Annotated in this window: 176 protein-coding genes, 1 pseudogene, 1 riboswitch and 1 other annotated feature (1 of these 179 cut by a window edge); of the genes and pseudogenes, 50 read left to right on the top strand and 127 right to left on the bottom strand. The window is 50.7% G+C overall.

Annotated elements, in window-relative coordinates; all coding sequences use genetic code 11:
* Nucleotides 1-288, top strand: a 288-nt coding sequence (locus ACFSDB_RS16590) for a transposase (RefSeq protein WP_377340656.1), incomplete at its 5' end; no start/stop codon positions are given.
* 51 nt (nucleotides 289-339) lie between these two features.
* On the opposite strand, the gene ACFSDB_RS16585 is transcribed toward ACFSDB_RS16590, so the two are convergent.
* Both ACFSDB_RS16585 and ACFSDB_RS16580 read right to left on the bottom strand, forming a co-directional pair.
* Nucleotides 340-783 (bottom strand): YaiI/YqxD family protein, encoded by a 444-nt coding sequence (locus tag ACFSDB_RS16585; RefSeq protein WP_204892707.1) that lies wholly within the window; start codon nucleotides 781-783, stop codon nucleotides 340-342.
* Complete coding sequence (locus tag ACFSDB_RS16580) at nucleotides 780-1355, bottom strand: DUF1836 domain-containing protein (protein WP_204892708.1); 576 nt, start codon at nucleotides 1353-1355, stop codon at nucleotides 780-782. The genes ACFSDB_RS16585 and ACFSDB_RS16580 overlap by 4 nt, the downstream gene beginning before the upstream one ends.
* Nucleotides 1356-1492: 137 nt before the next feature.
* On the opposite strand from ACFSDB_RS16580, the gene trhA reads away from it, so the two are divergent.
* Together trhA and ACFSDB_RS16570 are read left to right on the top strand one after the other, a co-directional pair.
* Nucleotides 1493-2140 carry a PAQR family membrane homeostasis protein TrhA gene (gene trhA / locus ACFSDB_RS16575; RefSeq protein ID WP_204892709.1) on the top strand — a complete coding sequence of 216 codons (648 nt, stop codon included), beginning with the start codon at nucleotides 1493-1495 and terminating at the stop codon, nucleotides 2138-2140.
* A 165-nt stretch (nucleotides 2141-2305) separates the two neighbouring features.
* A complete protein-coding gene (locus ACFSDB_RS16570; protein ID WP_204892710.1) occupies nucleotides 2306-3082 on the top strand; it encodes a 2-keto-4-pentenoate hydratase in 777 nt (258 codons plus the stop codon).
* A 68-nt stretch (nucleotides 3083-3150) separates the two neighbouring features.
* Here the strand turns inward: ACFSDB_RS16570 and ACFSDB_RS16565 are convergent, their stop codons facing one another.
* The 6 genes from ACFSDB_RS16565 to ACFSDB_RS16540 all read right to left on the bottom strand — a co-directional run bounded on the left by ACFSDB_RS16565 (nucleotide 3151) and on the right by ACFSDB_RS16540 (nucleotide 10889).
* Nucleotides 3151-4320, bottom strand: a complete 1170-nt coding sequence (locus ACFSDB_RS16565; protein ID WP_204892711.1) for an MFS transporter — start codon at nucleotides 4318-4320, stop codon at nucleotides 3151-3153.
* Nucleotides 4313-4741 carry a MarR family winged helix-turn-helix transcriptional regulator gene (locus ACFSDB_RS16560; RefSeq protein WP_204892712.1) on the bottom strand — a complete coding sequence of 143 codons (429 nt, stop codon included), beginning with the start codon at nucleotides 4739-4741 and terminating at the stop codon, nucleotides 4313-4315. The genes ACFSDB_RS16565 and ACFSDB_RS16560 overlap by 8 nt, the downstream gene beginning before the upstream one ends.
* Before the next feature lie 111 nt (nucleotides 4742-4852).
* Nucleotides 4853-6121 carry an acetyl-CoA hydrolase/transferase family protein gene (locus ACFSDB_RS16555; RefSeq protein WP_204892713.1) on the bottom strand — a complete coding sequence of 423 codons (1269 nt, stop codon included), beginning with the start codon at nucleotides 6119-6121 and terminating at the stop codon, nucleotides 4853-4855.
* 116 nt (nucleotides 6122-6237) lie between these two features.
* Entirely contained in the window at nucleotides 6238-6450 is a 213-nt protein-coding gene (locus ACFSDB_RS16550) for a hypothetical protein (RefSeq protein WP_204892714.1), read from the bottom strand.
* 183 nt (nucleotides 6451-6633) lie between these two features.
* Nucleotides 6634-9726, bottom strand: a complete 3093-nt coding sequence (locus ACFSDB_RS16545) for an AAA family ATPase (RefSeq protein ID WP_204892715.1) — start codon at nucleotides 9724-9726, stop codon at nucleotides 6634-6636.
* Complete coding sequence (locus ACFSDB_RS16540; RefSeq protein WP_204892716.1) at nucleotides 9723-10889, bottom strand: exonuclease SbcCD subunit D; 1167 nt, start codon at nucleotides 10887-10889, stop codon at nucleotides 9723-9725. The genes ACFSDB_RS16545 and ACFSDB_RS16540 overlap by 4 nt, the downstream gene beginning before the upstream one ends.
* Nucleotides 10890-11018: 129 nt before the next feature.
* On the opposite strand from ACFSDB_RS16540, the gene ACFSDB_RS16535 reads away from it, so the two are divergent.
* Nucleotides 11019-11240, top strand: coding sequence for a transcriptional regulator (locus ACFSDB_RS16535; protein WP_204892717.1), 222 nt, complete (start codon nucleotides 11019-11021; stop codon nucleotides 11238-11240).
* 52 nt (nucleotides 11241-11292) lie between these two features.
* Nucleotides 11293-11733: a YtoQ family protein gene (locus ACFSDB_RS16530; RefSeq protein WP_204892718.1), complete on the top strand. Its 441-nt coding sequence runs from the start codon at nucleotides 11293-11295 to the stop codon at nucleotides 11731-11733.
* Nucleotides 11734-11880: 147 nt separating this feature from the next.
* Here ACFSDB_RS16530 and ACFSDB_RS16525 read toward each other — a convergent pair whose 3' ends face one another.
* The 17 genes from ACFSDB_RS16525 to ACFSDB_RS16445 form a co-directional block, all read right to left on the bottom strand.
* Nucleotides 11881-12189 (bottom strand): magnetosome magnetite crystal formation protein family, encoded by a 309-nt coding sequence (locus tag ACFSDB_RS16525; protein ID WP_204892719.1) that lies wholly within the window; start codon nucleotides 12187-12189, stop codon nucleotides 11881-11883.
* 71 nt (nucleotides 12190-12260) lie between these two features.
* Nucleotides 12261-13244 carry a zinc-binding dehydrogenase gene (locus ACFSDB_RS16520; RefSeq protein ID WP_204892720.1) on the bottom strand — a complete coding sequence of 328 codons (984 nt, stop codon included), beginning with the start codon at nucleotides 13242-13244 and terminating at the stop codon, nucleotides 12261-12263.
* A gap of 4 nt (nucleotides 13245-13248) precedes the next feature.
* Complete coding sequence (locus ACFSDB_RS16515; RefSeq protein ID WP_204892721.1) at nucleotides 13249-14181, bottom strand: ArsA family ATPase; 933 nt, start codon at nucleotides 14179-14181, stop codon at nucleotides 13249-13251.
* Between the two features lie 25 nt (nucleotides 14182-14206).
* Nucleotides 14207-14464, bottom strand: a complete 258-nt coding sequence (locus tag ACFSDB_RS16510) for a cory-CC-star protein (protein ID WP_204892722.1) — start codon at nucleotides 14462-14464, stop codon at nucleotides 14207-14209.
* A 70-nt stretch (nucleotides 14465-14534) separates the two neighbouring features.
* Complete coding sequence (locus tag ACFSDB_RS16505) at nucleotides 14535-16277, bottom strand: carbon starvation CstA family protein (RefSeq protein ID WP_204892723.1); 1743 nt, start codon at nucleotides 16275-16277, stop codon at nucleotides 14535-14537.
* A 98-nt stretch (nucleotides 16278-16375) separates the two neighbouring features.
* Nucleotides 16376-17299: a ketopantoate reductase family protein gene (locus tag ACFSDB_RS16500; protein ID WP_204892724.1), complete on the bottom strand. Its 924-nt coding sequence runs from the start codon at nucleotides 17297-17299 to the stop codon at nucleotides 16376-16378.
* Nucleotides 17300-17311: 12 nt separating this feature from the next.
* Nucleotides 17312-18253 carry an MBL fold metallo-hydrolase gene (locus tag ACFSDB_RS16495; RefSeq protein WP_204892725.1) on the bottom strand — a complete coding sequence of 314 codons (942 nt, stop codon included), beginning with the start codon at nucleotides 18251-18253 and terminating at the stop codon, nucleotides 17312-17314.
* A gap of 21 nt (nucleotides 18254-18274) precedes the next feature.
* Nucleotides 18275-19249 carry a quinone oxidoreductase family protein gene (locus ACFSDB_RS16490; RefSeq protein ID WP_204892726.1) on the bottom strand — a complete coding sequence of 325 codons (975 nt, stop codon included), beginning with the start codon at nucleotides 19247-19249 and terminating at the stop codon, nucleotides 18275-18277.
* A gap of 12 nt (nucleotides 19250-19261) precedes the next feature.
* The gene (locus ACFSDB_RS16485; RefSeq protein ID WP_204892727.1) at nucleotides 19262-21034 is read right to left on the bottom strand and encodes an acyl-CoA dehydrogenase family protein; all 1773 of its coding nucleotides are present in this window, start codon (nucleotides 21032-21034) and stop codon (nucleotides 19262-19264) included.
* 13 nt (nucleotides 21035-21047) lie between these two features.
* Nucleotides 21048-22115, bottom strand: coding sequence for a phosphotransferase family protein (locus ACFSDB_RS16480; RefSeq protein WP_204892728.1), 1068 nt, complete (start codon nucleotides 22113-22115; stop codon nucleotides 21048-21050).
* 3 nt (nucleotides 22116-22118) lie between these two features.
* Nucleotides 22119-22523 carry an acyl-CoA thioesterase gene (locus tag ACFSDB_RS16475; protein ID WP_204892729.1) on the bottom strand — a complete coding sequence of 135 codons (405 nt, stop codon included), beginning with the start codon at nucleotides 22521-22523 and terminating at the stop codon, nucleotides 22119-22121.
* 14 nt (nucleotides 22524-22537) lie between these two features.
* A complete protein-coding gene (locus ACFSDB_RS16470) occupies nucleotides 22538-23317 on the bottom strand; it encodes an enoyl-CoA hydratase/isomerase family protein (RefSeq protein ID WP_204892730.1) in 780 nt (259 codons plus the stop codon).
* Nucleotides 23314-24201 (bottom strand): 3-hydroxyacyl-CoA dehydrogenase family protein, encoded by an 888-nt coding sequence (locus ACFSDB_RS16465; protein WP_377340644.1) that lies wholly within the window; start codon nucleotides 24199-24201, stop codon nucleotides 23314-23316. Before ACFSDB_RS16465 ends, ACFSDB_RS16470 begins: the two co-directional genes overlap by 4 nt.
* Nucleotides 24182-24778 carry a TetR/AcrR family transcriptional regulator gene (locus ACFSDB_RS16460; RefSeq protein WP_204892732.1) on the bottom strand — a complete coding sequence of 199 codons (597 nt, stop codon included), beginning with the start codon at nucleotides 24776-24778 and terminating at the stop codon, nucleotides 24182-24184. The genes ACFSDB_RS16465 and ACFSDB_RS16460 overlap by 20 nt, the downstream gene beginning before the upstream one ends.
* A gap of 16 nt (nucleotides 24779-24794) precedes the next feature.
* Nucleotides 24795-25568: an SDR family oxidoreductase gene (locus tag ACFSDB_RS16455; RefSeq protein ID WP_204892733.1), complete on the bottom strand. Its 774-nt coding sequence runs from the start codon at nucleotides 25566-25568 to the stop codon at nucleotides 24795-24797.
* A gap of 183 nt (nucleotides 25569-25751) precedes the next feature.
* On the bottom strand, nucleotides 25752-25910 hold the full coding sequence (locus ACFSDB_RS16450; RefSeq protein ID WP_204892734.1) for a YfhE family protein: 159 nt from the start codon (nucleotides 25908-25910) through the stop codon (nucleotides 25752-25754).
* A 60-nt stretch (nucleotides 25911-25970) separates the two neighbouring features.
* Nucleotides 25971-26933, bottom strand: coding sequence for a threonine/serine dehydratase (locus tag ACFSDB_RS16445; RefSeq protein WP_204892735.1), 963 nt, complete (start codon nucleotides 26931-26933; stop codon nucleotides 25971-25973).
* Nucleotides 26934-27119: 186 nt separating this feature from the next.
* On the opposite strand from ACFSDB_RS16445, the gene ACFSDB_RS16440 reads away from it, so the two are divergent.
* The 3 genes from ACFSDB_RS16440 to ACFSDB_RS16430 all read left to right on the top strand — a co-directional run bounded on the left by ACFSDB_RS16440 (nucleotide 27120) and on the right by ACFSDB_RS16430 (nucleotide 30813).
* Nucleotides 27120-27680 (top strand): SLOG family protein, encoded by a 561-nt coding sequence (locus tag ACFSDB_RS16440; protein WP_204892736.1) that lies wholly within the window; start codon nucleotides 27120-27122, stop codon nucleotides 27678-27680.
* Between the two features lie 96 nt (nucleotides 27681-27776).
* Entirely contained in the window at nucleotides 27777-29270 is a 1494-nt protein-coding gene (locus tag ACFSDB_RS16435) for a glycine betaine uptake BCCT transporter (protein ID WP_204892737.1), read from the top strand.
* A 103-nt stretch (nucleotides 29271-29373) separates the two neighbouring features.
* Nucleotides 29374-30813 carry a Glu/Leu/Phe/Val family dehydrogenase gene (locus ACFSDB_RS16430; RefSeq protein ID WP_204892738.1) on the top strand — a complete coding sequence of 480 codons (1440 nt, stop codon included), beginning with the start codon at nucleotides 29374-29376 and terminating at the stop codon, nucleotides 30811-30813.
* A 145-nt stretch (nucleotides 30814-30958) separates the two neighbouring features.
* Here ACFSDB_RS16430 and ACFSDB_RS16425 read toward each other — a convergent pair whose 3' ends face one another.
* From ACFSDB_RS16425 to ACFSDB_RS16380, 10 genes are all read right to left on the bottom strand, one after another.
* Nucleotides 30959-31873, bottom strand: coding sequence for a catalase family peroxidase (locus ACFSDB_RS16425; protein WP_204892739.1), 915 nt, complete (start codon nucleotides 31871-31873; stop codon nucleotides 30959-30961).
* Nucleotides 31874-32027: 154 nt separating this feature from the next.
* Nucleotides 32028-32516, bottom strand: a complete 489-nt coding sequence (locus ACFSDB_RS16420) for a hypothetical protein (protein ID WP_204892740.1) — start codon at nucleotides 32514-32516, stop codon at nucleotides 32028-32030.
* A complete protein-coding gene (locus ACFSDB_RS16415; protein WP_204892925.1) occupies nucleotides 32467-33558 on the bottom strand; it encodes an MBL fold metallo-hydrolase in 1092 nt (363 codons plus the stop codon). Before ACFSDB_RS16415 ends, ACFSDB_RS16420 begins: the two co-directional genes overlap by 50 nt.
* Nucleotides 33559-33676: 118 nt before the next feature.
* On the bottom strand, nucleotides 33677-34456 hold the full coding sequence (locus ACFSDB_RS16410; RefSeq protein WP_377340639.1) for an ABC transporter permease: 780 nt from the start codon (nucleotides 34454-34456) through the stop codon (nucleotides 33677-33679).
* On the bottom strand, nucleotides 34453-35379 hold the full coding sequence (locus tag ACFSDB_RS16405; protein ID WP_204892741.1) for an ABC transporter ATP-binding protein: 927 nt from the start codon (nucleotides 35377-35379) through the stop codon (nucleotides 34453-34455). Before ACFSDB_RS16405 ends, ACFSDB_RS16410 begins: the two co-directional genes overlap by 4 nt.
* Nucleotides 35380-35551: 172 nt before the next feature.
* The gene (locus ACFSDB_RS16400) at nucleotides 35552-36640 is read right to left on the bottom strand and encodes a sensor histidine kinase (RefSeq protein WP_204892742.1); all 1089 of its coding nucleotides are present in this window, start codon (nucleotides 36638-36640) and stop codon (nucleotides 35552-35554) included.
* A complete protein-coding gene (locus ACFSDB_RS16395; RefSeq protein ID WP_204892743.1) occupies nucleotides 36633-37316 on the bottom strand; it encodes a response regulator transcription factor in 684 nt (227 codons plus the stop codon). The genes ACFSDB_RS16400 and ACFSDB_RS16395 overlap by 8 nt, the downstream gene beginning before the upstream one ends.
* A 31-nt stretch (nucleotides 37317-37347) precedes the next feature.
* On the bottom strand, nucleotides 37348-37929 hold the full coding sequence (locus ACFSDB_RS16390; protein WP_204892744.1) for a peroxiredoxin family protein: 582 nt from the start codon (nucleotides 37927-37929) through the stop codon (nucleotides 37348-37350).
* Between the two features lie 18 nt (nucleotides 37930-37947).
* Entirely contained in the window at nucleotides 37948-38706 is a 759-nt protein-coding gene (locus tag ACFSDB_RS16385) for a cytochrome c biogenesis CcdA family protein (RefSeq protein WP_204892745.1), read from the bottom strand.
* Entirely contained in the window at nucleotides 38693-39349 is a 657-nt protein-coding gene (locus ACFSDB_RS16380; RefSeq protein WP_204892746.1) for a hypothetical protein, read from the bottom strand. The genes ACFSDB_RS16385 and ACFSDB_RS16380 overlap by 14 nt, the downstream gene beginning before the upstream one ends.
* A gap of 169 nt (nucleotides 39350-39518) precedes the next feature.
* On the opposite strand from ACFSDB_RS16380, the gene ACFSDB_RS16375 reads away from it, so the two are divergent.
* The 6 genes from ACFSDB_RS16375 (at nucleotide 39519) to ACFSDB_RS16350 (ending at nucleotide 45134) form a co-directional block, all read left to right on the top strand.
* Nucleotides 39519-40943 carry a bifunctional metallophosphatase/5'-nucleotidase gene (locus ACFSDB_RS16375; RefSeq protein WP_204892747.1) on the top strand — a complete coding sequence of 475 codons (1425 nt, stop codon included), beginning with the start codon at nucleotides 39519-39521 and terminating at the stop codon, nucleotides 40941-40943.
* 80 nt (nucleotides 40944-41023) lie between these two features.
* Nucleotides 41024-41293: a GNAT family N-acetyltransferase gene (locus tag ACFSDB_RS16370; RefSeq protein WP_204892748.1), complete on the top strand. Its 270-nt coding sequence runs from the start codon at nucleotides 41024-41026 to the stop codon at nucleotides 41291-41293.
* 118 nt (nucleotides 41294-41411) lie between these two features.
* Nucleotides 41412-42677 carry an erythromycin esterase family protein gene (locus ACFSDB_RS16365; RefSeq protein WP_204892749.1) on the top strand — a complete coding sequence of 422 codons (1266 nt, stop codon included), beginning with the start codon at nucleotides 41412-41414 and terminating at the stop codon, nucleotides 42675-42677.
* A 128-nt stretch (nucleotides 42678-42805) separates the two neighbouring features.
* A complete protein-coding gene (locus ACFSDB_RS16360; protein WP_204892750.1) occupies nucleotides 42806-43315 on the top strand; it encodes an RNA polymerase sigma factor in 510 nt (169 codons plus the stop codon).
* A 3-nt stretch (nucleotides 43316-43318) separates the two neighbouring features.
* On the top strand, nucleotides 43319-44080 hold the full coding sequence (locus ACFSDB_RS16355) for a hypothetical protein (protein ID WP_204892751.1): 762 nt from the start codon (nucleotides 43319-43321) through the stop codon (nucleotides 44078-44080).
* A gap of 124 nt (nucleotides 44081-44204) precedes the next feature.
* On the top strand, nucleotides 44205-45134 hold the full coding sequence (locus tag ACFSDB_RS16350; protein ID WP_204892752.1) for an aldo/keto reductase: 930 nt from the start codon (nucleotides 44205-44207) through the stop codon (nucleotides 45132-45134).
* 40 nt (nucleotides 45135-45174) lie between these two features.
* Here the strand turns inward: ACFSDB_RS16350 and ACFSDB_RS16345 are convergent, their stop codons facing one another.
* Entirely contained in the window at nucleotides 45175-45855 is a 681-nt protein-coding gene (locus ACFSDB_RS16345; RefSeq protein WP_204892753.1) for a hypothetical protein, read from the bottom strand.
* Nucleotides 45856-45991: 136 nt separating this feature from the next.
* Between ACFSDB_RS16345 and ACFSDB_RS16340 the strand changes: the two genes are divergently transcribed.
* Nucleotides 45992-46294, top strand: a complete 303-nt coding sequence (locus ACFSDB_RS16340) for a hypothetical protein (protein ID WP_204892754.1) — start codon at nucleotides 45992-45994, stop codon at nucleotides 46292-46294.
* Between the two features lie 27 nt (nucleotides 46295-46321).
* Here ACFSDB_RS16340 and ACFSDB_RS16335 read toward each other — a convergent pair whose 3' ends face one another.
* The 4 genes from ACFSDB_RS16335 to ACFSDB_RS16320 all read right to left on the bottom strand — a co-directional run bounded on the left by ACFSDB_RS16335 (nucleotide 46322) and on the right by ACFSDB_RS16320 (nucleotide 49364).
* Nucleotides 46322-46573: a hypothetical protein gene (locus tag ACFSDB_RS16335; protein WP_204892935.1), complete on the bottom strand. Its 252-nt coding sequence runs from the start codon at nucleotides 46571-46573 to the stop codon at nucleotides 46322-46324.
* 107 nt (nucleotides 46574-46680) lie between these two features.
* Complete coding sequence (locus ACFSDB_RS16330) at nucleotides 46681-47634, bottom strand: ATP-grasp domain-containing protein (protein WP_204892755.1); 954 nt, start codon at nucleotides 47632-47634, stop codon at nucleotides 46681-46683.
* Between the two features lie 10 nt (nucleotides 47635-47644).
* Nucleotides 47645-48703, bottom strand: a complete 1059-nt coding sequence (locus ACFSDB_RS16325) for an LLM class flavin-dependent oxidoreductase (protein WP_204892756.1) — start codon at nucleotides 48701-48703, stop codon at nucleotides 47645-47647.
* A gap of 181 nt (nucleotides 48704-48884) precedes the next feature.
* Nucleotides 48885-49364 (bottom strand): PaaI family thioesterase, encoded by a 480-nt coding sequence (locus ACFSDB_RS16320; protein ID WP_204892757.1) that lies wholly within the window; start codon nucleotides 49362-49364, stop codon nucleotides 48885-48887.
* A 682-nt stretch (nucleotides 49365-50046) separates the two neighbouring features.
* On the opposite strand from ACFSDB_RS16320, the gene pepF reads away from it, so the two are divergent.
* On the top strand, nucleotides 50047-51861 hold the full coding sequence (pepF, locus tag ACFSDB_RS16315; protein WP_204892758.1) for an oligoendopeptidase F: 1815 nt from the start codon (nucleotides 50047-50049) through the stop codon (nucleotides 51859-51861).
* 63 nt (nucleotides 51862-51924) lie between these two features.
* Here the strand turns inward: pepF and ACFSDB_RS16310 are convergent, their stop codons facing one another.
* From ACFSDB_RS16310 to ACFSDB_RS16295, 4 genes are all read right to left on the bottom strand, one after another.
* Complete coding sequence (locus ACFSDB_RS16310; RefSeq protein WP_204892759.1) at nucleotides 51925-52194, bottom strand: hypothetical protein; 270 nt, start codon at nucleotides 52192-52194, stop codon at nucleotides 51925-51927.
* 137 nt (nucleotides 52195-52331) lie between these two features.
* Nucleotides 52332-52973, bottom strand: coding sequence for an NAD(P)-dependent oxidoreductase (locus ACFSDB_RS16305; protein ID WP_204892760.1), 642 nt, complete (start codon nucleotides 52971-52973; stop codon nucleotides 52332-52334).
* 22 nt (nucleotides 52974-52995) lie between these two features.
* Entirely contained in the window at nucleotides 52996-54003 is a 1008-nt protein-coding gene (locus ACFSDB_RS16300) for an LLM class flavin-dependent oxidoreductase (protein ID WP_204892761.1), read from the bottom strand.
* A gap of 80 nt (nucleotides 54004-54083) precedes the next feature.
* Nucleotides 54084-54818: an MBL fold metallo-hydrolase gene (locus tag ACFSDB_RS16295; protein ID WP_204892762.1), complete on the bottom strand. Its 735-nt coding sequence runs from the start codon at nucleotides 54816-54818 to the stop codon at nucleotides 54084-54086.
* Between the two features lie 117 nt (nucleotides 54819-54935).
* On the opposite strand from ACFSDB_RS16295, the gene ACFSDB_RS16290 reads away from it, so the two are divergent.
* The 4 genes from ACFSDB_RS16290 to ACFSDB_RS16275 all read left to right on the top strand — a co-directional run bounded on the left by ACFSDB_RS16290 (nucleotide 54936) and on the right by ACFSDB_RS16275 (nucleotide 58144).
* Entirely contained in the window at nucleotides 54936-55250 is a 315-nt protein-coding gene (locus tag ACFSDB_RS16290; RefSeq protein ID WP_204892763.1) for a YflT domain-containing protein, read from the top strand.
* A gap of 270 nt (nucleotides 55251-55520) precedes the next feature.
* Complete coding sequence (locus ACFSDB_RS16285; protein WP_204892764.1) at nucleotides 55521-56600, top strand: YkvI family membrane protein; 1080 nt, start codon at nucleotides 55521-55523, stop codon at nucleotides 56598-56600.
* A gap of 84 nt (nucleotides 56601-56684) precedes the next feature.
* Nucleotides 56685-57836, top strand: a complete 1152-nt coding sequence (locus ACFSDB_RS16280; protein WP_204892765.1) for an acyl-CoA dehydrogenase family protein — start codon at nucleotides 56685-56687, stop codon at nucleotides 57834-57836.
* 5 nt (nucleotides 57837-57841) lie between these two features.
* Nucleotides 57842-58144: a DUF3219 family protein gene (locus ACFSDB_RS16275; protein WP_204892766.1), complete on the top strand. Its 303-nt coding sequence runs from the start codon at nucleotides 57842-57844 to the stop codon at nucleotides 58142-58144.
* 63 nt (nucleotides 58145-58207) lie between these two features.
* On the opposite strand, the gene ACFSDB_RS16270 is transcribed toward ACFSDB_RS16275, so the two are convergent.
* Both ACFSDB_RS16270 and ACFSDB_RS16265 read right to left on the bottom strand, forming a co-directional pair.
* Entirely contained in the window at nucleotides 58208-58471 is a 264-nt protein-coding gene (locus tag ACFSDB_RS16270) for a DUF3006 family protein (protein WP_204892767.1), read from the bottom strand.
* A gap of 5 nt (nucleotides 58472-58476) precedes the next feature.
* Nucleotides 58477-59583 (bottom strand): MBL fold metallo-hydrolase, encoded by a 1107-nt coding sequence (locus tag ACFSDB_RS16265; RefSeq protein ID WP_204892768.1) that lies wholly within the window; start codon nucleotides 59581-59583, stop codon nucleotides 58477-58479.
* A gap of 115 nt (nucleotides 59584-59698) precedes the next feature.
* Between ACFSDB_RS16265 and ACFSDB_RS16260 the strand changes: the two genes are divergently transcribed.
* Nucleotides 59699-59968: a hypothetical protein gene (locus ACFSDB_RS16260; RefSeq protein WP_204892769.1), complete on the top strand. Its 270-nt coding sequence runs from the start codon at nucleotides 59699-59701 to the stop codon at nucleotides 59966-59968.
* Between the two features lie 243 nt (nucleotides 59969-60211).
* Here the strand turns inward: ACFSDB_RS16260 and ACFSDB_RS16255 are convergent, their stop codons facing one another.
* From ACFSDB_RS16255 to glgB, 6 genes are read right to left on the bottom strand one after another with little or no spacing between them, the layout of a single operon-like run.
* Nucleotides 60212-61021: an SDR family oxidoreductase gene (locus ACFSDB_RS16255; RefSeq protein ID WP_204892770.1), complete on the bottom strand. Its 810-nt coding sequence runs from the start codon at nucleotides 61019-61021 to the stop codon at nucleotides 60212-60214.
* Between the two features lie 16 nt (nucleotides 61022-61037).
* On the bottom strand, nucleotides 61038-63428 hold the full coding sequence (locus ACFSDB_RS16250; protein WP_204892771.1) for a glycogen/starch/alpha-glucan phosphorylase: 2391 nt from the start codon (nucleotides 63426-63428) through the stop codon (nucleotides 61038-61040).
* Nucleotides 63429-63437: 9 nt separating this feature from the next.
* The gene (glgA, locus tag ACFSDB_RS16245) at nucleotides 63438-64874 is read right to left on the bottom strand and encodes a glycogen synthase GlgA (protein WP_204892772.1); all 1437 of its coding nucleotides are present in this window, start codon (nucleotides 64872-64874) and stop codon (nucleotides 63438-63440) included.
* On the bottom strand, nucleotides 64871-65893 hold the full coding sequence (locus ACFSDB_RS16240; protein ID WP_204892773.1) for a GlgC family sugar phosphate nucleotidyltransferase: 1023 nt from the start codon (nucleotides 65891-65893) through the stop codon (nucleotides 64871-64873). Before ACFSDB_RS16240 ends, glgA begins: the two co-directional genes overlap by 4 nt.
* A complete protein-coding gene (locus ACFSDB_RS16235; RefSeq protein WP_204892774.1) occupies nucleotides 65890-67038 on the bottom strand; it encodes a glucose-1-phosphate adenylyltransferase in 1149 nt (382 codons plus the stop codon). Before ACFSDB_RS16235 ends, ACFSDB_RS16240 begins: the two co-directional genes overlap by 4 nt.
* Nucleotides 67031-68917, bottom strand: coding sequence for a 1,4-alpha-glucan branching protein GlgB (gene glgB, locus ACFSDB_RS16230; protein ID WP_377340619.1), 1887 nt, complete (start codon nucleotides 68915-68917; stop codon nucleotides 67031-67033). Before glgB ends, ACFSDB_RS16235 begins: the two co-directional genes overlap by 8 nt.
* Before the next feature lie 246 nt (nucleotides 68918-69163).
* Between glgB and ACFSDB_RS16225 the strand changes: the two genes are divergently transcribed.
* On the top strand, nucleotides 69164-69742 hold the full coding sequence (locus tag ACFSDB_RS16225; protein WP_204892775.1) for an SCO family protein: 579 nt from the start codon (nucleotides 69164-69166) through the stop codon (nucleotides 69740-69742).
* A gap of 3 nt (nucleotides 69743-69745) precedes the next feature.
* On the top strand, nucleotides 69746-70075 hold the full coding sequence (locus ACFSDB_RS16220) for a hypothetical protein (protein ID WP_204892776.1): 330 nt from the start codon (nucleotides 69746-69748) through the stop codon (nucleotides 70073-70075).
* A gap of 38 nt (nucleotides 70076-70113) precedes the next feature.
* Here ACFSDB_RS16220 and ACFSDB_RS16215 read toward each other — a convergent pair whose 3' ends face one another.
* Entirely contained in the window at nucleotides 70114-71151 is a 1038-nt protein-coding gene (locus ACFSDB_RS16215; protein WP_204892777.1) for a lactonase family protein, read from the bottom strand.
* 277 nt (nucleotides 71152-71428) lie between these two features.
* On the opposite strand from ACFSDB_RS16215, the gene ACFSDB_RS16210 reads away from it, so the two are divergent.
* Complete coding sequence (locus tag ACFSDB_RS16210) at nucleotides 71429-72337, top strand: proline dehydrogenase family protein (RefSeq protein ID WP_204892778.1); 909 nt, start codon at nucleotides 71429-71431, stop codon at nucleotides 72335-72337.
* A 42-nt stretch (nucleotides 72338-72379) separates the two neighbouring features.
* On the opposite strand, the gene ACFSDB_RS16205 is transcribed toward ACFSDB_RS16210, so the two are convergent.
* Together ACFSDB_RS16205 and ACFSDB_RS16200 are read right to left on the bottom strand one after the other, a co-directional pair.
* On the bottom strand, nucleotides 72380-73318 hold the full coding sequence (locus ACFSDB_RS16205; protein WP_204892779.1) for a ring-cleaving dioxygenase: 939 nt from the start codon (nucleotides 73316-73318) through the stop codon (nucleotides 72380-72382).
* A gap of 19 nt (nucleotides 73319-73337) precedes the next feature.
* A complete protein-coding gene (locus tag ACFSDB_RS16200; protein ID WP_204892780.1) occupies nucleotides 73338-74039 on the bottom strand; it encodes a hypothetical protein in 702 nt (233 codons plus the stop codon).
* A gap of 195 nt (nucleotides 74040-74234) precedes the next feature.
* On the opposite strand from ACFSDB_RS16200, the gene ACFSDB_RS16195 reads away from it, so the two are divergent.
* Entirely contained in the window at nucleotides 74235-75236 is a 1002-nt protein-coding gene (locus ACFSDB_RS16195; RefSeq protein ID WP_377340614.1) for an alpha/beta hydrolase, read from the top strand.
* 44 nt (nucleotides 75237-75280) lie between these two features.
* On the opposite strand, the gene ACFSDB_RS16190 is transcribed toward ACFSDB_RS16195, so the two are convergent.
* The 3 genes from ACFSDB_RS16190 to ACFSDB_RS16180 all read right to left on the bottom strand — a co-directional run bounded on the left by ACFSDB_RS16190 (nucleotide 75281) and on the right by ACFSDB_RS16180 (nucleotide 77919).
* Nucleotides 75281-76594 (bottom strand): nucleobase:cation symporter-2 family protein, encoded by a 1314-nt coding sequence (locus ACFSDB_RS16190; protein WP_204892781.1) that lies wholly within the window; start codon nucleotides 76592-76594, stop codon nucleotides 75281-75283.
* A complete protein-coding gene (locus ACFSDB_RS16185; RefSeq protein ID WP_204892782.1) occupies nucleotides 76591-77178 on the bottom strand; it encodes a xanthine phosphoribosyltransferase in 588 nt (195 codons plus the stop codon). The genes ACFSDB_RS16190 and ACFSDB_RS16185 overlap by 4 nt, the downstream gene beginning before the upstream one ends.
* Nucleotides 77179-77321: 143 nt before the next feature.
* Nucleotides 77322-77423: riboswitch (purine riboswitch) on the bottom strand.
* A gap of 85 nt (nucleotides 77424-77508) precedes the next feature.
* Nucleotides 77509-77919, bottom strand: coding sequence for an acyl-CoA thioesterase (locus ACFSDB_RS16180; RefSeq protein WP_204892783.1), 411 nt, complete (start codon nucleotides 77917-77919; stop codon nucleotides 77509-77511).
* A gap of 132 nt (nucleotides 77920-78051) precedes the next feature.
* Between ACFSDB_RS16180 and ACFSDB_RS16175 the strand changes: the two genes are divergently transcribed.
* Nucleotides 78052-79305 (top strand): MFS transporter, encoded by a 1254-nt coding sequence (locus ACFSDB_RS16175; protein WP_204892784.1) that lies wholly within the window; start codon nucleotides 78052-78054, stop codon nucleotides 79303-79305.
* A gap of 394 nt (nucleotides 79306-79699) precedes the next feature.
* Here the strand turns inward: ACFSDB_RS16175 and ACFSDB_RS16170 are convergent, their stop codons facing one another.
* The 4 genes from ACFSDB_RS16170 to ACFSDB_RS16155 form a co-directional block, all read right to left on the bottom strand.
* Nucleotides 79700-80680 (bottom strand): proline dehydrogenase family protein, encoded by a 981-nt coding sequence (locus ACFSDB_RS16170; protein WP_204892785.1) that lies wholly within the window; start codon nucleotides 80678-80680, stop codon nucleotides 79700-79702.
* A gap of 203 nt (nucleotides 80681-80883) precedes the next feature.
* Nucleotides 80884-81498, bottom strand: a complete 615-nt coding sequence (locus tag ACFSDB_RS16165; protein ID WP_204892786.1) for a PH domain-containing protein — start codon at nucleotides 81496-81498, stop codon at nucleotides 80884-80886.
* 171 nt (nucleotides 81499-81669) lie between these two features.
* A complete protein-coding gene (locus ACFSDB_RS16160) occupies nucleotides 81670-82965 on the bottom strand; it encodes a DUF4139 domain-containing protein (protein WP_204892787.1) in 1296 nt (431 codons plus the stop codon).
* Nucleotides 82966-83020: 55 nt separating this feature from the next.
* A complete protein-coding gene (locus tag ACFSDB_RS16155) occupies nucleotides 83021-84193 on the bottom strand; it encodes a lactate 2-monooxygenase (protein WP_204892788.1) in 1173 nt (390 codons plus the stop codon).
* A 231-nt stretch (nucleotides 84194-84424) separates the two neighbouring features.
* Here ACFSDB_RS16155 and ACFSDB_RS16150 point away from each other — a divergent pair, with 231 nt between their 5' ends.
* Nucleotides 84425-85456, top strand: a complete 1032-nt coding sequence (locus ACFSDB_RS16150; protein WP_204892789.1) for a threonine aldolase family protein — start codon at nucleotides 84425-84427, stop codon at nucleotides 85454-85456.
* Between the two features lie 12 nt (nucleotides 85457-85468).
* Here ACFSDB_RS16150 and ACFSDB_RS16145 read toward each other — a convergent pair whose 3' ends face one another.
* The 4 genes from ACFSDB_RS16145 to ACFSDB_RS16130 all read right to left on the bottom strand — a co-directional run bounded on the left by ACFSDB_RS16145 (nucleotide 85469) and on the right by ACFSDB_RS16130 (nucleotide 88729).
* The gene (locus ACFSDB_RS16145) at nucleotides 85469-85690 is read right to left on the bottom strand and encodes a hypothetical protein (RefSeq protein WP_204892790.1); all 222 of its coding nucleotides are present in this window, start codon (nucleotides 85688-85690) and stop codon (nucleotides 85469-85471) included.
* A gap of 11 nt (nucleotides 85691-85701) precedes the next feature.
* The gene (locus tag ACFSDB_RS16140; RefSeq protein ID WP_204892791.1) at nucleotides 85702-87366 is read right to left on the bottom strand and encodes a formate--tetrahydrofolate ligase; all 1665 of its coding nucleotides are present in this window, start codon (nucleotides 87364-87366) and stop codon (nucleotides 85702-85704) included.
* A gap of 125 nt (nucleotides 87367-87491) precedes the next feature.
* A complete protein-coding gene (locus ACFSDB_RS16135) occupies nucleotides 87492-88454 on the bottom strand; it encodes a hypothetical protein (protein ID WP_204892792.1) in 963 nt (320 codons plus the stop codon).
* Nucleotides 88455-88582: 128 nt separating this feature from the next.
* Nucleotides 88583-88729 (bottom strand): hypothetical protein, encoded by a 147-nt coding sequence (locus tag ACFSDB_RS16130; RefSeq protein WP_204892793.1) that lies wholly within the window; start codon nucleotides 88727-88729, stop codon nucleotides 88583-88585.
* Between the two features lie 167 nt (nucleotides 88730-88896).
* Here ACFSDB_RS16130 and ACFSDB_RS16125 point away from each other — a divergent pair, with 167 nt between their 5' ends.
* Both ACFSDB_RS16125 and ACFSDB_RS16120 read left to right on the top strand, forming a co-directional pair.
* A complete protein-coding gene (locus ACFSDB_RS16125) occupies nucleotides 88897-89499 on the top strand; it encodes a bifunctional transcriptional activator/DNA repair enzyme AdaA (protein ID WP_204892794.1) in 603 nt (200 codons plus the stop codon).
* On the top strand, nucleotides 89480-89998 hold the full coding sequence (locus tag ACFSDB_RS16120; protein ID WP_204892795.1) for a methylated-DNA--[protein]-cysteine S-methyltransferase: 519 nt from the start codon (nucleotides 89480-89482) through the stop codon (nucleotides 89996-89998). The genes ACFSDB_RS16125 and ACFSDB_RS16120 overlap by 20 nt, the downstream gene beginning before the upstream one ends.
* Before the next feature lie 60 nt (nucleotides 89999-90058).
* Here ACFSDB_RS16120 and ACFSDB_RS16115 read toward each other — a convergent pair whose 3' ends face one another.
* The 18 genes and pseudogenes from ACFSDB_RS16115 to ACFSDB_RS16030 all read right to left on the bottom strand — a co-directional run bounded on the left by ACFSDB_RS16115 (nucleotide 90059) and on the right by ACFSDB_RS16030 (nucleotide 104829).
* Nucleotides 90059-90484: a TetR/AcrR family transcriptional regulator C-terminal domain-containing protein gene (locus ACFSDB_RS16115; protein WP_377340662.1), complete on the bottom strand. Its 426-nt coding sequence runs from the start codon at nucleotides 90482-90484 to the stop codon at nucleotides 90059-90061.
* A gap of 12 nt (nucleotides 90485-90496) precedes the next feature.
* Nucleotides 90497-90628: pseudogene (locus ACFSDB_RS16110) on the bottom strand (TetR/AcrR family transcriptional regulator); the annotation flags it as partial.
* Nucleotides 90629-90747: 119 nt separating this feature from the next.
* Nucleotides 90748-91941 carry an ABC transporter substrate-binding protein gene (locus ACFSDB_RS16105; protein WP_204892797.1) on the bottom strand — a complete coding sequence of 398 codons (1194 nt, stop codon included), beginning with the start codon at nucleotides 91939-91941 and terminating at the stop codon, nucleotides 90748-90750.
* A gap of 93 nt (nucleotides 91942-92034) precedes the next feature.
* Nucleotides 92035-92742 carry an ABC transporter ATP-binding protein gene (locus tag ACFSDB_RS16100; RefSeq protein ID WP_204892798.1) on the bottom strand — a complete coding sequence of 236 codons (708 nt, stop codon included), beginning with the start codon at nucleotides 92740-92742 and terminating at the stop codon, nucleotides 92035-92037.
* The gene (locus tag ACFSDB_RS16095) at nucleotides 92726-93502 is read right to left on the bottom strand and encodes an ABC transporter ATP-binding protein (RefSeq protein WP_204892799.1); all 777 of its coding nucleotides are present in this window, start codon (nucleotides 93500-93502) and stop codon (nucleotides 92726-92728) included. Before ACFSDB_RS16095 ends, ACFSDB_RS16100 begins: the two co-directional genes overlap by 17 nt.
* Nucleotides 93503-93519: 17 nt before the next feature.
* Entirely contained in the window at nucleotides 93520-94530 is a 1011-nt protein-coding gene (locus tag ACFSDB_RS16090) for a branched-chain amino acid ABC transporter permease (protein ID WP_204892800.1), read from the bottom strand.
* Nucleotides 94531-95394, bottom strand: coding sequence for a branched-chain amino acid ABC transporter permease (locus ACFSDB_RS16085; RefSeq protein WP_204892801.1), 864 nt, complete (start codon nucleotides 95392-95394; stop codon nucleotides 94531-94533).
* Between the two features lie 16 nt (nucleotides 95395-95410).
* Nucleotides 95411-96559, bottom strand: coding sequence for an acyl-CoA dehydrogenase family protein (locus ACFSDB_RS16080; RefSeq protein ID WP_204892802.1), 1149 nt, complete (start codon nucleotides 96557-96559; stop codon nucleotides 95411-95413).
* A 28-nt stretch (nucleotides 96560-96587) separates the two neighbouring features.
* Nucleotides 96588-97004, bottom strand: coding sequence for an acyl-CoA thioesterase (locus ACFSDB_RS16075; protein ID WP_204892803.1), 417 nt, complete (start codon nucleotides 97002-97004; stop codon nucleotides 96588-96590).
* Nucleotides 97005-97010: 6 nt separating this feature from the next.
* Nucleotides 97011-98189: a thiolase family protein gene (locus ACFSDB_RS16070; RefSeq protein WP_204892804.1), complete on the bottom strand. Its 1179-nt coding sequence runs from the start codon at nucleotides 98187-98189 to the stop codon at nucleotides 97011-97013.
* Nucleotides 98190-98219: 30 nt separating this feature from the next.
* A complete protein-coding gene (locus ACFSDB_RS16065) occupies nucleotides 98220-98618 on the bottom strand; it encodes a MaoC/PaaZ C-terminal domain-containing protein (RefSeq protein ID WP_204892805.1) in 399 nt (132 codons plus the stop codon).
* On the bottom strand, nucleotides 98615-99064 hold the full coding sequence (locus ACFSDB_RS16060; protein WP_204892806.1) for a MaoC family dehydratase N-terminal domain-containing protein: 450 nt from the start codon (nucleotides 99062-99064) through the stop codon (nucleotides 98615-98617). The genes ACFSDB_RS16065 and ACFSDB_RS16060 overlap by 4 nt, the downstream gene beginning before the upstream one ends.
* Before the next feature lie 18 nt (nucleotides 99065-99082).
* Nucleotides 99083-99847 (bottom strand): 3-oxoacyl-ACP reductase FabG, encoded by a 765-nt coding sequence (gene fabG, locus ACFSDB_RS16055; RefSeq protein ID WP_204892807.1) that lies wholly within the window; start codon nucleotides 99845-99847, stop codon nucleotides 99083-99085.
* A gap of 28 nt (nucleotides 99848-99875) precedes the next feature.
* A complete protein-coding gene (locus ACFSDB_RS16050; protein ID WP_204892808.1) occupies nucleotides 99876-101051 on the bottom strand; it encodes an acyl-CoA dehydrogenase family protein in 1176 nt (391 codons plus the stop codon).
* A 20-nt stretch (nucleotides 101052-101071) separates the two neighbouring features.
* Nucleotides 101072-102649, bottom strand: a complete 1578-nt coding sequence (locus tag ACFSDB_RS16045) for a long-chain-fatty-acid--CoA ligase (RefSeq protein ID WP_204892929.1) — start codon at nucleotides 102647-102649, stop codon at nucleotides 101072-101074.
* A gap of 21 nt (nucleotides 102650-102670) precedes the next feature.
* The gene (locus ACFSDB_RS16040) at nucleotides 102671-103441 is read right to left on the bottom strand and encodes an SDR family oxidoreductase (protein WP_204892809.1); all 771 of its coding nucleotides are present in this window, start codon (nucleotides 103439-103441) and stop codon (nucleotides 102671-102673) included.
* Between the two features lie 224 nt (nucleotides 103442-103665).
* Nucleotides 103666-104259 (bottom strand): DUF4825 domain-containing protein, encoded by a 594-nt coding sequence (locus ACFSDB_RS16035; protein WP_204892810.1) that lies wholly within the window; start codon nucleotides 104257-104259, stop codon nucleotides 103666-103668.
* Nucleotides 104260-104433: 174 nt separating this feature from the next.
* Complete coding sequence (locus ACFSDB_RS16030) at nucleotides 104434-104829, bottom strand: PaaI family thioesterase (RefSeq protein WP_204892811.1); 396 nt, start codon at nucleotides 104827-104829, stop codon at nucleotides 104434-104436.
* A 324-nt stretch (nucleotides 104830-105153) separates the two neighbouring features.
* Between ACFSDB_RS16030 and ACFSDB_RS16025 the strand changes: the two genes are divergently transcribed.
* Nucleotides 105154-106626, top strand: coding sequence for a LysM peptidoglycan-binding domain-containing protein (locus ACFSDB_RS16025; protein ID WP_204892812.1), 1473 nt, complete (start codon nucleotides 105154-105156; stop codon nucleotides 106624-106626).
* A gap of 95 nt (nucleotides 106627-106721) precedes the next feature.
* Here the strand turns inward: ACFSDB_RS16025 and ACFSDB_RS16020 are convergent, their stop codons facing one another.
* Both ACFSDB_RS16020 and ACFSDB_RS16015 read right to left on the bottom strand, forming a co-directional pair.
* Nucleotides 106722-107624 (bottom strand): NAD(P)H-dependent flavin oxidoreductase, encoded by a 903-nt coding sequence (locus ACFSDB_RS16020; protein WP_204892813.1) that lies wholly within the window; start codon nucleotides 107622-107624, stop codon nucleotides 106722-106724.
* A 2-nt stretch (nucleotides 107625-107626) separates the two neighbouring features.
* Nucleotides 107627-109135, bottom strand: a complete 1509-nt coding sequence (locus tag ACFSDB_RS16015) for a class I adenylate-forming enzyme family protein (RefSeq protein WP_204892814.1) — start codon at nucleotides 109133-109135, stop codon at nucleotides 107627-107629.
* 293 nt (nucleotides 109136-109428) lie between these two features.
* On the opposite strand from ACFSDB_RS16015, the gene katA reads away from it, so the two are divergent.
* Nucleotides 109429-110895, top strand: a complete 1467-nt coding sequence (gene katA / locus ACFSDB_RS16010; RefSeq protein WP_204892815.1) for a catalase — start codon at nucleotides 109429-109431, stop codon at nucleotides 110893-110895.
* 154 nt (nucleotides 110896-111049) lie between these two features.
* Here the strand turns inward: katA and ACFSDB_RS16005 are convergent, their stop codons facing one another.
* Nucleotides 111050-112453: a protoporphyrinogen oxidase gene (locus ACFSDB_RS16005; protein WP_204892816.1), complete on the bottom strand. Its 1404-nt coding sequence runs from the start codon at nucleotides 112451-112453 to the stop codon at nucleotides 111050-111052.
* A gap of 157 nt (nucleotides 112454-112610) precedes the next feature.
* Here ACFSDB_RS16005 and ACFSDB_RS16000 point away from each other — a divergent pair, with 157 nt between their 5' ends.
* Nucleotides 112611-113171, top strand: a complete 561-nt coding sequence (locus ACFSDB_RS16000) for a nitroreductase family protein (RefSeq protein ID WP_204892817.1) — start codon at nucleotides 112611-112613, stop codon at nucleotides 113169-113171.
* A 32-nt stretch (nucleotides 113172-113203) separates the two neighbouring features.
* On the opposite strand, the gene coaW is transcribed toward ACFSDB_RS16000, so the two are convergent.
* Nucleotides 113204-114007, bottom strand: a complete 804-nt coding sequence (coaW, locus tag ACFSDB_RS15995; protein ID WP_204892818.1) for a type II pantothenate kinase — start codon at nucleotides 114005-114007, stop codon at nucleotides 113204-113206.
* Nucleotides 114008-114184: 177 nt separating this feature from the next.
* On the opposite strand from coaW, the gene ACFSDB_RS15990 reads away from it, so the two are divergent.
* On the top strand, nucleotides 114185-114748 hold the full coding sequence (locus ACFSDB_RS15990) for a chloramphenicol phosphotransferase CPT family protein (RefSeq protein WP_204892819.1): 564 nt from the start codon (nucleotides 114185-114187) through the stop codon (nucleotides 114746-114748).
* Nucleotides 114749-114967: 219 nt separating this feature from the next.
* Complete coding sequence (locus ACFSDB_RS15985; protein WP_204892820.1) at nucleotides 114968-116176, top strand: metal-dependent hydrolase family protein; 1209 nt, start codon at nucleotides 114968-114970, stop codon at nucleotides 116174-116176.
* Nucleotides 116177-116233: 57 nt separating this feature from the next.
* On the opposite strand, the gene ACFSDB_RS15980 is transcribed toward ACFSDB_RS15985, so the two are convergent.
* From ACFSDB_RS15980 to ACFSDB_RS15970, 3 genes are all read right to left on the bottom strand, one after another.
* On the bottom strand, nucleotides 116234-117769 hold the full coding sequence (locus ACFSDB_RS15980; protein WP_204892821.1) for a solute symporter family protein: 1536 nt from the start codon (nucleotides 117767-117769) through the stop codon (nucleotides 116234-116236).
* A complete protein-coding gene (locus ACFSDB_RS15975; protein ID WP_204892822.1) occupies nucleotides 117766-118176 on the bottom strand; it encodes a DUF485 domain-containing protein in 411 nt (136 codons plus the stop codon). Before ACFSDB_RS15975 ends, ACFSDB_RS15980 begins: the two co-directional genes overlap by 4 nt.
* Before the next feature lie 189 nt (nucleotides 118177-118365).
* A complete protein-coding gene (locus tag ACFSDB_RS15970; protein WP_204892823.1) occupies nucleotides 118366-119373 on the bottom strand; it encodes a S8 family peptidase in 1008 nt (335 codons plus the stop codon).
* Nucleotides 119374-119552: 179 nt separating this feature from the next.
* On the opposite strand from ACFSDB_RS15970, the gene ACFSDB_RS15965 reads away from it, so the two are divergent.
* Nucleotides 119553-120614 (top strand): saccharopine dehydrogenase family protein, encoded by a 1062-nt coding sequence (locus ACFSDB_RS15965; protein ID WP_204892824.1) that lies wholly within the window; start codon nucleotides 119553-119555, stop codon nucleotides 120612-120614.
* A 301-nt stretch (nucleotides 120615-120915) separates the two neighbouring features.
* On the opposite strand, the gene ACFSDB_RS15960 is transcribed toward ACFSDB_RS15965, so the two are convergent.
* The 3 genes from ACFSDB_RS15960 to ACFSDB_RS15950 are packed head-to-tail and all read right to left on the bottom strand — an operon-like array spanning nucleotide 120916 to nucleotide 122951.
* A complete protein-coding gene (locus ACFSDB_RS15960; RefSeq protein ID WP_204892825.1) occupies nucleotides 120916-121665 on the bottom strand; it encodes an ABC transporter permease in 750 nt (249 codons plus the stop codon).
* Nucleotides 121662-122393, bottom strand: coding sequence for an ABC transporter ATP-binding protein (locus ACFSDB_RS15955; RefSeq protein WP_204892826.1), 732 nt, complete (start codon nucleotides 122391-122393; stop codon nucleotides 121662-121664). The genes ACFSDB_RS15960 and ACFSDB_RS15955 overlap by 4 nt, the downstream gene beginning before the upstream one ends.
* A 60-nt stretch (nucleotides 122394-122453) precedes the next feature.
* The gene (locus ACFSDB_RS15950) at nucleotides 122454-122951 is read right to left on the bottom strand and encodes a ferritin (RefSeq protein WP_204892827.1); all 498 of its coding nucleotides are present in this window, start codon (nucleotides 122949-122951) and stop codon (nucleotides 122454-122456) included.
* 254 nt (nucleotides 122952-123205) lie between these two features.
* Here ACFSDB_RS15950 and ACFSDB_RS15945 point away from each other — a divergent pair, with 254 nt between their 5' ends.
* From ACFSDB_RS15945 to ACFSDB_RS15935, 3 genes are read left to right on the top strand one after another with little or no spacing between them, the layout of a single operon-like run.
* The gene (locus ACFSDB_RS15945) at nucleotides 123206-123967 is read left to right on the top strand and encodes a GTP cyclohydrolase II (RefSeq protein ID WP_204892828.1); all 762 of its coding nucleotides are present in this window, start codon (nucleotides 123206-123208) and stop codon (nucleotides 123965-123967) included.
* On the top strand, nucleotides 123954-125057 hold the full coding sequence (gene ribD, locus ACFSDB_RS15940) for a bifunctional diaminohydroxyphosphoribosylaminopyrimidine deaminase/5-amino-6-(5-phosphoribosylamino)uracil reductase RibD (protein WP_204892829.1): 1104 nt from the start codon (nucleotides 123954-123956) through the stop codon (nucleotides 125055-125057). Before ACFSDB_RS15945 ends, ribD begins: the two co-directional genes overlap by 14 nt.
* On the top strand, nucleotides 125054-125629 hold the full coding sequence (locus tag ACFSDB_RS15935; RefSeq protein WP_204892830.1) for a 5' nucleotidase, NT5C type: 576 nt from the start codon (nucleotides 125054-125056) through the stop codon (nucleotides 125627-125629). Before ribD ends, ACFSDB_RS15935 begins: the two co-directional genes overlap by 4 nt.
* Before the next feature lie 64 nt (nucleotides 125630-125693).
* Here ACFSDB_RS15935 and hxlA read toward each other — a convergent pair whose 3' ends face one another.
* The 14 genes from hxlA to ACFSDB_RS15865 all read right to left on the bottom strand — a co-directional run bounded on the left by hxlA (nucleotide 125694) and on the right by ACFSDB_RS15865 (nucleotide 137334).
* Entirely contained in the window at nucleotides 125694-126326 is a 633-nt protein-coding gene (gene hxlA, locus ACFSDB_RS15930) for a 3-hexulose-6-phosphate synthase (RefSeq protein ID WP_204892831.1), read from the bottom strand.
* A 50-nt stretch (nucleotides 126327-126376) separates the two neighbouring features.
* Nucleotides 126377-127213 carry an SDR family oxidoreductase gene (locus ACFSDB_RS15925; RefSeq protein WP_204892832.1) on the bottom strand — a complete coding sequence of 279 codons (837 nt, stop codon included), beginning with the start codon at nucleotides 127211-127213 and terminating at the stop codon, nucleotides 126377-126379.
* An 11-nt stretch (nucleotides 127214-127224) separates the two neighbouring features.
* Complete coding sequence (gene uxuA, locus ACFSDB_RS15920; protein ID WP_204892833.1) at nucleotides 127225-128283, bottom strand: mannonate dehydratase; 1059 nt, start codon at nucleotides 128281-128283, stop codon at nucleotides 127225-127227.
* 12 nt (nucleotides 128284-128295) lie between these two features.
* A complete protein-coding gene (locus ACFSDB_RS15915; protein ID WP_204892834.1) occupies nucleotides 128296-128916 on the bottom strand; it encodes a bifunctional 2-keto-4-hydroxyglutarate aldolase/2-keto-3-deoxy-6-phosphogluconate aldolase in 621 nt (206 codons plus the stop codon).
* Between the two features lie 11 nt (nucleotides 128917-128927).
* Entirely contained in the window at nucleotides 128928-129947 is a 1020-nt protein-coding gene (locus ACFSDB_RS15910; protein WP_204892835.1) for a zinc-binding alcohol dehydrogenase family protein, read from the bottom strand.
* Between the two features lie 11 nt (nucleotides 129948-129958).
* Entirely contained in the window at nucleotides 129959-131230 is a 1272-nt protein-coding gene (locus ACFSDB_RS15905; RefSeq protein WP_204892836.1) for a TRAP transporter large permease, read from the bottom strand.
* On the bottom strand, nucleotides 131230-131727 hold the full coding sequence (locus ACFSDB_RS15900; protein WP_204892837.1) for a TRAP transporter small permease: 498 nt from the start codon (nucleotides 131725-131727) through the stop codon (nucleotides 131230-131232). Before ACFSDB_RS15900 ends, ACFSDB_RS15905 begins: the two co-directional genes overlap by 1 nt.
* A 66-nt stretch (nucleotides 131728-131793) precedes the next feature.
* Nucleotides 131794-132792 carry a TRAP transporter substrate-binding protein gene (locus ACFSDB_RS15895; protein ID WP_204892838.1) on the bottom strand — a complete coding sequence of 333 codons (999 nt, stop codon included), beginning with the start codon at nucleotides 132790-132792 and terminating at the stop codon, nucleotides 131794-131796.
* A 35-nt stretch (nucleotides 132793-132827) separates the two neighbouring features.
* Entirely contained in the window at nucleotides 132828-133853 is a 1026-nt protein-coding gene (gene allD / locus ACFSDB_RS15890; protein WP_204892839.1) for an ureidoglycolate dehydrogenase, read from the bottom strand.
* A 10-nt stretch (nucleotides 133854-133863) separates the two neighbouring features.
* Complete coding sequence (gene hxlB, locus ACFSDB_RS15885; protein ID WP_204892840.1) at nucleotides 133864-134409, bottom strand: 6-phospho-3-hexuloisomerase; 546 nt, start codon at nucleotides 134407-134409, stop codon at nucleotides 133864-133866.
* Nucleotides 134410-134422: 13 nt separating this feature from the next.
* A complete protein-coding gene (locus tag ACFSDB_RS15880; protein WP_204892841.1) occupies nucleotides 134423-135379 on the bottom strand; it encodes a sugar kinase in 957 nt (318 codons plus the stop codon).
* Between the two features lie 22 nt (nucleotides 135380-135401).
* On the bottom strand, nucleotides 135402-136406 hold the full coding sequence (locus tag ACFSDB_RS15875; RefSeq protein ID WP_204892842.1) for a LacI family DNA-binding transcriptional regulator: 1005 nt from the start codon (nucleotides 136404-136406) through the stop codon (nucleotides 135402-135404).
* Between the two features lie 146 nt (nucleotides 136407-136552).
* Complete coding sequence (locus ACFSDB_RS15870; RefSeq protein WP_204892843.1) at nucleotides 136553-136918, bottom strand: nuclear transport factor 2 family protein; 366 nt, start codon at nucleotides 136916-136918, stop codon at nucleotides 136553-136555.
* Nucleotides 136919-137034: 116 nt separating this feature from the next.
* Complete coding sequence (locus ACFSDB_RS15865; RefSeq protein ID WP_204892844.1) at nucleotides 137035-137334, bottom strand: hypothetical protein; 300 nt, start codon at nucleotides 137332-137334, stop codon at nucleotides 137035-137037.
* A 146-nt stretch (nucleotides 137335-137480) separates the two neighbouring features.
* On the opposite strand from ACFSDB_RS15865, the gene ACFSDB_RS15860 reads away from it, so the two are divergent.
* Nucleotides 137481-138218, top strand: a complete 738-nt coding sequence (locus ACFSDB_RS15860; RefSeq protein WP_204892845.1) for a YwaF family protein — start codon at nucleotides 137481-137483, stop codon at nucleotides 138216-138218.
* Between the two features lie 16 nt (nucleotides 138219-138234).
* Here ACFSDB_RS15860 and ACFSDB_RS15855 read toward each other — a convergent pair whose 3' ends face one another.
* From ACFSDB_RS15855 to ACFSDB_RS15840, 4 genes are all read right to left on the bottom strand, one after another.
* On the bottom strand, nucleotides 138235-139146 hold the full coding sequence (locus ACFSDB_RS15855; RefSeq protein WP_204892846.1) for an NAD(P)/FAD-dependent oxidoreductase: 912 nt from the start codon (nucleotides 139144-139146) through the stop codon (nucleotides 138235-138237).
* A gap of 202 nt (nucleotides 139147-139348) precedes the next feature.
* Nucleotides 139349-140278 (bottom strand): NAD(P)/FAD-dependent oxidoreductase, encoded by a 930-nt coding sequence (locus tag ACFSDB_RS15850; protein ID WP_204892847.1) that lies wholly within the window; start codon nucleotides 140276-140278, stop codon nucleotides 139349-139351.
* 131 nt (nucleotides 140279-140409) lie between these two features.
* On the bottom strand, nucleotides 140410-141519 hold the full coding sequence (gene hisC, locus ACFSDB_RS15845; RefSeq protein ID WP_204892848.1) for a histidinol-phosphate transaminase: 1110 nt from the start codon (nucleotides 141517-141519) through the stop codon (nucleotides 140410-140412).
* Between the two features lie 113 nt (nucleotides 141520-141632).
* A complete protein-coding gene (locus ACFSDB_RS15840; protein ID WP_204892849.1) occupies nucleotides 141633-142514 on the bottom strand; it encodes a DMT family transporter in 882 nt (293 codons plus the stop codon).
* A 141-nt stretch (nucleotides 142515-142655) separates the two neighbouring features.
* Between ACFSDB_RS15840 and ACFSDB_RS15835 the strand changes: the two genes are divergently transcribed.
* Nucleotides 142656-143381, top strand: a complete 726-nt coding sequence (locus tag ACFSDB_RS15835; RefSeq protein WP_204892850.1) for a SurA N-terminal domain-containing protein — start codon at nucleotides 142656-142658, stop codon at nucleotides 143379-143381.
* A gap of 565 nt (nucleotides 143382-143946) precedes the next feature.
* On the opposite strand, the gene ACFSDB_RS15830 is transcribed toward ACFSDB_RS15835, so the two are convergent.
* A complete protein-coding gene (locus ACFSDB_RS15830; protein ID WP_204892851.1) occupies nucleotides 143947-144225 on the bottom strand; it encodes a DUF6509 family protein in 279 nt (92 codons plus the stop codon).
* Between the two features lie 113 nt (nucleotides 144226-144338).
* Here ACFSDB_RS15830 and ACFSDB_RS15825 point away from each other — a divergent pair, with 113 nt between their 5' ends.
* Nucleotides 144339-145040 (top strand): SDR family oxidoreductase, encoded by a 702-nt coding sequence (locus ACFSDB_RS15825; protein WP_204892930.1) that lies wholly within the window; start codon nucleotides 144339-144341, stop codon nucleotides 145038-145040.
* Between the two features lie 93 nt (nucleotides 145041-145133).
* Complete coding sequence (locus tag ACFSDB_RS15820) at nucleotides 145134-145514, top strand: nucleotide excision repair endonuclease (RefSeq protein ID WP_204892852.1); 381 nt, start codon at nucleotides 145134-145136, stop codon at nucleotides 145512-145514.
* Nucleotides 145515-145551: 37 nt separating this feature from the next.
* Here the strand turns inward: ACFSDB_RS15820 and ACFSDB_RS15815 are convergent, their stop codons facing one another.
* On the bottom strand, nucleotides 145552-145974 hold the full coding sequence (locus tag ACFSDB_RS15815; RefSeq protein ID WP_204892853.1) for a GNAT family N-acetyltransferase: 423 nt from the start codon (nucleotides 145972-145974) through the stop codon (nucleotides 145552-145554).
* A 123-nt stretch (nucleotides 145975-146097) separates the two neighbouring features.
* Between ACFSDB_RS15815 and ACFSDB_RS15810 the strand changes: the two genes are divergently transcribed.
* Nucleotides 146098-146952: a dimethylarginine dimethylaminohydrolase family protein gene (locus ACFSDB_RS15810; RefSeq protein ID WP_204892854.1), complete on the top strand. Its 855-nt coding sequence runs from the start codon at nucleotides 146098-146100 to the stop codon at nucleotides 146950-146952.
* 37 nt (nucleotides 146953-146989) lie between these two features.
* On the opposite strand, the gene ACFSDB_RS15805 is transcribed toward ACFSDB_RS15810, so the two are convergent.
* Together ACFSDB_RS15805 and trpE are read right to left on the bottom strand one after the other, a co-directional pair.
* The gene (locus ACFSDB_RS15805; protein ID WP_204892855.1) at nucleotides 146990-147580 is read right to left on the bottom strand and encodes an anthranilate synthase component II; all 591 of its coding nucleotides are present in this window, start codon (nucleotides 147578-147580) and stop codon (nucleotides 146990-146992) included.
* Nucleotides 147577-148917 carry an anthranilate synthase component I gene (gene trpE, locus ACFSDB_RS15800; protein ID WP_204892856.1) on the bottom strand — a complete coding sequence of 447 codons (1341 nt, stop codon included), beginning with the start codon at nucleotides 148915-148917 and terminating at the stop codon, nucleotides 147577-147579. The genes ACFSDB_RS15805 and trpE overlap by 4 nt, the downstream gene beginning before the upstream one ends.
* A gap of 81 nt (nucleotides 148918-148998) precedes the next feature.
* Nucleotides 148999-149210, bottom strand: a binding site (T-box leader).
* A 209-nt stretch (nucleotides 149211-149419) separates the two neighbouring features.
* Between trpE and ACFSDB_RS15795 the strand changes: the two genes are divergently transcribed.
* The 4 genes from ACFSDB_RS15795 (at nucleotide 149420) to ACFSDB_RS15780 (ending at nucleotide 153418) form a co-directional block, all read left to right on the top strand.
* Entirely contained in the window at nucleotides 149420-150688 is a 1269-nt protein-coding gene (locus ACFSDB_RS15795) for an ABC transporter substrate-binding protein (RefSeq protein ID WP_204892857.1), read from the top strand.
* A gap of 4 nt (nucleotides 150689-150692) precedes the next feature.
* Nucleotides 150693-151568, top strand: a complete 876-nt coding sequence (locus tag ACFSDB_RS15790) for a carbohydrate ABC transporter permease (RefSeq protein WP_204892858.1) — start codon at nucleotides 150693-150695, stop codon at nucleotides 151566-151568.
* A gap of 18 nt (nucleotides 151569-151586) precedes the next feature.
* Nucleotides 151587-152396: a carbohydrate ABC transporter permease gene (locus ACFSDB_RS15785; protein ID WP_204892859.1), complete on the top strand. Its 810-nt coding sequence runs from the start codon at nucleotides 151587-151589 to the stop codon at nucleotides 152394-152396.
* A 311-nt stretch (nucleotides 152397-152707) separates the two neighbouring features.
* Nucleotides 152708-153418, top strand: a complete 711-nt coding sequence (locus tag ACFSDB_RS15780; RefSeq protein WP_377340572.1) for an SGNH/GDSL hydrolase family protein — start codon at nucleotides 152708-152710, stop codon at nucleotides 153416-153418.
* A 279-nt stretch (nucleotides 153419-153697) separates the two neighbouring features.
* Here the strand turns inward: ACFSDB_RS15780 and ACFSDB_RS15775 are convergent, their stop codons facing one another.
* From ACFSDB_RS15775 to ACFSDB_RS15765, 3 genes are all read right to left on the bottom strand, one after another.
* Nucleotides 153698-154129 (bottom strand): DUF2269 family protein, encoded by a 432-nt coding sequence (locus tag ACFSDB_RS15775; RefSeq protein WP_204892861.1) that lies wholly within the window; start codon nucleotides 154127-154129, stop codon nucleotides 153698-153700.
* 6 nt (nucleotides 154130-154135) lie between these two features.
* Entirely contained in the window at nucleotides 154136-154483 is a 348-nt protein-coding gene (locus tag ACFSDB_RS15770; RefSeq protein ID WP_204892862.1) for an ASCH domain-containing protein, read from the bottom strand.
* A gap of 99 nt (nucleotides 154484-154582) precedes the next feature.
* Nucleotides 154583-155206, bottom strand: coding sequence for a cell wall hydrolase (locus ACFSDB_RS15765; RefSeq protein WP_204892863.1), 624 nt, complete (start codon nucleotides 155204-155206; stop codon nucleotides 154583-154585).
* A 290-nt stretch (nucleotides 155207-155496) separates the two neighbouring features.
* On the opposite strand from ACFSDB_RS15765, the gene ACFSDB_RS15760 reads away from it, so the two are divergent.
* The gene (locus ACFSDB_RS15760; protein WP_204892864.1) at nucleotides 155497-155760 is read left to right on the top strand and encodes a PaaI family thioesterase; all 264 of its coding nucleotides are present in this window, start codon (nucleotides 155497-155499) and stop codon (nucleotides 155758-155760) included.
* A 32-nt stretch (nucleotides 155761-155792) separates the two neighbouring features.
* On the opposite strand, the gene ACFSDB_RS15755 is transcribed toward ACFSDB_RS15760, so the two are convergent.
* On the bottom strand, nucleotides 155793-156323 hold the full coding sequence (locus tag ACFSDB_RS15755; protein ID WP_204892865.1) for a dihydrofolate reductase family protein: 531 nt from the start codon (nucleotides 156321-156323) through the stop codon (nucleotides 155793-155795).
* A gap of 128 nt (nucleotides 156324-156451) precedes the next feature.
* On the opposite strand from ACFSDB_RS15755, the gene ACFSDB_RS15750 reads away from it, so the two are divergent.
* Entirely contained in the window at nucleotides 156452-156952 is a 501-nt protein-coding gene (locus ACFSDB_RS15750; RefSeq protein WP_204892866.1) for a metallophosphoesterase family protein, read from the top strand.
* Between the two features lie 15 nt (nucleotides 156953-156967).
* Here the strand turns inward: ACFSDB_RS15750 and ACFSDB_RS15745 are convergent, their stop codons facing one another.
* Complete coding sequence (locus ACFSDB_RS15745; protein ID WP_204892867.1) at nucleotides 156968-157843, bottom strand: STAS domain-containing protein; 876 nt, start codon at nucleotides 157841-157843, stop codon at nucleotides 156968-156970.
* Nucleotides 157844-157963: 120 nt separating this feature from the next.
* The gene (locus ACFSDB_RS15740) at nucleotides 157964-158335 is read right to left on the bottom strand and encodes a hypothetical protein (RefSeq protein ID WP_204892868.1); all 372 of its coding nucleotides are present in this window, start codon (nucleotides 158333-158335) and stop codon (nucleotides 157964-157966) included.
* Nucleotides 158336-158489: 154 nt separating this feature from the next.
* Here ACFSDB_RS15740 and ACFSDB_RS15735 point away from each other — a divergent pair, with 154 nt between their 5' ends.
* A complete protein-coding gene (locus tag ACFSDB_RS15735) occupies nucleotides 158490-159701 on the top strand; it encodes a DUF3238 domain-containing protein (RefSeq protein WP_204892869.1) in 1212 nt (403 codons plus the stop codon).
* A gap of 40 nt (nucleotides 159702-159741) precedes the next feature.
* On the opposite strand, the gene ACFSDB_RS15730 is transcribed toward ACFSDB_RS15735, so the two are convergent.
* The 5 genes from ACFSDB_RS15730 to ACFSDB_RS15710 all read right to left on the bottom strand — a co-directional run.
* Nucleotides 159742-160143 carry a thiol-disulfide oxidoreductase DCC family protein gene (locus ACFSDB_RS15730; RefSeq protein WP_204892870.1) on the bottom strand — a complete coding sequence of 134 codons (402 nt, stop codon included), beginning with the start codon at nucleotides 160141-160143 and terminating at the stop codon, nucleotides 159742-159744.
* Between the two features lie 69 nt (nucleotides 160144-160212).
* Complete coding sequence (locus ACFSDB_RS15725; protein ID WP_204892871.1) at nucleotides 160213-160560, bottom strand: nuclear transport factor 2 family protein; 348 nt, start codon at nucleotides 160558-160560, stop codon at nucleotides 160213-160215.
* A gap of 103 nt (nucleotides 160561-160663) precedes the next feature.
* A complete protein-coding gene (locus ACFSDB_RS15720) occupies nucleotides 160664-161194 on the bottom strand; it encodes a TraR/DksA C4-type zinc finger protein (protein WP_204892872.1) in 531 nt (176 codons plus the stop codon).
* A gap of 77 nt (nucleotides 161195-161271) precedes the next feature.
* Complete coding sequence (locus ACFSDB_RS15715; RefSeq protein WP_204892873.1) at nucleotides 161272-162207, bottom strand: phosphotransferase family protein; 936 nt, start codon at nucleotides 162205-162207, stop codon at nucleotides 161272-161274.
* Between the two features lie 79 nt (nucleotides 162208-162286).
* A protein-coding gene (locus tag ACFSDB_RS15710) for a cytochrome P450 (RefSeq protein WP_204892874.1) crosses the window boundary here: on the bottom strand, nucleotides 162287-162334 show its end. Its footprint extends 1212 nt past the window's final position; the window shows 48 of its 1260 coding nt (coding positions 1213-1260); the start codon falls outside the window, past its right edge; it ends in the stop codon at nucleotides 162287-162289.

Raw genomic sequence — 162334 nt, 5'->3', positions numbered from 1 at the left:
CAAGGCTGGCATTACCAGCACCGGTTGTGGGTAAGAACGTTAAAGCGGAACGGGATTTTCCAAAGCATGTCCCGAAAGGCGACATGTGCTGACAATGCAGCCATGGAGAATTTCTTTGGCTTGCTTAAACAGGAGATGTATTTCGGAGAAGCCCTGGTCCCGTATGAAGAATTGAAGCTGAACATTGAACGCTACGTCCACTATTACAATCACGAACGCATTAAACAAAAATTGGCCGGCATGAGCCCGGTAAACTACCGAATTCATGCCAGCCAATTAGCTGCATAACTGAAACTCTAACTTTAAGGGGTCACTACCTTCCGGCTCCCTCTTTTTATTTTATTGGGCAGTTTCCTTAAGCAGTTTGACCAGCGCTTCTTCGAAAGCTTCGTTGTGTTCAGGCCGGCGCTTTTTCGGCCCTTTCATGCGCCCACCGCTCTGGCGGATTTTCTTCGCAACATGGCGGCCGTGAAGAAGCCCTTCGATGTTTTCTTCCGTATAGATGCGGCCGTTCTGGTCAATCGGGACGCCGCGCTTTGCAAGTACCATCGCAGCAAGGCCGTAGTCCTGCGTCACCACGATATCGCCTTTGTCGACCCGGTTGACGAGCACAAAGTCGACCGCATCCGCCCCTTTGGACACGGTGATGGTTTCCGCACCTTCACGCTGCATGATGTGCGAAGTGTCGCAAATCAGCAGAACCGGCAGGCCGAAGCGCTTGGCTGCAGCAATTGTCAAATCGACCACCGGGCAACCGTCTGCATCGATCAATACTTTCGTCATTGGCTTTCCCTCCGCGAATTCAGCTCATCCACCATCTTCTCAGCGGCTCTTCTGAATAAATTGCTGGTATGGATCAAGGACGCAATCAATAAGATCTGCTCCAGTTCCTCCGCATTTTCCATTCCGCTGACTTCTTGCGCAGCACTCATTGCCTGGCGTTGGATGCCGTCTGCGAAAATTTCCACATTGCCGCGCTGGACTTCCAGAAAGCTTTCATAGAACCCCTCGAGGCTCCAATCCCGCTCCGCCGCTTTTTCATTGAGGCCCTCAAGCACCTTTTTCACATCATTGATCGACAATCCGCTCTTCATCTGATAAATCAAACTGATCAGCATGATATGGTTGCGCGTGTATTTCTTGTTTTGCACCGGATAAAACAATTTCCCTTTTGCATAATTATTGACCATGGTTTTTGTCAGGATTTTTTCGTCCTCATTGCGCTTCGTTTCTTCAAATGCTTCTTCAAACAGCTGGATGACCTGATCGATGTACAAATCGATTTTTGGAATATCCTCAAGCCGGACTTGGGTGCCAAGCGCCAGGCTGTCCATCAATTGTTTGGTATCCATCATTCCACTCACCTACATCAGGTTATTTGATAGCCTTATTCTACTCTATTATCTCTTTTACGCCAAACTTGATTTCATTTAACAACAGTAGTATCATTTTATGTAGTTATTAAAACTACGTAAAACAAGGAGTACATATCATGACAAAGTATATACGCGAACCGTTCAATTCACTTTCACACTTAATCGGCGCCGTCCTTTCATTTATTGCTTTGCTCGCCATGGTGATCAAGGCATCCTATCACCAAGCGCCGCCTCTCCATTTGGCGTCCGTCGTCATTTTCGGCATAAGCTTGATCGGCCTGTATGCCGCGTCCGCCATATACCATGCAATCAATGCCCACCCAAGAACCATCGCTTTTTTTAGGAAACTTGACCATTCCATGATCTATGCACTGATTGCCGGTTCGTATGCGCCGTTTTGCCTGATCGTGCTCGAAGGCTGGCTCGGAAATCTGCTTTTCTTCCTGGTGGCGGCCATCGGGCTGAGCGGCATCTTCTTTAAAATGATCTGGTTTCATTCGCCGCGCTGGCTGTCGACCATCCTTTACATTGCTATGGGCTGGATCATCGTCTTCGCTATCGTTCCTCTGTCAGACAGCCTGGCATTCCAAGGCCTCCTGCTCCTCGTTTTAGGGGGCATCCTGTATACGATCGGCGGCCTGATTTATGCATTAAAGCCGAAACTATTCGCCAATACCCATTTGGGCTTTCATGAAATTTTCCACTTGTTTATTTTGGCGGGGAGCTTTTGCCACTTCCTGTCGGTTTATTTTTACGTCATCTGATGAAAAGTCCGGCACTTCCCTAAGAAGGAGATGCAGGACTTTTTTTGGATGGCGTTTTTTGCATCCCCCCTTAATAACCGGCCTGCAGCTGATGCGAGGTCCCTTTTTCAGAGGGCGGCTTTCATGTTATGATTGTCCAAACATTTTCTAAGGAGAAGTGATGAAATGGAATTGACCAAAGAAGACAGCCGGCTGGCCGAAAAATTATTCAATGCGTATTTGCAGAATGAACCGATCGGCAAAGATGCCATTCCCGCGGACCTGGAAAAAAGTACGGCTTACCGCATCCAGCACGAAGTCACGTCGAAGAAAACATCCGGTTCTGCCGAAGAAGTGAAAGGCTATAAAATCAGCTTGACCAGCCCGGAGACGCGTGACCTTTTCCAATCGGAAACCCCTTTGTACGGGGCATTGACCAGTTCTTCCCTGTCAGAGGGCGTAATTGAATTGGAATCACTGATTTCTCCGCTGCTTGAAATCGAATTGATTTTCATCCTGAAAGAAGATCTTTCGGTTGAGGACGATGTCCATGCCATTCTGCAGAAATCGCTTGTAGCGCCGGGCATCGAAGTACCGGATTCCCGCTTTGAAGACTGGTTTCCGAAAATCACACTCGGCCAAGTGATCGCGGATAGCGCCGTCGCCGGAAAAATCATTGCGGGCACGCCAAAAGACGGGCTCACTTTCGGGGACCTGCAAGAGATCCAGGGCACATTGGCGTTGAATGGGAAAGAACTGGCCACAGGCTCTTCAAGCACTGTACTGGACCATCCGGCCAATGCAGTGAAATGGCTTGCAGAAGAGCTGGCCGGACATGGGGGCTCGCTGAAAAAAGGCATGTACATCTCCTCCGGTACATTTACTTTGCCCCAGCGATTGGAAAAAGGGCTGTACACGGCTAGTTATGAAGGACTTGGTGAAGTTTCGTTGAAAGTGCGGTAACGATTCCATAAATGAAAAACTGGCGGAGAAAGCTTTGCTTTTCTCCGCCAGTTTTTTTGTGTTTCAGATTAAGCCGCCTTATGGCCTTTGATGACCCAGCGATAGTAAAAGATGATCAGCAGCACAAAGATGCCCAATATAAGATACAAGTTCGAGTAGCCGAACAGCCCGGCAATGAGACCGAGTGATACCGAACCTACAGCAATGCCCGAATCGTAGAGCGCGAAAAATGTACCGGTTGCGTAGCCGCTCCGGTGCTTATCAGCGGCTTCGATGGCCAGTGTCTGGAAACTCGGAAGAAGCGTGCCGTAGCCGAGGCCGACAAGGGCACCTGAAAGCAGCAGCATCCACGCAGAATCAGTATAAGCCAGCGAAAAAAGCCCGACGGCAAACACGATGCAGGAAGGAATAACGACCACATTCGGTCCATGTGCATCAAAAATACGACCGGTAATCGGCCGCACGAGCAGCATCGCTATGGCATAGACCACAAAGAAGAAGCTCGCGGTCTGAATAAGGCCGAGCGATTCTGCATAAACGGAGATGAACGCAATGATGCTGGCATAGGCAAAAGAAATCAAGAAACCGACCGTTGCAATCGGCAATGATTTCTTTTCCAAAAAGTCATCCATCGCAAGTTTCCGCGTCCCCCTCGGACGCACCCGGCCATCTTTCTCTATTTCCACCAAGAACGCACATAAAAAGCCAATCGCCATAATGACGCCCAGCACCATGAAAATGACCTGGGACGCCAATATAGGCTGCAGCGACAAGACGATGAACGGACCCGCTACGACGGCCAAGTTCATCGCAATGCCGTAATACCCCAGCCCTTCCCCCCTGCGTTCCGGCGGGATGATGTCTGCTGCAATCGCTCCGGCCACAGTCGTCACCAGACTGAACCAGATGCCGTGGAAAAAGCGCAGCAAGAGCAGCGGCGTGAAATCATTGATGAACACGTAAAGAATGGTGCTGATGGCGAACATCAGCACACTGATGATCAATACTCGGCGCTTGCCGTACTTTTCCAGAATCATGCCGGCGATAAACCGGACAATGATGGCCGACACTAGGAACACGGATACCGCCAAGCCGGCTTGGGCAGCACTTCCGCCCAGATTTGACATGACGTAAATCGGGATAAAGGTCAGCAATGCGTAAAACACCGCAAAGATAAAGAATGTGCTGATGGACAGGTTAATGAAGTTTTTCGTCCAGATTGGCCGCTTTTCACTCATGGTCTGCCTCTCTTTCTGACGAGCTGCCGATTTTCTGCAGCAGTTCCATCAACTGGCGCTGTTCGGCTTCAGACAACGAAGTGAGGAGCTTTTCTTCCACTCCAACGATACGCCGTTCAATCTCTTTCACCTTTCCCTCAGCCCGCTCCGATAGGTGGACAATCCGTTCCCGTTTGTCCTCCCCTTCTTTTCGCATCACCCAGCCGGTTTCCTCCAGGCGCTGGACGGTCCGGGCCACGGTCGGCGCTTCGACATTCAAGTATTGCCAAATTCCTTTCTGGGTCATGGGCCCGAACTGCTTTAGGCAAAAAAGAATCGACCATTGCGAACTGTATAAACCGAACTCTTTCAAGGCGTCGTTGACTTCTTTCACCGACAGCCGCGATTTCTGATGAACTTCATGAAATAGCATTTTCTGCATAGAATATCTCTTCTCTCCATTTATTTACTTAGGTAAGTATATAAAGAGATGCTGAATAAGTAAAGATTAAAGCCCGCTTCTGCATAAACAGAACGCGGGCTTTGGATTCTATTAAATGATGATGCCTTGTTTTTTTGCGTCAAACAGCAATTCATCCCGGAAGTTCGGATGCGCGACGCTGATCAGGCGTTTGGCGCGTTCCGAAATCGACACGCCGTGCAGCCGGGCGATGCCGTGTTCAGTCACGATATTATCGACATCGTTCTTGCCGGTCGTAACGACAGATCCTGGTGTAAGCTGGAGCTTGATGCGGGAAATGGTATCGTTTTTGGCAGTCGAGGCCATGCAGATATAGCCTTTGCCATTTTCGGCAAAACGTACGCCGCGGGCAAAATCGATCTGTCCGCCGCTTGAAGAATAGTACTTGCCACCGACCGTTTCGGAAGCACATTGTCCGAACAGATCCACTTCCGTCGTTGCATTGATGGAGACGATGTTCTTCTCTTTGGCGATTTCGCGCGGGTCATTGACGATGCTCACCGGCTGGAACTCCACTACCGGATTGTTGTCGATAAAGTCGTATAGCTTCTGCGAACCGAACGCGAACGTACCGATGATCTTACCGGCATTCGTGAATTTCCGGGTGCCGTCGACCGCTCCGGACCTCACCAGGTCGACGATGCCATCCGGGAGCATTTCCGTATGGATCCCCAAATGCCGGTGATCCTTCAGCATGCTGATGACGGCATTCGGCACTGAGCCGATGCCGATCTGCAGCGTATCGCCGTCCTGGATATCTTCAATGATCGATGCTGCGATAAGCAGGTCCTTGTCCCCGACAGCTGCGGTCTTCTCTTCTGTCAGCGGCTCATGGTGCTCGACAAAACCGGCGATCTGGCTGATATGGATCTGGTTGCGGCCGTATGTTCTCGGCATATGTTTGTTGACTTCCAGGATGAACGGCACTTTGCCGACAAATTCCGAAATATAATCTGCCTGGGTGCCGAATGTGAAATATCCGTGCTCGTCCATTGGCGACGCGACCGTCATGATCATCGACATCTTCGTCACTTTCTGGAGCATACGCGGAATTTCATGGAAATTGTTCGGTACAAGCTCCATTTTTGCATCCTGGTAGACCTTCCGCGTGGCGCCGCTCAGGAAATAGGAAACGTGCTTAAGGTTTTCGAATTCGCCCTGGATATACCGGCGGCTCCGCAAAGCGAGCATCTGATGGATTTTCACGCCCTGCAGCCCTTCTGCATGTTCCTCCAAAATATCGAGCAGCCGGACCGGTTCGCCGTTGGCAATCGGCACAATAATGTCGGCGCCTTGGCCAACAAGGCCAATCACTTCTTGCGGATCTAATTTCTTTGTCATGGGTTCAACACTCCTGATTTATGAATATCTTTAAACTTTACCACAGCTTTTCAAGATTTCCCACGATTCGCCAGTAGCCATTCTATTCCTACTTTTCCGCCAAATAAAAGAGACTGTCACTTTGGATGACGGTCTCTTTTAGCCACAGTGTAAACCAATCCCCCGATGCCGAACGCTGCGAGCAATCCCCACAGGATGAGCAGCACCATTGATCCGGTTCCCGCTTCCGTTGTTTGGACACTGTATAATTGGAGCGCGAAAAAAGCCAGACTGACTAGTGCAATGCCTCCAAAATAAATCAATCGCGTTTTAAAACTGAAGTTCTTCATAATGTCCCCCCCTTCGCTTTGTGTCTAACTGGATTTTCGCCCAAACGAGCGCAGCAAAAAATACTAAATAAAGAATGATATCCATCCGCATCTTCTTTCCAGAAGTCCCATTACCTGTACCATTCACGTTTAGGCACTGGTTTAAACAATAGAGAGGCGGATGGACACCATTCCGGCGTCCTGTTATTTGATGAGGAACTTGGTCTGGCTGAAGCCCTCTTTCGATTTTTTCACTTCCAGGATTGCCGGGATTGCGGCTTTTAATTCCTGGACATGCGAAATGACGCCGATCATGCGGCCCGATTTTTGGAGATCAACCAGCGTATCGATCGATTTGTTCAACGACTCTTCGTCGAGCGAACCGAATCCTTCATCGATGAACATTGTATCGATGGCGACATTCCCTTGGAAACTTTGGATGACGTCCGCCATGCCGAGCGCCAGGCAAAGCGAAGCATTGAACTTCTCTCCGCCCGACAAGGTTTTGACATCCCGCGTCTGGCCGGTGTAGGCATCGTAAACATCAAGGCCGAGGCCGCTTTGTTTGCCGCGCGCTTCCTGCCTGTCGCTGCGCATCAAGTAGAACTGGCCATTCGACAAGTTCTTCAGTCGTTCATTTGCCGATTGGATGATCTGTTCCAGGTATTCAATCTGCAAATAGCGTTCAAAGGATACTTTCAGGCCATTATGCCCGCGGATCATGTCATGAAGATCGGCAATGCGGTTCAATTCCTGTTCGGCCTGCGCCATTTTATCCGAAGCTTGGATGATTTTAGCTGTCAGTGCAGCGGCTGCCGCTTTGAAATCCTTGGACTGATTCCATGCAGCAAACGCCCCTTCGTATTCCGCCTTCAGCTCGCCCATTTCAAGCTCCAACAGGCTAAGATCCGACTTTATGCGCCCTGACAGTTCATGGCGCAATTCCTTCACCTGTTCATTCACCGTATGAAGCGTCTGCCTGAATGCGGCAATCGTTTCTTGCAAATCGCGCCGCTTCGGCTCTGCCATTTTCGCCAGCTGATAAGCCGCTTCCGATTCGAAGGCGGATTTTCGCAGCGCTTCCTGGAACTGCTCCCAGGCCGCTTCTTTTTTAGCACCGATTTCTGCCGCCGCTTCCCTGGTGTGTTTGACAGCGACCACTGCGGCTGCCGCCTCTTCTTTCGCCGCTTGCAGGTCCTGCTGCGCTTTTAGCCAGCGCGCCTCTAGCGCTTCTTTTACGCTGCGGGTCTTCCGAATCTTTTCATCCAGCAGAGTGACCGTTCGGACCCCTTCCGGAATCGAAAGAAGCCGTTGTTCGAACACCGCTTTCGCAGTTGCAAAAGCAGCAGATTTCTTTTGCGTCGCTTCCGCCAAAGCAGTTTTTTCGGTTTCCAGCCGCTCCGCTTTAGCAGACTGCACCATGAAGCGCTCTTTCAGCGCACGAAGCTCTTTCTTGTCGAGAAGCAGCCCTTTGACTTCATGGTCAAGCGCAAGCCGCTCCTCTTCCAGTTGTGCATAAACTTTTTCCGGCTCGTCTGCAGCCAAGCCGAGTTCTAAAGCGGCACGCTGCTTCTGTGCAAGCTGTTCTTCAAGTGCACTCAATTTCGCAAGCACATCCCGGAACTGGCCATCCACCCGGTCCAGTTTCGCCTTCGCTTTTTCCAGCTGTTCTTTCGGCACCGTTTCATGGTGCACCTCGCCGGCTTTCGCCGGATGCTCCGTGCTTCCGCAAACCGGACAGGCATCCCCATCATGGAGCGCCGCAGCCAAAACTTGCGCCTGGCTGCCGAACCAGCGGCTTTCAAGCTCTTTATAGACGGCGAGTTCCGCTCCATAATCGGCTTCTTTTTCACCCTTCTCCGCGGTCTGGCGGTGACAGCTCGCTTCGAGCTCCGACACTTCCTTCATCACTCGGCATTGCTCGTTCAATACCGAAAGGGCAGCGCTCTTTTCGTCAAAGCTTTCAAGCTTCTCTTCCAAAGCGGCAATCGCTGTGGACAAGTCCTTACAGGCCGCTTTTTCATCGAGCCATGCAGCACCGGCGCGCTTTTCATCCGCCGCCGAATTTTCCGCTGCGGTTCCCATCGCTTTCAGCTCCGCCTCTTGTGAAGCCAGTTCCTTCACTGCCGAAATCAGCCCTTCCAGCTGGATGAGCCGCTGCCGGACGGCATCCCGCTCCTCTTCCGATTGCTGCTCCGCAGCATAGGCCGCTTCTGCGGTTTTCACGTTTTCTGCTGCTTGCAGCTCGAGCTTTTGCGCTTCGGCATACAGGCGTTTTTTTTCGGCCTCATTCCCTTTAAGCTCTATGAAATGATTTTCAAGCCCTTCGATCAGGCTAGCCCGTTCTGCATTTTGCAGGGAACGTTCCTGTTCTTCGAATGAAGGCAGCTGGGCGTTCAGCTGGCCGAGGCGCTGCTCTTTCGCTTCCATCTCGCTGATTCTTTCATTCCACTTTTTCGCCTCGTGGTACGCAGCTTGCTTCTCACTATGCTGCTTGAATACCCCTTGATAGCGCTCTTCATCCCGGCGTTCTTTTTCAGTGTAGAATTCCGTCTCGTCCTGAAGCGCCGAAAGCACTTGGTGGATGTTGATGTGGTCCCGCTGCAAGAGTCCGGACAAAGCCGATTCCCGCGCCGGCAGCGATGAAGCAATGCCGCTGATGTGGCCGGCAAGCACCTGTTCTTCGATGCCAAAGGCTTTTGCCGCCGCATCTTTCTTCACTTTCAAGCGTTCGCTGATCATCTTATACGGTTCTGTCTTGAAGATTTTTCGCAAGATCTCTTCTTTGTTGTCCGTTTCCGACGTCAACAGTTTCCGGAATTCCCCCTGCGGCAGCATGACGATTTGGCTGAACTGATTTTGGGTCAGGCCGAGGATGTCTTCCACTTTGCGGTTGATCTCGGAGACGATCTGGCGCTCCACTACTGGGACTTCGCCATCTTGTGTGATTTCAAAAAATTCATAGCGTTCACCCGTCGGGCTTTTGTTGCCCTTTTTCACATGGCTCATCTGGCGCAGGATCCGGTACCGTCTCCTATGTATCTCGAATTCCATCTCGACGCACGTATGCGTCCCATCTTCGGCAAAATCACTCCGCAAATTGCGGCTCTCCGCCCGGTCAGAGCCGCTTGCTGAACCGTAGAGTGCAAAACAGATGCCATCAAAAATCGTTGTCTTGCCAGAGCCGGTGCTGCCGGAGATGACAAACAGCTTGTTGCCTTTCAAATCGTCAAAATCGATTGTTTCCGTCTTTTTGTATGGCCCGAAAGCCGTCAACTTCAATTTCAAGGGCTTCATTGTTTCACCCCTTCTTTCTCTTCGGTTTCTTCGCGGAGAAATTCCTCAAGTACGTCCTTGAAAATCGCTTCCGTCTCTTTGGAAGCCGCTTCCCCTTTCACTTCTTCATAAAAGGCATGGAATAATTTCAATGGATCCATTTCACGGCGCGACCCTTCTGCATTCCGCACGCCTGCACCGCTGAACGCTTTGCGCTCTACATGCATGGCATTCGGATAGACAGAGCGGATCTTTTCCATCGGATACAGAATCGGCGTTTCATCGAGCAGCTTCACAAATACAAAATCTTCGTTGGGTTCGTGCTGCATGATGTCTTCCATAAAACCTTCGACTGTGCGCATATCCCGCTTTGGCTCGAGCAAGTGCTTTTCTGTGGTGACGTTGCCTTCGCCATCCATCTCCACGATGAGAAACCCTTTTTTATGATGCTCTTCTGAAATCGAATATTTCAGCGGCGAACCTGCGTAGCGGATGGTTTCATTGAGCACGTGGTGGGCCTGGTGCAGATGGCCGAGCGCCGTGTAATGGAACGGCTCAAAATGGCGGGCATCCACATGTTCGGCGCCCCCGATCGACAACGGACGTTCCGAATCACTTGTATTGTCCTGCTGTTCGCCGTGCGGCGTGACAAATGCATGTCCAATAGCCACATGGCGGGCGTGCGGGTCCAACCCATCCACGATGCGACGTGTCAACGCCTGTGCCGCATCATTATGCGAACGGACTTCTTCGTTTTCCAGCACATAGCGGATCTGGGACGGATCCGCGAACGGCAGCAAATGGAAATGCACTTCGCCGAATTCATCTTGCAAAACGACCGGCTCATGCTCTTTTCCGACATGTCCGGAAATGTGGATCCGGTTCTTCTTGAAAAAACGGCTTCCGAAATTCAGGCGCCCCGGGCTGTCGTGGTTGCCGGCCACTGCAAGGACGGGCGTATCCAATTCCAAAACGATTTTAGCCAAGATTTCATCCAGCAGATTCACCGCTTCTGTCGGCGGCACTGCCCGGTCGTACAAATCCCCTGCAATGATGACACAATCCGGGCGCTGTTCTTCGATGGCTGCAGCGAATTGCTCCAGAATGTGGCGCTGTTCTTCAGTCATGTAGACGCCTTGGACGAGCTTGCCCAAATGCCAGTCAGCTGTATGGAAAAACTTCATAATTCATGCCCCTTTCCTGAGTGAAAAGAATATATGTTCGTTCCATTATACACGAAATCCAATTGCTTGTTTTCTGATATTTGATGTTCTATAATAAGAACAAACGTTCTATTAAAGGAGTGAAATTCGATGAAAGCACAGATTCTTAAAGCATTTAAGCATCAGCAGCTTGTGGATATGATGTACATGGCAAATGACGGCACCATCAGGAAGCGCCGCATCAAGATTTTAAAAGCCAGCGGGGAGACATTTCAAGCATACTGCTTTCTCCGGAACGAAAAGCGCACGTTCAAAATGGAGAATGTGCTTTCATTGATTCCGGTGACCCGCAAAGAACGCATGATCATCTAACGCCTCTCCATTTGTGATAAACTGATAAGAAATGGCTCTTGGAGGGGTTAGGATGAGACTGACAGTTTACCTGGCTGGAGAAATTCATAGTTCATGGCGCGACGAGATCAAAAAGAAATCGCTGGCACTCAATCTGCCGATCGATTTTGTCGGCCCGATGGAAGACCATGAACGCTCGGACAATATCGGCGAGGAAATCCTGGGTGAGCAGCCCGGCGCTGTTTCTAAAGACGCAGCTGCTTCGAGTTTCAACAACTTGCGGACCGGTGTCCTGATGCAAAAATCCGATCTCGTAATCGCCCTGTTCGGGGAACAGTACAAGCAGTGGAACACCGCAATGGATGCAAGCGCCGCTTTGGCGGCAGGCAAACCGGTCATCATCATCCGCCCGGAAAACCTGCACCACCCGCTGAAGGAATTATCGCGCAAGGCAAATGCGACCGTCGAAACCTGCGACCAGGCGATCAAAGCGCTGGCCTACATTTTCGAATGAAAAAACACACAGCTGCCGCTCGGGCCGCTGTGTGTTTTTCGGTTTTCGGGGAATATGCTCGGCTTCAGTTAAAATACGATTCTGCTCAGTTCAAGCCACCGTTACAACAGCTTCACTGCAATAAAAAAAGCCCTCAACGGGCTTTTTTTATTGGTACCATGCGCCGACGATCGGATAATCGAATTTCTCATTGTTCAAGGCTTTGATAATTCCCATAACCGGCACGATGATGGTCATCAGACCGAAGACAATCAGCATCGGAATGCCGATAATGACAACGATGAGCAGGCTTGAAATGAAAATCAGGACCCCCATCGCCAATTGGAACAGCAATGCCTGGATCGACAACTTTTTCACTTCATTGTCAGCAGAGATTATGAACACAATAAATGGCACGAGAAACGGTGCAAAAAACGCGCTGGCGTGGACAAGCACTTTCAATCCGGTATTTTCCATCTCATTGACCTCCAGTCAATTTTCTTGCGTATGGTTAATATACGGTTGAACAGCCCGAAAGTTTCATTATTTTATTCGCCGATCTGCAAGACCACTTTGCCGAATTGCTTCGCTTCTGCCAGACGGTCAAAAGCCTCTTGGGCACTCTCCAAAGCGAAGACCTCGTCAACAATCGGTTTGATGCCGTGTTTTTCCATAAAAGCAAGCATGTTTCGCAGCTCTTCCCGGCTGCCCATCGTCGAGCCGAACAGCTGATATTGTCCGTAGAAGAAGCTGCGGAGATTGAAGTCGACATTGTCATCCGTCGTCGCACCGAATATGACAATGCGTCCGCCTTTTTTCAGGACGTCCAACGAACGGTTGAACGTGGCGGCGCCGACGCTATCGATGACCAGGTCGACCGTTTCGTCCGCCAATTCCGCTTGCCAATCGCTGTCTGTCGCAATGGCCCGGTCCGCACCGATTTCAAGCGCATGCGTGCGCTTTTCCTCGCTGCGTGATGTGACAATCACCCGCGCGCCGGCGCTTTTCGCAAACTGGATCAGGAATGTCGCGACGCCGCTTCCTGCTCCGGGTATGAACAGCGTCTGCCCTTCTTGCACTTGCCCCTTCGTGAACAGCGCCCGGTAGCCGGTCAACGCCGGAAGCACCAAGCCGCCCGCTTCTTCCCAGTTCATATGCGCCGGCTTCTTTTCCACCTGTTCCGCCGATAAGGCGATCTTCTCCGCGAACGTCCCGTGGTCCGGCATGCCGAGAATATCGAATTCGGGCGGCGGCGCATCGCTATTGGCGAACCAGCGCAGCGCCGGGTTGATGATCACTTCATCCCCGACCGCCACACCTGCAACACCTTCTCCGACCGCTTCCACGATCCCGGCGCCGTCCGAACCGATGATCAATGCCTCCGGATTATCGCCGTAGCGCTTCTGCAACCCAAGGTCGCGACGGTTGATGCCTGCTGTTTTCAGTGCCACTAGTACTTCTTCGGCCCTTGCTTTCGGCTCTTCCATCTCCTTTATTTTCAATTCTCCCGATTCAATAACAAAAGCTTTCATTTAATCATCCTTCCAAAAATTGTTTGCTGAACAGTTCCAGTTGATCTTTGCTGACGATGTCCTGTGAAAACAGCGGGATGAAGATGAGCTGCTGGTTGGGGAACGTCTCTTTGATCAACTTGATGTACTTCTCTTCATGCTTTTTCCGTTCCATCAGGAACTGGCCGTCCGCTTCTTTCGGCAGGACTTTGTTGACGATCAGCGTTTTCACATGCAAATGGTAGTTATGCAGGAGCTCCAAGGCCTTTTTCGTCTCCAGAATCGGCAGCCGTTCCGGATTCAGGACGAAAATGAACCCGGTTTCCGCTTCGTTGAGCAGCACATCCCGTGCCTTTGAAAAGCGCTCCTGGCGTTCCCGCAGAACGTCGTAGATCGGATCTTCGCGCGGTTCGCCGTCGTTCAGCAGCGCCGTGTAATTGGCGTTGGTCTTCCGCCGCTTCTCGAGCAGCCCTTCAATCCAGACGCCCATCAGTTCCGGCAGCGTCAAAAGCCGGATCGTATGCCCAGTCGGCGCTGTGTCAAATACCAGTTTATCGAAATTCTTGCGTTCTTCCAAAATGATATGGATGAGCTTGTCGAACAAAGCCGCTTCGTCAGCTCCGGGCGATGCCTTGGCTGTGTCGAGCTGGCGGTTCACTTCTTCCATCATGCTGGTGTGGACGCTGCCTTTGATATTGGCTTTTACCCCCTTGATGTAATTTTCCGTCTCGACTTCCGGATCGATTTCCAATGCAAAGAGATTGTCGGCAATCTCGATGGTCTTCCCGCCGATTTCCCGGTTGAAAATATCGCCGACATTATGCGCCGGATCGGTTGAGACCAATAAGGTTCTATTTCCTTCTTTTGCGGACTTCCACGCAATGGCGGCAGCGGACGTCGATTTTCCGACGCCCCCCTTGCCGCCGACAAAAATGATGCTCTTCGATAACACGTCCATGGATTCCCCTCGTTTCTTTCAATGGCTAACAGCAGCGGATGCCGCTCAATGGCGATTTCTCCATGCCCATGCGCAAATGCCAGTCATGGAATTCTTCGATCATGTACGGATACAATTCAAGCGTGTAGTAATAGACGGGATTCGGGATGCCCAGCATTTCCGAATACAGCATCAACAGGAACATATCGTCTTCCGCCCGCAATTCACGGGCAATCTCGGTTCGGTGCGGCAACTCCAAGACTTCTTCGTAATAAGCCATCAATTTTTTGAGCTTATCGAGCATGTCCTACACCTCCTTCATTATGTATAACGAAAAGGGATCACAGCGTACATGATCCCTTTTCCCAGCCAGCTTAATCGATATCCATTTCCGAGAATCCCGGATCTTTTTGCCCCATTAATGCTTGGATCGCAGTCAAAATGATCCAAAGCGTAAAGACGAAGATAATGGCGCCGAAGACGAACAGCAATGTATTCGGCGATTCTGCATACCATGCCCATTGCAGGAAGACCTGCTGGAACATTGCCCAAAGCGTCATGAACATCAGGAAAATCATCGGAATCAGCGTAATCGCGTAATTCCTGCCGAGTTTTCTCAGCCAAATGGAAATCAGCAACAAACTGATGCCTGCAAGCAGCTGGTTCGATGTTCCGAACAGCGGCCACAGCAAGTATCCGCCGGAACCGAAGCCGTTCGGCCCTTCCGGGATCAATACAAGTGCAGCACTTGATACGACGGCAAGCGTTGTCGCTACGTGCTTTTTCTCAAGCGAAGGGATATTGTATTCGCTCCCCAGTTCCGCAATGATGTAGCGCATCAGGCGAACCGATGTATCTAGCGTCGTCGCTGCAAATGACACAACGATGATGGATACGATCGTTGAAGCGACGGCCCCCGGAATCAGCAACCCTTCCGCAAGTTGGGAAGCTCCCCGGATAAACGCGCCCAGCCCGGCACCGCTTGATGCCTGGAAGCTGCTGTACGTAGCGAAGAACTCTTCACGGCTCGGGAAGAACGTGATGACTGCAATGATTGAAATCAATGCAAGTACGCCTTCGCCGACCGCACCCAGATAGCCGACAAAACGGGCATCGGTCTCTTTATCCAACTGCTTGGACGAAGTTCCGGACGACACCAGGCCGTGGAAACCGGAAATGGCACCGCAGGCAATCGTAATGAACAGCAGTGGGAACCAGGAAACGTCCGCGTCCGGATTTGAAATCGGCGCAGTGATTGTCGGGTTCGTAAACAACAAGCCCAGGTACAGGATCGCCAATCCGACGATCAATTGATGCGAGTTGATAAAGTCGCGCGGCTGGAGCAATTGCCAGACCGGCAAGGTGGAAGCGATGTAAACGTAAATCATCAAGATGATGATCCAGATAAAGAACGCGGTTGAAATCGCACCAAGGCCGAACAGCCCGGCTCCGTCTTCCCCGCCCATATAGCGGACCAAATCAATTTGCAGGAAGCTGACTTGGCTGGAAACGACCGCCGCAATATACATGACCGCAAGTGCGATCAAGGACGGCACAAGCATTTTCTTGTTCCGTTTGTAGACGGCATGTCCGATCCATACCGCCAGCGGAATCTGGATGAATACCGGCAGCACGCTTGCCGGGAACGAAATGAACAAGTTCGCGATGACCCAGGCGAATACCGCATTGACCATCAGCACGAGGATTAAGATGATGAAAAGAAATAAGACCTTTCCGCGCTGGCCGATCAAGCGGTGCGCCAATGTGCCGACCGACTGCCCTTTGTTCCGGACAGACAGCACCAGTGTGCCGAAATCGTGGACCCCGGCTGCAAAAACCGTACCGAGCACGACCCACAGAACCGCCGGCAGCCAGCCCCAATAGACCGCAATGGCCGGCCCGAGAATCGGTGCAGCTCCGGCAACCGATGTGAAATGGTGGCCCCATAGGACGAATTTATTGGTCGGGACAAAATCCACTCCGTCTTTGTATTTGTGGGACGGCGTCACATAATTGGGATCGAGCCTGAAAATCTTTTCTGCTACGAACTTCGAATAAAAACGGTAACCTAATATGAATACAAAAAGTCCGATGGCAGCTAGTGCGATCGCATTCAAATGCCTCAACTCCTCTTCCATTTTCTACAAGCAGACGCGCTTGTAGTTTAAGCATAAGGAAGTTTCAGAACATTGTAAATGCTTCCAGATGAAATAGTTTAAATGTTTTGCGAATTCATTTCATAGAGTTTCAGTTTTGTATAGATCGTTTCAAGCACCGGCACCGCAACGTTATGAGCCTTCGCCTTTTCCAGTAAATGCCCTTGCAAATGATCGGCCTCGATCGGCTGGCCTTTTTCCATATCACGCTGCATCGACGATTTCATATCCGGCCCGAGCGACATGATTTTTTCGAGCTGTTCTTCAGCAATCGTTTCCCTGACAGGCGCATCCATCGCCTTCATGACCGCGACAAGCTCGCCAAGGAGCGCCGCAATGGTCCGTTTTCCGCTTTCAAGCGTGCGGATCGGGCCAATCGGAGAAGCCATCGCTGCCGTGATTCCCGACATCGCCGTGATGAACAAGTATTTATGCCACATATCTTGTCCGATGTTTTCGCTTAGCATAAACTCCGCCTTCGTGCCGCTGAATGCTTTTTCCACTTCCAGGATCCGTTCAGTCTTTTCGCCCGAACGTTCGCCGTAAACCAGCTGGTTCATCGGGCTTGTCTGCACGACTTTGCCGTTTTCGTCCAATGTCGTTTCGATAAAGCACAAGCCGCCGAGCACCCGCTCTTCGCCGAACGCCTCTACCAGGCGGTCGATGTGCGAAATGCCGTTCAACAGCGGCAGGATCATCGAGCTTTCGCCGGCAAACGGACGGATGTCGTCGATCGCCCCTTGGAGCTGATAGGACTTCGTTGTCAAAACGATCAGATCGTACGGTCCGGCTTTTTCTTTTGCCGTAATCAGTTTCGGTGCCGCCTGCATATTGCCATTGACGCTTTCTACATGCAACTCCGTCTTCTCCAGCTGCGCTTTCCGCCGCTCACGGACAAGAAACGTCACATCTTGCCCTGTTTCCATCAGCCGCGCTCCGAAATAACCGCCGATGCCTCCGGCTCCTACGATCAGAATTTTCATTTTGCCTCACTCCTATTCAATTTGATAAACCCAGATGCCGGCCTGATTTTCTCTCCGGCACTCTCCAGCATGACGCAAAAATTCAAGATGTGCCAATGTTTCGCCCAAAGCGAAGCGCATTTCGTGGACGGTCAAAGTCCGCTTGAACAGCCTTCCGCATGCTTCGTAGACCGTAGCTGGTTTTTGGATGGCTTCCGCTGCAGCCGCGAGCCGTTCGTCATGGTGCGCCTTCAATTCTTCAGCACGGCCGGCCGCTCCGTAGAACGGCTTACCGTGGGAAGGGATGGTGAAATCCGCTCCCAACCGCCTGATTTTCTTGAGCGACTCCAGGTAGGAAGCCAGCGGGTTTTCATTGCCATGAAACCAATAGGAGATGTTCGGCGTGATTTTTGGCAGGATGTGATCCGCTGAAAACAACACGTTTTTTTCGGCATTGTAAAAACAGACCATTCCGTCCGAATGGCCCGGGGTGAAGATCACTTCATACTCATAACGCCCGAGTACCACTTTTTCGCCTTCTTCGAAGAAATGCCCGACATGCGGCATGGGGTTCACGAGCGGCTGGAAGTCCGCTGTATTATCTGCCATCTGCTCCGCCATTCCCTCTGGAACACCAGAAGCCCGGTAATGGGCCGGCATTGCCTCCAAAAAAGCGGCATGCCAAGAAGACAGACCCGAATCGGCGTCTGTCTTGGTCATGGAGACTTTGGCTCCCGTTTTCTTCTGCAGCCCTCCGGCATATCCGAAATGGTCGGGATGATAGTGGGTGATCAGCAGATCCGCCACTTTCCGTCTGCCAATCTCCCGGTCCCACAAGGCTCTCGTATAGTCATTGTTCAATCCTGCATCAATCACCGTCCAGCCGGTCACGCCTTCTGCCATAAAACAATTGACGTGATTCAGGCGGAACGGCAGCTCGATGCGGATGGCTTCAATCCCCAATTCCTCCAGCATGCAATCCCTTCTTTCCCCGGTTTACGGTTTCAGCACCAATTTGCCGATCGTCTTCCGGCCCTGAAGCAGTTTATGGACAGTGGCCGCCTCTTCCAAAGGATACGTGCCGCCGATTGTCAGTTTCAGCTCGCCGTTCGCCATATAGCCAAGGAGCTCTTTGAAGCTGCTTTGGAACAATTCCGGCTTGCGCATGATCTGCGGCAGGAAAAAGCCGATCACCGACTGGTTCTTGCGCATCAGCTGGCCCGGGTGGAACGTCGCCTGCTCACCGCTTGCCGCCCCGAATATCACCAACCTTCCGAACGGCGCGAGGCATTTAACGGTCTGATTGAAAACATCTCCACCGACCATCTCAAGCGCTACATCGACGCCTTTGCCTTCTGTGATTTCCTTCACTTTGTCGGCCCAGCCTTCCTCCGAATAATTCACGAGGTGCGTGGCTCCCATCGCTTTGGCGTGCTCGAGTTTTTCAGCAGTGCTCGCCGTCGCGATGATTTTGCCTGCTCCGAAGATTTTCGCCAGTTGGACAGCAATCGCGCCGACCCCGCCAGCCGCCGCATGGATCAAGACGCTCTCACCCGGCTCGAGGCGCCCCATAGTTTTCAGCACATGGTAGGCGCTGAGGCCCTGCAGCGGCAAAGCAACCGCCTGTTCATAGTCCACGCCATCCGGTATCGGCGTCAGCACCCGGGCGTCCACTGCAACAAACTCTGCATAGCCATTCGATTCAATCAGCGCGACCACCCGGTCCCCTTTCTTGAAATTCTTGACCCCATTGCCGGCTTCCACAATCTCGCCGGCCACTTCTGCTCCCGGGATATAAGGAAGCTTTGTCGGGACGACATACTGCCCTTCCCGTCTTGCCGTATCGGCGTAGTTGACGCCGCTCGCCTTCACTTCGACCAGCACTTCGTTTTCTGCCGGCACCGGCTTGTCGGCATCGGCCCATTGCAAAACTTCCGGTCCTCCGAATTGCTCAAATCTGATGACTTTCATCCTGTTTCCCCCTTATGAGATATATTGTTCCGCTTCCAGAATCTTTTGGGCGATCGCCCGTTTCGCCGCTTTTCCGCCTGAACGCTGCAGGCGGCTCAATTCCCCTGCAATGGCCCGCACATTGTCATGCAGCCCTTTTTCAGATACTGTTCCCTGCAGCAGTTTTCGTGCATCCATCTCTACTTGAAGCAAAGCATCGTCAATGAGCGACTTTGCCAGCTCAATTTTGAACGCGGCTGCCGCTTCGCCCTGCTCGTCGATCGCTTTCGTTGTCCGGAGGACCGCCGATTCTGCTGCAAACAGGGTGATTCCGATATCCGCGAGCTTCATCAGCGTTTCCTGCTCATCGCCAAGATTGTTGCCGTATGTTTCAAAAGCGTTCCCTGCACTCAGCATGAAAACCCGGCGCATCGCGTGCACCGCTTCTATTTCCCGGGAAATAGTACCGATTGCGCCAATCTTTGGTGCGTGCATCTCCGCCAAGGCGTTTCCGATGGCTTCGGCAAGCGGCGCCTGCCCTTTCGCCGCCGCTTTCAGCAAATTCCCCGGTATGATCAGCCGGTTCACTTCATTGGTACCTTCGAATATCCGGTTGATGCGTGAATCGCGGTAGATCTGCTCGATTTTGTATTCCTTGATAAAGCCGTATCCGCCGTGAAGCTGCAATGCTTCATCGGCAATAAAATCCAAGGTTTCGGAACTGTACACTTTGCAGACGGCGCATTCGGTCGCATATTCCATCATGCGCTTCGCGATCAAGTTATGGTCTTCAGAATCATACAGTCCTTTTAACGCCTCTTCCAAATAGCCGGCCGTTCGGTATTGCAGCGACTCCGATGCATAAAGGCGAATCGCCATATCGGCGATCTTTTCCTGTGTGGCTGTAAAGTCGGCAATCGCCCTGCCGAACTGGCGCCGCTCTTTCGTGTACTTCACGGCGAGCGCCAACCCGTGTTTCGCTGCCCCCATCGTGGCTGAGCCAAGATTATAACGGCCGAGGTTCAAGACATTCAGAGCGATGACGTGGCCTTTGCCGACTTCGCCAAGCAGGTTTTCTGCCGGCACTTCGCAGTCTTCCAAAATGACCGTCCGCGTGGATGAACCCTTGATGCCCATTTTCTGTTCCTCTGCCCCGAGCGACAGGCCCGGAAAATCTTTTTCTACGATAAATGCAGTGAAGGCGGTGCCGTCCACTTTGGCGTAGACGATGAACGTATCGGAAAATGCCGCATTCGTGATGAACATTTTCGTGCCATTCAATATGTAATGCGTCCCTGCCGCATTCAGCCTTGCCGTCGTCTGGGCAGCCAGCGCATCGGACCCTGCATTCGGTTCGGTCAGGCAATATGCGCCGATAAACTCTCCGGAAGCGAGTTTCGGCAAGTATTTCTCTTTTTGTTCCGGTGTCCCGAAATAAGTGATCGGCAGCGTCGCGATGCACGTATGGTTGGAGTGTGCGACGCTGTATCCGCCAGCCGGGCCAAGCGCTTCGCCGACGATGCCTTTGCTGATTTTATCCAGGCCGAGCCCGCCGTACTGTTCCGGGATGCTGTGGGCAAGGAGCCCAAGATCCCCCGATTTCCCCAACAGCTCTTTCACCAAGGCGAAATCCTGCTGTTCAATCTTTTCGTTGTTCGGCCGCACTTCGCTTTCAAGAAAGCGTTTCGCTGTTTTCCCGATCAAATGGTGCTCTTCCGTGAAATCTTCCGGAGTGAAGACCGCTTCCGGTTCAGTTCCCGCATACAGGAAACTCCCGCCGCGGTAAGCCAGTGTTTTTCCCTCCATATCGTTTGCCCCCTTACATTTTCTTTGCCGTCACGAGTGCATACTGGATCAGGCTTTTCACAAATTGATCGAAATGGGCGAACCGCGCATCCGATGTCTGCCCTTTTTTGAAGCGGTAATAGATCTGCTGGCAGATGACCGCGAGTTTGAAATAAGCAAATGTCAGGTAGAAATCGATATTCGATACATTCCGTCCGCTCTTCTCCGCATAGCGCGCGATAAATTCCGCCCGCGTGTAAAACCCTTCCGTTACCGTCACAGGCGCTTTGCCGAATCCGTTTTTCAACAGGTCGGGATCGTCCGCCTGGATCCAATAGCTCATCGCCGCCCCCAAATCAGCCAATGGATCGCCGACGGTCGTCATTTCCCAATCGAACAAGCCGGTGAGCTTCGTGAAATCTCCCGAAAACATGGCATTGTTCAATTTGAAATCGTAATGGATGATGGCCGGATCGGGGGACACCGGAATATGGCTCCGCATCCACTCCGACAATTCCGCCACTTCCGGAATGTCGTCGGTTTTGGCACGCTCGTAACGGCCAATCCATCCATTGACCTGGCGTTCCATGAATCCTTCCGGCTTCGCCATTGCGGCCAGTGCGGTCCGGGTATAATCGATGGCGTGCAGCTCCACCAAGGTGTCGACCATCAATTCCGAAATCCGGCGCCCCAATTCTTTGTCCGGCTCAACGCCTTCCGGGAATTCCGTGTCGATGACCACGCCGCGTCGCCGCTCCATGACAAAAAACGGGCTGCCCACCACTGAAAGATCCTGCGAGAAAACAAAAGGCTTTGGAGCGGCAGGAAAAAAAGAGTGGAGAGAGGACAGGATGTTGAATTCCCGTTCCATGTCATGGGCTTTCGGCGCGACCGGGCCAAGCGGCGGACGCCTCAATACCGCTTCCCAGCTGCCGATCGACAGGGCGTATGTCAGATTGGAATGGCCTGCGCCGAATTGCCGGATTTCCAGTGCTCCTTCCGGCAGGCCTTCAATATTGGCTTTGAGAAATTGCAGAAGTTTCGCCTTGTCCAGTTCTTCGCCGGGCCGGACGTTTATTGTGTCGCTCGTTTTCTCCACCATTGCTCACACCTCTTCCATGTGCTGCTCAAGCTTCGCCCGTATGCCTTCCGGCAGCCGTTCGCTCTTCTGCGCTTTGAAATCAAAGTAAACCGCACCCGCAGAACCTTCTGCAATCAGTTCTCCGGACGCTGCATCGGTAATCCGATGGCCGATCATAAAACTGGAATTCCCGATTTTCGTAACAAACGAAGCGACTTTCAGTTTCTGGTCAAAATAGGCCTGCTTTAGAAACGTGCAATTCGCGGAAATCATAATGACGCTCCATTTGTCGATCGCCATCTCCAGCCCCAATTCCTTGAAGAATTCAATCCGGGCTTCTTCGAGATAGATGAAATAGCTGATATTGCTGACATGCCCCAGTGCGTCGGTTTCACTAAAACGGACTTTCACGGTAATTTCATGTGCCAACGTGCTCCACCCCCTTACTTGTTCTGAAACGCCGGTTTTCGTTTTTCAATAAACGCTTTGACCCCTTCTTGGACGTCTTCTGTCTGGAAGACTTCCTCAAACAAGCCGGCTTCGAGTTCTGTCCCTTGTTCGATTGTCAGTTCCAGGCCTTCATCGACTGCACGCTTGATGCGCGATAAGGCGGGCAGTGAGAAACGGCCGATGCGCTTTGCCATTTTCCGGGCCGCTTCCATGCCTTCGCCGCTGGCTGCGACTTTATTGACGAGCCCGATCTTTTCCGCTTCCGCGGCAGTGACCGCTTCGCCAGTGAACATCAGCTCTTTCGCTTTCGCCTCGCCGACAAGGCGTGGCAAACGCTGGGTGCCGCCGCCTCCGGGGAACAAGCCGAGCGTGATTTCCGGCAAGCCGATCTGGGCATGCTCTTCCGCGATGCGAATATCGCAGCAAAGCGCCACTTCACATCCGCCTCCGAATGTCAGCCCGTTCAGCATCGCAATAACCGGTTTTTCGAAATTGTCGATGCGGTTCAAGATGGCATGGGTTTCCAGGAAGTTCGCTTTCAACCCAGACTGCCCAATCAATTGCGGGAATTCCTTGATGTCCGCACCGGCCGCAAACACTTTATCGCCCTGGCCGGTCACGATAACGGCATTGACTGCAGAATCCTCTTTCAGTTCCCCAAAAGCCTGATCCAATTCCTTGAACACCTGGCTGCTGATGACGTTCATCGGCGGGTTATTGATGGTAACGACGGCATAACCGTCCTGCGTTTCTGTATGGACCACTTGTGTCATGGCGTTTTCACCTCATCTTTTTGATAATTATAGAAGCCTTTGCCCGTTTTGCGGCCGAGCTCGCCCGCTTTCAGCTTTTCTTCGATGATGGCTGACGGTTTGTCCGCTGGATCGCCCGTTTCGGCGTATTGTTGCTGCATGACGTAATTGACCACATCAATGCCGGACAAATCCATCAATTCGAACGGTCCGATCGGATGGCGCAGCGCTTTTTTCACGATGACATCGATTTCCTTGAAGTCCGCGATGCCTTCTTCGTACAGGAACATCGCTTCTTTCTGAAGCGCACCGAGGATGCGGTTCGCCACAAAACCCGAAATCTCTTTCCGCAGCAGCAGGCCGGTACGGTTGATCCCTTCGCATAATTGAAGCGATGCCTGGGCCGTCTCTTCCGAGGTCTCCTCGCTCATGACCACTTCGATGCAATCCATGACGAGCGGCGGGAAGAAAAAGTGCATATTGCAGACTTTGTCCGGCCGGTCTGTCACTTCCGCTATCAGCGAATTGACGATCGTCGAACTGTTGGAAGCCAGGATAGCGTGCTTCGGTGCGAGCCCGTCCAGGCGCTTGAAAAGATCGCGCTTCACGTCCAACTTCTCAATCACCGCTTCGATCACATAATCCGCATCGCCTGCAGCCTTCTCCAAGCTGTCTGTAAACTCCAAGCGGCTGAATGCTTCATCCTTTTCCTGCTCTGTAATTTTCTTTTTCATCACCCACTGGTTCATCACGCTATGCAAAGCCGCCTCCGCTTTTTCCAATGCTTCTCCGCTGACATCGTTGAGTGCAGTCCGATATCCGCCGAGTGCACAGAGCATAGCAATCTGCTGGCCCATCTGCCCTGCGCCGATGACCGCTATTTTATCAATCTGAAATTGTTCCACGTATGCTTTCCTCCTCTTTTTCGGCCATACCATTCAAAATCATATCGCTGAAAATTTCCGCCAGCTGGCCAGCCGGGATGCCGCCCCCGGGATTGAACCATTGATAGCTCCAGTTGGTCACGCCAAGAATAGCGAATGCCGCCATGTCCGCCCGGATCTCCCTCCGGAATTCCCCTGCCTGGACGCCTCGGCGGATCAGCGCTTCAATTTCCAGCCGGAAGCGTTCGCGCTTATCCTTCACTTCTTCCGCGTTCGCTTCCCCCAGATGCCGCATTTCCCTGAAAAAGACCCGGCCGCTCGGTCCGTGCTCTTCGATATCCCCGATCAGCAATTCTACGATACGGATGAGCTGTCCACGGCTGTCTGAGCCCTCCTGCATAATCTTTTCCTGCCGTTCAAGCAGGTCATCGATATAGCCTAAGTGAATGTCCATCAATAATTCCTCTTTGCTCTGAAAGTAATAGTAGAATGTCCCTTTCGTGACGCCGAGCGCTTCGACGATATCCTGGATGGATGTTTCACTGAAGCCCTTTTTCTCGAACAATAAAATGCTTTCCTGCTTGATTTCCGCTTTCATGCCCATCCCCCGCATTCTAGACGGCGTGCATGCCGCCATCGACAATGACCACGTCGCCGGTCACATAATCAGAAGCTTTTGATGCCAAAAACAAGGCAGCCCCCTTTAAATCTTCGTCTGTCCCGAAACGCTTTAGCGGCGTCAACTCCAGAAATCCGCTGCCTCCTTTTTCAAGGAGCCCTTTCGACATTTTAGTCGGGAAAAAGCCCGGCGCAATGGCATTGACGTTAATATTGTGCTGTCCCCATTTTGCAGCCAAGTCTTTTGTGAAAGTAATGACAGCGCCTTTGCTCGTGTTGTAGCCGATCGTGTCCATCAAGCGCGGATCGATTCCGCCAAGCCCGGCGACTGACGCGATGTTGATGATTTTGCCGCTGCCTTGCTTGACCATCGACTCCCCGACCGCCTGGCTCATCAGGAATGTCCCGGTGACATTGACATCGAGCACTTTGTACCAGGCGTCAAGCGGCATCTCAAGTACCGGGGCTCCCCAAGTTGCGCCGGAGTTGTTCACAAGAATATCGATCGCCCCGAATTCTTCCAAAGTCCTTTTCACGACGTTTTCCACGTCCTCCGGTTTGGTGACATCGCATGCCAGCGCAAGCGTTTTAACGCCCATCCCCTTCAGCTTCTCTGCCATTTCTTCGCATGCCTCCACTTTTCTCGAACAAAGGACCACGTTCGCGCCTGCCTCCGCAAACCCTTCCGCGATCTGCGCGCCTAACCCCCGCCCGCCTCCGGTCACGATGGCTGTTTTGCCTTCCAACTTAAAAAGATCCATTACATTCATCCGTAATTCCTCCATCCATTTTCTCTTATCCTTTTACATACTAACTAGTTGGTATGTTCAGAATACTTAAACATATGTTAACGCTTTCAAAGATTGATTGCAAGGCACGTTTAAGAAAGCTTTTCCTTCTTTGCATAAAAACAACCGGCAAGAGCGATTGCCGCCCGTGCCGGTTGTCCGTGTTCATTTTTCTTCTTTTGCCTTATTGTCGTCTTCACCTTTTTGTTCTTTGCCTGCCTTATCGGCTTTTTTAAAATCATCCGCGTAATGGACTTCCTGCGCTGCCTTCAGATCGAGTTCTTTGTCCGCCAGTTTTTCGTGAGGCAGTTTTTCTTCTGCCATTTTTCCCCGCTCCTTTCTGGTTTTAAAAGTGTACTCTTCCTGTTCCCGTTTCAGTTCTGGCTAAACATGGAGTTTGTCCGGCAAAAAGCCGGCCAGCTGATGCAAGTCCACGTTGCCGCCAGACAGGACCACGGCCACGCGCTTGCCCTTCACTTCCGCCTTCCCGGAAATCAACGGAGCTGCAGCCACCGCACTGGAAGGTTCAACAATTTGCTTGGTCCTTTCCATTAGGAACTGGAGCGCTTCTTTGATCTCCGCTTCTGTCACCAGCAAAAGCCCATCGAGGTGCTTTTGCAGGATCGGGAACGTCATGTCGCCCGGCTGTGCAGTCCGCAGGCCGTCCGCTATCGTCGCAGAAGGCGGGATTGCTGTGATTTCGCCCCGCTGCAGCGATAAGTATGTATCGTTTGCCGATTCCGGCTCGACGCCGATGACCTTAACTTGAGGATTGAGCGCTTTGATTGCGGTCAGGATGCCGCTGATCAGTCCGCCTCCGCCGACCGGAACGAACACCAGATCAAGCTCCGGTATTTGCTCGAGCAGTTCGAGCCCGATGGTTCCCTGTCCCGCGATGATGTCTGCGTGGTCATAAGGCGGAATGTAAATGCCATTGTTTTCATCCGCCAATTGCCGGGCTTTCGGTATCCGTTCTGCAGAAGTCATGCCGCAATAAACCACATGCCCGTTATACGCCTCGATCGCCGCCACCTTTGCCCGGTTAGCGTCTTCCGGAACCACAATTGTCGCCGGGATGCCGAGCCGGTTTGCGATATAAGCGACGGCTTGGCCATGGTTCCCCGAAGAAGCGGCGGTTACAGACGCTGCCCCTTCACGGACAGCGTTCTTCACGGCATTGGCCGCTCCCCGGATTTTGAATGAGCCGGTCTTCTGGAGATGCTCAGCTTTCAGGAACACCTGGTTCCCGCAATATTCGTCCAATAAAGACGATGTCAAGACCGGCGTTTTGTGGACAATATCGTGGATATTCGCTTGTGCACGGCGTACATCTTCTAGACTTGCCATGGCTTCCCCCTCCTTTGATGCCCCCATTTTAACATAACCCGGAGAAATTGAGGGACGATTCTGATTTTATCCTCCAGGGAAGTTGGGTATGATATAAGTTAGGGATAAGGTAGAATGGGAAGTTGCCAGATGACTGTGCCGCCGCCCGCATAATGCTAGCAGCCGCGCAAGAAAGGAGGAACAGGCATGCTGAAAAGATTGATTGTCACAGGCTATAAGCAGCACGAACTCGGAATTTTTGATGACAAGAACCCGGGTGTCCGCATCATCAAGAAAGCATTGGAAGACCGGCTCCGCGTCCTGATCGATGAAGGCCTTGAATGGGTCATTGTCAGCGGACAGCTTGGGGTCGAGACGTGGGCCGCTGAAGTCGTCCTTGATCTGCAGGAGGAATTTCCTCAACTGAAGTACGCGGTCCTCACCCCTTTTCTCGGCCAGGAAGAAAAGTGGAACGAAGCCAAAAAAGAAAAGTACGAGATGATCCTGGAAGGCGCCGATTTCCATCGCAGTTTGACGAACCGGCCATACGAAGCGCCTTGGCAATTTATCGAGAAGAATAAATTCTTCTTGCGCAATTCGGACGGCATGCTGATCGTCTATGACGAAGAAACGGATGGCTCTCCGAAATTCGCCAAGAAAGAAGCGGAACGATATGCCGAAACAAACGATTACCAAGTCCTGACGATCACAGCAGATGATTTGCGGATTGCTGCGGAAGAGGAGCAGATGAACGAATGGGAACAGTGAACACACGCTTCCCCGCTTACGGCAGGTAGTTGACGCTGTCAATCATTTTCGGTAATCTTATAAACTATGCCAGTGCTACACAAAAAAGGAGGAACCATGAAAAAAGCTTCGAAAGTCTTTTACATCACTTTTGCATTAGTCATTCTTACGGTTGCGTTCGGCGTCATTGCTCCGCAAGCCTTTGAAAAAGCGACCGGCAATATCCGCAGTTTCATTGATACGGGCTTCGGCTGGTTTTATTTGATGCTGATGGCCATCATCCTGATTTTGACCTTTATCATCATCGTCAGCCCTTATGGCAAAATACGCCTGGGGAAAGACACGGACCGTCCGGAATTTTCGACGATTTCCTGGATTTCCATGCTGTTCTCTGCAGGCATGGGCATCGGACTTGTCTTCTACGGGGCTTCTGAACCTTTGAGCCATTTCGCGGTGCAGCCTGCAACGGCGGAACCCGGAACCGATGCCGCATTCAAGGAATCGCTCCAGCGCACCTATTACCATTGGGGAATCCATGTGTGGGCCATGTACGGAATCATTGCCTTGTCGCTTGCATTCTTCCAGTTCCGCAAAGGGGAACCTGCGTTAATTTCATCAACATTGAAGCCGATTTTCGGAAAGAAAATGGAAGGTCCTCTAGGGACGCTCGTCGACGTGCTGGCTGTATTTGCCACCGTTTTCGGTGTCGCCACTTCACTCGGCTTCGGCGCTGCTCAAATTAACGGCGGACTCGCGTACTTATTCGATGTTCCGCAGGGACCGACGAGCCAACTCGTCATTATCCTCATCGTGACGTTCCTGTTCATCCTATCAGCATGGTCCGGGCTGAACAAAGGCATTAAATACCTGTCCAATACGAATATGGTCCTGGCTGTCATTCTGCTGATTCTGGTCCTTGTGCTCGGACCGACCTTGCTGATTCTCAATCTGTTCACGGAAACGTTCGGCAATTACATGCAGAACTTGATCAGCCTCAGCTTCCAGTCGGCGCCGCTTGACGCGGAAAACCGCTCTTGGCTGAACGCATGGACGATTTTCTACTGGGCGTGGTGGATTTCCTGGGCGCCGTTCGTCAGCATGTTCATCGCCCGCGTCTCCAAAGGCCGGACCATCCGGGAGTTCCTGATCGGCGTCGTCTTGACGCCGACCATTTTCGGAGCGTTCTGGTTTGCGGCATTCGGCACGACAGCCATCGATATCCAGAAGAGCGGAATCGACTTGACGACATTCCCTACCGAGCAGACGCTGTTCGCAATGTTCAGCGAAATGCCGCTCGGGTTTGTCATGTCAATCTTCGCCATCCTTTTGGTCAGCACGTTCTTCATCACTTCGGCCGATTCGGCGACGTTCGTCCTCGGCATGCAGTCGACCAACGGCTCACTGCTGCCGAGCAACCAGATCAAGATTCTTTGGGGAATCGCGCAGTCCCTGGTCGCTGCCATCCTCCTATGGGTAGGCGGGTTGACCGCTGTCCAGAACACGATCATCGTGGCGGCACTGCCGTTCTCGTTCGTCATGATCTTGATGATCATTTCCTTGTTCAAGGCATTGGACGCAGAAGTCAAATTAGGCAGATCTGCAAAAAAATAAAACTGGCCGCCCTCCGGATTTTTTCCGGAGGGTTTTTTGCATACATTTTTCGCTTCGGACAGGGTATAGGGTAGTAACAAAAAAATTCGGAGGTGCTATCAAAATGGGGAAAGACCTTAATTCGCCGGGTGCAGGAACAGAAGATCCTACCGGGGTGGAAGAAGTTGAAGGGCAGACGAGAGCGATCATCCAAAGTTCGCTGAATGCATTGCTGGCAAATGAAACCTTTTTGCCGGAACTTCAGGACAAAATGCGGATTCAGGCATTTACATCGTTAAGTTCCATCCTTTCCACGCCAAACAGCATACACAAATCATTTCTCCGTGTGCCGCTGGATGATGGCAGCGTTGTGCGGATTCCCGCTTTCCGCGCGCAGCACAACGATGCCCTTGGGCCGTACAAAGGCGGCATCCGCTTTCATGAAAGCGTCAATGAAGAAGAAGTCGTAAACCTGGCATTTTTGATGACCTTGAAAAATGCCCTGCATAACGTGCCGTTTGGCGGCGGCAAAGGCGGCATCATCCTGAATCCCCGTCATTACTCGGAAAAAGAATTGAATTTGATTTGCCGCAAATATGTCCGGTATTTCGCAGATGTCATCGGACCGGACAAAGACATTCCGGCACCCGATGTCGGGTCCGGAGAACGCGAGATGGACTGGATGATGGCCGAGTACAAGAAAATCAAACACGGATCGCCTTACTTGGGAAGCTTTACCGGAAAAAGTGTCGCGAACGGCGGCTCTCTCGGGCGAAGGGAAGCCACTGGCAAAGGCGTCTACTTCACATTCCGTTATTTGTTCTCCGATTACGTGCGGGACCATGCCGACGAGCTGGCCGCTTCGAACAATCCTTTCGCAGCTACAGCTTTGGCCCATGCCAACCGCCCATTGTCGTTAGCAGTGCAAGGGTTCGGCAATGTCGGATCCATCGCTGCATTGGAAGCTTATAACAGCACCGAAACCGACAACCGCGTCGTCGCTGTCAGCGACCGCAACGTCACTTTGTTCAATGAGGACGGCTTGGACATCCCTGCGTTGATCGGTTTTGCCGCCGAGCACCGCGGCGATTTGCCGTCTACCGAGGAGCAATTGGCCCATGCCGGCGTGGCAGCCTCCATCAAAGGCCGCGATGAATTGTTAACCTTGCCGGTTGACGTGCTGATTCTCGCCGCCCTTGAAAACCAGATCCACGAAGGCAATATGAAAGATATCCAGGCGCGGGTCATTGTTGAAGGGGCCAATGCACCGACAACGCAGCAAGCCGATAAATACCTGAGCGACCAAGGAGTGATCATCATTCCGGATATCCTTGCCAATGCCGGCGGGGTCATCGTCTCGTATTTCGAATGGCTGCAGGGCCGCGAAACCCAATTCTATACCGAAGCAGAAGTGTTCCGGCTGCTTTTGGAAAAAATGAAATCGACCATGGATATCATCTTGCCTCAGTTTTTCGGAGACCCTTTCCCGCTCCGCCAAAATTGCTTTATCCATGCCGTTACCCGCCTATCAACGGTCTTGTACCGCCAAGGGAAGCTTTACTGACCGGAAAGATGGCCGAAGGGCTGTCCAAAAAGAGCTGCTATCCATTCCCATCAGCCGCTATAGAATACGGAAAAGACCAAAGGAGAAAAAGTTGAACTTTTTCTCCTTTGGTCTTCAATTTCGGACTTTTTGGACAGCCCCTTTTTCAATTCTCTTTTTTTCTCCGTTCATGGGAAACCGTATAAACCGGGTGGCGGAAATGGAGGATTCGGTCTTCTGAACATTCAATTCCGTCTGTCATAACCGTCGGATCGAATTTCTCCAGCTCCGCTTCAGGCGCCGGCCGGCCGATCTCCAATTTGCCGATGGCGACCTTCTGCCGCTCTTCCGGCCAAGCCACGGTCGGATCATCGGTCGGATCCCCTTCTTCCCCCAGGACAATATTGAGGGTGAAGCTCACCGGCCCTTTCTGCAGCCGGTCTTCGATTTCCCATTCGTAATAGCCGAACGGCAGCGAACCGGCGCTTTTTGGCGACAAGGTTTCCATACCGGCATCGGGTTCCCATTCGTACTTGATCGGCGTGCGTTTTCCGTCCCGACCGATAAAATAGAAAGCATGGATCGAATGGTAGCGCCCTGTCGCAAAACTGGCCGGAGCATGCATTTTTTTCAGGATTTTGAATGCCGCCCGGCTTTCCGGATAACGGATCAGCAGCTTGGCCAATTCTCGAAGGCGCGGCTTCCCGTCTTTGAAAGACGTGACAATGCCCAGGATTTCTGTGAAGGCTTCCGGTGTTTTGGCAAAAAATATCGGAGAATTGACCCCTACGATATTTGTGATGTCCCCTCCAGGCAACTGGAATTGCACGCCGAGGCCTTTCACCGGCGACATCACATCCGTCCACGTCGGATCCGGGGAACTATGGGAAAAACGGGCGAGCGCCTTCACTTTCCCGGCCTGAAAATGCGGCGCTGCCGTATACTCCGCTGCCAGGCCGTTTGCTGTGAATTCAGCTTCATAGATCACACCTCTTGCATGGGCACGCCGGTAGGTCCGGTGCTCCCCGAAAACTGTCTCAATCCGGTCCACTGCCGTTTCAGCTAATGGTTGTTTGTCCATGTCCTCACCTCTTATGGGTGCTATACCCTTTTGGCCGTCAGGTTAAAAACTTCCTATTATTTTATTTGCCGAAACGCCCCATCCGATTGCGCATACGCTGCAAAGTCCGTTTTTTACTTACCGTTCTATTCTGACGGCCGAATAATCAGGCCGCCTATTCTTCCAGGAGAAATTCTTGAATAACTTCCTTCAGCTCTTCCTGGATTTCTTCAAAAGTTTCTTCCATGAAAACACCTGTAACTTTGCTCCCTGGAATCTGCAGGGAAACCGGCAAACCGAAAAAAGAGCGTTCGCATTCCCATATACGAATGATGTGGATCACTTCATCTTCTTCGCTGAACATTCCGATGGCAATCGAAGAGCTGTAAGGCGGAGCAAAAATCTCATCTCCCTCCCGGTCGAATGCGATGTCAAACTCCATCTTCCTTTCAGAAAAAAGGCCTTTGTAGTTCGCTTCCAGAACTTCACAAAGCTTTTTGGCATCGGCTTCGCCAGCATTAATTTTCTCTCGCAGACCATCGTTAAATTCTTGTGCTTGATACTTCATTAGAGTTCCCCTCGCTCTATTAATGAAAAAGCCGCTTGTGAATCTTTTATCTCCACCAAGGCGAGACAGGAAGCGGCAAGCTGCCATCCAAACCAATGGTCACGCCTATTCGGGGCGCAAGCAGATTCACATCGTTCTTTCCGGCCGCAGCCAATGCCCGTTCAATCGGTTCTGTCCACCCATGCCTGGCAAGGGTAAAAGCCCCCCAGTGCGTCAACAGCATTTGGTCGCCCTGTACGTCGAGATTGGCCTGGACGGATTCTTCCGGAAGCATATGGGACTCGGGCCAGCGTTTATCGTATTGGCCGCCTTCTATCAAAGCCACATCAAAAGGGCCGTACTTGTCGCCGATTTCCTTGAAATGCCCTGCATAGCTGCCATCCCCGCTCGTATAGAAACGCGTTTGGCTGCCCAGGATGACCCAACCGCCCCACAGCGTCGAATTCCGGTTGAAAATTCCTCTTCCCGAAAAATGCTTGGCCGGAGTCAATGCAATGTCCAGGCCTTCGAATTCCGTTTCATCCCACCAATTAAGTTCCGTAATTTTTTCTTTTTCAATGCCCCATCGGACCAGATGATTGCTGACGCCGTAAGGGACGAAGAAATGTCCAACCTTGCCCTCCAGCTTCTTTATCGATTGATAATCCAAGTGATCGTAATGGTCATGGGTGATAAAGACCGCATCAATCGGCGGCATTTCGTCTATAATTCCAAACAGATCTTTACTGTAGCGTTTCGGCCCTATAAAGGAAACCGGTGAAGCGACAGGGCCCAGCATCGGATCAATAAGGATCTTCTTGTCATCAAGGCTCAGAATAAAGGCGGAATGCCCCAGCCATGTCAGGCTGTCACCGGCACTGTCGATATTATTCCAATCAATCTCAGCAATGGGAAGCGGACGAGGGGGCTCCTTTGCCTCCGCCGTCGAATCGGGATACGGGAAAGTTGAAGGGATTTCCACACTTGCCGCCGGCCCGGCCGATTCGGGATTAATGAATTTGCCGTCTTTGTAATTATCAAATGTACCATACAGCTCTTCTTGTTCTTTGGTCGGATTCCCGCCGAAAGACGGGTGCAGATTGAGAATCAGCAAAATGACAACTCCCAGTACAACGAATGATAACGCCAAAAAAAACATGATTTTCTTAAAAATACTTTTCTTGCTCTTCACTTCAGCCTGTCCCTTCTGTTCCTCAGTGGTGTGTGTTCTGCTCTTATTATACTTCCCGCTTCCTTCAAGGACCGCATTGCACCTCTCATTGATGATCTGCCCACAGCCACCAGCTGAGAGTGGCAGCAATCCCTGCCAGACTCGCTGTCAGAACAAGGAGCAAGCTGCTCCACGGCAAAACCGGCGCTTCTCCCGCCACGCCGCTGAACAGTGCCGGCACGGCCCACGGGAAATATTGGCCATACCCGATTGCTGCTGTGACTTGGGCGATGACGACCATGAAAATCACGAATCCAAGCGGAGCAAGATACCCTTTTCCCCAGCAGGCAAAAAAAGTGGCTGGCGTGCTGAGAGCAATGGCAAGCAGCGTTGTAATCAACAGCACGGCCAGCCCTTCTGCCAGACCGGCTGTCGACCAGCCGGGAAGGCCGACGAACCAGCCGATGAGGATGCCCACTACTGCCACATGGATGCTCAATAGCAGATTGACGGCAAAAACCGTCAGGAACTTAGCCGCGGGAATTGTTGTCCGGTGGTAAGGGAGAGCCAGCAGGTCTTTCAGCGTACGGTCTGAGTACTCCCTCCCGAACACCCAACTTGCTACAAAACCGAAGACCAGGATGCCGCCCACCGCAATGATTTGCGCGAGCATGCTGAAGTAGGCCGGCCAGTTCGCTTCCCCCAGAATTTGCGCTTTCTCCCCTACGAGGCCCGACTGCTCCGCCAGTTCCGGATTTTTCAAGATGAACATGAAGAATCCAGCCATAAAAGGGGCAAAGGTGAAGGCTGCGAGCGTCACCCAGATCATCTTCGATTTGCGCACTTTCAGGTTTTCAATCCAAAATGCCGTCCACACATGCTTCACGGAATTCCCGCCCCTTTCTTGCCGATCACCCTCAGGAAATACGACTCAAGATCCTCTTCTTCCACCGACAGCCGGATTGGCGGGCAATCTTTTCTGACGAGAAGCCGGGCGATTTGGTCCGGATATTGGATGGCGGATAGGACATCAGTCTCGATCAGCCCATCTGCGTTCAAAAAACTCTGGATTCCCGCTTCAGCCAAAACGGACATGGCCCGTTCCTGCTGCCGGGCATCGATCACTAGCCGCTGTTTAAGAAGATGGTTCAACTCTTGCGCCTGCAGTTCCTGCAGCAGCCGGCCTTCATGGATGATGCCGATCTTAGCAGCGATTTTCGCGACTTCGCCCAACAAGTGGCTGGAAACGAAGACCGTCTTGTTTTCATTCAAAGCCAAATGCCGGAGCAGTTCCCGTACTTCGGCGATGCCTGCGGGGTCGAGGCCGTTGACCGGTTCGTCCAGGATCAGGATCGCCGGATCGTGCAAAAGGGCTTTTGCGATTCCAAGGCGCTGGGCATTGCCCAGTGAAAGATGCTTCGCTTTCCTATGGATATAAGGAGCGAGCCCGAGTTTCTCCACCGTCCGCAGCACCGCTCCGGAATCGGAATTTCTCCGAAGACGCCGGAAGATCTCCAAGTTCTCTGCCACGGTCAGCTCCGGGTAGGCATGTGGCGTTTCCACCAGATAGCCTACGTCCTCCCATATGCTGTGATTCGACAAATTGACCTTTTGTCCGCCGAGGAAGCAATGTCCGTGCGTCGGCTGGATCATGCCCAGCAGCATGCGGATCGTGGTCGTTTTACCCGATCCATTCAAGCCGATAAAGCCGTAGATCTCCCCCTTCGCCACTTCGAGCGATACCCCGTCCACTGCCCGAACGCCTTTATAATGCTTTGATACACACTCCGTCTGTATGACGTTCCCCATGGACCTCCTCCTCTCGCTGCCGTTTGTCTATTCCTTCTCCCTCGCAGCACCCTATCCCTTTTTTCCGGCAATAAAAAACCGCCGGCAGCCAAAGTTCAGCTGCCGGCGGTTTGATAGGTGTGTACATCTCTATTCGTCGCCGCCGCTTCATAAAGCGGGGCGATCCCTCTTTTCACAGAGTGGTTTCATCAAGCGGCAAGGCAAACCAGAACGCATGGCGCCGGTTCGTTGAATCCAGCCCGATCCGGCCGCCATGGCGCTCAATGATTTCCTTTGAAATGGCCAACCCGAGTCCGCTGCCGCCGGTGTTCCGGTTCCGTGAAGGATCGGTCCGGTAAAAGCGGTCGAAAATCTTGTCCGTATCCCATTCAGGAATTTCCTGCCCTTCGCTGATGACGGATACCCGGTAGCCGGTACCGGAGTTCTTCCCGACGATCCGGATCGGGCCGGAGCCTTCGTAATAACGGATGGCATTATCGATCAGATTCCCCAGAACCTGCTGGATGCCGCTGTTGTAGACGGCGACAAACCCTTGATCCGCTTCAATTTCGACTCGGATGCCCTTTTCCTCGAGCCGCCAATGGAACATGTCCGCTGCCTGCCGGATCAATTGGCCCATCTCTTCCCGCTCAACTTCCGCCAGCGTTTCCGCAGCGGCAAAATCCCATTCTTTCAATTGCTCCAGCTGCTCCACCATCGCGGTCAGGCGTTTCGCTTCCCCTTGGAGAGATTGGAATAACACAGGACTCCCTTCAATCACTCCGTTGCTGAGCGCATTCATATAACCGTTCAAATTCGACAACGGCGTCCGGAATTCATGGGACAGGTCCGAAACGACTTTTTGTCTGGACTGCTCCTTGAGTTTCAATTGCTGCACAAGTTCATTGAAATGTCCGATCAATTCACCCATTTCGCCCTCGGTCCGGATCTCGATCATTTCAGGATAGTGCCCGTCTTTCATGGCTTTGGTCGATTCAATCAGCTCTTTTAAAGGGCGCATCAATTTTTTTGTCAAAAAGAAATGAATCAGACTGCTGATGATAATTGTTGCAGCAGTGGACACCCAAAGAAATTGCAAAAGCGCCGCATTGAATTGATTCTGCCGCTGGACATCCGATTCCATGCCGCTGACAAGTGCGCAAGCGGCATTGTAGATGGTCAAGCTAGTTAATATGACCACCGCCGCAAACGCAATGGTGTTCAGCAGGGTCAATCGCCAAATGATCTGCTGCGGCCATAACGACTTGATGAACTTAATCATGGACGAATTTATACCCCATTCCCCTGATGGTCAAAATGCGTTTCGGAGAGGAGGGCTCCTCCTCGATCTTTTCCCGAAGATTTTTGATATGGGCATCGATGGTTCGGTCCATGACCATCTTGTCGTTATAAGGATACAATTGATGGATCAAATCTTCCCGGCTCAGCACCATGTTCGGGTTGTCCATGAAATGGAATAGCAGATTGAATTCGTTCTTCGTCAATGACAGCTTTTTCCCGAACAGCTGCACTTCGCCTTTTCGCGGCTGGATGGTCAGGCCGCCATAAGTGATTTTTTGGCAGAATTGCCCCGTTCTCCGCAGCACGGCTTCCACGTGGGCCACCAGCTCCTCCGGCTCAAAAGGCTTTGTCATATAATCATCCGCACCCATCTTCAATCCATCGATCTTATCCTGGGTTTTCACTTTCGCGGACAGCATGATGATTGAAACTTCATTGCGTTCCTGGCTTCTGAGCCATCCGCATAATTCTTCCCCGCTCGTTTCCGGCAGCATCCGGTCCAGGATGACCAAGCACGGCTGGAATGTGTGGAATGCCGTTTTCGCTTCTTCGCCATTCTCCGCAGCCACCACTTCGTAGCCGGCTTTATTCAAATAAATGGAAACAAGTTCACGACTCATCTGATCGTCTTCTACAACCAATATAGTAGGCTTCAACGCTTACACCTCTTGCCTGATGGATTGATAGTTATTTCATTTTCCGGACTTCCTGGGACATGAATTCGAGATTCATGGCCCCCGGCGCTACGAATGCGATGCGCCCTGTTGAATCAATCATGTACGAAGCCGGTACGGCTTTCACTTTATACTTGGTGGCGGTTTCGGAATTCGTGTCCATTAAAATCGGGAAGCTTAACCCGAAATCTTCTACAAACTCCGCAACATTCTCTTCGCTTTTCTCAGACGCGGTCAAATTGACGGCCAGGATTTCGACCGGTACCTCCTGTTGTTCATAGAGTTTCTGCATGTCCGGCATTTCCGCACGGCATGGCGGGCACCAAGTTGCCCAGAAATTTACGAAAACCCGTTGCCCTCTGTAATCGGACAAGCGCACCGTTTCTCCGTCCATCGTCATCAATTCGAAATCGGGGGCAAGATCCCCTACAGCAAGGCCCGACGCTTCGACCGGGGCCGTTTCTGTATCCGCAAGCTCTGTTTCTGTATTTGCAATCTCCGCTTCTTCTGCCGATTCCCGGTCGGAGAGGAGCAGATCATAAACCGCCCATCCGACCATTGCCGTTATAATAACACCTAAAATTATTTTTTTCATATTATTGAACCTCCATCGTTATCCTAGTTTTGCTAGCCATGTATCTTTGATCAAATCGAGCAGCGCTGCAGTAATGACAGGCATCTGCCCGAAGAACAGCACGAGGCCCATAACGGCCATGATGGCGCCGCCTGTTTTCATGATGAACCGGCTTTTCCGGACAATCCATTTGGTCGAACCCAAAAAGAACGTCAAGAGCACAAATGGCAAGGCAAAGCCGATGACATACATCAATGTATAGAACATGCCTTGTCCCGGATTGCTGGCGGACAAAATGAGGATTGAGCCGAAGACCGGTCCGATGCAAGGCGTCCATCCGGCGGCAAACCCGAGCCCGATAAAAAAGGTGCCAAGATAGCCGGACGGCCGCTTATTGAACTGGAAGCGCTGCTCTCTCATCAAGGGCGCAATGTTGATCCAGCCTCCGATAAAAAGCCCCATGACCAAAATGAAGACGCCTGCAATGCGCTGGATGAACAATCCGGAATCTCCGATCAGCAACTCCTGGATCCATTGGCCAAAAAACGAGGCGCCTGCACCCAGGCTGATGAATACGAGCGATACGCCCGCCAGGAAGATCAGCGAATGGCTGAGCAGCCTGCTTTGGATTTTCATGTTCCGGTCCCCTTGCAGCTCCTTTACGCTGATGCCGGTGATATAAGAAAGATAAGCGGGAAATATCGGCAGGACGCACGGCGATAAGAAAGAAATCGCACCGGCGCCAAGCGCCAGAAACATTCCCAGAAGTAACATGGTGTCTGCATTAATCAAACTCATTGGCTGTCCTCCTTCTGCTGTTAAACACTATCAATAAATGGCCTGCCGCAAACAAGGTGGCGATGAACCACGGCGCCATTCCATAGCCATACACGGATGCATACGATTGGACCGATGAAATCAAGAACAAGCCAGCGGCCCATACAGTCAAGAGCACACTCCCTATTGCATAAGGGGAGACCCTGTTGTTGAGCAGCAGGAACAGTGCCAGAAGCACCGCATATAAGAGCACGTTTCCGAATGCATAGGAATCATCGTACCAAGCCAGCCGCGCGAATTCGTAGAAAAACGATGCCGGCAACAGGATGTGCATCAGCGTATGGAGAAGCGGCCATCCTTTGATGCGTCCGCTTTTCATGCCGTAGAATAGGCTCGCCGCGCTGAAGAAAACAGCCAGATAGAATGCCCGCGAATCGCTCGGATAGGCAAGCACTGCCAGCGGATCGCTCAGCAGCAGCGGCAGGTTCAGCAGGATCTTCGACAGCCAGATGAACAGGACGAAATTAACGATTTGGGAAAGCGCTTCTTCAGCCCGCTTTTTCTTCTGCTCTTTCGCCAAGTCGCTGATCCAATAGAAAACGGCAGCTCCCGTTAGTATGCTTGAAATTTTTATTAACATGGAGATGATTGCGGGTGTAAGCATTGGCCTTTCTCCTCTTTTCTGTAGCATTCCATTTCTACTTTACGCGTTGAATATGAAGTTTTCATGAATATCGGCTCCTTTTTTGCCATAAGGTGAAATATTCGTGAAGCATTTCTTTTTCCCTTACACTGAAAAAAGTTTCATACTATTTGGGAAAAGAGGGAACGCCATGCGATTTACATTGATTCAGCAAAACGACACCCACGGGTGCCTCGAAATGCATAACGAGCTTTTTTGGAGCGAGGACGGCCCGGTCTTGAAGAAGGCCGGCGGATTTTCACGTATCAGCCGCTACGTCAAAGACCTTAAAACCGAAAATGAACGGGTGCTGTTTTTTGATGGCGGGGATTTGTTCCATGGCACATTGCCGCTGGTCGCCAACAAAGGAGAAGCGATCTTGCCGATTCTCGGGAAAATGGGGCTCGACGGCTTCGTACCCGGCAACTGGGACTTTTCTTACGGCAAAGAACAGCTCCGGCATCTGGCGGAGAGCCTGCCCTTCCCCGCCCTCGCCTGCAATGTCACTGAGGAACAGACGAAGCAAAACTTCCTGCGCCCTCATATCATTAAAGAACTGGACGGTCTCCGCATCGCCATCATCGGCTTGACGTATCCATATGTGGACATCACCATGCCCCCCGGATTTTCGGAAAGACTGGATTTCACAATCGGCGTGGATGAAGTGCGCCAATCGGTCAACGAGCTGAAAGGAAAGGCCGATGTCATTGTGCTATTAAGCCACATGGGCCTGCCGTTGGATGTGAAATTGGTTTCCATGGTGGATGGCATAGACATTGTCCTCTCCGGGCATAGCCATGACCGCATCACAAAACCGATCGTCCAAAACGGAGCCCACATTGTACAGGCAGGCTCAAGCAGTTCTTTTTTAGGCCGCCTGGATGTGGACGTCCAAAACGGCGCCGTAAAGGATGTCCATTACCAACTGATCGAAGTGGATGAGCTCTTTGAAGAGGATGAAGAAATCAAAGGGATGGTCGACAGCCTCTTGTCCAGCTACGAAAAAGAAAGAACTGCTGTCGCGGGCGAAACCCGGACACTGCTCCACCGCATGACGCTTGAAGAAGCGCCCATGGATAAATTGATCACAGACGCCTACCTGGCTGCTTTTGAAAGCAGCGCCGCATTCTCCCATGGTTGGCGCTACGGGCACCCGATGCCTGCAGGTCCGCTTACGCTCTTTAACCTGCACACCATCATTCCAACCAACCCTGAACTGTTCACATTGGAACTGACGGGCGAGGAATTGTGGAAAGCTCTGGAGAACAACCTGGAACAAGTCTATTCCTCTGATCCATTCGAGCAAAAAGGCGGCTATGTCCTCCGCTCAAGCGGCATACGGATGACATTCAAGCCCTACAATCCCAAAGGGCACCGGATCCAGAGCCTGCAGATCGTGGGCGAAGGATTCGATCCCGGCAAGACCTACCGGATTGTCGGCGGCGGGAGCCAGGCCTTCAAGAATTTTGAAAGCCGGAAAAATTATCAAACGGCAAGAGCCATCGACGTTATTCGGGACTCTCTCCAAAAGGCGCCCTTTGAACAGAAGCGAGGCGCAGATATCGTCAGCGTCTAGGCGCCGCTGCATGCAGGTATGAATAACTTCTCCAAAACCGGGAATACAGAAGGGAAAGCAAAACCAAAGGAGGCAGCCTGATGGAAATCATACAAGACACCGACCGGTTTGTGGTCACAGAGGATTCAGAGGAACTTGGGTATATTTCATGTGTGCCGGACGGGGACGTTCTGACGGTGGACCATACAGAAGTTTCATCGAAACTGGAAGGCAAAGGCATGGGAAAAAAACTGGTTGGGCATGTTGTTCAATATGCACGGGATGAAGGCAAGACCATCGATCCCAAATGCCCATTTGCAAGATCGGTCATTGAAAAAACTCCGGAATTCCACGATGTTTTAGCGAAATGACCCAGCACCTGCGTAAAGCAGGTGTTTTTTTATTGTACGGGGCTTTCCGTGCTTTGTTTTAGTCAGGCGGATGCGGGAACACTAGGAGTAACAAGGGATACGGAAAGGAGTTTTCAACGTGGAACAGTCACTTGAAGAAGCCGTCAGAATCCATGCAAAACCTTTTGGTTCACCTGCAGACCTGGCGCCGATCCTTGAGGCGATCGGCGATGCCAAGATCGTCATGCTCGGCGAGGCGAGCCATGGCACCTCGGAATTCTATACCGTCCGGGCGGAGTTATCCAAGCGCCTGATCCAGGAAAAAGGGTTTTCGCTCATTGCCGTCGAAGGCGACTGGCCCTCCTCCCATCAAGTAAACCGCTTTATCAAAGGCTACGGGCATGAAGGGAAAACCGCACACGAAGTGCTGCAGGCTTTTTCGCGCTGGCCGACCTGGATGTGGGCGAATGAAGAAATCGCCGATTTTATTGTCTGGCTGAAAGAACACAACATGCAAAGCGATGCGAAGACCGGTTTTTACGGCATCGACATCTACAGCTTATGGGAGTCGATGGATGAAATCGTCCATCACCTCACGCATACTGACCCGGACGGCGGCGATTTGGAGCTGGCGAAAGCAGCGTTTTCCTGCTTCGAGCCGTTCAACCGCAAATCAGACAGCTACTCCATCGCAAGCGCTAATTTCTCCGCTGCTTGTGTGGATGAAGTGTCGAAGCTTCTGGCGTCAATACGGGCAAATCAGGAACATTATCAGGACGAACAGGAAGGTGATTTGAATCTTGGCATCAATGCGCTGGTTGCCAAAAACGCTGAGGATTACTACCGGTCCGTGATGAAGAGCGGCGAAATTTCCTGGAACATCCGGGATGAACACATGGTCGAAGCGATCAACGAGGTCCGGGATTACCACGGGAAAGACGCGAAAATCATTATTTGGGAGCACAATACGCACATCGGCGATGCCCGGGCGACAGACATGCGGAACGATGGCATGCTGAATGTCGGCCAGGTGCTCCGGGAACAAAACCGGCCCGAAGATCTATTCGCGGTCGGATTCGGCACATACCAAGGCACAGTCATCGCTTCAGAAGCTTGGGGCATCCCGCACGAAGTGATGGAAGTCCCTCCTGCCCGCACCAATTCCTGGGAGGAAATCCTTCACCGCACCGGCGCCCACGATAAATACTTGATCTTCGATTCCGATAATTTCTCCGCCTTCGACCGGTGGACCGGCCACCGGGCCATCGGGGTCGTCTACAACCCGGAACACGAAGCTTACGGCAATTATGTCCCATCGAGAATATCCCGGCGCTACGATGCTTTTATCTTTATCAACGAAACAAAAGCACTCGATCCCGTACCGGTCAAGCACACCATTGAATAAACCGTAAAGACAGGCCATGCTGCCTGTCTTTTTTGATTCGAATGAAAATAAATCGAACTTTTCCCCTTCTTCTGAGGTAATACTAGTAAGAGGACGCAATGCATTGTGGAAAGAGGTGAACCAAAGCGATGGGAAAACGGGATTCCATTAATAGAGACGACTTTCAAAAGCTTTATGAGGCCCATGCCGATTTCGCCATCCGGACGGCAATCGCCATCACCCGCAACAACGAAATGGCAAAGGATGCCGTCCAGGAGACTTTTATCCGGGTATACCGCAATTATTCCTCCTATGATCCGAATCTGCCGTTCGAACCATGGCTTTACCGGATCCTCGTGAACGAATGCCACAGGTTGCTAAAAAGAGAAGCCAAGCTTTCGGGCTATCACCACCCGTACCTTGAAAATGATCCGCAGGTTGCAGAGCCTTCATCCGAAAACCTGGCGGAGCTGATCCGGACCATCCAGAACCTGAAAGATTTATACCGCATCCCGCTCATCCTCAAGTACATCAAAGGATTCAGCGAACAGGAAATTGCGGAAATCCTTGATATCAATCAAAACACCGTTAAATCACGGCTGTTCACCGGACGTAATCGTTTGCGGAAACTCTTGGATCCCGCCCGAAAGGAGGCATAGGACGTGAAAAAAATAGATGACAAAGCAAAACACGCCTTGATGAAACACACTACCCCTCCCGAGAAGATGAAAGACGAAATCTGGAACCGCTTGGATAACGAACTGTTTAACGAAGAAATAAAACCGGAGAAGGTGCATACAATGAAACTGCGAATCCTCCCCGCCCTCTTTGCAGCGGCCGCTGTTCTGCTTCTGGTCTTCAGCTTCGGGACCGATACCGGACTGGCGCTCATCGACCGGATCAAGGAGCTGTTCGAGCCGGAGAAACAAGCGGTCCAAAGCATTGAAGGCACGGACGAAAAAAACGAAGTGCAGCTGAACGAAGGAAAAAACGCCGAATACGTCATCTATATCGACGAAGAGCGCTATAAAATGATCAAAGGTGCAGGCGATGAACCGGATGTCATCACCACAAAAGAACCGCTTCCGGAAAAGTTTCCCGAAGTCTCGATGACCATCGAACAAGTGCCGGATACCGCACCGGACGTTTTAGTGGGACGAATTGAAGAAGAATTGAAAGCGGAATTCCCTGACTTGCGGGAAGTGGAACAGGTCGAGGAGCCAGTGGCCGGCTACCAGCTGCACGGCATCGCCAATGGCGGACAGGCATGGGATGATCCGGTGGTCCACGCCTACGTCATCCGCAATGGCAACGGAGGAAGCTATGTCATCACGGAACGCTATTTCCTTGAAGCGGCAGAAGGCCACGGCGCCCGCTTCTATGCCATGCTCCAGGAATTCCACATCGTCGGAGCCCAGGAATGAAACTGATACTGCCGCGCCCATCAAGGTGCGGTTTTCTCATCCGCCAAGCGCGCCGGGTGGGAATAAAAAAACAAGAATGTTATGATAATTTTATTCTGTTTGATGAAAAGGAGTTGGCTAGTCCATGGCAAAAGTTCAAATCGGCAAGACGGATCTGCAGGTAAACCCGATCGGCCTCGGGGCAAACGCGGTCGGAGGGCATAATCTCTATCCGGACCTCAACGAAGACACCGGAAAAGAGCTTCTTCACGCCGGCATCGACAACGGGCTGAATTTCATCGATACCGCCTATAGCTACGGCTACGGACGTTCAGAAGAATTGGTGGGTGAAGTCTTGCAGGAGTCCGGCGCGCGCGATGAAGTGGTCGTCGCGACAAAAGGCGCCCAGCGGAAAGGCGATTCGGGCATCATCCGCGACAACTCCCCTGCTTTCTTGCGCCAGACGGTCGAAGACAGCTTGAAGCGCCTGCAGACCGATTACATCGACTTGTTCTATATCCACTTCCCGGATGAAGACACGCCAAAAGACGAAGCGGTCGGCGAGCTGCAGCGAATGCGGGAAGAAGGGAAAATCCGGGCGATCGGCGTTTCCAACTTCTCGATGGAACAGCTGAAACAAGCGAACAAGGATGGCTATGTCGATGTGTTCCAAGGCGAATACAACCTGATCAAACGCCAAGCGGAAAACGAATTGCTGCCTTACGTACTTGAGCAGCAGATTTCCTTTGTCCCGTATTTCCCGTTTGCAGCCGGGCTGCTCGCTGGGAAATATACGAAAGACATGACATTCAATGACCTGCGGAAGAACATGCCGCATCTGCAAGGTGAGGAATTCGAACACAATTTGGATAAAGTGGCGAAATTAAAGGCCATCGCCGAAGACAAAGGCGCGGACACTGCTCCGCTCGTACTCGCTTGGTACTTGGCACGCCCAGAAATAGACGCCGTCATTCCCGGTGCGAAACGTGCAGACCAAGTGCTCGCCAATTTGAGTGCACTCGATATCCAGCTGACGCCCCAGGAAATCAACGCAATCAGCGAGATTTTTTCATAAAACGCAAAAAACCGGACCTTCAAGAGGTCCGGTTTTTTGATTAAAATTCCCCTGAGCCAGGGTTTAATGAATATAAGAAGTTCCAGCTGTCCGATTTGTACAAGGCGTGGAACGTCAGCTTCTCGCCTGAACCGAGCGTTACGACGTCCTGCTCAATCGCGACCACCATAGCGGTCGACCCATTATCCAGATTCAAGTAGACATCCCCAATCGAAGGCTTGATCGCATTCGCTTCCCGCAGCTGCTCTTCGAGATTGGCATCCTGCTCCAATTGCTCAGAAGGCACTTGTGACTTGTCGAAATACGAAATGTCGTTGCTTCCAGGTTCTTCCCCTGGCACCATGACATAGAATTCCTTCGATTTCACCGTGTTCTGGCGCGTCGTGATAACGTCCTTGCCTTCAACAGATTCAACTTTTTCAAATTCGTTGAGCCCGTAATGGTCGGTATAATCCGGGTCCGGCTTGGTGATCAAGATGAACCCGCCGGCTTCCGCCCCGACATCTTCCCGCAAAGTGTATCTTGTTCCCATCAGCATTAATGAATCCAGATGCTTCGGTTTGTAATACGTCACTTCGTCCGCTTTGGCTTCGAACTGCTCCATGTCTTTCACCCGGAACATCAGCACCGATTTTTTCGCCAGCGGTTTGACGGAATACACTTTATGCAATTCGTTTTTGAAATAGACGAATTGCCCTTTTCGTACTTGCAGTAATTTCATTTTTTTATCCCCCGATCTTATCATTGCTCTCGCGTACATTCTAGAGCAAACTAGGACAGAAGTCCATGCATGTACTTGGATGATTCCGTTTGATATAGTGGAATCAGATGCACCATGCTGAAAGGAAGTGCCGGTTATGGAATTTGAAAACCGAGATGAATACATCATTAAAAAATATCAGCAAGATGAAAATACCATGATCCAGTTGTTCGTTCACTGGTGTTTGAACCACAATTTAGACCCGCTCGCTTTATACCAGCGCGCTTACCCCGGCCAAGCCAAGAATGAAGCACTTGCGCTTGCTGCCGAAGAAGCGGCCGCCGAGCCGGAAGACATCGAAATCGATCATGCCACTATCCTGGAAATCCTCCAGATGTTCGGCAACGATGATTTGGCGTTTGTCGTTGCGGAAGAAATTGAAAAGCTTCCCGAAAAATAAAGATCGAGTGCTGCAGGCACCCGGTCTTTATTTTGTTCGTCTGCGAAGCTCTTTTGCTTTGTTCTCAATATAGCTCGTGCGCAAGTTCTCGTAACGGTTGGAAGCCACGTTGCTGTAGATTTTGTTCAGCCGCGCGTCCATATCGGGTTCTCCGGGCTCTTCCTCGATTTCTTCCGGCTCCACCGGATCTGCCTCTATCGCTTTGGTTTCTTCCGCTGCTTTAGGTTCTTCGTTGGTTGTTTCTGCCTCTACTGCTTCTTCATTTCGTTTTTCTTCCATGCTCCATCGCCCTTTCCTTTTCTAATCAGCCTGTTACAGAATTTTTCCCTTAAGGCATCCCCTTTAAACCCCGCGAAAAAAGCACCGCCTAAGCGATGCTTCGATAATCAGTAATTTGTCACTTTCAGGCCCTTCAATTCCGCTTCCAGGAATTTTGCCAGTTCAAGCATGCCGTACGTGCCGTGTGCGGCTTCGGCATCTGCATTGTAATTGGTATTCGTGTTGACGTCGTAAGTGAAAATATCGCCTTCTGCATTGCGGATAAACTCGATTCCAGCGACCGCAATCCCGTTTTGGCGAAGGAATTCTTCGTAATTGGCAAGAATCGGATCATCGAAACCTTCCACCACTTGGAATTTCGGTTTTTCTTCTGATTCTTCGCCGACCGGGCAGAACAAATCGTCGATGCGGCAGGCATCCGCAGGACAAAGTTCAAAGCCTTCTGACGTATCCACTTGTACCGCATAGACAAACTTGCCGCCGACAAATTCGCAGCGCGTGATAAACGGTTCCGGCGCCTGGATGTATTGCTGAACCAGGGTGATGCCATCGATCGACGGTTCAAAACTGCCGCCATTCAAGTATTCATGCAAAGCTTCCATCGAATGGAACAATTGCACGCCAAGGCCTTTACCGGCACGGTTGTGTTTGATGATGAAAGAAGACTCGCCCAATTTTTCCGCTGCTTTTACGATTTGCTCTTTGCCGTTGGCAGCGATCGTTTTCGGCGTCTGGATGCCGGCAGCATTCAATGCCATATACTGATTGACTTTGCTGACTTCCAACCGCAGGGCGCGGCTGCCGTTGAAGACCTTCCGGCCATGGTGCTCAAGCCATGCAAGCAAGGACTCTGTCAATTCCGGCGCGTAGCGGTGGCCTCTTGTATGGGAAGATGCACTCATCCGGCTGTAAAAGACGCCTTCCGGCGGCGCTTCGGTCAAATCGACCAATCCTTCATTGATAAACCAGTTTTCATAAGGCAGCCCCAGTTCGTCCAGACGTTTGAACAGGTGGGTTGTCCATTCTTCATTTTCGTGGATGACGTATATTTTTTCAGTCATTGTCTTCCTCCTAGTTGGAAAGCGTTTGAAGCGCTTTGCGTTTTTCTTCTACTAATGGCATTACTTTCTGTGAAAAGCGTTCCATTTCTTCCAGCTGCGGCGAAAATTGCAGCAACAATAAATCCAGCCCCGCTTCTTCGTAAGCCAGAATGCGGTCCGCAATCTCTTCCGGCGTTCCGATCAAATTCGGGCGAAGCCCGCGGTTCGATACGGAATAGTCTTCGAGCTTCACTTGCTGTTCCAATTGTGATTTCGAAACAAAATCGTTGTAGCCGACATAGCCGCTCGCATCTTTCATGTCGACGATGCGGGCGTATTCCGCTTTAACTTCTTCTTCGGTGTCACGGCATACGACGTAGGCTGCCATCCCGAATGATTGCAGCGGTGCATTCCCTGCAGCTTCACGCAATTTTTTCATATCTTCAATCTTGGCCTTGATTTCTTCTACAGTACCGCCGTGCATCACGTACGCGTCGCAAGACTCCACGATTGATTTCTTGCCGCGCGGGCTTTCCCCGCCAGCATAAAGAATCGGATTGGGGTTTTGGACCGGCTTCGGTTCCAAGCGCGCATTCTGGATATCGTAATACTTCCCTTTGAACGAGAATTCATCTTGGCTCCACATACCTTTGACAACTTGAAGGAACTCGTCGGTCCGGTCATACCGCTCATCGTGCTCGGTGAATTCCCCGCCGTACTGGCGTGCTTCCTCTGCCCACCATGCAGAGACGACATTCAAGGTGAATCGCCCATTGGAAATCCGGTCGATGTTGGCGGCCATTTTGGCAGTTATAGCCGGATTATGGAAAGCCGGACGGATCGCAGTCATGATTTCGATTTTCTCCGTAACCGCCGCCAATGCAGCCGCTGTGGACCAAGCTTCGAGTGAATCAGCTTCCATCCCTTTTATATCGTTCAAGTTCAGTTCAGCGATTAAGGTGGTGTCATAGCCCCATTTTTCTGCTGACTGTACGACTTGTTTGGCGTAATCAAATGTTGCCGGCATGTTCTCATCTTCTACATTACGAAGCCATCCGCCGAAAATCGGCAGCCAAAATCCATATCTCATCTCTGCTCTCTTCCCTTCTTATGCTGAAATCTTAATCGTTAAAAAATTCACTTTCTTTAAAGGAATAAAGTGATTATATAATAAACCGATTATTCTTACCAGCGAACTAGGTTATTAAAAAATAAAAAACCATCCGAAGATGGTTTCTTTACGAATTCTACTGTGCTGCCTAGAAGATGCTTTACTTTGCAAATGAAGCTGGCATTACGACGGCAACGACTTCGCCTGTTGCACACACTGCGTCTCCGGCAAACACTTCAACAGCCACTTTGAATTTTTTCGGATGAATTTCCTCTACTCTTCCTACTGCTTTTAATACAGTGTCCTGCGGCGTCGGTTTTTTGAAGTCGACGTGCAAGGAAGCGGTGACAAAACGCGGCGGCTCCTCTCCGCTTCCCGGTTCGAATCCGTTTTTCCGGTGCAGTGCGAGTGAGGCGGATCCGGTGCCGTGGCAATCAATCAAAGAAGCGATTAAGCCACCATATACAAATCCCGGAATGGCTGTGTGCTCCGATTCGGGCTGATAATAGGTGACGGTTTCTTCTCCATCCCACCCTGTCCGAAAATGATGGCCTTCTTTGTTCATTCGCCCGCAGCCGTAGCACCAGGCAAAATCTTCGGGATATTCATCTTGGATCGCCTGTTTCACGTTTTCAGTCATGAGATCTCCTTCTTTCCCGTTGAATTTTACAGTCTTTTTACATCCTATCACAACTTGATGGAAATAAAATGATTATTCAGACGGGAATGGCACTGAAAAATGGCAAAGGAAAAAGCATGACCCTTTTCGACAGGCCATGCCCTTCCTTTTGCTGCCCCTCAAACTTCCAGTGAGGGGGAATGCACGCGGAAAATTTTTATTCAATTCTTCTACAATTGTGATGCCTGACGAATTTGTTAACCCTCGCCAATGCACGTTCGTTTTGCTAACTGTCATTTGCCTTTAAGGCTTTTGCTTCGCATATACCTCTCAGCGAAATTGGTGTTTCTGCAGCTAGCGTAATTAGATGCACTTCCACAAAAAACTTACCTTTTACTGATTTGATACTGTCTGGATCGAAACCTTTTGTTGCATGGTCTCTGACAAGAGTTGCATATCGCCAGTAAAGCAAAATTTTCCGCCAAGGCTGTGCAAGTCATCGTCTGGATGCGTTCATAAACTTACATCGTTTATACGCGTTTCCCTACGTTATTCCGCCTTGTACTATTGTTATTCCACCGATCTAAAAGTTCTAAACCTGTTTTTTAGAATTTTTAATTTATTTTTTACTTTTTCCCTCTCGTTCTTTATACTAAGAAATAGTTCGATAACCGTATTAATTTAAACAGAGGAGAGATATTCGATGGTTAAAAGTTTACCGCCCCGCTCAGAAGTCCCAAAGCAAGATACATGGGATTTAGAGCCTTTATTTGCATCAAGCGAAGCATTTGATAAAGCACTCGAGGATATAGAGGAAAAAGCCGCCAGCTTCCACCAGCAGTTCAAAGGCAACGTCCGGGATGCGGAATCCGTCATCGAAACATTGAAAGCCTACTCGGCCCTTTACGAACAAATGGTGCCGGTCAGTACATATGCGAGTTTGTCCCTCAGCACCGACCAGACGAATGACGAAGCACAAATGCGTTCAAGCCGATTCGGTTCGGTGTCTGCCAAGATTGGCAGCCAGCTTTCTTTTGTCACCAGTGAATTGCTTGAATTGCCTGAAGAGACCTTGAAAGCCGCTTCCGGGAAATCGGCGGAATTCGAAAATTTCCTGAAGCATGTGCTGCGCGAAAAACCGTATCAATTGCACCCGGAAGCCGAGAAGGCTTTAGCTGCCTATTCATCGACCTTCAACGCCCCTTACGGCCTTTACAATACAACCAAAATGGTCGATATGGCTTTTGACGATTTTGAAGCCAGCGGCAAGAAGTACCCGCTCAGCTATGTTTCGTTTGAAGGCGACTGGGAGGCAGAACCGGATGCGGAATTGCGCCGGGCAGCGTTCGACGCTTTTTCGGAAAAGCTGAAAGATTATCAGCACACCACTGCCAAAACTTACGACATGAAACTGCAGATTGAGAAAACGACATCCGACTTGCGCGGGTATGACACCATCTTTGATTATTTGCTATTCAACCAGGAAGTCGACCGATCGCTCTATAACCGCCAAATCGATTTGATCACCGAAGAGCTGGCGCCGCATATGCGCAAATATGCCAAGCTGCTGCAGAAAGTGCATGGCCTTGAGAAGATAACGTTCGCAGATTTGAAAATATCGCTTGATCCGTCTTATGAACCGGAAATCACCGTGGAAGAGTCCAAGAAATACATCAATGATGCACTGAGCATCATGGGAGACGATTATTTGGAAATGGTCGAGCGCTCCTACTCGGAACGCTGGATCGACTTTGCGCAGAATACTGGGAAGTCGACCGGTGCGTTCTGTTCAAGCCCTTACGGCTATCATCCTTATATCCTGATTTCATGGACCGGCCGCATGAATGAGGTGTTCGTTCTGGCGCATGAACTCGGCCATGCCGGACATTTTTACAATGCCAACCGAGAACAGAATATTTTCAACGCGCGCCCTTCGCTTTACTTCATTGAAGCACCGTCAACGATGAACGAGATGCTGGTGGCCAATCACCTGCTCCAAAACTCGGACGACCCTAAATTCAAGCGCTGGGTTATTTCGTCGATTGTGGCACGTACGTATTACCATAATTTCGTGACGCATCTGCTCGAAGCGGCTTACCAGCGGAAAGTCTACGAGCGGATCGATGCCGGACAAAGCGTCAATGCCGGTGTGTTGAACAACCTGAAACGCAGTGTCCTGGAAGAATTCTGGGGAGAAGATGTAGAAATCACGCCAGGGGCGGAATTGACATGGATGCGCCAGCCGCATTATTACATGGGCTTGTATCCGTATACTTACAGCGCCGGCTTGACGATTTCGACGCAAGTATCCAAACGGATTTTATCCGAAGGCCAGACCGCGGTCGATGAATGGCTCGAAGTATTGAAAACGGGCGGCACCAAAACGCCGGTTGAACTGGCGCAAATGGCCGGCGTGGATATCACGACCGAACAGCCGCTGCGTGACACCATCGCTTATATCGGAGAACTGATCGACGAACTGGTTTCGCTGACTGATGAAATCGAAGCAGGAAAATGAGTAGCAAGGTCCCCCGTGACCTTGCTTTTTTTGTTTTCAGCCAAAAGAAAAAACCCTGATTGCTCAGGGCTTTTTGTCCGGTTCGCTTTTTGCACCTTCTGATTTTACGTGCTGCTCTTTAGGCGCGCCCGCTTCATCCTGCTTTTTTTCAATGGCGTCGTTGGTCCCGTTATAGAACGCTGGGTAGCCTTGTTGTTCGAGCTGCTGCACTTCCTTGCGCGAAGCTCTCATCAGCAGGCGGACAATAAAGATGGATAATACAAAGATGACAAGAATCGAAATGATTCCCGGAATATATTCAGATTTATCTTCAGGAAAATACAGAAATTCCATTTGGTTGTTCCCGCCTTTAGGTTTGAATTTCTTCTCATTATACAGGATAGGAAATTTCAAATTGCCGGCGAACGTGAACATTTAGTGGCAAACTTTTGGCGATTCGCGTAAGTATTTGCCGGCATTCCTTACACTGTTCAATGATTTTCCGACACGACCGTGAAGCGTTTGTTCAGATGCCGGGGATGTTCAATCTCATCCAGCAATGCGATTGCATAATCCGGATAGCTGACATAGCTTTTATTTTTCGAATTAAAGAGGATGCTGTCTTCCCCAATCTGGTAGCGGCCGGTCCGGGAGCCATCCGGATCAAAAAAAGCGGCCGGGCTTAGAAACGTCCATTTGATCCCGTCTGTTGCTTCAAGGTCTGCAAGGTTCTGGCTCTGGCCTGCTGCAATCGCCTTGAAGGCATCCGGAAATTCCGGTGTTTCGATCAGCCGGGTCGTTTTCGCTTCATCAACAAACAAACTGCCGGCTCCTCCGACTACAATCAGCCGGGTGCCCGGCGCCCCTTTCAACGCATCGATCAAAGCCTTGCCTGCTTCCATGTGCTGCTCGGCTTTTTCCGGCGGGACCCCGAACGCGTTGACGATGACATCAAACTCCCTCAAATCTCCTGTTGTCAGGTCAAATAGATCTTTTTCCATGACGCTTGCCCGCTTTTCACCAAGCTTTGAGGCATCACGGACAATCGCCGTTACGTCATGCCCGCGCAACAGCGCTTCTTTCATAATGAAACTGCCTGCTTTCCCCGTTGCTCCGATAATTCCGATTTTCATGCCTGCCGCCTCCATTTTTAATTTAGAGTTGATCTACAGCTTCTTTCAGAATTTCATACGAACGCTTGCGTTTTTCCTGGTCGTAAATATAAGAAACTGCCATCAATTCGTCCACTTGCAGCTCTTCGATAAATGGCTCCAATTGGCTGGCGACCGTTTCACGGTCCCCGATAAATGTGTACTGGGACATATTGCGCGCCACGTTTTCTTCGTAAAGGCTCCACTTGCCGTCCATGGAATCGACAGGCGGCTGCAGCAGATTCTTGGTGCCGCGCACGACATTCAGGTAGAACATCTGGCTGGATGTCACCAGTTTCCGAGCTTCTTCATTGGTTTCTGCAGCCACTGCATTTACACAGACAATGACATAAGGCTCTTCCAAGTACTCGGAAGGCTGGAAATGATCCCGGTAAATCCGAAGGGCTTCTTTCAGCTGCTGCGGGGCGAAATGGGCAGCGAAGGCATATGGAAGCCCGAGCCGCGCTGCAAGCTGTGCGCTCGAAGTGCTCGATCCCAAGATAAAGATCGGCACCTCTGTCCCGACGCCCGGATAAGCATGGACCATGCTTTGGTGTTCAATGGGCTTCAGGTAATTCTGAAGCTCCACCACATCTTGCGGAAAGGCATATGCCGTTTCCTGCGTGGTCCGGCGGAGCGCATGGGCCGTCTGCATATCGGTTCCCGGCGCACGGCCGAGACCAAGGTTGACGCGGCCCGGATACATCGTTGCCAATGTCCCGAATTGTTCCGCCACCACCAACGGCGTGTGGTTCGGCAGCATGATGCCGCCAGATCCGACTTCGATCTTCTCGGTATGGTCGAGCACTTTGGAAATCAATATCGACGTCGCGGAGCTCGCGAGTGTCGGGGTATTATGGTGTTCGGACAGCCAGAATCTCCGGTAGCCCAATTTTTCGGCATGCCGGGCAAGCCCAACCATGTCGTCAAACGCATCTTTTGCAGTAAATCCTTCTCTGATGGGTACCAGGTCCAAAATGGAAACCGGCATCGATGTATGTTTTTGGTTCATTGATAAACTTCCTTTCCTATCGCTCTAAGTTAACAATAGGACCAAAATACGCCCGAGACAAGCCATCTGCTTCAGGCGCTCTAAATCTCCACGCTGTGGCCGATTTTTGCAAAATCCGCTTTTCCACGGAAAGCGCCGCGAGCGGCGTCCAGAATTTCTAAGATATCCCCGTACTGCGGCAAGTGGGTCAACCAAAGCTCTTTGACGCCTGCTCTTACTGCCAACTCTCCAGCTTGCCTTCCGCTCATATGCCCTTGGATGATGCCGACATATTTTTCGTACAGATTGGCTTCGGCCACTAATAAGTCTGCACCTTCGGCAAACCCGATCAATTCATCTTTCCACGCCGTATCCGCTGTGAACACCACGGACTTTCCGCCAGCGGTGAATTTCAGCGCCAGGCAATAAACCGGGTGCACCGTCTCGCAGAATGACACTTCAAACGGGCCAAGTTCGAGCGTTTGCGATGCTTCGACAGCCCGCCCTTCTGTAACCCCTTTATAGGAAAGATTGCGGAAGCCGTCTTCATCCCGGTCGTGTGCGTAAATCGGGAATGGCGTCTTCCATTCCTTCAATTGCATGCCGACCATGGCCGCGTGTTGAAGTACACCGATATCTGCGATATGATCCGGATGGTAATGGGTGATGATGGCCGCATCCAAGTCGCGCAGCTCGGTGTAATTCTGTACCGCCGCCAGCACCCCGCTCCCGCAATCCACCAGGCAGCGGAAGCCTTCATGCTCCAGCAGAAAAGATGATGTGGCTTCGTTCTTATTGGGATAGCCTCCCCAGATGCCGATCGTTGTGATTTTCAAACAACCACTCCTTTTTGTTTTTCCCCATTATACCTGATTGCCTCAGCAGCTTGTTGTTTACCTGTTAGAGCACGGGGTATATAAAATAATGAAGCTCATAAAATTGGAGGGATTACTTTGATAGTAAAACTGACAGTAGAAAATGCACTGCAAGCAAAAAGCGAAATTGAACGACTGGAAAGCCAAGGGTACGACGACGACGATATTTACATTTTTGCACACGACCCGCGCAGACAGCACGACATCGCTGAAGCATTGGATGCAGAAGATCCTGATTCCGGCTTTATGACTAAACTGAAGAACTTGACGACATCGCGCGGCGACCAATTGCGTTCCGAAATGCAGTCTGTCGGTTTGACCAAAGAAGAAGCAGACCAGTATGAAGAAGAACTCGACAAAGGCAAGTTGTTGATTGTTGCTAAAAAAGACTGATGGACCATGACAGGCAGGGCCGCCCTTATGCAGGGCGGTTTTTTGCATTTCCGCAACGTTATTGCAGCCTATTGATTTATGCATGAATTCACAAACTTTTCATGGATTATAAATGAACCTTCCCCACTGAACATAGGTCCATTGTAACCCCTTACATATTATTCATTGTTTTCAACAGCTGATATTGCTATATTTGAAAAAGGTTAATTTTCTAAATTCACGTTTCGGAAACCTTTCAAGAATAAGAAAATACCTATAAGGGGGAACATCATGAAGAAGAGTTTGAAAATGGGAAGCGCATTTATCGGCATTATTGTTGGTGCAGGTTTTGCTTCCGGACAAGAGATTTTGCAGTATTTTACAAGTTTCGGCATCATGGGCATCCTGGCTGCTCTTATATCGACTGTCATGTTCGCCTATCTGGGCATGAGCTTGACCAGGCTTGGCAGCCGCATGCAGAAAACTTCCCATAAAGAAGTGATCTACGGCATCAGCGGAAGATTGCTCGGCACAATTGTCGATTACATAATCATTTTTACATTATTCGGCGTCGGCGTCGTCATGATTGCAGGGGCCGGATCGATTTTCACCCAGCAATTCAATCTTCCTGCAGCATTAGGAAGCACAGTGATGGTGGTTTTGGTCATCTTGACCATTATGCTCAATGTGGAAAAAGTAATCGCCATCATCGGCAGTATTACGCCTTTCCTTATCCTGACGGTCATCGTCCTTGCGATTTATAGCCTGGCTACGATGGATTCGTCCTTTGCAGCTCTGGACCCGATTGCGAAAGAGCAGTTGTCAGCAGTGCCGAACTGGTTCTTATCAGCACTCAATTATGCCTCTTTCAATATTGCCGTCGGCGCTTCAATGGCCATTGTCATGGGCAGTACTGAAAAAGACGAAAAAATTGCAGCACGCGGAGGCCTATACGGCGGCCTTGGACTAGGTGTCCTGATCATTTTGAGCCATTTGGCGATTTTTGCGAAAGTGGACGAAGTCGGCAGCGCTGAAATGCCGATGCTTCAAATCGCGAATGATATTTCACCTATCGTCGGCTGGGCCATGTCGTTCATTTTGTTCGGAATGATTTTCAATACCGCGGTCAGTATGGTCTATGCGTTTTCCGCGCGCTTTATGCACTCCGGCACGCCGAAGTTCAAGATTTTCGTCGTGGTGGTCGGAATTGTTTCCTACGTATTGAGTTTTGTCGGTTTCACCGAACTGGTGAATATGTTCTATCCGATTGTCGGTTACCTAGGGTTCTTCCTGGTAGCGGCGCTGATCTGGACAGACATCAAAAAGCCGGGCAAACCCGCATTCGTGAAAAACAGCCTGAACAGCAATTGAATGAAAGCCGCCAAAGCATGCTGCACCCGCTTTGGCGGCTTTTCATGTTATGGTTTTAGTAGCATTTCAGGAAGGAGCCATGTTATGGATGCGTTTATCAAAACAGCGGAACAGCAAAAACTGATCGAGGGCATCCGTGCGCTGGGCCCTTCCTTTCAACAGCGGGAGCCGGCGCTCGATGCGGCGGGTTCGTTTCCATTTCGCAACATTGAAGAGTTGAAGAAATTGGACTACCATACGCTGACGCTCCCTAAGGAATACGGCGGCCAAGGATTCGGGCTTTATGAATACATATTGGCCCAAGAAGCCATCTCGGAAGCCTCGGGCCCGACCGGCCTGTCAATCGGGTGGCATACCGGCATCGTACTGGAGTTTGCTGAAAATCGCCATTGGCATGCCCATTCAGCGGAGTGGCTGATGAAAGAAATCCGCAACGGTGCATTGGTCAATACGGCGGCAACCGAAAGCAACGCCGGGAGCCCGACGCGAGGCGCACTTCCCCGGACCACAGCCGTGCCGGAAGGCGGCGACCTGATCATCACTGGCGAAAAAACGTATGTCTCTATGGCACCGGCTCTGGATTTTTTCTTTGTAACGGCCAGCAGCGCCAAAGATGAAGTGATTACTGTCATCATCCCGCGCGATGCGGCCGGCGTCACGATCCTTGAATCTTGGGACAGCGTGTCCATGAGAGGAACTGCCAGCCAGACCTTGCGCCTCGAAGGGGTCCGGATTCCTGCTTCGTACGTATTGAAAACGGCCCATGCCGCAGTACCAGCAAAAGGCTGGCTGCTCCACATCCCTGCTTGCTATATCGGGATCGCGGCAGCGGCACGGGCCTATGCCCTTGAATTTGCCGTTTCGTATGCCCCTGCATCTTTAAGGAAGCCCATTGCTGAGACGCCGAGCATCCGGCAGGCCATCGGCGAAATGGAGCTGGAGCTCGAAACGGCCCGCCATATGCTGTACGGCACTGTTGAGCGCTATGAAAACGCTGCGGACAAATCCGCGCTGCAAGGAGCGCTGGATGCCACGAAAATCGCCGTCACCCAAGCGGCCTTGTCTATCGTCGACCAAGCCATGAAAATCGTCGGTTCCCGCGCATTGTCAGAAGCCAACCCGATGCATCGCCATTACCTGAATGTGCGGGCAGGGCTCTACAATCCGCCGATGGAAGACATGGTAAAGGCCCGGCTCGCACAGCAGGCCATTGAATCTTGCCAGAAAAAGGAGTGAAGCAAATGCCTGTCCACGTTTACCTCAATGACCGGCTGATAGAAGCCGTCCATTTTTCAGAAGAACAAACCGCCGAACCGAAGCGCCAAAAGATCGTCCTCGATTTCAAAGTGACAAGTGAAGATTACCATGATGTGGCCGTTCTGTTGTACGAGATGGAATTCCATGTCCGTGTGCCCGAGAAAAATCTTGATTTCCAGGCGGCCATCACCAATTATTCCACTTCAGTGACAAATCTTTACCTCGGCAATGAAGTCGCCGACTATCATCTGGAATTGACCGAAAAAGATGAAGCGGCACGCCAGTAGCCTTTCCTTAATAAAAACTTAGATAGAACAAAACGAGGGTCCGACAGCAGCCGGACCCTCGTTTCATTTCCGCTTGAAGCGGCTTCTGCTCCGCCTTCCCCTTAGCCTTTGCAGCAAGCTCTGCACTTGGCGCTCTTTTGCTGCCGCGGTTTCCGCATCAAGGGAAATCGATGTGATTTCTTCGTCCTCAAGCACAATATCGAACCAGGAATTCACTTTGCTTCCCGGCGGGAGGCGATCTGCCGGGAAAATGATTTCCCGCTGCTCCTCTTCGATCAGAATGACCGCCTGCCGGCCATCTTCAATCCGGTCCAGTATCCCTTTCATCCCATTCACTCCCCTATGCATGCCAGCCCTTGTTCATTGATGGCGTCGATTGTTCCTTGCCCGATTCCCTTGATCTCATCGAGTTCGTCAAGCGATTCAAACGGCCGGGCCGCAATGATGTCTTCCGCAAATGCCGGGCCGATTCCGTCAATCTCCTGCAGCTCGGCTGACGAGGCAATGTTGATATCGATGCAGCGGTTTTTCCCTTCAACAGGAACCCCTTTTTGTTTCTCCACGATTTTATAAGAGGTTCCATCAGTTTCCACACGGATTGTGCCATTCACATCGGTGCCGTATACTTCTGCACCGGCATTCTCGACAGCGGCTAAGACTTCCGCATGCGGATGGCCATATGAATTATCAAGCCCGGCGCTGTAGATCGCCACTTCCGGCGAGACGGCCTTCAAAAAGGCGTTGCTTGTGGATGTGTTCGAACCGTGGTGCCCCAAATGGAGGATTTCCGCATCCAGATCTGCGCCTCTGCCGATCATCTCCTGTTCTTCTTTCACTCCCGCATCCCCGGTCATGATGAATCGGACGTTCCCATACGCAAGTTTCAGCGAAATGGATTCTTCGTTCGCCTGGCCAGTCACCTCTTCGGGATGGAGCACTTCGATTTCCATTTTCCCGACGTCAAACGTTTCTCCGGCCCTCGGTTCATAGTAATCCACTTCGTTTGCTTCAATCGCTTCGAGCGCACGGATGAAAACGTCCGACGTACTGGCGTTTCCAGACATCCATACTTCGCCGGTTTCGAATTGTTCCAGCACTTGGTCAAGCTGGCCGATATGGTCGGCATCCGGATGGGTGCCGACAACAATATCAAGTTTCTCCACGCCTTGCGCTTCCAGGTATTGAACGGTCTCTTCACCATTCCAGTTTCCCGTATCAATCAGCACCGTATAGCCATCAAATTCAAAGAGCGTCGCATCCCCTTGGCCAACGTCGATAAAGTGGGCAACAAGCCCGTCTCCGCTTTTTCCGCCAGCAGCCGGTCCGCCGGTTTCCGCCCCTTCATTTCCGCTCTTCGGCGCCGTTCCCGGCTGGTTCAAACAGCCTGCTAAAAGCAACAGCAGCAATAAATAAATTCCTTTCAACCTTGTTTTTTTCACATTCCCTCTCCTCTTTCCTTACTGAATTTTACCATATTGGGCGCCAGGCATTCTTCTTCGAACCTGATTTATGGTAGAATGAAAAAAACATCCGTTGGAAAAGGAGGGCGTCAGCTTGGAGGACTTGTTGAAATTGATGTTGGCTGAACTGCGGGATTTCCGTGAAGAAACTAACGGCAAATTGGAAAAGCTGGAAGCCGGGCAAAAAGAGCTGAAAGACTTGCTGCGGCACAACAGCGCATTGACAATGGAAAACCTGACCGATATCCGGCAAGATGTACGGGCGAAAAACCGGGATGTGGAAGCTGACGTCAACCTCCTCTTCAAAGAACTTGAAGCGGTAAAAAGGCAGACCAATAAGATGGACCATCTATTCCGCGTTTGAAGGAATGGAAAAAGGGGCTGTCTAAAAAGCTCCAAACTAAAGACCGGAGGAGAAAAAGCAATGCTTTTTCTCCTCCGGCCTTTTCTATTTGCTATAGGTGGCTGCTGGAAATGGAGGCGGCCAACTTGTTTGCGACGAAGCAGCGAAGCGATGCAGAGACAGGAGCACTGGTTTTACCAGCGAGCCCGCGGAAAGCGTCCGCCGCAATGGACAGCGGCCTTTTTAGACAGCCTCTCTCGTGTATTATGAAGACATGTAATCTCCGCCGTTGATGTGCAAAAACTGCCCGGTCATATAGGAGTTTTGCGGATCGGCCAAAAAGACGTACGCTTTTGCAAGTTCGTAGGGCTGTCCCGGACGCCCGGCCGGAACATCCTGGCCGAAGTCTTCAGCGACCTTTTCATTCAATCCGCCGAATGTCTTCGTGATGAGGGGTGTCCAGATGGGCCCCGGCGCAATGCCGTTCACTGCAATTTCCTCGCGGACAAGGCGCCGCGCGAGCGAACGCGTCATGGAGACCATGGCTCCGTTCGCTCCCGCATAGTCGATCAAATCGGAATGGCCACGGTACGCATTGATGGACGCTGTGTTGATAATGCGGGCGCCCCTCTTCAAATGCGGAAGCGCTGCACGCGTGAGGTAGAGCATGGCAAACGCCTTGATTTCAAACGTCTTCAACATGTTCTCATCTTTGATATCGAGCGGCGATGTTTCAGGGTATTGATAGCCTGCATTATTGACCAGAATATCGATCTGCCCGAACGAATCGAGCGCAAAACGGACCAGTTTTTCGCAATTCTCCGATTTCCCCAAGTCACCGCTAAGCGCTTTCGCTTCGCCGCCATATTTTTCAATAAGGTTCAAGGTTTTTTCAGTCGCTTCTTCATCCCCCAAATAGCCAATGACGACTTTCGCCCCTTCTTTTGCATAAGCGATGGCAACAGCCTGCCCGATTCCGCTATTGCCGCCTGTCACAATCGCCACTTTCCCTTCAAGAGCGCCGCTCGCTTTATAATCCTTCAAATCCGTATTGTCAAAGTCCAAATCTGCCATGCTTTATCTCCTTCCCTTACGTATAATGGTTTGTAAGTTCCTCCAGGTTCCAGACATGGTCTGAATATTGCTGGATGGTACGGTCGCTTGAGAAGATGCCCGACTGTGCAATATTGACAGCACTTATTCCCAGCCAGGCCGACGGCTCTTCATAAACTGACAGCAGCCGTTCATGGGCTTTTCGGTAAGGCTGGAGGTCTTTCAAGACAAAAAACGGATCGTTTTCATCGACCAATTGCTTTTTGATATAAGAGACGTTGCCCTCCCCGCCTGACAGCTCACCGTTTAGCAATTGGGACATCAAAAGCTGCAATTCCGGGTCATGGGCCAGCGTATCATTTGTAAAATAATTTTTTTCCTTTTCAAATTGCATCACTTGCTTGGCGCTCAGCCCGAAGATAAATGCATTGTCTTCGCCGACCTGCTCGACGATTTCGACATTTGCTCCGTCGTAAGTGCCGATGGTGACAGCCCCGTTCATCATGAATTTCATGTTGCCCGTACCGGACGCTTCTTTCGATGCGGTGGAAATCTGTTCGCTGACATCAGATGCCGGAAAAATCCTTTCCGCTTTGCTCACGCTGTAATCTTCGATGAATAAAATACGAAGATGGTTTTTTGCCAGCGGGTCGTTGTTCACTTTATCAGCCATGGCATTAATAAGCTTCAGGACTTGTTTCGCAAAATGATAGCTGGGCGCTGCCTTCCCTCCGAATATGAACGTCCGCGGATGAGGGCGGAAATTCCGATCGGAATGGAGATGGTTGAAAAGCAGCTGGATATGAAGAATGTTCATCAACTGCCGCTTATAGCCATGAACCCGTTTGATGTGCGCGTCAAAAACCGATTCCGGGTCGATCACGGCGCCATGCTGTTTGCGGATCCATTCCGCCAGCTGCCGTTTTTTCAGGAGCTTCACCGATTGCAGATCCTGCAGGAAAGAAGGATCGCCGGCAAAAGGGTTCAGACCGTGCAATTTTATCGGCTCCCGGATCCATTCATCGCCGATGGCGGATGAAATCAACCCGGTAAGTTCGGGATTCGCTTTCACCAGCCAGCGCCGATGGGCGATGCCATTCGTAATGTTATGGAATTTATGAGGAAAATAGTCGTTCAGTTCTTTCATTTCGCGCATTTTCAATATATCGGTATGGAGCCGGGCGACACCGTTCACTTTATAGCTTCCGACCACTGCCAGGGTGGCCATGTGCACAGCTCCCCCTTCAATGATGGACAGTTTCTTGCGAGCAGCTTCATCAAGATCCTGCTCCAGGACCTTTTCACGAAAGCGGCGGTCGATTTCCTGAATGATCATATAAATGCGCGGAAGCAGCGCTTCAAGCAGAGCACTGTCCCATCGCTCCATGGCTTCCTGCAGGATGGTGTGGTTCGTATAGGAAATCGTATGTGTGGTGATCTCCCAAGCTTCTTCCCATACCATTCCCTGCTCATCCATCAGCAGCCGCATCAATTCCGGGATGGCAAGAGCGGGGTGTGTGTCGTTGATTTGGATCGCTACATGCTTTGGCAACTCCGAAAGCGGGTAATCCCGTTCCTGGAGAATCGTCTGGAGCGATGAACTGCATAGAAAATACTGCTGCCGCAAGCGCAGGACTTTCCCGGCTTGCTGGGAATCATCGGGGTACAAGCGGTCGGAGATCTCAGACACTGCCTGCTGGTAGAAATCCTGTTCCATGCCTTCCGGAAGCGGATAGGAGGCCGACTCCGCCTGCCAAAGCCTCAGCGTATTGACCGTTTTTCCGCCAGCTCCGACAACCGGCATATCATAAGGGACTGCTTTGACCCATACCGCATTCCGCAGAACGGGTTTCAGCCGGTTGTCCTGCACTTCGAGGTGCACGTTTCCGTAAAACGGAATATTTTTTGCCAACTCTTCCTGCCGCATCCCCCAGTCTTCTTTTTCATCGATCCAGTGCGTCGGCGTTTCTCCCTGGTAGCCATCTTTGATGACCTGGGTGAACAAACCGCCTTTGTACCGGATGCCGTAGCCGTGGCCGGGCAAGCCCAGCGATGCCAAGGAGTCCATGAAGCAGGCAGCCAGCCGTCCGAGGCCGCCATTGCCAAGGCCGGGCTCCAATTCCTGTTCCTCGATTTCCGCTAAACTGAAGCCCATTTCCTCCAACCCATCCGAGACAAGGGAATGGACAGACAAATTCATCAAGTTCTGTCCTAGAATGCGTCCAGTCAGAAATTCAATCGAGAAATAATAAAGCTGTTTGTGCGCCTCTTCCCGCTGCACCCGTTTGTTCGCTTGCCAGTCGTCGTTGATCCATTCTTTCACCATTTCACTTAGGACCGAATAGGCGGCATGGAGCGATTCTCTTTCTTCCCGTTGTTCCAAGCGCATCATGAAGTCCTTTTTGAACCGCTCTTTTGTCTCGAACATCCGCCATCCTCACCTTTCAGCGATTTTCTTGTAGACCTCCGCATATTTCTCAGCTGAACGCGGCCACGAATAATCGCCCTGCATGCAGTTTTGTTTGATTGTTTCCCAGTGGCTTTCTTGCTGATACAGCGATAGCGCGCGCCCTAAAGCATCTTCAAAAGTCTGTTGATTTGAAAAATCGCTTAAAAATCCATTGCCTGAGCGAAGGACTGGATCATATTCGATGATGGTGTCTTTCAAGCCGCCGGTTTTATTGGCTACAGGAATGGTGCCGTAGCGCATCGAGATGAGCTGGCTTAATCCGCAGGGCTCGAACAGCGACGGCATCAGGAAAATATCCGCGCCTGCATAAAGCAGATGGGCCAAATCTTCGTTAAACCCGATATGGACCTTCACTTTTTCCGGGAAGCTTTTTGAAAGGTCTTTAAAAAATTCTTCGTAATGCTCCCGCCCCGAACCGAGCAGCAAAAATTGCACATCTTCTGACTGCAGCAGATTCGGCAAAAGCTCTTGCAGCACATCGACCCCTTTCTGGTCGGTCAGCCTGGACACCATTGTCAGCAACGGAATATCTCCGCGTTCCGGCAGCCCGAATTTCTTCTGGAGCGCCCGTTTGTTCACCGCTTTTCGTTCAAGCGTAGTCTGGTCGTATTCCATTTCGATGACCAAGTCGGTTGCCGGATTGTAGAATTCCGTGTCCAGCCCGTTCAAAATACCGATCAGCCCTTCTCCTTTTTCCTGCAGGAGCGTCTCCAGCCCTTCCCCGTATTGCGCCGTCAAAATTTCATCCCTATATGCCGGACTGACGGTCGTCACTTGGTCTACATAGAGGATGCCGGTCTTCAGGTGGTTGAAATGCCCTTTCCAGCTGACGACCCCATCGTCATAATAGGACTCGTCCATTTCAAAATCTTCGATAAAGACGTCCTTCGGAAAGTTCCCCTGGAACTGCAGGTTATGGATGGTCAGTACAGTCTTCGTATGCTCCTGCAAAGCTGCATAGCGGCTATCTTCTTTGAGCAGGAAGGGAATGATTGCTGTATGCCAATCATGGGCGTGCAGAATATCCACTTGCTGTTCTTGCGCTGCTGCAACAGACAACACGGCGCGGCTCAAAAATCCGAAGCGTGTATGGTCGTCCGGCTCGCCGTAAATTTTCCCCCTTGAAAACAAGGCTTCATTTTCAACGAATAGATATTCAGCCCCTTCAAGGACCAGGCTGTAGGTTTTGCACCGCTGCATTCCGCCATTGAAAGGCACATCCAGCTCTTTTTCTTCTGTAAGCTGCGCAACGTATTCCGGCGGGATTGTGTCATACTTCGGCAGAACGACTTTCACTTCGTGCCCGAGTTTCACCAGGGCTTTCGGAAGTGAACCCATGACGTCTGCCAGCCCTCCTGCTTTTATAAACGGTACGCATTCTGCCGCTGCCATGATGATGTTCATCTATAATCCTCCTTCGAAACACTTTCCCCTTTGCGGAGCACAATCGGTTTTTCCGCAGTTCCGCGGAGAACAACGCCGGCGCCAATATGGACGCCCTTGTCGGCAATGACATAAGCCAAATCGCACCCTTCTTCAATTGTGCATTTTTGCATGATGATGCAATGATCCAGCTTTACGTCTTTTTTGATTGTCACGGCTCTGCTGATGATGCTTTCCTGCACAGTCCCTTTAATCGTACAGCCGTTTGCCACCAATGCCCGTTTAACGGAAGATCCCACCATATAACGGGTAGGCGGTTCGTCCTTCACCTTTGTATAGATCGGGCGGCCCTGCAGGAATAGCCGCTCCCGCTTTTCTTTATCCAAGAGCGCCATCGATTCATTAAAATAACTTTGGATGGAATCAATAATGGCAAAATACCCTGTATATTCGTATGTACCGAACACATACGAATTCTTTTTGCGCTTCACGCAGTCTTCGATGCTGAATATCTGCTTGTCACGGTACGTATGCAGCAAATCGATCAGAAGTTCCTTCTTTAAGATATAGCTTTTCAAGGAAGTCTCTCCGCTCACCGCTTCTGTGATATCTGCCCCTGAACGGATATGGGATTCCAGCATATCTTCGAAGTCCAGCTGGCACACCGTGAAACAATTGGTGATAACGACATATTCCTGGCGGCTCCGTTCGAAGAAATTCATGTGTTCCGCCAATGCCGGAAACGCGCCGACACTCATCTGGCCGATGTCTTTGGATGAGACAGGCAGGAAAAACAGCCCATCCCGCCTGCGGTCAAGATCCCAGCTTTTCCCTCTGCCGATATGGTCCATCAGGGAAACGAACGGGTAGGACGGGAACACCCCGACAGAATTGATCGAGGAGTTCACGACGTTCGATAGAACAAAATCGATCAGCCGGTAGCGTCCGGCAAACGGAATGGAAGCGGCAGAGCGGTATAGCGTCAAATCTTCCAGCTCTGGCAATTTTACAGTTGCATCGACTACGGCAACTAATTTCATACTTGTGCACGCCCTTTCCATTCATCTATGATGTCTTGTGTCAGGAGAATGATCTCGCCGCCCGGCACTCCGATTTCGAAGTTTTCCGGTATGATAAGATCCGGCGGAACAATGGTCCGGGTCAGCTTCGCCCCTCGGCCAACCACCACGCAATTCATGACGACACATTCATAAAGCGCCGCCCCTTCTTGGACGTTCACTTCCTGGAAAATGATCGATTTCTCCACTTTCCCTTCAATGAGGCAGCCTTCATTGACGAAGACCTCTTTCAGTTCGCCTGTTTCTGTGACCACTTGCGGCGGCAGCTGCCGGTTCGCTGAAAAAATCCGCCAGCCCGGATCGTGCAAGTTCAGCCCTGATTCCGTGTTCAACAAATCCATATTCGCTTCCCATAAACTTTCTACAGTCCCGACGTCTTTCCAATATCCCTTATAAGGATAGGCGACCAATTTTTCGCCTTCCCCGAGCATGAGCGGGATGATGTCCTTGCCGAAGTCATGGGAAGAGTCTTCGTTTTTATTGTCCAGCTCCAGGTATTTTTTCAGTTTCTGCCAATTGAAGATGTAGACGCCCATTGAAGCCAGATTGCTTTGCGGCTCTTTCGGCTTTTCAACGAATTCCGTCACTTCCATGTTTTCGTCAGTGTTCATGATGCCGAACCGGCTGGCTTCTTCCCACGGCACTTCAATGACGGAAATGGTGGCATCCGCTCCATTCGCTTTATGGAATTCCAGCATTTTTTGGTAATCCATTTTGTAGATATGGTCACCTGATAGAATGAGGACGAATTCCGGATCCTGTTCCAATAAATAAGCTAAATTCTGGTAAATCGCATTGGCCGTGCCGTTATACCATTTGATTCCATCCATTTCTGCGTAAGGCGTGAGAATCGTCACCCCGCCGTTCCTCCTGTCAAGATCCCAAGGGGTGCCGAGCCCGATATACCGGTGCAGCATATGCGGCTGGTATTGAGTAAGCACACCGACCGTCCGGATTTCAGAGTTAACGCAATTTGATAATGGGAAATCGATGATCCGATATTTACCGCCGAACGGTATCGCCGGTTTGGCAATATTGTAAGTCAGCGATTTCAGCCGGCTCCCCTGGCCTCCCGCTAACAGCATAGCCACTACTTTTCTATTCATGCCCGTCACTCCCGTCTCTTTTTTGTTTCCAGATGCTGATCGTATAAGCCGGCAAATCGATTTCAACGGAATAGTCCTGCCCGTCGAGCGGAGCTTGCCTTGCTTTTTTGATGGTTCCGCCTTCTTTTTCTGTCCCGCCATAAATAGACGCATTGCTTGTGAACATTTGCCGGTACGCCGCATTTCTCGGAACGCCCACTCCAAAAGCGCCATAATGGGCATCGGAAAAATTACAAATGATGATGCATTCATCTTTCGGCAGCTTCCCCCTTCGGATAAACGCTATCACGGATTGTTCATGGTTATGCGGGTCCAGCCACAGGAAGCCTTCCCGGTCGTCATCGAGCTCATACAGAGCCTTCTCGTTTCGGTACAGCGAGAGCAGGTCTTTCGTAAACAAAGCTGTTTCCCTATGGACCCTGTAATCGAATAAGAACCAATCCAGTTCCGGCTGGAATTTCCATTCCTCGGCATGGCCGAATTCCTGGCCCATAAAAATCAATTTTTTCCCGGGGTGAACAGCCCAGAATCCCAGCAGAAGCCGAAGCTGCCGGAATTTCTCTTCCTGGCTCCCCGGCAGCCGATTGAGCAGGGATTGCTGCCCGTCCACCACTTGATCATGGGAGAAAACCGAAATATACTTTTCTTCGTAATAATACGTCAATGCAAAACTCAGCTTGTCGTGGACATCCGGACGTGCTGAAGGGGGTGTTTCGAAATAGCCGAGCGTATCGTGCATCCATCCAAAATTCCATTTGTAGTGGAATCCGATCCCGTCTTCTTCCACTGCAGCTGTCACTTTCGGATAATGCCAGGCATCCTCGGCAATCAGGATCGCAGACGGAAAATGCTGGCGCAGCGATGTGGTCAGCCCTTGCAAGAACGCCTTTCCTTCGGGATTATGGACTCGTGCATCGTCGTTCGGAATATACAGCAATTTCATCAAGGCATCCATCCGAAAACCATCAAATTTGAATTCCTCCAGCCAGTAATGGGCGCTCGACAACAAAAAACTTGCCACTTCCCCCCGTCTGACATCGAAATTCAGCGTTCCCCATTCAGGGTTGATCCCTCTGCCTTCCCGTGAATCTTCGTATAATGGCTGGCCATTGAACAAAGCAAGGGCATGCAGATCCTGGCAAAAATGGCCCGGCACCCAGTCCAGGAAAAGCCCAAGACCGCTTTCTGCACATTTTCCGATGAAATATTTCAAATCATCACTTGTGCCGTAGCGGCTCGTCGGCGCAAAATATCCGGTTGTCTGGTAGCCCCATGATTCATCCAGCGGATGTTCAGTGAGCGGCAGCACTTCGATATGGGTGAACCCTTGTTTCTTCACATAAGGAATCAGCAATTCAGCAAGCTCCCGATACGTCAGAAAATCGCCGTTTTTCTTTCTTTTCCACGTACCGATATGCAGTTCATAGATCGCCATCGGCTTTTCGGCATGCTGCGCTGAATGGTTGCGCTTGAACTGCAGAGCGCCGGCTGTCCAGCGATGGGCTGAAACGGGCGCTACCACAGAGCGGTTTGCCGGCCGCTTTTCTCCGGCTCTTGCGTAAGGGTCCGATTTTCTGAGCAGCTCCCCTGCCGCCGTCTCGATTTCATAGACATACACGGAACCTGTCCGGTCTCCCGGAATGCTGCATTGCCAGATTGAATCGTCATCCGGATGCCGCTCCATCCGGTACCGTTCTTCCCCGGTATTTTGCGGATGCCAGCACAGCACCGAAACTTCTGCAGCTTCCGGCACCCATACGGAAAAGGCAGTTTCTTCCGGAAACGGATGGGCACCAAAATACAGATACGCATCCGCCATCCGGCCTTGATGAAATTCAGCGATTTTGTCGGAAGTCAGTTCCAGCTTCTTGTTGCCCAATCAAGCACCTCCAAAAGTACTGGCATTTATTATCATTAGTAATTACTATTATTCCACACTATTCATAAAAAACCCTTGAAAAAATCGGAATAATAAAAAAATAATGAATTTATGGCAATCCTTTCACATCTCTTTCCGGGCGTTCGCAATATTTACACATAAACCTCCGTTCAGGTACTTGTCCGCAGCCCGTGAATCCTCTACGCTTAAGGCAAACGTGTTTAAAACAGAAAGGATTTGTGCACCTTGAGAAAAACATTCAGGATTCTGCCGCTTGCGATTCTCGCTTTATTGCTTTCCGGCTGCAACAGCGGCATTGAAGATCCCTTGAATTGGGAGATAGAAGATTTCACTTTTACGAACCAGGATAACGAAGAGGTCGGATTGGCCGACCTCAAAGGCGAAGTTTGGCTTGCGGATTTCGTTTTCACCAATTGCACGACTGTCTGCTTGACGATGACTCCGAATATGGTGGACCTGCAGAAGCAGTTCAAGGACGAAGGGATGGACGTCCGGATTGTTTCGTTCAGTGTCGATCCTACAGTCGACAAACCTGAAGTGCTGAAGTCCTATGCGGAAAACTACGGAGCTGACCTCGCTTCCTGGGATCTATTGACAGGGTATGCGCCTGAGTTCCTTGACCGTTTTGCCATGGACAATTTCCGGACTGTCGCCCGCAAGCCTGAAGATTCGGATCAAGTGCTCCACGGGACAGGTTTTTATCTCGTGGATAAAAATGGCGTGATCATGAAAACCTATGATGGCGTCAACCCGCCGGTCGAGGATATCATCTCTGATGCGAAGATCCTTCTGGCGGAGGAATAGGCGATGAACAGGAAAAAATTATGGGTGTTGGCTGCCGTATTAGGAGCTGCTGCACTGATTGCACTTCTGTTGATGCCAAGGGAAAACGTTCCTTCCCCGGATTCCAGGGTCATTCTGGAGCATACCCACCGCGCTTATATTGCGCCTTCCTGTTTTGAAGTGTCGGATGCGACCAACTTCATCGAAGACGGGACATTGAAGGGAGCGGAAGAGATCGGCTACCCGCCCATCAACGAATGCACGGAAAAAGCTTTCGAAGGCAATAACGACAGTTTTGCAGTGGACTTTTTGAAAGAACTCGGCTTTATCCAAAAGGAATCGATAGACTGGTAAAAACCAAAGCAGGCAGCGGATTTTCGCTGCCTGCTTTTTTATTTGCCAATCAGTTTTACACAAACCGGTGCTTTGGTTGCCACCGGTTCTCCGTGGGGTTCCGGCATTCCACCGGACGCCAGCTTCAGCACATGGAGGGAATCGGACCGCTCATTGGCTGCAACAAGCCATTCGCCGCCCGGAATCAGCGTGAAATGGCGCGGCCCGGCGCCCCCTGAGGCTGCGAAGCCGAGGAGATCCAACTTGCCGCCGTTGCCGATTGAAAAGGCGGCGATGCTGTCATGGCCCCGGTTGGAAGCATATAAAAAACGGCCGTCTTCCGATACAGCCACTTCAGCACTTGTATTTTCCCCCGGCCACTCCTCCGGAAGAAGGGAAACTGTTTGCAAAGCTACCATCGAAGCCCCCTCGCCCAAAGAGTATACCGTTACGGAAGAGTTCAACTCCTGCAATACGTAAATGATTTTTTCAACGGGATGGAAGGCGGCATGGCGCGGTCCGCTGCCCGGACTGCATGGAACTTCGCGCTGCAGCGACAGCTTGCCCGTCGAATCATCCAGCCGGTAGATATAAAGCGTGTCTGTCCCAAGATCCGGCACTACGAAAAACGGGGTCCCGGGAATTTGGGAGACGGAATGCGGATGGGCAGCATCTTGCCTGTCCCTATTTGGACCGGTTCCTTCATGGCGGACGGAATCGGCCAGTCCTCCGATTTCTCCCTCCGGCGATAGTGGATAGACATTAACGTTGCCGCCGGAATAATTGACTGCAAGCAGCCAGCTCCCCGATTCAGCTATGGTGACGTGAGCCGGATGATCGCCGTTTGAAGGCTGCCGGTTGATTTCCACAAACTCGCCATCGGCCGGATTGCACAGGCAGGCAACCAGTTCGCCGTTTCCGGTTTCGCTCGCCGCTGCAAAACTCGAACCATTCGGATGGATTGCCAGGAAAGAAGGCCGATCGACCCCTGCCATCCCTTCCCCTTCGGTTAGCTTCCCTGCAGCAGAATCGAAACGCCATAGCTTGATCCCTTTTTCTTCTGGCCCTGAATAGGAGCCTGTCAGCAAGTAATGCATGCACTTCCTCCTTTTCTGAATATCGGTGCTGGCTTTTCATCAATGAAAACTTATTATTTTAGAATATTCCATCTTTCACCAGTATACGTGAAGGATGGATCGCTTTCAATTTCCGTCCGGCATGTTTTAAGTTAGGTGCTTGCCTTGTCATCGACTATAATAGTAGCAGGGATGAAATTCCGGTCCCAACGATGCATATGAACCTGAAGGAAACACGCGCCTTTTTGTTTTCCAGGCCATCCAAGTGGATTTTTCGTAAAGTATAGGAGGAAAAAAAGTGGGGCTTACAAGAGACTTTTTTATCGCTTTGTCAAAGAATCAAGTATTGAACAGCGGTGCAAAGAAATGGGGCTTGAAACTCGGAGCCAGTAAAATGGTAGCCGGGACGGACATCGACAGCATGATGAAGTCCGTAAAAGAACTGAACGCCGAAGGCATCAGTGCAACAATCGACAATCTGGGGGAATTTGTTTACAGCCGCGAAGAAGCACTGGCAGCGAAAAACAATATCCTGGATACGCTTGAAGCCATCCAACAGCACGGGGTTTCCGCCCATATGTCTGTCAAACTTACACAGGTCGGCCTGGATGTAGACTTCGGTTTCTGCCTGGAAAACATGCAGGAAATCGTGGCAATGGCAGCCAATTACGCCATTTTCATCAACATTGACATGGAGGATTACAGCCATCTTCAGCAGACCCTGGATATCCTGGAAGCCCTTTTGAAAGAATACGATAATGTGGGAACCGTCATCCAGGCTTATTTATACCGCTCGGAAAAAGACATGGAAGCGCTGCGCGATGTAAGGCTCCGCCTCGTAAAAGGCGCATACAAGGAAATTCCGGACGTGTCGCTGCAAAGTGCAAGCGATATCGACAGCAATTACTTGAAGCTGATCAAGAACCGCCTGCAGCTTCCCGTATTCACTTCAATCGCCACTCATGACCACGTCATCATCAATGAAGTGAAGCGTTTTGTGAAAGAGAACGACATTCCGCTCAACCGCTTTGAGTTCCAGATGCTTTACGGCTTCCGCAGCGAAATGCAGAAGGAATTGGCGCGGGAAGGCTTTAACTTTACGACCTACGTCCCATTCGGCGAAGACTGGTACGGCTATTACATGCGCCGGCTGGCAGAACGCCCGCAGAACCTGAACCTGGCGCTGAAAAGCCTGGTTTCCAAATAATCCGCAAAAAAGCGCAACGGAATTGCTTCCGCTGCGCTTTTTTTATTTCAACTCGCGTACACTTAAAGGCACGAGGTCTTCATCGAGGCGGCTTCGGTAGCGTTCATATTGCGGCGGCAGCATCAATTGTTCGCCCAGTGCGCCAATCGTTTCGTCTGTCGCAAACCCCGGCGGGTCCGTCGCAATTTCAAATAGAAGGTCCCCATATTCCCGAAAATAGATGGCATTGAAATAGCTGCGGTCCTGTACAGGCGTAACCCCAAGTCCGTACGCTTCCACATGCCGCTTCCAATCCAGCTGGTCTTCATTGTCTTTTGCGCGCCAGGCAATGTGATGGACGGTCCCGACACCCATCTGCCCCATGCCAGCGGGTGATAGTCTTACGTCAACGATGTTGCCGATGTCCGCAGAGGACCGGAAGCGCATCAAACCGGCTTCTTCTCCCACTCGCTCAAATCCCAATACCGTCTCAAGGAGCTCCGATGTCTTTTCAGCATTGGCCGAGAACAACGTAGCGCCCCCGAATCCTTTGATCGCCGTTTCAGGTCCGGTTCCGCCAAAGGCCCAGTCATTCCTTTCGCCCTCTGCCCGTTCCACCAATTCAAGGCGAAGGCCATGGGGATCATCGAATTGCAAAGAAGCTTCGCCGAACCGTTCCGTTTTGGCGAAAGCAATTCCGAATGCAGCCAATCTCTTTTCCCAAAACGGCAGGGCGTTCACTGGGATGGCATACGCGGTGACACCGACCTGGCCATCGCCAATTCGTCCTTTGTAGGCATCGCCCCAAGGGAAAAATGTCATAATGGTCCCGGGTTCCCCGCTATGGTTTCCAAAATATAAATGGTATGTTCCCGGATCATCGAAGTTGATGGTCTTCTTTACCAGCCTTAACCCGAGGACTCCCGCATAAAAATCCACGTTTTCCTGCGGATCTCCAACAATTGCCGTAATGTGGTGAATGCCTTCTGTCTTTTTTGCCATGCATTACCCCTCCAATCATTTAGTCCGTCCGTTTCTGATCTTCTTTATCACTTTGAAGCTTTGCCAGCTCGGCCTGCTTCTCCCGTTCGATCTCTTTTTTCTGCTCTTTTTCTTCCGTTCTCCCCTGTCCGTCTGCTTCGATGACCGCTTCTTTCTCGCGCTCTTTTATTTCTTCTATTTTCTCCATTTCCTGTTGGTATTCCTCTTCTACATCCGAAGTCGCCGGTATGAACGGCTCATCGTTGTAATCCACCCTTTTGCCATAGCGCAGCATTTCGTAAATGATCATGCCGTTGTTCGGCTTTCCATTCGCCGTCTTCATCGGTACGATATCGAATAGCACATAATAAAAGGCGTAGAAGGTGAACCGGTTCCAAAACGTCTGGTATTCCTGGATGATGCCGTTGGCAAGGAGCGCATTGATGGTAAACGCCACGACGAGATTGCTAATGATCGGCCCCGCATAAACCGCCGTATAAGCGAACCGCCCTTTCCTTCTCAAGTCATCATAGGAATACCAGCTGTACAGATGGTAATACTTTCTTACATCGAACATGCCGATTTTAAAAATCCGTGGCCCCGAACCAATGGTCAGACGGGGGTTCTTGACGCCGAAAATGGCACTGACAATCAAATAGCCGGATTCCCGCAAGAACACGACAATCGGCAAAATCAAAAATGCGGAGATGACCAGCGATACCAAATCCGAAAGTCCAAACATGCTTTTCACTTCCCTGCTTTTAGCTTCAACTCTTTCAATACCCAACATTGCAGAAGTTGAATCTTACTCGAATTATCAAAAAAGTTTCTCGAAAAGCTTTATTTAGGCATATTGACCCTATCGTTCCGCCTATTCTCCCAGTTAAGATAGAACTACTATTCTGATTAGTTATTTTATTTCTAAAGGAAGTGTACAATGGCCAATTTAAAGAACCTCCATACATATAAAAAGCGCATGTTTGTATTCCTTTTCATGGCTCTCCTCCTGTTCGGGGTCACCATGGAACAATTGTCTGCTCCCACCGATGCTTCGGCTTCTAAAAAAACGGCAGGCTCCAGCGCATACGCGCCGCCTCCCAACATCGTCGAAATCGAGCAAAATGTCCGGGTTGAAAAAAACCTGGTCTACAGCGATTCAGCCAATAGCTTTTTGGACATCTACTATCCGGAAGAAATGGCCGGCACCCTCCCTGTTATTTTATGGATTCATGGCGGCGGGTATATCGGCGGGTCCAAAAACAGCCGGCAGGATTATGGCATGGCTTTGGCGAACGAAGGCTTTGTCGTGGCAAACATCGACTATGCACTCGCGCCGGAACAGCTTTACCCGGGTCCGGTCATCCAAGCCAATGACGCAATTGAATTCTTGCAGAAACATGCTAAAGCCTACGGCGGAGACATGTCCCGCCTCTTTATAGGCGGCGACTCCGCCGGCGCCCAGATTTCAAGCCAGTTGGCAGCGGTGATTTCCAACCCGGCACTCGCTGCTGCCATGGGCATCACTCCGGCGGCCGGCTTGGAAACGCTTCGCGGCGCCATGCTGTTCTGTGGGTTGTACAATATGGAGACCGTGCGGGCGACCGCGTATCCACGAATCGATCTGTTCCTGAATACGTACACCGGCATGGAGCGCTTTGAAGCGCATAGCCGGATCGGCGAACTCTCCACCGTCAATCACGTAACACCGGATTATCCGCCCGTCTTTATCTCATCGGGAGATGCCGACAGGTTGACCCCGCAGTCGGTCGAACTGGCAGACGTACTCGAATCGCAAGGTGTACCCGTTGACCGCGTGTTTTTCGACGGCTCGGACAAAGGGCTTGGCCATCAATATCAATTCACACTTAATACCGTTGACGCCCAGGAAACATTCGAAAAAACGGTGAGTTTCCTTTCTGCCCATATGGCGGCTCAATAAAGAAAGAAGCTTTTGCTCCGGGAGCAAAAGCTTCTTTTTGTGTCTTAATTATGGACAGCGGTTTCCTGTACCGGCCGTGCCGCTTTTTCTTTCCGTTTGGTCGGAACCATATTAAAGACGATGTTCAGTGCAATCGCCGTTACACTTCCTGCGACGATGCCATTGCTCGTCAGAATTTGCAGGCTTGCCGGCAACTGTGCGAAAAGTTCAGGGACAACGGTCACTCCGAGGCCTATTCCGACAGAACAAGCGATAATCATGGAATTTTCCTGTGATTCTGTAATGATCTTGCTAAGCATTTTGATGCCTTGGGAAATCACCATGCCGAACATGGCGATCATCGCCCCGCCCAGGACAGCCGGAGGAATGATCGTTGTAGCTGCTGCAATTTTCGGTACGAATCCTAAAGTGATCAGCATCAAGCCGGTGATCAAAATGATTTTTCTCGATTTCACGCCGGACATCTGGATCAAGCCGACGTTCTGTGAAAAAGTGGTGTATGGGAAGGAGTTGAAAATTCCGCCCAGGACGATGGCAAGGCCTTCTGCACGGTAGCCTTTCGCCAAATCTTTCTCGGATATCTTCTTCTCAGTGATATCGCTCAGCGCGAAATACGTGCCTGTCGATTCAACCAAGGAAACCAAGGCGACCAAGATCATCGTGATGATGGCCGACCATTCAAATGTCGGCGCTCCAAAGTAAAACGGCTCGACCATATGGAAGTAGGACGCTTCCCCGATTGCAGAAAAATCGACGACACCCATGATTGTCGCAGCTAGCGTCCCTGCTGCCAAACCGAGCAGGATGGAAATCGCCCGCATAAATCCGGTCGCAAATTTATAAACCAAAATGATGAACAGGAGCGTGCCGAACGATAACGCGATGTTGGTCAATGAACCGAAATCGCTGGCTCCTTGCCCGCCGCCCATATTATTGATGGCCACCGGAATCAGCGTAATTCCGATAATCGTGACCACTGAACCTGTGACAACCGGCGGAAAGAAGCGGACAAGGCTGCCGAAAAAGCCGCTGATCAGCACGACAAAGATACCCGATACCAAGATAGAGCCGTAAATGGCTGAAATTCCGTATTCAGCACCAATGGCGATCATCGGGCCGACAGCGGTAAATGTACAGCCGAGAACGACAGGAAGGCCGATGCCGAAAAAGCGGTTGTTGACAATTTGCAGGATGGTAGCGACGCCGCAAAGCATGATGTCGATGGCCACTAAATAAGTCAGTTGTTCTGAATTGAGCCCCAATGCTTCCCCGACAATCAGCGGGACAAGGACCGCTCCGGCATACATGGCTAGCAAATGCTGAAAGCCCAAGGCTGTTGCTGCTAATCCGTTCTTCATAATGCTTTTTCCTCCTCAAGAAATTCAACTTTCCCATTTGCCAGAGACGAGATGATGGCGAGCGATTCCACGCGCACGCCGCGGTTGCGGAGCATGGCGCCGCCTTCCTGGAAGCCTTTTTCAATGACGATGCCTACACCGCCCAGTGCTGCACCGGCTTGTTCCACAATATCGATGAGTCCAAGGGCCGCTTGGCCGTTTGCCAGAAAGTCATCAATGACCAGCACAACGTCAGTTTCATCAATAAAATCCCGGGAGACGGAGATATCGTTTGTTTCATTTTTTGTAAAGGAATGGACACTTGCTGTATATAACCGGTCGACCAGCGTCAGCGATTTGCGCTTACGGGCAAAAACTGCCGGCACGCCGAGGACGAGCCCGGTCATCATAGCAGGCGCAATACCGGATGATTCCAATGTCAAAATCTTTGTAATGCCTTCTCCGCTGAAGCGCGAAGCGAATTCTTCGCCGATCGCCTGCATCAGAACCGGATCGATCTGGTGATTCAAAAAACTATCGACCTTCAGGACCGAGTCAGATAATACTTTGCCGTCTGCCATTATTTTTTCTTGTAATTTTTCCATGCTGTCAGCACTCCTTTCGTCACGTCCCGGAGCATAGAAAAAAGCCCGGAAGACGTGCATCCATTCATACCATGAGCGGAGCAAGCCTTTCGAGCCGAAATTCGAAAGAGAACGACAAAGAAACGTGCCAACAGGCACTTCCCCATCATTTCATTGCTTCTCATAGTCAGTTTGTTTTCGGCAAACCGGTAGAAACTTGCAGGCCATATCCCCGCGATTATATGAGTAGATTGTATAGAATTGGTCTAATTATAGCATTTCAAAGGAGCAATTCAACCCGCAAAAAAATAAAAGAGAATTCCGATAACTGAAGGCGTTTTCATTGGAGAATCAGGTTGTCCCTTCGTCTGCGCTGTATAAATGCTTCTTCAATTCATCCCGGATTTCTTCTGGGATCTTCTCCGATTTTTGGGCCTGCAAGTCGTAATTGACATAGACGGCAATATTCCTGGCGCATAAGTTGCCGTTTTGATGAAGTTCCTCGTAAAGTTCGAGGCTGCTATTGCCGATCTTTTTGATCCAGACCTTGATTTCCACATCTTGTCCGAAATAGATCTGGCTGATGAACTCGAGTGTTGTTTTGACGATGACCATTTTCCATTTGGCGAAATCATGGTCGGGTGTAAACAGCGCAAACAACGGATTGCGGGCCGCTTCAAACCATACCGGCAGCGTCGTGTTATTGATGTGTCCGACGCCGTCCGTTTCGGACACCCTGGGCGATAAAACCGTTTCGTACATACCTCTCCCCCTCTATGCAATGTATACATTCAGTTTAGCATTTGCCGGCTCTGTTTGGACATTGCTTTTCAAGCTGAAACCCACTATATTTAGAGAGACGAAATATCTTGCAGACGAAAAGAGTGAAGTGCCATGATGGTTTGGGCCGCAGACATGAAAATGAAAATCATGTCTTTTAACCGCAATATCAAGTTGTTCATGCTGGCCAATGTGCTGATCCAGATTGGCCTGGGCGTTTTCATGGTCATGTACAACCTCTACATAAAAGAACTCGGCATGCCGGAGACGGTAAACGGCAAAGTCATTTCCATGACCGCCACCGCTTCCGCTCTCATGCTGATTCCTGCCGGCTTCCTAAGCGACCGCTTCGGCCGAAAATGGATTATTATCATCGGCGCGTCTTTGGGTGCCGCTACTCTTTTTTACCGGAGCTTTGCCGTTGCCGAAACGCCGCTTGTGGCAGCTGCTTTCCTGACCGGCTTGTTCATGGCATTTGTCCAGGTGTCGGGCATCCCGTTTCTTGCCGAACATTCCAAAGCATCAGAGCGCGTCCATATGTTCAGCGTCTATTTCGCCCTGATGACGCTCGCCAATGTCGCCGGCAGCTTGTTCGGCGGCCTTATCTCCGATGCTTTTCAGCTTTTGTTGGCGATGGAGGCGGCCCTGGCTATCCGCTGGTCGCTGTTGTTCGGCGCATTGCTGTTTACTCTGGCATTGCTTCCGCTGATCCGGCTCGACAGCCGGCCGCCCGCTGCCGAGGAAAAAGTGAACACGCGGATTGAGATTGATGCCACCGACGTCGGCCTGAAGAAAAATTTGATTGTCATTTTCCATTTTTCCTTCGCCAGCTTGCTGATCGGACTGGGTTCGGGGCTTGTTGTGCCTTACCTCAATCTTTACTTCGCCAACCGCTTTGATGCTTCGAACACCTATATCGGGCTCATTCTGGCCCTCGGATCCGCCATGACGGTAGTCGCTACCCTGATCGGGCCGCTCTTGGTCGCCAAGGTCGGCAAAGTGAAGGCCATGCTGCTATTCCAGCTCCTGTCGATTCCGTTCCTGGTACTGACCGCCTATACGACATCGCTCATGCTCGCCTCCCTCGGCTTTTTGCTGCGGCAGGCGCTGATGAATGCCGGCAATCCGATCCAAAGCGCCATCGCGATGGAAGTCGTCCATGATAAATACAAAGGGCTCGCCAACTCCGCGAACCAGATGGTCTTCAACATCGGCTGGGCGACCATGGGGCCGGCCGCCGCCGGGCTCGTCATCGCTTTCGGCTCCTACTGGGGCTATGCATACGCATTTACCATCACTTCGGTCCTTTATTTGATATCAGCCCTCTACTACTACTTTATCTTCGGCAAGCGCAAACTCGCCGAATAAAAAAGGATGACCCGCTTTGGGACATCCTTTTTCTAGCTTATTGAGAAAGATATAAAATACTTGCCTCTTAATCGATATTCCGCAAAACAGCTTCGTAAAACCCCTGTGCTCCTGCGCGCTATGCGCTCGTCGCAGGCGTCTCCGCTGTTTTGCTTCATATCTCAGATAGCTCTACTAAAACGGATAAAGTGACAAGTTTTTAAAGAGCGAAACCAGCGCCGGCGCGTCCACGGGCTGTGCGAAGCTATGAGACGAGTGTCCTTCTCGGCTCATGGCGAAAGCCATGCCCAAAGCGGCCGAAGCGAGGTGAAAAGTTCATTTTTTTATTAACTTATCTAAAGAAGGTTTCTCGACAGCCTGAAAAAAGGATGGCCCGGTGGGGCCATCCTTTTACTTATTTACGCTTTTTGCTTTTTTTAGTAACGCGGCCAAGCAGGAATGCTCCGGCAAAAATGCCGATTGCAGTATTTGTCCGTTTGTTGAAGACTTGTTTAGCCACAAGGTTCAAGTTCTGCGGGCGCTCAGCAAGGCGGCGCATGAAATAGCCGTACCAATCATCGCCGAATGGCACGTAAGTACAGAAGTTATAACCTTGGCCCGCCAAGTCCAATTGCATGTCTTTACGGAAGCCGTAAAGCATCTGGAACTCGAACTTCTCACGCGGGATGTTGTTCTCTTTTACGAATTCGATCACATGGTTGATGATGTTGTGATCATGTGTCGCAATCGATGTGAATTTCCCGTTCAGCAAATGGTACTCGATCAGCTTGATGAAGTTCGCATCGATCTCGTCCATTGTCTGGTAAGCGTATTCTGCCGGCTCTTTATATGCGCCTTTGACAATGCGCAGGCGGAGGTCTTTATGTTCTTGAATATCGTCCATTGCACGGTAGAAATACGCCTGGATGACCGTTCCAACATTGTCATATTCCTTGAGGAGTGTTTCCATCAAATCATATGAAGGCTGGACGTGTGCGTAATCTTCCATATCAATGTTGATATGCATATTGTATTTGCTTGCTGCATCAACGATTTCGCGGAGGTTCTCGTAGCAGAAATCATAGTCGATGTCCAAGCCGATTTGCGTTGGCTTCAAGGAAATATGGGCATCTACTCCGTTTTCATGGATGCTTTCAATCACTTCCAAAATGCTTTCTTTCGCTTTCAAAGCTTCTTCTTTTTCAAAAACGAACTCACCCAAGTTGTCGACTGTGCAGCTGATGCCATGCGCATTCAATTCCCGGATGCTTTTGATCGTTTCTTCGATATTTGTTCCCGCTACGACCGTTTGCGCCCCTAATTTAAGGCCGTATTTCTTAGCCGCACTGGTTAAAAATTGGTTTTTAGACAACCCGATAAACACATCTTTCAACATGGTTTTCCCTCCTGATACATTCCCACCATAATTACTTATACGAATCGCAGTGAAACAGACTTCTTTCTCCGGCCATACAAGCACGTCTTATTGTAATCCTTTTTTCTCAAACCTGCATCAAAAAAATACGCGCAGCTTCGGAGAAACATCGAAACCGGATTAAAAAAGCCTTCTCTCCTTAACGGAGGAAGGCTTGGCAACGGTCAATTATTGATGTACTTCTCGAAAACATCCCCGAAATCTTTCACATGGTATTGATTGCGGACAGAAGTCATCCAAGTAAATCCGAAATCTGTCAGCTGGGAATACTGGTCGGCCAACGCCACATCGTTCGGACGGGAATTCTGCAGCACGGTCACGGCTTTGTTCAAGCTCTCGTCAGCCATCGTGATCAAGATCTGGTTTTCATAAGTGAGTTCAGCAATACGCAAAAGCGATTTATACAGGTCTTTGAGCTTCTCAATCTGGTCTTTTTGCACATCGATCTTAAACGGCAGCTGGCCTATTTTAAATCCGATTTCAACATCCAAGTCGATTTTTCCGGCAGTTTCCATGATGACGTCTGAAATGGAATGCTGCGAATAAGGATAACGTTTGAGCGTCCGTTTTGAAGACATCGCACTTTCCCCGTCTACATGGATAAGCGCCAGGTTGGTGAAGCAGTACTCATCCGCTTTTGTCTTGATCAGAAAAAAGATTTTTTCCTGGTCTTCATGCATCACGTAATCGTCTGCATCTGTTTTGTCGTAGTCTTTCGGGTCGATGATTTTTCCGATATCCGATAAACCCAGAGCTTCTGAAGCCATTTTCTTGAACATATGTATCTTCTCCTTTTCATGGAAACTGCAGATTCCCTGCTCTTTCCAGTTTACCAAAAAATTTCTGGAAGCAACAAGAAAATCTGCAGCAGCCCTGATCTTTCCACTGCACTCAAAAAACAGGCATCGCCGCTCCGATGCCCGCTTTTCCAAAAGGCGTTTGGAAAAAGTTCAGTAAATCGCCCCTCTTCGCCGGTCCACCTGGTACGTAAATTCCACAGCCACTTCTTTCCCAGCCCCGAGGCGCACCTTGAATTCGATAGACTCGGCATCCTTCACTTCGTAATCGTGCGTAGATGACTGCATCTTCCAATTGGGTTCGTGGAACCGATGAACGATGTCAATGCGTATGTTTTCGCTTTTCCGGTTTGCGAGTTCGTAGACATAAGTGACGTATTCAAAGCCTTCCTGCTGTTCCCGCAGCATTTCGCGGCTGTCCGACTGGATGTCGAAAGCTTTGCCGATGACAAGGGAACATTGTTCATCCACCGATGTCTCGCGTACAGTATCTTCTCCAAAGAACTCCCATTCCCCGTCTGTGTCATGCCCGAAGATTTTGACGAGGCCTTTAGGAAGCGGCATGCCCAGCCCGTTTTCCGCGGTATTGGCGAAATGCACTTTGACAGCAGCCTGTCTGCTGGTCCGTTCCACTTCATATGTTTTTTTGGCTGATATCCCTTCAGCCGACAAAAAGCGGATCTGCTTTGATTGGCCGTTCTGCAAAGTGGCGGGTTCGCCAAGCCGGTACACATGATAATCCGAAAATGCATGTTCTTCAAATTGTGCGTCCCTTTTCATATTGTTCTGCGCTGAAAATTCCGCCATGGGAAAAAGAGGCGAAGACGGCCGATTGGCTTCCCCCGCGACCAGCTTGAGCTTGGCCCCGGAAAAGTCCGTGCCGGTGCGGTTGCTGATTTTCGCCCACCCTGTGAGGGCCATCTTTCCATCACGGACCTCCACTACATATACCGCTTTCCATTCCAGCCCTTGGGCAAGGTAAGCCACATGCACATCCTGGTCCAGTTCGGCCGGTGTGATTTTCCAGCTTAATGTCGGCTGCTTGTATAACTCTTCAGGCAACGGAGGCAAAATCAAATCGCCTGACGGGTCGACGAAGATGCGGCCCGTATCGAGGCATTCCATGGCAATACCACCCGTAGCATTCAACAAACGCATCTGCCGCTCTTCATCCAGTTCCGGATCTCGGACTGCCACCACTTGCCCGATATACTTGGAGAACAGCTGCTGATGATCGGCAAAATCAAAATCATAATTCTGTTCGAGCACCTGGATGCCGCTTACTGTCGCAGAGTCCGCTTCGATGGTGCGGGCAACATCAAGAAAATGGATTTCATCGGTGGCTTGGGGCGAAACGATGCGCCGTGTTTCTTTTACCAGTCCAAATCCATTTTGGTAGATTGTCAATCCGAGCGAGCTCCGGTCTTTTCTTTCCGATTGAAATTTCATCGACCCACGTCCTTTCATTGAATAAACCCTCAAAGAACCTGCGTTTCCGCTATTCTTACTTTTCTCCAGCCTCAAATAAGAGGGATCGCTCTAAATCTTGTACCGATTTTTCTCCCGTCAAAGCCAAGGTGATGTCGAGGTCGGCAATCATATTGCGCAGCACTTCTTTCACGCCCTGTTCGCCAGCAACCGCCAACCCATACATTGCCGGTCTGCCGATCAATACGGCTTGCGCCCCGAGCGCCATCGCTTTGATGACATCGGATCCACGGCGGATGCCGCTGTCCATCAGCACTGGAATCCGGCCATCTACCGCTTCGCATACAAGCGGCAATGCCTCCAAAGCACTGATCGAACCATCTACTTGCCGCCCGCCGTGGTTCGAGACGATGATGCCGTCCACGCCATGCTCAATCGCCAACCGGGCATCTTCTGGATGCAAGATCCCTTTCAGGAGAATCGGAAGCTCCGTGTGTGCCCGGAGAAACGCAAGATTTTCCCACGTCAGCCCGGCATTGCCGAAGATTTGGGTCCAATACATGATGGCAGCTTGCGGATCTTCCTGCGGCGACTTTTCCAACTTTGCACAAAAGGCCGGATCGCTTAAATAATTGCCGACGCCTTCACCGATAAGGAACGGCAGATAGACATTCTTCAAATCATATTCGCGCCATGCCATCATCGGCGTATCGAGCGTCACGACAATCGCGGAATGCCCGGATGCCTCTGCCCTTTTCAAGAAACTTGCGGTAATCTCTTCATCTTTGCTCCAGTATAACTGGAACCATCTCGGCGCTTCCCCCATGGCTGCAGCAATCTGCTCCATCGGCACAGACGAAGCAGAGCTTGTGATAAAAGGAACTCCAATGGCGGCACATGCTTTTGCCGTCGCGATTTCTCCGTCTTCATGAATGATAGACTGGACGCCGACTGGCGCAAGAAGCAGCGGGAATTCTTGTTTCACGCCAAAGAGCTCAATGCTCAAATCCCGCTCTTCGACATTCCTCAGCATCCGCGGCACAAGTTTCCAGCGGCCGAATGCCTGCAAGTTTGACGCAATGGTCCGTTCGCCTCCCGCACCTCCAGCCACATAATAATAAGGCCCATCTTCCAACACTTCACGCGCCCGGGCTTCCCACTCTTCAAATACTACCGGCAGCCGGTCAGCCGCCGGGTTAGGCATGGTTTGGTACACTTCAAATTGAACACGATTTCCGTAATTCCCCATTTCATCGTCTCCTAAGATTTTCAATTTTCCAACTATACATATTTTAACAGCAAGAGCGGAAATATATCTGTTTTTTCTGCTATTCCCCTCAATAAAACCAAAATTCTTTGCAATCGCTTTTTTCAGTCCGCCATATCCCCGACCCCTCCAATAGAAAACAGCGCATGCTTCTGCACAAAAGCTGTTCCGCAAGCGGATTCTATTCTAAACTGGTTTCAGGAGGCGATTGTAATGACGATGAAAATGTTTGCAAGCGATAATAATTCGGGTATCCATCCCGCTATCATGGAAGCGATTGCTGCGGCCAACTCAGGACATGCCCCGGCATACGGCAGCGATTCATTCACCGATGCGGCCATAGGGAGATTCAAGGAGCACTTTGGGGAGAACTGCAGCGTCCAGTTGGTCTTTAATGGCACCGGCGCCAACGTCATCGGCCTGAAGGCAATGGTCCGCTCCCACCAAGCCATCATCTGTACGGACGGCGCCCATATCCATTCGGATGAAGGCGGCGCAGCGGAAGGGTTTATCGGCGGGAAATTGCTAATTTCCCCCACCAAGGACGGCAAGCTGACCATTGCCGATATCGAAAGGCAATTGCCGAATATCGGGAATCAGCAGCGCAGCCAGCCGAAAGCCGTGTCCATTTCCCAGTGCACCGAAATCGGGACCGTCTACACGATTGAAGAAATCAAAGCGTTGACATCCTTTGCCCATGCCAACGGCTTGTATGTACATATGGACGGCGCCCGGATCAGCAACGCCGCTGCCCATCTCGGCTGCAGCCTGAAAGAGATGACGGCCGATGCCGGAATCGATATGCTGGCATTCGGCGGCACGAAAAACGGCTTGATGGCAGGCGAAGCCGTCGTCTGTTTCCGTGAGGAACTGGCCACAGAACTTGCGTATATCCGTAAACAAGGGATGCAGCTTGGTTCCAAAATGCGCTTTTTGTCGGCGCAATTCGAACGTTTGCTGACAGACGATCTGTGGCTCGAAAATGCCCGCCAAGCGAATGCCATGGCTCGGCTGCTTGCGGACGGCCTGGCGAAATTGCCTGGCGTGGCACTTACCCAGCCGGTGGAATCGAACGCTGTTTTCGCTTCGATGCCGCGGCCACAGATCGAGAAGCTGCAGCAAGCCTATGCTTTTGCAGTGTGGAACGAATCCTTGAATGAAATCCGTCTCGTCGCTTCATTCGACACGGCCGAAGAAGATATTGCCGCTTTTCTGGATGCATCCGCCCAAGCTTTGGAAGGATAAAAAAAACCCACTTCAGCGATTGAAGTGGGTTTTCAAATATGAAATTACATAAAGCCGGCAGCTTTCGGTCAACGGCGATTTATCCGGATGAACCAGATCGCCGTACAACAAATCGCCCAGAAAGCGGACTTCCTCCCTGAACCGCTCCCCTTGGCCGGCATCGAAGACTTCCGCCTGGATATAAAGGGCTGTACCGCGCTCGGCATAGTCGATAAGGGTAACTTGATGTTCCATAGGCCCTCCTGTTAAAACAATCCGACAGCTTCGCCGTTCGGGCCAACGTCCATTTTAAGCGCCGCCGGCTGCTTCGGCAAGCCGGGCATCGTCATGATGTCGCCTGTCAGGCATACGAGAAATCCTGCGCCGAGCTTCGGAATGATTTCCCGGATGGAAATGGTGAATCCTTGCGGACGTCCCAGCAGTTTCGGCTGATCGGATAATGAATACTGGGTCTTTGCCATACAGATCGGCAGTTCATCCCACCCACATTTCTTGATCTCCAACAATTGCTTCTGCGCTTTATCGGAAAGCTGGACATCTACTCCGCCATAGACCTTCTGGACAATCACCCGCAGCTTTTCTTCTACCGAATCCGTTTCATTGTAAAGAAACGCAAAATTTGTCGGGCGCTCCAGTTCCTGCTTCACCAATTCCGCGAGCTCCAGGCCGCCTTTTCCGCCCTGCTCCCAGACATTGGTCAAGGCAATAGCGACGCCTTCCGCTTTCGCCCACGCCATGATTTCCGCCAATTCTCCCTCGGAGTCCGTAACAAAACGGTTCAGCGCAACGACGGGTTCAATGCCGAACTGCCGGATGGTGTCGACATGCTTCGCCAAATTCACCATGCCGCGCCGCACTGCATCCGGATCCGTTTCCGCCAATGCGTCTTTTGCGATGCCGCCGTGCATCTTCAATGCGCGCACGGTTGCCACGATCACTACCGCATCCGGATTGAATCCGCCTTTGCGGGACTTGATGTGCATGAATTTCTCCGCCCCCAGGTCAGCGCCGAAACCTGCTTCCGTCACGACGATATCCGCCAGTTGGCGAGCAGTGTTCGTCGCGGCCAATGAATTGCAGCCGTGTGCGATATTCGCAAACGGGCCGCCGTGGATCAACGCCGGCGTGCCTTCGATAGTTTGGACCAGGTTCGGCTTGAACGCTTCTTTCAAAAGCAGCGCAAGCGCCCCTTCCACTTCCAGGTCGCGCACGGTCACCGGTTCGCGGTCATAAGTGTAGCCGATGACCATCTGTGCCAAGCGCTCTTTCAGGTCTTCCAAAGAAGTCGCCAAGCACAGGACCGCCATGATTTCCGAAGCCACCGTAATATCGAATCCGTCCTCCCGCGGCACGCCTTGCGCCGGTCCACCGAGTCCGATCGTCACATGGCGGAGTGCACGGTCGTTGATGTCGAGCGCCCGCTTCCACGTAATGCGGCGCGGATCGATATGCAGCCGGTTGCCTTGATGAAGGTGATTGTCAATAAAGGCCGCGAGGGCATTATTGGCGGATGTGATGGCATGGATATCCCCGGTGAAATGCAGGTTGATGTCTTCCATCGGCAGCACTTGGGCAAATCCTCCGCCCGTCGCTCCGCCTTTCATTCCCATAACAGGCCCGAGCGATGGCTCCCGCAGCGCCACAACGACCGACTCGCCTAGTTGATTGAAAGCATCGGCAAGCCCTACCGTTACAGTAGACTTCCCTTCTCCTGCCGGTGTCGGGCTGATGGCAGTAACCAGAACCACCTTTCCGAAATCCGCTGCAGGCGGCAAGTCGTTGACATTGATTTTCGCTTTGAAATTCCCGTAAAGCTCAAGCGCTTCTTCCGGGATACCTGCCCGTTCAGCAATCTCCTTGATCGGCAGCATTTTGGCACCAGCAGCAATCGACAAATCCGTAAACGTCATTCATTGTCCCAACTTTCCACTTTTCTTTTCAGTATAACTGCTTTTTGCCAAAATCGCATGGAAATATTAAAAAGGCTGCCCTCCGGCAATCGGGGGCAGTCTTTCTCCTCACTCGGCCTTCCGCTTCAAAAACCGAATTCTTCGTCTGATATCAATTCCGGGAAGTCCTCTTCAATGGCCGCTTCCAGTCCGTTTTCTTCGAGGAATTCAAACAATTCCTCTTCGCCTGCCACATGGACTTCGGGCGCTTCGGGATAGGGCTGCTCATGGAATTTTAAGATGTACTTCTTGCGGTTGTTCTTCCGGATTACATAGACATCGAACGGTTTGTATTGTTTCACGTTCCAGATGGTCTGGTGCTCTATCACGGATGCCGCATCCATTTTCTCCAAATGAGTGTAGAGGAACGCTTCCGACCGTTTCCGTTCCGCTGAGATGAAGCTCATCTTTGTATGGTAGCGGTTGATAAAGCGCTCGGAAAGTTCCTGGTGGAATGAAATCGTTTCCCACTCGACCCGGTTGCGGTATTTTTCGATGAACCGCTCGGACAAGACCTGCCGCCGTGTAACGGTGTTCCAATCCACCTTATTGGCGTGCCTGGCGATCAACGACATGGGCAGCTTTTGGTAATGCGATAGCAGATCCCACCGAAGTTCTTTTTGATGCCGCTCCATGAATGCAGGCGACAATCCCTGCCCATTGGCCAGTTCCTGCTTTTGGGAAACCAGCGTCCAGTAAACCCCTTCATCAAACGGGCGCCCTTCCTTTTCCAGCGTCTTGAGCTGGCGTTTGCTCAACCCTTCCGTTTCCTCTCGCCAATTATCTTTGTCAGCATATTCTTCGATAAATCTTTCGGAAACTTTTTGCCGGACAATCACCGGCTCCCAGTAAAGCTTTCCGCTCCATTCCCGAATGAACGCTTCGGGCAGCTCCTGATGCGCAGAAACAAGGTGCCAGTTGACCAATGTGCGATTGTCGCGAAGGAAGCCCGGCGAAAGCTGTTCTTCTTCGCAGACCTTATTCCACGGTATGGCTCGTTTATCTTGGTAGCCTTTCGCCTGCATCAATTCCGGCAACGTTTCAAACATGCAAATCCCCCTTTCCGCTTTTTCATTATGTACATTTTATCACGGGCATTGGAGTTGAAAAGAAAAAGCACTTGATGCAAAAACCCGCACGCCGGAATCCGGCATGCGGGATTGTTTTGTGTCAGGGCTTACTTGTTGCCTTCTTTTGCTTCATCGTCGTTTTGCTTCTTGTCATTTGAAAACCGTACTTCTTCCATCGATTCCTGGGCTTGTTCTCTGAATTCATGTTCGAGCACATTGTCCTTCAACTCATCTTTGTTTTTGTCTCTGGCCATGTAATCCCTCCTCGTTGGTGTTATATGTCCTATTCCCGAATCAAAACCAATAAAACAGGAAATGCAGGTTTAATTTTTAAGCGGTTTTGTTATCTTGCGTTTTCATCCCCTAAACCTTAAGTTGGCAAGCAAAAAGGTATATAATTGAGGGAAAGGGGTGATGGCGTATGACGGTGCTGCAAAAGGTTACTATCCCGGCTGATTATTGGAATGCCATCTGCACAAATGATACAGCATTTGACCATGAATTCTTTTACGGCGTCCAATCCACCGGCATTTTCTGCCGGCCTTCCTGCAGATCAAGAATGCCCAAAAAAGAAAATGTCTGCATCTTTAAAAATGCTTACGCAGCGCTTGGAGCAGGCTACAGGCCCTGCAAGCGATGCAAACCGGATGGCCTGAACCTGCCGGCTGCCGAGTGGGTCGAACAGATTGCCGAATGGCTCGATCGCCATTTCACAGAACCCGCTACACTCCAGCGGCTGGCTGAAATTTCCCACGGCAGCCCGTATCATCTGCAGCGGTTGTTCAAGCGGTTCAAAAATGTTTCCCCGTCCGAATACGTACAAAAGCTGCGCCTGGAAAAAGCGGAAGAGCTCCTGAAATCGGACACCTTATCCGTGGCAGAAGCAGGCCGACAGGCAGGATTCGGCAATACGGCTTATTTCATCACACTGTTCAGAAAAACAAGAGGGATGACTCCGGGGCAATTCCGGACCGCCCAAAAACCAGCAGAAGGAGCTGAGCGCCATGGCAACCGGCAAAATTGAATGGACACTTCTCCATCACGGCCAATGGAAGCTTTATATTGCAAAAACAGCGCAGGGGCTTTGCTATATCGGATCTCCCGGCGCCTCGTTCGAAGAGATGGAAGCCTTCACCCGCAAGCGTTTCCCTGAAGCAGAACTGGAAGAGAATGCAGAAGCGCTTGCCGCCTATACCCGGGAGCTCGGCGAGTATTTCAGCGGCATCCGCACTTCCCTCACCTTGCCGGTCGATGCCAAAGGGACCGTATTCCAAGAAGAGGTCTGGAAGGCACTCTGCCAGATCCCCTACGGCAAAACCGTCTCGTATTCGGAGATTGCAACGCTGATCAACCGCCCTTCGGCTGTCCGGGCAGTCGGAACAGCCATCGGGGCGAATCCGGTGCTCATCGCTGTCCCGTGCCACCGGGTCATCGGAAAAAGCGGCGCTATCACAGGCTACCGCGGCGGATTGGAACTGAAAAGGTTCCTGCTGGGACTTGAAACCGGCATCTCCGGAACATGAAAAAGGAGCCCTCCGTTAAGCCGACAGGCTTATCGGAGGGCTCCCCTTTTTAACTGCGAATCATTTTTTTGAAGCATCGATGCCGTTAAGGATGAAATCCGTATACATATCCGCAAGCTTCTGTACCGATAGATCGCCTGAGGGATTGAACCATTGATAGCTCCAGTTCGTGATGCCTAGGATGGCAAAGGTGATCATTTTGGATTCCAGCCCTTGGCGGAACTCCTTATTCTCCATGCCTTCTTTGATGATCGCTTCGATATTGTCCCGGAATTCCGCCCGTTTTCTCCGGATCTCTGCCGCATTTTCCGGGGACAAGTGCCGGATTTCCCGGTAGTAGACCCGTCCGATGGCGCCTTGGCTTTCAATGTCGTGGATCAACAATTCCACCACTTTGACAAGTTTGCTGCGCGCGTCTTCTTCGTTTTGCAAAATCATTTTCTGCCTTCTCAGCAAATCATCGATATACGACACATGAATATGCATAAGAAGCGCCTCTTTGCTCTTGAAGTGATAATAGAAGGAGCCCTTTGTCACACCGAGTTTATCCACGATATCCTGGATGGATGTGGCACTGTACCCTTTCTCCACAAAGAGATTTATGCTTTCTTTAATGAGCTCTGCTTTCATGCGTTCACAGCCTTTCTCTCTATCCTGCCGATTATTATAACATCTCAATCTGTATAAATACTCGTTTTAAAAGCAAAAGAGAGTACAGCATGTACTCTCCCTTTCCGCTTGGTGCGCCCTTACTCCATAATCTGCAGTTCGCCATCCTCGATATACGCCATGCGGAGCATGGATCCGAAGCCGCCATCTTCCGCCACTTCAGGAATCACGTACACTTGCTTCTCTTCAGGCAGGTTTTTCGCCCCTTTGTCCATTGCTGCCATGATCGCTTTTGTATCATCGACAGAACCGGCCTCTTTCATCGCTTCCGCTAAGACATATAACGAGACATAATGGAAGGCCGATTCCGCGCTCGGGTCGCGGTCGTTGTTTTCTTTGTATCTTTCGATATAAGCAGCCGTGCCTGGGAATTCTGTGTTGACCAATGGCGTCGTGGAAATCGCGCCTTCAAGCAAGTCATAATTGCCGCCAAGGACAGCCGCCATTTCATCCAATTTCGCCTGGTCCATGATCAGGAAGCCGCCTTCAAACCCAAGGTCGCGCGCCTGTTTTGCGACAAGTGCCGTCGGCTCAGATGGACCGCCGATAAAGAGCACATCCGGTTTTTCTTCCAATGCGTTCGCTACGATGGTCTGGAAGTCCGTGTCTTTGCTGAAGTCGATCGACTCATTGAAGACCACTTCGCCGCCTTTTTCTTCCCATACTGGCTTAAGCATTTCCGCCCAGTCTTTGCCGTATTGGCTGGCTGTCGGAAGGAATGCGATTTTTTTGCCGAAACGCTCCATTTCGTACTCCGTGAACGGTTCGAGGTATTGGTCGTAGCGTGGCGGGATGCGGACATTCAAGGTATTGCCCTGTTCCGTTACGCCTGGCTCGCTCGTATAGCCCATGATGACGAAGTCTTCCATTTCGTTGAACACTTGCATGGCGTAGATTCCGCCGCTATGAGGGCTGTAGATGAATTTGGCATCCTCTTCCTGCACGAGGCGCTTGGCGTTCGCAGCCGTTTCGTTCGGCAAGTATTTATCATCGATTGTTTCGAGCTTGAAAGTGTAGTTTTTTCCATCCACTTCAATGCCGCCTTCTTCATTGATATCTTCTACTGCAATCTCCAAGCCTTTCAACGTTTCTTCCCCATAGGAAGCCGCCGGCCCGCTCAAAGGGCCGCTATAGCCGATCGTCACTTCTCCGCCGCCTGAACCGCCGCCGCTTGCATCAGCATCCGTCGATCCTTCTTCCTCGCCGCAAGCTGCCAGTATCAAAATCAACAACAACAAGAAACTGCCGAACACGCTTTTTTTCAATGAATGCATTCAAATCTCTCCCCTTTGTTTGATGAATGTCATGCTCAACCAATTGCGAAGGCGGTCTTCACCTCCTTTAAGCCTTCCTCCCGCCAATTTCCATCAAGCACCGATGTACGCTTTTCGGATTGCATCGTTGTTGAATAATTCTTCGCTTCTGCCCTGCAGGACCACTGAGCCGTTTTCGATTACGTAAGCGCGGCCTGCGATTTTCAAGGCGGCGTTGGCATTTTGCTCGGCCAGCAGGACTGTCGTCCCGCTTTGGTTGATTTGTTTGATGGTTGAAAACATCTGCTCGACGATGAGCGGCGCCAAACCGATGGACGGCTCATCCAGCATGATCAGTTTCGGCCGAGCCATCAAGGCGCGCCCGATCGCCACCATCTGCTGCTGCCCGCCGCTCAAGGAGCCGGCTGCGTTTTCCCTTTTCTCTTTCAGAATCGGAAACAGCTCATACACTTCTTCAAGGGAATCCTTCAACTGCCCTTTATGGCGCCGGTGGACAAAGCCGCCCATCATCAAGTTCTGCTGGACCGACATATCGGGAAACAGTTTTTTGCCTTCCGGGCATTGGACAATTCCTTCTTTGACCATCCGGTCCGGCGAATAGCCGTTGACCCGTTTGCCCAGGAAAGTGATCTCCCCGGATGCCGGCTTGTTCAAGCCGCTGATCGTATTGAAGATGGTGCTCTTGCCGGCGCCGTTCGCCCCGAGGAGCACGACCAGTTCGCCTTCCTGCACGTCGATATTGATTTTCGATAAGGCCTCGAATGCGCCGAACTTTACAGTTGTGTCAGTTAGCTTCAGCAATGGCTTCGCCCCCCAGATACGCTTCGATGACCACCGGATTGTTCTTGATTTCATCCGGTGTGCCTTCAGCGATTTTTGCGCCTTGGTTCAATACCATGATCTTATCCGCCATGCCCATGATCATCTGCATTTTGTGTTCAATCGTGCAGACCGTAATCCCGCTGGCTGCCAGTTTTTTCATCAACTGCGCCAACCCTTCCGTTTCTTCCGGATTGATGCCGGCTGCCGGTTCGTCCAGGAACATGACTTTCGGATCTGTCGCAAGGGCAAGCGCAATCGCTACGCGCTTTTTCGCTTCTTGGGTGATGGTCGATACCGGCGTCTCTGCCAATTGGGCAATGCCCGCAAACTCGAGCGCTTCCATCGCTTTCCGGTATGCCAATTGTTCTTCCGCCTTTTCCCTTTTGGTCCGGAAAATGGCGTCGAACAAGGTCGATTTCGTCCGCAGCCGGTGGCCGACAATGACGTTGTCGATCACCGTTGATTGCTCGAACAGGTGGGTGGTCTGGAAAGTCCGGGCGATTCCGAGCCGGGCGCCTTGATGGACCGGCAGCTTGGTGATGTCCCGCCCTTCAAAGAAGATGCTTCCGGATGTCGGTTTGTGGAAGCCGTTGATCAAATTGAAGAACGTTGATTTGCCTGCCCCGTTCGGACCGATGATCGCCGTGATCTTGCCTTGTTCAATCTCGAAATCCACACTATCCACCGCAGTCAGGCCGCCGAATTTCTTGGTAATTCCTTTCACTTCGATAAATGCCACATTGGATTCCCCCTGCGTTATTTTTTCGTGGATTTCACTGGCACCGGATTGAAGTATTTATTCTCCCGCGGCAATTTCTTATGCTGGAGTTTCGCTTTGAATTTATAGAACCCGCCAACGATTCCGGTCGGAAAGAAAATGACCATGATGACAAGGATCGGCCCGAAAATCAGCAAATGGTATTCCTGGTAGCTTCGCAGGAATTGCTCAAGCCAGACAAACAGCATGGTGCCGACAATCGGGCCGGACAATGTGCCGATGCCGCCGACAATCAGGTACATCAGAAAGTTGAAGACCATGTTCGTGCTGGCGACGTCCGGACCGATAAAACGTGTGAGCGCCGCATATAAAGCTCCCGCCAGTCCCGCATAGGCGACTGATATGACAAACGATACGAGTTTGTTGAACCGGGTATTGATGCCGAGTGTCTGCGCAAGCTCTTCGCTGTTTCGGATGGCGATATAGGTTCTGCCGGTCAAGGAGCGGACGATCCGCACTGCTACGAAAATCGACAGCAGCAAAAATGCCAGCACCAGGTAATACATCGAGGTTGCTGACTCGAATGCCAGCGGCCCGATCGGGTCAGGCATCGGGATTCCGATGAGCCCGCGCACACCGCCGGTCAGCCCATCCCATTTGTCGATTAGCAGATAGATCAAGTAGCCGACGATCAATGTATAGATCGCAAAGAAATGCTCTTTTGTCCGCAGCGCAATCAAGCCGAGCACAAGTCCGGCCACACTAGTCAAAAGGACAGCTAACAAAAGGGCAAGCCAGAAGTTCATTTCATTTTTCGTGGTCAGAATGCCGAGCGTATATGCGCCGATTGCAAAAAAGCCGGCATGGGCAAGCGACAATTGGCCGGTGAAGCCGGCAATGATGTTCATTCCATAAACACTGATGGTAAAAATAAAGCCGATTGTCATGACGTGCAGCACGTAGCGGTTATCGGCATAGATCAGCGGAAACACCAAGGCGAAAATGATAAGGGCAATGATGACGGTACGCTGGGTGAGGATTTTTCCCATTTAATAGACCCCCTTCGCAAAGAGCCCTTTAGGCCGTACCGTCATAATGATGATCAGCAGAAGGAAAGCGATCATGTCCTTGTAATCGTTCGAAATATACGTCGCACCCATGCTTTCGGTCAGCCCAAGGAGAAGGCCGGCGATGATTGCGCCCGGAATGCTTCCCATGCCGCCGATGATGACGACGACGAACGCTTTCAAAATGACCAGATGCCCCATTGCCGGAAATACCAGGTTGATCGGAGAAGCAAGGGAGGCTGCGATGGCTGCGAGCGCGCCGGAAATGGCGAACGTCATCATCGCGACGGCATTAGCGTTGATGCCGACCAGGAATGCGCCTTCGCGGTTCTGGGCCATCGCCAGGATTGAAGCGCCAATCATGGTCTTTTTCAGGAACAGCGTCAACAGGAACACGACGACCACTGCGACCGCTATCACCAGCACACGCTGGCTGGTCATGGATACGCCCGCTATGGAAATGTTATTGCCGAAAGGCGTGATCATCCGCTGGTACTCGGTGCCCCAGATGAGCTGCACGAGCGCTTCGAAAAACAGCACAAGCCCGATGGCCGCGATTTTATCATGGATTGGCGGCGAATTCCGGAGCGGATGAAATACTAGGCGCTCCATTAGCACCCCGATCAGCGCCACCACAATGATGGAAATAAGAATCGCCACAAAATAATGGACGCCCATGCTTTGCATGGCAACGAGGGTGACATAGCCACCGATCAAGTACAGCGCGCCGTGGGCAAAGTTCGGGATGTGTAGAATCCCGAAAACGAGCGTCAATCCAATGGCGACAAGCGTGTAAACGCTTCCAAGAGTGAGTCCATTAAAAACTTGCTGAAGAAATAAATCCATGCTTTCCCCTCCTCACTTATGAATATTCCTTGTCCAGCCGGCCGGCAATGATATTCTTCTGAATTTCAGAAGTTCCCTCGTAGATACGGGCAATGCGGGCATCGCGGTAAAACCGCTCAATCGGATAATCAGCGATATAGCCGAGGCCGCCGTGGACTTGCACCGCTTTGTCGGCCACCCGGCTATAAGCTTCTGAGCCGAACAGCTTCAACATCGCCGCTTCTTTGATCACTTGGCGGCCTTCATCGACCAGCCAAGCCACCCGGTACACGAACGACCGCAGCACTTCCACGTCCACCGCCATTTCCGACAGCATATGGGCGACCGCTTGGTGTTCCATGATCGGCTTGTCGAATTGGATGCGTTCTTTGGCGTATTTCACAGACATATCAAGCAGTTTTTGGGAAGAGCCCAAATTTCGGGCTGCCAATCCTGCTCTGCCATTCGCCAAGATTTTCAACGCGTTGACATAGCCTTGCCCTTCTTCCCCAAGGACATTTCCAACAGGCACTTCGCAGTCTTCCATAATCACTTCAGCCGAATGGGACCCGCGCAGCCCCATTTTCTTTTCGACCGCGCCGACCCGAAAACCCGGAAACCCTTTCTCCACGATGAACGATGTAATGCCTTTCGCTCCTTTGGACGGATCTGTGACAGCCATAACCGTAAACACATCCGCCTTAGTCGCATTGGTGATGTAATGCTTGGTGCCGTTGAGAATATACTTATCGCCCTTTTTAACGGCCGTCGTTTTCAAATTTGTCGCTTGCGAACCTGCTTGCGGCTCGGTCAGCGCAAACGCGCCGATCCGGGCGCCGGATGCCATGTCCGGAAGATACAGGCGCTTTTGCCGTTCATCGCCCATTTCCACAATGCCGACGGTGCCGATGCCGGTATGGGCGCCGATCAGCGTCGTATAGCCATTATGGGTTGCGCCGATTTCCTCGTATAATGCGCATTTGCCCACCATATTGATGCCGAGTCCGCCATATTCCTCGGGGATGCTCAGTCCGAACAGCCCCATTTCCCTTGAGAGCCTGACGATGCGTTCGGGAATTTCATTGTCGTCTTCGATTTGCTGCGCCGCTGCCTCCACTTCGTTTTGGATAAAGTCCCGGACGCTGCGCCGGAGAGATTGAATGTCCTGATCCAGTGTAAAATCCATTGCGCCAGCCCTTTCTTTGTCCGACTTGTCAGGCAGGGATAAGAAATTCCTCCAGCGATTTGCGCAATCGGTCTGGAATCGGTTCGGTTTGCTGCTTTTGGTAATCGAAGCATACGATGGTCGCGCTTCCTGAAGCGATCTTTGTTCCGGATTCCGCTTCTGTCAATTCATGCACAAGCTTGAAGCTTTTGGAGCCGATCCGGTCGACGGTCGTCTTGACCAGCAGCGTCTGGCCGGCATAGGCCTGAGCCAGAAAATCACAAGCCGTCGAAGCGATGATAAAATCGATGTTCCCCCGGTTTTCCGCTCCGGTAAAGCCGATCGCCTGGAAGAACTTTGACCGGGCTTCTTCCATATAGAAGAAATAGCTGGTATTGCTGACATGGCCGCCGGCATCGGTTTCACAAAACCTTACATATACATTGATTTCCGGTTTTTCCTTCACGCTGCGTCATCCTTCCCGTTCGATGATTGTTGCAATGCCTTGCCCGCCGCCGATGCAGGCGGTGACCAGGGCATATCTGCCCCCGGAGCGTTCCAACTCATAGACCGCTTTCGTCAGCAGGATCGCTCCCGTTGCCCCGAGTGGATGGCCGAGTGCGATGGCCCCGCCGTTGATATTCACTTTGTCCATATCCATTCCGAGTTCCTTATCACAGGCAAGCACTTGCGAAGCAAATGCCTCATTGATTTCGATGACATCGATGTCATCCAAAGAAAGCCCGGCTTTCTCCAACACTTTCTGCGTGGCCGGCACCGGGCCGATCCCCATAATATTCGGGTCAACGCCTGCTACGGCATATGCACGGATTACACCCAGTGAAGCCAACCCCAGTTCCTCGGCTTTTTCCCTCGACATCAGCACTACGGCCGAGGCTGCATCATTCAAGCCTGAGCTGCTTCCGGCTGTTACCGTACCGCCTTCAAGAAACGCGGGTGCTAATTTGGCCAATGCCTCTTTTGTCGTCTGCGGGCGCGGGTGCTCATCTTTATCAAAGACAGTCGGCTCCCCTTTTCGGACTGGAATGGTAATCGGCACAATCTGCTCGTCAAACCGGCCTTCTTCCATGGCCTTTGCGGCCCGCTCCTGGCTTTGAAGCGCAAATGCGTCCTGTTCTTCACGGCTGATCTCATATTTCTCTGCCAGGTTTTCAGCAGTGATGCCCATTGGCGGATCTCCGATTTCTTTCGGTGCCAATTGGGATTTCCGGAATTTCGGCGGGGCGGCACTGTATGCTTTTTCCGGCCGTGCCATCAAATAAGGCGCCTGGCTCATGCTTTCCACTCCGCCAGCTATGTAAATATCCCCGTCGCCTGCTGCGATCGCCTGGGCCGCCAAGTTGACGGCGTTGATGCCCGACCCGCATTGGCGGTCTACAGTAAGCCCCGACAGATGCGTCCCAAGGCCTGTCTGCAAAGCAGTCAGCCGTGCTATATTCCCTCCTCCGCTCAGTACGTTGCCCAGGATGATATCATCCACCGATTCCGAATCCACTTTTGCACGCTTCAATGCTTCTTTTACCGCCTCTGCGCCGAAAACATGGGCCGGGACCGAAGCGAGTGCTCCGCCTTGTCGGCCGATTGCCGTCCTTACCGCTGAAACGATGACTGCGTCTCTGTTATTTGCCAATGTCCATTCCTCCTTTTCCGGGATGCGTTTTCAAAGAGAAAAAACGGCATCTCCTTTCAACACATCTTTTCCTTGCTGATTGACTGCCTGTACCGTGAATTTCACTTGCCCTTCCTGCCGGTCCGCTACTACGGCTTTCAAGGTGATGACGTCTCCGATGAACACCATGCCTTTGAATCGGATGGCATAATCCTGCAGAAACCCTTCCGTAAGGTGAGGGGTGAATAATTTTGCCAGGTTGCCCATCGTCCACATGCCGTGCGCGATAATGCCCGGGAGCCCTGCTCTTTCCGCTTCTGCGTCAATGGTGTGAATCGGGTTGAAATCACCTGAAGCCCCCGCATATTTAATCAAATCGAGGCGCGTAACGGGCGCCATTTCGATCTCGTCCAAAGCCTCTCCTACTCCAAGATCCACTATGCGTTTCATACCGGCATCTCCTTTCTGGCTGCTTCGTTGATGATGACGATCCGCTCTTCGGTGAAGAGCAATTCGCCTTCCGCATCTTCCCCGTATTTCGTCATGACCAAAAAGCCCATTTCGCCGAAGCCGCCGCTTTTTTCATAATAATCTTTGACTTCCATCCAGCAATACACATCTTCCCCGACAAATAGCGGTCGTGTGTAATGGTAGATCTGCTCGCCGTGGATCAAGCCTTTTGCCGGCAGTTTCAATTCCGGAATGGTCCCGGCGTCGAATGTCACGGGAAAGGTCGGCGGGGCGATATTCCGTCCAAATTTAGAATCCGCTCCCGCCTTTTCGTCGAGATATATGGGCGCCGGATCGCCGATTGCTTCCGCAAATTTCCGGACGGCTCCCCTTTCAATCGTATTTTTCATTTTCTTGGATCGTTTCCCAATGCTCGCTTTCAGCACAGCATTCGCCTCCCTCGGTCAATTTTTCGGTCCGCCCGCTACATACAGCACTTGCCCGCTGACAAACGATGAACGTTCATCTGCAAAAAACGCTACAGCATTAGCGATATCCGCCGGTCTGCCGCTCCGGTTGACCGGAATAGCAGATACACTCGCTTTGATCAGTTCTTCAAACGGAATGCCGATCCGTTCCGCTGTCGCTTTGGTCATATCCGTTTCAATAAACCCTGGCGCCACCGAGTTGGCGGTGATGCCGAACTTGCCGAGTTCAATCGCCAATGTCTTTGTAAACCCTTGAAGGCCGGACTTGGCGGTCGCGTAATTGGCCTGCCCGCGGTTGCCGAGCGCTGATGTTGAGGAAATATTGATAATGCGCCCGTATTTGTTCTGCGTCATGTATGTTTGGGCAGCACGGGTCGCATAGAATGCCCCTTTCAAGTGGACATCCATTACCGTCAGCCAATCATCATCCGTCATTTTGAACAGCATATTGTCACGGATCACGCCTGCATTGTTTACCAAGATATCAATAGAGCCGAATTTCTCAAAAACGTCTTTCATGGCTTCTTCGATTTGTTCTTTATCGGTAACACTCGCATTTTTGGTATAGACGGAATAGCCTTTCCCCTGGAATTCCGCTTCGGTTTCATTCAGCGCTTCCGCGTTGACGTCGATGATGGCGACATTCGCCCCTTCACTGGCAAACCGTTCGGCAATTTCCTTGCCGATTCCCCGACTTCCTCCGGTAACGAATGCGGTTCTTCCTTCAAAATTGTTTCCCATGTCAATGACTCCCTTTCATTCCTTGGATTTAGATGAATTGCCCGATTTTCACATGCCCTTTCAACAAGTTCCGTGAAATGATCATGCGCTGGATTTCGTCTGTACCGTCATAGATCCGCCAAAGCCGCGCTTCCCGGTACCAGCGTTCAATCGGCAGTTCGCGCGTATAGCCCATTCCGCCATGGATCTGCAACACGCGGTCCACGACGCGGTTGCCCATATTGGCTCCGTACAATTTTGCCATCGAAGCCAAATGGCGGTTGTCTTCCCCTTGGTCGAGGGTGAATGCCGCATTCAGCACCAGCCATTTCGCCGCCTCGATTTCCACCGCGGAATCGGCGATCGGCCATTGGATCGCTTGTCGTTCTGCAATCGGCTTGCCGAATGTCTTGCGCTCTTTCGAATAGTCGATGGCCATCTGCAGCAGGCGTTCCGCCATGCCGACTGCGCGTGCCCCTACCACCCAGCGTGCAAAGCCGATCCATTCCAACCCAAGGTTGTAGCCGCCGTTGACTTCGCCGAGAATATTCGCTTCCGGCACCCGCACATTGTCGAATACCAGTCCAGCCGGGCCCCATTCGCCCATCGTGTCGATGTATTCCGATTTCCAGCCCATGTCCCGATCAACGATAAAGCACGTCACGCCTTCACGTCCGGTTTTCGAATGCAGCTCTTTGTCCGTAATGGCAATGACCATCACGAAATCCGCTTCGTTGCCACCAGTGATGAACGTTTTTTCGCCGTTCAGCACCCATTCATCGCCGTCTTTGACAGCCGTCATTTTCAAGTTCTGCGTATCCGACCCTGCATCCGGTTCCGTCATAGCGAAGCATGATTTCTTTTCGCCGTTGATGGTCGGGATCAAGTATTTCTGCTTCTGCTCCTCATTGCCGTAATAAAGGATGTTGTCTGCCGATCCACCGAATGTAAACGGCACGAAGGTTTTCGACACTTCCATCAAAACGAGTGCCATCATCATCTGCCCCATATCCGCTCCACCATATTCTTCAGGGGTATTGATGCCCCAGAAACCGAATTCCCGCGCCCTTTGCTGCAGCTCTTTCATTTTCTCTTTCGAAATTCCCGGGCGCCCTTCGCGTTCATTTTTCAATACTTCATTCTCTAGCGGAATCAATTCCTTTTCTACAAATCTCCGGATTGTCTTACGGACCATTTCCTGTTCTTCAGTTAGACGCAAATGCATAATAGCTTCCCCATTTCTTTTTAAGTCTGTTTGGTGAAATGTTCTTTCAATGCGCGTTTCAATATCTTCCCGACTGTTGTCTTCGGCAGTTCATCTACAAAAACCACACCGTCCGGCACTTTGTATGCTGCAAGTTCCTTGCGGCAAAAAGCGATCAGTTCCTCTTCCGTCAGTTCTGCCCCTTCCTTCAGCACAATGGCTGCCCGGACAGTTTCGCCCCGGTAGGGATCCGGCATCCCGAACACGGCCGCCTCAAGGACGGCGGGATGCCGGTAAATCGCATTCTCCACTTCGATCGGGTAGACATTGAAGCCGCCCGCTAAAATCATCTCTTTTTTGCGGCCGGCGATGTAAAAGAAGCCGTCCTCATCCATCTTCGCTAAGTCCCCTGTGAACAGCCAGCCGTCGCGGATGGCCAGCGCGGTTTCTTCGGGTTTGTTCCAATAGCCCTTCATCACCTGCGGCCCTTTGATGACAAGCTCACCGACCCTGCCCGCCGGCAGCGTCTCCAAACCGGTCGCCACATCGACAATGCGGGCATCCGTGTTCGGTAAGGGAATTCCGATGCTGCCGTTTTTCTGCACCCCCTCGATCGGATTGCGGTGGGTCACCGGAGAAGCTTCCGAGAGACCGTAGCCTTCAGCGACTTTCGTGCCGCTGATTGCGTTGAACTTTTCGATGACTTCAAGCGGCAAAGGCGCCGATCCGCTGGTGCACGTAGACAAGCAGCTTAAATCGAATCTTTTCGTCTTGTAATAATTCAGCAAGGCGATGTACATGGTCGGGACACCCGGAAAGGCCGTCGGCTTGGTCGCTTCAATCAGCTCAACAACTTGCGCCACTTCAAATTTTGGGACGAGGATCAAATTCCCTCCATTGAAGAATGTCACCGACATCCCGCTTGTCATGCCATACACATGGAAGAGTGGGGAGATTGTCAGCACCCGCTCTTCGCCGCGCCGGGTTTTCACATGCCCCGTTGCAGCACTCTGCACCGTATTGGCGGCGATGTTGTAATGGGTGAGCATGGCGCCTTTAGGCAGCCCTGTCGTTCCGCCGGTATACTGCAGGACCGCCACATCTTCCCTCGGATTGATTGCGGGTTCGGGCATCTCCTGTAGAAGTTCTTCTTGGACGAAATCATCTTCCAATCCTACTGCGAGGACTTCCTCTACCGGCGTCTTGTCTTTGATGCTGTCAAAAAGCGGCAGCAGCCGGTCCAGGATAATTAGCACTTTCGTTTCGGAATCATTTAGAATATGCAACAGTTCCGCTGGCTGGAACATCGGATTCAGCTGGACGACTGTCGCTCCGCAGGCAAGGGCGCCATAAAAGCTGACCGGATATTGCGGGCAATTCGGCAGCATGATCGCCACCCGGTCCCCTTTCCGAACCCCTTTGGCATGGAGCAGACGAGCTGCACGATCAATCCGGTCCGCCAGCTCGCTATATGTATATGTGTTCTGAAAAAATGTCACTGCCGTATGGTTAGGATATTGCCGGGCCGATTGCCGGTAAAATTCCGCCATTGGAATTTCCGGGATCTGCACTTCTTTCGGATTCCCCGGTACTACATGCTGCAGCCATGGCCTTTCCATCATTTTTCCACCCTCCTCCTTCTAAAGTGAACTTCCCCCGTCTACCGCGATGACTTGCCCGGTAACGTAATCGCTGGCCGCTCCGGCAAGAAAAAGGGCAACTCCTTGAAGGGATTTCGTATCCCCCAGCTTTTTCATCGGGTTATTATGGACGATTTTCTCGGCATTCCGGGCAATGACATGCTTGGTCATTTTCGTTTCGAAAAATCCCGGCGCAATGGCATTGACGTAAAGCCCGTGCCCTGCCCATTTGCGGGCAAGGTCTTTCGTGAAATGGTGAACCGCCGCTTTGCTGGTGCTGTAGCCGATGGCATTGAGCACTTCCGGCGGCTCCGCCCGGATGCCTGCAACGGACCCGATATTGATGATTTTGCCGTAGCCGTTTTCGATCATGTGATTGCCGACTGCCTTGGACATGAGAAACGTGCCCGTGACGTTGACATTCAAGACTTTCTGCCAGGCAGCGAGCGGCATGTCCTGCACATATTCTCCCCATGTCGCACCGCTGTTATTGACTAGGATGTCGATTTTTCCGAAATCCTGAAGTGCGCGTTCTACGGTTTGTGTGATCTGCTCTTCGCTGCTGACATCGCACGAATAGGCTTTCGCTTTGACTCCATAAGTTTTTTCAATCCAATCAGCTGTTTCCTGGCAATTCTCCACTTTCCGCGAGCAGACAGCGATATCTGCGCCGTATTCCGCAAATGCCTCAGCAATGGATCGCCCAAGCCCGCTGCCGCCTCCCGTAACGAGCGCCGTCCGGCCGCTCAAATCAAACAATGCTTTCTCCACTTCTCATCCCTCCGTTTTATACTGAACGTTCGGTATGTAAATACTAAACGACCGGTATGTTATTGGTAAAAATTTATCCAGCTTCTTCATGAAAGCCGGATGTAAGCGCTTTATCTAGTCTTGAAAATTAGTATAACCTACCGTTTCCCAATTTTTCAATAAAGATTTTATTTTTTCTGATAATTTAATTCTCAAAAAAACAAGCCAGCTGGTTAGCGGCTTGTTCATCTCGAAGTATAAGCGATCGGATGGGCAAGGAAAAACTTGTTACGGGAAACATCTGCACTGGTCCATTCTTCAATTTCCGCTTCATGGGCATGAATGAATTCCGCAATCGCCGCTTCCCCATTCGCAGCTTCGCCTGGTGGGAACGCCGGAAATCTTTCCGCTAACGCCGCTAACATCTCTTCCCGCTCGATGCTGAACGAAAAATCTTCAATAGCCAGAACATACTTGTCGGAGTTCGGAACAAGAAGTGTCAGGTACACTGCATTGTAAAAAAAGTTTTTTTCCATGGCGTCATTCTCATCAAACCAAAACGCAAAGATCTCTTCTTGAGGGAGCGAATCTTTTTTTGCGCCATACGAAACTTTTATTTTTTCACCGCGCAAATCGAGCTCTTTCATCGTTTCTGCTCCCGGCAGCAATTGGACAATCTCAATCACTTTGGAATTGTCTCCTACTTGTGTGCCGGCAAGTTCCGAGAATGCTTCCGCATTCGTGTCCCCGATTTTCCTGATTTCCCCTGTCGCTTCCGCTGAACAGGCCGCCATCAGCAAAATTCCCACTAAAAGAATTCCGTAGACCAGCTTTTTCATCGTCTCCCTCCTTCTCAAATTTCTTCGGTACTTATTTGTACGTTTACATCGCCAAAAAGTTCCTGAAAATTCCATAAAAAACCTCCCGCCTTTTTTGGGGAAAGGCGGGAGGTTCTATAGAACTATTGGTAAGCAGGGGAAAAGCAGAAGTTTCCTGCAGTTCTTCCGAAGGTTTTAACGGCTTCGTTTGACGATAGCTACGGTACATCTTGAAACACAGATCAGCTTTTCCTCTTCGTCTGTGATTTTAATGTCCCATACCATCGTACTGCGCCCTTGGTGCAAAGGTGTCCCAGTCGCCGTCACAACGCCCGACGCTTTGCCTCTGATGTGATTGGCATTGATTTCGAGTCCGACGGCTATTTCTTTGTCTTGATCGATCCCTTGCCAGGTCCCGACGCTCGCCACTGATTCCGCCAAAACCACTGACGCGCCGCCATGCAGCAAGCCGAACGGCTGGTGTGTTGACGAATTGACCGGCATTGTCGCCACTACCCGATTCGCACTTGTTTCCAAAAATTCAATCCCTAAAGTCCCGATAATCGTTTCTTCTTTTGATTTCATTTCCATGCAGAAGCTCCTCCTTTGTAATTCACCTTCACATACCATTCAGTATGTCCATTGCCTGGAACTTTTTCAACTTTATTTTACTGTTTGTTGAAAACAGTGTTTCCCACAGTTGCCATCTTTCCTCACTAAAATTCCCCTTCACCATATTCAGTTCTTTTTTACATTAATTACAATTAAACCAATTCACTACACTTTGTAACACAATTGTAATATTAAATCATATTGCCTATTCTTTTTAATGCATATACAATTAAATAAGCATAAAAATGTCAGTATTTTCTTACTATTTTTTTAGTAAATTCTACAATGAGATGAGGATAAATGATGAAGAAAATGGCTTTTTCGGTACTTGCAACGGGTTCTTTGGCACTGCTTTTAAATGTTACAGATGCAGAAGCAAGCTCATACACGGCAAAACCTGGTGACAGCCTTTGGAAAATCGCTTCATCCAATAAAATTTCTGTAGCGGATCTGAAAAAATGGAACGGCTTAAAATCCGATACCCTCTACGCCAACCAAGTGCTGAAACTGGTACCGCCTCAAGCAGCCAAACCGGCAGCCAAAAGCGCTAAGCCGGCACAAGCGCCTGCCGCTAGTTCCACAACATATACCGTGAAAGCCGGCGATACGCTTTCACGCATTGCCCTCTTACATAAAACATCTGTCGGGGAAATCCAGAAATTGAACAATATGGCGACACCCCATATTTTTGCCGGCCAGCAATTAAAAGTCGGAGGGACTGCTCCTGCAGCTGCTGCAAAACCGGCTGCCAAGCAGGCACCGGCTTCTGTCGCTGCCCCTACTACTTATAAAGTCGCAAAAGGCGATACTGTCTCGGGCATCGCGGCACGCCACGGCATCACCGCTGCCCAGCTGATGAGCTGGAACAGCCTTGCCAACGCCAATATCCGGGTCGGCCAAGTTCTGAAAGTAAAAGCTCCTGCAGCAACCCCGGCTAAAACGGCACCGGCTGCGAAACCGGTCCCTGCTTCCGCTCCTGCACAAGCAGCCAAATCCTATAAAGTTGCTAAAGGGGATACTTTATCAAGCATTGCACAGCGCAACGGAACGACGCTTGCCCAGTTGATGAGCTGGAACAGCTTGTCCTCTGCGAATATTTATGTCGGCCAAATCCTGATTGTCAAAACGGCAGCAGCCGCTCCAGCCAAGCCTGCACCAGCAGCTAAACCGGCACCTGTTCCAGCGTCTTCTCCAATCCAGGCAAATGGCAGCTACCAGGTTGTAAAAGGCGATACATTATCCGGAATCGCAGTGCGGCACGGCATCTCCATGACCCAATTGATGAATTGGAACAACTTGACTTCGACGAATATCCGGGTCGGCCAAGTTCTGAAAGTCCAAAACACGGCGGTTGCTCCTCAATCACCGGCGGCACCCGTTTCTGCGCCGGCCTCAACAGGCAAAGGTACGGCAGGGGAAGTCGTCTCGCTCGGCCTTTCCCTCGTTGGCACGCCGTATGTCTGGGGCGGATCGTCCATCAACGGATTCGACTGCAGCGGCTACATTTATTACGTATACAACCAGGCGGGGGTGCAAGTTTCCCGCACCGATACAGTCGGGTTCGAAGCCCGTTCTTATGACGTCGAGACTCCTCAAGTAGGGGATTTGGTGTTCTTCTCCAACACTTATAAAGCCGGAATCTCTCATATGGGCATCTATATCGGCGACAATAAATTCGTCCATGCCGGCGGCACCCAAGTTCAGATCACCAGCTTGGACGACGTCTACTGGGGCAAACATTTTGACGGATTCAAGCGCCTTTACACTATGAATTGACTAACACCCCTGTGGCTCTTTTGAGCAGCAGGGGGTTTTTCACACAAAAAGGCGGCGCCGGTTCACCGGCGCCGCCTTTTTGTTGTTCATCTTTATTATTTTTTGGAATTGAGTTCTGCCAGGCTTGATTCATATTCAGCAACAAGCGTGTCCACGATTTCCTTCGTCGTCTCCCTTTTCGTCACCGTCGTGACGCCATGGCCGGCTGACCAGATATCGCGCCATGCCTTTGCATTGACCAAGTGGGAGAGGTCTACTTCCGATTTCGGCTTCAAGCCGGCCGGGTCGATGCCCTGCCTGATGAGGCTCGGAACGAGCACATTGACCGGCACCCCGCTGAATGAATCGGTATAAAGCACGTCTTCGACGGTCGAATCGATGACCATCTGCTTGTATTCTTCCGGAGCGCTGCTTTCTTCCGCTGCCAGGAAACGGGTGCCCATATAGGCATAATCCGCCCCCATAAGGCGCGCAGCCGCAATATCCGCCCCAGTCGACAGCGCACCTGACAGGATCAGGGTGCCATCGTAGAACTTCTTCACCGCTGCGATAAAAGCGAACGGATTGAGCGTCCCGCCGTGCCCCCCTGCTCCTGCACATACCAGAATCAGGCCATCCACGCCGCTTTCGGCGGCTTTTTTCGCATGGCGGACATTCGCCACATCCGAATACACCAATCCCCCATAAGCATGGACAATTTCCAGGATGGCCGCCGGGGAGCCAAGCGACGTAATCACGATCGGCGGTTCGTATTGGCGGATCAATTCGACGTCTTCGCCGTATCGTTTGTTCGATCCCTTGTGGCTGATGAAGTTGACAGCCCACGGGATGTCTCCAAGCGCCGCTTTTATTTCTTGGAGCCATTCGGCGCAGGTTTCCGCTGGCCGTGCATTCAGCAGCGGAAACGATCCGATGACTCCCGCCTTTCCGGATTCAATGACCAATTCCGGCGTCGAAACGAGAAACATCGGCGACACAATCAAAGGCAATTTCAGCATGGTCAATTTCCTCCTGCTTCCTGAGCTGTTGTGCGTAAGGTGTGCTTCAGTACTTTGCCGGATGCGTTCCGCGGCAATTCGTCCATAAATTCGACTTCTAGCGGCACTTTGTATTTTGCCAGCTGCGTCGCACAATAATCGCGGATTTCCTCTTCCGTGGCCGACTGCCCTTCTTTCACGACCACATACGCTTTCGGGACTTCCCCGTAAACTTCATGCGGGACGCCGACCACAGCCGCTTCCAATAATTGCGGAATCTGGTACAGCACCTCTTCGACTTCCACCGGATAGACATTCTCGCCGCCGCGGATGATCATGTCCTTTTTCCGGTCCACGATATACAACAAGCCGTCTTCATCGAACTTCCCAAGGTCGCCGCTGTAGAGCCACCCGTTCTTGATTGCTTGGCGCGTGGCTTCTTCATTTCGCAAATAGCCCTTCATCACCTGGGGACCTTTGACGACGATTTCGCCGACTTGGCCCACCGGAAGCGGATCGCCGAATTCGTCGACCACCCGGATTTCCGTCTGCGGCAGCACTTCACCGACAGACCCGATTTTATCGAGCGCAAAATGGTCTTTCAAGGAAGAGGCGGCCGGTGCATTCTCCGTCTGGCCATAGCAATTCTGCACTTTTACATCCGGGAAAGTTTCCTTCAATTGCTTGACGAGTTCGTAAGGCATCGGCGCTGCCCCATAGCAGAACAGCCGCAAGGAAGATAATTCAGCGTTTTTGATGTCCGGCCGGTTCAGCAGGATGCTGTACATCGCCGGGACGCCGAAGAACATCGTCGGCCGGGACGACTTCAGCATGCCAAGCGTCTGATCGGGCGAAAATGCTTCTTCAATGACAATGGAACCGCCTTTATTGGTGACGGGCACCACGAAGACATGGCTGGCCGCGCAATGGAACAAGGGCGTCGAGACCAACATACGATCGTCGCCGCTGATGTCCATCGCTTCTGCCCAGATGTCGGCCGTCGAACCGATATTGCCGTTCGTCAGCATGACGCCTTTCGGTTTGCCGGTGGTGCCGGATGTATACATAACCACGGCCGTATCGTCTGATTGCAAAGGGACCGGCTTGAATTGCAGTGCGGTGTCGGCGATCACTTGGCCGAGCGTATCGTCCCTGCCGATTGTCAGCACATCTTCAAAGTGATGCGAGGTGTTTCGGATGACCTCTTCGATCCGGACATCATAGATCAGCGCTCTTGCTTGGGAGTTGGAGAAGATATATTCCACTTCAGGCGCTGCAAGCTTCGTGTTGACCGGCATCGCCGTAAAGCCGCCCAGCTGGATGCCAAAATAGCTGATCAGGAAAACATCGGAGTTCAGGGCATACAATGCAATGATGTCACCTTTCTGATAATTTTTCTGCTGGAAAAAAGCTGCGACGCGCTTCGCCTTTTCGTAGAACTCCCCGTACGTCGTGTCCCTGTCCTGATAGCTGATGAACACTTTTTCCGGCTGGAACGCCGCAAATTCTGCAATGCTTTCTGTAATGAACATTTCTTCATCCCCCTTGTTGGTTACTCCACACACTTTAACCTTTTCAAAAGATTTATTTTTCTGAAAATTAATGCTTAATTCCAATACTAGCGATTTCGATTTTATTTTGCAATATCTTTTTGCCTCTTTGAAATAAGCGGGAAAGGAAGGAAAAAAGAAAGAAATTCCAGCATTGCAAAGAAGGGTCCCTCTTTATTTATAATGATTATCATTAAGAATTGATTTTAATTTGATTAATGTTATTATTAAGGAGTAGCGTTTCATAAAAAATCGAGAATGAGGTGTTCGAAATCATGAGTACAGACAAAAGAGCTCTAACAACCAGCTGGGGTGCCCCGGTCGGAGACAACCAAAACTCACAAACTGCCGGACAACGTGGACCGGTCCTATTGCAGGACGTCCACCTGTTGGAAAAACTGGCGCATTTCAACCGCGAGCGTGTTCCTGAGCGTGTCGTCCACGCAAAAGGCGCAGGCGCACACGGCTATTTTGAAGTGACGAATGATGTAACCCAATATACGAAAGCCGCTTTCTTGTCCGAAGTCGGAAAGAAAACGGATATGTTTGCCCGCTTTTCTACTGTAGCCGGTGAGAACGGTTCTGCAGATACTGTCCGCGATCCGCGTGGATTCGCCTTGAAATTCTATACAGAAGAAGGAAACTATGATCTAGTCGGAAACAACACGCCGATCTTCTTCATTCAGGATGCCATCAAATTCCCGGACTTTATCCATACGCAAAAGCGCGATCCAAAAACACATTTGAAGAACCCTAACGCTGTATGGGACTTCTGGTCATTGTCGCCAGAATCATTGCACCAAGTTACATACTTGATGGGCGACCGGGGAATCCCTGCAACATTGCGCCATATGCACGGATTCGGCAGCCATACATTCAAATGGACAAACGCAGAAGGCGTATCCCATTGGGTGAAATACCATATGCTGACGGAACAAGGCATCAAAAACGTTACACAGGACGTAGCAGATAAAATTGCTGGCGAAAATCCGGATTTCCATACAGAAGACCTTTTCAATGCGATTGAAGAAGGCGACTTCCCTGCTTGGAAAATGTACGTTCAAATCATGCCATTGGAAGATGCAAACACCTACCGCTTCGACCCATTCGATGTAACCAAAACTTGGTCGCACAAAGATTACCCATTGATCGAAGTGGGCCGCATGGTCTTGAACCGCAATCCTGAAAACTATTTCGCAGAAGTTGAACAGGCGACATTCTCACCTGGCACATTGGTTCCTGGCATCGATGTATCACCGGACAAAATGCTTCAGGGCCGTTTGTTCGCATACCATGATGCACACCGTTACCGCGTAGGCGCCAACCACCAGATGCTGCCGATCAACGCGCCGAAAAACCAGGTGAACAACTACCAGCGCGACGGCCAAATGAACTTCGGTTCAAACGGCGGCGGTTCTGTCTACTACGAGCCGAACAGCTTCGGCGGCCCTGCTGAATCAGCAGCCGCTAAACCAGCTCCGCTCCAAGTTTCGGGCGCTACTGATTCTGTGCCTTATTTCAAAGAAGATTATTACACGCAGCCAGGCGACCTTTACCGCCTGCAGACGCCGGAAGAACAGGATCGCTTAGTGGCAACTTTCACTGGCGGCTTGAGCGCAGTTACCCATGAACACATCCAACTTCGCATGATCGATCATTTATACAAAGTGGATGCTGATCTTGGAACACGCGTTGCTGAAGGTTTAGGCCTTGCAGTACCGAGTCTTGCTGAAACTCTATAATCAATTAGCTCTTAAATTCTCAATTAGCCGCCATTTCTCTGGAAATGGCGGCTTTTTATATAGGTTCTGAGAAAAGGGTTATTATATTTTGATATTGTTTTTATTGCAAAAGAATAGGAGAGAAAATTAAAAGAGAAGAGCTAATGCCCTTCTCTTATTTCTGTTCTTCATCCAATATTTTGCGGCTGATCTTTTCTGCCACATCTTTTCCATTCTGGATGCAGGCGCCGATGCCGACGCCGTAAAACGATGAGCCGGCGAGCAGGACGCCCGGAACAAGCTTGGCCATTTTTTCTTCGAGAGCCGTGACTGCGGATTTATGTCCCATATGGTAATTCGGCATCAGCCCTTTCCAGCCAGTCACTTCTACAGACACAGGTTCTGCCTGGATGCCAAGGCTTTTCCGAATGTCTTCCAAAGCGGCTTCCGCCAATTCCGTTTCCGATAATCCAGCCAGCTTTTCATATGCCGGATTCGAACTTTTGTAAAATAAGCGGACCAGCAGCCGCCCGTTGCCTGATGTATGATTCCATTTGCGGCTGGTCCAAGTGCAAGCGTTGCATTGAATGTCGCTGTTTTGGGAAACAATGAACCCGGTGCCATCGGCTGGCAATTCCTCGTCCGGCACATCAAAACCAAGATAAACGCTGATCAGAGAGGAGTTCATCAATCCATTGAATGCCTCATCCAACTCCGTTTGGCCAAGCAGTTTCTGCGCCGCTTCATGAGGCGTCGCCAAGACGACATAATCTGCTTTGATGGTTTCTCCACTTGCCAGGCTAATCCGGTAGCCCGCATCTTCTTTGGCAACCGCCAGTGTTTCCTTGCCTTTTAGAATCGCTGTATCTTCTAATGTTTCTTCCAACCGATCGATCAACACGGCCATGCCTTCATCGAATGAAATGAATTTTTTATTGGCAGCGCCTTGGAAATGTGCCTTGTTCGCTTCAAAGCCTTTCATGATGCTGCCGTATTTATTTTTGTAGTCCACCAAATAAGGCAAAGTCGACGCCAAGGTCAACTCATCCAAGCTACCGGAGTAAACACCGGAAAGCACTGGAGCGATCTGGTTGTCCACCAGCTCTTCGCCGAGGAACGCTTTTAGGAACTCGCCGATCGAGCTGTCCCGGGTAAACGAGTTGTTCGGCGTCTCAAAATCTTTTAAGGCTTCTCTCTTTCCCGCTTCCGAAACGAGCGTCGAACTGAACAGCGCTTCTTCGTCCATCGGAATGCCGAATACGGTATCTGCCGGAATAGCATGGAGCTTATTGTTCGCGTATAGATAAGAAATGCCCGTGCCGTTATAGACGACCCGCTCCTGCAGCCCCAACTCTTCGATAAGCGGCATGACGCTGGCATGGCGGGCGACAATCGAATCTGCGCCTGTTTCCAAGATAAAGTCTCCGTCTTTTATTGTGCGGATTTTGCCGCCGAGCCGCTCGTCCCGTTCTATCAACACCAGCTCTAAGCCGAGCCTCTGTTCCTTGTTCACTTTTTCGAGATAATGCATCGCCGATAAGCCCGTTATGCCGCCGCCGATTACTGCCACTGTAGCCATTTGCCATCCACTCCTTATTATTGCCTCCATTTTATCACTGAATCCGTGCCTCTCCAGGAAAGTTTTTGTCAGTTTTGCTACTCTTTCATTGCGTTTCAGCGCTTGTACTGGTTTGATTAAGATAGACGCTTTGACTGAAATAAAGGAGGAAACACGAATGCTGAACGCTATCGATCAAAACATTATGGGCCGCCGGACAATCAAGAAATTCAAATCCGACCCTATCCATACGGAAGAAATCATCGATTTGCTGAATGTCGCCAAATGGGCGCCGAACCATACGGTAAATGAACCTTGGCGTTTTCAATTGTACACAGGAGCAGGAAAAGAGAAATTTGTCCAAGCCTTCCTTTCCGCTATGACGCTAGGGGATGGTTCTATTCCGCAAAAAGCGTTGAACAAAGCCCAGTACTTCCGGGACATCCCGGTGCATTTAGTGGCCATTATGCCGGAAGACCCGCGCCAGCGCCGCTGGGATGAAGATTACGGAGCGATTTCTTCGCTTCTGCAAAACTTCCAGCTGGCCGCTTGGGAGCGGGGAATCGGCATGATTTGGCGCTCGAATGACTGGATCTACAATCCCGTATTCCGGGAAGCGATCGGTGTTGCACCGGGCGAGAAAATTGTAGCGACCATGATGATCGGCTATCCGCAGCATGTACCCGAAAAACGCGAGCGCACGGATATCCGCGAGAAGCTGCAGATTATCAGTGAATAAAGAAAGAAGATGGCGCATTTGCCATCTTCTTTTTAATGCAAACTAATCATCGCGCCAACCGCACCTGAAAATTCCCCGTTTTCCAGAAACAGCGGAGTCGAACCCCTTAAAATGGTGTAGCTTTCCACCACTTCTTTCAATAAGGAGTTGCCGATAAACGATGAACCGATATAAATGATGGTGGAACTTCTGCAGTGGCGTGCCGCTTGGACGCTAATCGTGCTGACCGTTTCTCCAACAAGGCCAATTACTGTGGCCAACAGCTCTTCTTTGGACAAATCGCCTGATACCGAGAAGAGGTTCTGCCCGAAATTGCTCGCCGTCAGTTCGCCTGATATCGGCGGTTCTTTCCCTTCATATATATGTTTCACTTTCAAATCGATCCGTTCGCGGGAACCTTGGCTTGCCAAGCGGACAATTTCATCGAAATCCGTCAGTCCCGTCAGCAAATGGCTCAAGCCGATCAATGTTCCCCCGCCGATGCCCGTACCTCCCAGGCGCTCCTGCATATTGCCCTGAATGCAATGGATGGAAGTTCCAGTTCCTACATTGGTCACCAAATAAGCGTCATCGCTGCGCCCCATTTGGACCAGTAAAAACTGCACTCCTAAACGCGTTGCTTCGAATTCGACCATTTCACCGACGCTTTCGGCCAAAAAAGACTTTAAAACGCCCGATTTGCCTCCGGTCACACAAACTTCCGCATCTTTCAACCCATTAATCCATTCAGCCACCCGTTCGATTTCTGCAATCGGGTATTTAGCAAAACGGATACCGCTGTCTTCTGAATAAGCTACTTTGACCAGCGTTCCGCCCGCATCAATTCCAACTCTCATCTCGCACCTGCACTTTCTGAAAACATTGCTTGTTTTTGCACATCTGAAGAAATTCTACCATATTAAGCTAAGCGGAGGAATTTTTTTGCCAAGTTCCGTGAAATTCAATTACCCTCTACCCGCTTCTAAAAAATTCGACTATGATAAAACTAACACTGATTTACGGGGGATGAAAAAGTGGAAAAAGGCACAATCATTTTACTAAACGGTGCTTCAAGCGCTGGGAAATCGACTTTGGCTAGAGAATTCGTCAAGCACATGCCAGAGTTTTTTGCCTTAAGCATAGACGACTTTGATCTGGTGATTGAAAAAATGGAAGACCGGGAACAAGGGCATTTAATTCCTGTTTCCACTGAACATTATTTCCATCGCACCATAGCGATGTTTTCCGATAGCGGCGTTAATTTAATTGCCGACCAGATTTGGCACGATGTCCCAACAATAAAAGATTGCATAACTGTTCTCCAAGATTATCCTGTGCTGTTCACCGGAGTGCATTGCCCGACTGACGCCATCGAGCAAAGGGAAAAAGCGCGCGGAGACCGGCGGGTCGGCCAAGCGAAAGCGCAGCTTGGTTTTGTTCATCAACAACAGGAAATTTACGATGTTGAAGTGGACACCCATAGAGACAGCATAGAAACGTGTGTTCAACTGATCCAAGCCGCACTCCTTAAACAAGAAGAAACGCGCGGATGGGCACAGACGATCGAATCTTTCCAGAACTCCTGTGCTTCCTCTTAAGCACCTGAAACTAAAAATAAGTTGCCTGGAATACCAAATGCCAGCAACTTGTTTTTTTGTTTCTTAAGATCACTAAACGATTTCTCCATTTTTATAAAATAATATCTTATCGAAATTTTACAGAAGAGCAGTTAGTTGATTTTGCGGATTTTCCTCTATAGGCTAGTATTTAGAAAGAATAGAATTCTGAACATTTGAACTAGTAAAGGAGGAATTGTTTTGTCTCTAAAAATAGAAAATGTTACGCTCTACACAGGAAAAGGCGAAAAGCTGTCCCAGTCGGCCCTCGTCATCGAAGGAAATAAAATCACCGCAATCGGTGAAGAGGCAGCCGCGAAAAATGCGGCCACTGTCATCGACGGCCGGGGAAAAACTATTTTGCCTGGCTTTTTCGATATGCACATCCATCTCGGCATGGACGGCATTGCCGATCCATTCGCCCAAATTGCCACAGACAGCCAAGCCACTTCTGCATACCGCCATCAGGCGAATGCCCAAAAGCAATTGGAGTCAGGCGTTACCAGTGTCCGCAACCTGGGCTCCAAATGGCATATTGACCTGGCTTATCGTGATGCAGTAAATAGCGGTCTGTTGGCGGGCCCTACCGTCTATGGTTCTGGCCAGCCGATTGTGATGACCGGCGGCCACGGCTATCCTCTGGCTACAGAAGCGGACGGAGAAGATGAAATACGGAAAGCCGCAAGGCAAACTTTAAAGCAGGGAGCCGATGTCTTGAAGCTTATGGCAACTGGCGGCGTCATGACGCCGGGAGTAGACCCAGGCTCTCCTCAATTATCCGAGAAAGAAATGCGGGCGGCTGTGGAAGAGGCGCTCCACGCAGGCAAGACCACTGCTTCACATGCGCAAGGCACTGCCGGCATCCAAAATGCAGTGCGCGCAGGAATCACGACGATTGAACACGGCATTTTCCTGGACGATGAAACGATTGAACTAATGATTCAATATGGCACCGTCCTGGTTCCAACTCTTGCTGCTCCGTATTATATTGTGAAAAATGCGGATTCCGGGGCGATCCCTCCGCATGCTGTTAAAAAAGCAGCCTACTGCTATGAAGTCCATGGAGAAAGCTTTCGGAAAGCCGTTGAAGCGGGCGTGAAAATTGCAGCCGGCACCGATGCCGGCACACCGTTCAATCTCCACGGCGACTTTGCGAAGGAACTGGAATTGATGCACGAAGGCGGAATGAACGTCCGCGATATCATCGCTTCCGCTACTTATAGCGCGGCTTCTGTATTGAATGTGCAAAATGAAACGGGTTCATTGGAAAAAGGGAAAATTGCCGATTTCATCATGTTGAACGAAGATCCAGAAGAAAACATTTCTGCTTTTCGTGCAGTTAAAGCCGTTTATAAAGGTGGAGAGTTGGTCCACGAAAGCTTAGGCAAAGAAACAAACAGCGCAACTTAACATAAAAAAATATACCGCCTTCCTGACATAGGAAGGCGGTTCGTTTTTTGTGAAACTTTAAAGCTGTCTGAACCCGCCAGTATTCGCGCGGACATTGACTTCTGAAAACTTCTTCTCGTTGGCTTCTTTTGACAGAAGCGTTCCGACGACTCCTCCAAGGAACCCGAGCGGAATTGAAACGATTGCTGGATTGGTCAGCGGGAAAAGTGGAGTTCCCGTGATAATGGCCGCTCCAGCTTCCGGATTCATGACGCTTGGACTGATGGATACCAGAACGAGCGCCGATACCAAGCCGGTGATAATTGCTGATACCGCTCCAGTTGTATTGAACTTTTTCCAGAAAATCGTATAGACGATGACCGGCAGATTTGCGCTGGCTGCGATACAGAAGGCCAGCGATACCAAAAATGCCACGTTCAAGCTTTGGGCAAAAATGGCGAGGATGATGGAAAAGACCGATACTCCGACAGAAGCATAACGGGCTGCAAGCATTTGCTGGCGCTCTGTTGCCTGGCCTTTTTTGATGATTTGTCCGTAAATGTCATGGGCAAATGCGGAGGCTCCGGTCAAAACGAGCCCAGCCACTACGGCCAGGATTGTTGCGAATGCCACCGCCGAGATGAACGACATTAAAATATCTCCGCCTAAAGCCTGCGCAAGCAATGGCGCCGCCATGTTGCCGGCTGCGTTTGTGCTGATGATGGTTTCTGAGCCAACGAATGCCGCTGCCCCGAAACCGAGGAAAATGGTCATGACGTAGAAGATCCCGACAATCCATGTCGCCCACATAACGGAACTTCTTGCTGTCTTAGCATCCCGTACGGTAAAGAAGCGCATTAGAATGTGCGGCAAGCCTGCTGTCCCAAGAACCAAAGCGAGCATCAAGGAAATCGTATCCAATGGAATCTTGTATTTGACTCCCGGATTCAGGAATGCTTCCCCGTGTGGTGTAGCAGATTTCACTTGCGAGAACATCTCCAGGATGCTGAAGCCGAAACGCTGCAGCACCAAGAAAGACAAAATCACTGTTCCGACCATGAGGAGCACAGCTTTGATGATCTGCACCCAGCTTGTGGCCGTCATTCCGCCGAACAAGACATAAACTGTCATCATAATCCCGACGAGCAGGACAGCCCAAAGGTAATCGATGCCGAACAGCAGCTGGATCAGCGCGCCCGCCCCTACCAATTGCGCAATCATATAGAAGATGACGATCGTGATGGAGCTGAGCGCTGCCGCTCCGCGCACTTTCTTGGCATTGAAACGCGCATTGATCATATCCGCAAGCGTGTATTTGCCCAAATTCCGAAGCGGCTCTGCCACTACGAAAAGCACCACTAAATAGGCCACCAGATAGCCGATGGAGAATAAAAACCCGTCAAAACCGAAAAGCGCGATGGAACCTGCAATCCCCAGGAACGAGGCAGCGGATAGGTAATCCCCGGCAATCGCCAGACCGTTTTGCCAGCCGGACAGCCCGCCGCCCGCTGTATAGAAATCGCTTGCACTATTTGTGCGTTTTGCCGCGTAATAGGTGATGACAAGCGTCATTGCCACAATTACTAAAAATATGCTGATTACCGTAGCATTCATCGGCTTTCCTCCTCACCGTAATGGAATTCTTTTAACGTATCGTTGGCCATTTCATCGAATTTCGCCGCCCGCTTCATGTAGACGGTTACAAGAATCCACGTCATTGCAAAAAGGCCGAATGCAAACACCCATACCCACGAAATATCGCCGATAAATTGGGCATCCAGCAAGTCGGTATAAGAAATGATGATATTGAATAATAAGTACAAACCTAAAAATAAAGCCGTCGTCGGAATCAGAAACGCTTTCTTCTTCTTCATCAACTCCCGGAACCCTGCAGACGCTTCAATTGCCTGGAAATCCGGAACATGCCCCTCTCCTTCGCGTTGGCGTTCGGCTTGCACCGCCTGTCTTTCCTGTTGTCTTTGAACCGTTGCCGCATTCGTTTCCGCTGCCGTTTTAGCCATTCTCTCCACCCCTTTTTTCAATATTTTCAGAATCTAAGAACAATTAAAGCATTTCCTGTTTCTTCCGTCAATAAGGCAATTAGAATATCTGTAATTAAATACCAGAAGATACTAAAGTCAAAAGTCCCAGTGCCCATAAAAAAAACCCGAATGCTGTAAATTACAGCACCGGGTTCGGATAAACGGATTTCACCCTTCCTTCTTAGCCGACAGCTCTTCATGGAAAGTGGAATTGAACAGCTTGAACAATTGTTCGAATTTGCTGAGGATATCAAGAGCCACCAATCCGTTTCCTTCCGCTGTTTTCGGATAGCCGAGCGGGACGGTCCGGCGCACCAATTGTGCATAAAGCTCTGCCTCTGTCAGGCTGCGGGCAAATTCCTTTTCTGCGATATTCTTGATCAGCACCAAGGCACCGGAAACATGGGGCGTAGCCATGGAAGTTCCGGATAGCGTTGCATATTGGCTGCCGGGATAAGCCGAATAAATATTGATGCCCGGCGCCACCAAATCGATTTCATTGTTCGTATTGCTGAAAGGCGCCATTTTTCTGTTGAAATCGACCGCTCCGACTTGAATCACTTCCCCATATGCTCCAGGATAGGCAAACTCATCGGTCGAATGGCTGTCATCCCCTTCATTGCCTGCTGCGCAGACAATGGGAATTCCCGCATCCACGGCGCGCTTCACCGCTTCGTGCAGCTCCGGGACGTCTTCCGGGCCGCCCAACGACATTGAAATGACGTCTGTCTTCTCTCCGTTCGGACCCGTCCAATCGATGGCATAATGGATGCCGTTGATGATGCCTGCGTAGTCCCCGCTTCCTTCGCCATTTAATACTTTAACGATCAGCATTTTGGCTTCCGGCGCGACTCCGGCGATGCCGCCGCCTGCACGGAGAGCGGCTGCCACGGTTCCGGCGACATGGGTGCCGTGGCCATTATTGTCATCGAAATTCTTGGAATCCCCATTAAAATCTGCCGTAAAGTTTTGGCCGCCGATGATCCGGCCCTGTAAATCGGGGTGATCCGGCTGGCAGCCGGTATCTAGGATTGCTACTACATTTCCTTTTCCATGCTCCGCTTCTTCCCAGACGGCCGGTGCTTGGATCATGCGCACCCCTTCCGGAATCTGCGGTGGAGCCGAAACGATTTCTTCAACACGGAATGGAATCAGGTGGATGTCATGGTTTTGCATCGCTATTCCTCCTCAATTATCTTTTGGATGATTTCGACTATTATTCAATAGAATTCCCTTTTAAAAATTTAGGAAACATGATGCCGCTCGCTTTTTCCGAATCGCAGTGGCATTCTTTTACTTAAGGACATCCCGCTGTCTGAAAAGCGGGTTATTCTATAAGAAGGGACGTGCTGGGAATGGGAAGCAAATGGCTGATTTACGGAGCATACGGCTATACAGGGGAATTGATTGCCAGAGAAGCTGTCCGGAGAGGGCTGACGCCTGTACTCGCAGGACGGAACCCGCAGAAAGTGAAAGTCCTTGCGGCAGAACTCGGTCTTGAAATGCGCGTTTTCCCGGCAGAGGCAGCTGCTGCCTCACAGCTCCGGGATATTGATGTTTTGCTTCATTGCGCAGGGCCATTCAGTGAAACAAGCGGACCGATGATCCAAGCCTGCCTCGAGGCACGCACGCATTATCTCGACATCACAGGAGAGATACCGGTTTTTGAACATACACACGCTCAGCACGGACGCGCGGTGGACGCCGGCATTGTGCTTTGTTCAGGTGTCGGTTTTGATATCATCCCCACGGATTGCACGGCTTTGCGGCTGAAAGAGCTGCTGCCGGACGCCACCCGTTTGGCGCTGGGCTTTGATTCGGATTCGGGCATTTCGCCCGGCACCTTCAAAACGATGATCCAGGGGCTCGGTTCCGGGAGCGCCGTACGCCGGGGAGGCAAGCTCGTTGCCGTTCCGCTCGGCAGCCAGCAGCGGACAATCGACTTTGGCCGCGGAAGCCGGTCTGCCATGGGCATTCCATGGGGGGATGTGGCAACCGCTTTCTACACCACCGGCATTCCGGACATCTCTACGTGGATACCGATGGCGAAGCCCGCCGCGGCTGCCGCACGCACATCCGGCATCTTGCGCCCTGTCCTGTCTGCGTCCTCCGTACAACAAACGCTGCGGAAATGGGTGGAACAGAAAGTCGCCGGTCCTGACCAGGAACGCCGGGCGAACTCGCCTGCCTATATCTGGGGTGAAGCGGTGAATGCGGCAGGCGTCCGCAAAACCGCGCGGATCCAAACCGCCAACGTCTATGATCTGACGGTATACGGCGCCTTGGAAGTCTGCAGGCATTTGCTTGAAGAAGAATATGCACCGGGCAGTTGGACTCCGGCCAAACTATTCGGCGCAAAACTTGTCGAAGAGCTTCTGGGAGCTGGGAAGTTCGAAGTCGAAACCTTTTATCCTTGATACGCAAAAAAGCTGACCTTTTTGAGGTCAGCTTTTCCAGCTTGTTTAGATAGATAAGAATTCCTTATCTTATATAATGAAAAATAACGATGACACCTTGAACTTTCCACTTATTAAGAGCTAGCTAGCGCCGGCGCGTCCATGGGCTAGGCGAAGGCGAAGCTATGAGACGAGTGCCCTCCTCGGCTCATGGCGAAAGCCAGTCCCTAAGCGGCCGAAGCGCTGTACAAAGTTGATTTTCTTTTATTAACCTATTTACAAAATGTTTCTATACACTCTAAAAAAGCTGACCTTTTTGAGGTCAGCTTTTCACAATCTGCATCCGCCGGTTGAAGAGTGTCGGATAGGACAGGAAACCGAGCGAAATGCTCGTTACCGCGGCTGTCGTTAAGAGCAGGAACATGATCAGCAATTGGAATTGCACCGCTTGGATCGGATCGGCGCCGGCAATGATCTGCCCGCTCATCATGCCCGGGAGCTGGACGAGCCCGACGGTCTTCTGGCTTTCGATGGTCGGGATCATGCTCGCTTTGATCGATTGAATCAACTGGCGGTGGATCGCCTGTTTCGGCGTTCCGCCAAGCGACAGAATCAATTCGGTCTGGTCCTGATGGGATTCCACTTCTGCAGTAAAGCGGTTAAGGAATAGTATCGACAGCACCATCGAATTTCCAATAACCATGCCGCTGATTGGAATGATGTACTGGGCGGTTGCCGGAGTGATGTCAAAGCCGATCAAGATGCTTTGGGTCAACACTTCGACAAACACCAACGTTGCGGCAACCTTTGAGGTGATACCTTGGATGGCGGCGCCTTTTTTCTGCGCATTATGGGTAGCTGCGACAATCATCAACGTCACCATCAGGAAGATATAAATCAGGCTATTGGAGTCGAAGACGAATTTGAGTACATAGCCGACCGCCAGCAATTGGATGATTGAACGGACAGTCGCAATCATGGTGTCTTTTCCTAATCCCAAATTGAACGTCTTGGAGAGGACGAGCGGAATGAGGACAAAAATCAGCGTGAGCGATAAGGTAAAATAACTCATTCAGCTTCCCCCCTGACAAAACGCCTTACTTTTTCATTGACCGGATCGTTCAACAAAGCGCTTTCGCCGGTCTCGATGACTTCGCCGTCCATCATGACCCATGTGTAGTCCCCGATTTCCAGCGCTTGCTGCAGGTTATGGGTGATCCAAATGATCGTAGTCCCGTATTTTTTATTGATTTTCACAATCAGTTCTTCGATTTCCCGGAGCGATGTCCGGTCGAGCGAAGAAGTGATTTCATCCAGCAGGAGCACTTCAGGATGATTGACCAGCGTGCGGGCGATGGATATTTTCTGCCGCTGTCCGCCTGACAGGTCCTTGACATTGCGGTCCAGGAAATCGCCCTGCAGCCCGACATCGTGCAGGAGCTGCTCCGCTTCTTCTTTTGGCAATTTTTTGCTTTGGAGTTCCAGCGGCAGATTCAAATTCTCGTAGACCGTGCCGCTGACCATTGGTGCACTTTGCAGGGCGATGCCGACGATCCGGCGCAAGTCGACCGGGTTGAAGCTGTCAACGGCTTCCCCTTTAATGTAAAGTTCGCCCGCATCCGGCGAGATCAGGCCGTTGCAGAGCTTCAGCAACGTCGTCTTGCCGGCGCCTGATGGCCCGACCAGCGTCGTGATCTTGCCTTCAGGGAACGAGCCCGTGATGCTTTTCAAAATCGGATGGCTGTCCACGCTGTAGCCGATATGGTTAAAGTGGATCGCCGGTTTGTAATCGATTGCCATTCCTACACTTCCTTTCCACAAAAAACAGCACACATTGTTCCGTGTGCTGTTTCAAAACATTCAGCCTTCCAGTTTTCTTGAAGCGAACTCATCGTCCATTTTCAAGAAATACTCGCCGCCTTCTTCAATGTGCCGCATGCGGACGATTATATCGCGGAAGGATTTCTCTTCCTCCATTTGTTCTTCTATAAACCAGTCCAGAAAGGACAGTGTGGCGTGTTCCTGCAATTCATCGGCCAGTGTGACCAGTGCGTAAATATTGCTGGTGACGTCCTTTTCTTGCGCCAATGAACTTTCCAGTACATCCAAAGCATTGCTGAAATGGTTTTTCGGTTCGGACAGCGCCTGGAGCACCGGCTTTTCGTCCATCGTCACCAAGTACTCATAGAATTTCATGGCGTGCTGATGCTCTTCCTGTGATTGGACTAAATAAAAATTGGCGAATCCGTGATACCCTTTTTTGGAAAAGTAAGCCGCCATTGCAGTGTAGGCGTGGGCTGCTTGCAATTCGTTGTTGAACTGGTCATTTAACGCTAACGTCAGTTTTGCTGGTAACATCGTTCATTCCTCCTCTTTCTTATTTAGAATCATTCTAATATAGATCAATATAACATATTCCTTTTGAAAAGGCAAAGATAATGAGAATATTGATTCTAATTGAGAATGATGTTCATTAATAAAAGCTTTTTCTTTATTCTAATTGATAATAATTATTATTTGTATTTCCTTTTTAAAATCGTAAACCTTTTTGATTACTTTTAGTAACCAGTTGTAGTATAATAACTTGCAGAAGGTTAAAAGGGGGAAATCCAATGGCAACAATGAAACTGGAACCGGAAGTATTTGCGGTTTTAAAAGATAAAATCCAATTGATAAAAGTCGAAGAACAAGCAATCTACCTGGTAGGGCCGATCCGCCTGCCGGTCAATCTGAACGGCGAGACTGTGGTCTTCCAGTGGTATAGCTGGCTGAAGCAAGACCAAGTGACTGAAAACTACGAAGCCATCATTGAAACTTTGTCGTCGTCCAACTTGGCTGAATACCAGCAATCAAGCGTACTTGTCTACGGCGATTTTGAAAATGCGGAAGAAGCCTTGATCCGCATGCACTCAATCTGCCACACCGGGGATATTTTCGGCAGCAAACGCTGCGATTGCGGATTCCAGCTGAAACAATCAATGCAGCAAATCGCCGATCATGGAGCCGGAGCGCTTTTCTACCTGGCCAACCATGAAGGGCGCGGCATCGGCCTTTTCAGCAAAGCGATGGCCTACGTCCTGCAGGAAAATGGGTACGATACGGTCGAAGCCAATGAAAGCCTGGGCTTTGTCGACGATTCACGGAATTATTCCGATGCAATCGCCGTGCTTCAGCAGTTGCGCCAAAAACCGGTCCTGTTGATGACCAATAATCCGAAAAAATTGTCTGCACTTGAAAATTCCGATTTGGCGATTGCGGGCAGAGTCGCTTTATGGGGCGATAAATCGGAATTCAACGAGAAGTACCTCCAGACGAAAATCGAACGTTCAGGCCACCTGGAGGATGAGGAGGAGTCTGTCCATGCCGCAAGATAGTTTCTATATGGACCTGGCATTGAACAATGCCCGGACAATGAAAGGCCAGACCGATCCGAATCCGCTGGTCGGCTCCGTCATTGTCAATGACAACCGGATTGTCGGCATCGGCGCCCATATGAAAGCCGGCGAACCGCATGCGGAAATCCACGCACTGCGGATGGCTGGGGAAGCTGCAAAAGGCGGCACCATCTATGTCACCCTTGAACCCTGCTCGCATTTCGGCCGTACGGGCCCATGCGCGGCAGCCATTGTTGAAGCCGGACTGAAGAAAGTGGTCATTGCTACACTCGACCCGAATCCCGTCGTTTCCGGAAACGGAGTCGCCATGCTAGAAGAAGCCGGCATCGAGGTGGTCGTAGGAGTCCGCGAGGAAGAATCCCGCCAGATGAACGAAGTGTTCAATAAATTCATCGTTGAAGGGCGCCCCTTCGTCACCTTAAAAGCAGCAGCGACGCTGGACGGTAAGATTGCCACGCATGCATTCGACTCGAAGTGGATCACCTCGGCAGAAGCACGCGAAGATGTGCACGTTCTCCGAAGCGAAAACCAGGCCATTCTTGTTGGCCTCGGCACAGTGTTAGCGGACGATCCGGAATTGACATCACGCATTCCGAACGGGCGCAATCCGATCCGGCTTGTTCTCGATTCATCGCTGCGCATTCCGCTCGATGCCAAAGTGGTCGCGGACGGCCAAGCCGAAACATGGATCTTCACCAGCCGGCAAACGGATCCGGAGAAAAAGGCGGCGCTTGAACGCCTCGGCGTATCCGTATTCGAAACTAGCGGCGCTGTGCAGACCGATGTCGCCGACGTCGTGCGGATCCTTGGCGAAAAATCCGTTTCTTCCCTCTTTATCGAAGGCGGCGGAACCGTCAATGCAGCTTTTCTCGAAAAAGGCCTTGTCGATAAGGCGGTCCTCTATTTTGCGCCGAAATTGGTCGGCGGAAAAAATGCACCGACATTCCTTGAAGGTTCCGGCTTTGATCTGATGAAAGACGCAGTCGATTTGGAGCGGGGCGAATTCACAAAAGTCGGGAAAGACTTTAAGTTCACAGGCTACCCGGTGAAAAAGGAGTTTACAAAATGAAATTCGGATTCGATATAGACGATACACTGATCAACTTGCGAGAATATGCTTTTGGCCTCTACCAGGAAAAGCTGGGCAAGTCTGTCGAAGCGGAGCATTTCCACCGGCTTGACCGCGTGGAAATCCACAGCCTTTTTGGCATGACGGATAAAGAGGGGCATCAGATGTGGAACAGTGTTCTTGAGGAATTGTATTTTACGGAATGCCCTGTTTACCCTGGAGCAGTCGAGCTGCTGCAGAAGCTGGACCGGCAAGGCCATGAAATCTACTACTTGACTGCCCGCCCCGGCCAACATGCGGAGCGCACGAAAGCGTGGATGAAACAGCAAGGGTTCCCCGTTGCAGACGGCCGTTTCTATTGCGGGATGAAAGATGCCGAAAAAGTGCACATCATCGAAGAGCTCGGGCTCGATTATTATTTTGACGACAAGCCGGCAGTTGTAGAGCACTTGACGCGCGACTCGCTGACAGTCATCATGAAGGATCAATCCTATAACCGCCATTTGGCGCATCCCCGCATCAAAGAGTGGGATGAATTGGAAAGACTGATTGAAAGCAAAACGAAATCATAAACACTCACGCGTTAAAAAGCCCAGCCGGAAAATTCCCGCTGGGCTTTTTTTCATCGGCTCAGCGTCATTGAGCAGCATCAATGACTTGGCGGATATGCCGCGCCGCTTCTTTCGGATTTTGGCTGCCGGTGATGGCACTGCCGACGATCGCTATTTCGACCCGACTGCCAGCAAGCCCTTTCACCGCCTCTTTGTTCAACCCGCCTGCCACTGCAATCCTGGCCGAAGGCACATCTGCCAGCAAGTCCAAAGATGCGGTTCCGGCTGCCCTCCCTTGTTCCTGGCTGTCTTTCCCGATATGGATGCAGAACAAGTCCACTCCCAAACCGCTGAGCTCTTTCACCCGTTCAGGTTCCCGAACTTCCAATAAATCGACCATGACCGTTTTTCCGAATTGTACAGCCGCTTCCAAGGCGCCGCTCACTGTAGCGTTTCCCGCAAAACCCATGACGGTTACAATGTCCGCTCCGGCGCTGAAGGCCTGGCTTGCTTCACTTTTTCCGGCATCGCAGGTTTTCATATCGGCGAGCAGCAGCTTCCCGGGATGCCTTTGCTTCATTTCCCGGACAATGTCCATTCCATATTCTTTGATGACCCCGGTCCCGATTTCAATCAGATCAATAAAGTCGGCAGTTTCTCCGACGAGCCGAAAGCAGTCCTCTTTCGGCAACCGGTCCAACGCGAGCTGGATTTTCATCTTCTACCTCCTTATAGAAAAAACCACATCCAAAAGAATGTGGTTTTTTATTAGACCCCTGAATACGCCAGAAATCCGCCGTCTACAGGTACCGTAATGCCCGTAACAAATCCCGAGTAGTTTTCATCAAGCAGCCAAAGCATGGTGCCGACCAGGTCCTCAGGCTTGCCGAAGCGCTTCATCGGCGTGCTGTTCATGATTTTGCCAGAGCGCGGCGTTAGCGATCCGTCTGCATTCGTCAACAAATCCTTGTTCTGTGCGGTCAGGAAAAATCCTGGCGCGATGGCATTGACCCGGAGATTCTGCTCAGCAAAATGGACAGCCATCCACATTGTGAAATTATTGATGGCTGATTTCGCTGCGCTGTAGGCCGGAACTTTCGTCATCGGCGAATACGCGCTCATCGAAGAGATGTTCAAAATCACAGGAGCATCCTGTTTCAACAGTTCTTTGCCGAATACCTGGCTCGCAAGAAAAGAGCCGGTGAAGTTGCTGGCAAACACCCGGGAAAAACCGTCTTCCTGCAAATCAAAGAACGTCTTTCCTGCTGCCTCTTTGTCGTGGATTTCGATATCCGTGATGGCGTCCGGATGGTTCCCTCCAGCGCCGTTGATCAGGATGTCGATGCGGCCGTAAGCATCCAAAATCTGCTTTTTCGCCCCTTCCAACGAAGCACGGTCGAGCACATCGGCGGCAACGGCAATCGCTTCCCCGCCTTTGGCACGGATGTCGTTTGCGACATCCTGCCCTTTTTCAGCTGTCCGGTTCAAGACGGCGACTTTTACGCCTTGGGCGGCCAATTGCCGCGCCATTTCAGAACATAGTACGCCACTGCCTCCGGTAATGACGGCTGTCCGCCCTGCGAGATTTTCATGAGAAGAAAACATAGCGTCCTCCTTTATTTCGATTGATGTGCGTCCCATAGCCCTAACAAGTACATGATGCCCAACGCCCGGTCGTATAGCCCGTAGCCCGGGCGGCATTCTTCGTTCCAAATGTGGCGGCCGTGGTCCGGACGGGCATAGCCGGTGTAATTCTGGTCAGACAGCTCTTTTACGACGCCATTCAAGTCGATTGAGCCGTCTTGTGTGTAATGGGAAGTTTCGATGAAGTCCCCGTTATCGAATATTTTAACATTGCGCAAATGGGCAAAAGGCGAATGCTTCGCATATTTTGAAGCCAGATCCACCATATTGTTTTCCGGGTTCGCCCCCATCGAGCCGGTGCAGAAGGTAATGCCGTTCGACGGAGAATCCGAGATGGAAAGCAGCCGTTCCCAGCTCCTCTCGCCGGTCATGATGCGCGGCAGCCCGAAGATCGACCACGGCGGATCATCCGGATGGATGGCCATCTGAATGCCGCTTGCTTCTGCAGTCGGAAGGATTGCCTTCAGGAAGTATTCGAGATTCCCCCATAGCTGCTCCTCGTCCATTCCATCGTATGCCGCGAATAATTCCTGGATGCGCGCCATTTTTTCCGGCTCCCAGCCCGGCAAGGTCAGATCCGAAGCCGAAGCGACCGTCTCGATCAGTTCAGCCGGATCCAATGATGCGATTTTCTCCTTTTCCAAAAACAGCGCTGTCGAGCCATCAGGGAGCGGGTGGTAGAGCGACGTGCGTGTCCAGTCAAAAATCGGCATGAAATTGTAGCAGATGACTTTCACTCCTGCTTCGCCCAAATTGCGGATTGTTTCTTTGTAATTCTCGATATAGCGGTCGCGCTCCGCGTCGCCGAGTTTAATGGATTCGTGCACATTGACGCTTTCAACAACGTCCGCATGGAATCCGAATGATTGGATGTACTCGACTTCAGACTGGATTTCTTCTTTGGTCCAGACTTCTCCAGCAGGTTTATGGTGGAGTGCCCATACAATGCCTTTCGTGCCTGGAATTTGCTTGATCTGCTCTAACTGGACACTGTCATTGCCGCGTCCATACCAACGGAACGTAATATTCATATGGATCCTCCTTTATGCTAATTTGCCAAGATAATCTTTCACGAGCTGGACGACGGCTTCTTTTCCGGAAGACCGGTAGGCCTTTGTCAGATCGCTGCCGATTCCGACTGCGACTGCCCCGGCATCGAGCCAGGCATTCATATTATTGATATTGATGCCCCCGGTCGGCATGATCCGCACGTTCGGCAGCGGTCCGTTGACAGAGCCGATGAACGACGGCTCAAAACCGTTGGCCGGAAAAAGCTTCAAGATATCGCAGCCCGCCTCCGAAGCTTGCACCATCTCCTTGATGGTCATGCATCCCGGAAGGTAAGGCACATTATAGCGGTTGCACATGACGGCGATTTCCGCATCAAAATGGGGGCTGACAACAAACTTGGCGCCATGCAGCAACGCATGGCGGGCTGTTTCAGCGTCCAACACCGTCCCGGCGCCGACAAGCGCTTCTGAACCGCTCAATTGCCTGAACACTTCGGCTACGTTCGGCGTAGTGTAAGTCAATTCAATCGCCCGCAACCCTCCAGCTACGGCAGCTTCTGCAACGGCAATCGCTTCTGCTGCATCTTTTCCGCGGATGACGGCGACTACTTTCGAATCGAGCAATTGCTGATAAATTTCCATTTTCGGAATCATGTCACTGCTCCTCATTCAAAGACAATCAATGCTTTGCGCACTTTGTCCGGATTGTTTTCTACATAACTGAAAGCTTCCTGTACGTCATCCAGTGCAAATTTATGGGTGATCAAGCCGTCGGACCGGAGTTCGCCGCTGTTCAATAAATCCACCACTTTGCCGAACTGGTTGGTCTGGAGCCTCGAACCGACAATCGTGATCTCTTTTTTCGTAATCGGCAATTGCGGGATGGCTGACGGCCGTTCATCAAAGCCCAGTACGACCACATACCCGGCAGGAGAGACCAGATCGATGCTCAATTCCACTGTAGCCGGCATGCCGACTGCATCGATGACCACATTCGGGCCAGTGCCATCCGTCAGCTCCAGGATGCGGTCTTTTACAGATTCCTTGCCGGCGTTGATGACCTCGTCCGCGCCGCTTTCTTTGGCGAACGCCATGCGCTCTTCGCTCAAGTCGGTCATAAAGACGTGGGCACCGGCAATTTTCGCTAGCTTCAAGATGCATATTCCGATGGGCCCGCAGCCTTGGATGAGGACAGTGTCCCCCGCCTCGACATTTCCGCGCCATACCGCTTGTGCGCCGATTGTATACGGTTCTGCCAAAACGATTTCATCCCAGCTCAAGTCCTTGTTTACCGAATGGAGCTGCTTTTCAGGCAGCACGGCGTATTCACGCATGCCGCCGTCTTCATGGACACCGAAGACAGAAAGTTTCTCACAGACATTCGGACGGCCTTTGCGGCAGGCATAGCACTCGCCGCAATAATTGATCGGTTCGACCACGACATGGTCTCCCGGCTGAAGGCCTGTTACTGCACTGCCCACTTCTGCCACTTCGCCCGCCACTTCATGGCCGACGATGCGAGGATAGGTTGCCAATGGGTTCGTGCCATGGTAAATGTGCATATCCGAGCCGCAGATGCCGACGCGTTTGATTTTCACCAAGACGTCGTCAGCATTCACCACAGCCGGGCGTTCCTGTTCAATAATCCGTAATTCGTGCGCTGTTGGAACTTGTACTGCTTTCATCATATAACCACCTATTCAAATAGACTTGGCAAGAATAATGTAATTTGCGGGATAAAAGCAACCATCAGCAAGACAACTAAACTTACACCTAAGAACGGGAGCAGTTCCCTTGCGGTCTTTCCGATGGACACTTTCCCGATTTGTGAAGCAACGAAGAGGCAGACGCCGACCGGCGGAGTCACCAGGCCGATTACCAGGTTCAGTACCATCATGACGCCGAACTGGATCGGGTCCATGCCGACTGTCGTAGCGACCGGAAGCAATACCGGGAACAAGATGACCAGTGCCGCGATCGTCTCCATGAACGTTCCGACAAACAGCAGAAGCAAATTGATCAATAAGATGACGATGATGGCATTTGTCGAAATGCCGAGGATCGATTCCGCTACCAATTGCGGAATTTGTTCACGCACCATGATCCAGCCGAACAAATTCGCAAATCCGACAAGGAGCATGATCGAAGCGGTTGCCGTCATCGAGGAAAGCATGATTTCCGGAATCTTTTTGATCGGCAGTTCTTTGTAAACGAAAATGCCGATAATAAACGCATAAAGTACTGCAATAATCGAAGCTTCTGTCGGCGTAAAGAATCCGCCCAAAATGCCGTACAAGATGATAACGGTCATCAGGAGTGCCCAGAAAGCGCCGACGAAGCTTTTGCCGATCGTTTTCACTGATTGGCGTTCGCCTTTAGGATATTTCCGTTTAACGGAAATCAGGTATGTCGGAATCATCAATCCCAGCCCTAATAGGATGCCCGGAACCGCTCCGGCTAAAAACAGGTCTCCGATGGATAGCGAAGCAAGGGTACCGACAATGATCATCGGCAATGAAGGCGGGATGATTGGCCCTACCGTTGAAGAAGAAGCCGTAACTGCGGCGGAAAATCCGGCGCCGTACCCTTCTTTTTTCATCGCCGGGATCAAGATCGACCCGATGCTTGCTGTATCAGCCAAAGCTGTTCCCGAAATCCCGGCAAACCCCATCGAAGCACCGACGTTTGCAAGCCCTAGGCCTCCACGGATATGGCCGAACAAATCATTGGCGAATTTGATGATGCGTTCCGTGATGCCGCCCGCGTTCATCAAGTTCCCCGCCAGGATAAATCCTGGAATACAAAGCAGCACGAACGAGTTCAACCCGCCGAACATGCGCTGCGGAATGATATTGAGCGGGATTTCGGCAAGGAAAAGGTACAGCAGGGAGGCAAGCCCTAAACTGAATGCCACCGGAACCCCTAAAAAGATAAGTACTATGAACGATACAAATAACAGAGTAGCCATTAGTAATCATCGCCTCCGTAGTTCTGGCTGTAATCTTGCTTGTTTTTCACTAGATCGATAATTTTCAAAACTGCATAGAACACTAAAAACACAGCCATGATTAAAAGCGATGCATGGACTACCGACATCTGGAACGGCATGGTTGCCGACCGCTGGTTTTCGCCAAGCAGCGTGAAACCGTATCCTTCTTTCACCATGATCAAGCTCAGCAAGATGATGGTTAAATAGATGACCACTTCGTAATATCTCCGGAAGTTGTCTGACATCCGGTTAAGAATCATATCCACATTGATAAACTCGTTTCGCATCAAAGCCAGCGGCGCCCCAAAAGCGATGCCGTATAGGAATAAATAACGCGTCAATTCTTCGGTCCAAATAAAAGAAAATGGAGCAAAGCGCGAGATAATTTGAACAGTGACAATTATGATGACTCCCGAGAAGCTGGCAATTGTCAAAAAAGCGAGCGTCCCATCGATCAATTTTCGGAACAGCGACATCCGATTCATCCTTTCCTAATGGAAAGGCACATTTGGCCGGATGGCCAAAAGTGCCTTATGCCCATGTTATTCTACAGCCAGAATCTTTTCGTACAATTCCAATTGTTCAGGTGCCAAAGAAGATTCAACTGCCGGCGTCATCGCTTCGCGGAACGCGTCTTGGTCAACATCCACGAATTCCATGCCTGAATCCACCAATTCCTGCTCGATTGCTTCAATTTCAGTATTGTACAATTCTTCACCGAATACCTGCGCTTCTTCGGCAGCCGATTGCACCACTTCTTTCAATTCATCTGAAAGGGCGTTGTACTGCTCATTGCCGACTAGAATGTAGATCCAAGAGTAAACGTGTTCTGTACGGTTCACGTAATCCTGAACTTCCGACAAGCCCGCGCTCTGGATCAAGTCAACCGGGTTTTCCTGTCCGTCGATCACCCCTTGCTGCAAGCCAGTGAACACTTCGTTAAAGTCCATTACTTGTGGAGACGCGCCTGCTGCTTGCCAAACATCCAGGAACAATGGAACGTTCGGTACACGCATGCTGAATCCTTTAAGGTCTTCCGGCGTTTTGATCGGTTCATTTGAGGTCAAGTTCCGCGGTGCGCGTGTATGGTAGTAAAGCGCCGTCAATCCTGCTTCATCGCTGATTTCCTGTTTGATCTGCTCCCCGATTTCCCCTTCGACGACCGTCTGGACGTGTTCGAGGTCACGGAATGCGTAAGGCACAGCCATCAAGGCAGCATTCGGTGCCCAGTTCTGCAAGGTTTCGCCTGAAATTACCATATCAGCCGTTCCGGCTTGGATCGAGTTGATCGTATCTGTTTCCCCGCCCAAAGAGTTGTTCGGATAGATCGTGATTTCCATCTGCCCGTCGGAATTCTCTTCTACCAGCTCTTCGAATTTCTGTGCAGTTTTGTGCCAGATGTGGTTTTCATCCGCCAAGTGGCCGAATCGCCATTCGATTGTTTCGCCTGAAGCTGATTCGCCTTCGCTTGCATTATCTGAACCACATGCTCCCAAAACCAAAACCGACGCAAAAATTCCTGTTAACCACTTTTTCTTCATGTTATTCTCCCCTTTGAATGTAATTTTTTGTTTTATCATTTCTTGGAAGCCGCAGCCTTCAAGTAATCATACGTTGTCGCAGCAATCCGGATGCCTTCGGCCAAATTCCGCTCTTCGTTCTTCTGCTCGATTTCACCGGGCACCAGCACCCCGGAAAACCCTTCTGCCGGCTCGACTTCCCGGACTTCTTTCATCATGCGGTCCATCTGCTCCAAAAACTGGTCCGGGTCTGTGAAAAAGGACGGATTGATGGCGCAGAAATAATGGCCAAGCTTTCTTTTCTGATCCAGGTCCCCGTACATCTGATTGATGTGCGGCCCAAAAGCCATACCGGCAAGCAAGCCGGAGAAAATATCGACAATCATGGCCAATCCATAGCCTTTCGGCCCGCCGAACGGCGTAAGGGAAACCACTTTTGAAGGGTCCGCTACACTTTCACCGGATTCATCGACACCCCATCCTTCAGGGATGCTTTTGCCTTCTTCTTTATGCTGCAAGATTTTCCCTAAAGCCACAGTTGAAGTCGCCATATCGAGGATGAACGGCTTTTCGGTTTTTGCCGGGACGCCGTACGCAATCGGGTTGGTGCCGAGGAACGGCTCTTTCCCCCCGAAAGGAACCATGATTTTATCGGTATGCGTCATGGCAATGCCGATCAGGCCTTGCTGCGCTGCTTCTTGGACAAAATAACTGAGTGCTCCACAGTGGCTGCTGTTCATCGCGGTGACCATGCCGACCCCGTTCGCCTTGGCCATTTCAATGGCATGCCCCATGGCAGCGTCGCCGACTAAATGGCCGAAGCCGTCATCGCCGTCCACCACGCCGGTGACCGGCCCTGTCGCTTTAAACGAAATCGCAGGATCCGGATTGATGCCGCCTGCCTGGAGGCGGTTCACGTAATGTTCCGTCCGGAGGGCACCATGGGAGTTGACTCCTCTCAGGTCTGCATGGACCAGAACTTCGGCAATTTTCGCAGCGTGGTCTTTCCGGACGCCTGCAGAAATTAATTTATTTTGGATCAATTCTTCAACTTCTTGATGCGGAACTGTTACAGTTGCCATTCTGTTCCTCCTACTCCAGGTTGGTGTGGTTCTCGATGACATTTTCGTTTGCGAGGCCTGCATAAGGTCCGTCGATGATTGCAGCATCGAGCACCAGATGAACTGCCTGGTCGAACTGGTTGCCCAGAGGCTGGATCGTAGAAGGCTCTTCTGCTCTCCTCCATTTCGTGGCGGCGGGTATAAAGAGCCCGCTGCTGCACCACTCTTCTTGCACCTTCTCTTTGTTTGCTGTAACCAGCGCGATATGGGCGCCTTGCTTCATCGCATTCCTGCAAAGGCCGTCCAACTGGGCAGAACTTCCAGAGCCTGAAACAAGCAGGAGCACGTCGCTCCCCCGTATGGAAGGGGTGATGGTTTCGCCAACCGCATAGACATTCTTGCCGCAATGCATCAGCCTCATCGCAATCGCTTTGCCGATCAAACCCGAACGCCCTTCGCCGAAAATGAAAAAGCGGGTATCCCTCGAAAGCAATTGAACCAAAGAATCATATTGTTCGGCATCGATCCCTTTCAGGATCCGTTCCATTTCTTCCAGCACCGTAAAAGGCGTCTTCATCACTCAACCTCCCTTACCGCTCGACGGCTTTTTTATTCGCTACGAAATCCTGTACATCTTCCAAATACGGAAGGCCTTCGTTATCGCCTGACACTGTTGTCACGAGTGCTCCGACCCCATTGGCAAATTGCAGAAGCGCCGTTGCATCAAGGCCGTTCAATACCCCATAGATATAACCGGCATCAAACCCGTCTCCGGCGCCGACCGTATCCACCGGCTTGACGGAAAATCCGGGAGCTGTGATCCATTTGCCATCCCGGTAAAGCCGTGAGCCATTCTCGCCGTCTTTAATGACCAAGTCTCTAATATGGAAACTTTCACTATAGCCGGCCAAATCTTCGAGCGATTCTTTTCCAGAAATCATCCGGAGTTCATCCATGCCTGTCAGCAGAATATCGATATCCGGGAATATCGCTTCATAGGCGGCACAGGCATCTTCAATGCTCCACAACTTCAGCCGGATGTTCGGGTCGAACGCGACCAGAATCCCTTTTCGCTTAGCAATTTCAATTACTTTACGGGCGACTGAAAGGTGCTGCTTGTTGATGGCCAAGTAGACGCCTGTCAGATGAACTGCCTGTATGCCGTCAAAAAGCTCGTCTGTGATGTCTTCAGGTGTAATCGCGGTAACTGGCGACGGCTCGCGGTAGTAATAGGTCTTGCCGGCTCCGCCTTCATGGATCTCTTTAAAGTTCAACGAAGTCGGTATGCCTTCGATGAATTCCACCGCCGTTACATCCACTCCTTCGCCACGTGCAAAATTGTAGATCACTTTGCCGAAATCGTCTTTTCCCAAGCGGCTGATCCACTTACTTTTGAGGCCCAGCCGGGCACAGCCGATGGCAAAATTCAGTTCCGCCCCTCCGACTTTCCGTTCAAAATGGGTGACATACCTCAATGGCCCGGTTGATGTGGGGTTCATCGTAATCATGGCATCTCCTATTGTTAACACTCCAAATTCCATTGACACTTTGCTACACTCCCTGCTTGCTTTAAATGGATTCTCTTTCGACTAAAATCGGAGAATACCGCCGTGCTTCATATTCTGTTTCAAACGACTTGCTTTCGATTAGTTTCAAAAGCGTTTCCGCTGCATCTTTCCCGATTTCAAAGGTCGGCTGCTTGATCACTGTGATCGGAGTGGCGACAATTTCCAAGAAAGGCGAATCGTCAATGGTCACGACGCCGACATCCTCCGGAATCGACAATTGATTTTTTTTCACAAATTTCAGCAATTCAATCAGCGCCAAATCATTTGTGGCAAAAAAGGCGTCCGGCCGGTCTTTCGAATCCCAGATTGCTTGCAGCTTTTCACCGATGCGGTTGCGCTCTTCAGCGATGATCCAGTCTTCCCTAAGAACAAGGCCAAGTTCCCGGACTGTTTTCCTGAATCCATTGATGCGCTCCACCCGTGGTGTCACTTTTTTGGCAATTGAAGTGGACACAAGGCCGATTTTTTTATAGCCCTTCTTTTCAATCTGGGAAACCGCAATCTGTGAAGCGCTTTCATTGTCCAGAAGAAGCGTTGGGAAAATCGGCTGATTGATCTTTCTGTCGACAAAAACGATTGGGAAATCCGCTTTCTTTAATTGTTCGTATAAATCATCGTTGCCGTTGGTCGGGAAGATAATCAGCCCATCGACTTGTTTAGCCATCAGCATATCGATATAGGCCCGTTCTTTTTCCGGCTGGTCATCTGCATTGCAGACGAATAAATGAAACCCGCTTTTTCCGCAGAAATCTTCAATCGCCCGGATTATTTCAGTTGAAAAGGTATGAAGAATATTTGCCACAATGACGCCGATGGTGCCGGACTTTTTCTGCTTCAAACTTTTAGCTGCATAGTTCGGAATATAATCCAGCTCTTTGATAGCTTGTTCGATCCGCAACTTTGTCGGGACTGCCATAAATTCAAACCGGTTGTTTATATACTGGGAAACGGTGCTTTTTGAAACCCCAGCTCTCTCTGCTACATCTTGCATTGTTATCTTTTTCAATGGTTCACCTCACTACTAAACCGGTTTAGTAAATCGGTTTAGTGAAAGTATAAATGAAAGCCCTTCCAAAATCAACCCTTTATTCAGAAAATTTTATGTTTATAAAAAAAGGCCTTTCCCATTCCGGCAAAGACCCTTTTCATTGCTCATATTTTATCTTCTTCACTTAATCCGGAGCTGCCGAATGCATCATCGAGCGTATCATACCGGGCAATTTCGCACACTTTCCCATTTTTTATTTCCATATAGGTGTAGATGGTCACTTCGCCGCGCTGGTCTTGCCAGGTGCCTTGCTGCTCGTAAACCACTTTGTCGGCTTTTCGGTATCGGGTCCGGGTCTCCAGGTGAATGCCCGAGTTTTCCACCCATTGCCGCAATGTGTCGTGGCCGACTCCGGTGCCTTGCTGGCCGATCATTTCGATATTGTGGTCGGACACTTTGAGGACGCCTTCTACATCTTTTGCGTTCACCCGGTCCGTCCAGGCATCTGCCGTTTCAATGATATTCTCCACGTCTTGGACCCTCCTCCGCAATTTCAATAAATTATCTTTTCTGAATTTTAACACAATAAAATGGGATTTTCAGCAATTTTTTGCGACCAAAAAAAGCCCATTGGCAAATGGGCTTTTTAGTAATGGACATTTTTCAGTTTTTTAAATGCCTTAACGAACTGCGCCGGATCTTCATATACTTGGTACGTAATGACTCCCCGGTGCGTATGCAAGTAGAGCATGTTGGCGTCTGTAGAAAGTGATTTATAGGAGACGTCCCAGACAGCAGATAACGGAAAGGCGGATTCCGGCGTAGCTACCTCGTGCTCGAACAATTGAAGGCGGCTTTCACGGCGAATGATTTTCATTTCCCCTGCTTCAATAAGCCGTTCGGTGTCCGTGTAAATGATCGATGACAGCAACGTTGAATGGTGCATGCCGGCTCTCCTCCTTCCGTTGTGCTGCCCTGAGTATAGCCCATTTCCCTTTCGGCATGCAAAAGTCCGGCCTTCGGCGATTAGACGGCAAAACAGCAGAATGGTACACTTTTCGTACTTATATATACCGTAAAGGAGCGGTCTTGATGGACAATTGGTTCGGCGCCACTTCCCCTTCCGTTTTTGTACCTTTTTCAATCAGTCATCTATTGATGCTCGTCGCGGCGATTGGCGGCTTTGTTTTTCTGCTGGCTCAAAAGAATCAGCTCCGTGAATCGCCGCTTTTTTTCGCGCGCGTCCGCTGGACCTTGTTCGTTCTGCTGCTCGTTTCAGAAATCTCCTATCAGGCATGGGCGATTTCAAATGGTGTCTGGAGTTTCAGCGGGCACGTTCCTTTGCATCTCTGTGGCATAGCTTCAATCACAGCGATGATCGGCCTTTTGACGCTGCGACCGGTATGGATTCAGATTTCCTTTTTTATCGGCATCCTGCCTGCTGTTTTAACGCTTATCACGCCAGAGCTGCCCCATGATTTTCAGCATTACCGCTTCTGGAAATTTTTTATCCACCATATGGCGATTCCATGGGCCTGTTTGTTCTTGGCGTTGCGGAAACCGGCTGTCATTTCGCTGCGATCCTTGTTTCTGGTTTATTTCTTGCTTGTCGGTTATGCACTCATTATCGGTTTTTTCGTCAATCCGGCTGCCGAAGCCAATTATTTATATCTTTCCCGATTGCCGGAGGCTGCTACGCCTTTAAGTTTCTTCGGAAGCGGCATCTGGTATTACCTGAACCTTGGAATTGCCGCTTTTCTCCTTTTTGGCGGGCAGTATCTTTTTTGGAAAAAGTTTTTCATCCGCACAGAAAAAAAGGCTGCCCGCTAAAGGGGAGCCTTCTTTTCTACAGGTCAGCTTCAAAATATTCGTTGGTCAAATCGCCGTTGATGCCGATAGCGGCTGCACTTCCTTCTCCTGCTGCGATAATCAGCTGAGAGGGGACGATCAGCGAAGTATCCCCTGCAGCATAGACATTCCAGACACTGGTCCTGCCATATCCGTCCGTTTTGATGCCGCCGTATGCATTCTCCTCGCAGCCCAGCTCTTTTCCGAAATCCGCTGCATGCCGCCAAAGCGGCGTGACGAATCCTCCTTTCCGGTCAATGAGCGTCCCGTCTTCAAGCCGGACGCTGCGCAATTGTCCGTTTTCGCCTTCCAAACCGTCGATTGCCTCTTCCCGTACCTGGATGCCTTTCGCTGTCAATTTGTCCCGGTCTTCCAGCTCCAACCGCCCTTCCCCATTTGTAAAGACGACCAGATCGCTGCTCCAGCTGTAGACTTTCTTGGCCAGCTCGTAGACATTTTTATCTGCGATGACGGCCAGTGGCTGATCGCGCATTTCCCATCCGTCGCAATAAGGGCAACTGAACAGGCTGGTGCCATAGAACTTTTCAATATCTGGAATATTCGGCTGCTCTTCCTTCAAGCCGGTTGCCAGCAGCACTTTGATGCTATGGTACGTTTCACCGCTTGCCGTTGTCAGTTCATAATGTGTATCGGACACCCGGTTCATCGTCAAAGCGCGGTCCTGCTTGATTGTAACCGAGTCGTATTTGGCGATCTCTTCATGCGCCAAGCGCTTGAGCTCTGTAGGGGTGATGCCATCCCGGGTGAGAAAGCCATGTGACTCCCGTGTCACCAGATTCCGGCCATTGTCATCGTCAAAGAGAATCACATTCCGCCTCGATCTTCCCAGCACAAGAGCGGCATTCAAGCCGGCCGGACCTCCTCCGATTATTGCGCAATCATATCGCATATCATCCATCCTTTATTTTGAGATTATCCTTAAACCTTCCCGATTCAGGTTCAGTGTAAACGTTCCGGCAAATGTGGCGCTGTTCCCGTATCCATCAGAAAAAGGCCCCCGCCACGGAGGCCTTCCTTCTTATTTAATGTCCGGCTGGTTTATCCCTGTTTCTGCGGAAAGCCCTGTTGCCCACGCCTTCAACCCGACCGGCTCAGTCCACGTCTTCCCTTGGGAATTCGGCATCGAAGTATTCGTTCGTCAAGTCGCCATTGATCCCGATGGCGGCTGCGCTTCCTTCCCCTGCCGCGATGATGAGCTGTGAAGGGACGATCAAAGATGCATCCCCTGCAGAATAGACGTTCCAGACGTTGGTACGCCCGTAGCCGTCCGTCAGAATGCCGCCGTGTGCGTTCAACCGGATGCCGAGTTTCTTAGCAAACGGCGTTGCATGGCTCCAATGCGGCGTCACAAATCCGCCGGTCCGGTCAATGAGTGTGCCGTCTTCGAGCCTGACGCTGCGCAATTGCCCATCTTCCCCTTCGAGGCCGTCAATCACATCTTCGTATACGATGATTCCTTTCGCTTCCAGGTTATCGCGGTCTTCCAGCTCGAGGCGCCCTTCCCCATCCGTGAAAACCACGAGATCCCTGCTCCAGTTAAAGACTTTTTTTGCCACTTCAAATACATTTTTATCTGCCAGGACTGCAAGCGGTTGGTCCCGAAGCTCCCAGCCATCGCAATAAGGGCAGCTGAACAAACTGGTGCCGTAGTAATGTTCAATATCCGGTATATTGGGCAGTTCTTCCTTCAGCCCCGTGGCGATCAGGATTTTGATGCTGTGATAGACTTCCCCTTTTGCCGTCGTCAGCCTGTAATGGGTGTCCGTTACATGTTCGATATCTGCGATGCGGTCTTTCTTCACCTCGACGCTTTCATATTTGGCGAGTTCATCATACGCCAGCCGTTTGAGTTCCGAAGGCTGGACGCCGTCGCGGGTGATAAATCCATGAGAGGCACGGGTCACTAGGTTGCGGCCGTGATTGTCATCAAAAATCAATGTCTTCCTCCTCGACCGCCCCAACACCAAAGCGGCATTCAAGCCGGCCGGACCTCCTCCAATTATTACGCAATCGTATCGCATGTCAGCCATCCTCCATCACTTTCTTATTCCATGAATTTTCCCGGTTTGGGCTGCTGATAAACTGAACGGCGCGTTGCTATCCACTGAATCCAAAAACGGCGCTAAATCCCATTTGATTCAGCGCCGCCGACTTATGCCTGCTTGGCCAACAAGCCATTCAGGACTTCAATGAAAAATGCATTTTCTTCAGGTGTTCCGACGGATACACGAATAAATTCCGGCAAGCCCCATGTTTTCCCGTAGCGGACAATAACGCCTTGCGCCATGAGGGCTTTGTAGATTTCTTCGCCGTTCGGGCCGACTTCCACCAAGACGAAGTTCGCCTCACTTTCGGTATACTTCAGGCCAAGTTCTTTGAATGTTTTATAGAAAAGCTCGCGCCCGGCTTTATTGGCTTCGCGGGAAGCACGCACATGCTCGGTGTCGGTGATGGCAGCTGTAGCAGCTATTTGCGCCAATGCGTTGACGTTGAACGGCTCCTTCACTTTCAGGACCGACTGGATGATCTCTTCGGGCGCAATACCGAAACCGACGCGCAGGCCGGCAATACCATAGATTTTCGAGAACGTCTGCAAGACGATGACCGGATGGCCCGCTTTTGCAAATTCAACGCCTGCTGTGTATTCCGGCAAATCGGCGAAATGGCTATAAGCCCCATCAATGACAACCAGAATGTCATTCACAGCATTCAGCACTTTTTCAATATCCGCCTTCGCCATGATGGTCCCGGTCGGATTGTTCGGCGTGCAGATATAGATGATCTTGGTTTTATCCGTAACGGCGGCCAGGATCGCGTCGACGTCGAATTCGAAGTTCTCTGCGAATGGCACCGGCACCACTTTCGCGCCCATGATGTGTGCACCGAAATCATATTCACTGAACGAAGGCGATGGTACGATGATCTCGTCCCCTTGTTCCAAGAACGCTTCGGAAACCAACGTAATCAATTCGTCCGCCCCGTTCGTCGGGATGATCTGAGCCGGTGTTACACCGTACTGTTCAGCGATGGCCGTTTTCAAAGCCGTCGCGTCCGCATCCGGATAGCGGTTCAATTCCGACAGGCTGTTTTTGATCGCTTCTACTGCCTTAGGCGATGGCCCGAGCGGATTTTCGTTTGATGCTAATTTGATGACACGGTCCAAGCCAAGTTCTTTCTGCACTTCCCAGATCGGTTTCCCCGGGGAATACGGTTGAATAATATCCAAAGTTCTGCGCGGCTGAATATTTCTGCGGTTTTCCATATGAGCGCCTCCATTATGATCGAGATCATTGATTGAATTTTTATTTAACTACCTTCTTACTATACCAGTCCGACCGCCGTTGCGGCACCCATAAAATCTTCAATTGCCCTTTTTCAATAGGGTGCAGCTTTCGGACGCCTGTTTACCAAGTAAATGCTGACCACAATCAGCACCAGTCCCGCAGCAAGCGTCCCAGTTACGTCTTCTTCCATGAAAACAGCTCCGGCAAGTACCGCGATCAAAGGCACCAGGAATGTGAACGCTGCCACTTTGCTCGCTTCTCCGTGGTTCATCAAATGAAAATAGATGACAAAAGCGATCGGCACCCCGAATGTTGCTCCAAACCCGAGGCCGATGAGATACGGAACATTCCACGTAATGTCCGATCCGTTTTCGAATACGCTTCCGCCTGCCGTCAAAACGGCTCCGCCGATCAAAAACTGCAGCGCCACCATCCACATCGAATCGACACGACTGCCGATTTTCTTGACATAGATGACCCCTAACGCCCAGCTGAATGCGGCAAGCAGCGCCATGACAAGACCCGTTATGGAAATCGACCCCGACAGGCTATCCGCGCTGATGACCAGAATGCCGGAAAATCCGAGGAGCAATCCCGAAATTTTGAACAATGTCATTTTTTCGCCGAGCCACAGCCAGGCGAAAATGCCGATCAGTACCGGCTGAAAATAGACGCCGACAGAAAACAGCCCGCCAGGCAGGTGCTCGAGCCCTGCCGTTTGCAGGCCGTAGAACAGCACCGCATTCAGAAGTGCGGAAATTGAATACGCCTGCCAATTCTCCCGCCACTTGATGCGCCGCCATGTCGGCAGAAGCACCAGCGCCAGCAGCGCCCCGCCCAAGAATGACCGCATGCCGGCAAACAGGATTGGCGGCGTGTAGTCGAGTGCCATTTTGTAGATGGACCAGCTAAGGCCCCAAATAACGACCAAAAAGAGCAACAGCCCCATTGACCGGGTAAAATACTTTTTCATCTATCGTCCTCCAACCTATCTGAATCAATTTGTATCCATTATACAGAATCAGACCCGGTTGCATGGACGACATGCTCTTATTTGTAACCTGCCGCTAAATATGGTTAACTGTAACGAGACAAATTGAAGAGGAGTTTTCCTATGATTAAAAAAATGAAATTCATATTTGCGCCGCTGCTTATTGCGGCAATACTTGGCGCTTGTTCAGATAGCGAAGAGGCAGCACCGAAAGAAGAAAAGGCAGCAGAAACCACGGAAGAGACGGCGGGCGAGCGGAAAACGGAACTTGAGTTGCCGGAAGAAAAAGACGTTGTGGCCGTCATCAACGATGAAGAGGTACTGGGCAACGTCTACAATAGCGTGGCTCGCCAGATGGAAAGCACATTGACAGCGCAAGGGCAGGACCCGACTACGCCGGAAAATGCCAAAATGTTGAAAGAGCAGGCAATGGAAGTCCTGATCGGCAACCGTCTCATCCTTCAAGATGCGGAAGAAAAAGGCCATACTGCGGATGATGCCGCCGTGAAAGAACGGCTCGAAGAGTTGAAAGGCCAATTCGAAAGCGAAGAAGCCATGAATAAAGCGCTTGAACAAAGCGGCTTTACCTTAGACGATATGGAAGAACAGCTCCATGACCAGGTCACTTACGAGAACTATATTGCCAAAGAACTGAAGCCGGCGGAAGTGACGGATAAAGAAGTTCAGGAAGCATACGATGGATATGCCGCAACAGCTGAAGAAGCTCCTGCTTTGGAAGAAATGGAGCCGGCTATCCGCCAGTCGCTCGAACAGGACAAGACCCAGCAAGCCGTATCGAAACGGATTGAAGAACTGAAAAAAGAAGCGAAAATCGACGTGAAAATCTAAAAAGCAAAACCCCGGCCACTTGGCCGGGGTTTTCTCAGGCTGTCGAGAAACTTTCTTTAGATAAATTAATAGACAAAATCAACTTCCTATCTCGCTTCGGCCGCTTCGGGCATGGCTTTCGCCATGAGCCGGGAAGGACACCCGTCTCATAGCTTCGCCCAGCCCTTGGACGCGCCGGCGCTGGTTTCGCTCTTAAAAGCTGATAACATTATTCGTTTTCGCAGTTCTATCTGAGATATGGAGCAAAACAGCGGAGAAAACCGTACTGTTTCTGCATCGCTTCGCTAGCTTCGGGACATGAAAAACCGTTGCAGCACTGCGTGCTTCGTCGCAAAGACTTTCCCTCGCAGGCTTCGGGAAAGTCTTGCCTGCGGGAAAGCGAGACAGCCGAGACCCCGCAAGGCGCATTAGCGCCTGAGGAGGCTTGGCGCTCGCCCGCGGCAAAGCGCGCAGGAGCACACGGGTTTACGGAGCTATTTTGCGGAATATCGGTTAGAAGACAAGCGTTTTATCTCTTTTTCAACAAGCAGAAAACCCCGGCCACTTGGCCGGGGTTTTCTGCTTGTTACAATTTGCTCTGGCAGTATGCCAGCACTTCCTCTTCTTCATCTTCTTCAAGGCCGAATTCCAGAATTTCATTCGACAATTTGTCAGCGAAGTTATAATGGGCAATGCGCGCACCGTTTTCGTCCACTGCTAAGATTACGCGGAGCTCAAGCCCGCCAGAGGTATACAATTCATCCTCTTCATCCACTTCTACATCAAGCAGAAATTCATAACGGTCCCCTACCATGATGCCGGTCGGGTCTTTTATTGCGAAAAAGCTATAATTTGTAATGTCCATAAGTGCACCTCCATGTTTCTATTTTAGCCTTTCTGGCGGGTTTTGGATAGCTTAAGCCCAAAACGGAACACTGACGCTAGTTGAGGGTTCTTTCCCCTCCTGCCCGTTTAACGATGCCGCTCGCGGGAATACTCTTAAAAGAGACAAAATTTGAGGAGTGGAAAAACATGAAAGTATTAGTAATTGGAGCAAATGGGCAAGTAGGCAAGCAGATCGTTCAGGAGCTGGCCAATTCGCAGCATGAGGCAATCGCCATGGTGCGCAAGGAAGAACAAGTGGATAAATTGAAAGAGCTGGGAGCCGCAGATGTCGTCCTTGCCGATCTGGAACAGGATTTCAGTTCTGCTTTTGACGGTGTGGATGCAGCCATTTTCGCGGCCGGCTCCGGTCCGTCTACCGGTGCTGACAAAACTTTGACCATCGACTTATGGGGCGCGGCAAAAGCGGCAAAATATGCGGAAGAAAAAGGGGTCAAGCGATTTGTGCAACTTGGCTCGATGGGTTCTGCAGATCCCGACTCAGGCGGCGAGGAAATGAAGCCTTACCTCGTTGCCAAACGCACAGCGGATGAATTGCTGCAGCACACAGGGCTTGATTACACGATTGTCCGCCCCGGCCCGCTTTCCGACGAAGCGAAAACAGCGCAGATCGAAGTTTCAGCCCAAGGCTTTTCTTCCATCGGCGAACGGTCGATTCCGCGTGCAGATGTAGCCCATGTCCTAGTCGAAGTGCTTGACCGCCCGAACACCTACGGGAAAACATTTGAAGTCCTGCAAGGCAAGAATGAAGCCGGCGCAGAGCTTGACTCCTTATAGGCCAGAGGAGGCAACCAACGAAAAAAGAGCCCATGGTTTTTTGCTCTTTTTTATGGTAAAATAAGCTTTACGATAATAGAGGACGTGATAAGCATGATTAATATTCAACCACCTAAAGCTGATGTCACCATTACACAGCGCAAACAGGAAGTCACAGGCGACGAAGCGATCATCAAGCCGCTTTACGGATTTATCGACCTGCATGAGATTCCGCGCGACAAAGGCGGCATCATCCAATTCTTCAACCACAGCGGCGAGCTCTTGTTTGTCGGCAAAGCCCGCAAGCTCCGCCAGCGCGTGAAAAAGCATTTTGAAGACAACGTATCACCGTTGAAAAACCACCGCGAAGAGGTTTACCGCATTACGGTTTCGATTGTCGAAGACCCGATGGAACGCGACATCTACGAAACGTATTTGATCAATACCCAGAAAGCGAAATACAACGTCGACAAAGTGTTTTACAAAGAAGATTAAAAGGCGCCCAACCGGCGCCTTTTTTATTATGCCTTTTTCAGTCTGCCAGCCTTTTCTCGAAGAAATAGCGGGTATGGCCTTTTGGATGGTCCTCGAGCACGCCATATTCCTTGTACCCCTGCTTCCGATAGAAATCCGGTGCCTGGAAACTGAACGTGTCGACCACAATCAGGCGGTAGTTCCTGATGTGGGAATGCTCTTCGATCTGCTGCATCAATTGCTCGGCAATCCGCTGTCCCCGCGCTTCCGGGGCTACCCACAGGAAATCGATGTGCATATGCCCCCAGTAGGCAGTCCCTGTAATTCCACCAATGATTTCCCCTTCGTCGCTGTACGCGATAAAACCGACTTCCTCTTTAGGCGTTTTAGGCTGATCGGCTAAACTCGCCATATTGTGTTCAACCACTTTCTGCCGGATGAAGTCCCGGTTTTCCTGGCCGTCTTGCTGGATGATTTTCATATTGTGCCTCCTCTGAAAAATAGAATTTCCCTCTCTAAAATGATTATACGCGGCCCCAATGTTTTAAGCCCCCTGCGAAACGGGAATACTGTAATAATTATTAGGAATTTAGGAGGAAACAACATGTCGTCTTATGCAAAAGAAACGCCTTCTGCCTGGTGCCGGAGTGAATACGATCCACTTCAAATGGTGTTGTTATGCCCCCCTGATTATATGGAGATCAAAGAAGTGATCAACGACGTCCAGAAAAAGTACCTAAAGGAAAATATAAATGTTGATAAAGCGCTGCAGCAGCACAAACAATTTGTCAAAGCCCTGCAAGAGAATGGCGTGGAAACGGCCTTGATCAATCCTTCGGAACAATTCCCAGAGCAAGTCTTTACCCGGGACATCGGTTTTACAGTCGGCGATACGGTATTCATCGGCGAAATGGCTTCTGACATCCGCCAAGGCGAAGAAGTGGAACTGCAGAAATGGCTCCAAAGCCAGCACATCCGCTCCCAACAGCTTGGCAGCCACCGGGTTGAAGGCGGCGATGTCATCATCGACCAAGATACGATTTTTGTCGGCATCAGCTCGCGGACTTCCCGCCATGCCATCCAGGAACTCCGCAAAAAATTGCCGGATTTTGAAATTGTCCCCATCGCATTCAATGAGAAATACCTACACTTAGACTGTGTTTTCAATATTTTATCACCGACCGAAGCCCTGATTTTTCCAGAGGCGTTGAATACCGAAACCGTCGCCATTCTCGCTGAGCGGTATACCCTGATCCGGGTCGATGCGAAAGAGCAGTTTGCACTCGGGACGAATGTGCTGTCGATCGGTGACAGACGCGTCTTCAGCCAGCCGCAGAACACAAACGTCAATCAGCAATTAGAGCGCCACGGCTTCAATGTTATCGAAGTGGACTTCTCTGAGATCATCAAATCCGGCGGAGCGTTCCGCTGCTGCACGATGCCCTTGATCCGAAAATAAAAAAAGGATGGAACCGCTGAGGCGGTTCCATCCTTTTTTAAAGGGAAGATTTTTCCTTCTTGGCAGTTTCAAAAAAACGCTCGATCAGTTTAGCGCCTTCCGGAGTCCCGATTGATTCGGGGTGGAACTGGATGCCGTATACCGGATGCTCTCTATGCTTCACTGCCATGATCATGCCGTCATCCTTTGACACGGCCTGGACTTCGAGGCAAGCCGGGAGCGTTTCCGCTTCCAGCACCAGTGAATGATAGCGCATGGCAGGGAACGGTTCTGCCATTTCAGAAAAAAGGCCTTTATTGCCATGGGAGATTTCGGATACTTTTCCGTGCCGGATGACAGGCGCATGGACGACGCTTCCCCCAAAAGCGGTGCCGATCAATTGATGACCGAGGCAGATGCCAAGAATCGGAATCTCCTGATAGGCTTCCTGGACAAGCCGGATGGACTCCGACACTGCCTGAGGATGACCCGGTCCGGGAGATAGGATGATGGCCTCCGGCTGTTTTCCGAGAATCTCTTCAACAGACAACACCCCATAACGGACCACTTCTACGTCCTGTCCCATTTCCGCCACCGCTTGATAAATATTATAGGTAAATGAATCGAAATGATCGATCAGGAGAATCATCCGAACACCTCCGTCAACGAACGCGCTTTATGCAGCGTCTCTTCAAACTCCGCTTGCGGGTCGGAGTCATAGACAATGCCGGCACCCGCCTGGACGTGGACCTGCCCATCCTTCGCGACGAACGTCCGGATGGCGAGGGCCACATCCAGGTTGCCATTGAATCCGAGATACCCCACAGCGCCCCCGTAAACGCCTCTCCGTTCTTCTTCAAAATGCTGGATCAATTGCATTGCCCGGACTTTCGGCGCGCCTGAAACGGTTCCGGCCGGCAAACAGGAAACCAGCGCGTCAAGCGGATGCATCGCTTCACCAAGTTCGCCTGTCACTTCGGACACCAGATGCATGACGTGCTGATAGCGCTCAATCACCATGTATTTCGGAATTTTCACCGAACCCACAGCGGCTACCCGCCCGACATCGTTGCGGCTCAAATCCACCAGCATTTGATGCTCAGCCCGTTCTTTCTCATCCGCTTCAAGTTCGGCTCCCAGGCGTCTGTCTTCTTCCTCTGTCCTTCCGCGCTTCCGCGTACCTGCAATCGGATTGGTCACCATATGGCCGTCCCGTATGGTCAATAAACTCTCAGGCGATGCCCCGACAACCGCGTAATCCGTAAAATCGACGTAAAACTGGTAAGGCGAGGGATTTTGCTTCCGCAACTTCCGGTACAAACTGAAGGCGTCGCCTGCATAGTCAGCCGTCAGGCGCTGCGATAAAACGATTTGAAAGATATCGCCGTTTTCGATATGGTTTTTCGCCAGGGCCACTTTGCTTTTAAAAGATGCGGCATCTGTTTTTGACCGGAAAACGAGCGGGCGCTGCCCTTCCTGTTCCGTTGCCGGTTCCGGCACGCGCAGCTGCGCTTCAACTTCCTCCGCTTTGCCTTCAAACGAAATAATGGTCACATCATTTTTCACATGGTCAAACACCACTATCGTTTCGTATAAATGCAGATGGATGTCCGGCATCTGCAGGCTATTTTCCTTTGCAGCCATGATCGGCTCGTATGCGCTGATGGCATCATAGCCGATATAGCCGAGCGCACCACCCGTAAACGGCAAGTTCTCTATATTGGCCTCCCGGACCGGCACACGCTCTTTTAACAGTTCCAGCGGCTTTCCTGCATGGACTGCCTCTTCGCCGGTCCTGAAATCGATTTCCTTCAGTTGATCGCCGGATCCGATGAATGTCTTTGCCGGATCTGCCCCAATAAAGGAATAACGCCCAGTCTGCGAAGTTTTCAACGAACTTTCCAGCAGGCACTTTCTTGGGCCTTTGAGCCGGTTGAACACCGCTATCGGCGTCAGTGAATCTCCTTCAACTTTTCTGATCTCCATCTCTGCTCATCTCCTCTATTCTCCAACTACCGCACCGCCAGCCAATAAAAAAAGCCTCTGCAAAGAACAGGACTGTTCCTTGCAGAGGACGGATTGACCGCGGTACCACCTCATGTTAAAGCTGCCATAGCTTCCACTCGGCCCCCAATAACGCGGGGGAGACGGGCCTTCCTACTCCAATTTCAGAAGGCCACTCGTAAGCCCATTCACGCATACACCCCGCCAGTTTCCACCTGCCACTGGCTCTCTTTGAGAGGACGGTATGCGCTACTCTTCTTACTCGGCGATTTTCTCTGCTATGCTCGGCTCTGCTGTACTTAAGGCGGCGCCGCTCCCGGCGCCTTCTGCCTCTTTCCGTACAAAAAGGTTGCCCCTATCTTATGTAATCCCTGCGGTTTTGTCAACTCAAAGTATAAATAGTATGAAAATTTGTTTTTGAATGCAATTTTAAGGTAATCTAGTAGTAAGTAATACCATCACTTAACAAGGGGGCAAAGACAAGATGAAGAAGTATTCTTTTTTGATGGTAGGAATTTTGGCTTTATTGCTGATCCTGTCGGGGTGTGCAGGCGAAAGCGGCGGCAGCAGCGATAGCGACAGCAGCGGCGATTCCGCCGATAAGACGCAAATCAGCTTTATCCACTGGCGCGGTGAGGACAAGGCGGTTTTCGATGAAATCATCAGCGAATTCGAAAAAGCCAATCCCGATATCACAGTGGAAATGAACGTCTATCCTTCCGACCAGTACCAAGGGACTGCACAGCGGATGCTTGCAGACGGTGCGACCGGCGACGTCTTTACCTCTTTCCCGGGAGCCCAATTCGAATCGATTCAAGGAGCCGGGCTTTTTGAAGATTTGAGCGGTGAGGAATTCTTGTCGAACTTTGATGAAAACCTTATCTCAGTCGGCCAGAAAGACGGCAAGCAGTTTGCTGTACCGTATCAGCTGGTCTTCAATATGCCGATCTACAACAAAGGCATGTTCGAAGAGCTTGGATTGGAAGTGCCGAAAAGCTGGACCGAGTTCCAGGAAATGGCGGACACATTGCTTGAGAACGGCATAACGCCAATCGCTTTCCCAGGCGCGGACATCGGCCCTAACCAATTCATGAACAGCATGATGATGAACAATGCACCAGACGAAGAAGTTTTTGCGAAGCTTCAGAACGGCGAGGAATCCTTGACCAACGAATGGTGGGTCAAAACATTAGAAGACTTTAAATTATTGGCGGACAAAGGCTATATCCAGGAAAATGCCCTCGGCACCAACCAGGATGCAGCTATGTCGATGGTAGCAAACGAAGAAGCAGCGATGCTTGCGACTGGTTCCTACCATATGGCCTCCCTATTGAAATTGAATCCGGACCTACAACTCGATCTGCTGGCTCCGATCACTGTCGAAGAAAGTGAAGCGGTTTACGAAGGCATCAACACCGCTACATTCATGCTTGCCGTCAACAGCAAGTCGGAGAAAAAAGAAGAAGCCAAGAAATTCATCGAGTTCCTAAGCCAGCCCGAAATCGCATCGAAATATGCGAATGAAACCGGGCAGCATTTAACGGTGAAAGACGTGGCGTACGAATCGGATGCGTTGAAGAATACGGCTTATTGGATCGATGAAAAGAAAACGCGTTTCCAGCCGCGCTTCCTGATCACCAATGCACAGATCGAAGAAGCCGTGCTTAGCTCGATTGAAAACGTTCTGGGCGGAGAAGATCCGAAGGCTGCAGCCGAAGCTGCCCAAAAAATCGTAGACGAAAACAGGGAATGATGTCATGAGAACTTCAAAGACCATTTATTTATTCTTCTTGCCTGGCCTTCTGTTATACAGCGTCTTTTTCCTGTATCCGACAGCCAGCGCAATCTTCTATTCCTTCACCGACTGGGACGGCTTCAGTGAAGCGTTCCAGTTCGTCGGAATTGATAATTACGAACGGGCGCTTACAGCCGATTCGATTTTCAGGAAAACCGTCGGCAACAACTTGAAATTCATGTTTGTCGTGGTGATTTTCCAGACGCTCGTCGCGCTCGCGTTTGCACTGATCGTCCTGAAAAATACGAAGACGACCGTTTTCCTGCGGGCTTTGTACTTTTTCCCGACGATTCTCTCTTCTGTTTCCGTGGCATTTATCTGGGCGTTCATCTACGACCCTTCTCTCGGGATCTTGAACCGTGGCCTGGAAGCGATCGGCCTCGGATTCCTTGCCCAAAACTGGCTTGGAAATTCCGACATCGCCATCTACTCCTTGGCCATCACGCAGATCTGGTTCCATGCCGGACAGATGCTCATCATCTTTGTCGCTGGACTCCAGGCGATTCCGCAGGAAATGTATGAAGTGGCCAAAATCGAAGGTGCAAACAAGTGGCAGACTTTCCGCAAGGTGACCTGGCCGCTGCTTGCCCCTTCTGCTACGATTGTCGTCGCGTATACCACCATCCAATCGTTCAAGGCATTCGATTTGGTATTTGCGATGACCGGCGGCGGCCCGAACTATTCGACTGAAATCATTGCCACTTATATTTTCGGCGTGGCATTCAATGGTTATCAATTCGGCTATGCCAGTGCCATTTCCGTCATTTTCATGTTGATCATTGCCTTTATCACGTTCCTGCAATTCAAAGCATTGCGATCGGATCGGGTCTCTTATTAAAGAAAGGAGGAAAACAGTTTGCTTTTCCGAAGGTTTTCCCTCATCGTCTATGCTTTGTTAATATTGATTCCGTTGCTTGTCGTTTTGCTGACATCTGTTAAAACGCTTCAGGAAACATTCGCCAACCCGCTCGGCTTTCCAAAGGACGGGTTGAAGTTCGAGAACTACGTAGCTATTTTCCAAGAGCAGACCATGGCTGGCTATTTCATGAACAGTACGATCGTCACGCTGTTTTCCGTGGTCCTTACACTGTTGTTTGCTTCGATGATCGCTTACGGCATCACTCGCCTTAACAGCTGGATGGGCAATGTCGTATTCGCCCTGTTCACGCTCGGGATGATGATCCCTGCCCAAGTGATCATGGTGCCGCTTTATTCACTGATGCTCGATTTCGGACTGACTAACAGCTTGGTCGGCTTGATCCTTGTAAATATTTCTTCAACACTGCCCATTGCTGTATTCATCTTGACGGGCTTTATGAAAACCTTGCCGCGGGAATTGTTCGAGGCGTCTACAATCGACGGCGCTGGCAACTGGCAGATGTTTGCAAAGATCGCGATTCCGCTTTCCTTGCCATCCCTTTCGGCAACAGCCATCTTCCTTTTTGTCATGCACTGGAACGACTTGCTTTACCCATTGCTCTTCATCACAGACAATGCCTATAAAACGCTGCCTCTCGCTTTGCTTGAATTCCAAGGGCAGTATTCGACCAATTACCCGATGCTCTTCACCGGAGTTATCATCGCATCGGCGCCAATGGTCGTTGCCTACGTCTTCCTGCAGCGCTTCTTCGTTGCCGGCATGACGGCAGGTGCGGTGAAAGGCTAAATGCTATAAGAAAAAGGCTGTCGGGGTTTCCCGACAGCCTTTTTTCATGCAATGAATTTTATATGCTTTCTATTTTTTTCTCTCACACCTCCTTGTCGTTCTACTTTTAATAGTATTATTTAACTTTTCATAAATTAGGTAAATATAATTACTATCTGCTACAATATACCAGGACCTATTTCATTTAAAATGAACAAACGATAGGTTAATGATCATATGATAAGTGGTGTCGAAGTCTGATTTGCTTTTTTCTTTCTAACCACGAGGGAAGTATACAGAACAGATAATATAAAAGGGAATGGATAGTGAGTATGAGAAAAATCTTTACATCATTAATGGTTTTAGGAATTTTATTCTTGATGGAAGGAAAGATCACAGAAGCTGCTGCACCGGCGACTACCGTATTTGGAGACAGCAATACAGCAGGAAGCAATTGGCCGGAGTATGGTTATGATGACAATAAAAAATGGTCAGTCCTATTGGGGAAATCACGTACGGTCGTCAACAAGGGAATCGGTGGAAACACAACCGGCATGGGATTGAATCGGATGAATGATATTCTTCAATCTAAGCCAAAAACAGTCACCATTATGTTCGGAACAAATGACGCTGTGCTTAACAGCAAGTTTATTCCAAAAACATCATTACGGCAGTACGAGAGCAACCTCAATAAAATGGTTGATACCTTCCAATCAAAAAGAATCAATGTAGTGCTAATGACGACTCTTCCAATTATTGAGCAGCCCTATTATAAGCGGCATAACAAAAATTTATACCTTAAATACGGAGGAGTAAGAGCGTTCCATGACAAGTATAATGAAGTTACTAGAAAAGTAGCGGGTCAACAGCGGGTTCCATTGATGGATACCTATAAAACTTTTTTGCGTTTTTCTGGAGAAGCGACGGATACGGCACTTATAGAGTCCGGCTTGATAGACCCTAGCGGCAACCACATGACACCTTATGGAGCAAAAGTATTCCATAATAATCTAGCAAATGTTTTAAGCAAAAATAAATACTAGACTCATTAAGAATAATGAATATAAAAAAAGCGATATGGCAGTCAAAAGACTGTATCGCTTTTTCACATTTTAAAGCAATTATAGCTACGCAGAAACAAAGGCGCAGCGGGTTTAGTGCAAACCTGAGGAAAAAATTACCGATAGTTTTATTTTTAAAAAACCTTATGTCTTTCCTAACAAGCAAAAGGCTGATAGCTGCGAAACATAATCCTCGCTCTTACTTTAAAATAAGTTTATTTAGGCAAGGCAACAACATTGAATGCTTTATATTTTCTGCATTCACCACAATACCGGTTTTGCCACCATCAGCCAAAGCATGATCAGCAACAGGGCAATATACAGCCAGGTCGACCGGTGCAGCTTTTTCAGCAAGTCCTTCCGGTCCGATGCAGGCTCGTCGAATTTCCGGAGCACCGGCTTGAAGGCACGGGCCAGAAAAAAGACCGAGCCGAACATTACGGCGAGCGTTAGCACGATCCACGGCGTTGTCCACGTCCAAGCGCTTTGCCAGATCAAAAGCACACCTGTTGCGACGAGCACATGCCCGGCGTGCTTGACGAGCCGGATGGCCGATCTGAATGTAGTAATCTGCGATTGCAGCACCATCTCGGCCGCCCCATCCATGCGCTTTAATAACGGCAGCAGGACAAAGAACGGCCCGATCGACAAAACCGCACTTAAAATATGAAGATATAAAAAGACCGAATACATGATGGATTACTTTCCTGCTTCTGAAAATTCATGAACCCATACGCCCATTTCCGGAAGCCATGGCATACCTGGATGGAATTGGAGGATGGATTGCTTATACTCTTCAACATTGCTGAAGCCTTCCTGCTGCGCTTTCGCATCGGTCAAATCTCCGAGCGTTTCCGCGTAGACCCGCTCCACCCGAAATTCACGTCCCTCAAGGACCATGACTTCTCCCGGGTCCGCATAGCGGCCATTTCGACGCGTGGCGGTTTTGAGGCCGGCCAGAACTTTTTCTACATCTTTTTTATTTGTAACCAATTTCTCAATACTGCACGTTTTTGGCGGCAGCCCGCTGTTGTTGATATTTGTCATCTTTTCTCCGCCTTTCAGTTTAGCTCTTTTCATTATAACGAATTTGGGTAGCTATAGGGAAAACCATAAGAAAAAGCGGCTGGTTTCAGCCGCTTTTTCTTATTTTGCAAAATAATGTTTGCCGATTGATTTGATGACAGGACGCGAATAAATCCAAGTATCTGTGACGCCTGCCGGGTTGTAGTAATAAGTGGCGCCGCCGGAAGGGTCGGCCCCCAATAATGCCGCTCTTGCTGCTTTATAGGCAGTGGCATTCGGTTTGAGCCAGTATTGCCCGTCGTTGACTGCTGTAAATGCATTGCGTTGGAAAATGACGTTATAAGTGCTGTCCGGGAATCGGCTCGAGTCCACGCGGTTCAAAATCACCGCAGCGACCGCGACTTGCCCATTATAGCTTTCGCCTCGCGCTTCGCCGTGGACCGTGCGTGCGATCATGTCCACCTGGTTAAGCTTGCTGCGCGTCAAAGAACCGGTAAAGCCAGTTGCCGGAACATTAAAATCACGTTGGAAACGGATGACTGCATTTTTTGTAACCGATCCATAATAGCCGGTTGGTTGTGTCGTGAAATAGCCCAGTTTCTGCAATTTCTGCTGCAGCGCCGTTACTTCTCCGCCGCTTACACCAACATGCAGATCAGGTGAATGTGCTTCTGCTTCCGATTGAGAAAAACTTAAAAATAAAACTGTCAATACCCCGAATGCTAGTGACTTGAAGATTTTCATGATTTCTCTCCCTTCGATTCCAGGAATTATAGCTTCCATTCCTTCTCTTTAGTATAAAGAGCAAGGGAAAGGGAGAAAATCCAACAGACCTACTTGATTTCAAAGATTTGGAACGTTCTAAAGTCTTGCAGAATATGGACGAGCGACAAATTTCTGTCGTTTATGCAATATTTATATGAAAAAAGACTTATTCATACATTTTGCGAAAAGGAGTCGGGCAGCTATAAAGCGAATAGAACAAGGCACGAGTTTGTTTTGAGGAGGAAACTGCATGTTTATTCGCTAGCCTTTTGACGAATTTTTGGAGCATCATTTCCACTTTAGCTGAAGTTGCGCTATGCAATACGGTCGCTCCTGATGAAAACGGGCGCCAGAAAGTGGTGACCGTCGACTTGAATGTCACGTTCCTGAAAAGGGCCCGCTCCGTTTTTTTAACAGCCCGCGCTTTTGCGGTCAAGGAAGGGCGCAGCCTCACCCACGCCGACTGCATCATCCATGACGACCAGGACAATGTCATTGCCAAAGCGAAAGCGATTCTTTTTAACCAGGCTTGACCCGCAGCACCAAGCTGACAGGCGCAGCTTTCCTATTTGCGCGTTAGATGAAGCTGGGCAAACTGGCCATACTGTTTGACGCTTTTCAATGTAAACTCCTGTTCGGTTGCAGATTCCCGGAATAGGGGAATCCCGCTGCCGATCAGCGTCGGAGCAATGGAAATGATAAATTCATCGATCAGCCCCTCTTCCAAAAAGGCATGCAGCAACTGGCTTCCGCCGACAACCCATATATCCTTCCCCGGCCGCTTTTTCAGCCGGTCGGTAAACGCCGCTACGTCTTCATCGGTAAAGGTGACGAAATTGTCGCTTCCGGTCCGTGCAGAAGTGAACACATAGCATTCTTGATCCGTATAAGGAAAATTGCCGTTTTCCTGTTCCATTACCCACTCATAAGTGCGCCGCCCCATCACAATCGTGTCCACGTTTTTTATATAATCCGCATATCCAGCATCGCCTTCGCCTTCCACTTTAAACAGCCAGTCGAGCGAATCATCCGCCGTGGCAATATATCCATCCAGGCTTGAAGCAATAAAGCAGCTGATCTTCCGTCTATTTTCCATCGTTATTCCTCCCATTCCAGTGTTATACTACTTTTCCCGCTTCCGCTGCTGTGAAACCGCCGGCCAGCTTTAGACGCGGCCGACGGAATTTGGTAAAGTGAAAGAAAACTTCTGGAAGGGGCGTTTCCATGAAAAAAATTGTCATCCTGTCCGATACCCATATTCCCATGCGTGCCAAAAAATTGCCGCAGGCATTGGTTGCCGAGTGCCAAAATGCCGACTTCATCATCCACGCCGGAGATTGGCAAACCTTGGATGTCTATTACGAGTTGGCGGCCTACGCCAAAACGGACGGCGTAACCGGCAATGTGGACCCCTGGGAAATACTCGACCGTTTCGGCAAGAAGAAAATCCTTACATTCGGAGACATCAAAGTAGGCGTCATCCATGGCGATGGCATCCGGCAAACGACTGAGCAAAGAGCATTTGATGCATTTGCCGATGACGAAGTCGATATCATCGTATTCGGACATTCCCACATCCCGGTGATGCGGGAAGTCCAAGGCGTGACCCTATTCAACCCGGGTTCCCCTACCGACAAGCGCCAGCAGCCGCAGTACTCATTCGGACTGCTTGAAATTGCCGACACTTGGGAATTGCGCCATGTGTTCTTCGATAGCAGAGAATGAAAAATCGGGACGGCGTCAGCGCCGTCCCGATTTTTCTTTGGATTCATTGGATAATTGAAAGCCCAATTTCCTTAATGCGGTCTGTAAATTCGCCTCAATCAGGATGCCACTCAATGCCTCGGCAAAATGAGGGACTTTCAACGCCATAAAAGGTTGGATGCCGGTAATCACAGGAACGACACCGATAATCTTCAAGGTGTTGACGAGCTTCAGCAGATATTCCCCGACCACCGAATTGATCTGGGAGACGCCTGATACATCCACAACCAAATACCTGACTTCCGCTTCCGCGCATTTTCCCAGCACCCGGTCGATAATGGTCTGGGCGCGCCGGGCGGTCACATTGCCAATCACCGGCAAGATTGCAATTCCATCAGCTACTGGTACAAGCGGAGAAGAAAGGGACTGAATCTGCTCCTGGGCGGATTCCAACTCCAGCACGTAGGTCAACAGGGACGACATCAATTCCAACGAGCGCTGATGCTCTTCAGTGAATTCAAACGGCACATTGTCCATCGCACAAATAGTGCCATACACTTCCCCGTTGTCACGGTAGATCGGTATGCCAATAAAAGAGCCGTTATTGAAGCTGGATGAAATCTCGAGCCGTTGGGCTGAGGCATCGATGGATATATCTTCGATGACGAGCGGCTTTTCACCATAATCGATGCTCAAGCTGCAGAAAGTTTGTTCAAGAGGCGCAATGCCGCCTTCTGTGACGAGTTCTTCTTCGGCATTGATCGCCTTGACGATGTGGTTTGTCTGTCCGTCATTCTTTGCGATGAAGAGGGTGTTGATATTCATCTGCTGGCTCAATAGCTGCAGAATATGCGCTGCAGCATCTTCGAAATTGCGGAAATCGTTCATTTTCCGTGTCCCATTTAAAGGCATCGGTTCAGTCCCCCTCGTTTTTCTCTTAAGGCCATACACGGCTGTACTATTGGTTAAACATACTCTTTGGCGCTTTGCTTTGCAACTTCATGCGGCCCCGCTGTTGCGGACGGCAAATTCTCAGCCGGATAGGTCCTCTTGCCGGCCGAAGCATTTCCATTTCAAATGGCCGAGAAAATCCGGCAGGCTGCCTTGTGTGATGGAAGAGAGCATGACATGTTCACCATTTTTCAAATGGCACAGCAAATTCAAGCTTCCCGACAGGCCTGCCGATACAGCTTCAATTTCCGAAAAGGCCACGGACAGCAGCGGGGTTTCTTTTTGAGCCTGCTTTGAAAAAAAGAGCAAGTGGCTTTCAGACGCAATCAGGAATCCCTTTTGGCTTTTCCCAGTCTGAAAAGAGGTTCTACATTGCCCTTCCAGCCAACCGCATACGCTAATGTCCGGCATCCGTTTTTGAAGCTCCGCTAATAATCGAACAGCGTCAGCCATTTGAACGCCCTCCCTTTTCTTATTATCTCTATTATACGTATTCTTTGTCTTTTGTATTTCATTTTTTCAACTTTCCCGGTGAAGTCATGAAAGGGTTCAGGAATTTCAAGAAGCGGGTATAGCTTAAGATATACTACCCGAGGAGTTGATAGGGATGGATGAAAAAAAGAGGCGCCTGGAAATCGATCTGCTTCAGCAAACCGACTCGGCCATCGAGATGAAGTGGTCCGATACCGGCAGCACTTGCCGCGTCAAAAGGGATGCAGAGACGATTTACGAAGGGCCGGGGACAACATTCAAAGATCAGGGCTTGGAAGCTGGAGAATTATATACGTACACCCTGGAATGCCTGGATGATGACGGACGCGTCAAAGAACGGATCAAGATGCGGACAAGCACTGAAAACCATGATAAGGACCGCATCAATCTTTTGCAGCAGATTGCGGTCACCATGATTGTCAGTGACTCGAAGATCGCGCTTGCCTGGGGGGCCATCGAAGGGCTCGAAGAGTTTGAAATTTATCGCGACGGCGAGCAGATCGGCACCACGCATCAGACTCAATACACGGATTATGATTTTTCGAAAGACCGTGAACATATGTATTGGATCCGCTCCAAGCGTCCGCTCGAACAATCCGAAACCAAGCTGAGAGGCGAAAAATCTGCAGCTGCCCATATTTTCGGTTTCTTCAACCTGAAATCTTCCCAAGAACAGGCGGCAATGGAAGAGTTCTGGATTACCCACAAGATAGCGCCTGTGGAGCGCTTGCTCGCAGATGCACCGAAACAGGATGTGGAAGACCTTAACCGCAAATGGGACTTCCGCTATACCACGTTCCTGGAAGACGAATACTTGGCAAATCCGAACTTGCTGTCGATGAACCGCTATTTTTCCGGCGACAACCGGGGATTCGATGCCGATTCATCCGATTACCGCACGCAGGTGAACTTCACGGTCGAATTGAACGAGGACAATTCCACCTTGGATTTCCAGCGCGATGTCGGCATCAGCATCGCCTACGACTGGCGGAAAAAGTTTCGAAAAGCCGATGTCGCTTCAGCAGACGGAATCTCACTTGAGAAAGTTGAAGAAGACACTCGCAATGTGACGGTCCAGTTGACCCATAGTGTCGGCAATCCCCTCACCCCGTCGCCTGACATCGACTATGACGTAGCGGCAACGTTCTACCGGGATGGACATTTTGATATCGTAGGGGTCCACGACCAAGCTCCGAACCATGAAGTGTATTTGAAGCATGACAAGATGCACGGCTGGCTGCAACTCCACCGCGCAAAAAGCAAAGGGTTAGCCTGGATGGCCGATACGATTGCCAGCCAGTACTGGCGCATTTCGAATTTCCTTTAACCGCACAAAAGCCTGATGCGCCGGAAGACGCACCAGGCTTTTATTGTTTGTCGAGGAACCGCTTGCGGATATGCGGCGGCGGCAGCATGCAGCTGTCGAGTTTGCCGAACACTTTATAGCGGTTTTTGGCAATCAGGTCATATGCTGTATCTCCTAAGAAACGCGGGAGCGGCTTCAAGTAATACGCCAGCTTCCACAGGCCTGTCAAATGGTTGGAGATCATCAATGCCCCTTCCGATTTCACATAAGCTTTGCCGTCTTTGATCAGCACCAGGCTGTCTACATCTTCCGGTATATCGTGCTGGCGTCTGAGCTTCTGCCCGATGTCGCTTTGAAGTGAAGCAAATTGGTAATACCCCGCAGGGTCATGGTTTATGATGAATTGGACACTGGAATCACAGAAATTGCAATCCCCGTCGAATAATACAATCGCATGGTCCATGAGTATTCCTCCTTCGCTTGAAAAAGCATTAATTATTAAATAACCTCTTTTGCCGATGCTCAAACACGCTCAAGTCGAAACGGTGCCTTGATGAAAGAACAATTTCCATTCTGTGCCCCGTTTTTTCCAGACCGAACTCCGATTGGTTCGCCGCCCGCTTGTTTCATTGAAAATGCGGTATGTCGTCAACACCGCTTCCGGCCCGAGTTCGTGCATCTGGAACTCGGAAATTTCCATGCGGTCAGGTGTAAGCGAATTGTCCTCTTCATAATCCGAACGGAAAGTAATCCGCCCTGAGCTGCCGAACTCATAAAATTCGTCATCCAATACATTTCCGAGCTTTTCACCGGACACCCGTACATCCGGCTGCAGGTGGGTGCACTCCAGTTCAAATATCTCTTTCTCCAATTCCCCCATCGGTATCCTCTCCCTCAAGTTTTCCTTAACATTAAAGAAATCCGCTTCCGCCGTCAATACAACGGCAAAAAAACCCTGCTCGCCTAAAGCAGGGTGTGAATGCTCAGTCTTTATTGTCGTCGTAGAAGTCTTCCATGTCTTCACCCGGCTGATCTTGCGGGCCATCAGACGATCCGAAATCTTCCACATCTTCAAAGCTGTCTTCGTAATCGCGCAAACGGCTGTCATCCTTTTTGGATGGCCGGGAAGTTGAACTGCCGATGACCCCTTCTTCCGGCGGGCGCGATGTCATATCCAGGTCGTGGCGGGCATGGTCGATGCAAGTCAATGCGGTCGGCAGCGCTTCCAGCCGTTCGAACGGAATGTCCTTCCCGCAAACGGCGCATTTTCCATAAGTGCCTTCCTGTATGGCTGCAAGCGCTTCGTATGTCTCATCAAGTTCGCCTTCCTTGAACTGGTTCAACGCCATTCCGCGTTCCTGGTCGAACAGATCGGTGGCATTGTCCGCCGGATGGTTATCGTAATTGGAAAGCTCAGTCCGCTCGAATTCCTCGTGATGTTCCACCCGTTCTTCAAGCGCCTTTTTTTGTTCCAATAATTGCTTCTCCAGTTGTTTCAATTGTTCTTCCGTCATCCTGATTCCTCCTCAAAAACCTGCTTGTTCTGTATATTTCCTTTTTCAGCGAAATCAAACCTGGCTTCTGCCGGGCTTCAATATTCGTCGAACCGGTCAAGCAGGCTGAGCAAATATTCATCCAGCCGGTGGCGCATCAATTCATCGGTCAGTCCTGTCATGCCGAAAGCCTGCCAGCCGGCATAAACAGCCGGTGGCCCGTCCACTCCATCCGTCAGCGCCAATAAATCCCAGTAAGGATGGTATTCGAACTGTTCTCCTGCGATTTTTCGATAGGCTGCCAAAAAGCGGTCCGCTGTCGAAACGCCGTGCAATTGGGCTAGATTGAGGCGGCAATGCCCCACATCGATGCCGGTCGGCCCAATGCAAGCATTGACCCAGTCCACAATGCCGCTGATCCTACCTTTAGACCAAAGCAGATTTGCCGGATGGAAGTCCCGGTGAATGAAATGTTCTTTTGCTTCCGGGCGGATGCCTGCCACGATAAAAAAGGCCCGCATCCATTCATCGGGATGGCGGGACCACACGGGCCGGTCGAGGGCAAGCGCATTGTTATACGAGAAATACTCCCATGCGAACCCTCTTGCCTCGTGCCGGTGGATCTCTGCCAGGGCTGCCGCCATCTTCTCCAGCCAATCGGTTTCATTTTCAGGCTTTAGTAAGGGCGTTCCAGGCAATTTTGTCATAAGGACAGCCTGCAGTCCGCACGGGACTCCGGTTTCTTCAAAAGCGACCAATTGCGGGACAGGCAGTCCGGTTTGCTGCGCCATTTCCAGACTGGCTGCTTCGTGCCTTGCCAGGTCGGGCTCCATGGCCAGCCAATCCGCCTTCGTAAACAGCCGCAATACATACTCCGACCGCCCTTCTTCTCCTGCCGTTTCGATTTTATAAACATCTGAGGATGTGCTGCCTCGCAACGCAACGGCTCCTGATATGCGGTGCGTGCCGCCCAGTGCCTCTTCTACCCATTCAGCTGCCTCTTCCGGCAGCTGCAAGATTCTTTCCTCTGCCATTGTTCTCCGCCCTTTCCTGCTTTCTAATCGCATCTTATAAAAACTGCCTTCCGTATTGGAACCGGAAGGCAACCTGCTGTTAGTCGATGAGCCGGATGTTTTGGATGATGAAGCGGCTTTTCGGTAT

It is taken from the genome of Planococcus chinensis, assembly GCF_042681545.1.
In the GTDB taxonomy this organism is placed as follows: Bacteria; Bacillota; Bacilli; order Bacillales_A; family Planococcaceae; genus Planococcus; species Planococcus chinensis.
This window is presented reverse-complemented; position numbering and strand designations above follow the sequence as displayed.

Coding starts and splice junctions, on each gene's coding strand:
- ACFSDB_RS16335 (WP_204892935.1), bottom strand. CDS start 46,573: ATGGAAGAAAAACGAAATGAAGAAGCAGTAGAGGCAGAAACAACCAAC.
- ACFSDB_RS15850 (WP_204892847.1), bottom strand. CDS start 140,278: ATGCGATACGATTGCGTAATAATTGGAGGAGGTCCGGCCGGCTTGAAT.
- ACFSDB_RS16285 (WP_204892764.1), top strand. CDS start 55,521: ATGAAGAAGAGTTTGAAAATGGGAAGCGCATTTATCGGCATTATTGTT.
- ACFSDB_RS15950 (WP_204892827.1), bottom strand. CDS start 122,951: ATGTTACCAGCAAAACTGACGTTAGCGTTAAATGACCAGTTCAACAAC.
- ACFSDB_RS16250 (WP_204892771.1), bottom strand. CDS start 63,428: ATGTTCGAGACAAAAGAGCGGTTCAAAAAGGACTTCATGATGCGCTTG.
- ACFSDB_RS16585 (WP_204892707.1), bottom strand. CDS start 783: ATGACGAAAGTATTGATCGATGCAGACGGTTGCCCGGTGGTCGATTTG.
- ACFSDB_RS15775 (WP_204892861.1), bottom strand. CDS start 154,129: ATGTATTCGGTCTTTTTATATCTTCATATTTTAAGTGCGGTTTTGTCG.
- ACFSDB_RS16490 (WP_204892726.1), bottom strand. CDS start 19,249: ATGAAAGTCATCAGATTTGAGCAATTCGGAGGACCGGAAGTTTTGCAA.
- ACFSDB_RS16125 (WP_204892794.1), top strand. CDS start 88,897: ATGACGGTGCTGCAAAAGGTTACTATCCCGGCTGATTATTGGAATGCC.
- ACFSDB_RS15835 (WP_204892850.1), top strand. CDS start 142,656: ATGATTAAAAAAATGAAATTCATATTTGCGCCGCTGCTTATTGCGGCA.
- ACFSDB_RS16415 (WP_204892925.1), bottom strand. CDS start 33,558: ATGTTTTTTTTGGCGTTATCATTCGTTGTACTGGGAGTTGTCATTTTG.
- ACFSDB_RS16280 (WP_204892765.1), top strand. CDS start 56,685: ATGGATGCGTTTATCAAAACAGCGGAACAGCAAAAACTGATCGAGGGC.
- ACFSDB_RS15935 (WP_204892830.1), top strand. CDS start 125,054: ATGAAATTCGGATTCGATATAGACGATACACTGATCAACTTGCGAGAA.
- ACFSDB_RS16240 (WP_204892773.1), bottom strand. CDS start 65,893: ATGAAATTAGTTGCCGTAGTCGATGCAACTGTAAAATTGCCAGAGCTG.
- ACFSDB_RS16085 (WP_204892801.1), bottom strand. CDS start 95,394: ATGGATTTATTTCTTCAGCAAGTTTTTAATGGACTCACTCTTGGAAGC.
- ACFSDB_RS15720 (WP_204892872.1), bottom strand. CDS start 161,194: ATGACGGAAGAACAATTGAAACAACTGGAGAAGCAATTATTGGAACAA.
- ACFSDB_RS16305 (WP_204892760.1), bottom strand. CDS start 52,973: ATGAAAATCGGAATTATCGGAGCAACGGGGAAAGCAGGCAGTTTCATT.
- ACFSDB_RS16080 (WP_204892802.1), bottom strand. CDS start 96,559: ATGGATTTTACACTGGATCAGGACATTCAATCTCTCCGGCGCAGCGTC.
- ACFSDB_RS16545 (WP_204892715.1), bottom strand. CDS start 9,726: ATGAAGCCCTTGAAATTGAAGTTGACGGCTTTCGGGCCATACAAAAAG.
- ACFSDB_RS15840 (WP_204892849.1), bottom strand. CDS start 142,514: ATGAAAAAGTATTTTACCCGGTCAATGGGGCTGTTGCTCTTTTTGGTC.
- ACFSDB_RS15730 (WP_204892870.1), bottom strand. CDS start 160,143: ATGGACCATGCGATTGTATTATTCGACGGGGATTGCAATTTCTGTGAT.
- ACFSDB_RS15900 (WP_204892837.1), bottom strand. CDS start 131,727: ATGTCGCTGTTCCGAAAATTGATCGATGGGACGCTCGCTTTTTTGACA.
- ACFSDB_RS16370 (WP_204892748.1), top strand. CDS start 41,024: ATGGAAATCATACAAGACACCGACCGGTTTGTGGTCACAGAGGATTCA.
- ACFSDB_RS16340 (WP_204892754.1), top strand. CDS start 45,992: ATGGAATTTGAAAACCGAGATGAATACATCATTAAAAAATATCAGCAA.
- ACFSDB_RS15905 (WP_204892836.1), bottom strand. CDS start 131,230: ATGGCTACTCTGTTATTTGTATCGTTCATAGTACTTATCTTTTTAGGG.
- ACFSDB_RS16065 (WP_204892805.1), bottom strand. CDS start 98,618: ATGAAACGCATAGTGGATCTTGGAGTAGGAGAGGCTTTGGACGAGATC.
- ACFSDB_RS16375 (WP_204892747.1), top strand. CDS start 39,519: ATGCGATTTACATTGATTCAGCAAAACGACACCCACGGGTGCCTCGAA.
- ACFSDB_RS16500 (WP_204892724.1), bottom strand. CDS start 17,299: ATGAAAATTCTGATCGTAGGAGCCGGAGGCATCGGCGGTTATTTCGGA.
- ACFSDB_RS16540 (WP_204892716.1), bottom strand. CDS start 10,889: ATGAAGTTTTTCCATACAGCTGACTGGCATTTGGGCAAGCTCGTCCAA.
- coaW (WP_204892818.1), bottom strand. CDS start 114,007: ATGAGAGTTGGAATTGATGCGGGCGGAACGCTGGTCAAAGTAGCTTAT.
- ACFSDB_RS16000 (WP_204892817.1), top strand. CDS start 112,611: ATGCTGAACGCTATCGATCAAAACATTATGGGCCGCCGGACAATCAAG.
- ACFSDB_RS16330 (WP_204892755.1), bottom strand. CDS start 47,634: ATGACTGAAAAAATATACGTCATCCACGAAAATGAAGAATGGACAACC.
- ACFSDB_RS16495 (WP_204892725.1), bottom strand. CDS start 18,253: ATGCTGGAGGAATTGGGGATTGAAGCCATCCGCATCGAGCTGCCGTTC.
- pepF (WP_204892758.1), top strand. CDS start 50,047: ATGGTTAAAAGTTTACCGCCCCGCTCAGAAGTCCCAAAGCAAGATACA.
- ACFSDB_RS15830 (WP_204892851.1), bottom strand. CDS start 144,225: ATGGACATTACAAATTATAGCTTTTTCGCAATAAAAGACCCGACCGGC.
- ACFSDB_RS16525 (WP_204892719.1), bottom strand. CDS start 12,189: ATGGAAAATACCGGATTGAAAGTGCTTGTCCACGCCAGCGCGTTTTTT.
- ACFSDB_RS15740 (WP_204892868.1), bottom strand. CDS start 158,335: ATGGCTGACGCTGTTCGATTATTAGCGGAGCTTCAAAAACGGATGCCG.
- hxlA (WP_204892831.1), bottom strand. CDS start 126,326: ATGAAAATCCAGCTCGCGTTGGACCGGTTGCCGAAAGAGGACTGCTTT.
- ACFSDB_RS16325 (WP_204892756.1), bottom strand. CDS start 48,703: ATGAGATATGGATTTTGGCTGCCGATTTTCGGCGGATGGCTTCGTAAT.
- ACFSDB_RS15865 (WP_204892844.1), bottom strand. CDS start 137,334: ATGCACCATTCAACGTTGCTGTCATCGATCATTTACACGGACACCGAA.
- ACFSDB_RS15965 (WP_204892824.1), top strand. CDS start 119,553: ATGGGAAGCAAATGGCTGATTTACGGAGCATACGGCTATACAGGGGAA.
- ACFSDB_RS16440 (WP_204892736.1), top strand. CDS start 27,120: ATGCTGAAAAGATTGATTGTCACAGGCTATAAGCAGCACGAACTCGGA.
- ACFSDB_RS15780 (WP_377340572.1), top strand. CDS start 152,708: ATGAGAAAAATCTTTACATCATTAATGGTTTTAGGAATTTTATTCTTG.
- ACFSDB_RS15910 (WP_204892835.1), bottom strand. CDS start 129,947: ATGAAAGCAGTACAAGTTCCAACAGCGCACGAATTACGGATTATTGAA.
- ACFSDB_RS15925 (WP_204892832.1), bottom strand. CDS start 127,213: ATGTTTTCTTCTCATGAAAATCTCGCAGGGCGGACAGCCGTCATTACC.
- ACFSDB_RS16215 (WP_204892777.1), bottom strand. CDS start 71,151: ATGCATTACTTGCTGACAGGCTCCTATTCAGGGCCAGAAGAAAAAGGG.
- ACFSDB_RS16385 (WP_204892745.1), bottom strand. CDS start 38,706: ATGAGTTTGATTAATGCAGACACCATGTTACTTCTGGGAATGTTTCTG.
- ACFSDB_RS15815 (WP_204892853.1), bottom strand. CDS start 145,974: ATGAAAATCATCCAGCAAGACGGCCAGGAAAACCGGGACTTCATCCGG.
- ACFSDB_RS15945 (WP_204892828.1), top strand. CDS start 123,206: ATGGCAACAATGAAACTGGAACCGGAAGTATTTGCGGTTTTAAAAGAT.
- ACFSDB_RS15970 (WP_204892823.1), bottom strand. CDS start 119,373: ATGCAAAACCATGACATCCACCTGATTCCATTCCGTGTTGAAGAAATC.
- ACFSDB_RS15770 (WP_204892862.1), bottom strand. CDS start 154,483: ATGACAAATATCAACAACAGCGGGCTGCCGCCAAAAACGTGCAGTATT.
- ACFSDB_RS16450 (WP_204892734.1), bottom strand. CDS start 25,910: ATGGCAGAAGAAAAACTGCCTCACGAAAAACTGGCGGACAAAGAACTC.
- ACFSDB_RS15915 (WP_204892834.1), bottom strand. CDS start 128,916: ATGATTCCGAAAATGGAAATTTATCAGCAATTGCTCGATTCGAAAGTA.
- ACFSDB_RS16350 (WP_204892752.1), top strand. CDS start 44,205: ATGGCAAAAGTTCAAATCGGCAAGACGGATCTGCAGGTAAACCCGATC.
- ACFSDB_RS16165 (WP_204892786.1), bottom strand. CDS start 81,498: ATGTTCAAGAAAATGGCTTCAGAAGCTCTGGGTTTATCGGATATCGGA.
- ribD (WP_204892829.1), top strand. CDS start 123,954: ATGCCGCAAGATAGTTTCTATATGGACCTGGCATTGAACAATGCCCGG.
- katA (WP_204892815.1), top strand. CDS start 109,429: ATGAGTACAGACAAAAGAGCTCTAACAACCAGCTGGGGTGCCCCGGTC.
- ACFSDB_RS16560 (WP_204892712.1), bottom strand. CDS start 4,741: ATGCAGAAAATGCTATTTCATGAAGTTCATCAGAAATCGCGGCTGTCG.
- ACFSDB_RS16020 (WP_204892813.1), bottom strand. CDS start 107,624: ATGCTGAAATTGCCTTTGATTGTGTCGCCGATGTTTCTCGTTTCGACG.
- ACFSDB_RS16300 (WP_204892761.1), bottom strand. CDS start 54,003: ATGAACCAAAAACATACATCGATGCCGGTTTCCATTTTGGACCTGGTA.
- ACFSDB_RS16530 (WP_204892718.1), top strand. CDS start 11,293: ATGAGACTGACAGTTTACCTGGCTGGAGAAATTCATAGTTCATGGCGC.
- allD (WP_204892839.1), bottom strand. CDS start 133,853: ATGGCAACTGTAACAGTTCCGCATCAAGAAGTTGAAGAATTGATCCAA.
- ACFSDB_RS16015 (WP_204892814.1), bottom strand. CDS start 109,135: ATGTTCATTACAGAAAGCATTGCAGAATTTGCGGCGTTCCAGCCGGAA.
- ACFSDB_RS16105 (WP_204892797.1), bottom strand. CDS start 91,941: ATGCATTCATTGAAAAAAAGCGTGTTCGGCAGTTTCTTGTTGTTGTTG.
- ACFSDB_RS16175 (WP_204892784.1), top strand. CDS start 78,052: ATGATGGTTTGGGCCGCAGACATGAAAATGAAAATCATGTCTTTTAAC.
- ACFSDB_RS16050 (WP_204892808.1), bottom strand. CDS start 101,051: ATGCATTTGCGTCTAACTGAAGAACAGGAAATGGTCCGTAAGACAATC.
- uxuA (WP_204892833.1), bottom strand. CDS start 128,283: ATGAATATTACGTTCCGTTGGTATGGACGCGGCAATGACAGTGTCCAG.
- ACFSDB_RS16255 (WP_204892770.1), bottom strand. CDS start 61,021: ATGGCAGATTTGGACTTTGACAATACGGATTTGAAGGATTATAAAGCG.
- ACFSDB_RS16485 (WP_204892727.1), bottom strand. CDS start 21,034: ATGGAGGGAAAAACACTGGCTTACCGCGGCGGGAGTTTCCTGTATGCG.
- ACFSDB_RS16360 (WP_204892750.1), top strand. CDS start 42,806: ATGGGAAAACGGGATTCCATTAATAGAGACGACTTTCAAAAGCTTTAT.
- ACFSDB_RS16535 (WP_204892717.1), top strand. CDS start 11,019: ATGAAAGCACAGATTCTTAAAGCATTTAAGCATCAGCAGCTTGTGGAT.
- ACFSDB_RS16115 (WP_377340662.1), bottom strand. CDS start 90,484: ATGCATATTCATGTGTCGTATATCGATGATTTGCTGAGAAGGCAGAAA.
- ACFSDB_RS16135 (WP_204892792.1), bottom strand. CDS start 88,454: ATGTTTGAAACGTTGCCGGAATTGATGCAGGCGAAAGGCTACCAAGAT.
- ACFSDB_RS16550 (WP_204892714.1), bottom strand. CDS start 6,450: ATGAAGAACTTCAGTTTTAAAACGCGATTGATTTATTTTGGAGGCATT.
- ACFSDB_RS16025 (WP_204892812.1), top strand. CDS start 105,154: ATGAAGAAAATGGCTTTTTCGGTACTTGCAACGGGTTCTTTGGCACTG.
- ACFSDB_RS16435 (WP_204892737.1), top strand. CDS start 27,777: ATGAAAAAAGCTTCGAAAGTCTTTTACATCACTTTTGCATTAGTCATT.
- ACFSDB_RS15860 (WP_204892845.1), top strand. CDS start 137,481: ATGGACAATTGGTTCGGCGCCACTTCCCCTTCCGTTTTTGTACCTTTT.
- ACFSDB_RS16140 (WP_204892791.1), bottom strand. CDS start 87,366: ATGACGTTTACGGATTTGTCGATTGCTGCTGGTGCCAAAATGCTGCCG.
- trhA (WP_204892709.1), top strand. CDS start 1,493: ATGACAAAGTATATACGCGAACCGTTCAATTCACTTTCACACTTAATC.
- ACFSDB_RS15820 (WP_204892852.1), top strand. CDS start 145,134: ATGATTAATATTCAACCACCTAAAGCTGATGTCACCATTACACAGCGC.
- ACFSDB_RS16400 (WP_204892742.1), bottom strand. CDS start 36,640: ATGATTAAGTTCATCAAGTCGTTATGGCCGCAGCAGATCATTTGGCGA.
- ACFSDB_RS16180 (WP_204892783.1), bottom strand. CDS start 77,919: ATGTACGAAACGGTTTTATCGCCCAGGGTGTCCGAAACGGACGGCGTC.
- ACFSDB_RS16190 (WP_204892781.1), bottom strand. CDS start 76,594: ATGAAGAACGGATTAGCAGCAACAGCCTTGGGCTTTCAGCATTTGCTA.
- ACFSDB_RS16045 (WP_204892929.1), bottom strand. CDS start 102,649: ATGGAAAGGCCATGGCTGCAGCATGTAGTACCGGGGAATCCGAAAGAA.
- ACFSDB_RS15810 (WP_204892854.1), top strand. CDS start 146,098: ATGTCGTCTTATGCAAAAGAAACGCCTTCTGCCTGGTGCCGGAGTGAA.
- ACFSDB_RS15745 (WP_204892867.1), bottom strand. CDS start 157,843: ATGCCTTTAAATGGGACACGGAAAATGAACGATTTCCGCAATTTCGAA.
- ACFSDB_RS16520 (WP_204892720.1), bottom strand. CDS start 13,244: ATGAAAGCTTTTGTTATTGAATCGGGAGAATTGAAAATAAAGGAGATG.
- ACFSDB_RS16555 (WP_204892713.1), bottom strand. CDS start 6,121: ATGACAAAGAAATTAGATCCGCAAGAAGTGATTGGCCTTGTTGGCCAA.
- ACFSDB_RS16405 (WP_204892741.1), bottom strand. CDS start 35,379: ATGGGGAACGTCATACAGACGGAGTGTGTATCAAAGCATTATAAAGGC.
- ACFSDB_RS16155 (WP_204892788.1), bottom strand. CDS start 84,193: ATGGGGAATTACGGAAATCGTGTTCAATTTGAAGTGTACCAAACCATG.
- ACFSDB_RS16005 (WP_204892816.1), bottom strand. CDS start 112,453: ATGGCTACAGTGGCAGTAATCGGCGGCGGCATAACGGGCTTATCGGCG.
- ACFSDB_RS16345 (WP_204892753.1), bottom strand. CDS start 45,855: ATGAAATTACTGCAAGTACGAAAAGGGCAATTCGTCTATTTCAAAAAC.
- ACFSDB_RS16150 (WP_204892789.1), top strand. CDS start 84,425: ATGACGATGAAAATGTTTGCAAGCGATAATAATTCGGGTATCCATCCC.
- ACFSDB_RS16470 (WP_204892730.1), bottom strand. CDS start 23,317: ATGACACAAGTGGTCCATACAGAAACGCAGGACGGTTATGCCGTCGTT.
- ACFSDB_RS16235 (WP_204892774.1), bottom strand. CDS start 67,038: ATGAATAGAAAAGTAGTGGCTATGCTGTTAGCGGGAGGCCAGGGGAGC.
- ACFSDB_RS15790 (WP_204892858.1), top strand. CDS start 150,693: ATGAGAACTTCAAAGACCATTTATTTATTCTTCTTGCCTGGCCTTCTG.
- ACFSDB_RS15955 (WP_204892826.1), bottom strand. CDS start 122,393: ATGGCAATCGATTACAAACCGGCGATCCACTTTAACCATATCGGCTAC.
- ACFSDB_RS16570 (WP_204892710.1), top strand. CDS start 2,306: ATGGAATTGACCAAAGAAGACAGCCGGCTGGCCGAAAAATTATTCAAT.
- ACFSDB_RS16200 (WP_204892780.1), bottom strand. CDS start 74,039: ATGTTTGGACTTTCGGATTTGGTATCGCTGGTCATCTCCGCATTTTTG.
- ACFSDB_RS16425 (WP_204892739.1), bottom strand. CDS start 31,873: ATGGACAAACAACCATTAGCTGAAACGGCAGTGGACCGGATTGAGACA.
- ACFSDB_RS16430 (WP_204892738.1), top strand. CDS start 29,374: ATGGGGAAAGACCTTAATTCGCCGGGTGCAGGAACAGAAGATCCTACC.
- ACFSDB_RS15715 (WP_204892873.1), bottom strand. CDS start 162,207: ATGGCAGAGGAAAGAATCTTGCAGCTGCCGGAAGAGGCAGCTGAATGG.
- ACFSDB_RS16170 (WP_204892785.1), bottom strand. CDS start 80,680: ATGTTGAAAGATGTGTTTATCGGGTTGTCTAAAAACCAATTTTTAACC.
- ACFSDB_RS16275 (WP_204892766.1), top strand. CDS start 57,842: ATGCCTGTCCACGTTTACCTCAATGACCGGCTGATAGAAGCCGTCCAT.
- ACFSDB_RS16380 (WP_204892746.1), bottom strand. CDS start 39,349: ATGCTTACACCCGCAATCATCTCCATGTTAATAAAAATTTCAAGCATA.
- ACFSDB_RS16270 (WP_204892767.1), bottom strand. CDS start 58,471: ATGAAAGGGATACTGGACCGGATTGAAGATGGCCGGCAGGCGGTCATT.
- ACFSDB_RS15960 (WP_204892825.1), bottom strand. CDS start 121,665: ATGAGTTATTTTACCTTATCGCTCACGCTGATTTTTGTCCTCATTCCG.
- trpE (WP_204892856.1), bottom strand. CDS start 148,917: ATGGAGATCAGAAAAGTTGAAGGAGATTCACTGACGCCGATAGCGGTG.
- ACFSDB_RS16580 (WP_204892708.1), bottom strand. CDS start 1,355: ATGATGGATACCAAACAATTGATGGACAGCCTGGCGCTTGGCACCCAA.
- ACFSDB_RS15975 (WP_204892822.1), bottom strand. CDS start 118,176: ATGGCTAAAACGGCAGCGGAAACGAATGCGGCAACGGTTCAAAGACAA.
- fabG (WP_204892807.1), bottom strand. CDS start 99,847: ATGGGAAACAATTTTGAAGGAAGAACCGCATTCGTTACCGGAGGAAGT.
- ACFSDB_RS15805 (WP_204892855.1), bottom strand. CDS start 147,580: ATGATTCTCCTGATCGATCATTTCGATTCATTTACCTATAATATTTAT.
- hxlB (WP_204892840.1), bottom strand. CDS start 134,409: ATGAAGACGCCTTTTACGGTGCTGGAAGAAATGGAACGGATCCTGAAA.
- ACFSDB_RS16310 (WP_204892759.1), bottom strand. CDS start 52,194: ATGGAATTTCTGTATTTTCCTGAAGATAAATCTGAATATATTCCGGGA.
- ACFSDB_RS15750 (WP_204892866.1), top strand. CDS start 156,452: ATGAAAAAAATTGTCATCCTGTCCGATACCCATATTCCCATGCGTGCC.
- ACFSDB_RS16185 (WP_204892782.1), bottom strand. CDS start 77,178: ATGGAAAAATTACAAGAAAAAATAATGGCAGACGGCAAAGTATTATCT.
- ACFSDB_RS15825 (WP_204892930.1), top strand. CDS start 144,339: ATGCCGCTCGCGGGAATACTCTTAAAAGAGACAAAATTTGAGGAGTGG.
- ACFSDB_RS15755 (WP_204892865.1), bottom strand. CDS start 156,323: ATGGAAAATAGACGGAAGATCAGCTGCTTTATTGCTTCAAGCCTGGAT.
- ACFSDB_RS16035 (WP_204892810.1), bottom strand. CDS start 104,259: ATGAAAAAGCTGGTCTACGGAATTCTTTTAGTGGGAATTTTGCTGATG.
- ACFSDB_RS16565 (WP_204892711.1), bottom strand. CDS start 4,320: ATGAGTGAAAAGCGGCCAATCTGGACGAAAAACTTCATTAACCTGTCC.
- ACFSDB_RS16390 (WP_204892744.1), bottom strand. CDS start 37,929: ATGAAAAAAATAATTTTAGGTGTTATTATAACGGCAATGGTCGGATGG.
- ACFSDB_RS15735 (WP_204892869.1), top strand. CDS start 158,490: ATGGATGAAAAAAAGAGGCGCCTGGAAATCGATCTGCTTCAGCAAACC.
- ACFSDB_RS16460 (WP_204892732.1), bottom strand. CDS start 24,778: ATGAAAGCGGAAATCAAGCAGGAAAGCATTTTATTGTTCGAGAAAAAG.
- ACFSDB_RS16455 (WP_204892733.1), bottom strand. CDS start 25,568: ATGAATGTAATGGATCTTTTTAAGTTGGAAGGCAAAACAGCCATCGTG.
- ACFSDB_RS16205 (WP_204892779.1), bottom strand. CDS start 73,318: ATGGCAAAAAAGACAGAAGGCATTCACCACATTACGGCAATTGTTGGA.
- ACFSDB_RS15895 (WP_204892838.1), bottom strand. CDS start 132,792: ATGAAGAAAAAGTGGTTAACAGGAATTTTTGCGTCGGTTTTGGTTTTG.
- ACFSDB_RS16145 (WP_204892790.1), bottom strand. CDS start 85,690: ATGGAACATCAAGTTACCCTTATCGACTATGCCGAGCGCGGTACAGCC.
- ACFSDB_RS16515 (WP_204892721.1), bottom strand. CDS start 14,181: ATGGACGTGTTATCGAAGAGCATCATTTTTGTCGGCGGCAAGGGGGGC.
- ACFSDB_RS15855 (WP_204892846.1), bottom strand. CDS start 139,146: ATGCGATATGATTGCGCAATAATCGGAGGAGGTCCGGCCGGCTTGAAT.
- ACFSDB_RS16220 (WP_204892776.1), top strand. CDS start 69,746: ATGAACAGGAAAAAATTATGGGTGTTGGCTGCCGTATTAGGAGCTGCT.
- ACFSDB_RS16445 (WP_204892735.1), bottom strand. CDS start 26,933: ATGGCAAGTCTAGAAGATGTACGCCGTGCACAAGCGAATATCCACGAT.
- hisC (WP_204892848.1), bottom strand. CDS start 141,519: ATGGAAAACCGCAGAAATATTCAGCCGCGCAGAACTTTGGATATTATT.
- ACFSDB_RS16130 (WP_204892793.1), bottom strand. CDS start 88,729: ATGGCCAGAGACAAAAACAAAGATGAGTTGAAGGACAATGTGCTCGAA.
- ACFSDB_RS16030 (WP_204892811.1), bottom strand. CDS start 104,829: ATGGAAATGAAATCAAAAGAAGAAACGATTATCGGGACTTTAGGGATT.
- ACFSDB_RS16195 (WP_377340614.1), top strand. CDS start 74,235: ATGGCCAATTTAAAGAACCTCCATACATATAAAAAGCGCATGTTTGTA.
- ACFSDB_RS16090 (WP_204892800.1), bottom strand. CDS start 94,530: ATGGGAAAAATCCTCACCCAGCGTACCGTCATCATTGCCCTTATCATT.
- ACFSDB_RS16320 (WP_204892757.1), bottom strand. CDS start 49,364: ATGACTGAAAACGTGAAACAGGCGATCCAAGATGAATATCCCGAAGAT.
- ACFSDB_RS16510 (WP_204892722.1), bottom strand. CDS start 14,464: ATGCTCGATAAGCTCAAAAAATTGATGGCTTATTACGAAGAAGTCTTG.
- ACFSDB_RS15795 (WP_204892857.1), top strand. CDS start 149,420: ATGAAGAAGTATTCTTTTTTGATGGTAGGAATTTTGGCTTTATTGCTG.
- ACFSDB_RS15765 (WP_204892863.1), bottom strand. CDS start 155,206: ATGAAAATCTTCAAGTCACTAGCATTCGGGGTATTGACAGTTTTATTT.
- ACFSDB_RS16480 (WP_204892728.1), bottom strand. CDS start 22,115: ATGGTGGAGAAAACGAGCGACACAATAAACGTCCGGCCCGGCGAAGAA.
- ACFSDB_RS15725 (WP_204892871.1), bottom strand. CDS start 160,560: ATGGGGGAATTGGAGAAAGAGATATTTGAACTGGAGTGCACCCACCTG.
- ACFSDB_RS15980 (WP_204892821.1), bottom strand. CDS start 117,769: ATGAATGCTACGGTAATCAGCATATTTTTAGTAATTGTGGCAATGACG.
- ACFSDB_RS16160 (WP_204892787.1), bottom strand. CDS start 82,965: ATGAAATTTCAATCGGAAAGAAAAGACCGGAGCTCGCTCGGATTGACA.
- glgA (WP_204892772.1), bottom strand. CDS start 64,874: ATGAACATCATCATGGCAGCGGCAGAATGCGTACCGTTTATAAAAGCA.
- ACFSDB_RS16120 (WP_204892795.1), top strand. CDS start 89,480: ATGGCAACCGGCAAAATTGAATGGACACTTCTCCATCACGGCCAATGG.